This window comes from Siccibacter colletis (genome assembly GCF_025914095.1).
Lineage (GTDB): Bacteria > Pseudomonadota > Gammaproteobacteria > Enterobacterales > Enterobacteriaceae > Siccibacter > Siccibacter colletis.
In genome coordinates this window covers 3,662,236-3,892,921 of the sequence record NZ_CP074352.1, presented here as the reverse complement: position 1 = coordinate 3,892,921, position 230,686 = coordinate 3,662,236, and the positions used below count along the sequence as shown (strand labels likewise).

The 230,686-nt window shown below is 56.7% G+C and carries 195 protein-coding genes, 7 tRNA genes, 6 rRNA genes and 3 riboswitches (1 of these 211 cut by a window edge); of the genes, 121 read left to right on the top strand and 87 right to left on the bottom strand.

Going from position 1 to position 230,686, the window contains the following annotated elements:
• The 9 genes from KFZ77_RS18585 to gmk form a co-directional block, all read right to left on the bottom strand.
• On the bottom strand, nt 1-800 hold the 5' portion of the coding sequence (locus tag KFZ77_RS18585) for a fimbrial protein (RefSeq protein ID WP_264385024.1). It extends 187 nt beyond the left edge of the window; 800 of the gene's 987 nt are visible here — the first part of the coding sequence; the start codon lies at nt 798-800; its stop codon lies beyond the left edge, outside the window.
• 2 nt (nt 801-802) lie between these two features.
• Complete coding sequence (locus KFZ77_RS18580; RefSeq protein ID WP_031523224.1) at nt 803-3,262, bottom strand: fimbria/pilus outer membrane usher protein; 2,460 nt, start codon at nt 3,260-3,262, stop codon at nt 803-805.
• Between the two features lie 13 nt (nt 3,263-3,275).
• A complete protein-coding gene (locus KFZ77_RS18575; protein WP_031523226.1) occupies nt 3,276-3,983 on the bottom strand; it encodes a fimbrial biogenesis chaperone in 708 nt (235 codons plus the stop codon).
• Between the two features lie 98 nt (nt 3,984-4,081).
• A complete protein-coding gene (locus tag KFZ77_RS18570; protein WP_031523228.1) occupies nt 4,082-4,618 on the bottom strand; it encodes a fimbrial protein in 537 nt (178 codons plus the stop codon).
• Between the two features lie 470 nt (nt 4,619-5,088).
• Nucleotides 5,089-7,170: an ATP-dependent DNA helicase RecG gene (recG, locus tag KFZ77_RS18565; protein WP_031523232.1), complete on the bottom strand. Its 2,082-nt coding sequence runs from the start codon at nt 7,168-7,170 to the stop codon at nt 5,089-5,091.
• Nucleotides 7,171-7,173: 3 nt separating this feature from the next.
• Nucleotides 7,174-7,863 (bottom strand): tRNA (guanosine(18)-2'-O)-methyltransferase TrmH, encoded by a 690-nt coding sequence (trmH, locus tag KFZ77_RS18560; protein WP_264385023.1) that lies wholly within the window; start codon nt 7,861-7,863, stop codon nt 7,174-7,176.
• A 4-nt stretch (nt 7,864-7,867) separates the two neighbouring features.
• The gene (gene spoT, locus KFZ77_RS18555) at nt 7,868-9,991 is read right to left on the bottom strand and encodes a bifunctional GTP diphosphokinase/guanosine-3',5'-bis pyrophosphate 3'-pyrophosphohydrolase (RefSeq protein ID WP_031523236.1); all 2,124 of its coding nucleotides are present in this window, start codon (nt 9,989-9,991) and stop codon (nt 7,868-7,870) included.
• Between the two features lie 17 nt (nt 9,992-10,008).
• On the bottom strand, nt 10,009-10,284 hold the full coding sequence (gene rpoZ / locus KFZ77_RS18550; RefSeq protein ID WP_031523238.1) for a DNA-directed RNA polymerase subunit omega: 276 nt from the start codon (nt 10,282-10,284) through the stop codon (nt 10,009-10,011).
• Nucleotides 10,285-10,338: 54 nt separating this feature from the next.
• On the bottom strand, nt 10,339-10,962 hold the full coding sequence (gene gmk, locus KFZ77_RS18545; protein WP_031523240.1) for a guanylate kinase: 624 nt from the start codon (nt 10,960-10,962) through the stop codon (nt 10,339-10,341).
• A 331-nt stretch (nt 10,963-11,293) separates the two neighbouring features.
• On the opposite strand from gmk, the gene ligB reads away from it, so the two are divergent.
• A complete protein-coding gene (gene ligB / locus KFZ77_RS18540) occupies nt 11,294-12,985 on the top strand; it encodes an NAD-dependent DNA ligase LigB (RefSeq protein ID WP_264385022.1) in 1,692 nt (563 codons plus the stop codon).
• Here the strand turns inward: ligB and KFZ77_RS18535 are convergent.
• Together KFZ77_RS18535 and KFZ77_RS18530 are read right to left on the bottom strand one after the other, a co-directional pair.
• Nucleotides 12,979-13,596, bottom strand: a complete 618-nt coding sequence (locus tag KFZ77_RS18535) for a trimeric intracellular cation channel family protein (RefSeq protein WP_264385021.1) — start codon at nt 13,594-13,596, stop codon at nt 12,979-12,981. The two genes, ligB and KFZ77_RS18535, sit on opposite strands and share 7 nt — an antisense overlap.
• 257 nt (nt 13,597-13,853) lie before the next feature.
• A complete protein-coding gene (locus tag KFZ77_RS18530; protein ID WP_264385020.1) occupies nt 13,854-14,717 on the bottom strand; it encodes a YicC/YloC family endoribonuclease in 864 nt (287 codons plus the stop codon).
• A gap of 125 nt (nt 14,718-14,842) precedes the next feature.
• On the opposite strand from KFZ77_RS18530, the gene rph reads away from it, so the two are divergent.
• On the top strand, nt 14,843-15,559 hold the full coding sequence (gene rph, locus KFZ77_RS18525; RefSeq protein ID WP_031523247.1) for a ribonuclease PH: 717 nt from the start codon (nt 14,843-14,845) through the stop codon (nt 15,557-15,559).
• 59 nt (nt 15,560-15,618) lie between these two features.
• Nucleotides 15,619-16,260, top strand: a complete 642-nt coding sequence (pyrE, locus tag KFZ77_RS18520) for an orotate phosphoribosyltransferase (protein WP_264385019.1) — start codon at nt 15,619-15,621, stop codon at nt 16,258-16,260.
• Between the two features lie 34 nt (nt 16,261-16,294).
• Here the strand turns inward: pyrE and KFZ77_RS18515 are convergent, their stop codons facing one another.
• The 4 genes from KFZ77_RS18515 to coaBC form a co-directional block, all read right to left on the bottom strand.
• A complete protein-coding gene (locus KFZ77_RS18515; RefSeq protein WP_264385018.1) occupies nt 16,295-17,311 on the bottom strand; it encodes an SMP-30/gluconolactonase/LRE family protein in 1,017 nt (338 codons plus the stop codon).
• 181 nt (nt 17,312-17,492) lie between these two features.
• Nucleotides 17,493-18,089, bottom strand: a complete 597-nt coding sequence (gene slmA, locus KFZ77_RS18510) for a nucleoid occlusion factor SlmA (RefSeq protein ID WP_264385017.1) — start codon at nt 18,087-18,089, stop codon at nt 17,493-17,495.
• Between the two features lie 118 nt (nt 18,090-18,207).
• Nucleotides 18,208-18,666: a dUTP diphosphatase gene (gene dut / locus KFZ77_RS18505; protein WP_031523255.1), complete on the bottom strand. Its 459-nt coding sequence runs from the start codon at nt 18,664-18,666 to the stop codon at nt 18,208-18,210.
• Nucleotides 18,644-19,855, bottom strand: coding sequence for a bifunctional phosphopantothenoylcysteine decarboxylase/phosphopantothenate--cysteine ligase CoaBC (coaBC, locus tag KFZ77_RS18500; RefSeq protein WP_264386216.1), 1,212 nt, complete (start codon nt 19,853-19,855; stop codon nt 18,644-18,646). Before coaBC ends, dut begins: the two co-directional genes overlap by 23 nt.
• A 172-nt stretch (nt 19,856-20,027) precedes the next feature.
• On the opposite strand from coaBC, the gene radC reads away from it, so the two are divergent.
• The 4 genes from radC to mutM all read left to right on the top strand — a co-directional run bounded on the left by radC (nt 20,028) and on the right by mutM (nt 22,248).
• Nucleotides 20,028-20,702, top strand: coding sequence for a RadC family protein (radC, locus tag KFZ77_RS18495; RefSeq protein WP_264385016.1), 675 nt, complete (start codon nt 20,028-20,030; stop codon nt 20,700-20,702).
• A 218-nt stretch (nt 20,703-20,920) separates the two neighbouring features.
• A complete protein-coding gene (rpmB, locus tag KFZ77_RS18490; protein WP_031523259.1) occupies nt 20,921-21,157 on the top strand; it encodes a 50S ribosomal protein L28 in 237 nt (78 codons plus the stop codon).
• 11 nt (nt 21,158-21,168) lie between these two features.
• A complete protein-coding gene (rpmG, locus tag KFZ77_RS18485) occupies nt 21,169-21,336 on the top strand; it encodes a 50S ribosomal protein L33 (protein ID WP_001051798.1) in 168 nt (55 codons plus the stop codon).
• Between the two features lie 102 nt (nt 21,337-21,438).
• Complete coding sequence (mutM, locus tag KFZ77_RS18480; RefSeq protein WP_031523261.1) at nt 21,439-22,248, top strand: bifunctional DNA-formamidopyrimidine glycosylase/DNA-(apurinic or apyrimidinic site) lyase; 810 nt, start codon at nt 21,439-21,441, stop codon at nt 22,246-22,248.
• Here mutM and coaD read toward each other — a convergent pair whose 3' ends face one another.
• Nucleotides 22,249-22,728: a pantetheine-phosphate adenylyltransferase gene (coaD, locus tag KFZ77_RS18475; RefSeq protein ID WP_264385015.1), complete on the bottom strand. Its 480-nt coding sequence runs from the start codon at nt 22,726-22,728 to the stop codon at nt 22,249-22,251.
• A gap of 8 nt (nt 22,729-22,736) precedes the next feature.
• Complete coding sequence (gene waaA / locus KFZ77_RS18470; RefSeq protein WP_031523265.1) at nt 22,737-24,020, bottom strand: lipid IV(A) 3-deoxy-D-manno-octulosonic acid transferase; 1,284 nt, start codon at nt 24,018-24,020, stop codon at nt 22,737-22,739.
• 390 nt (nt 24,021-24,410) lie between these two features.
• Here waaA and rfaQ point away from each other — a divergent pair, with 390 nt between their 5' ends.
• Genes rfaQ through waaZ form a run of 7 tightly spaced genes read left to right on the top strand, consistent with a single transcriptional unit; the run spans nt 24,411 to nt 31,066 of the window.
• Nucleotides 24,411-25,487 (top strand): lipopolysaccharide core heptosyltransferase RfaQ, encoded by a 1,077-nt coding sequence (gene rfaQ / locus KFZ77_RS18465; RefSeq protein WP_264385014.1) that lies wholly within the window; start codon nt 24,411-24,413, stop codon nt 25,485-25,487.
• Nucleotides 25,484-26,602: a glycosyltransferase family 4 protein gene (locus KFZ77_RS18460; protein ID WP_264385013.1), complete on the top strand. Its 1,119-nt coding sequence runs from the start codon at nt 25,484-25,486 to the stop codon at nt 26,600-26,602. The genes rfaQ and KFZ77_RS18460 overlap by 4 nt, the downstream gene beginning before the upstream one ends.
• The gene (gene rfaP / locus KFZ77_RS18455; RefSeq protein WP_264385012.1) at nt 26,595-27,392 is read left to right on the top strand and encodes a lipopolysaccharide core heptose(I) kinase RfaP; all 798 of its coding nucleotides are present in this window, start codon (nt 26,595-26,597) and stop codon (nt 27,390-27,392) included. The genes KFZ77_RS18460 and rfaP overlap by 8 nt, the downstream gene beginning before the upstream one ends.
• A gap of 14 nt (nt 27,393-27,406) precedes the next feature.
• The gene (gene waaB / locus KFZ77_RS18450) at nt 27,407-28,498 is read left to right on the top strand and encodes a lipopolysaccharide 1,6-galactosyltransferase (RefSeq protein WP_264385011.1); all 1,092 of its coding nucleotides are present in this window, start codon (nt 27,407-27,409) and stop codon (nt 28,496-28,498) included.
• Complete coding sequence (gene waaO / locus KFZ77_RS18445; protein WP_264385010.1) at nt 28,495-29,508, top strand: lipopolysaccharide 3-alpha-galactosyltransferase; 1,014 nt, start codon at nt 28,495-28,497, stop codon at nt 29,506-29,508. Before waaB ends, waaO begins: the two co-directional genes overlap by 4 nt.
• A gap of 28 nt (nt 29,509-29,536) precedes the next feature.
• Nucleotides 29,537-30,241, top strand: coding sequence for a lipopolysaccharide core heptose(II) kinase RfaY (gene rfaY / locus KFZ77_RS18440; protein WP_264385009.1), 705 nt, complete (start codon nt 29,537-29,539; stop codon nt 30,239-30,241).
• A gap of 24 nt (nt 30,242-30,265) precedes the next feature.
• Complete coding sequence (waaZ, locus tag KFZ77_RS18435; RefSeq protein WP_264385008.1) at nt 30,266-31,066, top strand: 3-deoxy-D-manno-oct-2-ulosonate III transferase WaaZ; 801 nt, start codon at nt 30,266-30,268, stop codon at nt 31,064-31,066.
• A 37-nt stretch (nt 31,067-31,103) separates the two neighbouring features.
• On the opposite strand, the gene rfaL is transcribed toward waaZ, so the two are convergent.
• Genes rfaL through rfaD form a run of 4 tightly spaced genes read right to left on the bottom strand, consistent with a single transcriptional unit; the run spans nt 31,104 to nt 35,311 of the window.
• Nucleotides 31,104-32,324, bottom strand: a complete 1,221-nt coding sequence (gene rfaL, locus KFZ77_RS18430; RefSeq protein ID WP_264385007.1) for an O-antigen ligase RfaL — start codon at nt 32,322-32,324, stop codon at nt 31,104-31,106.
• Nucleotides 32,325-32,350: 26 nt separating this feature from the next.
• On the bottom strand, nt 32,351-33,319 hold the full coding sequence (gene rfaC, locus KFZ77_RS18425) for a lipopolysaccharide heptosyltransferase RfaC (protein WP_264385006.1): 969 nt from the start codon (nt 33,317-33,319) through the stop codon (nt 32,351-32,353).
• Between the two features lie 3 nt (nt 33,320-33,322).
• The gene (rfaF, locus tag KFZ77_RS18420; RefSeq protein WP_264385005.1) at nt 33,323-34,369 is read right to left on the bottom strand and encodes an ADP-heptose--LPS heptosyltransferase RfaF; all 1,047 of its coding nucleotides are present in this window, start codon (nt 34,367-34,369) and stop codon (nt 33,323-33,325) included.
• Nucleotides 34,370-34,378: 9 nt separating this feature from the next.
• Nucleotides 34,379-35,311 carry an ADP-glyceromanno-heptose 6-epimerase gene (rfaD, locus tag KFZ77_RS18415; RefSeq protein WP_031523284.1) on the bottom strand — a complete coding sequence of 311 codons (933 nt, stop codon included), beginning with the start codon at nt 35,309-35,311 and terminating at the stop codon, nt 34,379-34,381.
• A 218-nt stretch (nt 35,312-35,529) separates the two neighbouring features.
• On the opposite strand from rfaD, the gene kbl reads away from it, so the two are divergent.
• The 3 genes from kbl (at nt 35,530) to KFZ77_RS18400 (ending at nt 39,208) form a co-directional block, all read left to right on the top strand.
• Nucleotides 35,530-36,726 (top strand): glycine C-acetyltransferase, encoded by a 1,197-nt coding sequence (gene kbl, locus KFZ77_RS18410; RefSeq protein WP_264385004.1) that lies wholly within the window; start codon nt 35,530-35,532, stop codon nt 36,724-36,726.
• 9 nt (nt 36,727-36,735) lie between these two features.
• Nucleotides 36,736-37,761: an L-threonine 3-dehydrogenase gene (gene tdh / locus KFZ77_RS18405; RefSeq protein WP_031523287.1), complete on the top strand. Its 1,026-nt coding sequence runs from the start codon at nt 36,736-36,738 to the stop codon at nt 37,759-37,761.
• 415 nt (nt 37,762-38,176) lie between these two features.
• The gene (locus tag KFZ77_RS18400) at nt 38,177-39,208 is read left to right on the top strand and encodes a glycosyltransferase (protein ID WP_264385003.1); all 1,032 of its coding nucleotides are present in this window, start codon (nt 38,177-38,179) and stop codon (nt 39,206-39,208) included.
• A gap of 43 nt (nt 39,209-39,251) precedes the next feature.
• On the opposite strand, the gene KFZ77_RS18395 is transcribed toward KFZ77_RS18400, so the two are convergent.
• From KFZ77_RS18395 to gpmM, 3 genes are read right to left on the bottom strand one after another with little or no spacing between them, the layout of a single operon-like run.
• Entirely contained in the window at nt 39,252-40,196 is a 945-nt protein-coding gene (locus KFZ77_RS18395; protein WP_264385002.1) for a divergent polysaccharide deacetylase family protein, read from the bottom strand.
• A gap of 3 nt (nt 40,197-40,199) precedes the next feature.
• Entirely contained in the window at nt 40,200-41,459 is a 1,260-nt protein-coding gene (gene envC, locus KFZ77_RS18390) for a murein hydrolase activator EnvC (protein WP_236633876.1), read from the bottom strand.
• 32 nt (nt 41,460-41,491) lie between these two features.
• Nucleotides 41,492-43,039, bottom strand: a complete 1,548-nt coding sequence (gene gpmM, locus KFZ77_RS18385; RefSeq protein WP_264385001.1) for a 2,3-bisphosphoglycerate-independent phosphoglycerate mutase — start codon at nt 43,037-43,039, stop codon at nt 41,492-41,494.
• 243 nt (nt 43,040-43,282) lie between these two features.
• On the opposite strand from gpmM, the gene KFZ77_RS18380 reads away from it, so the two are divergent.
• The 5 genes from KFZ77_RS18380 to cysE all read left to right on the top strand — a co-directional run bounded on the left by KFZ77_RS18380 (nt 43,283) and on the right by cysE (nt 46,462).
• The gene (locus KFZ77_RS18380; protein WP_264385000.1) at nt 43,283-43,714 is read left to right on the top strand and encodes a rhodanese-like domain-containing protein; all 432 of its coding nucleotides are present in this window, start codon (nt 43,283-43,285) and stop codon (nt 43,712-43,714) included.
• Nucleotides 43,715-43,735: 21 nt separating this feature from the next.
• Nucleotides 43,736-43,987, top strand: a complete 252-nt coding sequence (gene grxC, locus KFZ77_RS18375; RefSeq protein ID WP_031523298.1) for a glutaredoxin 3 — start codon at nt 43,736-43,738, stop codon at nt 43,985-43,987.
• A gap of 46 nt (nt 43,988-44,033) precedes the next feature.
• Nucleotides 44,034-44,501 (top strand): protein-export chaperone SecB, encoded by a 468-nt coding sequence (gene secB, locus KFZ77_RS18370; RefSeq protein WP_264384999.1) that lies wholly within the window; start codon nt 44,034-44,036, stop codon nt 44,499-44,501.
• Entirely contained in the window at nt 44,501-45,520 is a 1,020-nt protein-coding gene (gene gpsA / locus KFZ77_RS18365; protein WP_264384998.1) for an NAD(P)H-dependent glycerol-3-phosphate dehydrogenase, read from the top strand. The genes secB and gpsA overlap by 1 nt, the downstream gene beginning before the upstream one ends.
• A gap of 120 nt (nt 45,521-45,640) precedes the next feature.
• Entirely contained in the window at nt 45,641-46,462 is an 822-nt protein-coding gene (gene cysE, locus KFZ77_RS18360; protein ID WP_031523304.1) for a serine O-acetyltransferase, read from the top strand.
• A gap of 38 nt (nt 46,463-46,500) precedes the next feature.
• On the opposite strand, the gene trmL is transcribed toward cysE, so the two are convergent.
• From trmL to cpxR, 3 genes are all read right to left on the bottom strand, one after another.
• Nucleotides 46,501-46,980 (bottom strand): tRNA (uridine(34)/cytosine(34)/5-carboxymethylaminomethyluridine(34)-2'-O)-methyltransferase TrmL, encoded by a 480-nt coding sequence (trmL, locus tag KFZ77_RS18355; RefSeq protein WP_031523306.1) that lies wholly within the window; start codon nt 46,978-46,980, stop codon nt 46,501-46,503.
• A gap of 88 nt (nt 46,981-47,068) precedes the next feature.
• A complete protein-coding gene (cpxA, locus tag KFZ77_RS18350) occupies nt 47,069-48,442 on the bottom strand; it encodes an envelope stress sensor histidine kinase CpxA (RefSeq protein WP_264384997.1) in 1,374 nt (457 codons plus the stop codon).
• A complete protein-coding gene (gene cpxR, locus KFZ77_RS18345) occupies nt 48,439-49,137 on the bottom strand; it encodes an envelope stress response regulator transcription factor CpxR (protein WP_264384996.1) in 699 nt (232 codons plus the stop codon). The genes cpxA and cpxR overlap by 4 nt, the downstream gene beginning before the upstream one ends.
• A 147-nt stretch (nt 49,138-49,284) precedes the next feature.
• Between cpxR and cpxP the strand changes: the two genes are divergently transcribed.
• The 7 genes from cpxP to KFZ77_RS18310 all read left to right on the top strand — a co-directional run bounded on the left by cpxP (nt 49,285) and on the right by KFZ77_RS18310 (nt 56,408).
• Nucleotides 49,285-49,785: a cell-envelope stress modulator CpxP gene (cpxP, locus tag KFZ77_RS18340; RefSeq protein WP_264384995.1), complete on the top strand. Its 501-nt coding sequence runs from the start codon at nt 49,285-49,287 to the stop codon at nt 49,783-49,785.
• A gap of 522 nt (nt 49,786-50,307) precedes the next feature.
• Nucleotides 50,308-50,655, top strand: a complete 348-nt coding sequence (locus KFZ77_RS18335) for a DUF805 domain-containing protein (protein ID WP_031523314.1) — start codon at nt 50,308-50,310, stop codon at nt 50,653-50,655.
• Between the two features lie 206 nt (nt 50,656-50,861).
• Complete coding sequence (gene fieF / locus KFZ77_RS18330) at nt 50,862-51,764, top strand: CDF family cation-efflux transporter FieF (protein WP_264384994.1); 903 nt, start codon at nt 50,862-50,864, stop codon at nt 51,762-51,764.
• 189 nt (nt 51,765-51,953) lie between these two features.
• On the top strand, nt 51,954-52,916 hold the full coding sequence (pfkA, locus tag KFZ77_RS18325) for a 6-phosphofructokinase (RefSeq protein ID WP_031523318.1): 963 nt from the start codon (nt 51,954-51,956) through the stop codon (nt 52,914-52,916).
• Nucleotides 52,917-53,064: 148 nt separating this feature from the next.
• Nucleotides 53,065-54,054 carry a sulfate ABC transporter substrate-binding protein gene (locus KFZ77_RS18320; RefSeq protein ID WP_264384993.1) on the top strand — a complete coding sequence of 330 codons (990 nt, stop codon included), beginning with the start codon at nt 53,065-53,067 and terminating at the stop codon, nt 54,052-54,054.
• 223 nt (nt 54,055-54,277) lie between these two features.
• Nucleotides 54,278-55,045, top strand: coding sequence for a CDP-diacylglycerol diphosphatase (locus KFZ77_RS18315; protein ID WP_264384992.1), 768 nt, complete (start codon nt 54,278-54,280; stop codon nt 55,043-55,045).
• 58 nt (nt 55,046-55,103) lie between these two features.
• Nucleotides 55,104-56,408 (top strand): SLC13 family permease, encoded by a 1,305-nt coding sequence (locus KFZ77_RS18310; RefSeq protein ID WP_264384991.1) that lies wholly within the window; start codon nt 55,104-55,106, stop codon nt 56,406-56,408.
• A 73-nt stretch (nt 56,409-56,481) separates the two neighbouring features.
• Here KFZ77_RS18310 and tpiA read toward each other — a convergent pair whose 3' ends face one another.
• Both tpiA and KFZ77_RS18300 read right to left on the bottom strand, forming a co-directional pair.
• Complete coding sequence (gene tpiA / locus KFZ77_RS18305; RefSeq protein WP_264384990.1) at nt 56,482-57,249, bottom strand: triose-phosphate isomerase; 768 nt, start codon at nt 57,247-57,249, stop codon at nt 56,482-56,484.
• Between the two features lie 107 nt (nt 57,250-57,356).
• A complete protein-coding gene (locus tag KFZ77_RS18300; protein WP_031523328.1) occupies nt 57,357-57,956 on the bottom strand; it encodes a DUF1454 family protein in 600 nt (199 codons plus the stop codon).
• Nucleotides 57,957-58,070: 114 nt separating this feature from the next.
• Between KFZ77_RS18300 and KFZ77_RS18295 the strand changes: the two genes are divergently transcribed.
• Entirely contained in the window at nt 58,071-58,490 is a 420-nt protein-coding gene (locus KFZ77_RS18295) for a DUF805 domain-containing protein (RefSeq protein WP_031523330.1), read from the top strand.
• 1 nt (nt 58,491) lies between these two features.
• Here the strand turns inward: KFZ77_RS18295 and fpr are convergent, their stop codons facing one another.
• The 4 genes from fpr to KFZ77_RS18275 all read right to left on the bottom strand — a co-directional run bounded on the left by fpr (nt 58,492) and on the right by KFZ77_RS18275 (nt 62,877).
• Nucleotides 58,492-59,238 (bottom strand): ferredoxin--NADP(+) reductase, encoded by a 747-nt coding sequence (fpr, locus tag KFZ77_RS18290; protein WP_031523331.1) that lies wholly within the window; start codon nt 59,236-59,238, stop codon nt 58,492-58,494.
• Nucleotides 59,239-59,331: 93 nt separating this feature from the next.
• Nucleotides 59,332-60,342 carry a class II fructose-bisphosphatase gene (gene glpX, locus KFZ77_RS18285; RefSeq protein WP_031523332.1) on the bottom strand — a complete coding sequence of 337 codons (1,011 nt, stop codon included), beginning with the start codon at nt 60,340-60,342 and terminating at the stop codon, nt 59,332-59,334.
• Nucleotides 60,343-60,498: 156 nt separating this feature from the next.
• A complete protein-coding gene (gene glpK, locus KFZ77_RS18280) occupies nt 60,499-62,013 on the bottom strand; it encodes a glycerol kinase GlpK (protein WP_031523333.1) in 1,515 nt (504 codons plus the stop codon).
• Between the two features lie 21 nt (nt 62,014-62,034).
• On the bottom strand, nt 62,035-62,877 hold the full coding sequence (locus KFZ77_RS18275; protein ID WP_031523334.1) for an MIP/aquaporin family protein: 843 nt from the start codon (nt 62,875-62,877) through the stop codon (nt 62,035-62,037).
• Nucleotides 62,878-63,301: 424 nt separating this feature from the next.
• On the opposite strand from KFZ77_RS18275, the gene zapB reads away from it, so the two are divergent.
• Nucleotides 63,302-63,541, top strand: a complete 240-nt coding sequence (gene zapB, locus KFZ77_RS18270) for a septal ring assembly protein ZapB (RefSeq protein WP_031523336.1) — start codon at nt 63,302-63,304, stop codon at nt 63,539-63,541.
• A gap of 312 nt (nt 63,542-63,853) precedes the next feature.
• On the opposite strand, the gene rraA is transcribed toward zapB, so the two are convergent.
• The 7 genes from rraA to priA all read right to left on the bottom strand — a co-directional run bounded on the left by rraA (nt 63,854) and on the right by priA (nt 71,913).
• Nucleotides 63,854-64,339 (bottom strand): ribonuclease E activity regulator RraA, encoded by a 486-nt coding sequence (gene rraA / locus KFZ77_RS18265; protein WP_031523338.1) that lies wholly within the window; start codon nt 64,337-64,339, stop codon nt 63,854-63,856.
• Nucleotides 64,340-64,431: 92 nt separating this feature from the next.
• Nucleotides 64,432-65,361, bottom strand: a complete 930-nt coding sequence (gene menA, locus KFZ77_RS18260; RefSeq protein WP_264384989.1) for a 1,4-dihydroxy-2-naphthoate polyprenyltransferase — start codon at nt 65,359-65,361, stop codon at nt 64,432-64,434.
• An 84-nt stretch (nt 65,362-65,445) separates the two neighbouring features.
• The gene (gene hslU / locus KFZ77_RS18255; protein WP_031523342.1) at nt 65,446-66,777 is read right to left on the bottom strand and encodes an HslU--HslV peptidase ATPase subunit; all 1,332 of its coding nucleotides are present in this window, start codon (nt 66,775-66,777) and stop codon (nt 65,446-65,448) included.
• A 9-nt stretch (nt 66,778-66,786) separates the two neighbouring features.
• On the bottom strand, nt 66,787-67,317 hold the full coding sequence (gene hslV / locus KFZ77_RS18250) for an ATP-dependent protease subunit HslV (protein ID WP_031523344.1): 531 nt from the start codon (nt 67,315-67,317) through the stop codon (nt 66,787-66,789).
• Nucleotides 67,318-67,447: 130 nt separating this feature from the next.
• Nucleotides 67,448-68,449: a cell division protein FtsN gene (ftsN, locus tag KFZ77_RS18245; RefSeq protein ID WP_072002035.1), complete on the bottom strand. Its 1,002-nt coding sequence runs from the start codon at nt 68,447-68,449 to the stop codon at nt 67,448-67,450.
• A gap of 86 nt (nt 68,450-68,535) precedes the next feature.
• Complete coding sequence (cytR, locus tag KFZ77_RS18240; protein ID WP_031523348.1) at nt 68,536-69,570, bottom strand: DNA-binding transcriptional regulator CytR; 1,035 nt, start codon at nt 69,568-69,570, stop codon at nt 68,536-68,538.
• Nucleotides 69,571-69,717: 147 nt separating this feature from the next.
• Entirely contained in the window at nt 69,718-71,913 is a 2,196-nt protein-coding gene (priA, locus tag KFZ77_RS18235; protein WP_264384988.1) for a primosomal protein N', read from the bottom strand.
• 209 nt (nt 71,914-72,122) lie between these two features.
• On the opposite strand from priA, the gene rpmE reads away from it, so the two are divergent.
• Entirely contained in the window at nt 72,123-72,335 is a 213-nt protein-coding gene (rpmE, locus tag KFZ77_RS18230; RefSeq protein WP_264384987.1) for a 50S ribosomal protein L31, read from the top strand.
• A 111-nt stretch (nt 72,336-72,446) separates the two neighbouring features.
• On the opposite strand, the gene metJ is transcribed toward rpmE, so the two are convergent.
• On the bottom strand, nt 72,447-72,764 hold the full coding sequence (metJ, locus tag KFZ77_RS18225; protein ID WP_031523354.1) for a met regulon transcriptional regulator MetJ: 318 nt from the start codon (nt 72,762-72,764) through the stop codon (nt 72,447-72,449).
• Nucleotides 72,765-73,042: 278 nt separating this feature from the next.
• Here metJ and metB point away from each other — a divergent pair, with 278 nt between their 5' ends.
• From metB to metF, 3 genes are all read left to right on the top strand, one after another.
• Nucleotides 73,043-74,203: a cystathionine gamma-synthase gene (metB, locus tag KFZ77_RS18220; protein ID WP_264384986.1), complete on the top strand. Its 1,161-nt coding sequence runs from the start codon at nt 73,043-73,045 to the stop codon at nt 74,201-74,203.
• Nucleotides 74,204-74,205: 2 nt separating this feature from the next.
• Nucleotides 74,206-76,638, top strand: a complete 2,433-nt coding sequence (locus tag KFZ77_RS18215; protein ID WP_031523357.1) for a bifunctional aspartate kinase/homoserine dehydrogenase II — start codon at nt 74,206-74,208, stop codon at nt 76,636-76,638.
• A gap of 221 nt (nt 76,639-76,859) precedes the next feature.
• Nucleotides 76,860-77,756 (top strand): methylenetetrahydrofolate reductase, encoded by an 897-nt coding sequence (gene metF / locus KFZ77_RS18210; RefSeq protein ID WP_031523358.1) that lies wholly within the window; start codon nt 76,860-76,862, stop codon nt 77,754-77,756.
• A 46-nt stretch (nt 77,757-77,802) separates the two neighbouring features.
• Here the strand turns inward: metF and KFZ77_RS18205 are convergent, their stop codons facing one another.
• The 3 genes from KFZ77_RS18205 to argE form a co-directional block, all read right to left on the bottom strand.
• Nucleotides 77,803-79,533: a phosphoethanolamine transferase CptA gene (locus tag KFZ77_RS18205; protein ID WP_264384985.1), complete on the bottom strand. Its 1,731-nt coding sequence runs from the start codon at nt 79,531-79,533 to the stop codon at nt 77,803-77,805.
• A gap of 230 nt (nt 79,534-79,763) precedes the next feature.
• Complete coding sequence (gene ppc, locus KFZ77_RS18200; RefSeq protein ID WP_264384984.1) at nt 79,764-82,415, bottom strand: phosphoenolpyruvate carboxylase; 2,652 nt, start codon at nt 82,413-82,415, stop codon at nt 79,764-79,766.
• Nucleotides 82,416-82,794: 379 nt separating this feature from the next.
• Nucleotides 82,795-83,946, bottom strand: coding sequence for an acetylornithine deacetylase (argE, locus tag KFZ77_RS18195; protein WP_031523363.1), 1,152 nt, complete (start codon nt 83,944-83,946; stop codon nt 82,795-82,797).
• A 179-nt stretch (nt 83,947-84,125) separates the two neighbouring features.
• Between argE and argC the strand changes: the two genes are divergently transcribed.
• The 5 genes from argC (at nt 84,126) to oxyR (ending at nt 89,846) form a co-directional block, all read left to right on the top strand.
• Nucleotides 84,126-85,127, top strand: coding sequence for an N-acetyl-gamma-glutamyl-phosphate reductase (argC, locus tag KFZ77_RS18190; protein ID WP_264384983.1), 1,002 nt, complete (start codon nt 84,126-84,128; stop codon nt 85,125-85,127).
• A 12-nt stretch (nt 85,128-85,139) separates the two neighbouring features.
• A complete protein-coding gene (gene argB, locus KFZ77_RS18185; RefSeq protein WP_152548399.1) occupies nt 85,140-85,916 on the top strand; it encodes an acetylglutamate kinase in 777 nt (258 codons plus the stop codon).
• Nucleotides 85,917-85,942: 26 nt separating this feature from the next.
• Entirely contained in the window at nt 85,943-87,160 is a 1,218-nt protein-coding gene (locus KFZ77_RS18180; RefSeq protein ID WP_264384982.1) for an argininosuccinate synthase, read from the top strand.
• Nucleotides 87,161-87,288: 128 nt separating this feature from the next.
• On the top strand, nt 87,289-88,662 hold the full coding sequence (argH, locus tag KFZ77_RS18175; RefSeq protein WP_264384981.1) for an argininosuccinate lyase: 1,374 nt from the start codon (nt 87,289-87,291) through the stop codon (nt 88,660-88,662).
• A 266-nt stretch (nt 88,663-88,928) separates the two neighbouring features.
• A complete protein-coding gene (gene oxyR / locus KFZ77_RS18170; protein WP_031523372.1) occupies nt 88,929-89,846 on the top strand; it encodes a DNA-binding transcriptional regulator OxyR in 918 nt (305 codons plus the stop codon).
• Here oxyR and sthA read toward each other — a convergent pair.
• Nucleotides 89,829-91,229, bottom strand: coding sequence for a Si-specific NAD(P)(+) transhydrogenase (gene sthA / locus KFZ77_RS18165; RefSeq protein WP_031523374.1), 1,401 nt, complete (start codon nt 91,227-91,229; stop codon nt 89,829-89,831). The two genes, oxyR and sthA, sit on opposite strands and share 18 nt — an antisense overlap.
• 252 nt (nt 91,230-91,481) lie before the next feature.
• Between sthA and fabR the strand changes: the two genes are divergently transcribed.
• Nucleotides 91,482-92,120, top strand: a complete 639-nt coding sequence (gene fabR / locus KFZ77_RS18160) for an HTH-type transcriptional repressor FabR (protein ID WP_264384980.1) — start codon at nt 91,482-91,484, stop codon at nt 92,118-92,120.
• 10 nt (nt 92,121-92,130) lie between these two features.
• Nucleotides 92,131-92,490: a YijD family membrane protein gene (locus tag KFZ77_RS18155; protein WP_264384979.1), complete on the top strand. Its 360-nt coding sequence runs from the start codon at nt 92,131-92,133 to the stop codon at nt 92,488-92,490.
• A gap of 35 nt (nt 92,491-92,525) precedes the next feature.
• Here the strand turns inward: KFZ77_RS18155 and trmA are convergent, their stop codons facing one another.
• On the bottom strand, nt 92,526-93,626 hold the full coding sequence (gene trmA, locus KFZ77_RS18150; RefSeq protein ID WP_264384978.1) for a tRNA (uridine(54)-C5)-methyltransferase TrmA: 1,101 nt from the start codon (nt 93,624-93,626) through the stop codon (nt 92,526-92,528).
• A gap of 119 nt (nt 93,627-93,745) precedes the next feature.
• Nucleotides 93,746-93,932: riboswitch (cobalamin riboswitch) on the top strand.
• A 68-nt stretch (nt 93,933-94,000) separates the two neighbouring features.
• Between trmA and btuB the strand changes: the two genes are divergently transcribed.
• The 9 genes from btuB (at nt 94,001) to birA (ending at nt 104,359) form a co-directional block, all read left to right on the top strand.
• The gene (gene btuB, locus KFZ77_RS18145) at nt 94,001-95,860 is read left to right on the top strand and encodes a TonB-dependent vitamin B12 receptor BtuB (protein ID WP_264386215.1); all 1,860 of its coding nucleotides are present in this window, start codon (nt 94,001-94,003) and stop codon (nt 95,858-95,860) included.
• Complete coding sequence (gene murI / locus KFZ77_RS18140) at nt 95,805-96,656, top strand: glutamate racemase (RefSeq protein ID WP_264384977.1); 852 nt, start codon at nt 95,805-95,807, stop codon at nt 96,654-96,656. Before btuB ends, murI begins: the two co-directional genes overlap by 56 nt.
• 357 nt (nt 96,657-97,013) lie before the next feature.
• A 16S ribosomal RNA gene (locus KFZ77_RS18135) occupies nt 97,014-98,555 on the top strand.
• Nucleotides 98,556-98,625: 70 nt separating this feature from the next.
• Nucleotides 98,626-98,702: transfer RNA gene (locus tag KFZ77_RS18130), tRNA-Ile, on the top strand.
• A gap of 108 nt (nt 98,703-98,810) precedes the next feature.
• Nucleotides 98,811-98,886, top strand: a tRNA-Ala gene (locus KFZ77_RS18125).
• 206 nt (nt 98,887-99,092) lie between these two features.
• Nucleotides 99,093-101,998, top strand: a 23S ribosomal RNA gene (locus KFZ77_RS18120).
• A gap of 96 nt (nt 101,999-102,094) precedes the next feature.
• A 5S ribosomal RNA gene (rrf, locus tag KFZ77_RS18115) occupies nt 102,095-102,210 on the top strand.
• The 16S, 23S and 5S rRNA genes sit together here with 2 tRNA genes alongside, the layout of an rRNA operon.
• A 164-nt stretch (nt 102,211-102,374) precedes the next feature.
• Complete coding sequence (gene murB / locus KFZ77_RS18110; RefSeq protein WP_264384976.1) at nt 102,375-103,403, top strand: UDP-N-acetylmuramate dehydrogenase; 1,029 nt, start codon at nt 102,375-102,377, stop codon at nt 103,401-103,403.
• On the top strand, nt 103,400-104,359 hold the full coding sequence (gene birA / locus KFZ77_RS18105; RefSeq protein WP_031524646.1) for a bifunctional biotin--[acetyl-CoA-carboxylase] ligase/biotin operon repressor BirA: 960 nt from the start codon (nt 103,400-103,402) through the stop codon (nt 104,357-104,359). The genes murB and birA overlap by 4 nt, the downstream gene beginning before the upstream one ends.
• A gap of 30 nt (nt 104,360-104,389) precedes the next feature.
• On the opposite strand, the gene coaA is transcribed toward birA, so the two are convergent.
• The gene (gene coaA, locus KFZ77_RS18100) at nt 104,390-105,340 is read right to left on the bottom strand and encodes a type I pantothenate kinase (RefSeq protein ID WP_264384975.1); all 951 of its coding nucleotides are present in this window, start codon (nt 105,338-105,340) and stop codon (nt 104,390-104,392) included.
• Nucleotides 105,341-105,774: 434 nt separating this feature from the next.
• Here coaA and KFZ77_RS18095 point away from each other — a divergent pair.
• The 14 genes from KFZ77_RS18095 (at nt 105,775) to KFZ77_RS18030 (ending at nt 121,021) form a co-directional block, all read left to right on the top strand.
• Nucleotides 105,775-105,850: transfer RNA gene (locus KFZ77_RS18095), tRNA-Thr, on the top strand.
• Nucleotides 105,851-105,859: 9 nt separating this feature from the next.
• A tRNA-Tyr gene (locus KFZ77_RS18090) sits at nt 105,860-105,944 on the top strand.
• A gap of 119 nt (nt 105,945-106,063) precedes the next feature.
• Nucleotides 106,064-106,138: transfer RNA gene (locus KFZ77_RS18085), tRNA-Gly, on the top strand.
• Between the two features lie 6 nt (nt 106,139-106,144).
• A tRNA-Thr gene (locus KFZ77_RS18080) sits at nt 106,145-106,220 on the top strand.
• Nucleotides 106,221-106,331: 111 nt separating this feature from the next.
• Nucleotides 106,332-107,516: an elongation factor Tu gene (gene tuf / locus KFZ77_RS18075; RefSeq protein WP_264384974.1), complete on the top strand. Its 1,185-nt coding sequence runs from the start codon at nt 106,332-106,334 to the stop codon at nt 107,514-107,516.
• Nucleotides 107,517-107,735: 219 nt separating this feature from the next.
• Nucleotides 107,736-108,119, top strand: coding sequence for a preprotein translocase subunit SecE (gene secE, locus KFZ77_RS18070; RefSeq protein ID WP_031522770.1), 384 nt, complete (start codon nt 107,736-107,738; stop codon nt 108,117-108,119).
• Nucleotide 108,120: 1 nt separating this feature from the next.
• The gene (gene nusG, locus KFZ77_RS18065) at nt 108,121-108,666 is read left to right on the top strand and encodes a transcription termination/antitermination protein NusG (protein ID WP_007665882.1); all 546 of its coding nucleotides are present in this window, start codon (nt 108,121-108,123) and stop codon (nt 108,664-108,666) included.
• 154 nt (nt 108,667-108,820) lie between these two features.
• Nucleotides 108,821-109,249: a 50S ribosomal protein L11 gene (gene rplK / locus KFZ77_RS18060; RefSeq protein ID WP_031522773.1), complete on the top strand. Its 429-nt coding sequence runs from the start codon at nt 108,821-108,823 to the stop codon at nt 109,247-109,249.
• A gap of 3 nt (nt 109,250-109,252) precedes the next feature.
• Nucleotides 109,253-109,957, top strand: coding sequence for a 50S ribosomal protein L1 (gene rplA / locus KFZ77_RS18055; RefSeq protein ID WP_031522775.1), 705 nt, complete (start codon nt 109,253-109,255; stop codon nt 109,955-109,957).
• A gap of 274 nt (nt 109,958-110,231) precedes the next feature.
• Entirely contained in the window at nt 110,232-110,729 is a 498-nt protein-coding gene (rplJ, locus tag KFZ77_RS18050; protein ID WP_004109731.1) for a 50S ribosomal protein L10, read from the top strand.
• 66 nt (nt 110,730-110,795) lie between these two features.
• Nucleotides 110,796-111,164, top strand: coding sequence for a 50S ribosomal protein L7/L12 (gene rplL, locus KFZ77_RS18045; RefSeq protein ID WP_007727297.1), 369 nt, complete (start codon nt 110,796-110,798; stop codon nt 111,162-111,164).
• Nucleotides 111,165-111,483: 319 nt separating this feature from the next.
• Nucleotides 111,484-115,512, top strand: a complete 4,029-nt coding sequence (rpoB, locus tag KFZ77_RS18040; RefSeq protein ID WP_031522779.1) for a DNA-directed RNA polymerase subunit beta — start codon at nt 111,484-111,486, stop codon at nt 115,510-115,512.
• A gap of 76 nt (nt 115,513-115,588) precedes the next feature.
• The gene (rpoC, locus tag KFZ77_RS18035) at nt 115,589-119,812 is read left to right on the top strand and encodes a DNA-directed RNA polymerase subunit beta' (protein ID WP_031522780.1); all 4,224 of its coding nucleotides are present in this window, start codon (nt 115,589-115,591) and stop codon (nt 119,810-119,812) included.
• A 144-nt stretch (nt 119,813-119,956) separates the two neighbouring features.
• Nucleotides 119,957-121,021, top strand: a complete 1,065-nt coding sequence (locus KFZ77_RS18030) for an alpha/beta hydrolase family protein (RefSeq protein ID WP_031522781.1) — start codon at nt 119,957-119,959, stop codon at nt 121,019-121,021.
• Here KFZ77_RS18030 and KFZ77_RS18025 read toward each other — a convergent pair.
• From KFZ77_RS18025 to KFZ77_RS17980, 11 genes are all read right to left on the bottom strand, one after another.
• On the bottom strand, nt 120,909-121,646 hold the full coding sequence (locus tag KFZ77_RS18025; RefSeq protein ID WP_319640960.1) for a helix-turn-helix domain-containing protein: 738 nt from the start codon (nt 121,644-121,646) through the stop codon (nt 120,909-120,911). The genes KFZ77_RS18030 and KFZ77_RS18025 overlap by 113 nt on opposite strands.
• A gap of 99 nt (nt 121,647-121,745) precedes the next feature.
• A complete protein-coding gene (locus KFZ77_RS19735; RefSeq protein ID WP_319640959.1) occupies nt 121,746-121,982 on the bottom strand; it encodes a hypothetical protein in 237 nt (78 codons plus the stop codon).
• 159 nt (nt 121,983-122,141) lie between these two features.
• Nucleotides 122,142-122,459 carry a PTS lactose/cellobiose transporter subunit IIA gene (locus KFZ77_RS18020; RefSeq protein ID WP_031522784.1) on the bottom strand — a complete coding sequence of 106 codons (318 nt, stop codon included), beginning with the start codon at nt 122,457-122,459 and terminating at the stop codon, nt 122,142-122,144.
• A gap of 3 nt (nt 122,460-122,462) precedes the next feature.
• Nucleotides 122,463-122,768, bottom strand: a complete 306-nt coding sequence (locus tag KFZ77_RS18015) for a PTS sugar transporter subunit IIB (protein ID WP_031522786.1) — start codon at nt 122,766-122,768, stop codon at nt 122,463-122,465.
• Between the two features lie 353 nt (nt 122,769-123,121).
• Nucleotides 123,122-124,255 carry a 2-iminoacetate synthase ThiH gene (gene thiH, locus KFZ77_RS18010; RefSeq protein WP_031522788.1) on the bottom strand — a complete coding sequence of 378 codons (1,134 nt, stop codon included), beginning with the start codon at nt 124,253-124,255 and terminating at the stop codon, nt 123,122-123,124.
• A complete protein-coding gene (thiG, locus tag KFZ77_RS18005) occupies nt 124,252-125,022 on the bottom strand; it encodes a thiazole synthase (RefSeq protein WP_031522789.1) in 771 nt (256 codons plus the stop codon). Before thiG ends, thiH begins: the two co-directional genes overlap by 4 nt.
• A 1-nt stretch (nt 125,023) precedes the next feature.
• Nucleotides 125,024-125,224, bottom strand: a complete 201-nt coding sequence (gene thiS, locus KFZ77_RS18000; RefSeq protein WP_031522791.1) for a sulfur carrier protein ThiS — start codon at nt 125,222-125,224, stop codon at nt 125,024-125,026.
• A complete protein-coding gene (locus KFZ77_RS17995) occupies nt 125,208-125,966 on the bottom strand; it encodes a HesA/MoeB/ThiF family protein (protein WP_264384973.1) in 759 nt (252 codons plus the stop codon). Before KFZ77_RS17995 ends, thiS begins: the two co-directional genes overlap by 17 nt.
• Nucleotides 125,959-126,594, bottom strand: a complete 636-nt coding sequence (thiE, locus tag KFZ77_RS17990) for a thiamine phosphate synthase (RefSeq protein ID WP_031522795.1) — start codon at nt 126,592-126,594, stop codon at nt 125,959-125,961. Before thiE ends, KFZ77_RS17995 begins: the two co-directional genes overlap by 8 nt.
• Complete coding sequence (thiC, locus tag KFZ77_RS17985) at nt 126,594-128,492, bottom strand: phosphomethylpyrimidine synthase ThiC (RefSeq protein WP_264384972.1); 1,899 nt, start codon at nt 128,490-128,492, stop codon at nt 126,594-126,596. Before thiC ends, thiE begins: the two co-directional genes overlap by 1 nt.
• 87 nt (nt 128,493-128,579) lie before the next feature.
• Nucleotides 128,580-128,689: riboswitch (TPP riboswitch) on the bottom strand.
• A gap of 92 nt (nt 128,690-128,781) precedes the next feature.
• Nucleotides 128,782-129,285 (bottom strand): Rsd/AlgQ family anti-sigma factor, encoded by a 504-nt coding sequence (locus KFZ77_RS17980; RefSeq protein ID WP_031522799.1) that lies wholly within the window; start codon nt 129,283-129,285, stop codon nt 128,782-128,784.
• A gap of 99 nt (nt 129,286-129,384) precedes the next feature.
• Between KFZ77_RS17980 and nudC the strand changes: the two genes are divergently transcribed.
• From nudC to KFZ77_RS17950, 6 genes are all read left to right on the top strand, one after another.
• Nucleotides 129,385-130,158 (top strand): NAD(+) diphosphatase, encoded by a 774-nt coding sequence (nudC, locus tag KFZ77_RS17975; protein WP_264384971.1) that lies wholly within the window; start codon nt 129,385-129,387, stop codon nt 130,156-130,158.
• A 40-nt stretch (nt 130,159-130,198) separates the two neighbouring features.
• A complete protein-coding gene (hemE, locus tag KFZ77_RS17970; RefSeq protein WP_264384970.1) occupies nt 130,199-131,263 on the top strand; it encodes a uroporphyrinogen decarboxylase in 1,065 nt (354 codons plus the stop codon).
• Between the two features lie 9 nt (nt 131,264-131,272).
• Nucleotides 131,273-131,944, top strand: a complete 672-nt coding sequence (gene nfi / locus KFZ77_RS17965) for a deoxyribonuclease V (RefSeq protein WP_031522802.1) — start codon at nt 131,273-131,275, stop codon at nt 131,942-131,944.
• 43 nt (nt 131,945-131,987) lie between these two features.
• Nucleotides 131,988-132,578, top strand: coding sequence for a YjaG family protein (locus KFZ77_RS17960; RefSeq protein ID WP_031522803.1), 591 nt, complete (start codon nt 131,988-131,990; stop codon nt 132,576-132,578).
• Nucleotides 132,579-132,764: 186 nt separating this feature from the next.
• Nucleotides 132,765-133,037: a nucleoid-associated protein HU-alpha gene (gene hupA / locus KFZ77_RS17955; protein ID WP_002884342.1), complete on the top strand. Its 273-nt coding sequence runs from the start codon at nt 132,765-132,767 to the stop codon at nt 133,035-133,037.
• Nucleotides 133,038-133,049: 12 nt separating this feature from the next.
• The gene (locus KFZ77_RS17950) at nt 133,050-133,745 is read left to right on the top strand and encodes a DUF1481 domain-containing protein (RefSeq protein ID WP_264386214.1); all 696 of its coding nucleotides are present in this window, start codon (nt 133,050-133,052) and stop codon (nt 133,743-133,745) included.
• A 42-nt stretch (nt 133,746-133,787) separates the two neighbouring features.
• Here the strand turns inward: KFZ77_RS17950 and purD are convergent, their stop codons facing one another.
• Nucleotides 133,788-135,080 carry a phosphoribosylamine--glycine ligase gene (gene purD, locus KFZ77_RS17945; RefSeq protein ID WP_031522813.1) on the bottom strand — a complete coding sequence of 431 codons (1,293 nt, stop codon included), beginning with the start codon at nt 135,078-135,080 and terminating at the stop codon, nt 133,788-133,790.
• Between the two features lie 15 nt (nt 135,081-135,095).
• Nucleotides 135,096-136,685, bottom strand: coding sequence for a bifunctional phosphoribosylaminoimidazolecarboxamide formyltransferase/IMP cyclohydrolase (purH, locus tag KFZ77_RS17940; protein WP_264384969.1), 1,590 nt, complete (start codon nt 136,683-136,685; stop codon nt 135,096-135,098).
• 677 nt (nt 136,686-137,362) lie between these two features.
• Between purH and KFZ77_RS17935 the strand changes: the two genes are divergently transcribed.
• The 8 genes from KFZ77_RS17935 to aceK all read left to right on the top strand — a co-directional run bounded on the left by KFZ77_RS17935 (nt 137,363) and on the right by aceK (nt 149,029).
• A 16S ribosomal RNA gene (locus tag KFZ77_RS17935) occupies nt 137,363-138,904 on the top strand.
• 87 nt (nt 138,905-138,991) lie between these two features.
• Nucleotides 138,992-139,066: transfer RNA gene (locus KFZ77_RS17930), tRNA-Glu, on the top strand.
• A 219-nt stretch (nt 139,067-139,285) separates the two neighbouring features.
• Nucleotides 139,286-142,191, top strand: a 23S ribosomal RNA gene (locus KFZ77_RS17925).
• 95 nt (nt 142,192-142,286) lie between these two features.
• A 5S ribosomal RNA gene (gene rrf / locus KFZ77_RS17920) occupies nt 142,287-142,402 on the top strand.
• Nucleotides 142,403-143,008: 606 nt separating this feature from the next.
• On the top strand, nt 143,009-143,938 hold the full coding sequence (gene metA / locus KFZ77_RS17915; protein WP_264384968.1) for a homoserine O-acetyltransferase MetA: 930 nt from the start codon (nt 143,009-143,011) through the stop codon (nt 143,936-143,938).
• A 243-nt stretch (nt 143,939-144,181) separates the two neighbouring features.
• Nucleotides 144,182-145,780, top strand: a complete 1,599-nt coding sequence (aceB, locus tag KFZ77_RS17910; protein ID WP_264384967.1) for a malate synthase A — start codon at nt 144,182-144,184, stop codon at nt 145,778-145,780.
• A gap of 110 nt (nt 145,781-145,890) precedes the next feature.
• Complete coding sequence (gene aceA / locus KFZ77_RS17905; protein ID WP_264384966.1) at nt 145,891-147,198, top strand: isocitrate lyase; 1,308 nt, start codon at nt 145,891-145,893, stop codon at nt 147,196-147,198.
• Nucleotides 147,199-147,286: 88 nt separating this feature from the next.
• Nucleotides 147,287-149,029 (top strand): bifunctional isocitrate dehydrogenase kinase/phosphatase, encoded by a 1,743-nt coding sequence (gene aceK, locus KFZ77_RS17900; protein ID WP_264384965.1) that lies wholly within the window; start codon nt 147,287-147,289, stop codon nt 149,027-149,029.
• Between the two features lie 2 nt (nt 149,030-149,031).
• Here the strand turns inward: aceK and KFZ77_RS17895 are convergent, their stop codons facing one another.
• Genes KFZ77_RS17895 through iclR form a run of 4 tightly spaced genes read right to left on the bottom strand, consistent with a single transcriptional unit; the run spans nt 149,032 to nt 152,172 of the window.
• Nucleotides 149,032-149,964, bottom strand: coding sequence for a phosphatidate cytidylyltransferase (locus tag KFZ77_RS17895; RefSeq protein WP_031521334.1), 933 nt, complete (start codon nt 149,962-149,964; stop codon nt 149,032-149,034).
• A complete protein-coding gene (locus tag KFZ77_RS17890; protein WP_264384964.1) occupies nt 149,957-150,619 on the bottom strand; it encodes a lysophospholipid acyltransferase family protein in 663 nt (220 codons plus the stop codon). Before KFZ77_RS17890 ends, KFZ77_RS17895 begins: the two co-directional genes overlap by 8 nt.
• Entirely contained in the window at nt 150,616-151,278 is a 663-nt protein-coding gene (locus tag KFZ77_RS17885; RefSeq protein WP_264384963.1) for a CDP-alcohol phosphatidyltransferase family protein, read from the bottom strand. The genes KFZ77_RS17890 and KFZ77_RS17885 overlap by 4 nt, the downstream gene beginning before the upstream one ends.
• A 57-nt stretch (nt 151,279-151,335) precedes the next feature.
• Nucleotides 151,336-152,172, bottom strand: coding sequence for a glyoxylate bypass operon transcriptional repressor IclR (gene iclR, locus KFZ77_RS17880; RefSeq protein WP_264384962.1), 837 nt, complete (start codon nt 152,170-152,172; stop codon nt 151,336-151,338).
• 191 nt (nt 152,173-152,363) lie between these two features.
• Here iclR and metH point away from each other — a divergent pair, with 191 nt between their 5' ends.
• Entirely contained in the window at nt 152,364-156,047 is a 3,684-nt protein-coding gene (gene metH, locus KFZ77_RS17875; protein WP_264384961.1) for a methionine synthase, read from the top strand.
• Nucleotides 156,048-156,339: 292 nt separating this feature from the next.
• Nucleotides 156,340-157,971, top strand: a complete 1,632-nt coding sequence (locus KFZ77_RS17870) for a Na/Pi cotransporter family protein (protein WP_264384960.1) — start codon at nt 156,340-156,342, stop codon at nt 157,969-157,971.
• Nucleotides 157,972-158,000: 29 nt separating this feature from the next.
• On the opposite strand, the gene KFZ77_RS17865 is transcribed toward KFZ77_RS17870, so the two are convergent.
• Nucleotides 158,001-158,309, bottom strand: a complete 309-nt coding sequence (locus tag KFZ77_RS17865; protein WP_264384959.1) for a type II toxin-antitoxin system YafQ family toxin — start codon at nt 158,307-158,309, stop codon at nt 158,001-158,003.
• The gene (locus tag KFZ77_RS17860) at nt 158,287-158,565 is read right to left on the bottom strand and encodes a type II toxin-antitoxin system RelB/DinJ family antitoxin (RefSeq protein WP_031521346.1); all 279 of its coding nucleotides are present in this window, start codon (nt 158,563-158,565) and stop codon (nt 158,287-158,289) included. Before KFZ77_RS17860 ends, KFZ77_RS17865 begins: the two co-directional genes overlap by 23 nt.
• Before the next feature lie 145 nt (nt 158,566-158,710).
• Here KFZ77_RS17860 and rluF point away from each other — a divergent pair, with 145 nt between their 5' ends.
• Nucleotides 158,711-159,592, top strand: coding sequence for a 23S rRNA pseudouridine(2604) synthase RluF (rluF, locus tag KFZ77_RS17855; RefSeq protein ID WP_031521348.1), 882 nt, complete (start codon nt 158,711-158,713; stop codon nt 159,590-159,592).
• 1 nt (nt 159,593) lies between these two features.
• Here rluF and KFZ77_RS17850 read toward each other — a convergent pair whose 3' ends face one another.
• The 3 genes from KFZ77_RS17850 to rtcR form a co-directional block, all read right to left on the bottom strand.
• Nucleotides 159,594-159,866: a DUF3811 domain-containing protein gene (locus KFZ77_RS17850; RefSeq protein WP_031521350.1), complete on the bottom strand. Its 273-nt coding sequence runs from the start codon at nt 159,864-159,866 to the stop codon at nt 159,594-159,596.
• A gap of 114 nt (nt 159,867-159,980) precedes the next feature.
• On the bottom strand, nt 159,981-160,922 hold the full coding sequence (gene panS, locus KFZ77_RS17845) for a ketopantoate/pantoate/pantothenate transporter PanS (protein ID WP_264384958.1): 942 nt from the start codon (nt 160,920-160,922) through the stop codon (nt 159,981-159,983).
• A gap of 150 nt (nt 160,923-161,072) precedes the next feature.
• Nucleotides 161,073-162,680, bottom strand: a complete 1,608-nt coding sequence (gene rtcR, locus KFZ77_RS17840; protein WP_264384957.1) for an RNA repair transcriptional activator RtcR — start codon at nt 162,678-162,680, stop codon at nt 161,073-161,075.
• A 474-nt stretch (nt 162,681-163,154) separates the two neighbouring features.
• On the opposite strand from rtcR, the gene KFZ77_RS17835 reads away from it, so the two are divergent.
• The 3 genes from KFZ77_RS17835 to KFZ77_RS17825 are packed head-to-tail and all read left to right on the top strand — an operon-like array spanning nt 163,155 to nt 166,306.
• Entirely contained in the window at nt 163,155-164,300 is a 1,146-nt protein-coding gene (locus tag KFZ77_RS17835; protein ID WP_264384956.1) for a slipin family protein, read from the top strand.
• Nucleotides 164,290-165,516 (top strand): RtcB family protein, encoded by a 1,227-nt coding sequence (locus tag KFZ77_RS17830; RefSeq protein WP_264384955.1) that lies wholly within the window; start codon nt 164,290-164,292, stop codon nt 165,514-165,516. The genes KFZ77_RS17835 and KFZ77_RS17830 overlap by 11 nt, the downstream gene beginning before the upstream one ends.
• Nucleotides 165,517-165,520: 4 nt before the next feature.
• Entirely contained in the window at nt 165,521-166,306 is a 786-nt protein-coding gene (locus tag KFZ77_RS17825) for a nucleotidyltransferase domain-containing protein (RefSeq protein WP_264384954.1), read from the top strand.
• Between the two features lie 21 nt (nt 166,307-166,327).
• Here KFZ77_RS17825 and lysC read toward each other — a convergent pair whose 3' ends face one another.
• Nucleotides 166,328-167,680 (bottom strand): lysine-sensitive aspartokinase 3, encoded by a 1,353-nt coding sequence (lysC, locus tag KFZ77_RS17820; RefSeq protein ID WP_264384953.1) that lies wholly within the window; start codon nt 167,678-167,680, stop codon nt 166,328-166,330.
• 109 nt (nt 167,681-167,789) lie between these two features.
• Nucleotides 167,790-167,983: riboswitch (Lysine riboswitch) on the bottom strand.
• 268 nt (nt 167,984-168,251) lie between these two features.
• On the opposite strand from lysC, the gene pgi reads away from it, so the two are divergent.
• The 6 genes from pgi to psiE all read left to right on the top strand — a co-directional run bounded on the left by pgi (nt 168,252) and on the right by psiE (nt 174,685).
• Nucleotides 168,252-169,901 (top strand): glucose-6-phosphate isomerase, encoded by a 1,650-nt coding sequence (pgi, locus tag KFZ77_RS17815; protein ID WP_031521362.1) that lies wholly within the window; start codon nt 168,252-168,254, stop codon nt 169,899-169,901.
• A 369-nt stretch (nt 169,902-170,270) separates the two neighbouring features.
• Nucleotides 170,271-170,519: an exopolysaccharide production protein YjbE gene (yjbE, locus tag KFZ77_RS17810; protein ID WP_072001997.1), complete on the top strand. Its 249-nt coding sequence runs from the start codon at nt 170,271-170,273 to the stop codon at nt 170,517-170,519.
• 60 nt (nt 170,520-170,579) lie between these two features.
• Nucleotides 170,580-171,218 (top strand): YjbF family lipoprotein, encoded by a 639-nt coding sequence (locus tag KFZ77_RS17805; RefSeq protein WP_264384952.1) that lies wholly within the window; start codon nt 170,580-170,582, stop codon nt 171,216-171,218.
• Nucleotides 171,215-171,952 carry a capsule biosynthesis GfcC family protein gene (locus tag KFZ77_RS17800; protein ID WP_264384951.1) on the top strand — a complete coding sequence of 246 codons (738 nt, stop codon included), beginning with the start codon at nt 171,215-171,217 and terminating at the stop codon, nt 171,950-171,952. The genes KFZ77_RS17805 and KFZ77_RS17800 overlap by 4 nt, the downstream gene beginning before the upstream one ends.
• Complete coding sequence (locus KFZ77_RS17795; protein WP_264384950.1) at nt 171,952-174,048, top strand: YjbH domain-containing protein; 2,097 nt, start codon at nt 171,952-171,954, stop codon at nt 174,046-174,048. Before KFZ77_RS17800 ends, KFZ77_RS17795 begins: the two co-directional genes overlap by 1 nt.
• 223 nt (nt 174,049-174,271) lie before the next feature.
• The gene (gene psiE, locus KFZ77_RS17790; RefSeq protein WP_031521369.1) at nt 174,272-174,685 is read left to right on the top strand and encodes a phosphate-starvation-inducible protein PsiE; all 414 of its coding nucleotides are present in this window, start codon (nt 174,272-174,274) and stop codon (nt 174,683-174,685) included.
• Nucleotides 174,686-174,766: 81 nt separating this feature from the next.
• Here the strand turns inward: psiE and malG are convergent, their stop codons facing one another.
• From malG to malE, 3 genes are all read right to left on the bottom strand, one after another.
• A complete protein-coding gene (malG, locus tag KFZ77_RS17785) occupies nt 174,767-175,657 on the bottom strand; it encodes a maltose ABC transporter permease MalG (protein ID WP_031521371.1) in 891 nt (296 codons plus the stop codon).
• Nucleotides 175,658-175,668: 11 nt separating this feature from the next.
• Entirely contained in the window at nt 175,669-177,213 is a 1,545-nt protein-coding gene (gene malF / locus KFZ77_RS17780) for a maltose ABC transporter permease MalF (protein WP_264384949.1), read from the bottom strand.
• A gap of 114 nt (nt 177,214-177,327) precedes the next feature.
• Nucleotides 177,328-178,518: a maltose/maltodextrin ABC transporter substrate-binding protein MalE gene (gene malE / locus KFZ77_RS17775; RefSeq protein ID WP_264384948.1), complete on the bottom strand. Its 1,191-nt coding sequence runs from the start codon at nt 178,516-178,518 to the stop codon at nt 177,328-177,330.
• A gap of 366 nt (nt 178,519-178,884) precedes the next feature.
• Between malE and malK the strand changes: the two genes are divergently transcribed.
• The 5 genes from malK (at nt 178,885) to ubiA (ending at nt 183,985) form a co-directional block, all read left to right on the top strand.
• On the top strand, nt 178,885-179,994 hold the full coding sequence (gene malK, locus KFZ77_RS17770; protein ID WP_264384947.1) for a maltose/maltodextrin ABC transporter ATP-binding protein MalK: 1,110 nt from the start codon (nt 178,885-178,887) through the stop codon (nt 179,992-179,994).
• A 44-nt stretch (nt 179,995-180,038) separates the two neighbouring features.
• Complete coding sequence (locus KFZ77_RS17765; RefSeq protein WP_031521378.1) at nt 180,039-181,355, top strand: maltoporin; 1,317 nt, start codon at nt 180,039-180,041, stop codon at nt 181,353-181,355.
• A gap of 123 nt (nt 181,356-181,478) precedes the next feature.
• The gene (gene malM, locus KFZ77_RS17760; RefSeq protein ID WP_264384946.1) at nt 181,479-182,450 is read left to right on the top strand and encodes a maltose operon protein MalM; all 972 of its coding nucleotides are present in this window, start codon (nt 181,479-181,481) and stop codon (nt 182,448-182,450) included.
• Between the two features lie 153 nt (nt 182,451-182,603).
• Nucleotides 182,604-183,113: a chorismate lyase gene (ubiC, locus tag KFZ77_RS17755; protein WP_264384945.1), complete on the top strand. Its 510-nt coding sequence runs from the start codon at nt 182,604-182,606 to the stop codon at nt 183,111-183,113.
• Nucleotides 183,113-183,985, top strand: a complete 873-nt coding sequence (gene ubiA / locus KFZ77_RS17750) for a 4-hydroxybenzoate octaprenyltransferase (protein WP_031521383.1) — start codon at nt 183,113-183,115, stop codon at nt 183,983-183,985. Before ubiC ends, ubiA begins: the two co-directional genes overlap by 1 nt.
• A gap of 483 nt (nt 183,986-184,468) precedes the next feature.
• Here the strand turns inward: ubiA and plsB are convergent, their stop codons facing one another.
• Nucleotides 184,469-186,892, bottom strand: a complete 2,424-nt coding sequence (gene plsB / locus KFZ77_RS17745; protein ID WP_264384944.1) for a glycerol-3-phosphate 1-O-acyltransferase PlsB — start codon at nt 186,890-186,892, stop codon at nt 184,469-184,471.
• A 130-nt stretch (nt 186,893-187,022) separates the two neighbouring features.
• Between plsB and KFZ77_RS17740 the strand changes: the two genes are divergently transcribed.
• From KFZ77_RS17740 to KFZ77_RS17725, 4 genes are all read left to right on the top strand, one after another.
• Entirely contained in the window at nt 187,023-187,391 is a 369-nt protein-coding gene (locus KFZ77_RS17740; protein WP_031521386.1) for a diacylglycerol kinase, read from the top strand.
• 109 nt (nt 187,392-187,500) lie between these two features.
• Nucleotides 187,501-188,109 carry a transcriptional repressor LexA gene (lexA, locus tag KFZ77_RS17735; RefSeq protein WP_031521388.1) on the top strand — a complete coding sequence of 203 codons (609 nt, stop codon included), beginning with the start codon at nt 187,501-187,503 and terminating at the stop codon, nt 188,107-188,109.
• 80 nt (nt 188,110-188,189) lie between these two features.
• Nucleotides 188,190-189,509 carry an MATE family efflux transporter DinF gene (gene dinF / locus KFZ77_RS17730; RefSeq protein WP_264384943.1) on the top strand — a complete coding sequence of 440 codons (1,320 nt, stop codon included), beginning with the start codon at nt 188,190-188,192 and terminating at the stop codon, nt 189,507-189,509.
• A 229-nt stretch (nt 189,510-189,738) separates the two neighbouring features.
• Entirely contained in the window at nt 189,739-189,948 is a 210-nt protein-coding gene (locus tag KFZ77_RS17725) for a CsbD family protein (RefSeq protein ID WP_031521392.1), read from the top strand.
• A gap of 76 nt (nt 189,949-190,024) precedes the next feature.
• On the opposite strand, the gene zur is transcribed toward KFZ77_RS17725, so the two are convergent.
• Nucleotides 190,025-190,540: a zinc uptake transcriptional repressor Zur gene (zur, locus tag KFZ77_RS17720; RefSeq protein WP_031521394.1), complete on the bottom strand. Its 516-nt coding sequence runs from the start codon at nt 190,538-190,540 to the stop codon at nt 190,025-190,027.
• 103 nt (nt 190,541-190,643) lie between these two features.
• On the opposite strand from zur, the gene KFZ77_RS17715 reads away from it, so the two are divergent.
• The 4 genes from KFZ77_RS17715 (at nt 190,644) to pspG (ending at nt 194,031) form a co-directional block, all read left to right on the top strand.
• Nucleotides 190,644-191,132 carry a cupin domain-containing protein gene (locus KFZ77_RS17715; protein ID WP_264384942.1) on the top strand — a complete coding sequence of 163 codons (489 nt, stop codon included), beginning with the start codon at nt 190,644-190,646 and terminating at the stop codon, nt 191,130-191,132.
• A gap of 161 nt (nt 191,133-191,293) precedes the next feature.
• Nucleotides 191,294-192,571, top strand: coding sequence for a conjugal transfer protein TraF (locus KFZ77_RS17710; protein ID WP_031521397.1), 1,278 nt, complete (start codon nt 191,294-191,296; stop codon nt 192,569-192,571).
• A gap of 88 nt (nt 192,572-192,659) precedes the next feature.
• A complete protein-coding gene (gene dusA / locus KFZ77_RS17705; protein ID WP_264384941.1) occupies nt 192,660-193,658 on the top strand; it encodes a tRNA dihydrouridine(20/20a) synthase DusA in 999 nt (332 codons plus the stop codon).
• 130 nt (nt 193,659-193,788) lie between these two features.
• Entirely contained in the window at nt 193,789-194,031 is a 243-nt protein-coding gene (pspG, locus tag KFZ77_RS17700) for an envelope stress response protein PspG (protein ID WP_264384940.1), read from the top strand.
• A gap of 175 nt (nt 194,032-194,206) precedes the next feature.
• Here the strand turns inward: pspG and KFZ77_RS17695 are convergent, their stop codons facing one another.
• Nucleotides 194,207-195,190, bottom strand: coding sequence for a quinone oxidoreductase (locus KFZ77_RS17695; RefSeq protein WP_264384939.1), 984 nt, complete (start codon nt 195,188-195,190; stop codon nt 194,207-194,209).
• A 139-nt stretch (nt 195,191-195,329) separates the two neighbouring features.
• Between KFZ77_RS17695 and dnaB the strand changes: the two genes are divergently transcribed.
• The 5 genes from dnaB (at nt 195,330) to KFZ77_RS17670 (ending at nt 200,254) form a co-directional block, all read left to right on the top strand.
• The gene (gene dnaB / locus KFZ77_RS17690) at nt 195,330-196,736 is read left to right on the top strand and encodes a replicative DNA helicase (RefSeq protein WP_031521403.1); all 1,407 of its coding nucleotides are present in this window, start codon (nt 195,330-195,332) and stop codon (nt 196,734-196,736) included.
• 170 nt (nt 196,737-196,906) lie between these two features.
• A complete protein-coding gene (gene alr, locus KFZ77_RS17685) occupies nt 196,907-197,986 on the top strand; it encodes an alanine racemase (RefSeq protein ID WP_264384938.1) in 1,080 nt (359 codons plus the stop codon).
• A 147-nt stretch (nt 197,987-198,133) separates the two neighbouring features.
• Entirely contained in the window at nt 198,134-199,327 is a 1,194-nt protein-coding gene (tyrB, locus tag KFZ77_RS17680) for an aromatic amino acid transaminase (RefSeq protein WP_264384937.1), read from the top strand.
• 154 nt (nt 199,328-199,481) lie between these two features.
• The gene (locus KFZ77_RS17675) at nt 199,482-199,904 is read left to right on the top strand and encodes a secondary thiamine-phosphate synthase enzyme YjbQ (RefSeq protein WP_264384936.1); all 423 of its coding nucleotides are present in this window, start codon (nt 199,482-199,484) and stop codon (nt 199,902-199,904) included.
• Entirely contained in the window at nt 199,901-200,254 is a 354-nt protein-coding gene (locus KFZ77_RS17670; protein WP_031521409.1) for an MmcQ/YjbR family DNA-binding protein, read from the top strand. The genes KFZ77_RS17675 and KFZ77_RS17670 overlap by 4 nt, the downstream gene beginning before the upstream one ends.
• Before the next feature lie 27 nt (nt 200,255-200,281).
• Here the strand turns inward: KFZ77_RS17670 and uvrA are convergent, their stop codons facing one another.
• Nucleotides 200,282-203,110: an excinuclease ABC subunit UvrA gene (uvrA, locus tag KFZ77_RS17665; RefSeq protein ID WP_264384935.1), complete on the bottom strand. Its 2,829-nt coding sequence runs from the start codon at nt 203,108-203,110 to the stop codon at nt 200,282-200,284.
• A 310-nt stretch (nt 203,111-203,420) separates the two neighbouring features.
• Between uvrA and ssb1 the strand changes: the two genes are divergently transcribed.
• A complete protein-coding gene (ssb1, locus tag KFZ77_RS17660) occupies nt 203,421-203,963 on the top strand; it encodes a single-stranded DNA-binding protein SSB1 (RefSeq protein ID WP_031521413.1) in 543 nt (180 codons plus the stop codon).
• Between the two features lie 103 nt (nt 203,964-204,066).
• Here ssb1 and KFZ77_RS17655 read toward each other — a convergent pair whose 3' ends face one another.
• Nucleotides 204,067-204,342 (bottom strand): YjcB family protein, encoded by a 276-nt coding sequence (locus tag KFZ77_RS17655; protein WP_264384934.1) that lies wholly within the window; start codon nt 204,340-204,342, stop codon nt 204,067-204,069.
• A 478-nt stretch (nt 204,343-204,820) separates the two neighbouring features.
• On the opposite strand from KFZ77_RS17655, the gene KFZ77_RS17650 reads away from it, so the two are divergent.
• A complete protein-coding gene (locus KFZ77_RS17650; protein WP_264384933.1) occupies nt 204,821-206,410 on the top strand; it encodes an EAL domain-containing protein in 1,590 nt (529 codons plus the stop codon).
• A gap of 8 nt (nt 206,411-206,418) precedes the next feature.
• Here KFZ77_RS17650 and soxS read toward each other — a convergent pair whose 3' ends face one another.
• Nucleotides 206,419-206,742 carry a superoxide response transcriptional regulator SoxS gene (gene soxS, locus KFZ77_RS17645; protein WP_031521418.1) on the bottom strand — a complete coding sequence of 108 codons (324 nt, stop codon included), beginning with the start codon at nt 206,740-206,742 and terminating at the stop codon, nt 206,419-206,421.
• A gap of 84 nt (nt 206,743-206,826) precedes the next feature.
• Here soxS and soxR point away from each other — a divergent pair, with 84 nt between their 5' ends.
• The 4 genes from soxR to KFZ77_RS17625 all read left to right on the top strand — a co-directional run bounded on the left by soxR (nt 206,827) and on the right by KFZ77_RS17625 (nt 211,525).
• On the top strand, nt 206,827-207,282 hold the full coding sequence (soxR, locus tag KFZ77_RS17640) for a redox-sensitive transcriptional activator SoxR (RefSeq protein WP_031521419.1): 456 nt from the start codon (nt 206,827-206,829) through the stop codon (nt 207,280-207,282).
• Between the two features lie 103 nt (nt 207,283-207,385).
• Nucleotides 207,386-208,054, top strand: coding sequence for a glutathione S-transferase family protein (locus KFZ77_RS17635; protein ID WP_031521421.1), 669 nt, complete (start codon nt 207,386-207,388; stop codon nt 208,052-208,054).
• A 331-nt stretch (nt 208,055-208,385) separates the two neighbouring features.
• On the top strand, nt 208,386-209,735 hold the full coding sequence (gene ghxP, locus KFZ77_RS17630) for a guanine/hypoxanthine transporter GhxP (RefSeq protein WP_031521423.1): 1,350 nt from the start codon (nt 208,386-208,388) through the stop codon (nt 209,733-209,735).
• 143 nt (nt 209,736-209,878) lie between these two features.
• Entirely contained in the window at nt 209,879-211,525 is a 1,647-nt protein-coding gene (locus KFZ77_RS17625) for a Na+/H+ antiporter (RefSeq protein WP_031521424.1), read from the top strand.
• A 22-nt stretch (nt 211,526-211,547) separates the two neighbouring features.
• On the opposite strand, the gene KFZ77_RS17620 is transcribed toward KFZ77_RS17625, so the two are convergent.
• Nucleotides 211,548-212,441: a LysR substrate-binding domain-containing protein gene (locus KFZ77_RS17620; RefSeq protein ID WP_264384932.1), complete on the bottom strand. Its 894-nt coding sequence runs from the start codon at nt 212,439-212,441 to the stop codon at nt 211,548-211,550.
• A 387-nt stretch (nt 212,442-212,828) separates the two neighbouring features.
• On the opposite strand from KFZ77_RS17620, the gene KFZ77_RS17615 reads away from it, so the two are divergent.
• Genes KFZ77_RS17615 through KFZ77_RS17605 form a run of 3 tightly spaced genes read left to right on the top strand, consistent with a single transcriptional unit; the run spans nt 212,829 to nt 216,553 of the window.
• Complete coding sequence (locus tag KFZ77_RS17615; protein WP_264384931.1) at nt 212,829-213,971, top strand: polysaccharide export protein; 1,143 nt, start codon at nt 212,829-212,831, stop codon at nt 213,969-213,971.
• Nucleotides 213,971-214,408 carry an arsenate reductase/protein-tyrosine-phosphatase family protein gene (locus KFZ77_RS17610; RefSeq protein ID WP_031521429.1) on the top strand — a complete coding sequence of 146 codons (438 nt, stop codon included), beginning with the start codon at nt 213,971-213,973 and terminating at the stop codon, nt 214,406-214,408. Before KFZ77_RS17615 ends, KFZ77_RS17610 begins: the two co-directional genes overlap by 1 nt.
• Before the next feature lie 18 nt (nt 214,409-214,426).
• A complete protein-coding gene (locus KFZ77_RS17605) occupies nt 214,427-216,553 on the top strand; it encodes a polysaccharide biosynthesis tyrosine autokinase (protein ID WP_264384930.1) in 2,127 nt (708 codons plus the stop codon).
• Nucleotides 216,554-216,586: 33 nt separating this feature from the next.
• Here the strand turns inward: KFZ77_RS17605 and actP are convergent, their stop codons facing one another.
• The 3 genes from actP to acs form a co-directional block, all read right to left on the bottom strand.
• Nucleotides 216,587-218,236: a cation/acetate symporter ActP gene (gene actP, locus KFZ77_RS17600; protein ID WP_031521433.1), complete on the bottom strand. Its 1,650-nt coding sequence runs from the start codon at nt 218,234-218,236 to the stop codon at nt 216,587-216,589.
• A complete protein-coding gene (locus KFZ77_RS17595; protein WP_264384929.1) occupies nt 218,233-218,544 on the bottom strand; it encodes a DUF485 domain-containing protein in 312 nt (103 codons plus the stop codon). Before KFZ77_RS17595 ends, actP begins: the two co-directional genes overlap by 4 nt.
• 103 nt (nt 218,545-218,647) lie before the next feature.
• Nucleotides 218,648-220,606 carry an acetate--CoA ligase gene (gene acs, locus KFZ77_RS17590; protein ID WP_264384928.1) on the bottom strand — a complete coding sequence of 653 codons (1,959 nt, stop codon included), beginning with the start codon at nt 220,604-220,606 and terminating at the stop codon, nt 218,648-218,650.
• A 428-nt stretch (nt 220,607-221,034) separates the two neighbouring features.
• Between acs and gltP the strand changes: the two genes are divergently transcribed.
• Complete coding sequence (gene gltP, locus KFZ77_RS17585) at nt 221,035-222,348, top strand: glutamate/aspartate:proton symporter GltP (protein ID WP_031521438.1); 1,314 nt, start codon at nt 221,035-221,037, stop codon at nt 222,346-222,348.
• Nucleotides 222,349-222,406: 58 nt separating this feature from the next.
• Here gltP and phnO read toward each other — a convergent pair whose 3' ends face one another.
• The 3 genes from phnO to KFZ77_RS17570 all read right to left on the bottom strand — a co-directional run bounded on the left by phnO (nt 222,407) and on the right by KFZ77_RS17570 (nt 225,413).
• Nucleotides 222,407-222,847 (bottom strand): aminoalkylphosphonate N-acetyltransferase, encoded by a 441-nt coding sequence (phnO, locus tag KFZ77_RS17580; protein ID WP_264384927.1) that lies wholly within the window; start codon nt 222,845-222,847, stop codon nt 222,407-222,409.
• Between the two features lie 107 nt (nt 222,848-222,954).
• Nucleotides 222,955-224,499: a methyl-accepting chemotaxis protein gene (locus KFZ77_RS17575; protein WP_264384926.1), complete on the bottom strand. Its 1,545-nt coding sequence runs from the start codon at nt 224,497-224,499 to the stop codon at nt 222,955-222,957.
• A 578-nt stretch (nt 224,500-225,077) separates the two neighbouring features.
• Nucleotides 225,078-225,413, bottom strand: coding sequence for a zinc ribbon domain-containing protein YjdM (locus tag KFZ77_RS17570; protein WP_031521442.1), 336 nt, complete (start codon nt 225,411-225,413; stop codon nt 225,078-225,080).
• A 575-nt stretch (nt 225,414-225,988) separates the two neighbouring features.
• Here KFZ77_RS17570 and crfC point away from each other — a divergent pair.
• Both crfC and KFZ77_RS17560 read left to right on the top strand, forming a co-directional pair.
• On the top strand, nt 225,989-228,340 hold the full coding sequence (crfC, locus tag KFZ77_RS17565) for a clamp-binding protein CrfC (protein ID WP_264384925.1): 2,352 nt from the start codon (nt 225,989-225,991) through the stop codon (nt 228,338-228,340).
• Nucleotides 228,337-229,194: a YjcZ-like family protein gene (locus KFZ77_RS17560; RefSeq protein ID WP_264384924.1), complete on the top strand. Its 858-nt coding sequence runs from the start codon at nt 228,337-228,339 to the stop codon at nt 229,192-229,194. Before crfC ends, KFZ77_RS17560 begins: the two co-directional genes overlap by 4 nt.
• A 69-nt stretch (nt 229,195-229,263) precedes the next feature.
• Here KFZ77_RS17560 and kdgT read toward each other — a convergent pair whose 3' ends face one another.
• Entirely contained in the window at nt 229,264-230,265 is a 1,002-nt protein-coding gene (gene kdgT / locus KFZ77_RS17555) for a 2-keto-3-deoxygluconate transporter (RefSeq protein ID WP_031521447.1), read from the bottom strand.
• Between the last annotated feature and the right edge of the window lie 421 nt (nt 230,266-230,686).

The following is a 230,686-nucleotide window of genomic DNA, read 5'->3' as shown; positions in this document are numbered from 1 at the left end:
CCCGCCGGATCTTCCGGTGATACGTTTTTAAATATTGAAGGCGATTGTGAATCATTTAATCCTTCAATACTAAGGCTGGCTTTATTCGTATTCAGACAAAGCAGATTTACACCCACCGGATAAAGTTTTTTAGATGTATTGCTCGCCAACGCCGCAGCATCAATGGGCGGCAGAGTAATCTGTGGATTCGGCACCAGAATCGTACAGTGAGCTTTGGCAGCCAGTACCGTTAACGCCAGACTAACCACCAGCGAATTATCATTAAGCGACAGCAGCGACGGCAGCCGTAAATTCAACATACCGCTCTCAAGCGCTCCCGTTTTCACCATCTCCAGCCGCAGCCGGATATCATCCGTCGTGAGCGCGGCCCGAGTGAGATCCACAACCGGGGCGATGAACGGCATAACCCACTCTTTGCGCGGCCAACCCGCTTTTTCATAAATAATGGTCACGCGCAGCCCTAAACCCGGTAACGACGTGGCAAAAGTATTGAACCCGCTTTGCCTGGCCGTGATGCGCCCCTTGAGGTTTTTTCTGAGCTGTTCAACGCAGGCGTCGGTAATATCACGATGCGTTCCTGTCAACTGCGCCAGAGACGCCTCTTTTTTATACAGTACACTGCCAACCGGGGCGGAAATCGCATTCGATGGCATCTGGACGGTTAAGGGCACCGTCAGGTTAAGCGGCTCCCTATGCGGCGACGGCAAACACGCTGCCGCCGTCGCGGTCGCAAACGCTCCCTGCGTCACAATGAGAAACAGCGCAATTTTTGTCAGATAAACGATACGTTGTTTGCTCATGGTTAGTGGCACTCTACGTTGATTAATTTAATCGATATTTTGTCGTTTTCTGTCGCGTTTACGCTGAACGGCGCGGAGCACTGATCGGTATCGCCCCAGTCAAATTTCACCGTTCCGGTTTCTGGTGCGGCGTTGATATATACCTGACCGTTATCCCCCACGTAATAAATAGCATCCTCACCTTCAATGCGCGCCCGGGCACCAAACGGCAACAGGACGCCGTTGTGCTTCGCAGTAATGACCACCTTACGGCCGATAATAGGTTTAAATTCGGCCAGCACGATCGCATCTTTTGTCGGTACAACCTGCACCGATGTGCTTTTGAAATCGAACGTTTTGTTGGCGCGGGTATCTACATTTAGCGTATTGCGGTGGTAAGCATGTAGATCCGTGGCAAGCGCATACCCGCGCGCATCAGTGATCACGTTCTGTCCGCCGTCCAGTGGAACATGCGCTGCGCCGGGCATAGAGACCAGTGCCATGCTGCTGCTGGAGTAACGCCCGGCGGTTATACCGTGGCGGTGTACGAGTAATCCACCCGACGCGTTCCAGGAGACATACTGATTCTGATCGGCGTTATAGGTCAGGTTCAGATCGCCATACGTGCCCTGATAATCGACGCCCAGCGAACCGCTCCTGGTCTCGCCCTGCTCCGGATCCGAGGCGTAGGAAACCTGGCTATTCCAGCTCAGATCCTGCCGGTCGCCAAACTTGCCCGTCACGCCAACCTGATTCGACAGATCGCCCTTCAGGCTGGAGGTCGCGGTATAGTTCACCATTGGTTGCGCGGTTGGCAGAAGGTCGTTAAACGGAATCGAAAGCGTCATCGCCAACTGTTTATCCCACTCCGCATCGCCCTGATTACGCGCCATGCTGTAGGAGAGCGAAAAGCTCATGGTGCTGAATGATCCATTCCATCCCAGCTGCCACGTGCGCGAGATCGTATTGTCGACATTCTCAGTACGGCTCAGCGTTGCGTAGAAACTGTGTTCATCTGTCAACGTCTGGTTAACCGTCAGACTATATTCGCGACGTTTGCGTGAATCATCGAACAGGTGTTCCGCATCTGCCCAGTCGCTGAATGACAGGTATTCATGCAGATAATAGCGACTATCCAGCTGAATCTGCGTGTCGCTTTCCGGAATACTGTTGCGATACGTCAGACGCGCCATTTCCCCGGTATACTCTGGCGAGTTGTTACGACGGCTGCGGCTGCGTGTCATATCAAAGGCGATACCGCCCAGACGATGAAAATCAATGCCGAGTCCGAGACTAAGCGCCTTGTACTGCTGATGGTACTGGCTTCCGCCGTACAGCGTGGTATTAAGCGGCAACCCCCGTGATAGCGTGGCCTGAATAAGCTGCGGCCTGCGTTCAATGGCGTTAGCGCTTGAGAGATAGCGTCCTACCGTCAGGTTGTACTTTATTTGTCCGGTACGCAGCAGCTGCGGTACGCTGGCATAAGCCACGGTACTGCGCGACTCTGAGCCATCCGCTTCAGTTACAATTACGTCCAGCTTTCCACCATTCGACACGGACGACAGATCGCGAATAACAAACGGGCCCGGCGGCACAGACGTCTGGTAAATCGTATTGCCGTTCTCTTTGATCGTAACCCGCGCGCTGCTTTTAGCGATGCCACGAATAATCGGGGCAAAGCCGGTGAGCTGATCCGGTATCATATCGTCGTCTGATGTTAACTGCGCGCCACGCACCATCAGGCCATCAAAAATATCCCCCGGTGTACTGGCATCGCCCAGAGTGAATTCGCCTTTCAGAGAATGCACGGCGGTTTCGACATAGTTAGTCAGACTCTTAAAACCGTCTTCCTGACTCAGGGTAGCGTTATTGCGGTAGCGCCAGCGCCCAATATTAATGCCGTTGGTCAGGTTGGCGAAAACGGAATCCGAACTGCCTTCACTGCGCGTAATGTTTTGCTGGCCGGAGAGCTGGTACATACTCATTAACGCAGGAATGCCCTCATCCCACTCCTCTTCTGGAATGCCTGTGATGGTTTCATCCCGCAGAATGGTCTGTGGAATGGCGATATCCAGCGTCAGCTTAGAGAAATCAAAATTCGCCTTGATCCCCGGGACTTGCTCTTCAATAGGAAAGCAGGTGTTTTTGAGTTCATTATCTTCCGCTTTTGAGTCAACCCTGGTCATATCCACGCCCAGTTTTTCATAGGCTTTAAAAGAGAGGCAGGCAACCAGCTGCTTCTCTTTATTCGCTTCAAACCGAACGTTACTAAACATAACTGGCTTCTCGTTAACGTTGATATGTACCCGGTAGGTGCCCGGTGGTTGATATCCCTGGCTCAGCAGACTGGTATCAGCGATCGCTGCATTACCGTCCACCGCCTGCAATAATCCGGGATCGAAATATTCTCCGGCCAGCACAGCGCGGGAAAATATTACCGATGCCACAAATGAAGCGAGCCACTTAATCCTTGTGCCGCGCATAACGCCCTGTTAATCAATCAAGACGTTGTGAAATAGTTTTGGACGTAACACCAAAATCATTAATCGCCTCCCACTCAACCGTGGAGCCGTTCGCCGGCGCGTGTTTGAGGTGATAAGACTTATTCCCAAACGCGGGAATGACGGTATTGTTGTCTACCACGGAAACGGGCACCGCCTCCTTATCAATGTCGATTTTGCTCAGTACCAGATTAAACGGTGAATTATTATTGACCGTTACCGTGCTGCCGGAGTGGGTCCACTTCAGGTTTTTCACCGCTTCACCCGGATCGCCTTTCAGGCCAGATGGACGGAAGAAAAATTTGATGCGGTTGTTGATAGCCAGCACCATGCGGTTTTCAATTTTGGACTCTTCATCATTCAGACCGGGTACGCCTTTCACATCCAACCAGAACAGGCTTTCGCGATCGGTCGGCAGGCCCTGTCCCATATAAACGATGCGAATGACATTATCGCTTTTAGGCGAAAGGCGGAATAATGGTGGCGTGACGACAAATGGTAATGATTTTTTTACCGTACTATCACCAGCATCAAGCCAGGACTGAATAAGATACGCGCGATCTTCATTACTGTGTATCGTAACGGAGGCATCGCCATCTTTTTCATTATAAATAAGGCGGTCAGCATTTAATGTTAACGCCGCCTGAGACATTCCTGACCAGAAAGTCGAAGCAAGCAGAGTCGTCAGGAGTAATTTTTTCATTTTTAAATCCACAAAATCATAAAGAAAAGCCTGCAAACTAAAAATTATTTATATCTATAATTAATAAATTCACAGGCGTAAGTAACGATTAAGGCTGTTTATATTTTATCAAGTTGTATTGTTAATGTAGTTTGCACTAAACCTGGCATCGGCGTTTTATTGTTAACTTTGACCATGCCGACATGAATGGCGTAATCGTCTGTCAAAGTTCGTCGCTGGCTGACATTAGGGGTAATGGCTTCACCACCAAAATCATAAAGCGCAATACCGACGCCTTGCGCTGCTGCGCTGCCCGTTTGCGTATTAGCAAAAACATTCCGATCGCTGTCATCAGCAGTGCCTAAAAAGCTGAGCGCCATGCCATCTGATGAGCAAGTTTCACGGTTGATCATTACGCGTACGCTATCCAGCGCCTTCGCATTATCAGACGACATTGTCTGTGCAGGCAATGCTGCTATATCTTTTTGTGCAAGCTTCAGAAATGAATTGCTCAATGCAATAGTGCATACTTCATTACTATTCTCGACCTTACCACTAATTGATAAGATTGCTGGAACATCATCCGTTGCCTGGCTTAAGCTGCTGGCTATCAATAAAAAGCAGGGTACAAAAACGGAAGCGACCTTTCTTTTCATCTAACGTCTCCTTTCTTTTTCATAATCATCCGCTCCGCATCTGGAGCCGATGGGCATCCTTTAATCACTTCAATAAATGTAAATCTAAGTCGTATTTTATTTGTCAGGCTGCAAAGGAGGTTTCGCTAAATTAATATCGGTGAAGTATTGTGGATCGAATAACTCTTTTTTTGATTAATTGTGCGGTGGGGAAATGATATTATTTTTTAAATAATTATTTATTATGAGTTGAGTCTGTTATATACGTTTACCAGATAATATTAATTAAACATTTATCGGTTATTTATATATTATAAAAAATAAAGGGGCAAGGTTTAGTGTCTTTAAATAAATTCCTGGATGTTTCTGGGTCGCTGATTGCATTTTGTCATGTCGGTCATTAAGATCTTACGTAATAAGGTTTTACGCATACAGGGCTGGTTATTTTTTAGATTATATAAGGAGGATGTGTGGATAAACGGAAGCGCGAATCAGGCGTTTGAATATTTTTCCGTTTCCGGCATCCAGCGCTCTACCAGCGCCGCCGCCTGCTCGGGATAACGTTCATGAATATGACGAGCGATACGCTGTACCTCAGGAATTAATGCCTGGTCACGCAGCAGATCGGCGACTTTGAATTCGGCGTTACCGGTTTGACGAGTGCCGAGCAGCTCGCCGGGCCCGCGGATCTCCAGATCCTTCTGGGCGATAACGAATCCGTCGTTACTGTCGCGCAAAACCTGCAGACGCATCTGGGCAGTTTTTGACAGCGGCGCTTTATAGAGCAGCACACAGTGGGACGCCACCGCGCCGCGGCCAACGCGCCCCCGTAACTGATGGAGCTGTGCCAGCCCCAGGCGCTCCGGGTTTTCGATGATCATCAGACTGGCGTTAGGTACGTCTACACCCACTTCAATCACCGTGGTGGCGATAAGCAGGTGAATCTCGCCCTGCTTAAATGCCTGCATCACCGCCTGTTTCTCCGTGGGTTTCATCCGGCCATGCACCAGCCCGACATTCAGCTGTGGCAGGGCGGTTTTCAGCTCTTCCCAGGTTGCTTCGGCGGCCTGCGCCTCTAACAGTTCGGATTCTTCAATCAGCGTGCAGACCCAGTACGCCTGACGTCCCTCTTCGCTGCAGGCGTGGCGCACGCGCTCGATGATGTCGCTGCGACGGGTATCGGGAATGGCAACGGTGGTCACCGGGGTACGGCCCGGGGGCAGTTCGTCGATCACGGAGGTATCAAGATCGGCGTAGGCCGTCATCGCCAGGGTGCGCGGAATGGGCGTCGCAGTCATGATCAGCTGGTGAGGATGGAATCCCTGCTGCTGACCCTTTTCGCGCAGCGCCAGGCGCTGATGCACGCCAAAGCGGTGCTGCTCATCAATAATCACCAGCGCCAGGCCATTAAACTGCACCTGCTCCTGGAAAATCGCGTGGGTGCCGACCACCATCTGCACCTGGCCGCTGGCAATCGCTTCCTGCTGAGCAATACGCGCTTTTCCTTTCTGCTTACCGGCCAGCCAGCCGACTTCCACGCCCAGCGGGGCAAACCAGCTGCGGAAGTTACTGGCGTGTTGCTCCGCCAGCAGTTCAGTCGGAGCCATCAGCGCCACCTGCTTGCCGTGGGCGATAGCACGCAGCGCGGCCAGCGCCGCCACCAGGGTTTTACCTGAGCCGACATCGCCCTGTACCAGACGCATCATCGGAATGTCGCGCGCCATATCCTGTTCAACTTCTGCCACCACGCGCTGTTGCGCCCCGGTGGGCCTGAACGGCAGGGAAGCCAGCAGCTGATTTTTCAGGTCGTCATGAAGGCCAAGCGGCAGCGCGTGGAACCGTTGCGCGCCGGCGCGCAGCGCCAGCATGCTCAGGTTGTGTGCCAGCAGTTCTTCGAGAATCAGGCGATGCTGAGCCGGATGTTTTCCGGTTTCCAGTTCCGTCAGCGTCAGGGTCGGCGGCGGGCGGTGCAGGGTACGCAGCGCCTCCGGCAGGCTCATCATGCCCTGTGCCAGCTCCGGCGGTAGCAGTTCGGTGATAGCGCAGGTATCCAGCAGATCCAGCGCCTGGTCAGTCAGCTTGCGTAACGTAGCCTGCCGCACGCCTTCTGTGGTCGGGTAAACCGGTGTCAGCGTCTCCTGCATCTCCGGCGTTGAGCTGTCGCCCTGAATGCGGTACTCGGGGTGGATCATCTCTGCGCCATACTTCCCGCGCCGGGCTTCGCCATAGGCCAGTACGCGACGACCCGTGGCGAGGCCATTTTTCATTGCGGCGTTGAAGTTGAAGAAGCGCATGGTCAGGATGCCGCTGCCGTCGCTGATCTGGCAGGTCATCATGCGGCGTCCGGCAAAGGTGACGCTGCTGTTCAGCACTTCACCCTCGACCGTGGCGTAAATACCCGGCAGCAGATCGCCAATCGCATAGAGCTGAGTGCGATCTTCATAGCGCAACGGGAGATGAAGCAGAAGATCCTGCACGGTATGCAGGCCGATTTTCGCCAGCTTGCTGCTCTGACTGGCACCAACGCCGGTCAGCGAGCTTAGCGGGACGGCATCCAGCAGGCGGCCACGCATGGCTTAACCCGCAGACTGCATCGTTGCCCACCACGCGGCATCGGCGACGATGTCGCCGTTATCATTCACGTGAGGGTAGGGTAGACCTTTGCGCTTTGCCACGCGGGCCAGCACCGGATAACCGCCTTCAAACAGCAGACGCTGCTGCTCAGCGACGGGAAGGGTACTGTTTTCACGCTGGTACATACCGGCGTTCTGACGCTGGCGCTGCGCTTCATAGAGGATAAGCGCCGAGGCCACCGAAACATTGAGCGACTGCACCATGCCGGTCATTGGGATGATGATATCCCGATCCGCCAGATCCAGCGCTTCGCGTGTGATCCCGGTTTTCTCCTGCCCCATCAAAATGCAGGTGGGGCGGGTGTAATCGATATCGCGGAAATCTACGGCGCGGTCAGAAAGGTGTGTGGCGAGGATCTGCATGCCGCGACCCTTAAGATGAGTAACCGCATCCGCAATAGTTCGGTGGGTTTTCACCTCCACCCAGCTGTTACTGCCGGCGGCGGAAGAGGCCATGGTCCGCATCCGATGTCCCGGCCAGACGGCATGCACTTCGTGCACGCCGACGGCATCGGCGGTACGAACAATCGCGGAGACGTTATGAGGCTTATGAACCTGCTCCATGCAGACGGTCAGGTCGGGTTGCCGCCTGGCGAGCATCTCGCGGATCCGTGCGTAACGCTGAGCATTCATGCCGTCAGTTTCGGTTTCGGGTGACTTTAATGACATCCGGCATTACGCGGATTTTGCGCATAATGTTTGCCAGATGAACGCGCTCGCGCGCCGAGAGACGGATGAAGGCGCTGTATACGCGGCCATCTTTCTCTTCGGTATTGAGGCTGTGGATATTAGAACCTGCAGTGTTAATTGCCGCCGTCAGGTTCGCCAGCGCACCCTGGTGGTTGAACATATCCACCTTGATCTCGGTGATGAACTCCTGCTCGGTCTCTTTATCCCACTCTACCGCCATGAATTTCTCAGGTTCTTTCTGGTAGCCGCGAATGTTGCGGCACGATTCATGGTGGATAACCAGCCCTTTGCCTGGGCTGACGTGAGCGACAATCGGGTCGCCGGGGATAGGACGGCAGCACTTGGCAAACGTAATCAGCACGCCATCCGCGCCTTTGATTGGCAGATGGTTGGTGCCTGATGTGGTCGCAGGGATTTGCTGGCCGGTAACGCTGGCATCGCCCTGCGTCAGGTTTTTCGCCACCACCACGCTCATTGCGTTACCCAGGCCAATTTCCGCCAGCAGATCGTCAAGCGTCGCCAGCTTCATACGGTCCAGCTCACGCTGCACGTGCTCTGGAGGGATCTCAGCCAGTTTACGGCTGCCGCCCAGAGCATGGTTGAGCAGACGCCGCCCAAGGCTGACGGAGTCATCACGCTTAAGGTTTTTCAGCATCTGTCGAATTTTGGCGCGCGCTTTGGAGCTGACGACAAAGTTCAGCCATGCGGCGTTTGGACGCGCACCCGGCGCGGTGATGATCTCCACCGTCTGGCCGCTGGTGAGCGACTGCGACAGAGGATAGGGCTGACGATCGACGCGCGCGCCGACGCAGGCGTGCCCGATATCGGTATGCACCGCGTAAGCGAAGTCGACCGGCGTCGCGCCCGCAGGAAGTTCGACAATACGACCTTCCGGGGTGAAAACATAAATCTCATCCGGGAAGAGATCAGATTTAACGCTCTCTATAAATTCAAACGAGCTGCCCGCGCTTTGCTGCAGTTCAAGCAGGCTTTGCATCCAGCGCTGCGCGCGGATTTGCGCCGTAGTGCTGCTCTCGCCGTGCTCTTTGTAAGCCCAGTGTGCTGCCACACCCATTTCAGCCATCTGGTCCATATCTTCAGTGCGGATCTGCACCTCAACCGGCACGCCATGCGGGCCAATCATGGAAGTATGAAGCGACTGATAGCCGTTCGCCTTCGGGATGGCGATGTAATCTTTCATCCGGCCCGGACGTGGCTTGTAGAGGCTGTGCATCTGGCCAAGTACGCGATAGCAGGTATCCACATCCTTCACGATCACGCGGAAGGCGTAGATATCCATGATCGAGTGAAAACGCTGCTCTTTAAGCACCATTTTACAGTAGATGGAGTAGAGATGTTTTTCACGACCGCTGACGCGGCAGGGAATTCCCGCTTCCTGAAGACGCCCTTCGATTTCTGAAAGGATCTTCTGAATCATCTCTTTACGGTTGCCGCGCGCCGCTTTTACCACTTCTTTAATGACGCGGTAACGGTTAGGGTGCAGCGCCTCAAAGCCTAACTCTTCGAGTTCGGTTTTCAGGTGATGGATACCCAGGCGGTGAGCGAGCGGGCTGTAAATTTCCAGGGTTTCGCGTGCAATACGACGACGTTTATCCGGACGTAACGCGCCCAGCGTGCGCATATTGTGAGTACGGTCGGCGAGCTTGATCAGAATGACGCGGATGTCCTGCACCATCGCCATGATCATCTTGCGAAAGTTTTCGGCCTGCGCCTCTTTCTTATCCTGGAATTTAAGCTTGTCGAGCTTGGACACCCCTTCTACCAGTTCGGCAACGCTTTTACCGAACAGTTGCTCCATATCCTGATATGTCGCCGGGGTGTCTTCAATCACGTCATGCAGTAGCGCGGCCATCAGCGTTTCGTAGTCGAGTTTCATCTCGGCCAGAATGCAGGCCACCGCTACCGGGTGCGTGATATAAGGTTCGCCACTTGAACGTGTCTGGCCCTCGTGAGCGTCACGTGCAACGAGATACGCTTGCTGGAGACGCTTAATCTGGTCTTCCGGCAAGTATTGTTGAATCAGCTGATTCAGGCTTTCAAACAGATACAAGGGCTACCCGCTGGTTATTAACGACGGCCTTCAGCAATCGCGGTGACAGCCTGCAGTTCTGCGGCTTCCTGCTCCTGCTGTTCCTGGCGCTCACGCACGTCAAGGATCTGGTTGTTGATCAGACCTTCTTCGATTTCACGCAGCGCGATCACCGTAGTTTTATCGTTTTCTTCCGCTACCAGCGGATCTTTACCGCCAACCTGCATCTGACGAGCGCGACGCGCGGCGACCAGCACCAGGTCAAAACGGTTACCAATTTTCTCAACAGCGTCCTGAACAGTTACGCGTGCCATAATTAAAATGCTCCACAGGTGAAGAAATGACTGGGCATGATACTGAAACTGGGTTCAGTCTGCCAATAGTTTGGTGATTAAAGCGTCATGGCGTTGCTTCTGACGACCCATGCGCAGGCGCTCAGCGCGAAGGATGATCTTCAGATCGGCCAGCGCCGTATCAAAGTCATCATTCACGATAAGGTAATCGTACTCGGCGTAATGGCTCATCTCCGCTACCGCCTGCGCCATACGTTTTGCAATAACCTCTTCGCTGTCCTGGCCACGACCACGCAGGCGGCGATCCAGTTCCTCTTTCGATGGCGGCAGGATAAAGATGCTCCGTGCCTGAGGCATTTTCTGACGAATTTGCTTCGCGCCCTGCCAGTCGATATCCAGGAAGACATCCACCCCGGTTGCCAGCACGGTTTCGATGGTTTGACGCGAGGTTCCGTAATAGTTACCGAACACCTCGGCGTGCTCCAGAAACGCGTCTTCCGCGATCATAGTGCGGAATTCATCATGGTTTACAAAGAAGTAGTGCTCGCCATGATTTTCACCGGGACGCGGACCGCGCGTGGTATGAGACACCGAAACCTGTGAGTCATACAGCGGTTGCGTCTTCAAAAACGCCTGAATAAGGCTGGACTTACCCGCTCCGCTGGGCGCGGAAATAATATAAAGCGTACCTTGAGCCATCTGTGTTTTACGTCAGTTGAAATGCCGAAAAGAGATGCGCGTATCTGTTGCGGTTATCTAAATGACGCTCAACGCGCAATCATTTATGGATAAAACCGTTCTACCCGCACTGCAAAGTATGGTGGAGATCACGACTTATTATACACACCGCCGCTTCGTGACGTAGCTTTTGTCATGACTTTTAACGCAATTGCGAAGCGCCTTCCCGCTGCGGGATAGCGTTGCAGCAAATTAAACAATCCTCTTGAAAGCGCCTCGCAGTTCACGCTTTTCTCAATCGATCCTGAATAAACAACGCGTTATATCTGTGCGCATTAACAGGGAGGCTCGAATGATAAGGACTGTTATTGCATTAATACTCATGCTGTTAACTGCAGGGACTAGCGCTACTTGTCCGGTCTGGCAAAGTTCGCAGGCCAGACAAGAGATAAATCGCCTCTCAGCGCAGCTTAAAAAATGGGATGAAGCCTACTGGCTGCGCGGGCAAAGCCTGGTAAGCGATGCCGTGTATGACGACATGCGCGCACGATTACGTCAGTGGTCTGGGTGCTTTTCATCGCAGCGGGCAAACTTGCAGCCGGAAATACCTTCGCAGGGTAAGACTGCGCATCCAGTTTTTCATACTGGCGTTAAAAAACTGGAGAATAAAGAGGCGCTGACAAGATGGATGCATACGCATCGCGATCTTTGGGTCCAGCCTAAAGTAGATGGTGTTGCAGTAACGCTGGTGTACCGGCACGGGAAACTGAGCCAGGCCATTAGCCGCGGCAACGGGCGAAGCGGTGAGGACTGGACTGAACGAGTGCGCGCTATTTCTGCTATCCCGCAGCACGTAAGCGGTGCGCTGGCTAACAGCGTATTGCAGGGAGAAATTTTCTGGCATCGCCATCAGCATGTGCAAAAACGGGACGGCGGCGCAGGCGCGCGGGCAAAAGTCGCGGGGGCGCTGATGCGTAAAGCTAATACCGCATTGCTTCGAGAGTTTAACGTCTTCATCTGGGCATGGCCGGGTGGACCTGTCGATATGCAGGCTCGTCTCGAAGCGCTGGATAAAAATGGATTCTCGCTTACGCGACAGTGGACGACCGCGGTTCAACACGCCGATGAAGTCGCGATTCTGCGCGATCGCTGGCTGGCCGAGCCGTTGCCTTTCGTCACCGATGGCGTGATCGTACGCAGCGGGCGTGAACCCCCTCCAGCCAGCTGGGTTCCTGGCGAAGGCAACTGGGTCGTCGCGTGGAAGTATCCGCCAGCCGAGCATATTACCGGCGTGAAGCAGATCCATTTTACCGTGGGGCGGACCGGGAAAATTGCCGCCGTTGCGGAGCTGGAGCCTGTAAAAATCGATGACAAGAACGTGTCTCGTGTGAGTATCGGGTCGCTAGATCGCTGGCGCAGACTGGATCTGTTAGCGGGAGACAGAGTGGTGATACGCATGGCCGGTTTGGGTATTCCCCATATAGAGCGGGTCGTCTGGCGTATGGCGCAGCGCAACAGACCTGTGCTACCCGCAGCGGATCAGTTTCATCCATTGAGCTGCTTTTTTGTAATAAGCACATGTCGCGAACAGTTCCTTGCACGTTTGCGCTGGCTTAGTCACGGAACGGTACTGGATATTCATGGTGTGAGCGAAGCGACCTGGCTGCAATTACATCAGGCCCATCGATTTGAACACCTGTTTTCCTGGATGGCACTGACGCCAGAAATGCTTGCTACTACCCCAGGATTTTCTGAAACCCGCGCCCGTATGGTTTGGCATCGTTTTTCTCTGACGCGACGCAAGCCCTTCCGGCAATGGCTAAAAGCGATGAGCTTTCCTTTACCTGATATGACTCTTGAAGCAATGCCAGATCAACACTGGTGGCATGTCCGCAATCGTAATGAGCTGAGCTGGCAACGTTTGCCGGGTGTGGGCAAAGCGCGGGCTAAAAAGCTGGTAGCTTTTGCCCGTCACCCGGATATTACGCAGCTTACAGACTGGCTGGCCGCGCAGGGTATCGATGGTTTCGCTGAACCTCAGTGAGTGCTGTGACGATAGTGGAAAACAGGGAGTCCGAGGCGAAAGCGTAGCGCCAGCAGTCGGGCGGTGAAACCGAAGAGCAGCGTGGCGATAACCACAACATTATGGCTGGAGACATAATACTGGAGGGCGACATAGAGAACCGCAGAAGCAAAGGCGATACCGGCGTACAGCTCTTTCTGGAATACCAGCGGGATGCGCTTACAGAACATGTCGCGCAGTACGCCACCGAAGACGCCGGTGATCACCGCTGCGATAACCGCAATTACCGGGCCTTCACCCATATCAAGGGCAACCTGTGCGCCAATGATGGAAAACACGACCAGGCCGAGGGCATCTAATATTAAAAAGAAGCGGCGCAGGTGGGGCATCACCGGCGCAAAAATGGTGGTTAGTACCGCAGCGGTAGCCACGATGATAACGTACTCAGGATGCGCTACCCAGCCGAGCGGATAGTGGCCGAGCAAAATATCCCTTACCGAGCCGCCGCCAAGCGCCGTTGCTGTGGCAATGATAATAACGCCGAAGGTATCCATCCTGCGGCGACCGGCAGCCAGCGCGCCCGTCATTGCCTCGGCGGTGATGCCAATCAGATAAAGAATATGTAGCAGCATGGATCCCCCTAAAAAAGGGAGCAGGGTAACGATTCACAGTGGTTATCACGACTGAGTTTTTCTAAATCGCAAAAATTTGGATTAGTTTTACTTATGGGTGAACAATGTATTAACCTGATTATTAAGTAACAAAGTGAAAGTGGTTAGATAAAAAGAATAAATTTTATAAGGGCTAAAAAGAGAGGATTAGCGTCTCTGAGGCACCAGATAAGTAAAGCCCGCCGGGAGGCGGGCTTGAAACTAATATCTGACGGGATTTACTCGATATTCTGAATCTGCTCGCGCATCTGCTCAATAAGCACTTTTAGCTCGATAGCAGAATTGGTGACGTCGGCATTGATGGACTTAGAGGCCAGCGTGTTCGACTCACGATTGAATTCCTGCATCATGAAGTCGAGACGGCGGCCAACGGCTTCTTTCTTCTTCAGGATGTTATAGGTTTCTTTAACGTGCGCTTCCAGGCGATCCAGCTCTTCGGCTACGTCAATACGCTGTGCCATCAGCACAAGCTCTTGCTCAAGACGGTTATTTTCAAGCTGGACCTGCGCATCATCAAGCTTGCTGACGAGACGCTCGCGCTGCCACTGCATAATTTCCGGCATCCAGGCGCGCACTTTGGTGACTTCAGTGCTGACGCCTTCCAGGCGTTGCTCAATCAGGGACTTCAGAGCCTGACCTTCGGTTTCACGGGCGATAATGAAATCATCCATCGCACCATCGAATGCAGTGAGAATGTCTGCGGCAATCGCGTCCAGATCCTGCTCCTGAGCAGCCATTACGCCTGGCCAGCGCAGAATATCGACCGGGTTAATTTCACCTTCATCGCTCTGCATTTTTACCCAGTTAGCGGCGCCTACCAGCTGCTTTGCCAGTTTTTCATTAAGGATAAGCTCACCCTTTGCGCTGGCGTCCGGTTCAAAACGCAGGCTGCACTCCACTTTACCGCGCGTCAGACGAGTACGAATACGTTCGCGCACCACCGGTTCAAGGCTACGGAACTGTTCCGGCAGACGGAAATAGGTTTCCAGATAGCGTTGGTTTACGGAGCGCAACTCCCAGGCGGCGCTGCCCCACTCACCTTTGATTTCCCGGCGTGCATAGGCGGTCATACTGCGGATCATAGTCATACCCGTTGTGTAGATGAATTTGCGTGGATTATAGCCCCCGTGGCCTCACCATGATAGGAATAAGCTCGCGAAGCCCGTATAATGCGCAGCCACATTTGCCACAAGCCGGAGAATAACTCATGCGTCCATCAGGCCGTAGCGCTAATCAGGTGCGCCCCGTCACCCTGACCCGTCATTACACAAAACACGCTGAAGGTTCCGTGCTTGTTGAATTTGGTGAAACTAAAGTGCTGTGCACCGCTACCGTAGAAGAGAGCGTACCGCGCTTTCTTAAAGGGCAGGGCCAGGGCTGGATCACCGCAGAATACGGCATGCTGCCGCGTTCTACCCACACCCGTAACGCGCGTGAAGCGGCCAAAGGTAAACAGGGCGGCCGTACCCTGGAAATCCAGCGCCTTATTGCCCGTTCACTGCGCGCAGCCGTCGATCTGAAAGCGCTGGGTGAGTTCACTATTACGCTCGATTGCGATGTCTTACAGGCTGACGGCGGTACTCGCACTGCCTCTATCACCGGTGCCTGCGTGGCGCTGGCTGATGCGTTGAATGGTCTGGTTGCGGCCGGCAAGCTGAAAGCGAACCCGATGAAAGGCATGGTTGCTGCAGTTTCCGTCGGTATCGTTAAGGGCGAAGCCGTTTGCGATCTGGAGTATGTCGAAGATTCCGCAGCAGAAACCGACATGAACGTGGTGATGACCGAAGATGGTCGCATGATCGAGGTGCAGGGCACCGCCGAAGGCGAGCCCTTCAGTCACGAAGAGTTGCTTTCCCTGCTGGCGCTGGCGCGAGAGGGAATTGATTCCATTGTCGCGTCGCAGAAAGCGGCGTTAGAAAATTGATTTAAAGGCGACCGTAATGGTCGCTTTTTTTTGCTTAAAAAAAGATGAGGAGCGAAGCCATGAAACCGTATCAGCGCCAGTTTATTGAATTTGCACTGAATAAGCAGGTGCTTAAGTTTGGCGAATTCACGCTGAAATCCGGGCGCAAGAGTCCGTACTTTTTTAATGCCGGGCTGTTCAACACCGGACGGGATCTGGCGCTGTTAGGCCGGTTTTATGCGGAAGCGCTGGTGGACTCCGGGATCGACTTCGACCTGCTGTTTGGCCCGGCTTATAAAGGCATCCCTATCGCGACCACGACGGCGGTAGCGCTGGCCGAACATCATGAGCGCGATGTGCCGTACTGCTTCAACCGCAAGGAAGCGAAAGATCACGGCGAAGGCGGCAGTCTGGTGGGGAGTCCGTTACAGGGGCGTATTATGCTGGTGGATGATGTGATCACTGCTGGCACCGCAATTCGTGAATCTATGGAGATTATTCAGGCCAATGGTGCAACGCTTGCCGGGGTATTGATCTCCCTTGACCGCCAGGAGCGCGGTCGGGCAGATATCTCTGCCATTCAGGAAGTGGAGCGTGATTATGGCTGTCAGGTTATTTCCATTATCACGTTGAAGGATCTGATCGCTTACCTCGAAGAGAAGCCAGAAATGGCCGACAGCCTGGCAGCGGTGCGTGACTATCGCGAGCAGTTTGGCGTGTAGATGCTGGCCCGGCAGTCTCGCTGCCGGGTAATCTTTACAGCAACGCAGCACCCTGCGTGTTTACATACAGTGAATATATAGATGTGCTGGACGCCATAAACAGGCGGTTGCGAGATGCCCCACCGAAACACAGATTAGAGCAGCGCTCGGGCAGATGAATCATTCCCATGGCTTTGCCCTGAGTCGTAAAGACGCGCACGCCATCCAGCTCTTCGCTACCCATTCCCCATCCGCACCATAAGTTACCGTCAACATCGCAGGCAATACCGTCGGCAGTGCCGTTTCCGCAGTCGATGTGCACGCGTTTATTCTTCAGCGTGTTGCCCTCTACGTCCCAGGCGAGAATTAAGCGGTTCGGCGTCGCCCGGCTTTCAACGACATAAAGCGTCTTTTCGTCAGGTGAAAAACAGATGCCGTTAGGCCCTCTGACATCACCCGATACTACGCTCAGCTCGCGGCTTTCAGGATCAAGGCGATAGACGTTTTGCGGCAGCTCCGGAGCTGCTTTATGCCCTTCATAAAAACCAGCAATGCCAAAAGGCGGATCGGTAAACCAGATAGAGCCGTCAGATTTCACCGCAATATCGTTCGGCGAGTTGAAGGGTTTTCCATCGAATTTATCAGCCAGGATGGTGATGCTACCGTCATACTCCGTGCGGGTAATACGGCGGGTATCATGCTCGCAGCTAATCAGTCGGCCCTGACGATCGCGAGCGTGCCCGTTGGCAAAGCTGGATGGCTGGCGAAACACCCGGGTTTCGCCGGTAATTTCATCCCAGCGCATGATGGCGTTATTGGGGATATCGCTCCACAGCAACATTCGGCTATCGCCAAACCATACCGGGCCTTCTGCCCAACGAAAACCGGTGGCAATCTGTTCGACTTTCGCGCTGGAGAGAATATAGCCGCGGAAGCTGTCATCCAGCGCAACGATGCGCGGATCGGGATAACGGGGAGACGGCGTCCAGGCCGCATAACTTCTGGTACTGACCAACAGTGAAGCGGCGGCAATACCGCTCAGCTTTAATAGTTCTCGACGTGATGTTGCCATCAGGTCTCTCCTTATTGTGTAGGGTATTCGGCAAATTATTTTTTTAGTAAAACGAGCGTGCCTGAAGGAGAGTAGGAAATGTACCGGGCAGGAACATCTGGCAACTCAACGAATTCCGTTGGGCTTTTTCACAAATTGAAGATAAGAGAAGTGAGCAGCCGGTCTGGCTGCCTCAGAAGAATTACTGCAGCTGGGCGGCGAGCAGCGGCCAGCGCGTATCAAACTCATCGGTCGGGCTGTAGCGGAATTCACTGCGCACAAAACGCGACAGCATACCTTCGCAATAGGCCATCAGCTGGCTGGCCAGCAGCGTTTCGTCGCTGGTATAGCCTTCGCCTTCACGCATTTTGCGTTCGCGCAGCACCTGACGCAGCTGCACTTCGATGCGCTCGAAAAGCTGGTTGATACGGCCCTGCAGTCTGTCCTGTTCGAACATCAGAGCATGACCGGTAAGAATGCGTGTCAGGCCCGGGTTGCGTTCACCAAAACCGAGGATCAGCTGCACAATCAGGCGCACGCGCGCGGTCGTATCTTTTTCATCTTTCAGGATCAGGTTGATACGTGTAATGAGGCTGTCTTCGATAAATTCGATAAGGCTATCGAACATCCTGGTTTTGCTGGGAAAATGACGGTACAGCGCCGCCTCAGAAACGCCAACGGATGCCGCCAGCTTTGCGGTGGTAATGCGCTGGCTGCCATCACTGGATTCAAGCATCTGTGCCAGAGACTGAAGTATTTCCTCGCGACGATTCCGTTTCGCGGTTTGTTTTTCTGCCATGTTGTAAAATACCCCTGAAAATAAATACCTGTCAGGCTCGCACCACGTCACGGCCGCAAACCTAAGTTTGCGGCTATGTTATCGCGTAAATTATTCAGGTGATGCGATAAAAAAGGCGTTATTTACGCCCGGAATGCCCAAATCCGCCTTCGCCGCGATCGGTGGCGTCGAAGTCTTCTACCAGATTAAACTCAGCCTGCACGACCGGAACAAACACCATCTGTGCGATGCGCTCGCCCGGCTCAATCGTGAAGCTTTCCTGCCCGCGGTTCCAGACAGAGACCATCAGTTGCCCCTGATAGTCAGAGTCGATCAGGCCCACCAGGTTACCCAGTACGATGCCGTGCTTATGACCCAGGCCAGAGCGCGGCAGAATAACCGCCGCCAGTGAAGGATCGGCGATGTGGATTGCCAGACCCGTCGGCAGCAGGGTGGTTGCGCCCGGCGCGAGCTCCACTGCCGCATCAAGGCAGGCACGCAGGTCAAGACCAGCAGAACCAGAGGTGGCGTAGGTCGGCAACGGGAATTGCTGGCCTACGCGCGGGTCCAGAATCTTAACGTCGATTTTTTTCATCATAACGGGTAACGATCTCATCCAGTAATAAATGGCCAAGGAGTGCTTTCTGCTCGCGCGGTAAGACTTTATCTCCATCCTGCCAGAAAAGGTGCAACGCATTGCTGTCGCTGTTAAAACCCAACCCTGCCTGCGAGACATCGTTCGCGCAGATCAGATCGAGGTTTTTACGCACGCGTTTTTGCCGGGCGTATTCTTCCACATTATTTGTTTCGGCGGCAAACCCCACGACATAAGGGCGGTGCTCAGTAAGCGAGCCAACACCGGCGACGATATCGGGATTTTTGACCATCGTCAGGGTGATCTCATCGCCCTGCTTTTTAATTTTTTCGTTAGCGACAGTCGCGGCGCGGTAATCGGCCACAGCCGCACAGCCGATAAAAATATGCTGCTGCGCTACGCGAGCCTGTACCGCGGCTTCCATCTCCAGGGCTGTGGTCACATCCACGCGCTGAACCCCGGCGGGCGTTGCCAGGCTCACCGGCCCGGATACCAGCGTCACCGTCGCGCCGCGCGCTGCAGCTGCGGCTGCGATAGCGAAGCCCATCTTGCCGGAACTGTCATTGGTGATATAGCGCACCGGGTCAAGTCGTTCGCGGGTCGGGCCGGCGGTAATCATGATGTTCAGATGTTGCAGATCGTTTACAGCGGCAAAGTGCTTCGCGGCCAGATCAACGATGGCCAGAGGATCCAGCATGCGGCCAGGGCCGACATCCCCGCAGGCCTGGCTACCGCTGTCTGGCCCCCAAAGCAGCACGCCGCGAGATGCCAGCACCTCAAGGTTGTGTTGTGTCGCCGCAGCGCGATACATCTGCTGATTCATCGCCGGGGCTACGGCAATAGGCGCGGGTGTCGCCAGGCAGATCGTGGTGACAAGATCGTTTGCCATACCGGCCGCAACCCGGGCTATCAGGTCAGCCGTGGCGGGAGCGAGGATCACCAGGTCAGCCCATTTTCCGAGTTCGATATGCCCCATTGCCGCTTCCGCCGCAGGGTCGAGCAGGCTGTCTGAAACCGGGTAACCCGAGACGGCCTGAAGGCTCAGCGGCGTAATGAAGGCTTTGGCTGCATCGGTCATCGCAACGCGCACCTCTGCGCCCCGCTCGCGCAGGCGGCGCACCAGCTCCGGCGCTTTATACGCTGCAATACCGCCGCTGACACCGAGAACGATTTTTTTACCCATTAACCCCATCATGATTGCTTCCCGTTGGATTTACCGCAGGGGGAACTTTACCACATTCAGGAGAAGGCGCGACGTGGCGGGCGTAACCACTTTGCGAGGCGCTACGCAGGAACCGCATGTCATTAGCGTGGTTCGTCAGCGGGTATGGCATTATCGCATCGGGTCAGTCCAGGGAGGCAAAATGAACAGAAAAACATTTCCGAGAGGCGGGCCGCGAGAGAAGTTACTGAAGCATGGCGTAAGCGAATTAACCGATGAAGAACTTCTGGCGCTTTTTCTCCGTATCGGCAGGCCAGGCATTCCGGTAATGCGGCTGGCATGCGATTTACTTAACCATTTTGGCTCGCTTTACTGGTTGCTGTCGGCGGATTACCGGCAGTTTGCGTCTGTCAGCGGTATTGGCGTCGCGACATATGCCCAGTTCAAAGCGATTGCCGAGCTGGCCCGCCGCTACAGCCACGCCGGCATGGCGCTTGAGGATGCGTCGCTGCTCGATACCAGTGCCACAAAAGCATTTCTACAAAGCCAGCTGGGTTGCGAGGAAAGGGAGGTATTTATGGTCATTTTTCTCGATAATCAGAACCATATGATTAAGGCGCAAAGAATGTTTTCCGGCACGCTACGCCATGTGGAAGTGCATCCACGCGAGATCGTCCGTGAGGCGATTAAAATAAACGCAGCGGCAGTTATCCTTTCTCATAACCATCCTTCAGGGCGGGCTGAACCGAGCGCTGCAGACAAAATGATTACCGAGCGCGTAGTAAAAACGTGTAATATCATGGACATTCGCGTGCATGACCATATAGTTATTGGCCGCGGCGAATGCGTTTCGTTTGCCGAGCGTGGGTGGATTTAGCACAGAACACGCGATCCTGTGGGATCTTTATCTGTTCGGGACTTGAGCGTCAGGCCCCGGCAGCGTATACTACGCCACCTTTGAGAATCTCGGGTTTGGCATTTGGGCCTGGCAAAGCGGATTCACATTGAGAACCCGCCAGGGACCAGGCTTGTAGCCTGACGAGGCGCCAATACCCTATACGAAGCTCGAGCTAATTTGATTTTTGGAGAATAGACATGTCCCGAGTCTGCCAAGTTACTGGCAAGCGTCCGGTGACCGGTAATAACCGTTCCCACGCACTGAACGCGACTAAACGCCGTTTCCTGCCGAACCTGCACTCTCACCGTTTCTGGGTTGAGAGCGAAAAGCGTTTTGTTACTCTTCGTGTATCTGCTAAAGGTATGCGTATTATTGATAAAAAAGGCATTGATGTTGTTCTTTCTGAACTGCGTGCCCGTGGCGAGAAGTACTAAGGAGCTAAATCATGGCTAAAGGTATTCGCGAGAAAATCAAGCTGGTTTCTTCTGCTGGTACTGGTCACTTCTATACCACTACGAAGAACAAACGTACTAAGCCGGAAAAACTGGAACTGAAAAAGTTCGATCCAGTTGTTCGTCAGCACGTTATTTACAAAGAAGCTAAAATTAAATAATTTTAGATTCCTTGTACAAAAACCCCGCACTCGCGGGGTTTTTTGTTTTCTGCCAGCCCCCATATCATTCTCAGTCTGAAATAGTCCAACGCGAGAACATCTATGCCTGAATTACCTGAGGTGGAGACCAGTCGTCGCGGTATTGAGCCGCACCTGGTTGGCGAAACCATTCTTCACGCTGTGGTACGCAACGGCCGCCTGCGCTGGCCGGTATCTGATGAAATTCATGCCCTGAGTGATAAGCCGGTACTCAGCGTGCAACGGCGCGCCAAATATCTTCTGCTGGAGCTGCCGGACGGCTGGATTATTATCCACCTTGGCATGTCGGGCAGCCTGCGCGTGCTGCCGGAAGAGATGCCGGCGCAGAAGCACGACCATGTGGATTTGGTGATGAGTAACGGCAAAGTGCTGCGCTATACCGATCCACGCCGCTTTGGCGCCTGGCTCTGGACCCGTGAGCTGGAAGGTCATAATGTCCTGGCGCACCTGGGGCCGGAGCCGCTGAGCGAAGCGTTTACCGGCGACTACCTGCACCAGAAAAATGCGAAAAAGAAAACGGCGATTAAACCCTGGCTGATGGATAACAAGCTGGTGGTTGGGGTGGGGAATATCTATGCCAGCGAATCGCTGTTTGCGGCCGGTATCCATCCTGACCGGCTGGCCTCATCGCTGTCTGCGGCGGAGTGTGAACTGCTGGTACAGGCGATCAAAGCGGTACTGATCCGCTCCATCGAGCAGGGCGGCACTACGCTGCGCGATTTTCTCCAGAGCGATGGGAAGCCGGGTTATTTCGCCCAGCAGCTGCAGGTGTATGGACGGGAAGGGGAGCCGTGCCGGGTGTGTGCGACGCCGGTAGTGGCAAGTAAACACGGGCAGCGCAGCACCTACTATTGCCGCCGCTGCCAGCGCTGATTACTGGAGCTTTTCCAGCAGCGCCCGGTGAACCTGTGCCGGAAGAAAATGCGCGACATCGCCCTGATGACGCGCGACTTCTTTTACCAGGCTCGATGAAATAAACGACCACTCTTTCGACGGCATCAGGAATACGCTTTCCAGCTCCGGCATTAAATGGCGGTTCATGTGCGCGAGCTGCATTTCATATTCGAAATCCGCTACCGCCCGCAGACCGCGGATAAGAATGCTGGCGTTTTGAGTACGGGCAAAGTTTGCCATCAGATCGCTGAAGCCGACCACCTCGACCTGAGGCAGATGCGCAGTGGCGGCCTGCGACAGCGCAACGCGTTCTTCCAGGCTGAACATCGGCTTTTTACTCGGGCTGGCGGCAATCGCCATGATCACCGTATCAAACATTTCCGCTGCGCGGGTGATGATATCCAGATGTCCGTTGGTGATGGGATCAAAGGTTCCCGGGTAGATGGCGCGTCTGTGCATGGCGTACCTCAGTGCGTCTTCGGTGGAAGATAAGGCTCAAGCAACTGGAGCAGACGCTGCAGCGCGCCCTGATTCTGATATAGCACCTCGACGGCGTGGCGACCATGATAGTTGCGATAATCTTCGTCGTTGAGCAGCGATGCCACCGCTTTCACCAGCGAGGCTTCGTCCGTTACCGTAATCAGCCCGTTAGCTTCATCGAGGCGCGCACAAATATCTTTGAAGTTAAACGTGTGCGGACCCATCAGCACGGGAATAGCGTGTGCAGCCGGTTCAAGCGGATTATGACCGCCGCGTTCGACCAGCGAGCCGCCGACAAACGCCAGATCGGCAATGCCGTACAGCAGCATCAGTTCGCCCATCGTATCGCCAACCACCACCTGCGTACTGCCAGACGGCACTTCACCGGATGAGCGGGTGGTATAGCTGAGCCCGGCATCGCGCACCAGATTAATGGCATCCGGGAAACGTTCCGGATGACGCGGCACCAGAATCAGCAGCAGTTCAGGAAATTCTTTCAGCAGCGCCTGATGCGCAGCCACCACAATACTCTCTTCACCTTCGTGGGTGCTGGTTGCAATCCACACCGGGCGGTGCGGTGCCCACTGGCGACGCAGCGTTAACGCTTTGGATGCCAGCTGCGGCGTCACGGAAATATCAAACTTCAGACTGCCGGTGACCGTAAGCTGTGCGCGTTGTGCGCCGAGAACGATGAAACGCTCCCCGTCCTCTTCATTCTGCGCGGCAATCAGCGTGATACGGCGCAGCAGCGTACGCACAAATTTGCCTAATTTGGCGTAACCTGCGGCGGAACGCGCGGAAAGACGTGCATTGGCAATAACCAGGGGGATACGACGCTGATGCAGGGCGGCAACAAGGTTGGGCCACAGCTCGGTTTCCATAATCAACACCAGTTTCGGATCGATTTTATCGAGGAAACGAGCCAGCGCATCGGGCAGATCGTAGGGCAGATAAACGTGCTGAACATCGCTGCCGAAAGCTGACATCACGCGCTCTGACCCGGTTGGCGTCATGGTGGTCACGGTAATCGGCAATGAAGGGTAGCGATGACGCAGGGCGCGTACCAGCGGGATGGCAGCGAGCGTCTCGCCCACCGACACAGAGTGCAGCATTATCCCGCCCGCTTTAAGTTTCAGCGATGCCGGATAGTATCCGTAACGTTCGCCCCAGCGTTTGCGGTATGCCGGTGCTTTACGACCACGCACCCAGAGCCGTATCCAGATAACAGGCTGAATGAGATAGAGCAGTGCGGTGTAAAGCGATTGCAGCATGGGCATAGGGACTGGTTATGAATGTGAAAGGATTCTATGTATTTAGCAGGGGCTTTACCATTACTTTTACCTGACTTGAAGGGCGTAGGGTCAGGTATATGATGTAACCTGTTGTATTTAAACGTTATCTATTGATTTTTATGGGTAATTTTTAGAAATTCAACTCACAGTAGATTTCGTCTGCAGATAGAGCTTAAGAACAGTAAAAATAAACCGTAGCTAAACACATGATAGATCGGAAGTTTTGCATAAGCGCCGAAAAGCATTCAATTCGGATTGTCGGGCAACTGATGGTACAATCGTAGACAATATTTATTAAGGTGCCAGCGCGCCTGCTGCCACCGCCACGCCTGTTTCCGTGCACCGGATATGAACAACCAAGAGCTGATTGTGAATAAGCAATTTAAACGAATTCTCGTCATCAAAATGCGCTTTCATGGGGATATGTTGCTGACCACGCCGGTGATCAGCACGCTTAAACAGCGCTACCCCGATGCGAAAGTAGATGTGTTGTTGTATCAGGATACGATGCCCATTCTTTCTGAAAACCCGGAGATCAATGCGCTCCACGGGATCAAGAATCGCGGCACCGGAACGCGGGCGAAAATCGCCAATTTTGTGCATCTGCTGAAGACGTTACGGGCCAGCCATTACGATCTGGTCGTTAACCTGACTGACCAGTGGATTGTCGCGCTGCTGGTGCGAGGCCTGCAGGCTGAAACTAAAATCACGCAGGATTTTGCCCAACGTCAGTCGCGCTTCTGGAAAAACAGCTTCACCCATCTGGCACCCTATACGGGCGATCATGTGGTCGAGCGTAACCTGTCAGTGCTGCGTCCGCTGGGCATCAACGACTTTTACACTGACACCACCATGAGCTATCGCCCCGAGCATTGGGAAACCATGCGTGCCCGGCTGGATGCGCTAGAGGTGGGTGAACACTACGTAGTGATCCAGCCGACGGCTCGCCAGCTGTTTAAGTGCTGGGACGATGACAAATTTGCTCAGGTGATCGATGCTCTGCACGCGCGGGGTTATGAAGTGGTGCTGACTTCCGGTCCTGGCGCAGACGACTTAGCCTGCGTGAATAACATTGCTCGTCAGTGTCAGACCGCGCCCGTGACGGAACTTGCAGGCAAAACCAGCTTCCCGCAGCTCGCTGCGCTTATCGATCGTGCCGCGCTGTTTATCGGTGTCGATTCAGCGCCAATGCACATTGCCGCCGCGGTGAAAACGCCGATTATTTGTCTGTTCGGCGCCACTGACCATGTGTTCTGGCGGCCCTGGAGCGATAATGCCATCCAGTTCTGGGCCGGGAATTATCAGGCGATGCCGAAACGCGCTGAGCTCGACCGTAATAAAAAGTATCTGTCCGTCATTCCGGCAGCCGACGTGATCCAGGCAACCGAAACGCTGTTACCCGATACGTTTGCGCCGATCGGTTCTGCACAGGGCAACGCATCATGATTATTGCCTTTTGCCTGTTTAAATACTTCCCCTTCGGCGGCTTGCAGCGCGACTTTATGCGCGTGGCGCGCACCATCGCGGCACGCGGGCACCAGGTGCGGGTCTATGCCCAGTCCTGGGAGGGCGAATGCCCGGCCGAGTTTGAGCTGATCCTGCTGCCGGTGAAGTCCCGCACCAATCACGGACGCAACGCCGAGTATTACGCACAGGTGCAGGCGCACATGAAATCGCATCCGGTCGCGCGCGTAGTGGGCTTCAACAAAATGCCCGGCCTCGACGTCTACTATGCTGCCGACGTCTGCTATGCCGAAAAAGTGGCGAAAGAGAAGGGCTTCTTTTATCGCCTGACATCACGCTACAAACATTTTGCTGCCTTTGAGCGCGCCACCTTCGAGAAAGGGGCAAAAACACAACTTCTGATGCTGACCGACCGGCAGATTGCTGATTTCCAGAAGCATTATCATACCGAGCCGGAGCGCTTTCATATTTTGCCGCCGGGCATTTACCCGGACCGCAAATACGATCAGCAGATCCCCGACAGCCGCCGCATCTATCGCGAGAAAAATGGCATTTCCCAGGACGCCTTTTTTATACTGCAGGTCGGCTCGGACTTCAGCCGTAAAGGCGTTGACCGCACGATTGAAGCGATGGCAGCGCTGCCGGTTGAGCAGCGGAACCGTAGCGTGCTGCTGGTCGTTGGGCAGGACAAACCGGGCCGCTTCGCCGCGCTGGCGGAAAAGCGCGGCATCGGTAAACAGGTGCAGTTTTTTAAAGGTCGCAACGACGTCGCCGAGTTAATGGCTGCGGCAGACGTGCTGATGCATCCGGCATATCAGGAAGCCGCCGGCATTGTGCTGCTGGAGGCATTAACCGCTGGTTTGCCGGTGATTACCACGGACGTCTGCGGTTACGCGCCGCACATTGCCCGGTCAGGCGCAGGCGTGGTCATCCCTGAACCGTACAATCAGCAGACGCTCAACGCGACGCTGGCTGGCTGCCACTCAGCGCAGCTCAAGGAATGGGGAACGCTGGCACGTCACTATGCTGACCGCGAAGATCTCTACAGCCTGCCGGAAAAGGCAGCCGATATTATTTTAGGTGGCACCCATGGTTGAACTGAAAGAGCCACTCGCCACGCGCTGGCGTGGAAAAGACGCGTTTGCGGAAGTGGAAAAACTGCACGGCGACGTATTTCGCGCGCTGGAGACCCGCCGCACGCTGCGTTTTGAAGTGGATGGCAAAGGCTATTTCCTGAAACTGCACTACGGCACCACGCTGAAAGAAGTGGTGAAAAACCTGCTGTCGCTGCGTATGCCGGTGCTGGGTGCCGATCGCGAGTGGAATGCCATTCACCGACTGAAAGCGCTGGGCGTGGATACCATGACCGGTATCGGCTTCGGTGAGAAAGGCTGGAACCCGATTCGCCGTACGTCATTTATCATCACCGAAGATTTGGCGCCGACCATCAGCCTGGAAGATTACTGCGCCGACTGGGCAATAACGCCTCCGGAACCGGCGCTTAAACGCATGATCATTCGCCGCGTGGCGACCATGGTGCGTGAGATGCACCGCGGCGGCGTAAACCATCGCGACTGCTACCTCTGCCATTTCCTGCTGCACCTGCCGTTCGAGGGTGACGAGTCGATGCTGAAAATTTCTGTGATTGACCTGCACCGTGCACAGATCCGTCAGCATGTACCGCAGCGCTGGCGCGATAAAGACTTGATTGGGCTGTACTTCTCCTCACTGAATATCGGCCTGACGCAGCGCGATATCTACCGCTTCCTGCGGATCTATTTCCAGCAGCCGCTGCGCACCATTCTGGCGCAGGAAGGGACGTTCTTTGCTAAAGCGGAAGCCAAAGCGGAACGTATTCGCGAGCGCACCGTGCGTCGTAAGTTGTGAAGCGAGAGTCGAGGATGAAGAAAATAGCGTTTGTCGGCGAGGCGGTGTCTGGTTTTGGCGGCATGGAGACGGTAATCGGAAACGTCATTCAGGCGTTTCGGGCAGATACGCCGTCGGTAATGAGCAAGATGTTCTTTTTCTGCCGCAAAGACCAGATGGATAAAGGCTGGCTGAACGGCATCGATGCGGCCTACTCTTTTTCCAGTAATAAGCTCGGCTTTTTGCGTCGGGCTAAACATATCCGTGCTTTCGCTCGCTGGCTGCAGCATGAACAGCCGGATGTGGTTATCTGTATTGATGTCATCTCTTGCCTGCTGGCGAACCGCGCGCGCATTAAAAGCGGGCTGACGTTCCCCATTTTTGCCTGGCCGCACTTCTCGCTTGATCATAAGAAGCATGCTGAATATGTCACCTGGGCCGATTATCACCTGGCGATCAGCAGCGGCATCAAGCAGCAGATGATGGCCCGCGGCGTACCGGAATCCCGTATCAACGTCATTTTTAATCCGGTCGCCCCCAAAGACACCATCATCCCAATGCCGGCCCCGGGTGACGTGCCGACGTTCCTGTATGTGGGGCGCATGAAGTTTGAAGGGCAGAAGCGGATTAAAGATCTGCTTGATGGTATGGCCGTGCTGGAAGGGCCGTGGAAATTACACGTCATTGGTGACGGCTCCGATTTTGCACAGTGCCAGCGCTACGGCCGCGAGAAAGGAATCGATGAGCGCATAACCTGGCATGGCTGGCAGGCAGATCCGTGGGCACTGGTGCGCAATGAGATCAAAACGGTATCGGCGCTGCTGCTAACGTCATCATTCGAAGGGTTTCCAATGACGCTGCTGGAGGCGATGTCCTGGGGCATTTACTGTATCAGCTCGGATTGTATGTCTGGCCCGGCAGATATGATTAGTGACAGCCAAAACGGCCGTCTCTATCCGCCAGGCGATGTCTCGGCGTTGACCGCTGTGCTGCAGCAGTTTATTAGCGCCCCGCCTGAGGTGGATCCGGTCGCTATCCAGCAATCCATTCATCGCTTTTATACTGACGTCTACTTTGAAAAGATAAAAGCTATCCTGCATCACGCCACCGAGAAGAGTGTTCAATGAGCCAGCAATATTTCAATGACAGCAATGTGATTAAGTCGGTAATGGATTTTAACTATACCGGCGATTGCACGGCTGAACCTTTTATCATTGCTTACGGCATCGATAAAAACTTTCTCTATGGTTGCGGGATATCCATTGCCTCTATCCTGCTGACAAACCCCGGCGTGCCGCTTGAGTTTCACGTTTTCACTGATTTTTTCAGCGATGAAGATCGCAGCCGCTTCGAGGCGTTAGCAAAACAGTACGGCACGCGCATTGTGGTCAGCATGATTGACTGCGAGAAGCTTAAATCGCTGCCAAGCACCCGAAACTGGACCTACGCGACCTATTTCCGTTTCATTATTGCTGACCACTTTGCGGGTAAAACCGAAAAAGTGCTTTATCTTGACGCGGACATTGCCTGCCAGGGCAGCATTCAGGAGCTGGTTGATCTGCGTTTTACCGACGAGGAAATTGCCGCGGTGGTCGTAGAAGGGAATACCAACTGGTGGCAAAAACGCGCCGTCAGCCTTGATACGCCTGGACTGAAAAACGGCTATTTCAATGCCGGTTTTTTGCTGATGAATATCGAGAAATGGGCCGAAGAAGGTATTTCCACTAAGGCTATCAACATGTTACGTGACCCGGCCGTGGTGAGTAAAATTACCCACCTCGATCAGGACGTGCTGAATATGCTACTGGTAGGGAAAGCCCGCTACGTAGATAAAAAATTCAATACGCAGTTCAGCATCAACTATGAACTGAAAGAGCAGGTGGTTAATCCGGTTGATGATTCCACGGTATTTATTCATTACATCGGGCCAACTAAACCCTGGCACGTCTGGGCAACTTATCCGGTTTCCCACGCGTTTTTAAACGCGAAGCAGCACTCGCCGTGGCAGCGCGATGCACTGCTCAGCCCGGCAAATGCTAATCAGTGGCGCTATGCTGCTAAACATTACTTTAAACAGAAAAAATATCTCGCTGGTGTGTCCGGCTATCTCAACTATTTCATGCATAAAGTGAAATAGGTCGGGGGCATCAGCCGCAGGGCAATTCATGATTTATAAAACTAAAACCAAAGATTTTGTCGTCTACGTCAAAGATAACGATGCCTTTTTCAAAGGCATCTTTAATGACTTTTTGCAGTATCGCCTCAATATCCTCAAGGTGTTCAGAAGCATCGAAGACACTAAAGTCGTGCTGATAGATACCCCACGCGGTAAGTACGTTCTGAAGGTATTCGCGCCAAAAGATAAAAAATTTGAGCGCGTGGCCAAGTCGTTCGTTAAGGGTGATTACTACTACACGCTGTTAAAACAAACCGACCGCGTGATTAGTGAAGGGCTGCGTTTCCCGAACGATTTCTATCTACTGGCCGAGCGTAAAATTTTTAACTATGCCAGTTTGTTCGTGATGATTATCGAGTACGTCGAAGGGGTTGAGTTAGGCGATCTGGATGAGCTTAATGACGACGTGCGTGCTGAAATTGCGGATAAAATGCAGCAGTTGCATCAGCATAATATGATTTCCGGCGACCCCCACAAGGGCAATTTTATTCTGTCGGCCGACGGGATCCGCATTATCGATCTTTCCGGTAAAACCCCGAACGCCAATCGTAAGGCAAAAGACCGCATCGATATGGAGCGTCACCTGGGCATTGAGAATGAACTCAAAGACCTCGGTTACTATTCCGTGGTGTATAAAAAGCGCATGCGCCTGAAGATCAAGCGCATCAAGCAGCGCCTGAAGCTCAGCAAATAATCGTAACCAGGGTAATGAATAAGTATGGCAGAGAACACTATTTACATTACTGAGGCGGAGATCGGGACGCTCATCGGGCAAAAAACGTCCCCCGATGCCATCATTTTTCTTTCCGGACCAACATCATTAAAAACGCCGCTGTCGGTGCTCAAAGCGAATGATGTCATCACTGTAAATGGCTCTGCCCGCTACTTGCTGGATAACGGGGTTGCCCCCTTTATTTACGTGCTTACCGACTCACGCTTCCTGATCCAGCGTCGCGATGACTTTTACGAATTTTCAAAAAGCAGTCGCTTTACTATCGTCAACCGCGATGTCTACGAAGATGCTTCTGAAGAAGATAAACGCTATCTGGAGCAGCACTGCTTTATTATTCGACCGTTATACAAACGTGAAAAGGGCGGCGTATTTAAAAAGCTGAGTCTGCACTGGCAGGCGTCACGCAATCCGCATATTCATGTACGCGTACCGCTTTCTAAACGCAAGCGGCTGGTGGGCTTTAGTACTCGTATTAGCGATGGGTACTGCTCCTGCCATACTATTGCCTTTACCGCGCTGCAAATTGCCTATTCACTGCATTATGAGCGTATTGTTTTCTCCGGGCTCGATCTTACCGGGGCCTGCACACGCTTTTATGATGAAAGTAATAACCCGATGCCTTCGGAGCTGAGTAAAGATTTAGGGAAGATTCTGCCGTTTTTCGCGTTTGCGCAGGAAGTGGTTGGAGATTTGAACGTATATAACTTGTCGGAAGATACGGCAGTGGATTACCGCATCATTCCGCATATAACCCCGGATGTGTTATCAGGTTATATTCCTGCCTGAAGAAAGCTGCGGTTGCGTTAATGCAACCGCACGCTTATCAGACCTGTTTTTGCTTTGCTCGCAGCGCCAGCGCAATACCCAGTAATACACCAAGGTTGGATATATTTACTGTTTCAAAAGCGCCGCGCACAATAAGATTCCCTAACAGGATCAGCCCAAGCGTTAGCCAGGCATTGCGTATAACCTCATCTGAGCGCTTATAACCGCGAACGGCTTCACGGCCCAGTGAAATTAACAGATACCATAGAGCAACCAGCCCAAATATACCGGCGGCGTACCACGTAGCTAGCGTCAGGTTATGCGGCCCAATAGCTTTCTTAAATATCCACTGTGGGTAATCTTTGATGCGCTCATTGTAAACGCGGTAGAAGATGTCATCCCCAAATCCGTAACCCTTCACCGGATTCTCCATGATCAAATCAACCGCAGAGCCCTGAGTACCATTTCCATAGCGGCCACTGCTGGAGGTTTGCTGCATTTTATTGAAAAGCTTTGCAAAATGACCCGGATCGTAATGGTGGGAGGCTGTAAAAAAGAGAGCCACGGCCGCAAGCGCCAGTGCTGGCAGCTTCCATTCACGTTTAACGGCTGCCCAAACTACTGACATGACGAGGATCGCCAGCCAGGTGCCACGTTGCATAGTGCCGATAATCATCAACGCAGTGATTATACCCAGCGCGAAAAATATTACTTTGTTACGGTATCCCTTCAGCGTCCAGAGATAAAGCAGAGCAGGGGACATAAAAATCAGCGCATCCGATTTATATTTATGCTCGAACTGGGTAAAAGGCATAATGCCGCGATGATATTCGTCGACATACTGAAAAAGATCAGCGATAGCCAGAGGGATTATTGCAATAATGAGCGCATAGATAAAGGTTCTGGCTACATCGTCTTTAGATTCATTGAATAGCACAATCGGGATGATGAGCGCGATAACTACCAGTTTTTCAAAAACTGAATTTGCTGCTTTATCAATACTATAGCTGGGATCAATAGAAATAATAATGGAATAAATTATCGCTGCCAGAAAGATTAACAGTGCTGTGGTAAGGTTATTTTTGAACAGATTTATAATGGCGCCGCGATGCTTCACGATATAGGTGATTGCTGTAATATAAAGCAATGCCGATACAATATGCTTATAACGCGTCACGCCGTCTAAAAAATATAAAATAATATAAAGGCTAACTAATCCCCGGTTCCACAATGACTGCCAGTTCTGCTCCCGCTGCTGGCTCAATTGATCTAAAACCATTCTTTCTCCAAACGACTTCAAGTGCATCATCTTAATGTATTGCTATTCAGAGCTTCTAAAACAGTACTGGCGTGAAGATCTGCCAGTTGTTTTGACGGTGAACAACACGCAACCTGGTTCTTCCCGTAACCGCCAATCAAACCCGGATCCGTCGGGCCATAGAGCGTGATATTCGGACGATCCAGGGCAGCCGTCAGATGGCTTAAGCCGGTATCAACCGAGACCACGAATTTTGCGCCTGCCAGCACGCGGGCTACCTGTTCAAGGCTCATGCGCGGCAGGACATCCACATATTCAAACCCTTCAGCCAGCCGCCGGGCGCGCGCTTCTTCATGAGGTGCGCCCCAGGGCAACTTGATGCGCAAACCGCTGTCAGCGAGCAGCGCGATAAGCTCACGCCAGTGCGCTTCCGGCCAGTGCTTGTCATCCCGTGTGGTGGCATGCAGGAATACGGCATAGGGCACGCCGTTATCATCGGCAGCGTTCAGGAAATGCTGAGCGATAGCGTAATCTCCCTGCGCGTCAGGACGAGCATAGCCGAGGCTTCTGGCAAACAGCTCACGGGTGCGTTCCACGGCGTGCTGCGCTTTGGGAATGGCGTGGCGGCGATTATAAAACAGGCTGGCCAGCGGCTCGCGCGCGCTGTGCCAGTCCATACCATGCTTTACGCCCTCTGCCAGTCGCGTTACCAGCGCAGCGCTTTTCACCAGCCCCTGGGCATCAATCACCGCATCATACTTCACCGTGCGCAACGCGGCGCGAAACGCCTGACGCTCTGCCTTTACCGGCGCGGAGAACCACGCTTTACGCCAGCGGCGTATCGCCACTGGCAGCACGCGTTCGACCGCCGGATGCCATGATGGGATCTGCGCAAACCCCTCTTCAACCACCCAGTCAAAACGAATCCCCGGGATCGCCTGCATGGCATCGGTGAGCGCGGGCAGCGTATGGAGTACATCGCCCATCGACGACGTTTTAACAATCAATACCCGCATCGTTTACGCTTCCTGCTCAAGCAGCAACGGATGCAGTTCTTCCAGAACGCGCTGCGGAGTAATGTCGATAAGACTCTGGTGATAGCCTTCGGCGGCATCGCCTTTACGCACCTTGTGATAGCCGGTAATCAGGCGGATGACGCGCGCTTTATGCGACAGCGGCGGCGTAAAGTCCGGGCTGCTTGGCCCGTAAAGGGCGACCAGCGGGCGCTCCAGCGCAGCGGCAACGTGCATCAGGCCGGAATCGTTGGTGACCATTGCGTCGCAGGCGGCGATCAGCACGACAGCCTGCTCCAGCGCGGTTTCCCCTGCCAGATTGCGGCACCACGCCTGCTGCTCTGTGGTCAGCGCGGCGAGGATTTCGTTGCCGGCATCGTGATCTTTCGCCGAGCCGAACAGCACAACCTGATAGCCTTCATCAATAAGTTCAGCGGCCAGGGCGGCGTAATGATAGTGTGGCCAGCGTTTTGCCGGACCGAACTCTGCGCCAGGGCAGAAGCCGATCAGGCGGCGTTCGTCGGAAAGCCCAAAGGTTTTACGCATCTGGACGCACTCATCCGCGCTGACCTGCAGTTTCGGCCACAGCAGCGGCTGCGGCAGATCTTTCGCGCTCTGCATTACCCCTTTGTCATACGCCAGCGCCACATAGCGCTCAACCATCAGCGGCCAGGCCTGTTTATCCAGCGTTCGCGCATCGTTGAGCAGGCCATAACGCATCTCGCCGCGCCAGCCGGTGCGCACCGGGATCCCGGCGAAGAAGGGAATTAACGCAGATTTGAACGAGCCGGGTAGCACATACGCGCGGTCATAGTGACGATCGCGCAGGCTGCGGCCGAGACGGCGACGCTCGCCGAGCGCCAGCGCTCCGTGGCCCAGCGGCATTGGGATCGCCTCGTTCACTTCCGGCATACGCGCCAGCAGCGGACGGCACCACGCGGGTGCCATTACGTCAATCACGGCCTGAGGAAAGCGCGCCCGGAGCGTGCGATAGAGACTTTGCGACATCATCATGTCGCCCACCCATGACGGGCCAATCACCAGAATCTTCATGCGCTGTGCTTACGCGTCACGGTTCAGCCAGGCCATGTACTCCGCCACGCCTTCGGCGACGGTTTTAAACGGCTTATCGTAACCCGCCGCGCGCAGTTTCGTGGTATCTGCCTGGGTGAACGCCTGATAGCGGCCTTTCAGTTTTTCCGGGAACGGAATGTATTCGAGGGTGCCTTTCTGGTGGAAGGCCAGCGCGGCGTCTGCGACCGCCTGGAAGGACTCGGCGCGACCGGTACCGCAGTTGAAGATGCCGGATACGCCGTTCTGCCAGAACCACAGGTTTACCGCCGCCACATCGCCGACATAGATGAAGTCGCGCTTAAAGCCGTCGCTGCCTTCAAACAGTTTCGGGCTTTCGCCATTATTCAGCTGGGTGTTGAGGTGGAACGCGACGCTCGCCATGCTGCCTTTGTGGCCTTCGCGCGGCCCGTAGACGTTAAAGTAGCGGAAGCCGACGATCTGGGAATTGGCTTCCGGCAGGATCTGGCGCACGTACTCGTCAAACAGGAACTTGGAGTAGCCGTAAACATTGAGCGGCTGCTCATATTCGCGGGATTCGATAAAGTCGCTGGTGCGGCCGCCGTAGGTTGCCGCTGAAGAAGCGTAAAGGAACGGAATTTCACGCTCCAGACAGTAGTGCAGCACCTCTTTGGAGTACTGATAGTTGTTATCCATCATGTACTTGCCGTCCCACTCGGTGGTGGACGAGCAGGCACCTTCATGGAAGATCGCTTCGATGTCGCCAAACTCTTCACCCGCCATTACCTGAATTAAGAAATCTTCTTTATCCATGTAATCAGCAATATTTAAATCCACCAGGTTGACGAATTTGGTGCCGTCTTTGAGGTTGTCTACCACCAGAATGTCGGTGATACCCATATCATTCAGAGACTTAACAATGTTGCTGCCGATGAAGCCGGCACCGCCGGTAACAATGATCATAAGCGTAACCTTCAATACATGACGACCTGAGACGATCTCAGGCACTACTGTTTCTTATCATACCATTTCCCTGTTTTATTGACCCTCACAATGTCAGGCAGGTTCCTTTGCCTCGTGATTTATGCTGCAAAAACGAGAATCTGTGAATCGTCATCTCGTATCAGGTTCTACCTTCAGGTAATAATACGTGCCGAAATTTGCCAGTCTGGAGAATCGCAATGCGAGGGGATTTTTACCAACAGTTGTCTGCCGACCTTGATACTGCAAGGGCGGAAGGGTTGTTTAAAGAAGAGCGCATTATCACATCGGCGCAGCAGGCCGACATCACGGTGGCGGATGGCAGCCACGTTATCAATTTCTGCGCCAATAACTATCTCGGTCTGGCGAACCATCCGGAGCTGATCGCCGCGGCGAAAGCAGGGATGGACAGCCACGGTTTTGGCATGGCCTCCGTGCGCTTTATCTGCGGCACCCAGGACAGCCACAAGCAGCTGGAACAGAAGCTGGCTGAGTTTCTCGGCATGGAAGACGCAATTCTCTACTCCTCGTGCTTCGATGCAAATGGCGGGCTGTTTGAGACTCTGCTCGGCCCGGAAGATGCCATTATCTCCGATGCCCTGAACCATGCCTCGATCATTGACGGCGTGCGCCTGTGTAAGGCGAAGCGTTATCGCTATGCCAACAACGATATGCAGGAGCTGGAAGCGCGTCTGAAAGAAGCTCGTGAAGCCGGTGCGCGTCACGTGATGATCGCTACCGACGGCGTGTTCTCGATGGATGGCGTGATCGCCAACCTGAAAGGCGTCTGCGATCTGGCGGACCAGTACGATGCGCTGGTGATGGTCGATGACTCACACGCCGTGGGCTTCGTGGGTGAAAACGGTCGCGGCACCCATGAATACTGCGAGGTGATGGGCCGGGTCGATATTATCACCGGTACGCTCGGTAAAGCGCTGGGCGGGGCGTCTGGCGGCTACACCGCCGGGCGTAAAGAGGTGGTGGAGTGGCTGCGTCAGCGCTCGCGTCCGTATCTCTTCTCTAACTCGCTGGCACCGGCCATCGTCGCCGCGTCTATCAAGGTGCTGGAGATGCTGGCGTCCGGCGCGGAACTGCGCACCCGCCTGTGGGATAACGCGCGCCTGTTCCGTGAAAAAATGTCAGCCGCAGGTTTTACGCTCGCCGGTGCCGATCACGCCATTATTCCGGTGATGCTGGGGGATGCCGCCGTCGCGCAGCAGTTTGCGCGCGAGTTGCAGAAAGAGGGAATTTACGTTACCGGGTTCTTCTACCCGGTGGTGCCGAAAGGCCAGGCGCGTATTCGCACCCAGATGTCGGCAGCGCATACGCCTGAACAGATTGAACGTGCAGTCGATGCGTTTATCCGCATCGGTAAACAGTTAAATGTGATTGCCTGAGGGCGTGGAATGAAAGCATTAGCGAAACTGAAAGCGGAAGAAGGCATCTGGATGACCGATGCGCCGAAACCGGAAGTCGGGCATAACGATCTGCTGATTAAAATCCGCAAGTCCGCCATCTGCGGCACGGATGTGCATATCTATAACTGGGATGAATGGTCTCAGAAAACCATTCCGGTGCCGATGGTGGTCGGACACGAATACGTGGGCGAAGTGGTCGGCATTGGTCAGGAAGTGAAAGGCTTTGCCATTGGCGATCGCGTTTCCGGTGAAGGCCATATCACCTGCGGCCACTGTCGCAACTGCCGCGGCGGACGTACTCACCTGTGCCGCAACACCGTGGGCGTGGGTGTTAACCGTCCGGGCAGCTTTGCCGAATATCTGGTGATCCCGGCGTTCAACGCCTTCAAAATTCCTGACAATATTTCCGACGATCTGGCTGCGATTTTTGACCCGTTCGGCAATGCGGTACATACCGCGCTCTCCTTCGACCTGGTCGGGGAAGACGTGCTGGTGGCGGGTGCAGGCCCAATTGGCATTATGGCGGCGGCGGTGGCAAAACACGTCGGCGCGCGTAATGTGGTGATCACTGACGTCAACGAATACCGCCTTGAACTGGCGCGTAAAATGGGCGTCACCCGTGCGGTTAACGTGGCGCATGAAAATCTGCATGATGTGATGAACGAGCTGGGCATGACCGAAGGCTTTGACGTTGGGCTGGAGATGTCCGGCGCGCCGCCGGCGTTCCGCACCATGCTGGATACCATGAACCACGGCGGGCGTATCGCGCTGCTGGGTATTCCGCCGTCGGATATGGCCATTGACTGGAATAAAGTCATCTTCAAGGGGCTGTTTATCAAAGGGATTTATGGCCGCGAGATGTTTGAAACCTGGTACAAAATGGCTGCGCTTATTCAGTCCGGGTTGGATCTGACGCCGCTAATCACGCACCACTTCCCGATTGATGACTTCCAGAAGGGGTTCGATGCCATGCGCTCGGGCCAGTCTGGGAAAGTTATTCTTAACTGGAATTAACAAAAAGGGCCGGCTTTCGGCCCTTTTGCTGTTTGTATTAACGAGTTAGCACAGCATTTTATCTCGAATTTATCTCGAATAGTTTATGCAATTATTCCAGGGCTTTTCTGATAATTAAATAAAAAAGAGTAATCTTAATTTCGAGGAGTAATTCGTAAATTATTGTCAATGTCATAAATACTACTTAATTGCGCTTTACTCTGATGGAGAGGCCTTCCGGCAGGCTTTATGATGAGTCATAACGCGTGATGTCATCAGCAGGTTTTAATTATTAGTGGGCGTTATTTAATTAATGCGGAGCCTTGCGTGAGAAATAAATCCTCAGACGACAAAACTTTCTCACTTAATAATTCTCTAAGGTTAAGCAGATAAAACATAACGTCATCAAACTGGTAAAACCGGATAATAAATATTTATGAATGATAGCCCGAAACTCAGTGTCATTATTCCACTGTACAACGCTGCGGAACACTTCCCGGCCTGCATGGATTCTTTGCTTGCGCAAACCTGGACGGCGCTTGAAATCATCATCGTAAACGACGGATCGACCGATAATTCAGCCGAAATAGCGCAGGCTTACGCCGACGCTCATCCGAATATCCGCGTGCTCCACCAGGCGAATGCCGGTGCATCGGTCGCCCGCAACCGTGGGCTGGACGTAGCGACCGGAGAATACGTGGCCTTTGTCGACGCCGACGATCTGCTCTATCCGCGCATGTATGAAACTCTGATGGGCATGGCGCTGCAAGACGATCTCGATGTAGCGCAGTGCAATGCCGACTGGAGCGATCGCACTTCCGGTCATACCTGGCTCTCAATCCCTACAGACCGTCTTACGTCCACTGGCGTACTGACCGGGCCGGAGTGGCTGCGTAAAGCGCTGGCGACGCGCCGCTGGACGCATGTGGTATGGATGGGGGTTTATCGCCTGAGCCTTATTCGTGAGCTGAATCTGAAATTCGTTCCCGGCCTGCACCATCAGGATATTGTCTGGACGACAGAATTTATGTTTAACGCCCGTCGCGCGCGTTATACCCAGGAGGCGTATTATAAATATTTCCTCCATAATCAGTCCGTTAGTCGTTTAAAGCGTCAGGGCGCGAAGAACGCACATTATCAGCGTCACTATATTAAAATCACCCGCCTGTTAGATAAGCTGAATAATGATTTCGCCGCTAATATCCCCATTTATCCAGAGTTCCGCGAGCAGGTTACTCGCGAGGCACTGCGCGTTTGCCACGCGGTGCGCAAAGAAAAGGATCCAGACATCAAACAGGTTATTATTGCCGATATTTTCTCGTCGGGAATGTATAAGCGCATGATGAAAAACGTACGCAGCCTGAAACTGGGTTATCAGGCCGTACTCTGGTCATATCGTCTCAATAGCTGGCGCGATAAGCGTATCGCTGCCCGGCGCACCGCGCGACGCCCGATCCGCGTACGCTAAAACGACAAACGGCCCCGCAGGGCCGTTTTTTTTGCTACGTGCATTAGCTCTGTTTGTTACCCCAGCCTTTCCACTGGTGCTCCAGGTATTTCACCAGCGCACTCTGTCCAATGCTTTCACTTAACACCGCAAAGAAACGTCCGGCATAGACCGGCTCCAGCGGCTGCTTCGGCTTGCAAAGCTGTACCCCTTTGAACGGATTGCGCGGTGTGGGCTGCGGCGTCTGCGCCGGCGGTTGCTGGTTTGGCGTGGAGGTATCGACCTGCGGCTCGTTCAGCAGACTGCTCGGCGCGACCAGCGTGATATCAGCCGGCAGGTTATAAATCATCTGCTGCAACACGCGCACCGTGGAAGGGTGAGGGTGGCCGATCGCAATGGCCGAACCGTTACGCCGCGCCAGGGCGACAGCACGATTGAACTGCGCGCGAATATCCGCCTCGTTCTGGGTATCGTCGAGGAACACTTTGCGCTTGATGACCTTTACGCCGGTGCCTGCCGCCGCACGCATCGACTGGCTGTTGCCGATGGTCATGCTGTCGAGAAAGTAGAGGTTATAGCGGCTCAGACCCTGCATCACCTTCTGCATCCCAAACAGGCTGGACGTCATGGCGCTGCCCATATGGTTGTTCAACCCCACGGCATGCGGCACTTTCGCCACCGCGTCGCTGATGATGCGATCGATTTCGTTGCTGCTCATGTCCGGGCGCAGGGTATCTTTTTCCAGCGGCTGCTTACTGAGCGGTGCCATTGGCAAATGAATGAGTACTTCATGTCCGCCCTGGTGTGCTTTGGTCGCCATTTCATGGGCGTGGGGCGCATTGGGAAGCACGGCAACGGAAACGGCGGCGGGAAGGGCGAGAATATGATTTTCGTTCTGCGGGCGATAGCCGAAATCATCGATAACGATAGCGAGCTTGCCTGCAAAAACCGGAGGGATCAGCAGCACTGAACTGACGACGGCGACAAAAAGGTGACGAAAATGAGGCAAAACTTATCTTCCCAGCCATGGTTGCGGATTAACTGCCTGTCCCTGACGACGGATTTCGAAATAGAGTGATGGTCTACCCTGTCCACCGCTGCTACCGACAAGCGCGATTGGCTGGCCTGCGCGAACCTGAGTTCCAACGTTGACCAGCGCACTCTGGTTGTAACCGTAGAGGCTCATATCGCCTTTACCGTGTTCCACGACCACTACCAGCCCATACCCCTGCAGCCAGTCGGCGAGGATCACGCGTCCGTCAGCAATGGCTTTCACTTCCGTGCCCTCTGACGCACCGATCACAATCCCTTTCCAACGTAGCTCACCCTGGAGCTGTTCGCCATAGCGATGCAGCAATGACCCCCGGACGGGCCAGTACGCCTGACCGCGCGGCGATCCGAGACCGCCGGTGCGCGACATAAGTGAGCGCTCGCTTTCAGTTGGCTTATAGGTAGTGCCTTTACGCGTCGCCTCTTTCTGACGATTACGTACTTTCTCCGCTTCCTGCGCTTCGCGTTGCGCCCGGGCTTTTGCCGCGGCTTCGGCGCGGGCAATACGATCCCGCAGACGCGATTCGTTGGCGCGCAGCTCACTCAGCTGTTGCTGGCCCTGCTGAATAGAGGATTCAAGGCTGGAAAGGGTTTTTCTGCGCTCGGCCCGCGCCTGCTCAAGCTTTGCCTGCTGCGCTTTTTGTTCGTAAAGCAGCGTTTGCTGTTGGGTTTGCTTCCCCTCCAGCTCGCGCTTTTGCGCGTCCACTTCTTCACGCGTCTGCTTCAGTTGGGCGATGGTTTCCTGGCGCGCTTCGTTGAGGTAACCGAAATAGGCCTGTAACCGTTGGCCGCGCTGGCTCTCTTCACCGCTGAGGATGAGCTGCAGGCCGGTGTGCTGGCCCTGACGAAACGCGGCATCAAGTTGGGCGGCGAGATTACTCTCCTGCACGGCTTTTTGCTTCTCAAGCTTCGCGACCGAGGCATTCAGCTCTGCCACCTGGGCATTAAGCTGTTTCAACGTTGCTTCGGTTTCCCGCAGCTGACGGCTGGCCGCTGCGATAGCCTGGTCCTGGGATTTGAGCTGTTCCTGTAGCTTTCCGCGCTGCTGCTGCTGCTGGCGGACGGCACGCTCTTTTTCCGCGATGTCCTGCTGAATAGATTTGAGCTGATCGCGATCGTCAGCGTGGGCGGGAATGGCGCACAGCAATACGCCAGCGCTGAGTGCGCTGGCGTAGATCAGAGGCCTGACGGAAAACCGGTTCGCTTTCGTGGCCCATGTTATTGATAAAATCGCCTTTCCCCTCATACGAGGGATTATTCCACGATGAACAGCGCCTTACCAGTCATCTCTTGCGGGATTTCCTCACCCATCAGGGCCAGCATGGTGGGTGCGATATCGGACAGCTTGCCGCCTTCCACCGCCCGAACGCCTTTCTTGCCAACATAGATCAGCGGAACCGGCAGGTTGGTGTGCGCGGTATGCGCCTGGCCGGTAGCCGGATCGCGCATCTGCTCGGCGTTGCCATGATCGGCGGTAATGAGTAACTGCCCACCAACCGACTGGACAGCATCAACCACCTGCGCGATGCAGGCATCCAGCGCCTCTACTGCTTTTACCGCTGCCTCCAGCACGCCGGTGTGACCCACCATATCGCCATTCGGATAGTTACAGATGATGGCGTCGTAGCTCCCACCCTTGATAGCGGCAACCAGTTTTTCCGTCAGTTCGGCCGAACTCATTTCCGGCTGCAGGTCGTAGGTCGCAACGTCAGGAGACTGGATCAGGATACGGTCTTCCCCCGGGAACGAGGCTTCAACGCCGCCGTTAAAGAAGAAGGTGACGTGAGCATATTTCTCGGTTTCGGAAATACGCAGCTGGGTTTTGTTACGTTTCGCCATCCACTCGCCAAAGGTATTGACCAGCGCGGTGGGCGGATAGGCGCAGGAAGCGTTGATGTCTGCGGCGTATTCAGAAAGCATCACGAAGTCCGCCAGCTTCACTACTTTTTTACGCGCAAAGCCATCGAAGTCAGCGTTCACAAACGCGCGGGTAATTTGGCGTGCGCGGTCGGCGCGGAAGTTCATGAAAATCAGCACGTCGCCATCCTGCATGGCAGCGTCGGATTCGCCTGCAGCGCGCAGCACCGTCGGTTTGACGAACTCATCGTTTTCATCGCGCGCGTAGGCAGCATTCAGCGCCTCGATCGCGCTATCTGCGGTGAATGCGCCTTTCGCCTGGGTCAGCAGATCGTAAGCCAGCTCAACGCGATCCCAGCGGTTATCGCGGTCCATGGCGTAGTAGCGACCGATCAGGGAAGCGATACGCCCTTTACCGAGCTGTGCGAATTTATCCGTAAAGCGCTGAAGCGACGATGCGGCGCTGCGCGGCGGCGTATCACGCCCGTCGAGGAACGCGTGCAGATAGATTTTCTCCGCGCCGCGCTCCGCAGCCAGTTCAACCATCGCCATGATGTGGTCTTCGTGGCTGTGAACGCCTCCAGCAGAGAGCAGGCCCATGATGTGAACGGCTTTACCCGTCGCCACGGCGCTATCTACCGCGCCCGTCAGCGCCGGATTACGGAAGAAAGTACCCTCTTTGATTTCAACATCGAGGCGGGTTAAATCCTGATACACGATGCGGCCTGCGCCGAGGTTAACGTGGCCGACCTCGGAGTTGCCCATCTGACGGTCCGGCAGACCGACTTCCAGCCCGGAGGCATCAATCAGCGTATGCGGACGCGCGGCCCACAGCTGGTGCATTACCGGCGTTTTCGCCTGGGAAATTGCGTTATCCTGCTGCTCTTCCCGATAGCCGTAGCCATCGAGGATCACCAGCACCATAGGTTTTTTAGAAGCCGACATTGCACTACCTCTGCGCTCAAAAGGGAAAAAATTGGCGTAACTTTACTACAGCACTTTTTGGCGCATAGCCGCAGGAGATCAAAGAAACGCGCCGCAGGGCAAGGTGCCCGACAAAGGACAGCGTATTTTTTCGTAACGCGCCGCAGAAAATGCATATCCTGTCGCTCTTTGGCTGTAATTAACACAACGCGCAGGTATACTCCTCACCTGGTTTTTTCACTTAGTCGGGAGTCATTACCCCCCATGCAAGAAATTATGCAATTCGTTGGCCGTCATCCCATACTTAGTATCGCGTGGATTGCGTTACTGGCGGCGGTGATTTACACCACATTCAAAGGCCTCACCTCTAAGGTGAAGACCATCACCCGTGGTGAAGCAACGCACCTGATCAACAAAGAAGACGCCGTTGTGGTTGATATTCGCCAGCGTGACGACTTCCGCAAGGGCCATATCGCCAGCGCCATCAACCTGCTGCCGAACGATATTAAAAACGGTAGCCTGGGCGAGCTTGAGAAGCACAAAGCCAACCCCATTATTGTTGTTGATGCCAGCGGTATGTCCGCGAACGACGCGGCAACGGCGCTGCATAAAGCCGGTTTCGAGCGCGTATCCGTGCTGAAAGAAGGCGTTGCCGGCTGGAGTGGTGAAAACCTGCCGCTGGTTCGCGGCAAGTAATAAAACAACAGAGGTACAGTCATGGCCAATATTGAAATCTATACCAAAGTCACCTGCCCTTACTGCCACCGTGCGAAAGCGCTGCTGGACAGCAAAGGCGTGACGTACGAAGAGTTCCGCATTGACGGTGACGCTTCAAAACGGGAAGAGATGATTAAACGTAGTGGCCGTACGACGGTGCCGCAGATTTTCATTGATGCGCAGCACATTGGCGGTTGCGATGACTTACATGCGCTGGATGCGCGTGGCGGGCTCGATCCACTGCTGCGATAAAACCGGCCGTCAGGCACTTTTAAGGATATAAATAAAGGGTTTACCTATGTCAGAACAAAACAGCACAGAGATGGCGTTCCAGATTCAGCGTGTCTATACCAAGGATATCTCTTTTGAAGCACCGAACGCTCCGCAGGTGTTCCAGAAGGACTGGCAGCCGGAAGTGAAACTGGACCTGGATACCGCGTCCAACCAGCTGGGAGAAGACGTTTACGAAGTTATGCTGCGCGTGACCGTGACGGCGACCGTTGAAGGTGATACCGCATTCCTGTGCGAAGTGCAGCAGGCTGGCATCTTTACCGTTGGCGGTATCGAAGGTACCCAGCTGGCGCACTGCCTGGGTGCGTACTGCCCGAACATTCTGTTCCCGTATGCCCGTGAATGCATCACTAACCTGGTATCACGCGGCACCTTCCCGCAGCTGAACCTTGCGCCGGTTAACTTTGATGCGCTGTTCATGAACTATCTGCAACAGCAATCAGGCGAAGGTGCGCAAGAACATCAGGATGCCTGATGAACGCCATTAACGCTTCAATGACAGTCATCGGTGCCGGCTCGTACGGCACCGCTCTTGCCATTACGCTGGCAAGAAATGGTCACCAGGTCGTACTCTGGGGCCACTCTCCTGAACATATCGCTACGCTGCAGGCCGATCGCTGCAACGCCGCGTTTCTCCCTGACGTTCCGTTCCCTGACTCTCTCCATCTGGAAAGCTCGCTTGCCGCCGCGCTGGCTGCCAGCCGCGATATTCTGGTGGTGGTGCCGAGCCATGTGTTCGGTAAGGTGCTGCAGCAGATTAAACCACTGATGCGCCCCGATGCCCGCATCGTCTGGGCGACCAAAGGGCTTGAGGCTGAGACCGGCCGTCTGCTGCAGGACGTCGCGCGTGAAGTTCTGGGCGACGCTATTCCGCTGGCGGTCATTTCCGGACCGACGTTTGCTAAAGAGCTGGCCGCCGGGCTGCCGACCGCCATTGCACTGGCCGCGACCGACAACACCTTTGCCGAGGATCTGCAGCAGCTGCTGCACTGCGGTAAAAGCTTCCGCGTGTACAGCAACCCCGATTTTATCGGCGTTCAGCTGGGCGGCGCGGTGAAAAACGTTATCGCTATCGGTGCCGGCATGTCTGATGGCATCGGTTTTGGCGCGAACGCGCGTACCGCGTTGATTACCCGCGGTCTTGCCGAGATGTCGCGTCTGGGCAGCGCTCTGGGTGCCGATCCCACTACCTTCATGGGGATGGCGGGTCTTGGCGATCTGGTACTTACCTGTACCGACAACCAGTCCCGCAACCGCCGCTTTGGCATGAAGCTGGGGCAGGGGATGGACGTGGACACCGCCCAGCAGGAAATCGGCCAGGTGGTTGAAGGCTATCGCAATACCAAAGAAGTTCGGGAGCTGGCGGCGCGTTACGGCGTTGAAATGCCAATAACCGAGGAAATTTATCAGGTATTGTATTGCGGAAAAAACGCGCGCGAGGCAGCATTAACGCTGTTTGGCCGAACACGTAAGGATGAGCGCAGCGCACAGTAACGCGCGCTTCTGCCTGTCGCCGCGCTAAACCAGGCGGCGCACGTCGTCGTCATAACCCGTAGTGCTCGCGTACCGGTAACCTGAGATTACCGGGCGCTCTGATTTTTTCTGGAGAAAGCAATGCCGTGTGAAGAACTGGATCTGGTCTGGAACAATATCAAAGCCGAAGCGCGTGCGCTGGCGGATTGTGAGCCCATGCTGGCCAGTTTTTACCATGCGACGTTGCTCAAACATGAAAACCTCGGCAGTGCACTGAGCTACATGCTGGCAAATAAACTCGCCTCACCCATCATGCCAGCCATCGCTATTCGCGAAGTAGTTGAAGAAGCCTATGCTGCCGATCCGGAGATGATTGCCTCGGCGGCCTGCGATATTCAGGCGGTGCGCACCCGCGACCCGGCGGTGGATAAATACTCTACGCCGTTGCTTTATCTGAAAGGGTTCCACGCGTTGCAGGCGCATCGCATTGGCCACTGGCTGTGGGCAGAAGGGCGTCAGGCGCTGGCAATTTTCCTGCAAAACCAGGTGTCGGTGTCGTTCCAGGTCGATATTCATCCGGCGGCGACTATTGGCCGTGGGATCCTGCTCGATCATGCTACCGGCATTGTGATCGGCGAAACGGCGGTGGTGGAAGACGATGTCTCTATTCTGCAGTCGGTAACCCTGGGCGGAACCGGTAAAACCAGCGGCGATCGCCATCCTAAAATTCGCGAAGGGGTGTTGATTGGTGCCGGTGCGAAAATTCTCGGCAACATCGAAGTTGGGCGCGGGGCGAAGATTGGCGCGGGTTCCGTGGTGCTGCAACCGGTACCGCCGCATACCACGGCAGCTGGCGTTCCGGCGCGCATCGTTGGTAAGCCGGAAAGCGATAAACCGTCGATGGATATGGATCAGCACTTCAACGGTATCAACCACGGCTTCGAGTACGGCGACGGGATTTAAGCTTTTCCGCGCAGCGTGTTGCTTATCGCTGCGCTGGCCTACAGGCTGTCTCTCAACACCGCGCCGGCATATCCGAGCTGGCGCCACGCCTCATATACCACCACCGATACCGCATTTGACAGGTTCATGCTGCGGCTGTCCGGCATCATCGGAATACGGATCTTCTGTTGCGCGGGCAGCACATCCAGAATCGATGCGGGCAGTCCACGCGTCTCCGGGCCAAACAGTAAATAATCACCTGCCTGATACGACACCGCGCTGTGCGCCGGCGTGCCTTTGGTTGTCAGGGCAAAGAGGCGCTGCGGATCTTCTGCCTCAAGAAACGCCTGATAGTTTTTATGGCGGGTCACGGCGGTAAATTCATGATAATCCAGCCCGGCGCGGCGCAGACGCTTATCGTCCCAGGTAAATCCCAGCGGCTCAATCAGGTGCAGGCGAAACCCGGTATTGGCGCACAGGCGGATGATGTTGCCGGTATTAGGCGGGATTTCAGGTTCAAACAAGACGATATTCAGCATACGACCCCCATTTCGAGGGGCGCAGAATAGCAGAATTAGCGAGCAGGACAAACCAGACGCAGCGCCTCTGTAACAGAGGCGCTGCGGGTCAGGAGCGGCGGTAGAGCGGTAGCCAGATGGTCAGACGCAGGCCGCCGAGCGGGCTGTCATCTGCTTTTACCCAGCCCCGATGTTGCTGAACAGCGGTTTCGACAATCGCCAGGCCAAGCCCCGTACCACCTGACTCCCGATCGCGCGCTTCGTCGGTGCGGTAGAACGGACGGAAGATCTGTTCGCGATCGGTCTGGCTGACGCCTGGGCCGTCGTCATCAACGTTGATGGTGACGCCATCTTTATCCACCGAGAAGCTCACCGAGATTTTGGTGTGCGAGTAGCGCAGAGCGTTACGTACGATGTTTTCCAGCGCGCTTTCCAGCGCATTCGGGTTGCCGTACAGCAGCCAGGGTCCGGGCGGATAGGCGACTTCAAACGATTTGCCCACCTGCTCGGCTTCGAAGGCGGCGTTATCCAGCACCTCGCTCCAGAGCTGATTCGCTTTCATCGTTTCGCTCACCAGCGCGTTTTTTTGCTGGTTGCGCGACATCACCAGCAGATCGTTGATCATGCTGTCGAGACGCTGCGCTTCAGTTTCGATACGCTCCAGCTCTTTGCTCTCACCGCTGCGGCGGCGCAGCAGCGCGGTTCCCAGTTGCAGGCGGGTGAGCGGCGTACGCAGCTCATGCGAGATGTCAGACAGCAGCCGCTGTTGAGTGGTCATCATGCGTTCCAGGGCAGTCACCATCTGGTTAAAGCTCGCGCCGGCAGCCTTAAATTCCTGCGCGCCAGATTCCAGCTCCGGATGCTGGCGCAGGTTACCCTGGGCCACTTCATCCGCCGCATTTTTTAGCTTGCGCGCCGGGCGTGCGAGGCTCCATGCCAGCCACAGCAGCAGCGGTGAACTGACCAGCATAGTGACGATCAGCAGCAGCAGCGGGCGGTCAAACAGCAGGTTGATGAAATCAGACTGGGAACTGCTGGCAGGGCGAATCAGGTAAAGCTGATAGTAATCTTCCCCGTCGCGCACGGTGAACGGGCCGACCAGCTCAACGCGGCCATACTTTTTCTTCTGGGGATGATCGGAGTTGTCAGACTGGCCGATAAAGTTGCGGATGATCTGCATCTCGTTGCGTTCGGCACCAATCACGCGGCCTTCGCTGGTGACCAGCAGCAGACGCTGGCCCGGCGGCGCCCACTTGTCAATGGCGCGGAACAGCCTGCGCCACCACATCAAATCATTCGGCGGATCGCTTGCCAGCTCCGCCTGAACGTGTTGCTCAATCATAATGCCCTGACGCTGCTCGCTTTCGAGCAGCTCAGTCATCTGGCGGGAGTCGAGCTTGGGTAACATCAGAACCAGCATCAACACCAGCGCCAGCGTCAGCCAGAAGATCGCAAATATTCGTGCGGTCAGGCTGCCTGTCATGAAGCGGAGACCATCAGATAGCCACGGCCACGCAGGGTTTTAAACCACGGGTGCCCATCTTTACGCTCCGGCAGTTTGCGGCGCAGATTGGAGATATGCATGTCGATAGCGCGATCGAACGGCGTCAGGCGTTTGCCCAGCACTTCCTGGCTCAGATGTTCACGCGATACCACCTGGCCGAGATGCTGCGCCAGCAGATACAGCAGGGTGAACTCAGTGCCGGTCAGTTCAAGGGTTTTGCCTTCAAAACTGGCCTCCTGACGGCCCGGATTGAGGCTTAACGCGTCAACTTCGAGCGTCGGTGAGCCGCTGTCGCTGTTCTGCTGCTGCTCACTCCAGTTGGAGCGGCGCAGAATCGCGCGGATACGCGCTACCAGCTCGCGATCGTTAAAGGGTTTAGGCAGATAGTCATCCGCGCCGAGTTCGAGGCCCAGCACGCGATCCAGCTCGCTTCCGCGGGCAGTTAGCATGATGACGGGGGTCTGGTGTGTCTGGCGAAGCTCTTTAAGGGTATCAATGCCGTTTTTCTTCGGCATCATCACGTCGAGCAAAAGCAGGTCGATGCTGTCATCCAGGAGGCCGAGCGCCTGCTCGCCATCATGGGCAACCAGGACGTTAAAACCTTCCATGTCGAGCAGTTCCTTTAACAGGGAAGTCAGCTCTCGGTCATCATCAACTAACAGGATTTTATTCATTGTTAATACCTCCGAGGCAGAAATTACGTCATCAAGGCTCGCTAATCCATGACTTTACGTTGTTTTACACCCCCTGACGCATGTTTGCAGCCTGAATCGTAGACTGTCTCTCGTTGATTCGCAGCACAGATGATTTGGGAGCAAGTGATGCGCAAAGTTACCGCTGCCGTCATGGCTTCAACGCTGGCACTGAGTACGCTTAGCCACGCAGCTGATGCCCTTCTCGGCGATAACTGGCACCCGGTAGACGGGGCGGCGCCGCGCAACAGCATCCAGAGCCATATGTTCGACGGCATTCAGTTAACCGAGCAGCAGCGCCAACAGCTGCGCGATCTGATGCAGCAGGCCCGGCACGAAAGCCCGCCTGTTAATGTTAGCGAAATGGAGACAATGCATCGCCTTGTCACCGCAGAAAATTTTGATGAACACGCTGTGCGTGCTCAGGCCGAAAAAATGGCTCAGGAACAGGTTACTCGCCAGGTTGAGATGGCGAAGGTCCGTAACCAGATGTTCCGCCTGTTAACGCCCGAGCAGCAGGCCGTGTTGAATGATAAACATGACCAGCGCATGAAAGAGCTTCGCGAGATATCGCAAATGCAGCGCTCGTCATCAATGCAGATTTACAGCAGTAACCAGCGTTCCCAGTAACAACCCTGTTTTCCTTGCCATAGACACCATCCCTGTCTTCCCCCTCATGATGAGGGGGCTTTTTTTTGCCTGAATATTTCTGCTTGCCAGAATAACGTTGCATGCCCCAGCTCATAACCCCGAAGCCATTAATCAAACGCGGCGAATAACGCTCGCTATTCCGCTGTGCTTGCCTGTTCAAAAAAGCGGCCACGGCGTGACGGGAAAAAATAAGCCGTATCGGGCGCGACGTATCTTCTTTCTTAATGGAAATTTCAGCATCGGGACGGCGTGCCAGTGAGAAAATTAATATAAAGCGCTCATTTATCCTTTATGAATGGCAGCGGAACGGCGTCAACTACCATATATGTCTAATTGAAACAGCAAGATATCGCTGTACCCTGCAACGGCCTGGCTACCGCGTCTCACATCTTCAACGTTGATCTGTTATCACGTTTAGTACAGGCATCGACAAATTTATACACACGCTTATTGTGATTTTTCGTCACGTTGTCTGGCTTTTGCACAAGGAAGGTTATTTCCATGAATTGGTATCTCGACGTCTTAAAAAAATACGCCACGTTCAGCGGCCGCGCACGTCGTAAAGAGTACTGGATGTTTACTCTGATCTCTTTCATCGTCTCCATCGCGCTGAGCATCATTGGCGCTATGCTTAATTTCCCGGCGATCGGCTACATTTACTCGCTGGCGGTGTTGCTGCCTTGCCTGGGTGTGATGGCGCGCCGTCTGCATGATACCGGTCGCTCTGGCTGGTGGATCCTGCTGATGTTTATCCCGATTATCGGTGCCATCGCGCTGCTGATCTTTTTCTGCCAGGACAGCGAAAAACAGACCAACGCTTTTGGCCCGAATCCAAAAGCCTTTGCGTAATGGCATAGCGCTGTAAAACCAGTAAAGGGGGCATGCTGTCCCCTTTAATTTTCCTTCTGATTTACTCCCCACCCTGTTTCGATTAATCCTCCTCGTTTCTTATTCACGCCTGAATCGTCGGTAATTGCCCGCAGAAGCGGCTGTATTTCCTGCAATTGTCGGGGCGCAATCCGTTATAATCTGGTTATGCCTTTGCAGGAGCCTTTATGAATCAGAACTATGGGCGACTGGTCACGCGCGCGGCTATAGCGGCCACGGCAATGGCCACGATGCTGCTGATCGTTAAAATCTTTGCCTGGTGGTATACCGGGTCCGTCAGCATACTGGCGGCGCTGGTGGATTCCCTGGTAGACATCGCCGCATCGCTGACCAACCTGCTGGTGGTCCGCTACTCGCTGCAGCCCGCCGATGACGAGCACACTTTCGGGCACGGCAAAGCGGAATCCCTGGCTGCGCTGGCGCAGAGCATGTTTATTTCCGGATCGGCGCTGTTCCTGTTTCTCACCAGCATTCAGCATATTGTCCGCCCGTCGCCGATGAACGAGCCGGGCATCGGCATGGTGGTAACGCTGATTGCGCTGGTCTGTACATTGGCGTTAGTGGCGTTCCAGCGCTGGGTGGTGCGGCGGACGCAAAGCCAGGCGGTAAGGGCGGATATGCTTCATTATCAGTCTGATGTTATGATGAACGGCGCGATTCTGATCGCGCTGGCGCTATCGTGGTATGGATGGCACCGGGCGGATGCACTGTTTGCATTCGGCATCGGCATTTATATTCTCTTCAGCGCGCTTCGTATGGGGTACGAGGCCGTGCAGTCGCTGCTGGACAGGGCATTACCGGATGCCGAGCGGCAGGCGATTGTCGATATTGTTACCTCATGGCCGGGTGTCAGAGGGGCACATGATTTCCGTACTCGCCAGTCAGGGCCGACACGCTTTATTCAACTCCATCTGGAAATGGACGATACGTTACCGCTGGTTCAGGCGCATCTGGTGGCTGAACAGGTGGAGCAGGCGATCCTGCGGCGTTTTCCAGGATCGGACGTCATCATTCATCAGGACCCCTGTTCGGTGGTTCCGTATGAAAAAGCAGCGCAAATTGAGCTTTAGTCAGGCACGGTAAACAGTGAGGCAGGCAACATTTTATTGCATAATTTACCCAATATTCGCCTGACCTGAATCAATTCAGCTGAAAACGGTTGATATACTATTTGCAGCAATTGTTCAGACCGCCCGGCACAAGGATGAGCGCTCCCGTGACAGAATTTATTTTTGCATTCCTACGTTCAGAGGTAGTCCATGATTAAGAAAATCGGTGTGTTGACAAGTGGCGGTGATGCGCCTGGCATGAATGCCGCGATTCGCGGTGTGGTGCGTGCTGCGTTAACCGAAGGCCTTGAAGTTTTTGGTATCTATGATGGCTATCTCGGTCTGTATGAAGATCGCATGATCCAGCTCGACCGCTACAGCGTGTCTGACATGATTAACCGCGGCGGCACCTTCCTCGGCTCTGCGCGCTTCCCGGAATTCCGCGAAGACCGCGTGCGTGCGGTCGCCATCGAGAATATGAAGAAGCGTGGAATTGATGCATTGGTCGTCATCGGCGGCGACGGCTCCTACATGGGGGCAAAGCGTCTGACCGAGATGGGCTTCCCGTGCATCGGTCTGCCGGGCACCATCGATAACGACGTAGCGGGTACCGACTACACCATTGGTTACTTCACCGCGCTGCACACCGTGGTAGAAGCGATTGACCGCCTGCGCGACACTTCGTCATCACACCAGCGTATCTCTATCGTTGAAGTGATGGGCCGTTACTGCGGCGATCTGACCCTGGCGGCGGCGATTGCCGGTGGCTGTGAGTTCATCGTGCTGCCGGAAGTGGAGTTTAACCGCGAAGATCTGGTTGCCGAGATCAAAGCGGGTATCGCGAAAGGTAAGAAGCATGCCATCGTCGCCATCACCGAGCACATCTGTGACATCGACGAGCTGGCGAAGTACATCGAAGACGAAACCAAACGCGAAACCCGCGCCACGGTGCTGGGCCACATCCAGCGCGGCGGCTCACCGGTGCCGTACGACCGTATCCTCGCGTCCCGCATGGGCGCCTACTCCATCGAGCTGCTGCTGCAGGGCTACGGCGGACGCTGCGTCGGTATCCAGAATGAAAAAATGGTGCATCACGACATCATCGACGCTATCGAAAACATGAAGCGTCCGTTCAAAGGTGACTGGCTCGATTGCGCTAAAAAACTTTACTAAGTCAGTCAATTACCAGCCGGGGAAACCCGGCTTTTTTACGTCCGTTATATTCTCTAAAGTTATAGCCAATCTTTTTTTATTCTTTAATCATCATCACGCTTTCTGGCAGGCTGCTCGCATTACAACACAACATTAAGAGAGCATGCGGATGAACAAACTGGGAGTGGGCTTAACGTTACTGTTGGCATCGACAAGCGTGCTGGCAAAAGATATTCAGCTGTTGAACGTGTCATACGATCCAACGCGCGAACTGTACGACCAGTACAACAAGGCGTTTAGCGCCCACTGGAAAAAAGAGACCGGGGATAACGTGGTGATCCGCCAGTCGCATGGCGGCTCCGGCAAGCAGGCGACGTCGGTTATCAATGGGATTGAAGCCGATGTGGTGACGCTGGCGCTGGCCTATGACGTTGACGCGATTGCCGAACGTGGCCGCATCGATAAAAACTGGATCAAACGCCTGCCGGATAACTCCGCGCCATACACCTCCACCATCGTATTCCTGGTGCGCAAAGGCAACCCGAAACAGATCCACGACTGGAACGATCTGGTAAAACCTGGCGTGTCGGTGATTACGCCGAACCCGAAAAGCTCCGGCGGTGCGCGCTGGAACTACCTGGCTGCGTGGGGTTATGCCCTGCACCAGAACAACGGCGATCAGGCGAAAGCGCAGGATTTCGTGAAGGCGCTGTATAAGAACGTGGAAGTGCTGGATTCTGGCGCGCGTGGCTCTACCAACACCTTCGTTGAGCGCGGGATCGGCGACGTGCTGATCGCCTGGGAAAACGAAGCGCTACTGGCGGCCAACGAGCTGGGTAAGGACAAGTTTGAAATCGTCACCCCGAGCGAGTCGATCCTCGCCGAGCCGACCGTCTCGGTAGTGGATAAGGTTGCAGAGAAGAAGGGCACGCAGCAGGTTGCGGAGGCCTACCTGAAGTATCTCTACACGCCTGAAGGCCAGGAGATCGCCGCGAAGAATTTCTACCGTCCGCGCGATGCACAGGTCGCAGCGAAGTATGAAAAGACCTTCCCGCAACTGAAGCTGTTCACCATTGATGACGTCTTCGGCGGCTGGACCAAAGCCCAGAAAGAGCACTTCTCCAGCGGCGGTACCTTCGACCAGATCAGCAAGCGCTAAGCGTAAGCAGCCCTGTTGGTTGATACTTGTCAGCATGTAGTGGGAAGTTGTAGGGCGGGTAAGCCTGTGCACCCGCCGCTGCTACGCATCCAAAGGTGGGTGCGCTACGCTTACCCACCCTACGTGCTGAGCGTGCGTGGTGAAGCGGCCCTGCGGGGCCGTTTTTTATTTGTGTCGTAAAATACGTTACGCTTGCGGTTCGGTTTGTTTCAGGGAATGGATGATGAAACGTGTTCTTTATACAGTAGTGGGGTTGTTGTTGGTCGTGGTTGCCGCAGTGGCGGGCTGGCTGTGGCATGTCGCCAGCAATTCGGATGCGCTGCGTCAGATTACGCTGGAGCAGTGCGTGCCAGGGCAGCGCGATCGCCAACAGCCCGCGCCCTGCGCGGAGGTGAACCTGCACGGCGGCTATGTGGTATTTAAAGATCGCAACGGCCCGCTGCAGTATCTGTTAATGCCGTCCTGGAAAATCAACGGCATCGAAAGCCCGGACGTGCTCAGCCCCCACACCGCCAATTTCTTCTGGCAGGCCTGGCAGGCGCGACGCTACCTGAGCGAGAAAAACGGTGCGCCACTGCCGGAGAGCGCGATTTCACTGACCATTAACTCCCGTCTCGGACGTAGCCAGAACCACCTGCATATCCATATCTCCTGCCTGCGCCCGGACGTGCGCGAGCAGCTCGACAACAGCGCTGGCACCATCAGCACCCAGTGGTTACCCCTGCCGGGCGGCATTAACGGGCATGAATATCTGGCGCGGCGCGTGACCGAAAGCGAGCTGGCCCAGCGTAGCCCGTTTATCATGCTGGCAGAAGAAGTTGAAAATGCGCGCGAGCATATGGGGCGTTATGGCCTCGCGGTAGTGCGTCAGAATGACGGCAGCTTTGTGCTGCTGGCAACCGAGCGTAGCCTCGTGTCGTTTAACCTCGCGTCGGCGGAAGAGATTCAGGATCACGACTGCGCCATTCTGCAACATCCCCACCAACCGTAACGTTTACAGATAACAGGGCGCGCCGTAGACTCGATGAAATTTTCTACAGGAGACAGGTATGTCGCTCTGGTTATCTCACCCGCTATGGCTGCCAGGCCTGATCGTTCTTATCACCATCGTTCTCTGGGCTACGTCATTACTGCCTGAGTTTGTCACCGCGCTGCTGTTTTTCACCGTGGCGATGATGGCGAAAATCGCTCCGCCGGAAATCATCTTCGGTGGTTTTGCCTCCTCGGCGTTCTGGCTGGTGTTCAGCGGCTTCGTGCTGGGCGTCGCGATCCGTAAGGCCGGATTAGCCGATCGCGCGGCACGGGCGATGTCAGCCCGTCTTACGGATTCCTGGCTGCTGATGGTGGCAAGCGTGGTGCTGCTGAGCTATGCCCTGGCGTTTGTCATGCCTTCCAATATGGGGCGTATCGCCTTACTGATGCCGGTGGTAGCCGCGATGGCGCATCGCGCCGGCATCGCAGAGGGTACACGCGCGTGGTTCGGCCTGGCACTGGCAGTGGGGTTCGGCACGTTCCAGCTGTCGGCAACAATTCTGCCCGCCAACGTCCCGAATCTGGTGATGAGCGGCGCGGCGGAAGGGTCGTTTGGCATTCACCTCAACTATCTGCCCTATCTGCTGCTGCACACCCCGGTGCTGGGGCTGCTTAAGGGCGCGATCCTGATTGGCCTGATCTGCTGGTTGTTCCCCGGTAAGCCGACGCCGCCGCGCGAGCTGCCGGTCGCAGAGCCGATGAGCGGAGCCGAGCTGCGCCTCAGCGCGATGCTGGTGGTGGTGCTGGGTCTGTGGGTGACCGAGAGCCTGCACGGCATCGGCCCGGCGTGGGTCGGGCTGGCGGCCGCGGTAGTAACGCTCCTGCCACGGGTCGGGTTTATTACCGGCGACGAGTTCGCCACCGGCGTTAATATCCGCACCTGCATCTACGTCGCCGGTATTCTTGGCCTGGCGACCACGGTGACCCATACCGGCATTGGTCGGGCGGTGGGTGAAGCGCTGCTGGCGGTAATGCCGCTGGATGCAGAAAAGCCCTTCACTAGCTTCGTGGCCCTGACCGGCATCACGTCGGCGCTGAATTTCATCATGACCGCCAACGGCGTGCCAGCGCTCTATACCACGCTGGCGGAGAGCTTCTCGCAGGCGACCGGCTTCCCGCTGCTGTCGACCATCATGATTCAGGTGCTGGGGTACTCCACGCCGCTGCTGCCGTACCAGGCGTCGCCGATTGTGGTGGCAATGGCACTGGGCGGCGTACCGGCCAGAGCGGGGATGAAGCTGTGTCTGGCGTTAGCGCTGGTGACCTTTGTCGTGTTGCTGCCGCTGGATTACGGCTGGTTCAGGCTGCTGGGACGACTATAAAAAAAGCCCGGTCGCGCAAAGGCGTACCGGGCCTGATACAGGGCAGCGATGCGCTGCCCTCTGCAACATACGATTAGGCGTTTTTCGCTTCGGCTGCCGCTTTAACGATTACCGCGAAGGCGTCGGCCTTCAGGGAGGCGCCGCCAACCAGCGCGCCGTCGATGTCCGGCTGGGTGAACAGCTCAGCGGCGTTTGCCGCGTTTACGGAGCCGCCGTACTGAATGATGACCTGTTCAGCGATGTTCGCATCGGCTTTAGCGATGTGATCGCGAATGAATTTGTGTACCGCCTGCGCCTGCGCCGGGGTAGCAGATTTGCCGGTACCGATGGCCCATACTGGCTCGTAGGCGATAACCGCGCCTTCGAACGCTGCTGCGCCCTGCGTTTTCAGCACGGCATCAATCTGACGCGCGCACACTTCTTCGGTTTTACCCGCTTCGTTTTCTGCTTCGGTTTCACCGATGCACAGAACCGGGATCAGACCCTGCTCTTTCAGCACGGCAAATTTCTTCGCGATGAACTCATCGGATTCCGCGTGGTAAGTACGACGCTCTGAGTGACCGATAATGATGTATTTAGCACCGATATCTTTCAGCATCTCAGCAGAGGTTTCGCCGGTAAACGCACCGGACAGGTTTACGTCAACGTTCTGCGCGCCCAGCACGATGTGGCTGCCTGCAACGGCGTGTTTCGCCTGATCCAGGTACAGCGCCGGCGGTGCAATAGAGACGCCGCAGCCCGTCACGCCAGACAGCTCGTTACGCAGGCCAGCGATCAGTTCGTTGACCATGTGGCGGCTGCCGTTGAGTTTCCAGTTACCCATCACAAGAGGATGTCGCATTTTAATTCTCCACGCGGTGAAGCGGATTAAGGAATATCGCTGCCTGTCTGGCAGCATGGACTGTCATTCAGTATAGAGATTTGCGCCGTCGAAGGCTTTGCTTTTTGTCATTTATTGTTAGCGTCGCTCGCGTCAGATAACGCCAGCTTAATCGGTTCAACGGCGAGAGTTAGCCCCTTTTCGCCGTTATCTGCCACCACATAGCGGATCGCGCCTTCTGACTTCTGGTAATAGCGCTTCGACTTGCTTTCACTGAGCAGGGTAGTAAGGCGTTCCATGCTCTGTTTTTCCGTAATGCCGGGCGTGAATGCCCTCAGCAATGCTGCCATCCACGCCATCGCTTTGGCTTTCGCCGCTTTCTGCTCCGGCCCCTGAATCGGCAGCCAGGTGATCTGCATACTTTTGATTTTCAGCGTGCCGCGCTCCAGCGCCGTGGAGGCGTAGAGATTTTCATTAATCTTGGTCGCCGCCCGGGTGAGGGTAATTTTGTCGCGGCTGGAGACAATGGCGCGAAACTCGTTCAGCGTCATGCCGGGGTTATCGGCATTAAACTTCTCGCGAAACTGGGTGATAGTCAGATCGAAGGTGGGTGAACCGGGCAGCAGGTAGGGCGCCGTGGGCGCTACCACCGGCTCCTCCGCCAGGGCCGTCTGACACAGCGTAACAGGTAGTAAAAACAGCAATAGCGTGAGTAATACGTGGTTCATTAACAGCCGCTCCCGGTAACTCAGGGTATCGATTAAAACGGTATCAGGCTGGCTTGTCAAAACCTGGCGTTCACGGTGTACACTACGCGGCATCGTGGTAATCAGGGTGGACACATGACTCTCCAGCAGTGGTTATTTTCAATAAAAGGGCGTATCGGACGCCGTGATTTCTGGATCTGGATGGCGCTGTGGGTGGTAGCGATGCTGCTGCTGTTCGTGCTGGCGGACCGGGAATGGGTCACCAGCCAGAGCGCGGCATTTATGCTGGTGTGCCTGCTGTGGCCCACCGCGGCGGTGGTGGTGAAGCGGCTGCACGATCGCGGGCGCTCAGGGCTCTGGGCGCTGCTGATGATCCTCGCCTGGATGCTGTTCGCCGGCAACTGGGTAATGCTGGAAGGCCTCTGGCGCTGGGGCGTCGGGACGCTGGTGCCGACCATCATCATGGTGCTGATTATTCTCGACCTGGGCGCGTTTCCCGGCACCCCAGGTGAGAACAAGTACGGCAACGCGACCCTTGAGGTGAAATACCGCTGAGTTACCAGTAGTGCTCCGCCGTCATATGGCCCGGACGGCGGCGCAGGTGCTTTGTCATCTGACGATTCTCTTTCAGCAGCTGCTGGGTGTCGCGCACCATCTGCGGATTGCCACACAGCATGACGTGGCTGTTCTCTGTAGTCATCGTCAGGCCCACCGCCTGTTCCAGCTCGCCGCTGTCAATCAGCGCCGGCACGCGCCCGGTCAGCGAACCTGACACCGTTTCGCGGCTCACCACGGTCTGGATGCGCAGTTTCCCGGCATAACGCTCCTGGAGCTCCAGCATTAACGGCAGATAGCTCAGATCTGCCGCATAGCGCACCGCGTGCACCAGCACCAGATGGTTGAAACGCTCCAGGCCAACGCCCTCTTGTAAAATCGACAGGTAAGGCCCGATAGCGGTGCCGGTAGCCAGCATCCACAGGGTATCGCAGTCCGGCACTTCATCCAGCACGAAGAACCCGGCCGCGTCGCTGACCACCATCAACTCGTCGCCCGGCTGCATGGCATGCAGACGTGGACTCAGCTTGCCCTCCGGGACGTTCACCAGGTAGAACTCCAGGTTTTCATTACCAGGCGCGTTCACATAAGAGTAAGCACGCTGCACGCGCTCCCCGTCGATCTCAAGGCCCAGCTTGGTAAACTGCCCGGCGGTGAAGGGTTTGATCGGGGCGTGAACCGTGAGGCTGAAAAGCGAATCGGTCCAGTGCTGAATCTGTGTGACTTTACCTGTTACCCAGTCTGCCATGTTCCACTCCTGTCTTTGCTTTGCATTATCTTCGCCAGGTCGGTACGGCATTTCCAGCCCGGGCGGGCCGGAAAGCTCAATCAGACAAATTTTTCAGAGGATGTGAGCCTGCACGTTGACGTCTTTGCGGTCGAGATAGTGAATCGACTGGATGCGGCGAATGGTGCGTGATTTACCGCGAATCAGCAGCGTCTCGGTGGTGGCGATGTTGCCTTTGCGCGTGATGCCGTCCAGCAGATCGCCTTTGGTGATCCCGGTGGCGGAGAAGATCACGTTATCGTTACGCGCCATCTCTTCGAGGCGCAGCACCTTATCGGCTTCGATACCCATCGCTTTGCAGCGTTCCAGCTCGGTTTCACCGATACGACGGTTCTCCTCGCTGTCGCCCTTCACCTGATGACGCGCCAGCAGTCGGCCCTGCATATCGCCATCCAGCGCACGGATCACCGCGGCCGACACCACGCCTTCCGGCGCGCCGCCGATGCCGTAGAGCACGTCCACTTCGCTGTCCGGCATGCAGGTGAGGATGGAAGCCGCCACATCGCCATCGGGGATAGCAAACACGCGCACCCCGAGCTGCTGCATCTCGCTGATCACCGCATCGTGACGCGGTTTTGCGAGAATGGTCACCGTCAGCTCGCTCAGCGACTTATCGAGCGCACGGGCAATGTTACGCAGGTTATCGGCGAGCGGCAGACTGAGGTCGATGACGCCTTTCGCGCCCGGTCCGACAATCAGCTTTTCCATGTACATGTCCGGCGCGTTGAGGAAGGTGCCTTTATCGCCCACCGCCAGCACCGCCAGCGCGTTCGCCTGGCCCATTGCCGTCATGCGCGTGCCTTCGATCGGATCAACGGCGATATCCACCGCATCACCTTTCCCGGTACCGACCTGCTCGCCGATATAGAGCATCGGCGCTTCATCGATCTCGCCTTCACCAATGACGATACGTCCGTCGATATCGATCTGATTCAGCACGATACGCATGGCGTGTACCGCTGCGCCGTCGGCGGTGTTTTTATCACCGCGGCCCAGCCATTTGTAGCCGGCAAGGGCAGCGGCTTCGGTTACCCGGGAAAATTCGATGGCAAGTTCTCGTTTCATAACAGGCTCGTACAGTCAAAAGGAGTTGTGCGAAGTTTACCACAGAGTGGCGGAGGCAGTTTGCTGCGGCCCAGGCGGGGATACGAAGGAAAAACGGAAGGAGGCGGGAAAGGGAAAAATCCCCTCTCCCGAGGGGAGAGGGGCAGGGTGAGGGAATCAGCTCTCGTCGTGCTCTTCCCACGCCATGGCGCGTTTCACCGCTTTCTTCCAGCCTTCGTAACGGAAGTTACGTTCGGTGGTTTCAATGCCCGGACGGAATTCGCGTTCGATAACCGCTTTTTCGCTCAGCTCATCCAGGTTCTGCCAGTAGCCAACCGCCAGACCGGCGAGATAGGCCGCGCCGAGGGCGGTCACTTCGCGCACTTCCGGACGCTCCACGCGGGTGCCCAGAATGTCGGACTGGAACTGCATCAGGAAGTTGTTGGCAACCGCGCCGCCGTCCACGCGCAGGGCGTGCAGACGAATGCCGGAGTCCGCCTGCATCGCTTCCAGCACATCACGGGTCTGGAAGGCAATGGATTCCAGCGTGGCGCGAATGATGTGGTTAGAGTTCACACCGCGCGTCAGGCCGAAAATCGCACCGCGGGCATACGGGTCCCAGTAAGGCGCGCCGAGACCGGTAAAGGCCGGCACCACGTATACGCCGTTGGTGTCTTTCACCTTAGTTGCGAAGTATTCAGAGTCGAACGAGTCGCTGATGAGCTTCATTTCGTCGCGCAGCCACTGAATCGACGCCCCTGCCATGAACACCGCGCCTTCCAGCGCATAGTTCACTTCCCCGCGCGGGCCGCAGCCGATGGTGGTCAGCAGGCCGTGCGTTGACGCGACCGCTTTCTCACCGGTGTTCATCAGCATAAAGCAGCCGGTGCCGTAGGTGTTTTTCGCCATCCCTTCTTTCACGCACAACTGGCCGAACAGCGCCGCCTGCTGGTCACCGGCGATGCCGGCAATCGGAATACGCGTGCCGCCCTTACCGCCGATGTTGGTCTGGCCATACACTTCGGATGATTTACGTACCTGCGGCAGCATGGCGCGCGGGATGTCCAGCGCGTCGAGCATTTTGTCATCCCAGTCCAGCTCGTGGATGTTAAACAGCATGGTACGCGAGGCGTTGGTGTAATCGGTGACGTGTACGCGTCCCTGGGTCATTTTCCAGATGAGCCAGGTATCGATGGTGCCGAACAGCAGCTCGCCACGCTTCGCACGCTCGCGCGAGCCTTCCACATGGTCGAGGATCCACTTCACTTTCGTGCCGGAGAAATAGGGGTCGATAACCAGACCGGTGGTCTTGCGCACGTAATCTTCCATGCCTTCGCGCTTCAGCTTCTCGCAGATCTCTGAAGTACGGCGGCACTGCCAGACGATGGCGTTGTGGATCGGTTTACCGGTCTCACGCTCCCATACCACCGCGGTTTCGCGTTGGTTGGTGATGCCAATCGCGGCAATCTGATCGGAGCTGATGTCGGCTTTCGCCAGCACTTCTACCAGCGTGGAGCTCTGCGATGCCCAGATCTCCATCGGGTCGTGCTCAACCCAGCCCGCTTTCGGGTAAATCTGCGTGAATTCGCGTTGTGAAACACTGACGATGTTGGCGTCATGATCCAGGACGACGGCTCGGGAGCTGGTGGTGCCCTGATCAAGGGCGACGATGTATTTCTTCTCAGTAGTCATGGTTATGTCCTGTCAGTTTCATTACAGCGAAGCATTGCGATGTTCAGCGCGGGCCGCTTTTTTCTCAACGACCTGCTCGGCAGACGGCAAGTGACGCCCAATCAGCTTACGATAGCCGAACGCACCGAGCGCTGCACCCACCACCGGGCCAAACAGCGGCACCAGGAAGTAAGGGATATCGCGCCCACCGGTAAAGGCAACGTTGCCCCAGCCTGCCAGCCAGGCGAAGGTTTTCGGGCCGAGATCGCGCGCCGGGTTCATGGCGAAGCCGGTCAGCGGACCCATCGCGCCACCGATAATGGCAATCAACAGTCCCACCAGCAGCGGAGCCATCGGGCCACGCGGCAGACCGTTACCGTTATCGTTCAGCGCCAGAATCACGCCCATCAGCACAGCGGTGATCACCATTTCAACGGCGAACGCCTGGCCAAAGTTGAGCAGCGGATTCGGGTAGGTGGAGAAAATACCTGCCAGTTCGAGACTCTCTACGCTGCCGCGCACCATCTGGTGAGTCAGTTCGTAGTCGTAAAAAAGATTGTAATAAAGCCCGTAAACTAACGCCGCTGCGCAAAAGGCGCCGGCAAATTGTGCAATGATAAAAGGAACAACTTTGCGTTTGTCGAAGCCGACAAACAGCCATAAGGCGATAGTGACCGCCGGGTTAAGATGCGCACCAGACACACCCGCAGTCAGGTAAATGGCCATCGCCACCCCTAATCCCCAGATGATACTGATTTCCCACTGACCGAAAGCAGCACCGGCGACTTTCAATGCAGCGACACATCCCACGCCGAAGAAAATCAACAACCCGGTACCGAGAAATTCGGCGATGCACTGACCTTTTAAGGTTGGAGTTTGACTCATATTCGGGTCCTGAAGGCAAAATGAAGGATTATTGTTAGCAAGGCGTCAACGACGCTCATGATGTCGTGTAGACATCGTGTTAATTTATCGTTAACGAACAAAAACGAGAAATATCGAACGTTAAATGTGTGTGTTGCGTCAAGAAAATGAGCGTTTTCGCGCTGCCGGGCTGGACAAATGCGCAACGAAACGGATCGAAAGCGCGCAAAATGTTAACGAAAACAATAACAATCTAACGGGAAATCGGCGCGGCGCATTCAGCATTGACTGAAAAATGTTGCAAACCGCTAACAGCGCGGCTTGCCGCTGGACAGTGACAGCTGCGCTCCCTACAATCGGGACTATTGCGCAGAGCATCCATTCATTAAGGCGTTGCCGGGCATTCAGGACGTGTGGCGCTTTGCAATTCAGGAGAGGTACGACGATGTCATTTGAAGTGTTTGAGAAACTGGAAGCGAAAGTACAGCAGGCGGTCGATACCATCACGCTGCTGCAGATGGAAATTGAAGAGCTGAAAGAGAAAAACAACAGCCTGGCGCAGGATGTCCAGAACGCGCAAGGCAGCCGCGAAGCGCTGGAGCAGGAAAACCACCAGCTGCGCGAACAGCAGCACGTGTGGCAGGAGCGCCTGCAGGCACTGCTGGGCAGAATGGAAGAGGTTTAATTTCCCGTCATCTTTCGCGCCGTAGCGGCGTTGGCTGCGCGCATTCACCCCAGTCACATAGTTGTCTATGTTCCTGGGGATTCATTCGCTTGCCGCCTTGCTACAACACGAAAGCTTTAGGGAAACAGAGCCAGATTCCCGTCATCTTTCGCGCCGTAGCGGCGTTGGCTGCGCGCATTCACCCCAGTCACATAGTCGTCTGTGTTTCTGGGGATTCATTCGCTTGCCGCCTTGCTACAACACGAAAGCTTCAGGGAAACAGAGCCAGAACGATCGGGCCGGGTAAGGCAGCGTCGCCACCCGGCTTTTTTATTACTCGATATCCAGCGGATCTTCGGAAAGGATGATGCCGGTGTTGTCGGCATAGAGGTGGTCACCAGAGAAGAAGGTGACGCCGCCGAAGTTAACGCGCACGTCGCTTTCGCCGATACCTTCACCCGCCGCGCCTGCCGGAATGGCGGCAATGGCCTGAATACCCAGGTCCAGGTCTTCGAGGTCGTCCACCTGACGCACCGCGCCGTAAACCACCAGACCTTCCCATTCGTTTTGTACCGCCAGACGGGCCAGGTCAGCGTCAATCAGCGCGCGTCGCACCGAGCCGCCGCCGTCCACGAGCAGAACGCGCCCGCGGCCATTCTCTTCGAGGAGTTCGTACAGCAACCCGTTATCCTCAAAACATTTCACCGTGGTGATTTGTCCGCCAAACGACGACCGTCCGCCAAAGTTGGAGAACAGGGGTTCCACGACGTTAACATCTTCATGGTAGATGTCACAGAGCTCGGAAGTATCGTATTTCATAGGCTTAAGGTTCAGTTGCTGCATGGACTGTCAGTATATCGCCTAATCCGGACTGTTGGCAAAATCATCAATTGTTAATTGATATGAATCAGCTAAAAACGCAGCTGGCTGAGCACAATCCCAAAAGAAAACAGCAGATTAGCCAGCAGTGCCGCTTTTACCGTGCGCTCCAGCATAGGGCGCATCGCCAGCGGCGTGGTTTCGCGCAGCACATACCGGGCCTGACGCAGCAGCATCGGGGCACTCAGCAGGAACAGCCATCCCCACGGGCTTTGCAGCCAGAATAGGGTAAACAGGGCGAAACAGATCAGCGTGCCAGCCAGCAGCCCGGCGTGATAGCGCCGTGCCGCCGTCGGACCGAGGCGCACGGCCAGGGTGTTTTTCCCGTTGGTGCGATCGCTTTCGATATCGCGCAGGTTATTGATATTCAGTACCGCCGCAGCGAGCAGCCCGCATCCGGTCGCAGGCAGAAATACTGCGGCAATCAGCGTATGCGCCTGCAGATACCAGGTTCCCGCCACGCTTAGCCAGCCGAAGAAAACCAGCACGGAAATGTCGCCCAGTCCCATGTAACCGTAAGGGCGCGTGCCCACGGTATAGGTAATGGCCGCAACGATCGCCAGTACGCCCAGCAGCAGAAAGCCTGCAACGTCTGCCAGCGTGCGGCAGGCAACCGCCACCAGCGCCAGCCCGAATGCGCAGGTGAGGACGATAGTCGCCACCAGGGCACGTTTCATCTGGGTCTGGCTGATAACGCCTTTCTGCATACCGCGCAGCGGGCCGATGCGATCGGGTTTATCGCTGCCCTTCACGGCATCGCCATAGTCATTGGCAAGGTTAGAGAGAATTTGCAGCAGACCGGCGGTCAGCAGGGCCAGCAGCGCAATGAGCGGATCGAACACACCCTGCCAGAAGGCCAGTGCGGAACCCACCACGACGGAGGCGAAGGCAAGGGGTAAAGTACGGGGGCGCAGGCTTTCCAGCCAGGCCTGACGACGACTTACAGCATGTGTATCTGTCATAAAGTTGCAAAATAAAATGGGGGCCGACGCTGCTGGCAGTGTCGAAAGCCCCCATCAAAAGTGATGAAAATGCTCAGGCCGCGATTATAGGATAAAACGGCTCAGATCTTCATCTGCAACAAGCGCATCGAGATGCTTGCTGACGTAGTCTGCGTCAATGATCACAGTGGTGCCATTGAGATCGCTGGCGTCATAGGAGATCTCTTCCATCAGACGCTCCAGCACGGTATGCAGACGGCGCGCACCGATGTTTTCGGTGGTTTCGTTTACCTGCCATGCCGCCTGCGCGATACGCTTGATGCCATCTTCGGTGAACTCAATGTTCACGCCTTCGGTCGCCATCAGCGCTTTGTACTGCACGGTCACCGAAGCGTTCGGCTCGGTCAGGATGCGCTCGAAGTCGTCGGTAGTCAGCGCCTGCAGCTCAACGCGGATCGGCAGACGCCCCTGGAGTTCCGGGATCAGATCAGACGGCTTCGCGACCTGGAACGCGCCGGAGGCGATAAACAGAATGTGGTCGGTTTTCACCATCCCGTGCTTGGTAGAGACGGTGCAACCTTCCACCAGCGGCAGCAGATCGCGCTGCACGCCTTCACGAGACACGTCCGGGCCCGAAGATTCGCCGCGCTTACAGATTTTGTCGATCTCATCGATAAACACGATGCCGTGCTGTTCAACCGCTTCGACAGCCTGCTCTTTCAGCTCTTCCGGATTAACCAGCTTTGCGGCTTCTTCTTCGATCAGCAGCTTCATGGCTTCTTTGATCTTCATCTTGCGCGCTTTCTGCTTCTGCCCGCCGAGATTCTGGAACATCGACTGCAGCTGGCTGGTCATCTCTTCCATACCCGGCGGTGCCATGATTTCAACGCCCATCGGCGCAGCGGCGACGTTGATCTCAATCTCTTTATCGTCCAGCTCGCCTTCACGCAGTTTTTTGCGGAACGACTGGCGCGCGGCGGACGGCTCCTGCGGCTGTTCGGACTGGCCCCAGTTGTTTTTCGCCGGCGGGATCAGCACGTCGAGAATACGCTCTTCCGCCATCTCTTCGGCGCGGTAGCGGTTTTTCTCAATTGACTGCATGCGCACCATTTTGATGGCGGAGTCGGTCAGGTCGCGGATGATGGAATCCACTTCTTTACCGACGTAGCCCACTTCGGTGAACTTGGTCGCTTCAACTTTGATAAACGGCGCGTTAGCCAGCTTCGCCAGACGACGGGCGATTTCAGTTTTACCGACGCCGGTCGGGCCGATCATCAGGATGTTTTTCGGCGTGACTTCGTGACGCAGCTCTTCGTTAAGCTGCATACGGCGCCAGCGGTTACGCAGCGCAATGGCGACAGAACGCTTCGCCGCATCCTGACCGATAATGTGTTTGTCGAGTTCGCTGACAATTTCGCGTGGAGTCATTTCAGACATGGGGATTCCTTACGCCTTAGACGGTAATTCTTCGATGGTCAGGAAGTTGTTGGTATAGATGCAGATATCGCCTGCAATCCCCAACGCCTTCTCGGCAATTTCACGGGCGCTCAGCTCGGTGTTTTCCAGCAGCGCGCGGGCGGCAGCCTGTGCGTAAGGGCCACCAGAGCCAATCGCAATCAGGTCATTTTCCGGCTGCACCACGTCACCGTTACCGGTGATGATGAGCGAGGCATTTTCGTCGGCCACGGCCAGCAGCGCTTCAAGACGGCGCAGCATGCGGTCGGTACGCCAGTCTTTCGCCAGCTCAACGGCGGCTTTCACCAGGTGACCCTGATGCATTTCAAGTTTGCGTTCAAAGAGTTCGAACAGGGTGAAGGCATCGGCAGTACCGCCGGCGAATCCGGCGATCACTTTGTCGTTGTAGAGACGGCGAACTTTTTTCACGTTGCCTTTCATGACGGTGTTGCCCAGCGTGGCCTGACCATCGCCACCGATTACTACCTGGCCGTTGCGGCGTACACTTACTATCGTTGTCACTGACAGACCCCTTTGTTAACTGAACAGATGCTCCCGGCACCGGGTTATGGGTCGTTCGTCAGCAGACGTAACGACCGGATGCGCGTTCAGGAGCAGAATTCAATTATAAATGGGGGAGGATTTGGGGGTTTCAACCCCCGGAGGCGAGACGAATGCAGTTGCCGTGACCGGCAATCTTGAGGCGGCTGATGGCGTCGTCGGCGTTCTCTTTACCTTTAACCGGGCCGATCACTACGCGATTCCAGCCGTTATTGCTGGTGACGCGGGAGTCAAAACCTTCAAACGCCAGCTGGGCGCGCACGCTTTCCGCCTGATCCACACCCTTGAACGAGCCGCACTGGATCATCCAGCGACGGGTATCTTTCTTCTCCTCGGTACGCTTCGCCGTTTCTTTCTCTGGCGTGACGGTTGAGGTAGGTGCCGGCGCGGGCTTCTGCTGCGCGGTGTTGTTGTGCGGCGGAGTTTTCAGCAGGTCGTCATACGGCTGCTGGGTCTGCGCGGCTTTCGGCTGCTGCACGGTGCGCGGCTGTTCAACCGGCTGCGGGCGCGAGGTCTGCGGCGCGCTCACCGGGCGCGTCTGCTGCTGTTGCTGGTAAGGCTGCACGGTACGCGGCTGCGTGGTCACCGTCTGAGGCTGGCGCTGCTGCTGGATCTGGCGTTGTTGCTCCTGACGCTGCAGCGTTTGCTGGCGCTGCGCCGGGGTCTGTTCATTCCACGGCACTTCGGTCAGCTGCGTCGGCTGCTGACGCATATCAGCCTGCATCTGTTCCAGCAGCTGGCGCTGCTCAGCCGTCAGCTGATCCTGATTCTTGATTTCGCCGCCGGCAGTCGGCTCGGTGGGCTGGCGCACGCCCGGCTGACGATCTTCCAGCTCTTTGATATAGCGCCAGCGCTCTTCCGGTTTCGGCGGCAGGCCGTTGCCCGTCACCTTATTCGGCAGCGTCTGAGATTCTTCTTTTTTATGATGGGTAATGAACCAGAGGCCGCCAATAAAGGCCACCAGCACAGCTGCCGCGATGGCGACCATAGTCGGATTAACAGAAGACGTATTTCGTTGCTTCTTACGGGGCGTGCTCTTTTTGCGCCGCGCTGGAGTCGACTGCCCGCGGCGTACATAATCTCGTTGTGCCACTATCGTTTCGCTGTATTTTTCATTTATAAGCCCGCCATGTTACTTAAGCGACGGGGCTTTGACTATATCGGGCCGCGTAAAGAGGACTAATCCTTAGCGGAAATGGCTGCGGTGGAGCCGCGCACGATCAATTCACAATCCAGCAGCCGCGAACCGCTGTTCACCGTGTGGCCCTGAAGCTGGTCAAGCAGTAACAGCATCGCTTCCCGGCCAATGTCGAAGCGCGGCTGAGCCACGGTAGTCAGCGGCGGGTCGCAGAATTCGGAGAGTGAAATATTATCGAACCCCATTATCGACAGATCGCGCGGAACCTGTAGCCCCATACGTTTCGCCTGCGAGAGCGCGCCGAGCGCCATCACGTCGCTGTGGCAGAAAACCGCGGTTGGCGGCACCGGCAACGAGAGCAACTGCTCCAGCGCGTTCGCTCCGGCTTCATAGGTGAAATCGCCGCGCGCGATGTAATGCGGGTCAACGATAATCCCGCTGCGGCGCAGTGCCTGCACGTAACCCTGCAGCCGGTAGTGGCACAGCGGCATCTCTTCCGGCCCGGCGATGCAGGCAATGTGGCGATGCCCCAGCTCATGCAGATGATGAACCGCATTGAAGGCGGCGGTGAGGTTATCGATATGCACCGTCGGCAGCTCCAGCTCGGGCGCAAACTCGTTAGCCATCACCATCGGCGGCAGGTTGCGCTGCTCCTCTTTGCTGGCATCAAACGGCAGGCGCGAGCCAAGCAGCAGCATGCCGTCAATCTGCTTGGTAATGATGAGGTCGATAAAGGTTTTTTCCTGCTGATTCTGGTGTGCGCAGTCGCCGATCAGCACCAGATACCCCTGCGCGGCAGCGATGACTTCAATACCGCGAATGATTTCGCTGAAGAAGGGGTCGCAGATATCCGGCACAATCACCAGAATCGTACGCGACTCGTTACGCTTTACGCTACGCCCCAGCGCATGTGGCAGATAGCCCACGTCAATGGCGGCCTGCTCAACGCGGTTGCGCGTGGCCTGAGAAACTTTCTCCGGGTTCATCAGCGCCCGTGATACGGTGGCGGTAGATACGTTGGCTTTAACCGCCACGTCTTTCATGGTTGCAGACGCAACCTGCTTCTTAGGCTTCAACTTACTCTCCTCGCACGCGTCTCGCCGGCGCAGACCCATCCCAATGTCTGATATCGCTCACATTTTTAGCAGATTTCGTATTAGCCTGTTACAGAATTTTCACTAAAAGTGTGATGGGTATTAGATATTTCGATCCCGCTTCCGGAATCAGCCTTCAATTGGATCGACATCCAGCACCCATTTCACCTTACGGGCTTCCGGCAACGTGTTGATTAACGCCAGCGTGGAACTGATGAGATGCTGCAGGCGCGGACGCGAGGTGTGTTGCAGCAGAAGCTGCCAGCGATAGCGGCCCCCGCGCTTCGGTTGCAGGGCGGGAACCGGCCCCACAATCCACAGCTGGTTATCCGCCAGCGGACTGGCCTGCAGCAGGTTACGTAGCTGCTGTAAAAACAGCGGTGCCTGCTGGTTGTTGTGGTCCTCAGCGCGGATCAGTACGTGGCTGCTCCAGGGCGGCAGCAGAACGCTGCTGCGCTCCAGCAGGGCACGATCGGCGAAGGCGTCGTAGCCCTCAGTCAGCAGCGTTTGCAGCAGCGGATGCTCAGGATGGTGCGTCTGCAGGATCACTTCCCCCTGCTTGCCCGCACGTCCGGCGCGGCCCGCCACCTGGGTATAAAGCTGGGCGAAACGTTCAGCGGCGCGGAAATCTGCCGAGAACAGTGCGCCATCCACATCGAGCAGCGATACCAGGGTGACGTCCGGGAAATGGTGCCCTTTCGCCAGCATCTGGGTACCGATCAGAATGCGCGCGCCGCCGCGATGCACCTCGGCAAGATGCTGCTCCAGCGCCCCTTTACGGCTGGTGGTATCGCGGTCGATACGTGAAATCGGTACGCCGGGGAACAGCGGGGCGAGGCTGTGCTCCAGCTGTTCGGTCCCGAGGCCAACCGGCACCATGTGCGTGGAGCCGCACGACGGACACTGACGCGGCACCGCACGCTGGCTGTCGCAGTGGTGACAGCGCAGATGATGCTGCGCCTGATGCAGCGTGTAGTAGTGATCGCAGCGCGCGCACTCGGCAATCCAGCCGCAGTCGTGACACAGCAGCGCGGGCGCATAGCCGCGGCGGTTAAGGAACAGGATCACCTGGTTATCCGCCTGCAGGTGCTGGCGCATACGGTTGATCAGCGCCGGAGACAGGCCCGCCTGTAGCTGCTGGCCTTTGAGATCCAGTACGTGCTGCATGGCGGGACGCGCATTCCCGGCGCGGCGGGTGAGCTTCAGCAGGTTATATTTGCGCTGCCGCACGTTGTGCAGCGTTTCCAGCGCCGGGGTCGCGGAGCCGAGGATAATTGGAATGCGGTCAGCGTGAGCGCGCCATACTGCCAGATCGCGCGCGTGATAGCGCCAGCCCTCCTGCTGTTTGTAGGAGCTGTCGTGCTCTTCATCTATTACGATCACCCCGAGATCTTTAAACGGGGTAAACAGCGACGAGCGAGTGCCGATGACGATCGCCGCCTCGCCGCTTTTGGCTTTCAGCCAGGCGCTCAGGCGTTCGCTGTCATTCAGACCCGAATGCATAACCTCTACCGGTGCCTGAAAACGTTCGCGGAAGCGGGCGATGGTTTGCGGCGTCAGCCCAATTTCCGGCACCAGCACCAGCGCCTGACGACCCTGCGCCAGCACGTTTTCCAGGACGCTCAGATAGACCTCGGTCTTGCCGGAGCCGGTGACACCGGCCAGCAGCCATGCGGAAAAGCTGTCTGCTGCGCTGTGCAGTGCGCCCACCGCGGTGGCCTGTTCGGTATTCAGCCGTAGCCTGTCGCCCGCCACGCTAAAATGTTGCCGCCAGTCAGCGACGGCAGGGGCTTCGCTGTTGAGGTCGCACAGGCCTTTGCTGCGCAGCGCCTGCAGCGCGGCATCGTTAAACGCCATCTCTGCCACCTGGTGACGCCAGATGCGCCCCTGGCGCAGTGCCCCCAGTGCCTGCTGCTGCTTCGGGGAGCGTTTCAGGCTGTTGATATCCACGCTCTGCCCCTGCTCGGTAGCGAACCAGTACCACAGCGGTGCAGCGCTGGCGGGTTTCCCCTGGCGCAGCAGCACCGGCAGGGCGTGAAACAGCACGTCGCCAATAGGGTGGTGATAATAGTCCGCTGCCCAGATAAGCATGCGCCATACCGACGGGCTGAACAGCGATTCGCTATCCAGCACCTCGGAAACCTGCTTCAGCTCCTCGCGCGGCAGCTCGCTGGTTTCGCTTACCGACACCACCACGCCCACGCGCTGCTGCTTACCGAACGGCACCTGCACCCGGCAGCCAGCCACCGCCCGCATCTCATCAGGAAGCAGGTAGTCGAAAGTGCGGGCCAGCGGAACGGGCAGAGCAACGTGGGCTACGGGCATGAAGTCATCCAGGCTGATAAAAGTGGCGGGATAGTATACACTCTGACGCGGGCTGATTGCGGATCAGTTTGCATCCGGTGGCTATTTTCTGTATGATTCGCCGCCTTTGATGCGATTTATTCGCGTTGAAGCTCACCAAAATACATTAACATCGCGTGGTGTCTGGCGTCAGGGCTGGAAGAGCGACGCGGCCTTAACAGAGGTTTCCCATGAAAAAAGGTATTCACCCGAATTACGTAGAAATTACTGCAAACTGCTCTTGCGGTAATGTTATCAAAACTCGCTCTACTGCGGGTCACGATCTGAACCTGGACGTATGTGGCCAGTGCCACCCGTTCTACACTGGTAAGCAGCGTGACGTTGCTACCGGTGGCCGTGTTGACCGCTTCAACAAGCGCTTCAGCATCCCGGGCACGAAATAAGCCTGGAAAAAAGGCGCCGCAAGGCGCCTTTTTCACATCTGTACTCCGCTCCCGGAGACAGAAACCGGGCGACAGACTACTGCCCGCCGCCGCGTTCTCACTTCCCGCTTCTTAGTATTCCCACGTGTCCGGGTCGATACCCAGCTCACGCATGATCACTTTTGCCTCTTCCGGAATTTCATCGCTGCGCTCTTTACGCAGGTCAGCATCGTTCGGTAACGGTTGGCCGGTAAACGCATGCAGAAATGCTTCGCACAGCAGTTCGCTGTTGGTCGCATGACGCAGGTTATTCACCTGACGACGCGTACGTTCATCGGTGAGGATCTTTAACACCTTCAGAGGAATGGAAACCGTAATTTTCTTTACTTGTTCACTCTTCTTGCCGTGCTCAGCGTACGGGCTGATATATTCGCCGCTCCATTCAGCCATGAGATACCTTTAATCCTCTAGTCATTAGGGTAGGGCTGAAACCGGACAATCTTCACGGTCTTAGCCATCAATTCGCGTTGTGTACAGCGTAGAATACACCGCGATGGCGGCGCTCTGGCTGTTTCACTGCTCTAAAACGCATAATTTTAACGGGAATTGTGCTTTTGCTCAATCTATACGCAAAGACATTTAGATGTCCAGATGTATTGACGTCTATTATTCCAGTGTTTACTCTGTGACCCTCTTTCATCCGGAATTTTGCCAGGAAGCCCTTCACCATGACGCGTAAACAGGCCACCATCGCAGTGCGTAGCGGATTGAATGACGACGAGCAGTATGGCTGTGTTGTCCCGCCCATCCATCTTTCCAGCACCTACAACTTCACCGGCTTCAATGAACCGCGCGAGCACGATTACTCGCGCCGGGGCAATCCGACCCGTGATGTGGTGCAGCGTGCGCTGGCGGAGCTGGAAGGCGGAGCCGGCGCGGTGCTGACCAATACCGGCATGTCGGCCATTCACCTGGTGACCACCGTTTACCTGCGCCCCGGCGATCTGCTGGTGGCTCCGCACGACTGCTACGGCGGCAGCTATCGCCTGTTCGACAGCCTGGCAAAGCGCGGCTGCTATCGCGTGCTGTTCGTCGATCAAAATGACGAGACGGCGTTAGCGCAGGCGCTGGCAGAAAAACCGAAGCTGGTACTGGTGGAAAGTCCGAGCAACCCATTGTTGCGCGTGGTGGATATTGCGAAAATCTGCCGTCTGGCGCGGGAAGCGGGCGCGGTCAGCGTGGTGGACAACACCTTCCTGAGTCCGGCGCTGCAAAATCCGCTGGCGCTGGGCGCGGATCTGGTGTTGCACTCCTGCACCAAGTATCTGAATGGCCACTCTGATGTGGTGGCCGGGGTGGTGATCGCGAAAGAGGCGGAAACGGTCACTCATCTGGCATGGTGGGCGAATAATATAGGCGTTACCGGTAGCGCGTTTGACAGTTACCTGCTGCTGCGCGGGCTGCGCACGCTGGGGCCGCGCATGGACGTTGCCCAGCGTAACGCCCAGGCGATTGTGGATTTCCTGAAAACCCAGCCGCTGGTGAAGAAACTTTATCACCCGTCGCTGCCGGAAAATCAGGGGCACGACATTGCCGCACGCCAGCAGAAAGGTTTCGGGGCCATGCTCAGTTTCGAACTGGATGGCGACGAGCAAACGCTGCGCCGCTTCCTCAGCGGGTTGTCACTGTTTACACTGGCGGAATCGTTAGGCGGGGTCGAAAGTTTGATCTCCCACGCCGCCACCATGACACACGCGGGTATGGCACCAGAAGCACGCGCGGCAGCAGGCATTTCCGAGACGCTGCTGCGTATCTCGACCGGTATTGAAGACAGTGAAGATTTAATCGCTGACCTGGAAAATGGCTTCCGGGTCGCATCCGAGGGGTAAAAATGAGTGTGACAGCGCAGGCAGGGGCGAAGGGTCGTCAACTGCATAAATTTGGTGGTAGCAGTCTTGCCGATGTGAAATGTTACCTGCGCGTAGCGGGCATCATGACTGAATATTCCCTGCCGGGGGATATGATGGTGGTCTCGGCCGCCGGCAGCACCACCAACCAGTTGATCAGCTGGCTCAAACTCAGCCAGAGCGATCGCCTCTCTGCGCATCAGGTGCAGCAGGCGCTGCGCCGCTATCAGAGTGAATTAATCTGCGGCCTGTTACCTCCCGACATTTCTGACGGTCTGGTCAGCGAATTTATCCGCGATCTCGAACGCCTCGCGGGCCTGCTGGATGGCGCGGTAACCGATGCTGTGTATGCCGAAGTGGTCGGGCACGGTGAGATCTGGTCAGCGCGCCTGATGGCCGCCGTGCTTAACCACCAGGGCATTGAAGCCGCCTGGCTCGACGCCCGCGAGTTTCTGCGCGCCGAGCGCGCCGCCCAGCCCCAGGTAAATGAAGGCCTCTCCTGGCCGCTGCTCCAGCAGCTGCTGGTACAGCACCCCGATAAACGTATCGTGGTAACCGGCTTTATCAGCCGCAACGACGCCGGCGAAACCGTGCTGCTGGGCCGTAACGGTTCAGACTACTCGGCAACCCAGATCGGGGCGCTGGCCGGTGTGTCGCGCGTTACCATCTGGAGCGACGTGGCCGGGGTTTACAGCGCCGACCCGCGCAAAGTGAAAGATGCCTGCCTGCTGCCGCTGCTGCGCCTGGATGAAGCCAGCGAGCTGGCGCGCCTGGCTGCCCCGGTGCTGCACGCCCGCACCCTGCAGCCGGTTTCCGGCAGCGATATCGATCTCCAGCTGCGCTGCAGCTATACCCCCGAGCAGGGTTCCACCCGCATCGAGCGCGTGCTCGCCTCCGGCACCGGCGCGCGTATCGTTACCAGCCATGACGATGTCTGCCTGATTGAATTCCAGGTCTCTGCGCAGCAGGATTTCCAACTGGCGCGAAAAGAGCTGAGCCTGGTGCTGCAGCGCGCCCAGGTGCGTCCGTTGTCGGTCGGCGTGCATCCTGACCGCAACCTGCTTCAGCTCTGCTACACCTCTGAAGTGGTGGGCAGCGCGCTGGCTATTCTGCAGGCGGCAAACCTGCCGGGTGAGCTGCGGCTGCGCGAAGGGCTGGCACTGGTGGCGCTGGTGGGGGCGGGCGTGTGCCGCAATCCGCTGCACAGCCACCGCTTCTGGCAGCAGCTTAAAGATCAGCCGGTGGAGTACATCTGGCAGTCGGAGGAGGGCATCAGTCTGGTGGCCGTCCTGCGTGCCGGGCCGACAGAGAGCCTGATTCAGGGGCTGCACCAGTCGCTGTTCCGCGCCGAAAAGCGCATCGGCCTGGTGCTGTTCGGCAAAGGCAATATCGGTTCACGCTGGCTGGAGCTGTTTGCCCGCGAGCGCGATACTCTGTCTGCACGTACCGGCTTTGAGTTTGTGCTCGCCGGCGTGGTGGACAGCCGCCGCAGCCTGCTCAACTACGAGGGGCTGGATGCCAGCCGGGCGCTGGCCTTCTTTAATGATGAAGCGGTGGAACAGGATGAAGAGTCGCTGTTCCTGTGGATGCGTGCGCACCCTTACGACGACTTAGTGGTGCTGGACGTCACCGCCAGCGAACAGCTGGCCGATCAGTATCTTGATTTCGCCAGCCACGGCTTCCATGTTATCAGCGCCAATAAGCTGGCCGGGGCGAGCAACAGCAACAAGTATCGCCAGATCCGCGACGCGTTTGCCAAAACCGGTCGCCACTGGCTGTATAACGCCACCGTTGGCGCGGGCCTGCCGGTGAACCACACGGTGCGCGATCTGCGCGACAGCGGGGATGCCATCCTTGCCATCAGCGGTATTTTCTCCGGTACGCTCTCATGGCTGTTTCTGCAGTTCGACGGCTCGGTACCGTTCACTGAGCTGGTGGATCAGGCGTGGCAGCAGGGGCTGACCGAACCGGACCCGCGCGTTGATCTGTCCGGAAAAGACGTGATGCGCAAGCTGGTGATCCTGGCGCGTGAAGCGGGCTACGATATCGAGCCGGATCAGGTGCGCGTTGAGTCACTGGTGCCGGTCGGGTGCGAAGAGGGATCGGTGGATCATTTCTTTGAAAATGGCGATGAGCTGAATGCTCAGATGGTGCAGCGTCTGGAAGCGGCTCGCGAGCTGGGGCTGGTGCTGCGCTACGTGGCACGCTTTGACGCCAACGGTAAGGCGCGCGTCGGCGTCGAGGCGGTGCGTCCTGAACATCCGCTGGCAGCGCTGCTGCCGTGCGACAACGTGTTCGCCATTGAGAGCCGCTGGTACCGCGACAATCCGCTGGTGATCCGCGGGCCGGGTGCGGGCCGCGACGTTACCGCCGGTGCCATCCAGTCAGACATCAACCGTCTGGCGCAGCTGCTGTAGGGCATCGCACATGACGGGCGGGTAATCGAGCTTACCCGCCCGCTTTTTTATCCTGCCACCCCCATCCTGAACCTTTTTCACCATCGCTGAAAATTACTCACGTCACGGAATAATTTACCGGTTGACGCGGCATCCCTTTTCCGTCATTTTTACATCTGGACGTCTAAACGTATAGAAGTTCGAAGCACACCACGATTACGCAGCGATTGATGAGGTAAGGTATGAGCTTTTTTCACGCCAACCAGCGGGAAGCCCTGAATCAGAGCCTGGCAGAAGTGCAGGGCCAGATTAACGTTTCATTCGAATTTTTCCCGCCGCGCACCAGTGAAATGGAGCAGACCCTGTGGAACTCCATCGATCGCTTAAGCAGCCTGAAGCCGAAGTTTGTCTCCGTGACCTACGGGGCTAACTCCGGCGAGCGCGACCGTACCCACAGCATCATCAAAGGCATTAAGGATCGCACCGGGCTTGAAGCCGCGCCGCACCTGACCTGCGTTGATGCCTCGCCGGATGAGCTGCGCAGCATCGCGCGCGACTACTGGAATAACGGCATTCGCCACATCGTTGCCCTGCGCGGCGACCTGCCGCCGGGCAGCGGTAAGCCGGAGCTGTACGCCACCGATCTGGTCGCGCTGCTGAAAGAGGTCGCAGATTTTGATATCTCCGTCGCTGCCTACCCGGAAGTGCACCCGGAAGCGAAAAGTGCCCAGGCTGACCTGCTTAACCTGAAGCGTAAAATCGACGCCGGTGCCAACCGCGCCATTACCCAGTTCTTCTTTGACGTCGAGAGCTACCTGCGTTTTCGCGACCGCTGCGCCGCCACCGGCATCGACGTGGAGATCATCCCTGGCATCCTCCCGGTTTCCAACTTCAAGCAGGCGAAGAAGTTTGCTGACATGACCAACGTGCGCATTCCGTCCTGGATGTCGCAGATGTATGTCGGGCTGGACGACGATCCGGAAACCCGCAAGCTGGTAGGTGCCAACATCGCCATGGACATGGTGAAGATTTTAAGCCGCGAAGGGGTGAAGGATTTTCACTTCTATACCCTGAACCGCGCCGAGATGAGCTACGCCATCTGTCACACCCTCGGCGTGCGCCCGGTGCTGGCCGCGTAGCCAGCCAGCACACAAAAAGGCCACCCGTTGCGGTGGCCTTTTTTTACTACTGATTTCCTGGCTGCTCGCCGTGCGGCAGCGCGTCGTAATCATGCAGCGCGTTCTTCTTGTACGGATTCCCAATCCAGCGCGTGGTTTCCTTAAACGCCGGGTTGACGAGGGATCGCGTCGGATCAAAATCGTCGTAGCGCAGCCCGGCCAGATCCGACCAGGTGTGGATCAGCTCAGCGCTGCTGTACTTCCGATCCACATCAGGGCGTAAATCGCGGGGATGGGCTGCCTGCCAGGCCGGCGATGTCCAGACGATAAACGGAATGGTGTACATATGGCGCGTCGGCTGGGCCTCGTTACGCCCCTGAATGTTATGCGGCGGCGTGTCATACACCTCTTCGCCATGATCCGAGAAATAGAGCATAAACCCGTTGGGGTCGGTGGCTTTGAAGTCCCTGAACAGCGTCGCTACCACATGGTCGTTAAACAGGTTGGCGTTGTCGTAGTCGTTATACGCCTCCCGCTGTTCCTCGCTCAGGCCCGGCGGCACGCCGTCTTTCTGGCCGTCAAACTTGCCCCAGTTCTCCGGGTAGCGGAACTTATACTTCAGATGCGTTCCCAGCAGATGCACGATGATAAATTTCTTCGGCGCCGGATCGGCGAGCACCGCCTTAAACGGTGCCAGCACGTTGGTATCGTATTCACGTGCGCTCTGGGTGCGCTGCTGGTTCATATAGTGCTGAACATCTGTCTGCTTCGAGAACACCGTCAGCATGGTATTACGCCCGGTCATGGTCTGCTGATTGGTGATCCAGAAGGTTTTGTATCCCGCCTGTTTCATCATGTTCATCAGCGACGGCTTCGTCAGGTAGAGGTCCGGGTGCTGCTCGTTGGCGAAGGTCAGTGCCTGCTGGAGGATCTCAATGGTGTACGGACGTGATGTCACCACGTTGTTGAACACCGTCAGGTTTGGATCGCTGTCGCGCAGCGCTTTCAGTTCCGGGGTGGTATCGCGTGAATAGCCATAGAGACTCATGCGCCCGCGCTGGGTCGATTCGCCAATCACCAGCACCAGCGTGCGTGGTGCATCGCCGCTGCTGTCTTTCAGGTTCGCCAGCGGCGGCAGTTCGCGGTTTTTGTCGAGAATGCCCTGCAGGCTGTTCAGCTGGGTGCGGTACTGGGTATAGCCGATGATCATCTGCCAGGGAGCCGCCGGCTCCATGCGCGATGTCAGGCTGCTCACCGCCTTCGCGGGGGTACGGTGTTTAATCAGCAGGTCGCAGGCGAGGGGATAAACGATCAAACCCACCAGCACCAGCGCAGAAATGCCGTAGCGCCACGGCGCTGAGAGCGTTACCGGGCGCAGGCGCGTCCACAGCAATATCGCGCCAGCGGTATAGGCCAGCAGGATTAACAGCAGCTTCATGCTGAAGTACTGGCTGAAATACTCTCCCGCCTCACCGGCGTTGGATTCAAACATCACGAACAGCACGCTCTGCGAGAACTCCTGCCCGTAAATGACGTAGTAGGCGAGAGCGCAGATCGAGACTGCCCACAGCACCACCCCGATGATGCCCGCGATCAACCGGGTTTTACCGGGGAACAGCAGCACCGGGATCAGCCATAGCGAGCTGTAGAGCAGCGAATCGCGCAGGCCGTTGGTGCCGCTGTAGCCGGACGCCAGAATGATGATTTGTAAAACGCTTGAGAAATACCAGAAATAGATCAGAACCCATGCAAGGGCAGGCCAGCTAAACGGGGGTTTAGCCTGTGCGGTGGTGGTCATTCGTTATATCGCCTGTCAAAAACGTGTGCCGCTACGATTGCAGCAAAACCTTAACCACGCCTTAAGCGGCGGAGTTCAGGTAAGGATTATTGTTGTATGGCCCGCAGGACGCGGAACATTCCATGCATCAAAGCGAGCGGAATATATGCAATGTGACGGAAAAATGACAGGAAAATTTAGCGCGGGATTAACCCGGCGCAGGGCCGGGTTAACGCATAGATAACTTACGGTTAGCCGGTGTTACGCATCCCCGCCGCGACGCCAGCAATGGTCACCATCAGCGCCTGCTCAACGCGGGCATCTGGTTCCTCACCGGCTTCTTCGGCCTGACGCGAACGGTGCAGCAATTCGGCCTGCAATACGTTCAGCGGATCGGTATAGATATTACGCAGCATGATGGATTCAGCGATCCACGGCAGGTCCGCCATCAGGTGGGAATCGTTGGCGATATCCAGTACCACGCTGATGTCGGCTTCCAGCTGCGCGCGCAGCTCCTGGCCGAGTGACCAGAGCTCCGGTTTTACCAGGCGCTGATCGTAGTACTCCGCCAGCCACAGGTCGGCTTTGGCGAACACCATCTCCAGCATGCCGAGACGCGTCGAGAAGAACGGCCAGTCGCTGCACATGGTTTCCAGCTCGCCCAGCTTGCCGTCGTCCACCACTTTTTGCAGCGCCGCACCGGCACCGAGCCAGGCAGGCAGCATCAGGCGGTTCTGGGTCCAGGCGAAAATCCACGGGATGGCGCGCAGAGACTCGACGCCGCCGTTTGGACGGCGCTTGGCCGGACGCGAACCGAGCGGCAGTTTGCCCAACTCCAGTTCCGGCGTGGCGGAACGGAAATAGGGCACGAATTTGTCATTCTCACGCACGTAGCCACGATACATCTCGCAGGAGATGGTGGAGAGCTCATCCATAATTTGACGCCAGCTCGCTTTCGGCTCCGGCGGCGGCAACAGGTTGGCTTCCAGAATCGCGCTGGTGTAGAGCGACAGGCTGCTGATGGTCACTTCCGGCAGGCCGTATTTGAAACGGATCATCTCGCCCTGCTCGGTCACGCGCAGACCGCCTTTCAGGCTGCCCGGCGGCTGAGAGAGCAGTGCCGCATGCGCCGGAGCGCCGCCACGGCCAATGGAGCCGCCGCGACCGTGGAACAGGGTCAGAGCGATGCCCGCTTTCTCACAGGTTTTGATCAGGGCGTCCTGCGCCTGATATTGCGCCCAGGAGGCGGCCATTACGCCCGCATCTTTCGCGGAGTCGGAGTAGCCAATCATCACCATCTGTTTGCCCTGAATAAAGCCGCGATACCAGTCGATGTTCAGCAGCTGGGTCATGACATCGTTGGCGTTGTTCAGGTCGTCGAGGGTTTCAAACAGCGGCGCGACCGGCAGCGCGAAACCGATCCCTGCCTCTTTCAGCAGCAGGTGCACGGCCAGCACGTCGGACGGGGTTTTCGCCATAGAAATCACGTACGCCGCGATAGATCCCTGTGGCGCTTCGGCGATCACCTTGCAGGTGTCGAGCACTTCGCGCGTCTCTTCGCCTGGCTCCCAGTTACGCGGCAGCAGCGGGCGCTTGGAGTTCAGTTCACGGATCAGGAACGCCTGTTTGTCGGCTTCAGACCAGTTTTCGTAATCGCCGATGCCGAGATAGCGGGTCAGCTCGCCCAGCGCCTGGGTATGACGGGTGCTCTCCTGACGGATATCAATGCGCACCAGCGGCACGCCAAAGGCTTTCACGCGGCGCAGGGTATCAAGCAGCTCGCCGTTGGCGATAATGCTCATGCCGCAGGCCAGCAGCGACTGGTAGCAGGCGTAAAGCGGTTCCCACAGCTGTTCGTTCTGGGTCAGCAGGCCTTTTGGTTTCGGCAGCTTCTGGCCTTTCAGACGCGCTTCCAGCCAGGCCTGGGTTTCCAGCAACTGGCCGCGCAGCCCTTTAAGCAGATAGCGGTACGGCTCCTGCGCCCCTTCGGCGCCCACGTATTCACGCAGGCCGTCGGAGCACTCCACCATCGACAGCTCGGAGATCAGCACCTGAATATCTTTCAGGAACAGGTCGGTGGCTTTCCAGCGGCTGAGCAGCAGAGCATGACGGGTAATGTCGGCGGTAACGTTCGGGTTGCCGTCGCGGTCGCCGCCCATCCAGGAGGTGAAACGCACCGGCACAAAATCCACCGGCAGCCGGTAATCCAGATGCTCGGTCAGCTGGTCGTTCAGCTCGCGCAGGTAGTTGGGAATACCTTCCCACAGGCTGTTTTCCACCACCGCAAAGCCCCACTTGGCCTCATCGATAGGGCTGGGACGATATTTGCGGATTTCATCGGTATGCCATGACTGAGCCAGCAGCTGACGCAGGCGGCGCATGATCTGGTTGCGGTCGTAATCCGACAGATCTTTATGGTCGAGCTGCTTTAAGCAGTTATTCACTTCCACCATTTTATGGATCAGGGTACGACGGGTAATTTCGGTGGGGTGCGCGGTCAGCACCAGCTCCAGCGACAGCGACTCGACGGCGGCCTTGATGGCGGCATCGTTAAGCTCCGGCTGGTCTTTCAGCTTGCGCAGGGTGCGGGCGATGATTTCCGGGTTACTCGCGCCTTCGCCTTTCGACGAAATGCTATGGAACTGCTCGGCGGTATTAGCGAGATTAAGAAACTGGCTGAAAGCGCGGGCGACCGGCAGCAGCTCATCGTTAGACAGGTTTTGCAGTGTTGTCAGCAACGCCTGACGGTCTGCGTCGTTGCCAGCGCGGGAAGACTTGGACAACTTACGAATGGTCTCAACGCGGTCAAGAATGTGTTCTCCCAGCGCATCCTTGATAGTATCCCCGAGTAGTTTTCCGAGCATACTGACATTACTTCGCAAAGCCGAATATTGTTCGTTCATATGACCCCAGACACCCCGTTACATTTTATTTTGTTATATCCGCCGCGTTCCGGTTGCCAGCAACGCGCTGCGCAAAAAACGGCGAATATCAGACACCGTCTTTTATAAAGCCACGTAAAAACCCCCTCGTCAATTGCTGCGAAAACGGTTCAGCAGCTGAATAAAGTGCGTCAATTTATGAAAGTTAATTCATCTGGTTGCAGATAAGTAACGCTTATGAAAATTGTGTAAAAGCCCGCGTGCGGATGTGTAGTGGCAGCGTCTGCGAGCGGCGTGACAGGCAGTGAATCGGCCTGGGTTTTGGCGTACGAGCAGGGGTTCATGCGATAACGCGGGGACGGCAGAGCGTGGCGGGTGCACCAGGCACCCGCTGTTATCACTAATGCCAGCAGAAGTGATGCACTACCTGACCAATCAGCTCGCGCGTCGGCTTGATGAAGCGCGTTTCGATGTACTCATCCGGCTGGTGGGCCTGGTTGATTGAGCCCGGGCCGAGCACCAGCGTCGGGCACAGCGTCTGAATAAAGGGTGCTTCGGTACAGTAGTTCACCACGTCCGTCTGGGCGCCGAGCAGCTTTTCCACTACCTGCACCAGCTGGTGATCCGGCGGACACTCATAGCCCGGAATGGGCGGGTGCAGTTCGGCGAGATTAATACGCCCCGGCCAGCGGCTGCTTACCGGCTCCAGCGCTTCACTCAGCAGGCCGTTAAGATCGTTGAGCGTCATACCCGGCAGCGGACGGATATCCATGTGCAGCTCGCAGCAGGCGCAGATGCGGTTCGCTGCGTCGCCGCCGTGAATGTGACCGAGGTTCAGCGTCGGATACGGCACGGTGAACGCATCATAGTGATAGCGCTCTTTCAGGCTGTCGCGCAGCGCCATGATGTGGGTGATGGCCTCGTGCATCAGCTCAATGGCATTCACGCCGCGCGCCGGATCGCTGGAGTGGCCCGACTGGCCCAGCACGCGAATGGCGTTGGAGATATGCCCCTTGTGCGCCCGCACCGGCTGAAGGGACGTCGGCTCGCCGATAATCGCGCAGTCCGGACGCAGCGCCGTGGTTTCGGCAAAGTAGCGCGCCCCCGCCATGGTGGTCTCTTCATCCGCAGTTGCCAGAATGTAGAGCGGCTTTTTCAGCTGCGTCACATCCACGTCACGCAGCGCATCAAGAATAAAGGCGAAAAAGCCCTTCATGTCGGCGGTGCCCAGCCCGTAGAGCTTGTTGTCGTGCTCGGTCAGGGTGAACGGATCCCGGGTCCAGCGCCCATCATCAAAGGGTACGGTATCGGTATGCCCTGCCAGCAGCAGGCCGCCCGCGCCCTGGCCAGTACTCGCCAGCATATTGAATTTATTGCGCGTACCCGGCACCGGCTGCACTTCAACGTTGAATCCCAGCTCTTTGAACCACCCGGCCAGCAGATTGATTAAAGACGCATTACTCTGATCGAGAGACTCCTCGGTTGCGCTGATGGATGGTGTGGCGATCAACGCACGGTAAATCTCGATAAATGGTGGTAATTTCATTTTCACTGTTGACATACCTCAGGTCGGATAGTATCAATATTCATGCAGAATTTATGAATAAAAATACAATAACGTTGAGCGTAAAGGAATTCGTTTCGCTTCGGTGATTCAAACCTCGCTCACTGACGTGGCCTGGGCCCGCCAGCCAGCGCCTGAAGCAAATGACGTAAGAAGGTTTAGCCCCGATGTTGAAAACCCTGATTGTTGGTGCCAGTGGGTATGCTGGCGCAGAGCTTGTGGCTTATGTGAATCGCCATCCACATATGACCATAACCGCTTTGACGGTCTCAGCGCAAAGCAATGATGCGGGAAAGTTAATCTCCGATCTGCATCCGCAGCTGAAGGGGATTGTCGATCTCCCGCTGCAGCCGATGGACGACATCAGCGAATTCAGCCAGGCCGATGTGGTGTTTCTCGCCACCGCTCATGAAGTGAGTCACGACCTCGCTCCGCAGTTCCTCAAGGCAGGCTGTGTGGTGTTCGATCTCTCCGGCGCGTTCCGCGTCAACGATCCGGCGTTCTATGACACCTATTACGGTTTCACCCATCAGCATCCCGACCTGCTGGCGCAGGCGGTGTACGGGCTGGCGGAGTGGAATCATGACCAGATTAAAGAAGCGACGCTGGTGGCGGTGCCGGGCTGTTACCCGACCGCAGCGCAGCTGTCGATCAAGCCGCTGATCGACGCGGATTTACTGGATCTTAACCAGTGGCCGGTGATCAACGCCACCAGCGGCGTCAGCGGTGCCGGGCGTAAAGCGGCGCTCTCCAACAGCTTCTGTGAAGTGAGCCTGCAACCCTACGGCGTGTTTCACCATCGCCATCACCCGGAGATCGCGGTGCACCTCGGCGCATCGGTGATCTTCACGCCGCACCTTGGCAACTTCCCGCGCGGGATCCTCGAAACCATCACCTGCCGTCTGAAGCCGGGCGTGACTCATGCGCAGGTCGCGGCGGTGTTCCAGGATGCCTACGGCGATAAACCGCTGGTGCGTCTCTATGACAAAGGCGTACCGGCACTGAAAAACGTAGTCGGCCTGCCGTTCTGCGACATCGGCTTTGCGGTAAAAGATGAGCACATCATCGTGGTGGCGGCGGAAGACAACCTGTTGAAAGGTGCGGCGGCCCAGGCGATGCAGTGCGCGAATATCCGTTTTGGCTTTGCCGAAACGCAGTCACTTATTTAACAGTCAGGTGAGATGATGAACCCGTTAATTATCAAGTTAGGCGGCGTATTACTGGACAGCGAAGAGGCGCTGGAGCGCCTGTTTACCGCGCTGGTCAACTATCGTCAGGCGCATCAGCGCCCGCTGGTTATCGTGCACGGCGGCGGCTGCGTGGTGGACGATCTGATGAAGCAGCTTAACCTGCCGGTTACCAAGAAAAACGGTTTGCGCGTCACGCCTGCGGACCAGATTGACATCATCACCGGCGCGCTGGCCGGGTCCGCCAACAAAACCCTGCTGGCCTGGGCGAAGAAGCATGACATCGCCTCAGTCGGCCTGTTTCTGGGCGACGGCGACAGCGTGAAGGTAACCCAGCTTGACGAAAGCCTCGGCCACGTTGGCCAGGCGGAGCCGGGTTCGCCAAAACTTATCAACACGCTGCTTGAGGCGGGTTACCTGCCGGTGATCAGCTCTATTGGCGTCACCGCAGACGGTGAGCTGATGAACGTCAACGCCGACCAGGCTGCTACCGCACTGGCCGCCACCTTGGGTGCAGATCTGATCCTGCTCTCCGACGTCAGCGGCATTCTGGACGGCAAAGGCCAGCGCATCGCGGAAGTGACCACCGCCAAAGCGCAGCAGCTTATCGAGCAGGGCATTATCACCGACGGCATGATTGTCAAAGTGAACGCGGCGCTGGACGCCGCCCGTACTCTGGGCCGCCCGGTGGATATCGCCTCATGGCGTCACGCCGAACAGCTGCCCTCTTTATTTAATGGGGTGTCGATTGGCACCCGCATTTTAGCGTGATGACAGATTTTTTAAGGAAACAAACAATGCAAAACCACGGCATTAAAAAAGTTGTACTGGCATACTCCGGCGGCCTCGACACCTCGGCCATCATTCCCTGGCTGCAGGAAAACTATGCAGGTTGTGAAGTGGTGGCCTGCGTGGTGGATATCGGCCAGGATCGTGACGACCTGAAAGGCGTTGAGCAGAAAGCGCTGCGCTCAGGTGCGACCGAATGCTACGTGGTAGATGCCCGCGAAGAGTTCATCAAGGATTACGTCTACCCGGTGCTGCAGACCGGTGCGCTGTATGAAGGCAGCTATCTGCTGGGTACCTCAATGGCACGTCCCCTGATCGCCAAAGCGCTGGTGGATGTGGCAACCAAAGTGGGTGCCGACGCGCTGTGCCACGGCGCAACCGGGAAAGGTAACGACCAGGTGCGTTTTGAATCCGCCTGGGCGGCGCTGGCACCTCATCTGAAAGTGATCGCCCCGTGGCGTGAGTGGAACCTGCGTTCCCGTGAAGCGCTGCTCGACTACCTGAAAGAGCGTGACATCCCGACCACCGCGTCGCTGGAAAAAATCTACAGCCGCGATGAGAACGCCTGGCACATCTCGACCGAAGGCGGCGTACTGGAAAGTCCGTGGAATGCCCCGAACAAAGACTGCTGGGTATGGACCGTCGATCCGCTGGAAGCCCCGGATCAGCCGGAGCAGGTCACCGTTACCGTTGAGAAAGGCAACGTGGTTGCCGTTAACGGCGAACGCCACAGCCCGTTCCAGTGTCTTGAAGTGCTGAACAAAATCGGTGCGAAGCACGGCGTAGGCCGTATAGATATCGTGGAAAACCGTCTGGTGGGTATCAAGTCCCGCGGCTGCTATGAAACCCCGGGCGGCACCATCATGATGGCAGCCCTGCGCGGCGTGGAGCAGCTGGTGCTGGATCGCGACAGCTTCAAATGGCGCGAGCAGGTTGGCCTTGAGATGTCCTACGTCGTGTATGACGGACGCTGGTTCGCGCCGCTGCGTCAGTCCCTGCAGGCGGCGGCAGAATCCCTGGCAGAGCAGGTGAACGGCGAAGTGGTGCTGCAGCTCTATAAAGGCCAGGTGACCGCGATTCAGAAGAAATCGCCGAACAGCCTGTATAGCGAAGAGTTCGCGACCTTCGGGGAAGATGAGGTTTACGATCACAGCCACGCGGGCGGCTTTATCCGTCTGTTCTCGCTCTCTTCCCGCATCCGTGCGCTGAACGAGCAGAAGAGGTAATCAGGCATTAGCCGCAATGGCGGGTAGCGCTGCGCTAACCCGCCGGATAAAAGCAGGCATCCTTGTAGGGCGGGGAAGCATGAGCGCACCCGCCGTTTATGTCAGGATAAAAAGTTACGGAGCAGGTTATGGCACTTTGGGGTGGACGTTTTACACAGGCAGCGGATCAGCGGTTCAAACAGTTCAACGACTCGTTGCGCTTTGATTACCGCCTGGCAGAGCAGGATATCGTTGGCTCTGTCGCCTGGTCCAAAGCGCTGGTGACCGTTGGCGTACTCACTGCCGCCGAGCAGGCGCAGCTGGAAGAGGCGCTGCGCGTGCTGCTTGAAGAAGTTCAGGCGGATCCGGTCCAGATCCTGCAAAGCGATGCAGAAGATATTCACAGCTGGGTGGAAGGCAAGCTTATCGACAAAGTCGGCCCGCTCGGTAAAAAGCTGCACACCGGCCGCAGCCGTAACGACCAGGTGGCAACCGATCTGAAGCTGTGGTGCAAGATGCAGGTCAGCGAACTGCTGGCGGCGAGCCGTCAGTTACAAAGCGCGCTGGTGGAGACCGCAGCGAATAATCAGGACGCGGTGATGCCGGGTTACACCCATCTTCAGCGTGCGCAGCCGGTGACCTTTGCGCACTGGTGCCTGGCTTACGTGGAAATGCTGGCGCGCGATGAGAGCCGTCTGCAGGATACGCTCAAACGTCTGGATGTCAGCCCTCTGGGGAGTGGTGCGCTGGCAGGCACGGCGTATGAGATCGATCGTGAACAGCTCGCCGGCTGGCTCGGGTTTGCCTCGGCAACCCGCAACAGCCTCGACAGCGTTTCCGATCGTGACCACGTACTGGAGCTGTTGTCCGATGCCTCCATCGGCATGGTTCACCTGTCGCGCTTCGCTGAAGACCTGATTTTCTTCAACTCCGGCGAGGCCGGGTTCGTTGAGTTGTCCGACCGCGTAACCTCTGGCTCGTCCCTGATGCCGCAGAAGAAAAACCCGGATGCGCTGGAGCTTATCCGCGGTAAATGCGGACGGGTGCAGGGCGCTCTGACCGGCATGATGATGACCCTGAAAGGTCTGCCGCTGGCCTATAACAAGGACATGCAGGAAGACAAAGAGGGGCTGTTCGATGCGCTCGACACCTGGCTGGACTGTCTGCATATGGCAACGCTGGTACTGGACGGTATTCAGGTGAAGCGCCCGCGCTGCCAGGACGCCGCGCAGCAGGGCTATGCGAACGCCACGGAACTGGCGGATTATCTGGTCGCCAAAGGCGTACCGTTCCGCGAAGCACACCATATTGTGGGTGAAGCGGTGGTTGAAGCCATCGCCCAGGGTAAACCGCTGGAAGGGCTGGCGCTGGCGGATCTGCAGAAATTCAGCAGCACTATCGGGGAGGATGTCTATCCCATCCTGTCGCTGCAATCCTGTCTCGATAAGCGCGCCGCGAAAGGCGGCGTGTCTCCGACGCAGGTTGCGCTGGCAATTGCCGAGGCGAAAGCGCGACTGGTGTAAGATGTGTTGAGGGTAGTAATGAAGAGCCTGGCCCTGCGCCGGGCTTTTTTTTGCAAAAAAAAAGCGGACATACTGTCCGCTAAAACGTTCACGTTGGCTTTAGTTATTCAGGTCAGAGAGAACTCTGTCACAGGAGAACAGCATGAGGGATGGTGCTGCCCGCCTCGTTGTGTAGACGCATTATTAGCCATAACGCTTGATAGGGATAATCGTTGATTGCTATGATATCTATCGCCATGAACTATCGTGGCGGCGGAGGATAAGTAATGAATATTCGTGATCTTGAATACCTGGTGGCGCTTGCTGAGCATCGTCATTTTCGTCGTGCAGCCGATGCCTGCCACGTCAGCCAGCCTACCTTAAGTGGTCAAATTCGTAAGCTTGAAGATGAGCTGGGCGTGATGCTGCTTGAGCGCACCAGCCGCAAAGTGCTGTTTACCCAGGCCGGGCTGCTGCTGGTGGACCAGGCGCGGACCGTGCTGCGCGAAGTGAAAGTGCTGAAAGAGATGGCGAGCCAGCAGGGCGAGGCGATGTCCGGCCCGCTGCATATCGGCCTGATCCCGACCATCAGCCCCTATCTGTTGCCGCTGGTGATCCCGATGCTACATCAGACCTTCCCGAAGCTGGAAATGTATCTGCACGAAGCGCAGACCCATCAGCTGCTGGCGCAGCTCGACAGCGGCAAGCTCGACTGTGCGATTCTGGCGCTGGTGAAAGAGAGCGAAGCCTTTATCGAAGTGCCGCTGTTTGATGAGCCGATGATGCTGGCGGTGTATGAGGATCATCCGTGGGCCAACCGCGACCGCGTGCCGATGTCAGATCTTGCCGGTGAAAAGCTGCTGATGCTGGAAGACGGGCACTGCCTGCGCGATCAGGCGATGGGCTTCTGTTTTGAAGCGGGAGCCGATGAGGACACCCACTTCCGCGCCACCAGCCTGGAGACGCTGCGTAACATGGTGGCCGCCGGTAGCGGCATCACGCTGTTACCGTCGCTGGCCGTGCCGCAGGAGCGCCGCCGTGATGGCGTGGTGTATCTGCCGTGCTATAAGCCGGAGCCGCGTCGTACTATCGGGCTGGTCTATCGTCCGGGGTCGCCGCTGCGCAGCCGCTATGAGCAGCTGGCAGAGGCCATCCGTAAATCAATGGATGGCCATTTCGACAGCGGATTAAAACAGGCGGTTTAAGCCGTTCAGCGCCGCTACCCGATAGGCTTCCGCCATCGTCGGGTAGTTGAAGGTGGTGTTAACGAAGTACTCAATCGTGTTACCGCCACCTTTCTGCTCCATAATCGCCTGGCCGATATGAATAATCTCGGCCGCGCGCTCGCCAAAGCAGTGGATCCCCAGAATCTCTTTCGTTTCGCGATGGAACAGGATCTTCAGCGTTCCGACGTTCATGCCGACAATCTGCGCCCGCGCCAGGTGCTTAAACTGGGCGCGACCCACTTCATAAGGCACTTTCATCGACGTCAGCTGCTGCTCGGTTTTGCCCACCGAACTGATCTCCGGAATGGTATAGATACCGGTCGGAATATCTTCCACCAGGTGCGCCGTCGCTTCGCCTTTGATCATGGCGTGCGCCGCGATACGACCCTGGTCGTAGGCCGCAGACGCCAGGCTCGGATAGCCAATGACGTCGCCCACCGCGTAAACATGCGGCAGCGCGGTCTGGTACATGCTGTTCACTTTCAGCAACCCGCGCCCGTCGGCCTCCAGGCCAATATTCTCCAGCGACAGCGAGTCGACGTTACCGGTACGGCCGTTGGCATAGAGCAGGCAGTCGGCTTTCACCTTTTTGCCCGATTTCAGGTGCACGATGACGCCGTCATCCACCCCTTCAATCTTCTCGTACTCTTCGTTGTGGCGGATCACCACGCCGCTGTTCCAGAAGTGATAAGAGAGCGAGTCGGACATCTCCTGATCGAGGAACGCCAGCAGACGGTCGCGGGTGTTAATCAGATCCACTTTCACGTTCATACCGCGGAAGATAGACGCGTACTCGCAGCCAATCACCCCTGCGCCATAGATAATGACGTGTTTCGGTTCGTGATGAAGGCTGAGAATTGAGTCGCTGTCGTAGATGCGCGGATGGTGAAAATCGACGTCGGCAGGGTGGTAAGGCCGTGAGCCGCAGGCGATAACGAACTTCTCTGCTGTCAGGGTCTCCACCGAGCCGTCCGGGCACTCCAGCGCCAGCGTATGCTCATCAACAAAATGGGCGCTGCCCTGCAGAATTTCGCAGTAGTTACGCTCATAGAACCCTTGTCGCATGCGGGTTTGCTGATTAATAACGTTGTCGGCGTGGTTGAGAATGTCGGCGAAAGAGGAGCGGAGAAGGTGGGCGTGTTCACTGTACAGCGGGTTTTGTTTGAATTCGATAATACGGCTGACAGCGTGCCGGAGCGCTTTTGACGGGATGGTGCCCCAGTGGGTACATCCGCCGCCGACGCTCTGGTAGCGTTCAATCACGGCGACCCTGGCTCCCTGCTTAACCAGCCCCATAGCAGCGCCTTCGCCGCCGGGGCCGGAACCAATTACTATTGCATCATAATCGTAGGTGTGTGGCATGGTAAGGCGTACCTGTTCTTATACATAAAAGCAACAAGATTGTAACACCTCTCCGGGGATAACCCAATGAATACCCTTCATTAAGGATGGGCATAAGGTAAATATACCGAAACGGCAGGCTTTTGCGTCAGGCGTGACGGGCCTTGCGTGCGCTGCGTGCGCTGGCATAAATCTTCCATTCACAATCCGCCCCAAACCCGGTAATTTGAACCGCTCAAGAGTACCGGCAGTACAAATAAGGATGCAGGCAACGTGATGGGTGTAAGAGCGCAACAAAAGGAACGGACCCGGCGTACGCTAGTCGATGCCGCGTTCAGTCAGCTTAGTGCGGAGCGGAGTTTCGCCAGCCTTAGCCTGCGTGAAGTAGCAAGGGAGGCGGGGATCGCGCCGACGTCGTTTTATCGTCACTTCCGTGATGTGGATGAGCTTGGGCTGACGATGGTTGATGAGAGCGGCCTCATGCTGCGCCAGCTGATGCGTCAGGCGCGTCAGCGCATCGCCAAGGGCGGCAGCGTGATTCGCACCTCGGTGTCGACCTTTATGGAATTTATCGGCAACAACCCGAACGCCTTCCGCCTGCTGCTGCGCGAACGTTCCGGCACCTCAGCGGCGTTTCGTGCTGCGGTAGCCCGGGAAATCCAGCACTTCATTGCGGAACTCGCCGACTATCTGGAACTCGAAAATCACATGCCGCGCGCCTTTACTGAAGCGCAGGCGGAAGCCATGGTCACCATCGTGTTTAGCGCAGGTGCGGAGGCGCTGGACGTCAGCATCGAACAGCGTCGCCAGCTGGAAGAGCGGCTGGTGCTGCAGCTGCGTATGATCGCGAAAGGGGCGTACTACTGGTACCGTCGAGAGCAAGAGAAAATTGCCCAACACGTTGAAAATTAAAGGATGAACGATGAGAAATTCTGTTCAGGAAAAAGGCACGCTGCTGCTGGCGCTGGTGGCGGGCCTCTCCATTAACGGTATGTTTACGGCGCTGTTCAGCTCCATCGTACCTTTCTCTATCTTCCCGATTATCTCGCTGGTGCTCTCGGTCTGGTGCCTGCATCAGCGTTACCAGAACCGCACTATGCCGCCGGGGCTACCGGGCATCGCCGCCGCCTGCTTCCTGCTGGGCGTGCTGCTTTACAGCACCGTGGTACGCGCCGAATATCCGGCCATCGGCTCCAACTTCCTGCCGTCGATTCTGACGGTGATCCTGCTGTTCTGGATTATTTTCCGGCTGCGTAATCGCCGGAACAGCCTGTCAGAATAAAAAAACGGCCCTCGCGTTGCCGCAGGGCCGTACTCTTATTTGCGGGTCAGCAGCACGCCGCATTCCATATGATGGGTATACGGGAACTGGTCAAACAGCGCCAGGCGCGACACGTTGTGCGTCTGGCTCAGCGTTTCCAGATTGCGGCACAGCGTTTCAGGGTTGCAGGAGATATAAAGGATGGACGGATAGGCCTGCACCATTTTCACCGTCTCATCATCCAGCCCGCTGCGCGGCGGATCGACAAAGATCGTCTCGCACTGGTAGCTTTTCAGATCGATCCCCTGCAGGCGGTTGAATTCCCGCTCGCCGTTCATCGCCTGGGTAAACTCTTCCGCCGCCATGCGGATAATCTGCACGTTGTCGATCTGGTTGGCGGCGATGTTGTACTGCGCGGAGGCCACCGACGGTTTGGCGATTTCCGTTGCCAGCACGCGGTCGAAGTTGCGTGCCAGCGCCAGCGAGAAGTTGCCGTTGCCGCAATACAGCTCCAGCAGGTCGCCGCGTGAACCGGTGGTCGCGTCCAGCGCCCACTCCAGCATCTGAATATTCATCGCCGCGTTAGGCTGGGTAAAGCTGTTTTCCACCTGGCGATAAATCATCTCTTTACCGGCTACCGGCAGACGCTCGTCGATGTAATCCCGATCCAGCTCGATTTTGGTTTTGGTGGCGCGGCCAATCAGCTGCACGTCGAAACCGCGTGCGCGCAGGCTGTCGCGCAGCGCTGCGGCCTGTTCGCGCCACTCGTCATCCAGCTTTTTATGGTAGAGCAGCGAGATCACCGCCTGATTGCTCATGGAAGTGAGGTAGTCGATCTGGAACAGCTTGTGGCGCAGGATGCGGTTGTCGCGCACGCTCTCAATCATGGCCGGCATCAGCTGGTTGATCAGCTCACTGGCGGCCGGGAAACGCTCCACGCGGATGCGCTGGCGCGTCTGGCTGTCGAAGATGATGTGGTAAAGATCGTCCCCGTCGTGCCAGATACGGAACTCAGCACGCATCCGGTAGTGGCTCACCGGCGAACGGAACACCTCCGGCGCAGGTGCCGCGAAGGGCGCCATCATACTTTCCAGACGGCGGACTTTCTCATCGAGCTGCGCATCGTATTGGTCAATCGGGAGGTGTTCAGGGGTCATCATGGCATCCTGGTGATAAAAAATTACGCGGGCGATTGTAGGGAATGCAGGCCTGATGTCCAGCTTTGTTCGATTTTTCATCTCCGCCAATAGCAGTCTGGACATCTATATGCCGCTACGGGTAGCATGCTCGCTCCGGTCTCCTGAGAGTGAAAAGGGAATCCAGTGTAAATCTGGAGCTGACGCGCAGCGGTAAGGAGCGGCGGGATGAATGCCTGGTGCAGACACTGCTTACTAATGAAGTGGGAAGTCTTCATCCGAACAACGCCACCAAGTCCGAAGACCTGCCGGAATACGTCGCAATAGGCTCGATTATCGCGTGCTATCGATCGCGCCTGCGGCATCCATAATAATAAGCGGATGCTTAGTTAATGATGATCAAAAAACTTTCGCTGTGGTCGGCACTGTCCGTCACGGCATTTTCTGGCTGGGCGCAGGACAGCAGCCCGGATACCCTGGTTGTTACCGCCAACCGTTTTCAGCAGCCGGTGAATACGGTGCTGGCTCCGACTGACGTTGTGACACGCGAGCAGATTGATAAATGGCAGGCTAAAACGGTACTGGACGTTATGCGTCGCCTTCCCGGCGTAGATGTCGCTCAGAGTGGGGGAATGGGGCAGCTGGCCTCAGTATTCGTACGTGGTACCGAGTCGCGGCATGTGCTGGTTTTAGTTGATGGTGTGCCCGTCGCTCGTCCGGGTATTTCTAACGACTCCGATCTCTATCAAATTCCGGTTTCGCTGGTGCAGCGCGTTGAATATATTCGCGGGCCACGTTCCGCCGTGTACGGTTCAGGTGCGATTGGCGGCGTAGTCAATATTATTACGCAAAGCGACGAGGATCGTTCTCAGGTTGGCGCGGGCGTCGGCTCGAAAGGCTATCAGGAGTACAATGGTACGCTACGTCAGCGCTTCGGCGATACCATCGTGACCGCTGCGGGAGCGTATCAAACCACTAATGGTTTTAACGTGCAGCCCGATTCGACCTATGCGGGGGATCGGGATCGCGACGGTTATCGGAGTAAACTGTTCTGGGGTGGCGTAGAGCATACGTTCAACGATAACTTCAATGGTTTCTTCCGCGGCTACGGTTATAAGAATAATGCTGATTACGATCAGGGCGGCTGGGGTTATGACGGCGGCGGGGATGAAAACCAGCACTATTCACAATCATGGGATACGGGATTACGTTTCCACTCCGGCCTTTACTCTTCACAACTTCTTGCCAGCTACCAGCGTATCAAAGATTACAACTACAGCAGTTACGCCGGGCGATATAACACCGGCACGACGCTGGATGATATGGAACAGCGTTATATCCAGTGGGGTAATAATGTCGTCATCGGCCAGGGTTCTGTAAGCGCCGGCGCCGACTGGAAGCAGGAGCGCCTGACATCTTATGGTGCCGACTTCACCGGTGCGCCCGCGAAAGACAGCTATAAAAGAGATAACACCGGCCTGTACCTTACCGGCCAGCAGCAGATTGACCGCGTGACGCTGGAAGCGTCCGGGCGTGAAGATCATGATGATGAATTCGGCTGGCACGGCACCTGGCAGACCGCTGCGGGTTGGGAGTTTGTTGACGATTATCGCGTAACGCTCTCATACGGTACTGGTTTCGTCGCCCCTTCACTGGGTCAGCAGTATGGCGCTGAGCGTTTTGGCATAGCTGCTAATCCAGACCTGCAACCTGAGGAGTCGAAGCAGTGGGAGGCCGGAATCGAAGGCCTCACCGGCCCTCTGGACTGGCGCTTGTCCGCTTACCGATACAAAATTCAGAACCTTATCTCTTACGATAATGACGCTTACTACAACGTCAAATCGGCCACAATCAAAGGCCTTGAGTGGACGGGCAACATCTCAACCGGGCCAGTAGCGCATAGCCTGACGCTTCAGTATATCGATCCGCGCGATGACGAAACGGACCAGGTGCTTAATCGTCGGGCTAAGCAACAAGTCAAATATAACCTCAGCGGTAATGTCTACGACCTCGGGTGGGATGTAACGTATCAGTACATCGGTAAACGTTACGATGTTGATACCACTGCGTCACCTTATCGCACCGTAGAGATGGGCGGCGTCAGCCTCTGGGATCTCGCCGTGTCATATCCAGTCACCTCTGCTCTGACAGTTCGTGGTAAAATCGCCAACCTGTTCGATAAAGAGTACGAGACGGTATATGGCTACGCTACTGCAGGACGAGAATACACTTTGTCTGGCAGCTACACCTTCTGAGGCACGTCCAACCGTACTGGTGTTTGACTCCGGTGTGGGTGGGCTCTCTGTCTATGATGAGATCCGGCAGCTCTTGCCGGATCTGCACTATATCTACGCGTTCGATAACGTTGCCTTTCCCTATGGTGAGAAGAGTGAAGCGTTTATCGTTGAACGCGTTGTCGAGATCGTGACGGCTGTTCAGGCGCGTTACCCGCTGGCGCTGGCGGTCATCGCCTGCAACACGGCAAGTACCGTGTCGCTGCCGGCCCTGCGCGACAAATTCCCCTTCCCTGTGGTAGGCGTAGTGCCCGCTATCAAACCTGCGGCGCGTCTTACTGCGAATGGCGTTGTCGGTCTGCTGGCAACCCGCGCCACGGTACGTCGTCCTTATACGCATGAACTTATCGCCCGTTTTGCAACCGAATGCCATATTGAAATGCTGGGGTCGGCTGAGCTGGTGGAAATGGCGGAAGCGAAGCTGCATGGCGAGCCGGTGTCGCTGGAGGAGCTGCGTCGTATCCTGCGCCCGTGGCTGCGGATGCCAGAGCCGCCGGATACCGTGGTATTAGGTTGCACGCACTTCCCTCTGTTACAGGAAGAACTCCTGGCAGTCCTGCCGGAAGGAACGCGTCTGATTGACTCCGGGGCGGCTATCGCGCGTCGCACCGCCTGGCTGCTGGAACATGAAGCGCCGAAAGCGGAATCGGCAGACAGCAACATTGCGTACTGCATGGCGTTTACCCCGGAAACTGCGCAATTAATGCCCGTTCTGGAGCGCTACGGCTTTAAAAAGCTCGAAAAACTGCCAGTTTGACGCGGTTTTGTGTAAAAAAAAGACGGTTGAAAACTTTTTTCAAATTAGGGGTTGTCAGGGGAAAAGAACTCCCTATAATGCGCCTCCACTGACACGGAACAACGGCGAACAAGCCGGCCTGTCAGGTGAAGGCGAGCGAAATAAATGCTTGACTCCACAGCGGGATAGCGTAGTATACGCAGCCCGCGCCGCTGAGAAATAAGCGAAGCGGCACTGCTCTTTAACAATTTATCAGACAATCTGTGTGGGCACTCGGGGCACTGATATCTTTCACGTCGCAAGACGAAAAAGCATTATCAAGTCTCAAGAGTGAACACGTAATTCATTACGAAGTTTAATTCTTTGAGCATCAAACTTAAATTGAAGAGTTTGATCATGGCTCAGATTGAACGCTGGCGGCAGGCCTAACACATGCAAGTCGAACGGTAACAGGAAGCAGCTTGCTGCTTCGCTGACGAGTGGCGGACGGGTGAGTAATGTCTGGGGATCTGCCTGATGGAGGGGGATAACTACTGGAAACGGTAGCTAATACCGCATAACGTCGCAAGACCAAAGAGGGGGACCTTCGGGCCTCTTGCCATCAGATGAACCCAGATGGGATTAGCTAGTAGGTGGGGTAACGGCTCACCTAGGCGACGATCCCTAGCTGGTCTGAGAGGATGACCAGCCACACTGGAACTGAGACACGGTCCAGACTCCTACGGGAGGCAGCAGTGGGGAATATTGCACAATGGGCGCAAGCCTGATGCAGCCATGCCGCGTGTATGAAGAAGGCCTTCGGGTTGTAAAGTACTTTCAGCGAGGAGGAAGGTGGTGAGTTTAATACGCTCATCAATTGACGTTACTCGCAGAAGAAGCACCGGCTAACTCCGTGCCAGCAGCCGCGGTAATACGGAGGGTGCAAGCGTTAATCGGAATTACTGGGCGTAAAGCGCACGCAGGCGGTCTGTCAAGTCGGATGTGAAATCCCCGGGCTCAACCTGGGAACTGCATCCGAAACTGGCAGGCTTGAGTCTCGTAGAGGGGGGTAGAATTCCAGGTGTAGCGGTGAAATGCGTAGAGATCTGGAGGAATACCGGTGGCGAAGGCGGCCCCCTGGACGAAGACTGACGCTCAGGTGCGAAAGCGTGGGGAGCAAACAGGATTAGATACCCTGGTAGTCCACGCCGTAAACGATGTCGACTTGGAGGTTGTGCCCTTGAGGCGTGGCTTCCGGAGCTAACGCGTTAAGTCGACCGCCTGGGGAGTACGGCCGCAAGGTTAAAACTCAAATGAATTGACGGGGGCCCGCACAAGCGGTGGAGCATGTGGTTTAATTCGATGCAACGCGAAGAACCTTACCTGGCCTTGACATCCAGAGAACTTAGCAGAGATGCTTTGGTGCCTTCGGGAACTCTGAGACAGGTGCTGCATGGCTGTCGTCAGCTCGTGTTGTGAAATGTTGGGTTAAGTCCCGCAACGAGCGCAACCCTTATCCTTTGTTGCCAGCGATTCGGTCGGGAACTCAAAGGAGACTGCCGGTGATAAACCGGAGGAAGGTGGGGATGACGTCAAGTCATCATGGCCCTTACGGCCAGGGCTACACACGTGCTACAATGGCGTATACAAAGAGAAGCGACCTCGCGAGAGCAAGCGGACCTCATAAAGTACGTCGTAGTCCGGATTGGAGTCTGCAACTCGACTCCATGAAGTCGGAATCGCTAGTAATCGTGGATCAGAATGCCACGGTGAATACGTTCCCGGGCCTTGTACACACCGCCCGTCACACCATGGGAGTGGGTTGCAAAAGAAGTAGGTAGCTTAACCTTCGGGAGGGCGCTTACCACTTTGTGATTCATGACTGGGGTGAAGTCGTAACAAGGTAACCGTAGGGGAACCTGCGGTTGGATCACCTCCTTACCTTAAAAGATACAACTCCGCAGTGCTCACACAGATTGTCTGATAGAAAACGAGCAGTAAAAACCTCTCCAGGCTTGTAGCTCAGGTGGTTAGAGCGCACCCCTGATAAGGGTGAGGTCGGTGGTTCAAGTCCACTCAGGCCTACCAGATTCCTTCTGAATACTGCGTTGCGAAATAACTCGCATACTGATGTATGCGTCGTCATTCCGCGCCTTGTCTCAGAAGAAATCCCGGTAAGAGGTTAATCACTACGATGGGGCTATAGCTCAGCTGGGAGAGCGCCTGCTTTGCACGCAGGAGGTCTGCGGTTCGATCCCGCATAGCTCCACCATCAACTCAGGTTGATACCCTACTTCAGAGTGTACTGGGAACAGTATGCTGCGAAGTATTATGCTCTTTAACAATCCGGAACAAGCTGAAAATTGAAACGACACACTGTTTCTGTTCTCCGTAAACAAGAACAGAAAAAGGTGTGTTCGAGTCTCTCAAATGCTTACAGCACGACGATGAATCTCAGGAAACATCTTCGGGTTGTGAGGTTAAGCGACTAAGCGTACACGGTGGATGCCCTGGCAGTCAGAGGCGATGAAGGACGTGCTAATCTGCGAAAAGCGTCGGTAAGGTGATATGAACCGTTATAACCGACGATGTCCGAATGGGGAAACCCAGTGCAATTCGTTGCACTATCATGTCATGAATACATAGTGGCATGAGGCGAACCGGGGGAACTGAAACATCTAAGTACCCCGAGGAAAAGAAATCAACCGAGATTCCCCCAGTAGCGGCGAGCGAACGGGGAGCAGCCCAGAGCCTGAATCAGTTTGTGTGTTAGTGGAAGCGTCTGGAAAGTCGCAGGGTACAGGGTGATACTCCCGTACACAAAAACACACTTGCTGTGAGCTCGATGAGTAGGGCGGGACACGTGGTATCCTGTCTGAATATGGGGGGACCATCCTCCAAGGCTAAATACTCCTGACTGACCGATAGTGAACCAGTACCGTGAGGGAAAGGCGAAAAGAACCCCGGCGAGGGGAGTGAAACAGAACCTGAAACCGTGTACGTACAAGCAGTGGGAGCACCTTCGTGGTGTGACTGCGTACCTTTTGTATAATGGGTCAGCGACTTATATTCTGTAGCAAGGTTAACCGTATAGGGGAGCCGAAGGGAAACCGAGTCTTAATTGGGCGTTAAGTTGCAGGGTATAGACCCGAAACCCGGTGATCTAGCCATGGGCAGGTTGAAGGTTGGGTAACACTAACTGGAGGACCGAACCGACTAATGTTGAAAAATTAGCGGATGACTTGTGGCTGGGGGTGAAAGGCCAATCAAACCGGGAGATAGCTGGTTCTCCCCGAAAGCTATTTAGGTAGCGCCTCGTGAACTCATCTCCGGGGGTAGAGCACTGTTTCGGCTAGGGGGCCATCCCGGCTTACCAACCCGATGCAAACTACGAATACCGGAGAATGTTATCACGGGAGACACACGGCGGGTGCTAACGTCCGTCGTGAAGAGGGAAACAACCCAGACCGCCAGCTAAGGTCCCAAAGTCATGGTTAAGTGGGAAACGATGTGGGAAGGCACAGACAGCCAGGATGTTGGCTTAGAAGCAGCCATCATTTAAAGAAAGCGTAATAGCTCACTGGTCGAGTCGGCCTGCGCGGAAGATGTAACGGGGCTAAACCATGCACCGAAGCTGCGGCAGCGACACTATGTGTTGTTGGGTAGGGGAGCGTTCTGTAAGCCGTTGAAGGTGGACTGTGAGGTCTGCTGGAGGTATCAGAAGTGCGAATGCTGACATAAGTAACGATAAAGCGGGTGAAAAGCCCGCTCGCCGGAAGACCAAGGGTTCCTGTCCAACGTTAATCGGGGCAGGGTGAGTCGACCCCTAAGGCGAGGCCGAAAGGCGTAGTCGATGGGAAACAGGTTAATATTCCTGTACTCGGTGTTACTGCGAAGGGGGGACGGAGAAGGCTATGTTGGCCGGGCGACGGTTGTCCCGGTTTAAGCGTGTAGGTGTGTGCTCCAGGCAAATCCGGTGCACTTTAACACTGAGGCGTGATGACGAGGCACTACGGTGCTGAAGCAACAAATGCCCTGCTTCCAGGAAAAGCCTCTAAGCATCAGGTAACATCAAATCGTACCCCAAACCGACACAGGTGGTCAGGTAGAGAATACCAAGGCGCTTGAGAGAACTCGGGTGAAGGAACTAGGCAAAATGGTGCCGTAACTTCGGGAGAAGGCACGCTGGTGTGTAGGTGAAGCGACTTGCTCGCGGAGCTGAAACCAGTCGAAGATACCAGCTGGCTGCAACTGTTTATTAAAAACACAGCACTGTGCAAACACGAAAGTGGACGTATACGGTGTGACGCCTGCCCGGTGCCGGAAGGTTAATTGATGGGGTTATCCGTAAGGAGAAGCTCTTGATCGAAGCCCCGGTAAACGGCGGCCGTAACTATAACGGTCCTAAGGTAGCGAAATTCCTTGTCGGGTAAGTTCCGACCTGCACGAATGGCGTAATGATGGCCAGGCTGTCTCCACCCGAGACTCAGTGAAATTGAAATCGCTGTGAAGATGCAGTGTACCCGCGGCAAGACGGAAAGACCCCGTGAACCTTTACTATAGCTTGACACTGAACATTGAGCCTTGATGTGTAGGATAGGTGGGAGGCTTTGAAGCGTGGACGCCAGTCTGCGTGGAGCCAACCTTGAAATACCACCCTTTAATGTTTGATGTTCTAACCTGGCGCCATAATCTGGCGTGGGGACAGTGTCTGGTGGGTAGTTTGACTGGGGCGGTCTCCTCCTAAAGCGTAACGGAGGAGCACGAAGGTTAGCTAATCCTGGTCGGACATCAGGAGGTTAGTGCAAAGGCATAAGCTAGCTTGACTGCGAGAGTGACGGCTCGAGCAGGTGCGAAAGCAGGTCTTAGTGATCCGGTGGTTCTGAATGGAAGGGCCATCGCTCAACGGATAAAAGGTACTCCGGGGATAACAGGCTGATACCGCCCAAGAGTTCATATCGACGGCGGTGTTTGGCACCTCGATGTCGGCTCATCACATCCTGGGGCTGAAGTAGGTCCCAAGGGTATGGCTGTTCGCCATTTAAAGTGGTACGCGAGCTGGGTTTAGAACGTCGTGAGACAGTTCGGTCCCTATCTGCCGTGGGCGCTGGAGAATTGAGGGGGGTTGCTCCTAGTACGAGAGGACCGGAGTGAACGCATCACTGGTGTTCGGGTTGTCATGCCAATGGCACTGCCCGGTAGCTAAATGCGGAAGAGATAAGTGCTGAAAGCATCTAAGCACGAAACTTGCCCCGAGATGAGTTCTCCCTGACCCTTTAAGGGTCCTGAAGGAACGTTGAAGACGACGACGTTGATAGGCCGGGTGTGTAAGCGCAGCGATGCGTTGAGCTAACCGGTACTAATGAACCGTGAGGCTTAACCTTACAACGCCGAAGATGTTTTGGTGTTGGATTTGAGAGATTTTCAGCTTGAGACGGATTAAAGCTTATGGCCGCGAGGCGGTAAGCGAACAGAATTTGCCTGGCGGCTGTAGCGCGGTGGTCCCACCTGACCCCATGCCGAACTCAGAAGTGAAACGCCGTAGCGCCGATGGTAGTGTGGGGTCTCCCCATGCGAGAGTAGGGAACTGCCAGGCATCAAATTAAAGAACCCTCAGCGAAAGCTGAGGGTTTTTTGCTTTCTGCTTTCATACAAGATCCCTGAAAATCTACCCGCCTTTCCATTCCCGTCCAACCCGCAGCGCAAGCCTTCGTAAAGCGGATAAGGTAAACTAGCTGAAGTTTGGATCAGGATACCTTTATGAGCATTTCACTTAAGCCATTTAACACGTTTGGTGTGCCATCCAGCGCCAGAAACGTTATTCCCGTGAACTCTCCAGAACAGCTCCTCGAAGCATGGCAGCAAGCGTTGCGTGGTGATACGCCTGTTCTTATCCTGGGTGAAGGCAGTAATGTTCTGTTCACTGAGGATTACGATGGTATTGTCATCCTCAACCGCATCATGGGCATAACATGTAGCGAAAGTGACGATGCATGGCATCTTCATGTTGGTGCAGGGGAAAACTGGCACGGTCTGGTTGAATACTCATTGAAACAGGGGATGCATGGCCTTGAGAATCTGGCATTGATCCCGGGTTGCGTAGGCTCCTCCCCTATTCAGAATATCGGCGCTTACGGTGTAGAGCTGAAACAGGTTTGTGAATATGTCGATTGCATTGAGCTTGAAACCGGAAAGATCACGCGCTTAGATGCTCAGCAGTGCCGCTTTGGTTATCGGGATAGCATTTTTAAGCATGAGTATCAGGATCGCTATGCCATTACTGCTGTTGGCCTGCGTCTGGCAAAAGTCTGGCAGCCCGTGTTGACGTATGGCGATTTGGTTCGACTCAATTCTGGTGACGTTACTCCACAAGCCGTGTTTGACGCGGTATGTCACATGCGTACCAGCAAACTGCCCGATCCTAAGGTTTACGGTAATGCTGGCAGCTTCTTCAAAAATCCGGTCATTGATGCACAATGTGCCGCTGAACTGCTGAAAGCATATCCTGAAGCACCGCATTACCCTCAAACAGATGGCATGATAAAACTGGCCGCGGGTTGGCTAATCGATCAATGCGAGCTTAAAGGTTATCGCTGCGGTGGTGCTGCCGTACATCGTAATCAGGCGCTGGTTCTGGTGAATGAAGATAATGCGGTCAGTGAGGATGTGGTAGATCTGGCGCGTCATGTTCGTCAGTGCGTGGGACAAAAATTTAATGTGTGGCTGGAGCCGGAGGTACGTTTTATTGGTCGCACCGGCGAAATCAACGCCGTGGAGAAAATTTCATGAAAGACAACACTGTCCCGCTTACTTTGATCGCGATTCTTGCTGATGGAGAGTTCCATTCCGGTGAGCAGTTGGGTGAATCGCTGGGCATGAGCCGTGCAGCGATCAATAAGCATATCCAGACGCTGCGCGACTGGGGGGTTGATGTCTTTACTGTTCCCGGTAAAGGATACAGCTTGCCCGAGCCGGTTCAGTTACTTGATGAGCATTTTATTCAGTCGCAGATAACAGATGGTTCCGTAACTGTGCTGCCGGTAATTGATTCTACTAATCAATATCTGATGGACCGACTTAATACCCTCGAGTCCGGGGATGCCTGTATTGCCGAATATCAGCAGGCCGGACGCGGACGCCGTGGGCGTAAGTGGTTTTCCCCATTCGGAGCGAATCTCTACCTCTCCATGTATTGGCGTCTGGAACAGGGGCCAGCTGCCGCGATCGGTCTGAGCCTGGTTATCGGTATCATCATGGCCGAGGTATTACAGGATTTGGGCGCCAGAGACGTGCGGGTTAAATGGCCTAACGATCTCTACCTCAACGATCGTAAGCTGGCAGGAATTCTCGTGGAATTAACGGGTAAAACGGGCGATGCTGCGCAAATTGTTATTGGCGCAGGCATCAATCTTGCAATGCGTCAGGTTGAGGCGGATATCGTCAATCAGGGTTGGATAAATTTGCAGGAAGCTGGAATTATTATCGATCGTAACCAGCTGGCGGTACGCTTAATCAAAGAGTTACGCAGCGCCCTTATTTGCTTTGAGCACGAAGGGTTGTCACCATTTTTATCCCGTTGGGAAAAGCTGGATAATTTCATTCATCGTCAGGTAAAACTCATTATTGGCGAGCGTGAGATTTATGGTATTTCTCGCGGTATCGATGAGCAGGGCGCATTATTACTTGAGCAAGATGGGGCAGTTAAGCCCTGGATGGGTGGCGAAATCTCTTTGCGCGGTGCGTAATTGAAGGTGGGGGATAGTATCCCCCATCGTTTATTTACGCAGGCGTACCGACTCAACAGCATGATTTGCGCTTTTCGTCATGATCAGACTTGCGCGCTCACGGGTTGGCAAGATATTTTCTTTTAGATTCAGCCCATTAATTTCTTTCCACAATGAAGTGGCGATGTTTATTGCTTCTTCCTCAGATAGCTTTGCGTAATTATGGAAATACGAATCCGGATCGGTAAAAGCACCTTCCCGAAATTTCAGGAATCGATTGATATACCAGCTCTGTAATAAGTCTTCCGGGGCATCCACATATATCGAAAAATCAACGAAGTCTGAAACAAATACATGATGTGGATCGTGGGGATAATCCATGCCACTTTGTAAAACGTTCAGACCTTCCAGAATCAAAATATCAGGGTGGGCAACAGTCTTATCGCCGTCCGGGATCACATCATAGATCAAGTGCGAATAGACGGGTGCAGTGACATCAGGAACACCTGATTTCAAATCCGATACGAATTTTACCAGGCGATGCATATCATAGGACTGAGGAAATCCTTTCTTCTTCATCAAGTCGCGCTCTTTAAGCACCTTATTAGGATGAAGGAAGCCATCAGTAGTGATCAGCTCGACGCGCCGGTGTTCAGGCCAGCGGCTCAGTAGCGCCTGTAACACGCGTGCGGTCGTGCTTTTACCAACGGCGACGCTGCCAGCAATACTGATGATATAAGGAATACGTTGCCCGTCAGTGCCGAGGAACTGCTCCAGCACGGCCTGGCGACGTAAATTAGAACTGATGTAAAAATTCAGCAGACGCGAGAGGGGGAGATAAATCTCCGCAACCTCTTCCAGAGAGAGATCCTCATTAATACCTTTTAGCCGGGCAATCTCACCTTCGGTAAGCGTCATCGGGACTGAATCACGAAGCGCAGCCCACTGGCTCCGGTTAAATTGTAGATACGGCGTCATTAACGTTTGCTCTCTGTTACCCATAAGCATGACCTGCCAGCTGTTGCAGACGAGAGGGGAAGCGACACTTCATATGCCGCGCGCTATCGCACATCGCGCAACTAATCCAAATTTTGACAATGGGCAGGAGGGTAACACCAGATGGCGGGTAATAATAAGAAAAAATCCAAACGCGTAGCCCTGCTATGACATAAGTGGAAAGCGCCACGCAGAAAATGAGCATTTGGGCGTTGCTAAGCCATAAGTGTTTTCATAAGAGGTTTGCTGAAGCAGCAAATGTCATCCATCAAACGAGACAGTACTTAATAGCCCGTCTCTACTGCCGAATATTTATGCTCTGATGGTTGAAATTGCGTCATTTTTACGTGCTAATGCACAAAATGTGAGCGATAGAGCTTTTTAAGCAATTTTTTTGTTGCATGCAGGCGCAGCTGTTCCTAGAATGCGCGCTACTTGATGCCGGCTTAGCTCAGTAGGTAGAGCAACTGACTTGTAATCAGTAGGTCACCAGTTCGATTCCGGTAGCCGGCACCATCAAGTCCGGGTGGGGTTCCCGAGCGGCCAAAGGGAGCAGACTGTAAATCTGCCGTCATCGACTTCGAAGGTTCGAATCCTTCCCCCACCACCAATTTCGGCTTTGTTAAAACGAAGCCTGAGGCGTTAAGCTCCCAGCCGAGCGCCTCGAATAATGAGAGGTTACCTCTCGCTATTCACAACAGAAAGATTCAGGTAGCCGAGTTCCAGGATGCGGGCATCGTATAATGGCTATTACCTCAGCCTTCCAAGCTGATGATGCGGGTTCGATTCCCGCTGCCCGCTCCAAGATGTGCTGATATAGCTCAGTTGGTAGAGCGCACCCTTGGTAAGGGTGAGGTCGGCAGTTCGAATCTGCCTATCAGCACCACTTCTCTTATCCATCCTGTATATCTTCTGTTAATGAATTCAACAACGTCAGGCTTATGCCTGGTTGATGTGGTGATATCACCGATTTATCCGTGTCTTAGAGGGACAATCGATGTCTAAAGAAAAGTTTGAACGTACAAAACCGCACGTTAACGTCGGTACTATCGGCCACGTTGACCATGGTAAAACAACGCTGACCGCTGCAATCACTACCGTACTGGCTAAAACCTACGGCGGTGCTGCCCGCGCATTCGACCAGATCGATAACGCGCCGGAAGAAAAAGCTCGTGGTATCACCATCAACACTTCTCACGTTGAATATGACACCCCGACTCGCCACTACGCACACGTAGACTGCCCGGGCCACGCCGACTATGTTAAAAACATGATCACCGGTGCTGCGCAGATGGACGGCGCGATCCTGGTTGTTGCTGCGACTGACGGCCCGATGCCGCAGACCCGCGAGCACATCCTGCTGGGTCGTCAGGTAGGCGTTCCGTTCATCATCGTGTTCCTGAACAAATGCGACATGGTTGATGACGAAGAGCTGCTGGAACTGGTTGAGATGGAAGTGCGCGAGCTGCTGTCTCAGTACGACTTCCCGGGCGACGACACTCCGATCGTTCGTGGTTCTGCTCTGAAAGCGCTGGAAGGCGAAGCTGAGTGGGAAGAGAAAATCATCGAACTGGCTGGCTACCTGGATTCCTACATCCCGGAACCAGAGCGTGCGATTGACAAGCCGTTCCTGCTGCCGATCGAAGACGTATTCTCCATCTCCGGCCGTGGTACTGTAGTTACCGGTCGTGTAGAGCGCGGCATCATCAAGGTTGGTGAAGAAGTAGAAATCGTTGGTATCAAAGATACTGCGAAATCCACCTGTACCGGCGTTGAAATGTTCCGCAAACTGCTGGACGAAGGTCGTGCGGGCGAGAACTGCGGCGTTCTGCTGCGTGGTATCAAGCGTGAAGAGATCCAGCGTGGCCAGGTACTGGCTAAGCCGGGCACCATCAAGCCGCACACCAAGTTCGAATCCGAAGTGTACATCCTGTCCAAAGATGAAGGCGGCCGTCACACTCCGTTCTTCAAAGGCTACCGTCCGCAGTTCTACTTCCGTACTACTGACGTGACTGGCACCATCGAACTGCCGGAAGGCGTTGAGATGGTAATGCCGGGCGACAACATCAAAATGGTTGTTACCCTGATCCACCCGATCGCGATGGACGACGGTCTGCGTTTCGCAATCCGTGAAGGCGGCCGTACCGTTGGCGCGGGCGTTGTTGCTAAAGTTCTTGGCTAATCGCTGATAACATTTGACGCAATGCGCAATAAAAGGGCATCATTTGATGCCCTTTTTGCACGCTATCCAACCAGAACCTGGCTCATCAGTGATTTTTTTCTCATAATCATTGCTGAGACAGGCTCTGTAGACGGCGTGAGTGCCGGAGCAATTCGGTTTGGTTTGCCTCGCTTACGCGGGGCAAAAATGTTTGTCTGATTTATTGTGACAGGTTGGTTTATGAGTGCGAATACCGAAGCTCAAGGGAGCGGGCGCGGCCTGGAAGCGGTGAAGTGGTTAGCTGTCATTGCGCTATTAGCCATAGCGATTGTCGGTAACTTCGTTTATCGCGATGTGACTCTGCCTCTGCGTGCCCTTGCAGTGGTGATTTTAATTGCTGCAGCGGGTGGTGTCGCGCTGTTGACGACGAAAGGTAAAGCGACCGTCGCTTTTGCCCGCGAAGCGAGAACCGAAGTCCGTAAGGTGGTTTGGCCTACTCGCCAGGAAACATTGCACACCACATTAATTGTGGCAGCGGTTACTGCTGTAATGTCACTTATCCTGTGGGGACTGGATGGTATTCTGGTCCGCCTGGTATCCTTTATCACTGGCCTGAGGTTCTGAGATGTCTGAAGCTCCTAAAAAGCGCTGGTACGTCGTTCAGGCGTTTTCCGGTTTTGAAGGCCGCGTAGCCACGTCGCTGCGCGAGCATATCAAATTACACAACATGGAAGAGCTGTTTGGTGAAGTCATGGTCCCGACTGAAGAAGTCGTTGAGATCCGTGGCGGCCAGCGTCGCAAAAGCGAGCGCAAGTTCTTCCCTGGCTATGTGCTGGTTCAGATGGTAATGAACGATGCCAGCTGGCACCTGGTGCGTAGCGTACCGCGCGTGATGGGGTTCATTGGTGGTACCTCCGATCGACCTGCTCCGATCAGCGATAAAGAAGTCGATGCGATCATGAACCGCCTGCAGCAGGTTGGTGATAAGCCGCGTCCGAAAACGCTGTTCGAGCCGGGTGAAATGGTTCGTGTTAACGATGGTCCGTTTGCTGACTTTAACGGCGTTGTGGAAGAAGTGGATTACGAAAAATCTCGTCTTAAAGTATCGGTTTCTATCTTTGGTCGTGCGACCCCGGTAGAGCTGGACTTCGGGCAGGTTGAGAAGGCGTAATCTGCCGATCAAAAAAGCAGCGACGTTAACGTTGCACAAGGCGCGAGATTGGACTACAATTTCGCGCCTTTTGTTTTTATGGGCGCTGCGTCCGTAAAACGTATTTATCACGGGGAGCCTCTTCGAGGCGTTATACCCAAACGAGGAAATTGCAATGGCTAAGAAAGTACAAGCCTACGTCAAGCTGCAGGTTGCAGCTGGTATGGCGAACCCGAGCCCACCGGTTGGTCCGGCACTGGGTCAGCAGGGTGTTAACATCATGGAATTCTGTAAAGCGTTCAACGCGAAAACTGATTCCATGGAGAAAGGTCTGCCGATCCCGGTTGTTATTACCGTTTACGCTGACCGTTCTTTCACCTTCGTTACCAAAACTCCGCCGGCAGCAGTTCTGCTGAAAAAAGCGGCTGGTATCAAGTCTGGTTCCGGTAAGCCGAACAAAGACAAAGTTGGTAAAATTTCCCGCGCTCAGCTGCAGGAAATCGCGCAGACCAAAGCTGCCGACATGACTGGTGCCGATGTTGAAGCGATGACTCGCTCCATCGAAGGTACTGCACGTTCCATGGGCCTGGTAGTGGAGGACTAAGAAATGGCTAAACTGACCAAGCGCATGCGTGTGATCCGTGACAAAGTTGATTCGACCAAACAGTACGACATCAACGAAGCTATCTCTCTGCTGAAAGAGCTGGCCACCGCTAAATTTGTAGAAAGCGTAGACGTTGCCGTTAACCTCGGCATCGACGCGCGTAAATCTGACCAGAACGTACGTGGTGCAACTGTACTGCCGCACGGTACTGGCCGTTCTGTTCGCGTTGCCGTATTTGCTCAGGGCCCGAACGCCGAAGCAGCTAAAGCTGCTGGCGCCGAGCTGGTAGGTATGGAAGATCTGGCTGACCAGATCAAGAAAGGCGAAATGAACTTCGACGTTGTTATTGCTTCCCCGGATGCAATGCGCGTTGTTGGCCAGCTGGGCCAGGTACTGGGTCCGCGCGGCCTGATGCCGAACCCGAAAGTGGGTACCGTTACTCCGAACGTTGCTGAAGCGGTTAAAAACGCTAAAGCAGGTCAGGTTCGTTATCGTAACGACAAAAACGGCATCATCCACACCACCATCGGTAAAGTGGATTTTGACGCTGACAAACTGAAAGAAAACCTGGAATCCCTGCTGGTTGCGCTGAAAAAAGCGAAACCGACTCAGGCGAAAGGCGTGTACATCAAGAAAGTTAGCATCTCCACCACCATGGGTGCTGGTGTTGCCGTTGATCAGGCTGGTCTGAACGCGTCTGCGAACTAAGATTAGTCTTTACGTGGGCGGACGTTTTGTCTACAATCTTCGCCCACGAAAAGTTTTATCCGGTTGGAGCCTGGCCTTATCCAGGCCTCCGTCCAAGACCGCAGGTGTTTCGTAAGAGACTTAATTCCCTGCGTAGACGGTGACAGAACCTGAAGAATATTTTTAAGTACTCTTTGGCTTGTTTCTGCTCACCGTATTCAGACGCTCAATCGTTGTATTGAGTGAAGTGAGTTCCGGGGCATTTTGTCCCGGCAAACATCCAGGAGCAAAGCTAATGGCTTTAAATCTTCAAGACAAACAAGCGATTGTTGCTGAAGTCAGCGAAGTAGCCAAAGGCGCGCTGTCTGCGGTTGTTGCGGATTCCCGTGGCGTTACCGTAGATAAAATGACTGAACTGCGTAAAGCAGGTCGTGAAGCTGGCGTTTACATGCGTGTTGTTCGTAACACCCTGCTGCGCCGCGTCGTTGAAGGTACTCCTTTCGAGTGCCTGAAAGACACGTTTGTTGGTCCGACCCTGATTGCATACTCTATGGAACACCCGGGCGCTGCTGCTCGTCTGTTCAAAGATTTCGCGAAAGCGAATGCAAAATTTGAGGTCAAAGCCGCTGCCTTTGAAGGTGAGTTAATCCCGGCATCCCAGATCGATCGCCTGGCAACTCTGCCGACCTACGAAGAAGCAATTGCACGCCTGATGGCGACCATGAAAGAAGCCTCTGCAGGCAAACTGGTCCGTACTCTGGCTGCTGTACGCGATGCGAAAGAAGCTGCTTAATCGCAGTTTTCTTTATAAAGCATTCGCTTACGTATAAACTTATTCTGATATTCAGGAACAATTTAAATGTCTATCACTAAAGATCAAATCATTGAAGCAGTATCCGCTATGTCCGTAATGGACGTTGTTGAGCTGATCTCTGCAATGGAAGAAAAATTCGGTGTTTCTGCTGCTGCTGCTGTAGCTGTTGCTGCTGGCCCGGCTGCTGAAGCTGCTGAAGAGAAAACTGAGTTCGACGTTATTCTGAAAGCTGCTGGCGCTAACAAAGTTGCAGTTATCAAAGCTGTACGTGGCGCGACTGGCCTGGGTCTGAAAGAAGCTAAAGACCTGGTAGAGTCTGCTCCGGCTGCTCTGAAAGAAGGCGTGAGCAAAGACGACGCTGAAGCTCTGAAAAAATCTCTGGAAGAAGCTGGCGCTGAAGTTGAAGTTAAATAAGCCAACCCTTCCGGTTGCAGCTTGAGTAATCAGGCTGATGGCTGGTGACTTTTTAGTCACCAGCCTTTTTGCGCTGTAGGGTACCAGTAGCGTTTCACACTGTTTGACTGCTGGTTTCCTTTCAATGCTTGTTTCTATCGACGACTTAATATATTGCGACAGGGCGCCCGTTCTGTGTAAATCGCAACGAAATGGTTTAAGCGTGATAGCAACAGGTATTGCGGAAAGAGTTCAACTTTCCGGTCAACAAAATGGTGTTGCATAAACTGTCCCCCCGATGGGCAGAGTGGGTCGACTTGTCAGCGAGCTGAGGAACCCTATGGTTTACTCCTATACCGAGAAAAAACGTATTCGTAAGGATTTTGGTAAACGTCCCCAGGTTCTGGACATTCCATATCTCCTTTCTATCCAGCTTGACTCGTTTCAGAAATTTATCGAGCAAGATCCCGAAGGGCAGTACGGCCTGGAAGCAGCATTCCGTTCCGTATTCCCGATTCAGAGCTATAGCGGCAATTCGGAACTGCAGTACGTCAGCTACCGTCTTGGCGAGCCAGTCTTTGATGTAACTGAGTGCCAGATTCGCGGCGTGACCTATTCGGCACCGCTGCGCGTAAAACTGCGCCTGGTGATCTACGAGCGCGAAGCGCCGGAAGGCACCGTTAAAGACATCAAAGAACAAGAAGTTTACATGGGCGAAATTCCGCTCATGACGGATAACGGTACTTTCGTTATCAACGGTACTGAGCGCGTTATTGTTTCTCAGCTGCACCGTAGCCCGGGCGTCTTCTTCGACAGCGATAAGGGTAAAACTCACTCTTCAGGGAAAGTGCTCTATAACGCACGCATCATCCCTTACCGTGGTTCCTGGCTGGATTTCGAGTTTGACCCGAAAGACAACCTGTTCGTGCGTATTGACCGTCGCCGCAAACTGCCTGCGACCATCATTCTGCGCGCGCTGAGCTACACCACTGAGCAGATCCTCGATCTGTTCTTCGAAAAAGTTAATTTCGAAATCCGCGACAACAAGCTGCAGATGGAACTGGTGCCGGAACGCCTGCGTGGCGAAACCGCATCCTTTGACATCGAAGCTGACGGTAAAGTGTATGTTGAGAAAGGCCGCCGTATTACTGCGCGCCACATTCGTCAGCTCGAAAAAGACGAAATCAAACATATCGAAGTGCCGGTTGAATACATCGCTGGCAAAGTCGCGGCTAAAGATTACGTCGATACCTCGACTGGCGAGCTGATTTGCCCGGCCAACATGGAGCTGTCTCTCGATCTGCTGGCGAAGCTGAGCCAGTCTGGTCACAAGCGTATCGAAACGCTGTTCACCAACGATCTGGACCACGGTCCGTACATTTCTGAGACTGTACGCGTCGACCCAACCAACGATCGTCTGAGCGCGCTGGTAGAAATCTACCGCATGATGCGCCCGGGTGAACCGCCGACGCGTGAAGCGGCTGAGACCCTGTTCGAGAACCTGTTCTTCTCCGAAGACCGCTACGATCTCTCTGCGGTTGGTCGTATGAAGTTCAACCGTTCTCTGCTGCGCGACGAGATCGAAGGTTCCGGTATCCTGAGCAAAGACGACATCATTCAGGTGATGAAGAAGCTCATCGATATCCGTAACGGTAAAGGCGAAGTGGATGATATCGACCACCTCGGCAACCGTCGTATCCGTTCCGTGGGCGAGATGGCGGAAAACCAGTTCCGCGTTGGTCTGGTACGTGTAGAGCGTGCGGTGAAAGAGCGTCTGTCTCTGGGCGACCTCGATACCCTGATGCCTCAGGATATGATCAACGCCAAGCCGATTTCCGCGGCGGTGAAAGAGTTCTTCGGCTCCAGCCAGCTGTCTCAGTTTATGGACCAGAACAACCCGCTGTCTGAGATCACGCACAAGCGTCGTATCTCTGCACTCGGCCCGGGCGGTCTGACCCGTGAGCGTGCCGGCTTCGAAGTACGAGACGTACACCCGACTCACTACGGTCGCGTATGTCCAATCGAAACGCCTGAAGGTCCGAACATCGGTCTGATCAACTCCCTGTCTGTTTATGCACAGACCAACGAATACGGCTTCCTCGAAACCCCGTATCGTTTAGTGCGTGACGGCGTGGTGACTGACGAAATTCATTACCTTTCCGCAATCGAGGAAGGTAACTACGTTATCGCTCAGGCGAACACCAACCTGACGGAAGAAGGTCGCTTTGTAGATGATCTGGTAACCTGCCGCAGCAAAGGCGAATCCAGCCTTTTCAGCTCAGACCAGGTTGACTACATGGACGTTTCCACCCAGCAGGTGGTTTCCGTTGGTGCGTCCCTGATTCCGTTCCTGGAACACGATGACGCCAACCGTGCATTGATGGGTGCGAACATGCAACGTCAGGCGGTTCCGACTCTGCGCGCTGACAAGCCGCTGGTTGGTACCGGTATGGAACGTGCTGTTGCCGTTGACTCCGGTGTAACCGCCGTTGCCAAACGTGGCGGTACCGTTCAGTACGTGGATGCTTCCCGTATCGTTATCAAAGTTAACGAAGACGAGATGTACCCGGGCGAAGCAGGTATCGACATCTATAACCTGACTAAATACACCCGTTCTAACCAGAACACCTGCATCAACCAGATGCCGTGTGTGTCTCTGAATGAGCCGGTTGAGCGCGGCGACGTGCTGGCAGACGGTCCGTCCACCGACCTCGGTGAACTGGCACTCGGTCAGAACATGCGCGTAGCGTTCATGCCGTGGAATGGTTACAACTTCGAAGACTCCATCCTCGTATCCGAGCGTGTTGTTCAGGAAGACCGTTTCACCACTATCCACATTCAGGAACTGGCGTGCGTGTCTCGTGACACCAAGCTTGGGCCGGAAGAGATCACCGCTGACATCCCGAACGTGGGTGAAGCTGCGCTCTCCAAGCTGGATGAATCAGGTATCGTTTACATCGGTGCGGAAGTGACCGGCGGCGACATTCTGGTTGGTAAGGTAACGCCGAAAGGTGAAACCCAGCTGACGCCAGAAGAGAAACTGCTGCGTGCGATCTTTGGTGAGAAAGCGTCTGACGTTAAAGACTCTTCTCTGCGCGTACCGAACGGCGTATCCGGTACTGTTATCGACGTTCAGGTCTTTACTCGCGATGGCGTAGAAAAAGACAAACGTGCGCTGGAAATCGAAGAGATGCAGCTGAAGCAGGCGAAGAAAGACCTGTCTGAAGAACTGCAGATCCTCGAAGCTGGTCTGTTTAGCCGTATCCACGCAGTGCTGGTTTCCGGTGGCGTTGAAGCTGAGAAGCTCGACAAACTGCCGCGCGACCGCTGGCTGGAACTCGGTCTGAACGACGAAGACAAACAGAATCAGCTGGAACAGCTGGCTGAGCAGTACGACGAACTGAAACACGAGTTCGAGAAAAAACTCGAAGCGAAACGTCGCAAAATCACTCAGGGCGATGATCTGGCACCGGGCGTGCTGAAAATCGTAAAAGTGTATCTGGCCGTTAAACGTCAGATTCAGCCTGGTGACAAGATGGCGGGTCGTCACGGTAACAAGGGTGTTATCTCTAAGATCAACCCGATCGAAGACATGCCTTACGATGAAAACGGCACGCCGGTAGACATCGTACTGAACCCGCTGGGCGTACCGTCTCGTATGAACATCGGTCAGATTCTGGAAACCCACCTGGGTATGGCTGCGAAAGGTATCGGCGACAAGATTAACGCCATGCTGAAGCGTCAGGAAGAAGTCGCGAAACTGCGTGAATTCATCCAGAAAGCGTATGACCTCGGTGCCGATGTGCGTCAGAAAGTTGACCTGAACACCTTCAGCGACGATGAAGTGCTGCGTCTGGCTGAAAACCTGAAAAAAGGTATGCCGATCGCCACGCCGGTGTTCGACGGTGCGAAAGAGTCTGAAATCAAAGAGCTGTTGCAGTTGGGCGACCTGCCGACTTCCGGTCAGATCACCCTGTTCGACGGCCGCACCGGTGAGCAGTTCGAGCGTTCAGTAACCGTAGGTTACATGTACATGCTCAAACTGAACCACCTGGTTGATGACAAGATGCACGCGCGTTCTACCGGTTCTTACAGCCTCGTTACTCAGCAGCCGCTGGGTGGTAAGGCGCAGTTCGGTGGTCAGCGCTTCGGTGAGATGGAAGTGTGGGCGCTTGAAGCATACGGCGCAGCATACACCCTTCAGGAAATGCTTACCGTTAAGTCTGATGACGTTAACGGTCGTACCAAGATGTATAAAAACATCGTGGACGGCAACCATCAGATGGAACCAGGCATGCCAGAGTCCTTCAACGTACTGTTGAAAGAGATTCGTTCGCTGGGTATCAACATCGAGCTGGAAGACGAGTAACTCTCGCTCAAACAGGTCACTGGTGCCGGGGTAATATCCGGCACCAGATTGTGCTAACTCCGACGGGAGCAAATCCGTGAAAGACTTATTAAAGTTTCTGAAAGCGCAAACTAAAACCGAAGAGTTTGATGCGATCAAAATTGCTCTGGCCTCGCCAGACATGATCCGTTCATGGTCTTTTGGTGAAGTTAAGAAGCCGGAAACCATTAACTACCGTACGTTCAAACCTGAGCGTGACGGTCTGTTCTGCGCCCGTATCTTTGGGCCAGTAAAAGACTATGAGTGCCTGTGCGGTAAGTACAAGCGCCTGAAACACCGTGGTGTGATCTGTGAGAAGTGCGGCGTAGAAGTGACCCAGACCAAAGTGCGTCGTGAGCGCATGGGCCACATCGAGCTGGCGTCTCCGACTGCCCATATCTGGTTCCTGAAATCACTGCCGTCCCGTATCGGCCTGCTGCTGGATATGCCGCTGCGCGATATCGAACGCGTACTGTACTTCGAATCCTATGTGGTTATCGAAGGTGGCATGACCAACCTCGAGCGTAGCCAGATCCTGACCGAAGAGCAGTACCTCGATGCGCTGGAAGAGTTCGGTGACGAATTCGACGCGAAGATGGGTGCGGAAGCTATTCAGGCACTGCTGAAGAGCATGGACCTGGAGCAGGAGTGCGAGCAGCTGCGTGAAGAGCTGAACGAAACCAACTCCGAAACCAAGCGTAAGAAGCTGACCAAGCGTATCAAGCTGCTGGAAGCGTTCGTGCAGTCTGGCAACAAGCCGGAGTGGATGATCCTGACCGTTCTGCCGGTTCTGCCGCCAGATCTTCGTCCGCTGGTTCCGCTGGATGGCGGTCGTTTCGCAACGTCGGATCTGAACGATCTGTATCGTCGCGTGATCAACCGTAACAACCGTCTGAAACGCCTGCTGGATCTCGCTGCGCCGGACATCATCGTACGCAACGAAAAACGTATGCTGCAGGAAGCGGTAGATGCGCTGCTGGATAACGGCCGTCGCGGTCGTGCGATCACCGGTTCCAACAAGCGTCCGCTGAAATCCCTTGCCGACATGATCAAAGGTAAGCAGGGTCGTTTCCGTCAGAACCTGCTCGGTAAGCGTGTTGACTACTCCGGTCGTTCTGTAATCACCGTAGGTCCATACCTGCGTCTGCATCAGTGCGGTCTGCCGAAGAAAATGGCGCTGGAGCTGTTCAAACCGTTCATCTACGGCAAGCTGGAACTGCGTGGCCTCGCGACCACCATCAAAGCCGCCAAGAAAATGGTTGAGCGTGAAGAAGCTGTCGTTTGGGATATCCTGGACGAAGTTATCCGCGAACATCCGGTACTGCTGAACCGTGCACCAACACTGCACCGTCTGGGTATCCAGGCATTTGAGCCGGTACTGATCGAAGGTAAAGCTATCCAGCTGCACCCGCTGGTTTGTGCGGCATACAACGCCGACTTCGATGGTGACCAGATGGCAGTTCACGTACCGCTGACGCTGGAAGCCCAGCTGGAAGCGCGTGCGCTGATGATGTCTACCAACAACATCCTGTCCCCGGCGAACGGCGAACCAATCATCGTTCCGTCTCAGGACGTTGTACTGGGTCTGTACTACATGACCCGTGACTGTGTTAACGCCAAAGGCGAAGGCATGGTGCTGACTGGCCCGAAAGAAGCTGAGCGTATTTACCGCGCTGGCCTGGCCTCTCTGCATGCGCGCGTTAAAGTGCGTATCACTGAATACGAAAAAGATGCAAACGGCGAATTCGTTGCGAAAACCAGCCTGATCGACACCACCGTAGGTCGTGCGATTCTGTGGATGATCGTACCGAAAGGTCTGCCTTTCTCCATCGTCAACCAGGCGCTGGGCAAGAAAGCCATCTCCAAAATGCTGAACACCTGTTACCGCATTCTGGGCCTGAAGCCGACCGTTATCTTTGCTGACCAGACCATGTACACCGGTTTTGCCTATGCAGCGCGCTCTGGTGCGTCTGTTGGTATCGACGACATGGTTATTCCGGAGAAGAAGCACGAAATCATCTCCGAAGCGGAAGCCGAAGTTGCTGAGATCCAGGAGCAGTTCCAGTCTGGTCTGGTAACCGCGGGCGAACGCTACAACAAAGTTATCGATATCTGGGCCGCCGCGAACGATCGCGTATCTAAAGCGATGATGGACAACCTGCAGACTGAAACGGTTATCAACCGTGAAGGTAAAGAAGAGCAGCAGGTTTCCTTCAACAGCATTTACATGATGGCCGACTCCGGTGCGCGTGGTTCTGCTGCACAGATTCGTCAGCTGGCAGGTATGCGTGGTCTGATGGCGAAGCCGGATGGCTCCATCATCGAAACGCCGATCACCGCGAACTTCCGCGAAGGTCTGAACGTACTCCAGTACTTCATCTCCACGCACGGTGCGCGTAAAGGTCTGGCGGATACCGCACTGAAAACGGCGAACTCCGGTTACCTGACCCGTCGTCTGGTAGACGTGGCACAGGATCTGGTTGTCACTGAAGACGATTGCGGCACGCTGGAAGGTATCACCATGACCCCGGTTATCGAGGGTGGTGATGTTAAAGAGCCGCTGCGCGATCGCGTTCTGGGCCGTGTAACTGCTGAAGACGTACTGAAGCCTGGTACCGCAGACATTCTGGTTCCGCGTAACACCCTGCTCCATGAGCACTGGTGTGACCTGCTGGAAGAGAACTCTGTTGACTCAGTGAAAGTGCGCTCCGTCGTATCCTGTGACACCGACTTCGGTGTATGTGCGCACTGCTACGGTCGTGACCTGGCGCGTGGCCACATCATCAACAAAGGTGAAGCAATCGGCGTTATCGCAGCACAGTCCATCGGTGAGCCGGGTACCCAGCTGACGATGCGTACGTTCCACATCGGTGGTGCGGCATCTCGTGCGGCTGCTGAATCCAGCATTCAGGTGAAAAACAAAGGTAGCATCCGTCTGAGCAACGCGAAGTCGGTTGTTAACTCCAGCGGCAAGCTGGTGGTGACGTCACGTAACACCGAGCTGAAGCTGATCGACGAATTCGGTCGTACTAAAGAAAGCTATAAAGTGCCTTACGGTGCGGTAATGGCGAAGGGTGATGGTGAGCAGGTTGCCGGCGGTGAAACCGTTGCAAACTGGGATCCGCACACCATGCCGGTAATCACCGAAGTGAACGGTTACATCCGCTTCACCGACATGATCGACGGCCAGACCATTACCCGTCAGACCGACGAACTGACCGGTCTGTCTTCCCTGGTGGTTCTGGACTCTGCAGAACGTACTACCGGTGGTAAAGACCTGCGTCCGGCACTGAAAATCGTTGATGCCAACGGCGACGACGTTCTGATCCCGGGCACCGACATGCCGGCTCAGTACTTCCTGCCGGGTAAAGCGATTGTACAGCTGGAAGATGGCGTACAGATCGGTGCGGGTGATGCTCTGGCGCGTATTCCACAGGAATCCAGCGGTACCAAGGACATCACCGGTGGTCTGCCACGCGTTGCCGACCTGTTCGAAGCACGTCGTCCGAAAGAGCCGGCAATCCTGGCGGAAATCAGCGGTATCATTTCCTTCGGTAAAGAAACCAAAGGTAAACGCCGTCTGGTTATCACCCCGGTTGATGGCAGCGATCCGTACGAAGAGATGATTCCGAAATGGCGTCAGCTCAACGTGTTCGAAGGTGAGCGCGTAGAACGTGGTGACGTGGTTTCCGACGGTCCGGAAGCACCGCACGACATTCTGCGTCTGCGTGGTGTTCACGCGGTAACTCGTTACATCACCAACGAAGTGCAGGACGTTTACCGTCTGCAGGGCGTTAAGATTAACGATAAGCACATCGAAGTTATCGTGCGTCAGATGCTGCGTAAAGCAACCATCATGAACGCCGGCAGCTCCGAGTTCCTCGAAGGTGAGCAGGCTGAATACTCTCGCATCAAGATCGCTAACCGCGAACTGGAAGCGAACGGCAAGATTGGCGTTACCTATGCGCGCGATCTGCTGGGTATCACCAAAGCCTCTCTGGCAACCGAGTCCTTCATCTCCGCGGCATCGTTCCAGGAGACCACTCGTGTGCTTACCGAAGCAGCCGTTGCGGGCAAACGCGACGAACTGCGCGGCCTGAAAGAGAACGTTATCGTGGGTCGTCTGATCCCGGCTGGTACCGGTTATGCGTACCATCAGGATCGTATGCGTCGCCGTGCTGCGGGTGAACTCCCGGCTGCACCGCAGGTGAGCGCGGAAGAAGCTTCCGCAAGCCTGGCAGAACTGCTGAACGCAGGTCTGGGCGGCAACGACAACGAGTAATCGTGCTGCACCCTGATAAAAACCCGCTTCGGCGGGTTTTTTTTCGCCTGTAATTTTTCAAAAACGTCCTCGATCGCGTTTCAGGACGCCGCTGGTTCAGGCCTGCTGATAAAAGAAACCCATCTTTCATCAGAGGACATCACCATGTTTCGTATCGCCATTCTTATTCTCAGCGCAGCACTCGCTAGCGCCGCCGCCACGGCCGATACCGGCTTTCATCCGTTAACCCTCAGCGAACCGCCGACGCGTCCGCTGGAGGTGGTCGTCTGGTATCCCACAGAACAAACGGGCCCGTCGGAAGAGGTCGGCGGCAACATCGCTTTTGTCGGAACCCCGGTGCATCGCGATGCTGTACCGGCTTCGGGTCGCCATCCGGTGCTGCTGCTGTCGCACGGTTACGGCGGTAACTGGCGCAACCTTAACTGGCTGGCGCAGGCGATGGTCGGGCAGGGCTATATCGTGGCGGCGGTCGATCATCCCGGAACGACAACGCGCAACAAACAGCCCGTGCAGGCCCAGGCCTTATGGTCGCGCCCGCAGGACATGGTGCGGATGCTCGACGCGCTTATTGCTTCGCCGTTACTGGCAGACAGGATTGATGAAACCCGTATTGCGGCGGCGGGGCACTCGTTGGGGGGCTGGACGGTGATGAGTCTGGCGGGAGGGCAGTTTTCCACGGCGCGTTTTATCACGGATTGCAGACAGCACCCGGCCCTGGGCGGATGCAAACTTACTCACACGCTGGGTATCGATCGTCCGGAGGCGGCAGAGAGGCTCGCAGCAAGCCAGCATGACGCGCGTATCAAGGCGGTAATATCGCTGGATGTCGGACTGGCGCGTGGCTTCACCCCTCAGAGCCTGGCGGGTATTAACGTCCCGGTATTGATCATGAGCGCAGAGGCAGACAGTGACGATGTGCCCGCCGCGCTGGAGTCCGGCTATCTGACAGAGAACCTTCCCGCCGGGTTAACGCGAGCCGTCAGCGTAACCGGAGCCACGCACTTCAGCTTTATGCAGTTGTGCAAACCTGGCGCAGCAACATTAATAGAAGCCGAAGCGCCGGGTGAAGGCGTGGTATGCCGCGACGGAGGAGATATCAGTCGGGCAACGGTCCATCAGCGGCTGGTGGCGGAGACTGGCGCATTTCTGAATCAGGCGCTTCATTATCAGGCGCCGCGCGACGATACTCCCCTGGGCTCATCCCGGTAATGCGCATAAATTCGCGGTTGAAATTAGATTTGGTGTTAAATCCGGAATCGAGCATCACCGCCGTGACAGGAGAGGATGTCTGACGCAGTAACCGCTGCGCGTGTGCAATGCGAAAGCCGTTGATCCACTGGGAGACATTACAACCGCGGGTAGCGTTGACCGCCCGGGAGATATGGCGCGCGGGCGTAGCGGTTTTACGTGCCAGCGCATTCAGGGTGAGATCCGGATTCAGATAAAGTGCCTGGTCGGTAATCAGCGCTTCCAGTTGCGTGCAGCGCTGCGCTTCTTCAGGGGCAATCGCAGGCATCGTCGCCGTAGCCGGGGCTTCAGGCATAGCCTGTGGTGCGGCGTTTCGCGGCGGGAGTAAAATTCCGAGGCAAAGAAACGGCAACAACATACCCTGGGATATCACCACCAGCAACGCAGCATGCTCGCCGCGATACAGGCTGAAATCAACGGCGATAGCCATGTCCGTCAGCCCGGAGAAGCACAGGAAACCGCCCGCGATAAACGCCAGTCTGAATGTAGTCGGCACGTCGCTGAGGCGGCTTAAGACAAAGCGATCCTCACCGCGTTGGGCGGTACGCAGCAGGGCACCGCCGTAACCGATATAGAGCAGTATCAATACCGTGTCGGTAACAGCAGGTAAAAAAAGGTGAAGGATCAGGGCTGCCGCCGGCGGTGCCAGGGTGATGATGTGTCGCCAGCGAAGCGGGGTGTCGGTCTAACTGGCGAAGCAGCGCCAGGTGAGCGGCGGCAGACCAATAGCTGCCAGGGTTTGCATCTGCCGTAGCAGCGGAAGGTCGAAGGACCAGCGCAGCGCCGACATCAGGACCACCACTGCGCAACCGGCGAGAAACCAGAGCGCACCGGGATGACGACTGACGTGTGAAAGGTACACTTTCGCCAGCAGTAACAGCAAAATGGCGAGCGTGACAACCGGAACGGGAACAGAGGGCATGGATGACCTGCTTGATGGAGGACGCTACGGCGTAATGATGCAGTTGTGCCATAAAACGCGGTGAAAAACACCTCCCGGATCGGTGGGTTGCAAATACCGTAGAATGCGAGATAAAAAAATGCCCGGTGTTACCGGGCATTCCTGGCACCGCAGCGGGCGCTATTTCACCAGCGGCAGACGACGATAGAGTTCAATCATGTCGCCCGCGAGATCCTGAATCACCATCGCGTTCATCAGGTGATCCTGGGAGTGAACGGTAATCAGGTTCACCGGCAGTTTGCCGCTGCCTTCATCAAGGCCGATGAGCTGGGTCTGGATTTTATGGGCATGCTTCACATACTCATGCGACTCTTCCATCGCTTTTTCCGCGCCGTCGAAGTCGCCTTTGCGGGCAAGCTGTAACGCGGTGAGTGCCTGGCTGCGTGCGGACCCGGCGTTAACCAGCAGCTCCATAATGATCGATTCTAAATCTTCCATCTGTTACTCCATTAATTTCAGGGCTTTATCCAGCACCACATCGCCTTTCATCATGCCGTAATCCATCATGTCGATAACGGCCACGGTTTTACCCAGCGGATCGGCAATTGCCTGGAACTTCTGCTGTTCATATTTAACCTGCGGGCCGAGCAGCACGATATCCGCCGTATCGATAATGTCCTTAAACTCAGCAACCGGTACGGCTTTGATTGAGACCTCAACACCGCGCTTCTGCGCTGCGTCTTTCATGCGTTGTACCAGCATGCTGGTGGACATACCTGCAGCGCAGCATAAAACGATATTCTTCATAATCTGCTCTCTGATTCCGGGGGATAGCGGAAATATTTATCCCCGCTGGCAGGCAGCAACAACCGCTTTCGCCTGATTGTGTGTCTGCCATCACAAAAGAAACCGGCGCAGACGGAAACCGGTTACCTTTTTTGTGAAATGGTCTACTCAAGCCGCGTTTGCATCTGAATAAACAGGAATTTCAGGTGTCAGCACGGTGAAGGCGGGGCGGCAATTGGCAGGGAAAATACCGCCCCGGTCAGCACCGTAACGCTGACAACAGGGAGGTTAACGAAGGTTGCGCCGCATGCCGAGCGTCCGTTTCGCCGTTTGCGGCGCGCTATCCGTGATTTCTTCCGGTTTGCAGCATGGCATCAGGAAAGTTGCGAACCTCTTCCCAGAAAGTGGTCCCAGTCTTTCCACACCGGCTGTAATCCGGCCTCTACCAGCGCAGCGGCCACCTCTTCCGGACGGCGGCTGTCGTGGGTAGCGAACTGTTCCAGCTCCGGGTTGCCATCGGCATAGCCGCCGGGCTGGGTACGCGAAAAAGCGCTGACGGTATTAATCGCCAGCGGAATAACGCGATCGCGGAACCACGGCGATTCCCGGGTGGAGAGCGACAGCTCCACTTCCGGCATCAACAGCCTGAAGGCGCAGATGGTCTGCACCAGCTCGCGCTCATTCATCAGCGATGCCGGTTCCACGCCGCCCGCACAGGGACGCAGGCGCGGGAACGAGACCGAATAACGGCTCTGCCAGTAGTGCTGCTGCAGCCAGAGCAGGTGTTCGGCCAGCAGATAGCAGTCCACGCGCCAGCTGTCCGACAGGCCGATCAATGCCCCCAGTCCGATCTTATCGATCCCGGCCCGACCCAGACGATCCGGGGTTTCCAGCCGCCAGAAAAAGTCCTGCTTGTTGCCGCGCAGGTGGTGCCGGGCGTAGCAGCCTTCATTGTAGGTTTCCTGATAAACCAGCACGCCATCCAGCCCGAGGGTTTTCAGCTCGGCGTACTCCGCCTGCGCCAGCGGTTGCACTTCCATCTGCAGCGAAGAAAAACGGCTGCGGATGGCAGGCAGATGCTGGCGAAAGTAGTCCATGCCCACTTTGCTCTGATGCTCGCCGGTCACCAGCAGGATATGGTCGAACCCCAACGCCTGCAGGGCATCACACTCCCGGACAATCTCCGCCTCGTCCAGCGTCTTGCGGCGCAGGCGGTTGCTCATAGAAAAGCCACAGTAGGTGCAGTCGTTGGCGCACAGGTTGGAGAGATAAAGCGGGACGTAAAAGCTGACTGTATTGCCGAAGCGCTGGCGGGTAAGGCGCTGGGCCTGCTGAGCCAGTGCTTCGAGGTACGGCTGTGCGGCCGGTGAGAGCAGCGCCATCATATCGTCCCGACTACGCTTTGAGGCATTCAGCGCGCGCTCAACGTCAGCCCCGGTTTTGCTGTTGATGCGCAGCCGGATATCGTCCCAGTCGAACTGCTGCCAGTGCGAGGTAAACGTCTTCATCCGGCGGCCCCCAGAAAGTCGGTGAGCGGGCTGGAGGCGCTGGCTACCTGCTGTTGCGCGCCCGGCCCGGCCTGATGTGCCAGCGCGCCGGCTTCAACGGCAAGGCGGAACGCCTGCGCCATGCGTACCGGGTCGCTGGCAACGGCTATCGCCGTGTTTACCAGTACCGCGGCGGCCCCCATCTCCAGCGCCTCGGTGGCGTGGCTCGGCACACCGATACCGGCATCGACCACCACCGGCACCGTGGCCTGTTCAATAATGATCTCCAGCAGTGCGCGGGTCTGTAGCCCTTTATTGGAGCCAATCGGCGCACCGAGCGGCATCACCGCCGCGCAGCCGGCTTCCTCCAGCCGCTTGCACAGTACCGGGTCGGCACCGCAGTAGGGCAGCACCACGAACCCCTGCGCGACCAGCTTCTCTGCGGCACGCAGCGTTTCAATCGGGTCGGGCAGCAGGTAGCGGGCATCCGGGTGAATTTCGAGTTTGACCCAGTGCGTACCCAGCGCCTCGCGGGCCAGCTGCGCGGCGAACACCGCTTCCTCGGCGGTTTTCGCGCCGGAGGTATTCGGCAGCAGCGTGACGCCCGCCTCCAGCAGCGGGGCGAGAATCGCATCCCGGCGATCCCGCAGATCGACGCGCTTCATTGCCAGCGTCACCAGTTCGCTACCGGAGGCGCGGATCGCGTCCACCATCAATGAGGACGAAGCGAATTTACCGGTGCCGGTAAAGAGTCGCGAGGTAAAGGTTTTATCAGCAATGCGCAGCATGTCAGCCTCCGGCGATGACCTGAAAAAGCAGGAGGTGATCGCCCTCCTCAAGATGGTGTTCCTCCCAGCGCGAGCGCGGGAGGATCTGATGGTTCAGCGCCAGCGCCACGCCGGGCGTCAGCAGCTGCCGTTGCGAAAGAAACGCCGCGACGGTGAGCGGCATGTCGCACTCCTGTCGCTCGTCGTTAAGCAGAACGTGCATACGCGCCTCCACCACATACCGGGCAGCCCGGCGCGCGCGTCAGACTCAGTGTGCGCCACTGTCCACTGCGTCCATCAAACAGACGCAGCGTACTGGCATCGGTTGGCATACCGCTCAGCAGCTTCAGACCTTCCAGCGCCTGCAGTGTTCCCATCATGCCCACGACCGGGCCGGGCACACCGGCGGTGCGGCAGTTGCGCTCCGGCTCGGCGTCGTCAGGCCACAGGCAGCGGTAGCAGCCGTGCTGCCAGGGCGGCGTCAGGGTCATTATCTGGCCGCCGAAGCCGACGGCGCTGGCGCTAATCAGCGGCCTGTTCTGCGCCACGCAGGCGGCATTGATGGCCTGGCGCGACGCCATGTTATCGGTACAGTCCAGCACCACATCCGCCTGCGCTACCGCCTGTAGCAGAGCATCGCCCTGTAAACGCTGCGACAGAAGGCGCAGCGTGACGTGCGGGTTGATTGCGCTCAGCCGCCGTCCAGCTGCTTCGGCTTTCGGCTGGCCAACATCCGCACTGGCATAGAGCGTCTGCCGGTGCAGATTGCTGATGTGCACCTGGTCATCATCCACCAGCGTCAGGGTGCCAACGCCTGCGCCCGCAAGGTAGTGCGCGGCCGGCGAGCCAAGTCCGCCCAGCCCGATAATCAGCGCCCGGCCTCGCTGTAAGCGGCTCTGTCCTTCAACGGCAATGTCCTCCAGCAGGATCTGGCGGCTGTAGCGCATGAAATCGGCATCATTCATCGCCCACCCCCGCCAGTGCCAGCAGCGCCCGGGTCGCTGCCTGCCAGTCTGCGGCCTGCGTAATGGCGCTGACCACGGCAATGCTGCCCACGCCGGTCTCCAGCACCGCCGCGGCGCGTTCGAGGCTGATACCGCCGATGGCGACGGTGGGGTAATTGCCTACTCTTTTTACGTGCGCCGCCAGCTGGCTCAGCCCCTGCGGCGCAGAGGGCATCTGTTTGGTTTGGGTTGGAAACACGTGACCAAGAGCGATATAGGAGGGGCGTACCGCCAGCGCGACGTCAATCTCCATATCGTCATGGGTGGAAACGCCCAGCCGCAGTCCGGCAGCACGGATTGCGTCCAGATCGGCGCTGGCAAGATCCTCCTGACCGAGATGCACGCCGTAGGCTTGGTGCTTGATCGCCAGCCGCCAGTAATCGTTGATAAACAGCCGGGCGTGATAGCCTTTACCCAGCGCGATGGCCGCCTGCACATCGGCCTCAACCTCATGGTCCTGTTTGTCTTTGATGCGCAGCTGTAACGTGCGCACGCCCGCCGCCAGCAGGCGTTCAACCCAGAGCAGGCTGTCCACCACCGGGTAGAGACCGAGACGTTGCGGCACTACAGGGAACAGGGGGGTCAGCATCATGCTTCCTCCTGGCGCAGATAGATGTCGCCGCCTTTGGCGCGGAAGGTGTTCGCCATGTCGTTCAGGCCCGCTTCACGCTCCTGCTGCGCCGCATAGTCGCGGACTTCCTGAGTGATTTTCATCGAGCAGAATTTCGGGCCACACATGGAGCAGAAGTGCGCCACTTTGCCTGACTCCTGCGGCAGCGTTTCGTCGTGATAGGCCCGGGCGGTAAACGGGTCGAGCGCAAGGTTAAACTGATCCTCCCAGCGGAACTCGAAGCGCGCCTTCGACATGGCGTTATCGCGGATCTGCGCGCCCGGATGGCCCTTCGCCAGGTCAGCGGCGTGCGCGGCGATTTTGTAAGTAATCAGCCCCTGCTTCACGTCCTCTTTGTTCGGCAGGCCGAGGTGCTCTTTAGGTGTCACGTAGCAGAGCATCGCGCAGCCAAACCAGCCGATCATCGCGGCGCCGATGCCCGAGGTAAAGTGATCGTAGCCCGGTGCAATGTCGGTGGTCAGCGGGCCGAGGGTATAGAACGGGGCTTCATGGCAGTGCTCCAGCTCCTCGGTCATATTGCGGCGGATCATCTGCATCGGCACGTGCCCTGGGCCTTCAATCATCACCTGAACGTCATACTCCCAGGCGATTTTCGTCAGCTCGCCCAGCGTGTGCAGCTCGGCGAACTGCGCCTCGTCGTTGGCATCCTGAATTGAACCCGGACGCAGCCCGTCGCCGAGCGACAGCGACACGTCGTAGGCAGCGCAAATTTCGCAGATCTCGCGGAAGTGGGTGTAGAGGAAGTTCTCCTGATGGTGCGACAGGCACCATTTCGCCATGATAGACCCACCGCGCGAGACAATCCCGGTGAGGCGTTTCGCGGTCATTGGCACATAGCGCAGCAGCACCCCGGCATGGATGGTGAAGTAGTCCACACCCTGTTCCGCCTGCTCCAGCAGGGTATCGCGGAACGACTCCCAGCTCAGGTTTTCCGCAATGCCGTTGACCTTCTCCAGCGCCTGATAGATCGGCACAGTGCCAATCGGCACCGGGCTGTTGCGCAGGATCCACTCCCGCGTCTCGTGGATGTAGCGCCCGGTAGAGAGATCCATCACCGTATCCGCGCCCCAGCGCGTGGACCACACCAGTTTCTCCACCTCTTCTTCAATAGAGGAGGTCACCGCGGAATTACCGATGTTGGCATTCACTTTCACCAGGAAGTTGCGGCCAATGATCATCGGTTCCGATTCAGGGTGATTAATATTGGCGGGAATGATGGCGCGGCCGGCGGCAACTTCAGCGCGCACAAACTCGGGGGTGATGTTTTCCGGCAACTGGGCGCCAAAGGCTTCTCCCGGATGCTGGTGGCGCAGCACTTCGCTGCGGATGCGCTCCCGGCCCATATTCTCGCGGATTGCGATGAACTCCATCTCCGGCGTGATGATGCCCTGGCGTGCGTAGTGCAGCTGGGTGACGCATTTGCCTGGACGGGCGCGGCGCGGCGTCAGCAGGCCGCTAAAACGTAGTTCATCCAGCCCGTCATCGGCGAGTCGCTCCCGTGTCCAGGCGGAGCTGCGGCTGGACAGCGCCTCGGTATCCTGACGCGCTTCAATCCACGGGGCGCGCACTTTCTCCAGCCCGCGGTGCACATCGATAGCGACTGCCGGGTCGCCGTAGGGGCCGGAGGTGTCGTACACCGGCACCGGCTCGTTGGCTTCATACTGCGGGTTGCTTTCACTGCCGCCGGTAAGGGTCGGGCTGAGCTGGATCTCGCGCATCGGCACGCGAATATCGGGCCGGGAGCCGGTGAGGTAGATACGGTGCGAATTGGGAAACGCGGTTCCCTCAAGGGTGCTGATAAAACGTTGGGCCTGCGCGCGGGTTTCGCGGCGGTTGGGTTTGACGGTCACAGACATAGCGCATTCCAGTAAATAATCGGGAAGTGGCTTGTCAGAACGACGGATGAAGCAAGAGGGAGACGCCGCGCAGAGGTGCGACGCCACAGCAGATTGACTCTTGTTCCCTTCGCAGGTATTAGCCTGATCAGGTTCCGCGGATCCCGAATTAACGGTCTCAGCCCGTGCATACACACTGGGCACTCCGACAAGATGGCCCTTCAGCGATGCTGCCACAGGGCAGAATGCTTCAGGGAAAACCCCGCACGACGGCGGGGCTAAAATAAATTACGCGTTAACTGCCCGAAACTCAAGCCGGGCGCGCGAAGCTGGTTTCGTCGTTGGCGCTGTCGCGCAGGTCGTTATCAAATGCCAGCACGATCAGTTTATCTTCCAGCGCGAAGCGGGCAGCCAGCGCTTCGCCGATACCGGACAGCGCTTCCTGGAACTCCAGGCAGTTGTCGTGATCGATAGCATTTTCCAGATGGGTATCGTAATACGCCATGATTTCCTGCGTATTCGCTTCGAGTAAGGGGTAGAGTTGCGTGGCGGCAACCAGCGGGCTGGACCCTTCCATTTCGCTGATAAGGCGCTCGTAAATATTAAAGTGACCGGCTGACAGGTAATCAACCAGGTTGTGACAAAAATCATCCAGCGCCTGTTCGTCCAGCGCGATGTGCGTTTCCTTGCCAGGTTTAATGCCAACCACTTTGTAATAGTTTACCAGCAGGTGTTTGCGCACGTTGAGCCAGCGGTCGACGAGTTCGTTACTGCCTCCAACGCGTTCTGTCAGACTTTCCAGCTGATTTAGCATGATCGACTCCATGAGTTATAAGATTAAAAGCAGTACACCCAAAATATGTAAAAATAATGTGAACAACATGCCAGTGAAGCTAAGGTAGTGCAACAGGTTATGGAACATACAATAGACAAACACGATCACGGCTGGTGGATCATCAGCCATGAACAAAAATTATGGCTGCCGAATGGCGATTTGCCCAATGGATACGCGGAAAAATTTTCGCTGACCGGTAAAAGCGCGATCAAAATCGGCGAATGGGAAAATGAGCCGGTGTGGCTGGTGCGTGAGGCCCGGCGGCAGGACATGGCGTCTGTGCGCCAGGTCATCGATAAGGATGTCGGTCTGTTCCAGCTTGCTGGCCGCGGCGTACAGCTCGCCGAATTCTATCGTTCACACAAGTACTGCGGCTACTGCGGCCACGAAATGCATCCCGGAAAAAGCGAGTGGGCGATGCTATGTGGGCACTGCCACGAGCGCTACTATCCGCAAATTGCCCCGTGCATCATTGTTGCCATCCGCCACGAGGATAAGATCCTGCTGGCTCAGCACAACCGCCACCGCAACGGCATCTATACCGTGCTGGCCGGCTTTGTCGAAGTGGGCGAGACGCTGGAGCAGGCGGTCGCGCGTGAAGTGATGGAAGAGAGCAATATCCGGGTGAAGAACCTGCGTTACGTCACTTCCCAGCCGTGGCCGTTCCCGCAGTCGTTAATGACGGCTTACATGGCGGAATACGACAGCGGCGAGCTGAAAATCGACCCCAAAGAGCTGTCAGATGCCGGCTGGTATCGGTATGACCAGCTGCCGCTGCTGCCCCCGCCGGGCACCGTGGCGCGCCGCTTGATCGAAGATACTGTCGCTTTGTGCCGGGCTGAGTACGAATGACGTGGTAAACTGACGGCCACGCTTTTTAAGGAATGCTGAAATGACCGAACTGAAGAACGATCGTTACCTGCGCGCCCTGCTGCGCCAGCCGGTAGATGTCACGCCCGTATGGATGATGCGCCAGGCGGGCCGCTATCTGCCGGAATATAAGGCGACCCGCGCGCAGGCGGGCGATTTTATGTCGCTGTGCAAAAACGCCGAGCTGGCGTGCGAAGTGACGCTCCAGCCACTGCGCCGTTACCCGCTCGATGCGGCGATCCTCTTCTCGGACATTCTCACCGTGCCGGACGCGATGGGCCTCGGCCTGTACTTTGAAACCGGCGAAGGCCCGCGCTTCACCTCGCCCATCAAGAACAAAGCCGACGTCGACAGGCTGCCCATTCCTGACCCGGAGCAGGAACTGGGCTACGTGATGAACGCGGTGCGTACCATTCGCCGCGAACTTAAAGGCGAGGTGCCGCTGATTGGCTTCACCGGCAGCCCGTGGACGCTGGCCACTTACATGGTGGAAGGCGGCAGCAGCAAAGCCTTTACCCTGATCAAAAAGATGATGTACGCCGAGCCGCAGACGCTGCACGCGCTGCTCGACAAGCTGGCGAAGAGCGTCACGCTGTACCTGAATGCCCAGATCCGCGCCGGCGCGCAGTCGGTAATGATCTTCGATACCTGGGGCGGCGTGCTCACCGGGCGCGACTATCAGCAGTTCTCGCTCTACTACATGCATAAAATCATCGACGGTCTGCTGCGTGAAAACGACGGCAAACGCGTGCCGGTGACGCTGTTCACCAAAGGCGGCGGACAGTGGCTGGAAGCGATGGCTGACACCGGCTGTGACGCGCTGGGCCTCGACTGGACCACCGATATCGCCGATGCGCGTCGTCGCGTGGGGCACAAGGTTGCGCTGCAGGGAAATATGGACCCATCAATGCTTTACGCGCAGCCGGCCCGTATAGAAGAAGAGGTAGCGACTATACTGGAAGGTTTCGGACAGGGTGAAGGCCACGTCTTCAATCTGGGGCACGGCATTCACCAGGATGTGCCGCCTGAACACGCAGGCGCGTTTGTGGAGGCGGTACACCGGCTGTCCGTACCGTATCACAACTAAGGAGCACGTATGGATCTCGCGGCACTTCGCACACAGCAACTCGAACTGGCTTCCCGCATTGTCCGGGAAGATGACCTGATTACCACCACGCCGTCGATTATCGCGGGTGCGGACGTCGGGTTTGAGCAGGGTGGAGAAGTGACGCGGGCAGCCATTGTGCTGCTGAGCTACCCTTCGCTTGAGCTTATCGAGTATCAGGTGGCGCGCATTGCCACCACTATGCCGTACATCCCCGGTTTTCTGTCGTTTCGTGAATATCCTGCGCTGCTCGCGGCGTGGGATATGCTGTCGCAGAAGCCAGAGCTGCTGTTCGTTGATGGCCACGGGATCTCCCATCCGCGCCGCCTCGGCGTTGCCAGCCACTTCGGTATGCTGGTGGATGTCCCGACCATTGGGGTGGCGAAAAAGCGCCTGTGCGGTAAGTTTGAACCGCTCTCTGATGAACCGGGTGCGGTGGCGCCGCTGATGGATAAAGGCGAGCAGCTGGCCTGGGTCTGGCGCAGCAAGCAGCGTTGTAATCCGCTGTTCGTCTCGACCGGGCATCGGGTCAGCATTGATACCGCGCTGGCGTGGGTGCAGCGCTGCACCAAAGGCTATCGGCTGCCTGAGCCGACCCGCTGGGCAGATGCCGTCGCCTCGGGGCGTCCGGCGTTTCGACGTTGGCAGGAAATCCCCCGATAGTTGCGGTACACTGCCGCACATTACCGGTTCATGAGACGCCACTATGCTACAAAATCCCATTCATCTGCGCCTTGCGAAGCTTGAAGCCTGGCAGCACACCACCTTTATGGCTTCGCTGTGCGAGCGGATGTATCCCAACTACGCGATGTTCTGCCAGCAGACGGGCTTCGGCGATGCTGCGCTGTACCGCCGCGTGCTCGATCTGATCTGGGAAACGCTGACGGTGAAAGACGCGAAAATCAACTTCGACAGCCAGCTTGAGAAGCTCGAAGAAGCGATCCCGTCCGCTGACGACTACGACATTTACGGCGTCTATCCGGCCATCGACGCCTGCGTGGCGCTCAGCGAGCTGGTGCATTCACGCTTAAGCGGCGAGACGCTGGAGCATGCGATAGAGGTCAGCAAAACTTCGATCACCACCGTGGCGATGCTCGAAATGACTCAAGCCGGACGGGAAATGACCGATGATGAACTGAAGCTTAACCCTGCGGTTGAGCAGGAATGGGACATTCAGTGGGAAATTCACCGTCTGCTGGCGGATTGCGAAGAACGCGATATTGAGCTGATAAAAGGCCTGCGCGCAGACCTGCGTGAGGCGGGCGAGAGTAATATCGGTATAAATTTGCAGCAATGAGTCAATAAAACGTGACTTACCACCTGTTTTGTCACACTCGAAGGCTTCCATTGTGACCCCCGTCTGGTCTACATTTGTGGGGCGAATAAAAGTGGCTATCGGTGCGTGTATGCAGGAGAGTGCTAATCAGGCATTTCCGTCGCACTCGATGCTTAGCAAGCGATAAACACATTGTAAGGATAACTTATGAACAAGACTCAACTGATTGATGTAATTGCGGACAAGGCTGACCTGTCTAAAGCGCAAGCGAAAGCTGCTCTGGAATCCACTCTGGCTGCAATTACTGAGTCTCTGAAAGAAGGCGATGCTGTACAACTGGTTGGTTTCGGTACCTTCAAAGTGAACCACCGCGCTGAGCGTACTGGCCGCAACCCGCAGACCGGTAAAGAAATCAAAATCGCCGCAGCTAACGTGCCGGCATTTGTTTCTGGTAAAGCACTGAAAGACGCTGTTAAGTAAGACACCGTGGCAGTGAAAAGTTTTAACGAAGGGGCGATAGCGCCCCTTTTGTTTGCCTGTCGTTCAGGGCTGGTGCTGGCAGCGTCTGTCCTGCTGGCGGCCTGTAGCCACGACAACACGCCGCCGCCGTTCACCGCCAGCGGCTATGTGGCCGATGACGGCGCGGTGCGGCTGTGGCGTAAAGATGCCGGCGACGGCGCGATTCGCCTGCTTTCAGTATTCAGCCCGTGGCGCAGCGGCGCTACCGTGACCCGCGAGTATCGCTGGCAGGGCGACAACCTCAGCCTGATTGAACTCAACACCTACAGCACCCCGCCGGAACATGTCCGCATTCGTTTTGACGATCGCGGCGCGCTGAGCTTCATGCAGCGCGAACGCGACGGGCAAAAGCAGCAGCTGTCCAACGATGAGATTGCGCTTTACCGCTATCACGCCGATCGCATCCGGGCGACCAGCGATGCGCTGCGTACCGGCCGCGTCGTGCTACGCCAGGGGCGCTGGAACGCGGATCGCACCATCACCACCTGTGAAGGCAAAACCGAAACCCCGGAGCTGGACGAGCTGGCGCTGCGGCGCATCAATGACAGGCAGCAGCATTCGTCGCTGGCGGTGAGCGTGGCATGGCTGGAGGCACCGGAAGGGGCGCAGCTGTTGCTGGTTGCCAACAGCGACTTCTGTCACTGGCAGCCAAAAGCGGAAGCGTTCTGAAGGTGAAAAACGCCCCCTTCGGATGAAGAGGGCGGTAAGCGATTACTTCTGCTGTTCGCGGGCGATGGCGCGGTAGCCGATATCACGGCGGCAGAAGCTGCCGTCCCAGTGGATATCCGTCATCAGCGCATAGGCGCGCTGCTGCGCTTCGGCCACGGTGTCGCCCAGCGCGGTGACGCACAGCACGCGTCCGCCGCTGGTCAGCACGCGGTCGTCTGCAGAAAGCGTCGTCCCGGCGTGGAACACTTTGCCATGTTCAACGGCTTCCAGCGGCAGACCGTGGATCTGATCCCCGGTGCGGTAATCTGCCGGATAACCGCCCGCAGCCAGTACCACGCCCAGCGAAGCGCGCGCATCCCACTCTGAAGTTTTCTCATTCAGCTTGCCTTCGCAGGCAGCCAGACAAAGATCCACCAGATCCGACTTCATGCGCAGCATGATCGGCTGGGTTTCCGGATCCCCGAAGCGGCAGTTGAATTCGATCACTTTCGGGTTGCCCTGCTTGTCGATCATCAGGCCCGCATACAGGAAGCCGGTATAGGTGTTGCCTTCCTGCGCCATGCCGCGCACGGTCGGCCCGATGATACGCTCCATGGTGCGCTGGTGGACTACATCGGTAACCACCGGGGCGGGGGAGTATGCCCCCATGCCGCCGGTGTTCGGGCCGGTATCGCCGTCGCCGACGCGCTTGTGATCCTGGCTGGTGGCCATCGGCAGGATATGCTCGCCATCCACCATGACGATAAAGCTCGCCTCTTCGCCGTCGAGGAACTCTTCCACTACGATACGATGGCCCGCATCGCCAAAGGCGTTACCGGCCAGCATGTCATTGATAGCAGCCTCTGCCTCTTCCAGCGTCATCGCGACAATCACGCCTTTGCCTGCGGCCAGCCCGTCGGCTTTGATGACGATCGGCGCGCCTTTCTCACGTACATAGCTGAGCGCCGGTTCTACCTCAGTAAAGTTCTGGTATTCCGCCGTCGGGATGTTGTGACGCGCCAGGAAATCTTTGGTAAAGGCTTTAGAACCTTCCAGCTGGGCGGCACCCTGAGTTGGGCCGAAGATGGTCAGACCCGCTTCACGGAAGGCATCCACCACGCCAATCACCAGCGGGGCTTCCGGGCCAACGATCGTCAGGCCGATGTTTTCAGTTTGCGCGAAGTGCAGCAGCGCCGGAATGTCGGTGGCGCTGATGGCGACGTTCTGCAGGGTCGGCTCCAGCGCTGTGCCCGCATTGCCCGGTGCCACGAAGACGGTTTCAACATCCGGGGACTGGGCTGCTTTCCACGCCAGGGCGTGCTCGCGCCCGCCATTACCAATCACTAATACTTTCATTGTCTGCTCCGGGAATTAATGGCGGAAGTGGCGCATGTCGGTGAAGATCATCGCGATGCCGTGTTCATCGGCGGCAGCAATCACTTCATCATCGCGAATCGAACCGCCCGGCTGGATCACGCAGGTGATACCTACCGCCGCAGCGGCGTCGATGCCATCGCGGAACGGGAAGAAGGCGTCAGAGGCCATTGCAGAGCCTTTCACTTCCAGGCCTTCATCACCTGCTTTAATACCCGCAATTTTCGCAGAGTAAACGCGGCTCATCTGGCCTGCGCCGATACCGATGGTCATATTGCCTTTGGCATAGACGATAGCGTTGGATTTCACGAACTTCGCCACTTTCCAGCAGAACAGCGCATCGCGCAGCTCCTGCTCGCTCGGCTGACGGCGGGTGACGACGCGCAGATCGGCTTCGCTCACCATACCCAGATCGCGATCCTGAACCAGCAGGCCGCCGTTGACGCGTTTGAAGTCCAGGCCCGGCACGCGTTCTGCCCACTGACCGCAAACCAGCACGCGCACGTTCTGTTTCGCTGCGGTGATTTTCAGCGCTTCTTCTGATGCGGACGGCGCGATAATTACTTCCACGAACTGGCGAGAGATGATCGCCTGCGCGGTCTCAGCATCCAGCTCGCGGTTAAAGGCGATGATGCCACCGAACGCCGAGGTTGGGTCGGTTTTGTAAGCGCGGTCATACGCGTCGAGAACAGAGGTGCTGACAGCCACGCCGCACGGGTTGGCGTGCTTGACGATAACGCAGGCCGGCTCGCTGAACTCTTTCACGCACTCAAGCGCCGCGTCGGTATCGGCGATGTTGTTATAGGACAGCGCCTTACCCTGAACCTGCTGTGCAGTCGCAACGGACGCTTCGCGGATCTCTTCTTCTATATAGAAAGCGGCGTGCTGGTGGCTGTTCTCACCGTAGCGCATATCCTGCTTCTTGATGAAGTTCAGGTTGAGCGTACGCGGGAAGCGGCCGGAAGGCTGGGCGGTGTCGCCGTGATAGGCCGGCACCAGGCTGCCGAAGTAGTTAGCAATCATGCTGTCGTAGGCGGCAGTGTGTTCAAACGCTTTAATGGCGAGATCGAAACGGGTATCGAGCGTCAGGGAGCCGCTGTTGGCGTCCAGCTCATTGATGATGGCGCTGTAGTCACTGCTCTTGACTACGATGGCCACGTCTTTGTGGTTCTTCGCCGCGGAGCGCACCATGGTTGGGCCGCCGATATCGATATTCTCTACCGCGTCTTCCAGTGAGCAACCATCGCGGGCTACGGTCTGCGCGAACGGATACAGGTTCACAACCACCATGTCGATAGGGGAGATGGCGTGCTGCGCCATAATCTCATCATCCTGCCCGCGACGACCAAGAATGCCGCCGTGCACTTTTGGATGCAGGGTTTTCACGCGTCCATCCATCATTTCCGGGAAGCCGGTGTAGTCAGAGACTTCGGTGACCGGCAGGCCAGCGTCAGCCAGCAGGCGCGCAGTACCGCCGGTAGAGAGCAGTTCCACGCCGCGCTGGGAAAGCGCCTGAGCGAATTCGACGATACCGGCTTTGTCAGACACGCTGAGCAGCGCGCGGCGTACAGGACGAGGTTGTTGCATAGTAAAAATCCCCTGGATTGGATCGATCGCCCTCATTATTCACACCGACTCGCCGGTTAACGCGTTATCGCTTCTTATATAGAGCATAAGTCGGAATAAACGGCGTAACTCGCCTGCCAGCATGAATGATTCGGGTTTCGTAGAGCGTTAGCTGAATGCGAAAGTAATAATTTCACCTCAGAACTCAGCTAACACCCCAGTCGGGGCATCCGTTTCATGGCGCAGCATTGTAACGAAAACGTTTGCGCAACGCTCGCGAATTTTTGAGCTTTGACAGGATTGTGGATAAGTCTGTGCGTAAAAGGGTATAAGGCGGGGTTTTGCTGGGGAATGCAGCAGTCAGTCATTTTTATGTCATTTTCCTGTTGCGGCGTTAAGAGAACTCCCTATAATGCGCCTCCATCGACACGGCGCTAACGAATCACTTCGCAGCGTCGGGTCTGAAGAGAAAAGCTCAAATAGAGCTTGACTCTGAAAGAGGAAAGCGTAATATACGCCACCTCGCGACAGCAGGCTGTAAGCCGCGTCGCAACTGCTCTTTAACAATTTATCAGACAATCTGTGTGGGCACTCGGGGCACTGATATCTTTCACGTCGCAAGACGAAAAAGCATTATCAAGTCTCAAGAGTGAACACGTAATTCATTACGAAGTTTAATTCTTTGAGCATCAAACTTTAAATTGAAGAGTTTGATCATGGCTCAGATTGAACGCTGGCGGCAGGCCTAACACATGCAAGTCGAACGGTAACAGGAAGCAGCTTGCTGCTTTGCTGACGAGTGGCGGACGGGTGAGTAATGTCTGGGGATCTGCCTGATGGAGGGGGATAACTACTGGAAACGGTAGCTAATACCGCATAACGTCGCAAGACCAAAGAGGGGGACCTTCGGGCCTCTTGCCATCAGATGAACCCAGATGGGATTAGCTAGTAGGTGGGGTAACGGCTCACCTAGGCGACGATCCCTAGCTGGTCTGAGAGGATGACCAGCCACACTGGAACTGAGACACGGTCCAGACTCCTACGGGAGGCAGCAGTGGGGAATATTGCACAATGGGCGCAAGCCTGATGCAGCCATGCCGCGTGTATGAAGAAGGCCTTCGGGTTGTAAAGTACTTTCAGCGAGGAGGAAGGTGGTGAGCTTAATACGCTCATCAATTGACGTTACTCGCAGAAGAAGCACCGGCTAACTCCGTGCCAGCAGCCGCGGTAATACGGAGGGTGCAAGCGTTAATCGGAATTACTGGGCGTAAAGCGCACGCAGGCGGTCTGTCAAGTCGGATGTGAAATCCCCGGGCTCAACCTGGGAACTGCATCCGAAACTGGCAGGCTTGAGTCTCGTAGAGGGGGGTAGAATTCCAGGTGTAGCGGTGAAATGCGTAGAGATCTGGAGGAATACCGGTGGCGAAGGCGGCCCCCTGGACGAAGACTGACGCTCAGGTGCGAAAGCGTGGGGAGCAAACAGGATTAGATACCCTGGTAGTCCACGCCGTAAACGATGTCGACTTGGAGGTTGTGCCCTTGAGGCGTGGCTTCCGGAGCTAACGCGTTAAGTCGACCGCCTGGGGAGTACGGCCGCAAGGTTAAAACTCAAATGAATTGACGGGGGCCCGCACAAGCGGTGGAGCATGTGGTTTAATTCGATGCAACGCGAAGAACCTTACCTGGCCTTGACATCCAGAGAACTTAGCAGAGATGCTTTGGTGCCTTCGGGAACTCTGAGACAGGTGCTGCATGGCTGTCGTCAGCTCGTGTTGTGAAATGTTGGGTTAAGTCCCGCAACGAGCGCAACCCTTATCCTTTGTTGCCAGCGATTCGGTCGGGAACTCAAAGGAGACTGCCGGTGATAAACCGGAGGAAGGTGGGGATGACGTCAAGTCATCATGGCCCTTACGGCCAGGGCTACACACGTGCTACAATGGCGTATACAAAGAGAAGCGACCTCGCGAGAGCAAGCGGACCTCATAAAGTACGTCGTAGTCCGGATTGGAGTCTGCAACTCGACTCCATGAAGTCGGAATCGCTAGTAATCGTGGATCAGAATGCCACGGTGAATACGTTCCCGGGCCTTGTACACACCGCCCGTCACACCATGGGAGTGGGTTGCAAAAGAAGTAGGTAGCTTAACCTTCGGGAGGGCGCTTACCACTTTGTGATTCATGACTGGGGTGAAGTCGTAACAAGGTAACCGTAGGGGAACCTGCGGTTGGATCACCTCCTTACCTTAAAAGATACAACTCCGCAGTGCTCACACAGATTGTCTGATGAAAAGTAACGAGCAAGACGGCTACGAAGTCGTGACACTCCGTGTCCCCTTCGTCTAGCGGTTAGGACTCCGCCCTTTCACGGCGGCAACAGGGGTTCGAATCCCCTAGGGGACGCCACTTGCTGGCTGTGGGTGAAAGACACAACCAACCGATATCTCAAAACTGACTTTCAAGTCACGTTTGAGATATTTGCTCTTTAACAATCCGGAACAAGCTGAAAATTGAAACGACACACTGTTTCTGTTCTCCGTAAACAAGAACAGAAAAAGGTGTGTTCGAGTCTCTCAAATGCTTACAGCACGACGATGAATCGAAAGAAACATCTTCGGGTTGTGAGGTTAAGCGACTAAGCGTACACGGTGGATGCCCTGGCAGTCAGAGGCGATGAAGGACGTGCTAATCTGCGAAAAGCGTCGGTAAGGTGATATGAACCGTTATAACCGACGATGTCCGAATGGGGAAACCCAGTGCAATTCGTTGCACTATCATGTCATGAATACATAGTGACATGAGGCGAACCGGGGGAACTGAAACATCTAAGTACCCCGAGGAAAAGAAATCAACCGAGATTCCCCCAGTAGCGGCGAGCGAACGGGGAGCAGCCCAGAGCCTGAATCAGTTTGTGTGTTAGTGGAAGCGTCTGGAAAGTCGCAGGGTACAGGGTGATACTCCCGTACACAAAAACACACTTGCTGTGAGCTCGATGAGTAGGGCGGGACACGTGGTATCCTGTCTGAATATGGGGGGACCATCCTCCAAGGCTAAATACTCCTGACTGACCGATAGTGAACCAGTACCGTGAGGGAAAGGCGAAAAGAACCCCGGCGAGGGGAGTGAAACAGAACCTGAAACCGTGTACGTACAAGCAGTGGGAGCACCTTTGTGGTGTGACTGCGTACCTTTTGTATAATGGGTCAGCGACTTATATTCTGTAGCAAGGTTAACCGTATAGGGGAGCCGAAGGGAAACCGAGTCTTAATTGGGCGTTAAGTTGCAGGGTATAGACCCGAAACCCGGTGATCTAGCCATGGGCAGGTTGAAGGTTGGGTAACACTAACTGGAGGACCGAACCGACTAATGTTGAAAAATTAGCGGATGACTTGTGGCTGGGGGTGAAAGGCCAATCAAACCGGGAGATAGCTGGTTCTCCCCGAAAGCTATTTAGGTAGCGCCTCGTGAACTCATCTCCGGGGGTAGAGCACTGTTTCGGCTAGGGGGCCATCCCGGCTTACCAACCCGATGCAAACTACGAATACCGGAGAATGTTATCACGGGAGACACACGGCGGGTGCTAACGTCCGTCGTGAAGAGGGAAACAACCCAGACCGCCAGCTAAGGTCCCAAAGTCATGGTTAAGTGGGAAACGATGTGGGAAGGCACAGACAGCCAGGATGTTGGCTTAGAAGCAGCCATCATTTAAAGAAAGCGTAATAGCTCACTGGTCGAGTCGGCCTGCGCGGAAGATGTAACGGGGCTAAACCATGCACCGAAGCTGCGGCAGCGACACTATGTGTTGTTGGGTAGGGGAGCGTTCTGTAAGCCGTTGAAGGTGGACTGTGAGGTCTGCTGGAGGTATCAGAAGTGCGAATGCTGACATAAGTAACGATAAAGCGGGTGAAAAGCCCGCTCGCCGGAAGACCAAGGGTTCCTGTCCAACGTTAATCGGGGCAGGGTGAGTCGACCCCTAAGGCGAGGCCGAAAGGCGTAGTCGATGGGAAACAGGTTAATATTCCTGTACTCGGTGTTACTGCGAAGGGGGGACGGAGAAGGCTATGTTGGCCGGGCGACGGTTGTCCCGGTTTAAGCGTGTAGGTGTGTGCTCCAGGCAAATCCGGTGCACTTTAACACTGAGGCGTGATGACGAGGCACTACGGTGCTGAAGCAACAAATGCCCTGCTTCCAGGAAAAGCCTCTAAGCATCAGGTAACATCAAATCGTACCCCAAACCGACACAGGTGGTCAGGTAGAGAATACCAAGGCGCTTGAGAGAACTCGGGTGAAGGAACTAGGCAAAATGGTGCCGTAACTTCGGGAGAAGGCACGCTGGTGCGTAGGTGAAGCGACTTGCTCGCGGAGCTGAAACCAGTCGAAGATACCAGCTGGCTGCAACTGTTTATTAAAAACACAGCACTGTGCAAACACGAAAGTGGACGTATACGGTGTGACGCCTGCCCGGTGCCGGAAGGTTAATTGATGGGGTTATCCGTAAGGAGAAGCTCTTGATCGAAGCCCCGGTAAACGGCGGCCGTAACTATAACGGTCCTAAGGTAGCGAAATTCCTTGTCGGGTAAGTTCCGACCTGCACGAATGGCGTAATGATGGCCAGGCTGTCTCCACCCGAGACTCAGTGAAATTGAAATCGCTGTGAAGATGCAGTGTACCCGCGGCAAGACGGAAAGACCCCGTGAACCTTTACTATAGCTTGACACTGAACATTGAGCCTTGATGTGTAGGATAGGTGGGAGGCTTTGAAGCGTGGACGCCAGTCTGCGTGGAGCCAACCTTGAAATACCACCCTTTAATGTTTGATGTTCTAACCTGGCGCCGTGATCCGGCGTGGGGACAGTGTCTGGTGGGTAGTTTGACTGGGGCGGTCTCCTCCTAAAGCGTAACGGAGGAGCACGAAGGTTAGCTAATCCTGGTCGGACATCAGGAGGTTAGTGCAAAGGCATAAGCTAGCTTGACTGCGAGAGTGACGGCTCGAGCAGGTGCGAAAGCAGGTCTTAGTGATCCGGTGGTTCTGAATGGAAGGGCCATCGCTCAACGGATAAAAGGTACTCCGGGGATAACAGGCTGATACCGCCCAAGAGTTCATATCGACGGCGGTGTTTGGCACCTCGATGTCGGCTCATCACATCCTGGGGCTGAAGTAGGTCCCAAGGGTATGGCTGTTCGCCATTTAAAGTGGTACGCGAGCTGGGTTTAGAACGTCGTGAGACAGTTCGGTCCCTATCTGCCGTGGGCGCTGGAGAATTGAGGGGGGTTGCTCCTAGTACGAGAGGACCGGAGTGAACGCATCACTGGTGTTCGGGTTGTCATGCCAATGGCACTGCCCGGTAGCTAAATGCGGAAGAGATAAGTGCTGAAAGCATCTAAGCACGAAACTTGCCCCGAGATGAGTTCTCCCTGACCCTTTAAGGGTCCTGAAGGAACGTTGAAGACGACGACGTTGATAGGCCGGGTGTGTAAGCGCAGCGATGCGTTGAGCTAACCGGTACTAATGAACCGTGAGGCTTAACCTTACAACGCCGAAGCTGTTTTGGTGTTGTGTTTGAGAGATTTTCAGCTTGAGACGGATTACGCTTATGGCCGCGAGGCGGTAAGCGAACAGAATTTGCCTGGCGGCTGTAGCGCGGTGGTCCCACCTGACCCCATGCCGAACTCAGAAGTGAAACGCCGTAGCGCCGATGGTAGTGTGGGGTCTCCCCATGCGAGAGTAGGGAACTGCCAGGCATCAAATTAACATACCTGACCAGAACTTCAGGGCAGTTCACTACTCGACAGAGAGTAGGACAAAAGCGAAGCTTTTGAACGTTGCGCAGCAACGGCCCGAAGGGTGAATCGCACAGCGATTCATAAACTGCCAGGTATCAAATTAAAGCACCCTCAGCGAAAGCTGAGGGTTTTTTGCTTTTGTATTCCTGAGAACGTCCCGGCAGGTCGTCTGCCCGTACCATCCCTGATTGTCATCCAGGCTTCTGCCACCGCCGGCAGCTGCAGGATCAACCCTGTTGCATATCAGTCCATACCATCACAACACCGGCTGCCACCACATCCCTGCGCAGGGCCGCGCCGCCGGGCGCGGATGTGAGCGTTGCACCACTCCGCAGGGAAGCGGGTGCACTACCCGTAAACGACCCGGTGGCAGACTGAAAATCCTCCAGCACACGTTAAACGGTTAAAAGGCTTTACACCTCCCTGAAGCCTGCCGCCTTCAGCACCCTGTACCTTGAAACTTTCTCACCTTCCGCTTGCAGACTCGACATTCAGGCCGTTTCTGGTTAATGTTGGGCATCTGGATGTCTAAACGTTTAAACGTATGATTTGAGGAAAAAGGTTATGCCAATAAGGGTGCCTGATGAGTTACCTGCCGTAAATTTCCTGCGTGAGGAAAATGTCTTTGTTATGACGCATTCCCGCGCCAGTAATCAGGAGATCCGACCGCTTAAGGTGCTCATCCTCAATCTGATGCCAAAGAAAATCGAGACGGAAAATCAGTTCCTGCGCCTGCTGTCGAACTCCGCTCTGCAGCTCGATATTCAGCTGCTGCGTATCGATAGCCGTGAATCACGTAATACGCCGGCGGAACATCTCAATAACTTCTACTGTAATTTTGAAGATATTCAGAATGACAATTTCGATGGGCTGATCGTTACCGGTGCGCCGCTTGGTCTGGTTGAATTTAATGACGTTGCTTACTGGCCGCAGATCAAACAGGTGCTGGAATGGGCAAAAGATCACGTTACCTCCACGCTATTCGTCTGCTGGGCCGTACAGGCCGCGTTAAATATCCTCTACGGTATCCCCAAGCAGACCCGCAGCGAGAAGCTTTCCGGTGTCTATGAGCATTTCATCACCCATCCACACGCGCTGCTGACCCGTGGTTTTGATGATTCCTTCCTGGCTCCGCATTCGCGCTATGCTGATTTCCCGGCGGCGCTGATCCGCGATTACACCGATCTTGAGATTCTGGCTGAATCACAGGATGGCGACGCCTACCTGTTTGCCAGCAAAGATAAACGTATCGCCTTTGTCACCGGGCATCCGGAATATGATGCCAATACCCTCGCTGGAGAGTATTTCCGCGACGTAGAAGCCGGCATCAATCCCTCTGTGCCGTACAACTACTTCCCGGGCGACGATCCACAGCAGAAGCCGCGCGCAACGTGGCGCAGCCACGGTAACCTGTTGTTTACTAACTGGCTAAATTACTACGTTTACCAGATCACGCCGTTCGATCTGCGCCACATGAATCCCACGCTGGATTGATCCTCTCCTTACGAATCAGGCACCTTCGGGTGCCTTTTTTGTTTTCAAAATCTCCTCTCAATGTTGTCACAACTTTAATCGCTTATTAAATAAAGACTTAAAGCGATTCAATCAATAAAATGGAAATTGTTTTTGATTTTGCAAATGGATTAAGTAGATTTAATGGTGCTGAACGAATATTGCGCAAAGGATCGTGCCCACGATTAGCCGCGTAAAACAGGATCAATCAGGAGGAGAAGCATTATGTCGCAACAGGCTACAACCACTGAGTTAAGTTTTATCCAGCGCTTTGGCGCGCAGGAGCAGCAGATCCTGACGCCAGACGCCATCGCGTTTCTCACTGAACTGGTGTCGCGCTTTACGCCGCAGCGCAATATGCTTCTGGCTGCGCGCGTACACCAGCAGGCACAGATTGATGCCGGCACGCTGCCTGATTTTATTTCGGAAACCGCTTCCATAAGAGAAAGCGACTGGAAAATTCGGGGCATACCGGACGACCTGCTCGATCGCCGCGTTGAGATCACCGGTCCGGTGGAGCGCAAGATGGTGATCAATGCGCTGAACGCGAACGTGAAAGTATTTATGGCCGACTTCGAAGACTCGCTGTCGCCGGCGTGGAGCAAACTGATCGAGGGCCAGATCAACCTGCGCGATGCCGTGAATGGCACCATCACCTGGACCAATGAAGCCGGTAAAATCTATCAGCTCAAACCCAACCCTGCGGTGCTGGTATGCCGCGTGCGCGGTCTGCATCTGCCGGAAAAGCACGTCACCTGGCGTGAGGAACCAATCCCGGGCAGCCTGTTCGATTTTGCACTCTACTTTTTCCACAACCATCAGCAGCTACTCGCCAAAGGCAGCGGCCCCTATTTTTATCTGCCGAAAACCCAGTCCTGGCAGGAGGCCGCCTGGTGGAGCGAAGTATTCAGCTTTACCGAAGATCGCTTTGGCCTGGCGCGCGGCACAATTAAAGCCACGCTGTTGATTGAAACCCTGCCAGCGGTGTTCCAGATGGACGAGATCCTGCATGCGCTGCGCGACCACATCGTCGGCCTCAATTGCGGGCGCTGGGATTACATCTTCAGCTATATCAAGACGCTGAAAAATCACGGCGATCGGGTTTTACCAGACCGTCAGGTCGTTACCATGGATAAACCTTTCCTGAGCGCCTATTCCCGGCTGCTCATCAAAACCTGTCACCGCCGTGGGGCGTTTGCGATGGGCGGCATGGCGGCATTTATCCCCAGCAAAGACGCGGAGCGTAACAGCTGGGTGCTGAACAAGGTAAAAGCGGATAAATCGCTGGAAGCGCAGAACGGCCACGACGGTACCTGGATTGCGCATCCGGGGCTCGCCGACACCGCGATGGCGATATTCGACCAGGCGCTGGGCGAACATAAAAATCAGCTGCACGTCACCCGTGAAGAAGATGCCCCGATTACCGCAGCCGAATTGCTGGCACCGTGCGACGGCGAGCGCAGCGAAGAGGGAATGCGCGCCAATATCCGCGTCGCGGTGCAGTACATCGAAGCCTGGATCTCGGGCAACGGCTGCGTACCTATCTATGGCCTGATGGAGGACGCCGCCACGGCGGAAATTTCGCGCACCTCGATCTGGCAGTGGATCCATCACCACAAAACCCTGAACGACGGCACGCCGGTCACCAACGCGCTGTTCCGCCAGTGGCTGGATGAAGAGATGATGGTGATCCGCGAAGAGCTGGGCGAGCACCGTTTCAGCAACGGTCGCTTCAATGAAGCGGCCAGGCTGATGGAGCAGATCACCACCTCCGATACGCTGATCGACTTCCTCACCCTGCCGGGCTACCGCTGGCTGGCCTGAATTACCCGGTAAAGACGCCCGCGGTCAGAGTGAAAACTGATGTCGTCTGCGGTCTGACGGTTTGCATCCTTAACGCCTGACACAGGCACGATAAGAACGGAGCATCTGCCATGACACTTTCACGTACCCAACAAATCGAACAGCTGGAACAGGAATGGAAGCAGGCGCGCTGGCAGGGGATTGTTCGTCCCTACAGCGCAGAAGAGGTGATAAAGCTGCGCGGCTCGGTCAATCCGGCCTGCACTCTGGCCCAGCGTGGCGCGGAGAAACTCTGGCGCTTGCTGAACGGCGAGTCGAAGAAGGGCTATATCAATAGCCTGGGCGCGCTCACCGGCGGGCAGGCGCTGCAGCAGGCGAAGGCGGGGATTGAAGCCATCTATCTCTCCGGCTGGCAGGTGGCCGCAGACGCTAACCTCGCCGCCAGCATGTATCCGGATCAGTCGCTCTATCCGGCGAACTCAGTGCCTGCGGTGGTCGATCGGATCAACAACACTTTCCGACGGGCGGATCAGATCCAGTGGGCGTCCGGGATCGAGCCGGGCGATCGGGGCTATACCGATTATTTTCTGCCGATCGTCGCCGATGCCGAAGCCGGATTCGGCGGTGTGCTTAACGCGTTCGAGCTGATGAAATCGATGATCGAAGCCGGGGCGGCGGGGGTCCACTTTGAGGATCAACTGGCCTCGGTGAAAAAGTGCGGCCATATGGGCGGCAAAGTGCTGGTGCCTACCCAGGAAGCGATCCAGAAGCTGGTCGCCGCCCGGCTGGCAGCCGACGTGATGGGCGTACCGACGCTGCTGATTGCCCGCACCGACGCCGATGCTGCGGATCTCATTACTTCCGATTGCGACGACTACGACCGCGAATTTATTGTCGGCGAGCGCACCTCTGAAGGTTTCTATCGTACTCATGCTGGCATTGAGCAGGCCATCAGCCGCGGACTGGCTTACGCCCCCTATGCCGACCTGGTGTGGTGCGAAACTTCCACCCCGGACCTCGACCAGGCGCGCCGTTTTGCCGAGGCTATTCATGCCCGCTTCCCCGGCAAACTGCTGGCCTACAACTGCTCGCCGTCGTTCAACTGGAAGAAAAAGCTCGACGACGACACCATCGCGCGTTTCCAGGATGCGCTGTCGGCGATGGGTTACAAGTACCAGTTCATTACCCTCGCCGGTATTCACAGCATGTGGTTCAACATGTTCGACCTGGCGCACGCTTACGCGCAGGGCGAGGGCATGAAGCACTATGTGGAGAAAGTGCAGCAGCCTGAATTTGCTGCCGGAAAGGATGGCTACACCTTCGTGTCGCACCAGCAGGAGGTGGGGACGGGCTACTTTGACCATGTCACCACCATTATCCAGGGCGGCGCGTCGTCGGTGACTGCGCTCACCGGTTCGACCGAAGAGCAGCAGTTCTAGCGGCGCGCACGGCGGGCAAGCGTCAGCGTTACCCGCCGTGTTTTCGGTTATCTCTCGGTTGCATCACCTTTCCCTCAGGAGCCTGCCTGTGACACGCGGACTGGAACTGTTGATTGCGCAGACCATACTGCAGGGCTTCGACGCCCAGTATGGCCGTTTTCTCGAAGTGACTGCCGGAGCGCAGCAGCGCTTCGAACAGGCGGACTGGCACGCCGTGCAGCAGGCGATGAAAAGCCGCATCCATCTCTACGATCACCACGTTGGTCTGGTGGTGGAGCAGGTCAGGTGCATCATGGCAGGCAAACGCACCGACGCCACTTTTTTACTGCGGGTAAAAGCGCAGTACACCGATCTGCTGCCGGGCTATCCGCGTTTTGAAATTGCCGAAAGCTTTTTTAACTCCGTCTACTGTCGGCTGTTCGACCACCGCGCGCTCTCCCCCGAGCGCCTGTTTATTTTCAGCTCGCAGTCCCCGCAGCGCTTTCGCAATCCGCCGCGTCCGTTGAGCAAAACCTTTCAACCGGACCGGGGTTGGGAGAAGGTGCTTACTACCTTACTGCGGGATCTGCCGCTGCGCCTGCCGTGGCAGGATCTGGCGCGCGACGTGAGCTATATTACCGCGCACCTGGCGGAGAGCCTCGGTCAGGAGATGATGAGTAAGGCCTCGCTGGAGATGGTAAACGAGCTGTTCTGGCGCAACAAAGCCGCCTGGCTGGTGGCGAAGCTGATCCTGCCGGGCGGAACGCTACCGTTTCTGCTGCCGATCCACCGAAGCGATGACGGCACGCTGTTTATCGATACCTGCCTCACGCGCCATGCCGAAGCGAGCATCGTTTTTGGCTTCGCGCGCAGCTATTTCATGGTGTACGCCCCGCTGCCGGGCGCGCTGGTGGAGTGGCTGCGGGAGATCCTGCCGGGGAAAACCACGGCGGAACTCTATATGGCAATTGGCTGCCAGAAACACGGCAAAACCGAAAGCTATCGCGAATATCTGCACTACATCACCGCCACCGATGAGCAGTTTGTCGAAGCGCCCGGCATTCGCGGCATGGTGATGCTGGTGTTCACGCTGCCCGGCTTTGACCGGGTATTTAAGGTGATCAAAGACCGCTTCGCACCGCAAAAAGAGATGAGCGCGGCCCACGTCCGGGCCTGCTATCAGCTGGTAAAGGAGCACGACCGCGTTGGCCGTATGGCGGACACCCAGGAGTTTGAAAATTTCGTGCTGGAGAAGCGGCACATCAGCCCGTCGCTGATGGCGTTGTTGCAGGCTGAAGTGGCGGAGAAGATCACCGATCTGGGAGATCGCATCAGCCTCAGCCATCTCTATATTGAACGCCGCATGGTGCCGTTGAATATCTGGTTTGAACAGGTCAGCGGCGCTCAGCTACGCAACGCGGTGGAGGAGTACGGAAATGCCATCCGTCAGCTGGCGGCGGCCAATATCTTTCCCGGCGATATGCTGTTTAAAAACTTCGGCGTCACGCGCCACGGCCGGGTGGTGTTCTACGACTACGATGAGATCTGCTACATGACGGAAGTGAACTTCCGCGATATTCCGCCCGCGCGCTACCCGGAAGACGAACTGAGCGCCGAGCCCTGGTACAGCGTGGCGCCCGGCGATGTGTTTCCTGAGGAGTTCCGCCACTGGCTGTGTGCCGATCCACGTATCGGGCCGCTGTTTGAAGAGATGCACGCCGACCTGTTCCGCGCCGCCTGGTGGCGCGAGCTGCAGGCGCGCATTCGCAGCGGCCACGTGGAGGACGTCTATGCGTACCGTAGACGCCAGCGGTTCAGCGTGCGCTACGGTCAGCGCCGGCAGGCGGGGTAGCCTCAGGTAAAGTAGTAGCGAACGACGTGGAAAAAGACCGGCGCGGCAAAGCACAGGGAATCAATACGATCCATCATGCCGCCGTGGCCTTCCAGCATCGCGCCAAAATCTTTTACGCCGCGATCGCGTTTGATGGCAGACATGCACAGCCCGCCGGCAAAGCCCAGCAGCGTAATCAGCAGCGAGATAAAGAACGCCTGGAGCGGGTTAAAGGGCGTGATCCACCACAGCCCGGCGCCTACCAGGCTGGCAGTGAAAATGCCGCCGATGAACCCCTCTACCGTCTTGTTCGGGCTGAGCTTTGGCACGATGGCGCGCTTACCCCACAGCTTGCCGAACACATACTGCAGCACGTCGGAGATCTGCACCACAATCATCATGAACAGAATAAGTTTGATGTTCTGGCCTGCGTAACCGGGGATGTCGAGCATCAACAGGGCGGGCGCATGACTGACGCAGTAGATCGCCATCATCAGGCTCCACTGGATTTTGGCGCTGCGCTCCAGGAAATGCTGTGTATCGCCCGCCAGCGCGACGCGTACCGGGATAAACAGGAACGCGTACACCGGAATGAAGATCACGAATACCCCGTACCAGTCGAAACCAACAAGGAAATACTGCACCGGCAGAATGGCGAAGAAGCACCAGAACAGCGCCTCGTGGTCCCCGCGCCGGGTCGGCATCAGGGTTATGCACTCCCGCAGCGCGAAAAACGACATCAGGGCGAACAGCACCACGGAACCTATAGGGCCGATCAGCATGGCGATGACCGACACGGTACACATCAGCCACCAGGCGCGGATGCGGGCGTTGAGGTTGGCGATAGTGGCGTTCTTGTAGCGGCGCGACAGGGCGAAACCAATGATGCTCGCCACGGCTAACACGCCAAACAGGCCCATCAGCAGCAGACTGAGAGCAGGATCCATATTAATCATTCGCAAGCGCCTCCAGCGCTGTTTTTGCCCGTGCTAAAAAGTCCTGTTTCGATTCATCCCCGTCCGGGGTGTCTATCGGCGCGCCAAAGGTGGCGGTACAGATAATCGGCACCACCAGACGCGAGCCTTTCGGCAGTACCCGGTTCATATTTTCCAGCCATACCGGCACCAGCTGCGCCTCCGGCATACGGCGTGCCAGGTGGTACAGCCCGCTTTTGAACGTAGCTACCCCATCCCCGTCACCCCGGGTACCTTCCGGGAAGATGATCAGCGACTCGCCTTTCTCCAGCGCGTCTGCCAGCGCGGCCAGCGGATCGCGCGGCGCGGCAGACTCGCTCGCGTCCGGCGCGTCAGCGGCCTGGCGACGGCGTTCGACCAGCACGGCATTAAACACCCGCGAGGCAAGGTAGCGGCGCAGCGGCGTTTTTTGCCAGTAGTCCGCTGCCGCCACCGGATGAACCTGGTTACGCAGCGCGCGCGGCAGGCTGGCCCAGATCACCAGCCCGTCCAGATGGCTGCTGTGATTGGCGTAGTAGATAGTGGGGCGGTCTTTTTGCGGCACCTGATGCCAGAACGACTTTACGCCAGTCAACAGGCGGCACAGGGTGACCAGAAAGGATTGCACAAGGGTTTTATCCAGCGAGAAACGGCTCATCCGGCTTCTCCCTGACGCAAGCGGGCTAACACATCCCGGGTGCGGAGCAGCGCGGTCAGCGCAGAGCCTGCGGCAATAATGGCGAGCGTTGCCAGCAGGATCGGCTCGCCCCACTGCGGCACAACGGCAGCGAGTACCGCGGCCCCGGTCAACAGCGCCATACGGTGCTGCTTCGCCATCGGGCCGGTGAAACGCTGCGCCAGTCCGCAGGTGCCGCCCAGCAGGCGAACATAGGCGGTAAAGATGGCAAAGAAAGCGGCGGCCCAGGCCAGCTCCACGCCATACGCCACCTGCGTCAGGCCATAGCCCGCGCCGAGAAACAGCAGCGTATCGGAGAGGCGGTCGGGCAGCTCGTTAAATACGGCACCCGCCGGGCTGCGCATGCCGCCTTCCACGGCGACCATGCCGTCGAGCAGATTGCAGATCAGGCGGCCCTGAATGCCCACCGCCGCGACCAGCAGCGCGCCGCGTTGCAGCAGGCTGTTGTCGAGATGCCAGGCGCAGAGAAAACAGAGTGCAGAAATTGCAGCGCAGACGATGCTGAAGAGAGAGATGCCGTTCGGCGTGCATCCCTTATGCCGTAAAAACGCAGCGGCAGACACCGCCCACTGCGCATCGCGCGTCTTTACCGGACGGCGATCGTGAATATCCTTTTCCATTTAAGTCATTAACCAGGTTGGTAAAATTTGGGCACCCAGTATAAAACCAATCAGGAATTAACGCACTCCACCATATTTTAGTGTGACCTCTTTTGCCGCTTTGATTACCAGCGCCCCCAGCTCGGTCACGCGATCGTCGGTAATGCGTGAAATCGGGCCGGAGATGGAGATGGCGGCAAACGGCTCGTGATGTTCGTCGTAGATGCAGGCCGCCACGCAGCGCAGGCCGAGAGCATGCTCCTCGTCATCAAATGAATAGCCGCGTTTGCGGGTCTGGGCGAGATCGTCTTTCAGGTGCAGCGGGGAAACCAGCGTCGCCGGGGTATAGGCGTGCAGCCCTTTACGGTGCAGCAGCCCGGTGACCTGCTCCTCGCTGAGCTGCGACAGAAAGGCTTTTCCCGCCCCGGAGGCATGCATGGGCAGCTTGCCGCCGATTGGCGCGGACATGCGCATCAGCTGGGTGCACTGCACCTGGTCGATGATAATCGCCTGATGATCGCTCTGGTCGAGCACCGCCAGGTTTACCGTCTCCCCTGACTCTTCCATCAGCTTACGCAGCACCGGGTGGACAATCGCCAGCAGATTACGGCTCTGCAGGAAGCTGCTGCCAATGATGAACGCGTGCGCGCCGATGGACCAGTGGCCCAGATCGCCGATCTGATGCACAAAGCCGAGCTGTTGCATGGTGGTGAGCAGGCGGTGCGTGGTGGAGTTCGGCAGGCCAGCCTGCTGCGCCAGCTCGGTCAGGGCGACGCTGCCCTGGGATTCCGCGATCCACTCCAGCAGCTTCAGGCCACGGGTCAGGGACTGCACCTGCCCGGTAGCGGGCGCTGGCGCGGCGGCGACGGCAGTGCGGGGCTTTTTACCGCGCTTAGCGGGAACGGGCGCAACCATGACGGACTCCTTTTCTGTATCGTGGAAATCATTTTCGTTTCATCTGGCGATAATGCAACCGGCGTCTGACTGATCGGATGAGTCAATTATGAACATGTCTCATGTTACCGCAGTGTGACTTTTCCGCCCTGGTGCTTTATGCCAGTATGGTTCGCTGGCCTGTTGGCCTGACTATAACGCCGGGAGTGAATGTGAGTAGCACTGTTGAACAACTGCACGCGCAGCTAGCCAGACGAATTCTGGTGCTGGATGGCGGCATGGGGACCATGATCCAGAGCTATCGCCTGGAGGAAGCGGATTTTCGCGGCGCACGTTTCGCCGACTGGCCCTGCGACCTGAAAGGCAATAACGATCTGCTGGTGCTCAGCAAACCGGAGATTATTGCCGCAATCCACTACGCCTACTTCGAAGCGGGCGCCGACATTGTGGAAACCAACACCTTCAACTCCACCACTATCGCCATGGCCGACTACCAGATGGAAGCGCTGTCGGCGGAAATCAATTTTGAGGCCGCGAAGCTGGCCCGCGCCTGTGCGGACGAGTGGACGGCGCGCACGCCGGATAAACCGCGCTATGTCGCGGGCGTACTTGGCCCGACGAACCGCACGGCCTCCATTTCGCCCGACGTGAATGACCCGGCCTACCGTAACGTCACCTTTGATGAGCTGGTGGTGGCCTACCGGGAATCAACCCGCGCGCTGGTGGAAGGCGGGTCGGATCTGATCCTGATCGAGACCGTGTTCGACACCCTGAATGCGAAAGCCGCGATCTACGCGGTGAAAGCGGAGTTTGAGGCGCTGGGCGTTGACCTGCCGATCATGATTTCCGGCACCATTACCGATGCGTCCGGACGCACGCTCTCCGGCCAGACCACCGAGGCGTTTTACAACTCCCTGCGCCATGCCGATGCGCTCTCCTTCGGCCTGAACTGCGCACTGGGGCCGGACGAACTGCGCCAGTACGTGCAGGAGCTGTCGCGCATCGCCGAATGCTACGTCACCGCCCACCCGAACGCAGGCCTGCCGAACGCCTTCGGGGAATATGACCTCGACCCGGCACCAATGGCGGCGCAAATCGGCGAATGGGCGCAGGCCGGTTTCCTGAACATCGTCGGCGGCTGCTGCGGCACAACGCCGGAACATATCGCGGCCATGAGCCGCGCGGTAGAAGGCGTTGCCCCGCGCCCGCTGCCGGAAATCCCGGTCGCCTGTCGTCTGGCAGGGCTGGAGCCGCTCACGATTGGCGACGATTCGCTGTTCGTGAACGTCGGCGAGCGCACCAACGTCACCGGCTCGGCAAAATTCAAACGCCTGATTAAAGAAGAGAAGTACAGCGAAGCGCTGGACGTGGCGCGTCAGCAGGTAGAGAGCGGTGCGCAGATTATCGATATCAATATGGACGAAGGAATGCTCGACGCCGAAGCGGCGATGGTGCGTTTCCTCAACCTGATTGCTGGCGAACCTGACATCGCCCGCGTGCCGATCATGATCGACTCCTCAAAGTGGGAGGTGATTGAAAAAGGACTGAAGTGCATTCAGGGCAAAGGCATCGTTAACTCCATCTCGATGAAAGAGGGCGTCGACACCTTTATTCATCACGCGAAGCTGGTGCGCCGCTACGGTGCCGCAGTGGTGGTGATGGCCTTCGATGAAGTGGGCCAGGCCGATACCCGCGCGCGCAAAATCGAGATCTGCCGCCGGGCCTATAAAATTCTCACCGAAGAGGTGGGCTTCCCGCCGGAAGATATCATCTTCGACCCTAACATCTTTGCCGTGGCGACCGGCATCGAAGAGCATAACAACTATGCCCAGGACTTCATCGGCGCTTGCGAAGACATCAAGCGTGAGTTGCCGCATGCGCTGATCTCCGGTGGCGTGTCCAACGTCTCTTTCTCGTTCCGCGGTAATGACCCGGTGCGCGAAGCCATCCACGCGGTGTTCCTCTACTACGCGATCCGCAACGGCATGGACATGGGGATCGTGAACGCCGGTCAGCTGGCAATCTACGACGATCTGCCGGCAGAGCTGCGTGATGCGGTCGAGGATGTGATCCTCAATCGCCGGGACGACAGCACCGAGCGGATGCTCGATCTGGCTGAAAAGTATCGCGGCAGCAAAAGCGACGAGGCCGCCAATGCCCAGCAGGCGGAGTGGCGCAGCTGGGAGGTGAAAAAACGTCTTGAGTACTCGCTGGTGAAGGGCATTACCGAGTTTATCGAGCAGGATACCGAAGAGGCACGCCAGCAGGCGGAGCGCCCGATTCAGGTGATTGAAGGGCCGCTGATGGACGGCATGAACGTGGTCGGCGACCTGTTCGGCGAAGGCAAAATGTTCCTGCCGCAGGTAGTGAAATCCGCCCGCGTGATGAAACAGGCGGTGGCGTACCTGGAGCCCTTTATCGAAGCCAGCAAAGAGAAGGGCAAAACGAACGGCAAGATGGTGATCGCCACCGTGAAGGGTGACGTGCATGACATCGGCAAAAACATCGTCGGCGTGGTGCTCCAGTGCAATAACTATGAAATTGTCGACCTTGGCGTGATGGTGCCGACGGAGAAAATCCTCAAAACCGCGCGCGAGGTGAATGCGGACCTGATTGGCCTCTCGGGGCTGATCACCCCGTCGCTGGATGAGATGGTGAACGTGGCGAAAGAGATGGAGCGCCAGGGCTTTACCATTCCGCTGCTGATTGGCGGGGCGACCACGTCGAAAGCGCATACCGCGGTGAAGATTGAGCAAAACTACAGCGGCCCGACGGTCTACGTGCAAAACGCCTCGCGCACCGTGGGCGTGGTGTCGTCGCTGCTCTCCGATACCCTGCGCGATGAGTTCGTGGCGCGTACCCGTAAAGAGTACGAGACTGTGCGTATTCAGCACGCGCGTAAGAAACCCCGTACCCCGCCGGTCACGCTGCACGCGGCGCGGGAAAACGATCTGGCCTTCGACTGGGAGAGTTACACTCCGCCCGCTGCGCACCGCCTCGGTGTTGAAGAAGTGACTGCCAGCATCGACACGCTGCGCAACTACATCGACTGGACGCCGTTCTTTATGACCTGGTCGCTGGCCGGGAAATACCCGCGCATTCTTGAAGATGACGTCGTGGGCGAGGAGGCGCAGCGCCTGTTTAAGGATGCCAACGAGATGCTTGACCAGCTCGCGGCGGAAAAATCACTCACGCCGCGCGGCGTAGTGGGGATCTTCCCGGCGAACCGGGTGGGCGACGACGTGGAAGTCTACCGCGACGAGACGCGCACCCACGTGCTGGCGGTCAGCCGCCATCTGCGCCAGCAAACCGAGAAGGTCGGCTTCGCCAACTACTGCCTGGCAGACTTCGTGGCACCGAAACTGAGCGGTAAAGCGGATTATCTTGGCGCGTTTGCCGTCACCGGCGGACTGGAGGAGGACGCGCTGGCCGACGCCTTCGACGCGCAGCACGACGACTACAACAAGATCATGATTAAAGCGGTGGCCGACCGCCTGGCGGAAGCCTTTGCCGAGTATCTGCACGAACGGGTGCGCAAAGTGATCTGGGGCTACGCCCCGAACGAGAACCTCAGTAATGAGGAGCTGATCCGCGAAAACTATCAGGGCATCCGCCCGGCACCAGGCTACCCCGCCTGCCCGGAGCACACCGAGAAGGCCACCATCTGGCAATTGCTGGATGTAGAAACCCGCATCGGGATGAAGCTCACCGAGTCTTACGCCATGTGGCCGGGCGCGTCGGTGTCCGGCTGGTATTTCAGCCATCCCGACAGCAAGTACTTCGCCGTGGCGCAAATCCAGCGCGATCAGGTGGAGGATTACGCCCAGCGTAAAGGCATGAGCGTCAGCGAGGTGGAGCGGTGGCTGGCCCCGAATCTGGGGTACGACGCGGACTGATCTGATCCTACGCGCATAAAAGGCCTTAACGTCATGGCGGTGGATAATTACGTCTCCCCGCCATGATTATCGACTCATTGCCGTGTAGGGCGGGTAAGCCTGCGCACCCGCCATAACAAGCGGTACGGTGCGGATCTACTCACCCGTCAGTAACAGCCTTCGTCCACACAACGCATAACCGCCCCCGTCTGGCATTAACCCTTTATACTCATCTTATCGCGCCTTACTGGCTCAACGCTTTTGAGCGAAGTAAGGACATACTAACTTTAACCATCATTACAGAGGAGAAACCGTGTTAACTCTGCTGCACCTGCTTTCTGCGGTAGCGCTCCTGGTCTGGGGCACCCACATTGTACGCACCGGCGTGATGCGCGTGTACGGTGCGCGGCTGCGCACGGTGCTGAGCCGCAGCGTAGAGAAGAAACCCTTCGCGTTTTGTTCCGGGATTGGCGTCACGGCGCTGGTGCAGAGCAGTAACGCCACGACTATGCTGGTCACCTCATTTGTCGCCCAGGACCTGGTGGCGCTCGCACCGGCGTTGGTGATTGTGCTCGGGGCCGACGTCGGCACGGCGCTGATGGCCCGGGTGCTGACCTTCGATCTCTCCTGGCTTTCGCCGCTGCTGATTTTTATCGGCGTCATTTTCTTCCTCAGCAAAAAACAGAGCCGTGCCGGACAGCTCGGGCGCGTCAGCATCGGGCTGGGCCTCATTCTGCTGGCGCTGGAGCTGATTGTGCAGGCGGTAACGCCTATCACCCAGGCCTCCGGCGTACAGGTGATCTTTGCTTCCCTCACCGGGGATATGCTGCTGGATGCGCTGATTGGCGCCGTGTTTGCCGTAATCACTTATTCCAGCCTCGCTGCGGTGCTGCTCACCGCGACGCTCAACGCCACCGGGGTCATCTCCTTTGATGTGGCGCTCTGCCTGGTCATTGGTGCCAACCTCGGCTCAGGCCTGCTGGCGATGCTGAACAACAGCGCCGCGACCCCCGCCGCACGCCGCGTGGCGCTCGGCAGCCTGCTGTTTAAGCTGGTGGGAAGCCTGCTGGTACTGCCGTTCGTGCACCTGCTGGCCGACGCGATGCGTCAGATTTCCCTGCCCGAGTCCGAACTGGTGATCTATTTCCACGTCTTCTATAACCTCATTCGCTGCCTGGTGATGGTGCCTTTTGTCGAACCGATGGCGCGTTTCTGCCAGCGGGTCATTGCCGATGCGCCGGAAGCCGATACGCGCCTGAAGCCAAAGCATCTTGATAACACCGCGCTCGACACACCGGCGCTGGGGCTGGCAAACGCGGCGCGGGAAACCCTGCGCATGGGTGAGGCGCTGGAGCAGATGCTGACGCTATGGGGTAATGTGATCCGCGGCGAACCGCGTCAGGAGCGCGAGCTACGCAAGCTGGCCGACGATGTGGACGTGCTCTACACCGCCATCAAGCTCTATCTGGCGCAGATGCCAAAAGAGGATTTAACCGGAGACGAATCGCGCCGCTGGGCGGAGATTATTGAGATGTCGCTCAACCTCGAGCAGGCCGCGGACATCATCGAACGCATGGCCAGCGACGTGGCGCGTAAATCCTTCGCCGCGCGGCGCGCTTTTTCCGCCGAAGGGCTTCAGGAGCTGGACGCATTGCTGGAACAGCTCTCCGACAACCTCAAGCTGGCGCTGACGGTCTTTTTCTCCGGCGACGTTGCGGGTGCACGGCGTCTGCGCCGCAACAAGCATCGCCTGCGCATTCTCAGCCGCCGTTACTCCCACGCTCACGTTAACCGTCTGCACCAGCAAAACGTGCAGAGCATCGAAACCAGCTCGCTGCATCTGGGATTACTGAGCGATATGAAGCGCCTGAACTCGTTGTTCTGTGCCGTGGCGTACAGCGTGCTGGAGCAGCCGGATGAGGATGATGCGCGGGAAGAGAAGTAAAGCGGCAAGCGCCTCTGCGGAGGCGTTTTTTATCCAAAAAGCTCGCTGTGAGTACCAATATCGATAAAGGTCAGCAGGTTTTGCGCCGGACTGAAGCGGTAAACCAGCAGGAAATCCCCGCCGATATGCAGCTCTCTTGCGCCTTCCCACTGTTCGCCCTTCAGTTGATGATCGCAGTAGCTGGCTGGCAAAACACTGCCGTGGAAAAGGCGCGTCATTACATCGACCAGTGCAGGCATGTCATGACGCCCCGCTTTGTTATAACGCTCCCAGGATTTTGCAAAGATACGCGTGTAGTCCACGCGTCGAGGCAAGCTACTTTTCTTGTTTCTCATCATGGCTCAGTTCCTTGAGCATGTCGTCTGACGACGTGAAGCGGTGGCTGGCATGTGCTTCAATGTCGCGTGCTTCCTGCAGAGCGGCTTGCATTTTGATCGAGGGGCGTTTGACTTCGAACGGTATGCCCTGATGGCTCACGACCTGTTCCAGAAACAGGCGTATTGCGCTACTGACGGTGAGGCCACAGTCGCGCAGGATATGCGTAGCTTCGTTTTTCAGCTCTTCGGAAATACGCATTTTGATGCTGGATTGCATAACATCACCTCGCTTTTTTTGTGGGTACATTGTGCTCACGATGTGGTTATTTTTCAAGCGGTGATTTCTCGGGTCGATAAACTTACGCGTGCACGGTTTTTATCGTCCCGCAGGCAGGTTATATTTCGCCTTTACAGGAGAAACTATGCTGCCAACTCACTCTACCCGATTAAATAAATACATTAGCGAGAGCGGGATTTGCTCACGCCGCGATGCCGATCGTTATATCGAGCAAGGGAATGTGTTCATCAACGGCAAGCGTGCCGGCATTGGCGATCAGGTGGTTGCTGGCGATGTGGTGAAGGTCAATGGCCAGCTGATTGAGCCGCGCGATGAAGAAGATCTGGTGCTGATTGCGCTCAACAAGCCGGTCGGCATCGTGAGCACTACCGAAGAGGGCGAGCGGGATAACATCGTTGATTACGTGAATCACAGCAAGCGCATCTTCCCGATTGGTCGCCTGGATAAAGATTCTCAGGGGCTGATTTTCCTGACCAATCACGGCGATCTGGTGAATAAGATCCTGCGCGCCGGCAACGACCACGAAAAAGAGTATGTGGTAACGGTGAACAAGCCCGTCACCGACGACTTTATTCGCGGCATGGGCGCGGGCGTACCGATCCTCGGCACCGTGACCAAAAAGTGTAAGGTCAAAAAAGAAGGGCCGTTCTCATTCCGTATCGTGCTGGTGCAGGGGCTGAACCGTCAGATTCGCCGCATGTGCGAGCACTTCGGGTTTGAAGTGACGAAGCTTGAACGCACCCGCATCATGAACGTCAGCCTGACCGGGCTGCCGCCGGGCGAGTGGCGCGATTTAACCGACGATGAGCTGATCGACCTGTTTAAGCTGATTGAAAACTCGTCCTCGGAAGCCAAACCGGCAAAAGCGGTGAAAAAAGCGAAACCCAAAGCCGCCGTGGCGAAAACCCCGGCTGCCAGCGGGTCGAAAAGCATGGCGAAAACCCCGGCCGAGCTGGCATCACGCAAGCGTTTCAACCAGCCAGGACGGAAGAAGAAAGGGCGTTAAGCTAACGCTTACCGCGGGTATGGTTGCTGGCTGACCACGAGAACGTCGCTTCCGTGTCAGGTTTGAACGCCTGCTTTTTTTTCTGCGCACGGGCCTGCTTTGCAGCAGTAGCGCGCTCGGCCATCAGCTTATCGATGTACTCTTTCTTGACGTGATTGGTTTCGGAATTGGTAAGAGGGCGGCCATGCGAGATACGGGCTTTATCGAGCAGCGTTTTCAGTTCGCGCTGTTCGCTCTCCGTCATCTCCTTTTGCGTCAGTCGGGATGTGGACATTGTTGCGACCTCGGAAGGAAAGAGTCTGCAGTGTAAAGCAAAGCGGTGCGCGCCTCAGTAAAATCTGCACCATAACCTGCGAAAAAAAGCCCGCGTCTGCGGGCTTTATTGTTTTCAGGCGCGGCGCTTTTTAAGCGCGCGGTTATCGTTAATCGGTTTTCCGGACCAGTAGCCCGCCAGCAGCGAACCTGAGAGGTTATGCCAGACCGAGAACAGCGCGCCGGGCAGGGCGGCGAGCGGGGAGAAGTAGATTTTCCCGAGCGCCGCTGCGAGGCCGGAGTTCTGCATTCCCACTTCGATAGCCAGCGTGCGGCAGGTGGATTCGTCGAAACCAAACAGGCGTCCGCCCCAGTATCCGGCCAGCAGGCCGATGGTGTTGTGCAGGATCACCGCCACAATCACCACCAGGCCTACAGAGGCGATATGCGCTGCCGAGCCGGCCACGACCGCACTGATGATGGCGAGGATACAGACCATCGAAAACGCGGGTAGGTACGGCTCCACGGCTCTCACCACGCGCGGGAACAGGTGATGGATCACCAGCCCCAGTGCAATCGGGATCACCACAATCTGCAAAATGCTGAGCAGCATCCCCATCACGTCCACCTGGATATGCGCATCCACATACAGACGGGTCAGCAGCGGCGTGGCGATGACGCCCACCAGGGTGGAGACCGACGAGATGGTGACCGAGAGCGCAACGTCGCCTTTCGCCAGGTAAATCATAACGTTTGACGCGGTGCCGCTGGCGACGCTCCCCACCAGCACCATGCCAGCGGAGAGGTCCGGCGGCATGTCAAACAGCATCGCCAGCAGCCATGCGGCGAGCGGCATCACCAGATAGTGTAAAAACGTGCCGGCCGCTACCGGGGCCGGACGCGAGAGCACGCGCTTAAAGTCGTCGAGCTTCAGATGCACGCCCATGCCGAACATAATCAGCATCAGCAGCGTAGTGACCCAGGGGCCAACGGGCGTAAAGGTAGCGGGCGTGTAATACGCAATTACCGAGAGCAGCAGCGCCCAGAGCGGGAACAGCCGCGTGAGAGTGGCAAGCATGATGTTTTCCTTGCGGTCGGAAGGGTGTCGTTGTGTTTTCCCGTGCCGCTGTTGCCGCGGCGTGCGTTTACGCTCCGGGAATGAAAAAGGCCGGGTGAACGCCCGGCCAGAGGTATTGTTTATCGTGCTAAGGATTTTTATTCAAATAAATTATGATGAAATGCCTTCATCGTCGGCGTGGATCTGCTCCCAGCTGAGATCGAAGCGGGCAAGGTATTTCCGCAGCCGATCGGCATCGTTAGGGTTCTGCTTCTTCTGACGCGATACCGCAAACAGGGAGCGACCCGCTTCCGACAGCGAGGCGCTGCGGCGACACACCTCAATCACCGTTTCCAGCTGGCGCTGGTCAAAAAGATCGATCTCTTCCTTCACCGGCAGCGACGCCGGAACGGGATTGCTGCTGCGCCAGTTCTGCCGCAGGCGTGCCGTCTCCTCCTCCACCAGACCCAGCGTAATGCGCCCCTGCTCGGCAAGCGTTGCCATACGCGCGACCGAGGCGCTCAGCTCGCGAAAGTTGCCGCGCCAGGCTGCCTGAGGCGAGCAGGCGAAGGTCAGATACGCTGCCTTCGCCTCTTTATCGAAGCGTACCTGCGTCTGCTGCTGCCCGGCAAAGCGCTGCAGCTCATATTCCACGTTGGGCGCAATGTCCTCCCGGCGCTGCGCGAGGCCTGGCAGGGCAAAGGTCCACATGTTGATGCGGGCATAGAGATCTTCACGAAAACGCCCTTCCGCTACCCACTGCGGCATATCCCGGTGGGTGCCGGCGATCAGCTGGAAGTCGCTGCACACCTCGTTATCCGCGCCGAACGGCAGGAAGGTTTTCTCCTCAATAGCCTTGAGCAGCATCGCCTGTTCGTCGAGGCCCAGCTCTGCAATCTCATCAAGAAATAACACGCCGCCGTCCGCTTCCCGCAGCAGACCCGCCCGCGCCTGCAACGCGCCGGTAAACGCACCTTTGACATGGCCGAACAGGGTCGACATGGCGTTATCTCCACGCAGCGTCGCACAGTTCACTGCCACCAGCCGGCCCTGTACCTGATGGCGCGACTGTCGCAGCTGGAAGATGCGCTGCGCCAGGAACGATTTCCCGGCCCCGGTCGGCCCGGTGAGCAGGATCGGGGCGGTTGAACGCAGGGCCACGCGTTCGATCTGGTCAATCAGACGGTTAAAGGTGGCATTGCGGGTGTCGATGCCGGCCTTGAGGAAAGAGACCGACTGCTGCTGTTCGCGCTGGAAGCGGCTGGTGAGCGTGGTGTAGCGGCTCAGATCGAGATCGATAACCGAGTAGGTTCCGGCAGCGGTCAAGGCGGCATCGGTGACATCACGATGCGCCGGGCTGGTCTGCACCAGGCCCGCGGGCAGGTAGCGGGCTTCGGTCAGCAGGAACCAGCAGATCTGCACGACGTGAGTACCGGTAGTGATGTGGACCAGATACTCCTCGCGTTCGGTATCGAACGGGTAGCGGGTGGCAAAGTCGAGCAGCGCGGCGTACACCTCTTCGAAATCCCAGGGATCGTTGAGCGTCACGGTATGCGGGCGAACCTCGGTATGCGGCGAGGCGAGGGCGATATCTTCCACCACCCGCTGCGCCAGCACGGCGTCACGCGGCTGGCACAGCAGCTCAAACCGATCCACAGGCAGATCGGGATGCAGGCACAGCCCGACCGTCGGTCGCCACTTGTTCCAGCGGTTGGCGCGTTTTCCGCGCTTGTCCAGCACGGTACCCAGCATGCCAATCACCACCCGACGCTTTTTCATTGATTATCCTTAAAGATAAAAACCGATACCAAAAGATAAATAGTAGCGCTTTCCTGCCCGGGCGTCCTGAAAAGACAGGAAAATAAAATTTATAAATTTCATATGGTTATAAATTTATTTTTCCCTTAAATGAAACTGGCATGCTTCTGGCAAAGATAACCTCATCAGCACGCTGGAATCGCAGGGAATCATCATCCCGCCGGCGCACCGGGAACGGTAACACGTTATCCACGGGGCGTTCCGCCAGCAGCGAGACACCGGCAAAACATCGGTTTATCAGGTTCGAATCCTGAATTTGCGTTCTCCTCCAGAGAACTTAAACAGCAGTACCCGGCGGTTGGGTTGGTAACGACCGCCCAGAGCTGACGCCGGTAACGGCGCCGGGCGGCAGGCAGAAAAGACCAGAGCAGCGGTCGCTTCCCCCTCCCGCTTCGCGCCTGCATTCGCGTCAGCCACAACATTAAGGAAAGCAAAATGAATAACACATTGACGATTCGTAAAGGCCAGCTGGGTTTACTGGCGAAACAGGGCGACTTTTATCAGATTCTGGAAGCGGGCGAACATCGCCTGCCGTGGTTTAACAAACCGGACGTGGTGGTGATCGACGTGAACAGCGGCGACGTAGCCCCCGAACTGGCTGACTACCTGCGCCGGTTTCAGCCTGCATGGGTAGAGAAATACTGCCTGGTGGTCGATACCACCGATAACGAAACGGCGGCGATCTGGCGCGACAACGTGCTGGTGGAGATCGTCCCGCCTGGCGCACGGCGTCTGTTCTGGCGCGACGGCGACAGCCTGCGGGCCGTGCATCTGGATACCCGTGAGGTGCAGGTGCCGGCAGAGATCGTGACTGCCGTTCTGCAACCGCGTGGCCGCGATGCGGCGGTGAAGGGACGCGAGGCGATCCTCATTGTTAACGTACCGGCCTGGCATGTTGGGGTGCTGAAAATTGATGGCGTCACGCAGCCGCTATTGTCGCCGGGGTTGAGCGCGTACTGGAAAATCAACCATCTGGTGGAGGCGGAAGCGGTGGATACCCGCCTGCAGGCGCTGGAGGTTTCCGGTCAGGAGATCCTGACAAAAGATAAAGTGAATCTGCGCATTAACCTCGGTGCCAACTGGCGCTACGGCGACGTGTTGCAGGCATACGGCCAGCTGGCTAAGCCGCTTGAGCACCTCTATCGCGAGCTGCAGTTTGCCCTGCGTGAAGCGGTGGGTACCCGCACGCTGGATGAGCTGCTGGAAAATAAGCAGGTTATCGACGAGGTGGTGAGCGCCCAGGTGGTAACACGCATGGCACCGTTTGGCATTGAGATTGCCTCCACCGGGGTGAAGGACATTATGCTGCCGGGCGATATGAAAACTATTCTCTCGCGGCTGGTTGAGGCGGAAAAACTGGCCCAGGCTAACGTTATTCGCCGACGTGAAGAAACCGCTGCGACCCGCTCGCTGTTGAACACGGCAAAAGTGATGGAGAACAACCCGGTAGCGTTGCGTCTTAAGGAGATGGAAACCCTGGAGCGCGTTGCGGAGCGCATCGATAAAATTTCGGTCTACGGCGGCCTGGACCAGGTTCTGCACGGCCTCGTGAACATTAAAGGAAACACTCATGCAGCATAACGACTATCAGTTGATGGCGCGGGAGAACACCGCGCCGGTAAAAATGTGGACGCACGGCGTGCCGGTGGAGCCTGAAGCGCGCGAGCAGCTGCTGAAAACCGCACAGATGCCGTTTATTTTCAGACACCTGGCCGTGATGCCGGATGTGCATCTGGGCAAAGGCTCCACCATTGGCAGCGTGATCCCGACCAAAGGGGCGATTATCCCGGCGGCAGTGGGCGTGGATATCGGCTGCGGGATGATCGCGGTGCGCACCTCGCTGACGGCAGGGGATCTGCCGGATAACCTGAGCGGGCTGCGCAGCGCCATTGAGCAGGCCGTGCCGCACGGGCGCACCGGCTCCCGCACCCAACGCGATAAAGGCGCATGGGCGCGTCCGCCGCAGGAGGTGGATAGCCACTGGGCGCAGCTGGCTCCGCGCTTTAAGCGCCTGACGGATAAATACCCGCAGCTGCTGAAAACCAACAACTATCAGCATCTGGGTACGCTGGGGACCGGGAATCACTTCATCGAGATCTGTCTCGACGAACAGCAGCGGGTATGGGTGATGCTGCACAGCGGCTCGCGCGGCGTGGGCAATGCCATCGGCACGCTGTTCATCAGCCTCGCGCAGAAGGACATGCAACGCCATATCGCAACGCTGCCCGACCGCGACCTCGCTTATTTTGCAGAGGGCAGCAAACACTATGCGGATTACATCGAGGCGGTGGAGTGGGCGCAGGATTTTGCCCGCCATAACCGGGAAGTGATGATGTCGCGCGTGCTGTCGGCGCTCTCCTCGGCCATCGCGAAGCCGTTTATGACTCAGCAGGAAGCGGTTAACTGCCATCACAACTATGTGCAGAAAGAGCAGCACTTTGGTGAAGAGGTGCTGGTGACGCGTAAAGGCGCGGTGTCGGCGCAGAAAGGGCAGATGGGCATCATCCCCGGTTCGATGGGGGCGAAAAGTTTCATCGTGCGCGGGCTGGGCAATGAAGAGAGCTTCTGCTCCTGTAGCCACGGTGCCGGGCGCGCCATGAGCCGAACCGCTGCGAAAAAACGCTATACCGTTGAGGATCAGATCCGCGCCACCGCGCACGTCGAGTGCCGTAAGGACAGCGAAGTGATCGACGAGATCCCGATGGCGTATAAAGATATCGATGCGGTGATGACCGCTCAGGCTTCGCTGGTGGAAGTGGTGCATACGCTGCGCCAGGTAGTCTGCGTAAAAGGATAAGACAATGAACAACAACGGAGTGAGTACTGCCATGCGCGAGCGCGTGCGGCAGGAGCTGAAAGAAGTGGAGCAACGCTATAACGTGCGCGTGCTGTATGCCTGCGAGTCGGGCAGTCGGGGCTGGGGGTTTGCTTCCCCGGACAGCGATTATGATGTGCGTTTCCTCTACGTCCATCCCCCGGAATGGTATCTGCGCGTCGATCCGCCGCGGGATGTGATCGAGCTTCCCATTGATGAGGTGCTGGACGTGTCGGGCTGGGAGTGGCGCAAAGCGCTGGGCCTGCTCAAGCGCGCTAACCCGACGCTCATCGAGTGGCTGGATTCGCCGGTGGTCTATCAGCAGGATGACCACGCGCTGGCTGCACTACGGGCGCAGGTGCCGGCGTGGTTCTCCGCCGAGCGGGCGCGCTGGCACTACTATTCAATGGCGCGCAAAAACTTTCACGGCTATTTGCAGGGCGACACGGTGCGGCTAAAAAAGTATTTCTACGTGCTGCGTCCGTTGCTGGCGGTGCGCTGGATCGAAGCCGGGAAGGGAATGCCGCCGATGCGCTTTGCGCAGCTGCTGGAGGGGACGGTGGAGGATGCGCTGCTGCGCCGGGAAATCGACGACCTGCTCGCCATCAAACAGCGGGCCGGTGAAGCGGAATATGGGGCAATGCGCCCGCACATCCACGCGTTTATCCTGCAGGAGCTGGCGCGAGGGGAAACGCCGCCCGAGCTGCCCGGCAGCGATAACGCCGACCCGGCGCTGCTCGACGACTTACTGTTCCGCACGGTAATGGCCTGACGTTGTCAGGCCATTTTTTTATCACTCGAACAGGTTGTGATGCAGCTTCTGCACCACCTGCTCGGCGTCATTGCCCGGCACCAGGAAGCAGAGGTTGTAGCTGGAAGCGCCGTAGCAAATCATGCGAATGTTGAACGGCTCCAGCACGCCAAACACCTCTTTGCCGACGCCGCAGGCTTTGGAAAGGTTGTTACCGATCAGCGCCACCAGCGCCAGATTCTCTTCCACCTCAACGCGGCACAGGGAAGAAAGCTCAGTCAGTAAGCCCTGGGTCAGCAACGTATCGCCGGTGGAGGTAGAGCCGGTGGTGTCGAGGGTCAGGGCCACGCTCACTTCCGACGTGGTAATCAGATCCACCGAGATATTGTGGCGCGCCAGGATGCTGAACACTTCAGCGAGGAAACCGCGCGAGTGCAGCATGTTGAGACTGTGCAGGGTCAGCAGCGTCTGCTTGCGGCGCATCGCCAGCGCGCGGAACAGCGGCGGATTGGTGGTTTTGTTACACACCAGCGTGCCGCCCGCCGCCGGATCTTTGCTGGAACCGACGAAGACCGGAATATCACTGCGCACCGCAGGCAACAGCGTCGCCGGATGCAGGACTTTCGCGCCAAAGGTCGCCATTTCGGCCGCTTCTTCAAAGGCGATCTCATCGATGCGCTTCGCTGCCGGCACTACGCGCGGGTCGGTGGTGTAGATGCCTGGTACGTCGGTCCAGATATCCACGCGCGCGGCCTTCAACGCTTCACCGAGCAGCGCTGCGGTGTAATCGCTGCCGCCACGGCCCAGCGTGGTGGTGCGGCCTTTACCTTCACTGCCGATAAAACCCTGGGTGATCACCAGGCCTTCGCGAATGCGCGGCTGCAGCTGCTGAACGCAGAGCTCGGCCAGGGCGGTGACGTCCGGCTCGGCGCGGCCAAAGCGGTCGCTGGTGCGCATCACCTTGCGTACGTCAAACCACTGCGCCTCCACCGCGCGTTCGCGCAGCACTTCGACAAACAGCAGGGTGGACATCAGTTCGCCGTGGCTTACCAGCTCGTCAGTGAGGGCAGTGGAGGTCGCGAGCGACGCCGCTTCGGACAGGGTGGCGATGTTCTCCAGCAGACGATCGATTTCGTCGCGGATAACGGTCGGGTTTTGCAGGCGTTCGAGGATGTCATACTGGATTTTGCGGATCGCATCGAGCTTGACGAAACGCTCGGTCGCTTCCGGGCCTTCTGCCAGCGCCACCAGCAAATTAGTGATGCCCGCCGAGGCGGAAAGCACCACCAGCCGCACGGCATCATCGGAAAGGACCACGTCGGCGCTGCGGTTCATCGCGTCGAAATCGGCCACACTGGTGCCGCCAAATTTGGCGACAACGAAAGCATTTGTCATAACAACCTCGTGTCAGGGAGCCATCCGGGATGGCACAACGTTATTCAGCCATGGCACAAGGAGAGAGCGGTAAGGGGGCGGACGCAGACGGGAAAAACCACAACCACATTCACCCAGAAGCGCTCCACCTTGCGAAGCGTCCGACTGCGGGCTCTTCGGGTGACAACCCAGGGGATTCAGCCCCTGCGGTCGATAGCACGCGTTGCCAGACGCTGCGCTACCTCGGCGTTGCTCCCCCTCTCGTGCGGTCTGCGGACTGGCTCCTCACACACGATACCTGGGCAACGCGCCTCTTCTGGCCATACCCCTTGCCTGAAAGGCCGGGTATGTCGACTCGCATAACGAGTTCTTATTCATAAATAAAGGGTTGGCGGGGTTATTGTCAACGCCGGGGTTATGTGGATTTTTCATGTTATGCCGGGTGCCAGGAAAATATCTTATAACGGCTATACTTTGGGCTTTGAACGACCGTGCGATCTCCGCGGGGCAGCATGATAAAAATCATCGCACTTCCAGTGACAGGCGCTACAATCGACCGCAGTCACAGTTCTCAAATCACAAGAGTATTGCTATGAAAAACATCAACCCGAAGCAGACTTCAGCCTGGCAGGCATTAGAGAAACATTACGCTGACATGGAAACGGTGAGTATTGCGGATCTGTTCGCCAAAGAGAGCGACCGGTTCAGCAAATTCTCCGCTACCTTCGACGACCTGATGCTGGTGGATTACTCCAAAAACCGCATTACCGACGAAACCCTGAGCAAGCTGCTGGATCTGGCGAAAGAGACCGATCTGGCAGGCGCTATCAAATCCATGTTCTCCGGTGAAAAAATTAACCGCACCGAAGACCGCGCTGTACTGCACGTCGCGCTGCGCAACCGCAGCAATACGCCGATTCTGGTTGATGGCAAAGATGTGATGCCGGAAGTAAATGCGGTACTGGAGAAGATGAAAGCCTTCTCTGAATCCATTATCTCCGGTAGCTGGAAAGGCTACACCGGTAAGCCGATTACCGACGTGGTGAACATCGGCATTGGCGGCTCCGACCTCGGCCCGTTCATGGTGACCGAAGCGCTGCGCCCGTACAAAAACCACCTCAATATGCACTTCGTGTCTAACGTCGATGGCACCCACATCGCCGAAGTGCTGAAAAAAGTGAATCCGGAAAGCACCCTGTTCCTGGTGGCGTCCAAAACCTTCACCACCCAGGAAACCATGACCAACGCCCACAGCGCGCGCGACTGGTTCCTGAAAGCGGCGGGCGATCAGCAGCACGTAGCGAAACACTTTGCGGCGCTCTCCACCAACGCTAAAGCGGTCGGCGAGTTTGGCATCGATACCGCCAACATGTTCGAATTCTGGGACTGGGTTGGCGGCCGCTACTCACTGTGGTCAGCGATTGGTCTGTCGATCATTCTTTCCGTGGGCTACGACAACTTCGTCGAACTGCTGTCCGGCGCGCACGCGATGGACCAGCACTTCTCCAGCACCCCGTTTGAGAAAAACCTGCCGGTGCTGCTGGCGCTGATCGGTATCTGGTACAACAACTTCTTTGGCGCGGAAACCGAAGCCATTCTGCCTTACGACCAGTACATGCATCGCTTTGCGGCCTACTTCCAGCAGGGCAACATGGAGTCCAACGGCAAGTTCGTTGACCGTAACGGCAATCCGGTGGATTACCAGACCGGGCCAATCATCTGGGGTGAGCCGGGTACTAACGGTCAGCACGCGTTCTACCAGCTGATCCACCAGGGCACCAAAATGGTACCGTGCGACTTTATCGCTCCGGCGAAAACCCATAACCCGCTTTCGGATCACCACGCCAAGCTGCTGTCTAACTTCTTTGCTCAGACCGAAGCGCTGGCGTTTGGTAAATCTCGCGATGTGGTGGAGAAAGAGTTCGCCGATCAGGGCAAAGACCCGAAAACCCTGGATCACGTGGTGCCGTTTAAGGTGTTCGAAGGCAACCGTCCGACCAACTCCATCCTGCTGCGTGAAATTACCCCGTTCAGCCTGGGCGCGCTGATTGCGCTGTATGAGCACAAGATCTTCACCCAGGGCGCTATCCTGAATATCTTCACCTTCGACCAGTGGGGCGTAGAGCTGGGTAAACAGCTGGCGAACCGTATCCTGCCGGAGCTGGGCGATGAGCAGGCAATCAACAGCCATGACAGCTCCACCAACGGGCTGATCAACCGCTATAAAGCGTGGCGCGCTTAAGTAATAGTTTCTTCTTATAAAGCGCCAGCGTAATGCTGGCGCTTATTCTCAGACTAATCTTCTTGTCGCTTATTTCCCCGCCTTCACACCGATCAGGTTAATCTGAAAGTCGCTATAGCTGTGCAGATGGCATGCCATCCTTTTCAGAAAACCCCGACGTTCATGCTCTGATGGTTATATTTTAACTAATTGTAATGTAACGTTTTTATATTAAATTATATTGCCATTGTGATATATATTATCTGCTAGTCCTAAAACGCTTCCGCTATTTCCCCGGCACGTAAACGTGAAGGGGTTGTTGTGTATACTCGAATGCGCCTGAAAAGCTTTTCGGGCACCTCTCCATTCATTAAATGAAGGGAAATAGTTATGAAGAAAATTATTTATGGCATTCTTGCCATATCCTCGCTGGCGGCTTCGTCTGCCTGGGCGGATCCGGTTGCGGTCGGTGAAGCAGCAGGTAGCGCGGCAACGTCTGTGTCTGCAGGAAGTTCTACTGCGACCAGCGCCAGTACTGTAGGGTCGGTAGTCGGTGTGGCACTTGCTGCTACCGGTGGTGGCGATGGTTCTAACACCGGGACCACCACAACTACCACAACCAGTACCGCCACCCAGTAATCAGGGTGTTTTAACCATAACCACACTTCGGTGTGGTTATTTTGACCTCGGGGAAATATCGTGCAGCGAGTTGCGATAATTTTAGTGTGCCTGCTTCTACAAGCGTGCTCATCCACCACTAAAGGGTTGGGCACAACCCTCTGGAATAGCGTGCTTGGCGAAGATGGCGTACAGCTCACGGATGACGACATCCAGAACATGCCTTATGCCAGCCAGTATGTCCGGCTGAACAACGGACCACAGCTGTTTGTCGTGCTGGCGTTTGCCGAAAACGGCCAGCAAAAATGGGTAACGCAGGACCAGGCGACGCTGGTGACGCAAAAAGGGCGACTGGTAAAAACCCTGCTTGGCGGCGACAACCTGATTGACGTCTCTAACCTTTCCGCTGACCCGCTGGCAACGCCGAATCAAATCATTGATGGCACCGGCTGGACGCGCACCATCGGCTGGACCGAACACAAGCGCGTGCGCTATGCCACGGCCCGCTCAACCTTTAGCTGGGATGGCAATGACACCCTGACCGTGGGCAGCAGCGTGACGCCGGTGCGCGTGCTCGTTGAAGAGGTCGAAACCGATCATAAAAGCTGGCGCAATCGCTACTGGATAGATAGCGAGGGCATTATCCGCCAGTCGCAACAGTACCTTGGTGCAGACTATTTTCCTGTCACCATGACATTGATTAAGGCAGCGAAAGAATGAAACACACAGCACTCGCTTCGCTCATTTTCTGCCTCTCTTCCACCGCGGTTCTCGCCGATGCCACGGTCACTGTGATGCAGGGACCGGGCGTCGCGCCGCTGACCATTAGCGGTGCCAAAAGGCTGGCGGATGTGGTTTCCCAGCCGGCGCTGGCGCGCACCTGGTGGCCGGGAGCGGTAATTAGCGAACGCCAGGCGACGGCCGTGGCAGAGCAGCAGCACAAGCAGCTATTGAATACGCTGCGCCAGGTGGCCGCCGAAGAGGGTGGGGATGACGGTGCGGCAATCAACAGCCTGCGCGCCCAGCTTGAGGCGATCAAGGTGACCGGGCGGCAGATTGTCAATCTCGACCCCGATCGGGTACGCGTGCGCCAGCAGGATAACGTACCGGTAGAGGGGCAATATCAGCTGTGGGCCGGGGCGCAGCCCTCCACGGTAACGCTGTTTGGCCTGATCAATAAGCCTGGCCGCGTCACCTTCTCCGCGGGCCGCTCGGTGGTGGACTATCTGGATGATGTCAGCCTGTTGAGCGGCGCAGAGCGTAGTTATGCCTGGATTATTTATCCGGATGGACGGACGGAGAAAACGCCGATGGCGTACTGGAACCGACGTCATGTCGAGCCGATGCCCGGCAGCATCATTTTTGTCGGCTTCGCGGATTCCCTGTTTAGCTCCACCTGGGAAGACCTCAATGCGCAAATCCTTCGCTCTCTGACCCATCGGATACCGGATTGATGAAAAAGACCTGTCTCTACAGCGTGCTGGCGCTCGCCGTTTCGGCAGCCTGCCACGCTGAAACCTTGCCGCCGCCGGTTGGCCCGTCGCAGTCTGACTTCGGCGGCGTTGGCCTGATGCAGACGCCCACCGCGCGTATGGCGCGCGAGGGTGAAATCAGCCTTAACTACCGCGATAACGATCAGTACCGCTACTACTCCGCTTCGGTGCAGCTGTTCCCGTGGCTGGAAACCACGCTGCGCTACACCGATGTGCGTACCCGTGATTACAGTAACGTTGACTCCTTCTCCGGCGACCAGACCTATAAAGATAAAGCCTTCGATCTCAAACTGCGCCTGTGGGAAGAGGGTTACTGGCTGCCGCAGGTGGCGGTGGGCGCACGCGATATCGGCGGTACCGGCCTGTTTGATGCCGAATACCTCGTTGCCAGTAAGGCCTGGGGGCCATTCGACTTCACGCTGGGCATGGGCTGGGGCTACCTCGGCACCAATGCCAACGTCCGTAACCCGTTCTGCTCCTACAGCGATAAGTTCTGCTATCGCGACGGCAGCTACCAGCGCGCCGGTTCCGTAGACAGCAGCGACATGTTCCACGGCCCGGCGGCGCTGTTCGGCGGGATTGAATACCAGACGCCGTGGCAGCCGCTGCGCCTGAAGGTCGAGTACGAAGGTAACAACTACAGCGAAGAGTTCGCTGGCAAGATTGAGCAGAAGCGCAAGTTCAACGTCGGGGCCATCTATCGCGTCACCGACTGGGCCGACGTTAACGTCAGCTACGAGCGCGGAAACACCGTGATGTTCGGGGTGACGCTGCGCAATAACTTCAATGACCTGCGTCCGTCGTACAACGACAACGCGCGTCCGGCATATCGTCCGCAGCCGCAGGATGCGATCCTCCAGCACTCGGTAGTCGCCAACCAGCTTACCCAGCTGAAATACAATGCCGGGCTGACCAATCCGCAGATCCAGGTGAAAGGCGACACGCTGTATGTCACCGGCGAACAGGTGAAATACCGTGATTCGCGCGAAGGCATCGAACGTGCCAACCGCATCGTGATGAACGATCTGCCGGACGGGGTGCGCACTATCCGCATCACGGAAAACCGTCTCAATATGCCGCAGGTGACGACCGAGACCGATGTCGCCAGCCTGAAGCGTCATCTGGAAGGTGAGCCGCTGGGTCACGAAACTGAACTGGTGCAGCATCGCACCACGCCGATCGTGCCGGATCAGACCGATCAGGGCTGGTACATTGAGAAGAAGGACTTTGATATTCACTTTGACCCGGTGCTGAACCAGTCCTTCGGCGGCCCGGAAAGCTTCTACATGTACCAGGTTGGCCTGATGGGCACCGCTGACTGGTGGCTGACCGACCACCTGCTGACCACCGGTAGCCTGTTTGGCAATATCGCCAACAACTACGACAAGTTCAGCTACAGCGACTCGCCGGGCGACTCCTCGCTGCCGCGCGTGCGTACTATGGTGCGTGAGTACGTGAAGAACAACGTTTACGTCAACAACCTTCAGGCCAACTACTTCCAGTATCTGGGAAATGATTTCTACGGCCAGGTGTACGGCGGTTACCTGGAAACCATGTACGGCGGTGCCGGTGCCGAAGTGCTGTGGCGTCCGGTGGACAGCAACTGGGCGCTGGGCGTCAACGCCAACTACGTGAAGCAGCGTGACTGGCGTAGCGCGCAGGACATGATGAAATTCACCGACTACAGCGTGAAAACCGGTCACCTGACCGCCTACTGGACGCCGCCGTTTGCGCAGGACGTGCTGATCAAGGCCAGCGTCGGCCAGTATCTGGCAGGCGATAAGGGCAGCACGCTGGAAGTGGCGAAGCATTACGACAGCGGCGTGGTCGTGGGGGCGTATGCCACTATCACCAACGTGTCGGCGGAAGCCTACGGCGAAGGGGAGTTCACCAAAGGGGTGTACGTCTCTGTGCCGCTGGATCTGTTCACCGCCGGGCCAACCCGTAGCCGCGCGGCTATTGGCTGGACGCCGCTGACGCGTGACGGTGGTCAGATGCTGGGTCGTAAGTTCGATCTCTACAGCATGACCAGCGACAAGAGCATTAACTTCCGTTAATCAGTGAACAGCCCTCTCTCCGGAGAGGGCTGTTCATGTCTTACTTTGTCAGCCATCTCAATAACTTCACCTGCTTTCATCTCTTTTCGAATAACCGCGTTTGTCCCTCCACGCTCCTGCGGTAAACGCACACTAAAGATAAGCAAATAATGTGGATCTGGATCACACTTTTACCGTATAACGGATTTCCCGATTCGGTTAATAAAGGTGCGCTATGTCCTCAATGCTCCCGTCTTCACGCCCGCGCGTTGAGTGGGTCTCTTCCATCCTGCAAACGGTGCTTAACCTGGCGCTGTTATGCCTCGGGATCATCCTGATTATCTTTCTGGGTAAAGAGACGCTGCACCTCGCTGACGTGCTGTTCAGCGACGGGGAAAAAATCACCAAGTATGAGCTGGTGGAAGGGCTGGTGGTCTATTTCCTCTATTTCGAATTTATCGCGCTGATCGTGAAGTACTTCCAGTCCGGGTTCCACTTTCCGCTGCGCTATTTCATCTATATCGGCATCACGGCCATTATCCGGCTGATCATCATCGACCATAAATCGCCGATGGATGTGCTGATCTATTCCGGGGCCATCCTGCTGATGGTGATCACGCTCTGGCTGTGTAACTCTAAGCGCCTGAAGCGGGAATAAAAAAAGCGGCCCGCAGGCCGCAACAAACATCATAGTAAGGGATAACAGAACGCGCAGTGGCACAGCTTAACGATAACAAGGTCAACCTTTAACGCCGCCCGCCGTCAGCCCGCTGACCAGCCAGCGCTGGGCCAGCAGGAACACCACGGTAATCGGGATGGCAGAGAGTACCGCCGCTGCTGCGAAGTCGCCCCACAGGTAGTTTTGCGGATTGAGATACTGCTGCATCCCCACCGCCAGCGTGTAGCTATTCACGTCACGCAGCAGCAGCGAAGCAACCGGCACTTCGGTAATCGCGGCAATAAATGACAGAATAAACACCACGGCCAGAATCGGCACCGACAGCGGCAGTAGCACCAGACGGAACGCCTGCCACGGCGTCGCACCATCGAGCGCAGCAGCCTCTTCCAGCGACCCGTCAATGGTTTCGAAATAGCCCTTAATCGTCCAGACATGCAGCGCGATGCCGCCCAGATAGGCGAAGATCACGCCGCCGTGGGTGTTTAATCCGATAAACGGAATGTACTGGCCGAGACGGTCAAACAGCGCGTAGAGCGCCACCAGCGACAGCACCGCGGGGAACATCTGGAAAATCAGCATTCCTTTCAGCAGCGTCGCCTTACCGGGGAAGCGCATACGGGCGAATGCATAGGCGCAGGTGGTAGAGAGCGCGACAATGCCAATGGCGGTGATCGCCGCGACCTTAATCGAGTTCCACAGCCACAGCAGCACCGGGAACGGCGGCGGGGTGACCCGGCCGTCGGCGTGCTCAACGCTGAATCCCAGCGCCAGCCGCCAGTGCTCCCAGGAGATCTGCTCCGGGATCAGGCTCCCGGTGGCGAAGTTGCCCGCGCGCAGCGAGATGGCAATGACCATCAGCAGCGGAAACATAATGGCCGCGATAAACAGCAGGAGCCCGGCATGCGTTATCAGCAGGCGCAGCTTTTGAGATTTGGGTTGAACCATAGCCATCGTTTTTCTCCTCAATCAAACTTCATGCGTGTGGCTTTGAGATTCACAATCGCCAGCGCACCCACCAGCAGGAAAATCAGCGTGGCGATCGCGGCCGCCAGCCCGAAGTCCTGCCCGCCGCCGCCCTCAAAGGCGATACGGTAGGTGTAGCTCACCAGAAGATCGGTATAGCCCGCCGGCGTGGTGGTGCCGAGGCGATCCGGCCCGCCGTTGGTCAGCAGCTGGATCAGCACGAAGTTATTAAAGTTGAAGGCAAAGCTGGCGATCATCAGCGGCGTCAGCGGCTTGATCAGCAGCGGTAGCGTAATTTTGAAGAAATTCTGGAACGGACCCGCGCCGTCCATCGCCGAGGCTTCATAGAGATCGTCCGGAATCGCTTTCAGCAGCCCCATGCAGAGGATCATCATGTACGGATAGCCAAGCCAGGTGTTAACGATCACCACCATCGCGCGGGCGGTGTTCGGGTCGCTGAACCAGGCGGGTTTGATGCCGAACAGGCTGCTCAGCATCATGTTGATCTCACCGAAGCTCTGGTTGAACAACCCTTTGAAAATCAGGATCGAGATAAACGACGGCACCGCGTAGGGCAGGATCAGCAGTACGCGGTAAATGGCTTTGCCCTTCAGGGATTCCCACTGCACCAGACACGCCAGCACCATCCCCACCGCCACGGTCAGCACCACCGTTAACAGCGAAAACACCACGGTCCAGACGAAGATCGCCATAAACGGTTTCTGGATGCCTTCGTCAACGAAGACGCGCATGAAGTTATACCAGCCGATAGTCACGGTATAACCCGGACTAAGCTTGTCGCCCGCCCAGCCGCCGTCGGCATTCACCGACTCGTAGAAGCCAATGTCATTATTGGGCTGATACTTCACGCCGCTCTGGTTGTTGGTCAGCGTGCCGTCACCGGCCAGGGTATAGAGCGGGCGTGTACCGGAGAACTGACGCAGAGAGCTCATCACCAGTTCGCTCTCGTCCGGAAGCCGGGCGGTGATCTGGCTCAGCGCCTGGCGGTTCTGGGTGATCGCGCGCAGCGTAGCGCGTTCGCCGGCGGGCAGGGCGTCGGCCTCGTTCAGGGTTAACGTCTGCTCGCCGCCAAATGTAAAGGCGTCGGAAAGATAGTATTTGCCGCTGTCGCCATCGGTCAGCGCCAGCTGCCAGGCATCGCCCGACGGATAGAGGCCAAAGCTGTAGCTTTTCCCGGCCTGATACTGACGATCCAGCAGCACCTGTTGCGCGCGCTCCTGGGTGAGCTGGTTGGTGCTGCTGTAGTTGGTGAAGGCAATGGCAATGGTGCAGACCAGCGGGAACAGAACGAACAGCCCCATGCCGGCAAGGCCCGGATAGACATAGCGCCAGGCGTAGGTTTTACGTCTGGCGAAAATATAGAGCCCCGTGGCGCTGAGCAGCAGCGTCATGATGGCAAACAGGTACTCCCCCTGGGCGTACATCAGAACGACAAGATATCCCACCAGCAGGCCGAGCAGCGCGATAACCGACCATTTGAGCGTATCGCTTTGCCACCAGTGGGTCTTTCTTACAACATCCATGGGGTTCTTCCTCTACAACTGTGAATACTGACGTCAGGCGCGCTGCGCTTACCTGACCTACGGACCACGCCGCAGGACCAGGGCGGGTGAGCGGAACGCCACCCGCCGTGTTGCTTACTTCGTTACGCGTCCCTGGGCGTCTTTCAGCGCTTCATCTACAGACTGGCGACCGCTTACGGCGTTGATCACCGCGGTGCGAACCGCATACCAGAAGGCAGACATTTGCGGCACGTTCGGCATGATTTCGCCTTTCTGTGCGTTATCCATAGTGGCGGCAATGCGCGGATCTTTCGCCAGCGTCTCCTGGAAGGACTTCAGCGCGACTGCACCCAGCGGTTTGTCTTTGTTCACCATGTCGAGGCCGTCATCGGTCAGCAGGTAATTTTCGAGGAACTCCTTCGCCAGCTCTTTGTTCGGGCTGGCGGCGTTGATCCCGGCGCTCAGTACCCCAACGAACGGTTTCGACGGCTTGCCTTTGAAGCTCGGCAGCAGCGCAACGCCGTAGTTAACCTTGCTCTTATCAATGTTGCTCCACGCCCACGGCCCGTTGATGGTCATTGCGGTTTCGCCCTTGTTAAAGGCGGCTTCAGCGATGGAGTAGTCGGTGTCGGCGTTGATGTGTTTGTTTTTCACCAGCTCAACCAGGAAGCCAAGACCCGCTTTCGCGCCAGCGCTGTCCACGCCCATGTCTTTCACATCGTATTTGCCGTTCTCAAACTTGTAGGCGTAGCCACCGTCTGCGGCAATCAGCGGCCAGGTGAAGTACGGTTCCTGCAGGTTGAACATCAGCGCGCTCTTACCTTTCGCCTTCAGCTCTTTATCCAGCGCCGGGATCTCTTCCCAGGTTTTCGGCGGGTTGGCGACCAGATCTTTGTTATAGATGAGCGACAGCGCTTCGACGGAGATCGGGTAGGCGATCAGCTTGCCGTTATAGCGCACGGCGTCCCAGGTGAACGGGTAGAGCTTGTCCTGGAACGCTTTATCCGGGGAGATTTCTGCCAGCAGGCCAGACTGTGCGTAGCCGCCGAAACGGTCATGCGCCCAGAAGATAATGTCCGGACCGTCGCCGGTCGCGGCCACCTGCGGGTACTTCTCTTCCAGTTTGTCCGGATGCTCGACGCTGACCTTGATACCGGTGTCTTTCTCGAATTTCTTACCAACCTCGGCCAGGCCGTTATAGCCTTTATCGCCGTTAATCCAGATAACCAGTTTCCCTTCTTCAATTTTGGCAAGGGCAGAGGCCGGGAACATCATCGTTGTCAGAACGGACAAGGCGAGGATGCGCACGCCGGTTTTCATTTTCATAGATCCCATCCTTTTTGCTGAGTGCACATGGATATACAGGTGGTGGCTTTTACAGGGCACAGTCTGCGTATCTGGCAAGCGCTTCTCATCCTCCTGTGGCCTACGCCCCACCGTCTGGTTGTGTGATCCCGGCAACATAAAATGGAGTTATGTGTCCAGGCGCACACAAAAAGGCGCGGAAAATTAAAACCTTCGTCACGAAAATCGCTGTCGCCGCGCCTGGCCGGTGGCAGACGTCCGGCCCTCATCCTCCCGCCTCCTCCCCCATAAAAAAGCATGGGGGTGGAGGATTACCTGAACCGGGTCAGCTCGCATAGTCACGGCATTGTTGTTTTTGGCTGACCGTTGTAACGAAGGGAGAAAGGCATGGCGAGCGTGCAGTTGCGGAATGTAACGAAGTCCTGGGGTGACGTGGTGGTATCGAAAGATATCAATCTCGACATTCAGGAAGGGGAGTTCGTGGTATTTGTCGGGCCATCTGGCTGCGGCAAATCAACGCTGCTGCGCATGATCGCCGGGCTGGAAACCATCACCAGCGGCGATTTGCACATTGGTGATACGCGCATGAACGATGTCCCGCCCGCCGAGCGCGGCGTCGGCATGGTGTTCCAGTCCTATGCGCTCTATCCCCATCTCTCCGTCGCGGAGAACATGTCTTTCGGCCTGAAGCTGGCCGGTGCCAAAAAAGATTTGATTAATCAGCAGGTCACCCAGGTCGCTGATGTGCTGCAGCTCGGACACCTGCTGGATCGCCGTCCGAAAGCGCTTTCCGGCGGGCAGCGCCAGCGCGTCGCCATTGGCCGTACTCTGGTGGCGCAGCCGCGGGTGTTCCTGCTGGATGAACCGCTGTCGAACCTGGATGCAGCGCTGCGCGTACAGATGCGCATAGAGATTTCCCGTCTCCATAAGCGACTCGGGCGCACCATGATTTACGTCACTCACGATCAGGTCGAAGCGATGACGCTGGCCGACAAAATCGTGGTGCTGGATGCCGGGCGCGTGGCGCAGGTCGGCAAACCGCTGGAGCTGTACCACTATCCGGCAGATCGCTTTGTCGCGGGCTTTATCGGCTCGCCGAAGATGAACTTCCTGCCGGTGAAAGTGACAGCCACCGCTATCGATCAGGTGCAGGTTGAGTTACCGAACCGTCAGCAGGTCTGGCTGCCGGTTGACAGTGAAAACGTGCAGGTGGGTGCCAACATGTCGCTGGGCATTCGTCCTGAACATCTGCTGCCCAGCGATATCGCTGACGTCACGCTGGAAGGCGTGGTGCAGGTTGTCGAACAGCTCGGCCACGAAACGCAGATTCATATCCAAATTCCGGCCATTCGTCAGAACCTGGTCTACCGCCAGAATGACGTGGTGCTGGTAGAAGAGGGTGCCACATTCGCCATCGGTTTGCCGCCAGAGCGTTGCCATCTGTTCCGTGAAGATGGAACCGCGTGCCGTCGGCTGCATAAAGAGCCAGGCGTTTAAGCATTCCATAACAAAAGAAAAGCAAGGTCTCAGGAGACAGAACGATGATTACTCTGCGCAAACTCCCTCTGGCAGTGGCTGTAATGGCCGGCATTTTCGCCGCCCAGGCATCCGCTGTTGATTTCAAAGGCTACGCCCGTTCCGGTATTGGCTGGACTGGCGGCGGCGGTACGCAACAATGTTTCCAGGCAACCGGTGCCGATGCCAAGTATCGTCTTGGTAATGAGTGCGAAACCTACGCTGAAATTAAGCTGGGCCAGGAAGTGTGGAAAGAGGGCGATAAGAGCTTCTACTTCGACTCGAACATTGCCTATAAATCCGATCAGATCAACGACTGGGAAGACAGCAATACCCCAGCCATTCGCGAATTTAACGTCGTCGGTAAGGACCTGATCGATGCGCTGCCGGGTGCCAATATCTGGGCCGGTAAGCGTTTCTATCAGCGTCATGACGTGCACATGATCGACTTCTACTACTGGGATATTTCCGGCCCGGGTGCGGGTCTGGAAAACATCGACGTTGGTATCGGTAAGCTCTCCTTCGCGGCAACCCGTTCATCTGAGCAGGGTGGATCTTCCGCATTCGGCGATGTTGATCCAGAAACCGGTATCAGAACCTATAACAACGAAGTGCCGAACGATGTCTTTGACGTGCGTTTAGCTGGTATCGAAACTAACCCGAACGGCGCATTAGAGCTGGGCGTGGACTACGGTCACACTAACATTCCTGACGACTACTACCTTGAGCCGGGCGCGACCAAAGATGGCTGGATGTTCACCGCTGAACATACACAGACTATCGGCACTGGCTTCAACAAGTTCGTGGTGCAGTACGCTACCGACTCTATGATTTCTCAGGGTAAAGGCCAGGCGCGCGGTGGTTCTGTCGATAACGACGGCAGCATGATTCGCTTCCTCGACCACGGTTCAATCAGCCTGGGCGATGACTGGGACATGATGTACGTCGGTATGTATCAGGACACCGACCGTGACAACAATCGCGGCAACACCTGGTGGACCGTCGGCGTGCGTCCAATGTACAAGTGGACGCCGATTATGAGCACCCTGATGGAAGTGGGCTACGACAACGTGAAATCCCAGGAAGTGGGCGAGCGTAACAGCCAGTACAAAATCACCCTTGCGCAGCAGTGGCAGGCAGGCAACAGCATCTGGTCTCGTCCGGCTATCCGTGTATTTGCGACCTATGCCAAGTGGGATGAGAAGTGGGGCTACGTGAAAGCTGACAACGACAGCGCAACCTCCTTCGCGGCCACCAACGGCACCTTTACGCCGTTTGGCACCACCAGCCGTGGCGACAGCGATGAAGTCACCTTCGGCGCCCAGATGGAAATCTGGTGGTAATTCTGTGTCATGACCACATGAGGGGCGCTGCCCCTCATTCGTTAACCCTCAATTAAGTAAGAGCCTTAGTGAAGCGCGCTATTGCCTGGCTACCGCTTCACTTCATCATCTGAGGTCATCACAATGAAAATGAAAAAAAGCGTCATTGCACTCTGCCTGAGCGCAAGCCTGTTGGCCGTGCTGCCCGTAACCGGCTTCGCGGAAGTGAACATCGTGCCGCAGAATACCGCCGCCGCACCGGCCATCCCGGCCTCGGCGCTGCAACAGATTGTCTGGACCCCGGTTGCGCCGTCGCAAACCCAGACCGCCGTGCTTGCCAGCGCGGGTCAGTCGCTCAACGCACCTGGTATCAGCGGGAAAGTTGCCGCCTGGAGCGTCCCGGCTAATGTCGGCGAGCTCACCATCACCCTGACCAGCGTGGCCGATAAGCAGCGCAGCGTGTTCGCACCGAACGTGCTGGTGCTCGATCAGAATCTCTCTCCGGCGGCCTATTTCCCGTCGAGCTACTTCGAATACAAAGAGCCGGGCGTGGTGTCTGAAGACCGCCTGGAAGGCACCATCAAGCTGACCCCGGCATTAGGGCAGCAGAAGATCTATGTGCTGGCCTTTACCACACCGCAGGATCTCCAGCAGACCACCACCATGACCAACCCTGCGAAAGCCTATGCGAAGGGCGTAGGGAATGCGGTGCCTGACATTGCTGACCCGGTGGCGCGTCATACCGCTGACGGCACGCTGAGATTGAAAGTAAGTACTAACTCAGCTTCCAGTATTCTGGTTGGCCCGCTGTTTGGCTCCTCCGGCCAGGCATCGGTGACCGTGGGCAATACCGCTGCGCCCGCGCAGGCTTACAGCGCCCCGGCACCGGCCCAGGCTTATGCCGCACCCGCCCCGGCCAGCGTGCCAGCCCAGGCGCCAGCGCCGAAAGCGGCTCCGGTACTGAACGATACGGAAGCCTACTTCAATCAGGCCATCAAGCAGGCCGTTGCCAGTGGGGATGTCGATAAAGCCCTGAAACTGCTGAATGAAGCCGAGCGTCTGGGTTCCACCTCCGCCCGTTCTGTTTTTATCAGCAGTGTAAAAGGCAAGGGGTGATCGTTTCCCCACATTGCTGATGCTTGCAATACCTGGTGCGCTTCGGCGCACCCTTTTTCCTGTGGCGAACGCTTGCGTTATCCCTCACCTTTCCCCATCCTGTTCCGGTTCTGCGTTACAATGCTTGTTATGACGACTTCCGGAGTGAAACGCATGTCCCACCCTGCGCTGGCGGAGCTTCGCGCACTGTCCTTTTTTGATGAGATCCCCTCCCTGAGCGGCGAACTGCTCGACTGGCTGTTGCTGGAAGATTCCATGACCAAACGCTTCGAACAGCACTGCGAAAAGGTGAGCGTAATTGTCGTTAACGAAGGTTTTGTCGGCCCGGACATGGCGCGCGATGCCCTTGAGCTGCTGCCCGCAGAACCGCATTACTGGCTGCGGGAGATCCTGCTGTGCGGTGATGGCGAACCCTGGCTTGCCGGGCGCACGCTGGTCCCCGAGTCCACCCTGAGTGGCCCGGAACTGGCGCTGCAGCAGCTTGGTACCACGCCGCTCGGGCGCTACCTTTTTACCGCATCCACCCTGACACGCGATTTTATTCAGGTAGGCCAGCGTGATGCGCTCTGGGGGCGACGTTCGCGCCTGCGCCTGTCAGGCAAGCCGCTGCTGCTGACCGAGCTGTTTTTGACAGCATCACCACTATATGAAGGGGAAAACTAATGGAGTGGAGTCTGACGCAAAGCAAGCTGCTGGCTTACCATCGGCTGATGCGTACTGACAAACCTATCGGCGCGCTGCTGCTGCTGTGGCCGACGCTGTGGGCGCTGTGGGTCGCTGCACCCGGCGTTCCGCCGCTGTGGATCCTGGCGGTGTTTGTCACCGGCGTCTGGCTGATGCGCGCCGCGGGCTGCGTGGTTAACGACTACGCCGATCGTAAAATCGACGGGCACGTTAAGCGAACCGCGCATCGTCCGCTACCGAGCGGGGCGGTGACGGAAAAAGAGGCGCGCAACCTGTTCATTATTCTGGTGCTGCTCGCCTTTGCGCTGGTGTTGACGCTGAACCTGATGACCATCCTGCTGTCGGTGGCTGCGTTGGGGCTGGCATGGATGTATCCATTCATGAAACGCTACACCCATCTGCCGCAGGTGGTGCTGGGCGCTGCGTTTGGCTGGTCGATCCCGATGGCGTTTTCCGCCGTCAGCGAAACGCTGCCGCTGAGCTGCTGGCTGATGTTCTTCGCCAACATCTGCTGGACCGTAGCCTATGACACCCAGTATGCGATGGTCGATCGTGACGACGACCTGAAAATCGGCGTGAAATCCACGGCAATCCTGTTTGGACGTTTCGACAATATGATTATCGGCATCCTGCAAATTATGGTACTGGCGCTGATGGCGACGGTAGGCTGGCTGAACGGGCTGGGCTGGGTGTTCTACGCTTCGCTGGCAGTGGCGGGCGCGCTGTTTATCTATCAGCAGCGTATCACCGCCGGACGCGAGCGCGAGGCCTGTTTCCGCGCGTTTCTGAACAATAATTACGCAGGGATGGCGCTGTTTATTGGTATTGCGGTCAGCTACCTGACGCGTTAAGCCCACCCTGTGTGGGCTACGGAAACGAAAAAGGCGGGAGAACCCCGCCTTTTTTATTGGCTTAGTGAATGCTTTGTAGGGCGGGTAAGCCTGCGCACCCGCCACGACGCTTCCCGAAGGTGGGTGCGCTGCGCTTACCCACCCTACGTGGGTTACGGAGACGAAAAAGGCGGGAAAACCCCGCCTTTTTTATTGGCTAAGTGAATGCTTTGTAGGGCGGGTAAGCCTGCGCACCCGTCACAACGCTTCCCGAAGGTAGGTGCGCTGCGCTTACCTACCTTACGTGGGCTACGGAGACAAAAAAGGGGGGAGAAATCCGCCTTTTTTGTTGGCTTAGTGAATGCTTTGTAGGGCGGGTAAGCCTGCGCACCCGCCACGACGCTTCCCGAAGGTGGGTGCGCTGCTCTTACCCACCCTACGTGGGTTACGGAGGCGAAAAAGGCGGGAAAACCCCGCCTTTTTTATTGGCTCAGTGAATGGCTATCAGCTGGTCTGCGCCGAGGCGCTTTCAATAGTCAGACGCACGTCAGAGGTCACCAGCTCGCCCAGCAGCTGGTAAATCGCCATGGTGCGGGTCGGATCGGCATCTCCGGTATCGCTGATGTAACCTTCGTCGCGCAGCGTCAGCACCAGCGTGCTGAAGACCGCTTTGTCGAAGAACTCCGGCGCGTTGATGCCGTGCAGCACCGACAGGCGCTGAGCCACGGTACGGCTCTCTTTTTCCAGCGTACCGCGGTTGATCGCCGGGTTAGCGCTCAGCAGCCAGAAGGTAATGGCGTAGCGCTGAAGCGTTTCCCGCACCCCGGCAGCCAGCAGCTGCAGCGTGCGTGAGCGTGCCGGATTAAGCTGAAGCTGCTCGCCGTTGGCGACGATTAACCCCTGCTGCAGCATCTCTTCCAGCAGGGCATCAATGACGCCACCCAGCTCTGATTTATCCCAGCGCAGGAACAGCTCGGTTTTCAGCATCGGATAGATAACTTCAATCTGGCTCAGCAGCGTTTCACGGCTGATGTTGCGGTGCTGGGTAACAATCGCGGCAATCAGCGATGGCAGCACCAGCATGTGCAGAATGTTGTTACGGTAGTACGTCATCAGCACTGCCTGCTCGCGCGGCAGGATGATGATGTCGCCGATGGTATCTTTCTCAACTTCGAACTTGTTCATCTGCAGCGCGTGATCGATAAGCTCATCGGCGGTGGCAGCAGGCACGGTCGCGTCCGCGGCATACGGCACGTTACGCAGCAGGCTGAGATAGCAGTTCAGCTGCTCGGTAAGCTGTTCGCGGGTCAGCGAACGCTGGCGTGACGCAAGCAGGGCTGTGCAGCAGAGGTTCATGGCGTTAGCCGCACCGGCGTTGTTGATGCGCACCATCAGTTCACTGGCAATGCCGTTGACGGTTGGCGTCAGCCACGCCGGACGTATCGCTTCGATCGGGTCAACCGATTCGCGCCACTCCGGCACGTTATCATTCAGCCATGAGGTCAGCGACATCGGCTCGCCGAAGTTGACATAGCCCTGGCCGAGATTGCGCAGCTTGCTCAGCCCGCGCACCATCTGCAGCAGGCTCTCTTTCTCTTTCGTAGCGCCGCGCAGCTCTTTGGCATAGGTGCCCACTTCCATGACGTGCTCGTAGCCGATGTAAATCGGCACCAGCGTAATCGGACGCGTGCCGCCGCGCAGCATCGCCTGAATGGTCATCGAAAGCGTGCCGGTTTTCGGATCCAGTAGGCGACCGGTACGGGAGCGTCCGCCTTCCACGAAATACTCAACCGAGTAGCCGCGGCTGAACAGTTCGCCGAGGTACTCACGGAACACCGTGGAATAGAGCTTGTTGCCTTTAAAAGTACGACGGATAAAGAACGCGCCCAGACGGCGGAAAATCGGGCCAGCGGGCCAGAAATTCAGGTTGATGCCCGCAGCAATGTGTGGCGGTACCAGCCCCTGGTGATAGAGCACGTAAGAGAGCAGCAGATAGTCCATATGGCTGCGGTGGCAGGGCACATAGACGATCTCGTGACCGTCGTGGGCCAGCTGACGTACGCGCTCAGCGTTATGAACGTTGATGCCCTGATAGAGACGGTTCCAGGTAAAGCCCAGCACGCGATCGCTCACGCGAATAGCTTCATAGGAGAAGTCAGCCGCGATCTCTTCCATCAGCGCGACGGCATTCTGCTGCGCCTTTTCATGGGAGATCTTTTTGGTACGCGCTTCGTCCTCTACCGCACGGGCAATCGCTTTTGACGCCAGCAGCTTATTGAACAGATCCTGACGCACCGGCAGGCGGGGGCCAACGGTGGCCAGACGCTGGCGGGCAAAGTGCATACGCGCCACGCGCGCCAGCTTTTGCGCGATAATTTTATCGGTGCCGTGCTCGGTGGCCATGCGGCGCAGCGAAACCGGCGGCGAGAAGCGCACAAAGCTGTCGCGCCCCAGCCAGGAGATAGCGACGAACTTCTGAATGCCGTTCAGCATGCGCAGCGGCGGGTTAACCTCACCCTTTTCGCGGCCCGGAGAGCGGCCAAACATCACCGAAACCGGCACCATCTGCACATCGAGATTCGGGTTGCTGCGGTGTAAATCCAGATAGTCGTGGAAGAGCTTAATAGACTCTTCTTTCGGCGTGTAATAGGTGAACACGCGCGGCCCGCTGTGAATGAACACGTAGCGCGGCAGAATAGCGCCGTCGATTTCCAGCGGTTCAAGCGGGTCGGGTAAATCATGCGCCAGGCATTGTTCGCGCAGCGCCAGCAAATCTGCCTTAGAGTTATAGGGCAGCACATACATAATAGGGCGAGAGGTATCCAGCCCTAATTCGGCGCAGGGGTCTGCCGGAATAGACTTGGTCTTTACCAGGACACTTAATGGTAAATTCAGTAATTTGTAGTAAATTCGTGGCCAACCGGACATAAACGATGTAAAGCCTCTGGTTAATAATGCAATCGCGCCGCAAGAATATCAGAATCCGTTGGGAATTTCTGTGCTGCGCTGAAGGCGACGTAAAAGCATTGACGCTCAGAATTCAAAAAGGTTTCTTTTCATGGCGAATAACACCACCGGGTTAACCCGTATTATCAAAGCTGCAGGCTACTCCTGGAAAGGGTATCGCGCAGCCTGGAAAAATGAAGCCGCCTTCCGCCAGGAGGCCGTCGCGGCAGTTGTGGCAATTGCGATTGCATGCTGGCTGGATGTTGATGCCATCACGCGCGTTCTGCTGATCGGTTCCGTTTTGCTGGTCATGATTGTCGAAATCCTTAATAGCGCCATTGAGGCGGTAGTGGACCGAATCGGGCCGGAATTCCACGAGCTTTCCGGGCGTGCCAAAGATATGGGGTCCGGTGCGGTACTGCTGTCTATCATCACCGCTCTTATCACCTGGGGCACGCTACTTTGGCAGCATTTGCGATAACCTTTCCAGAACGGGCCGTGTGTCTGGTTTTTTGCGCATTTTGTGGTTCCAAAGTCGCCTTTGACTGTATATACTCACAGCATAACTGTATATACACCCAGGGGGCGGAATGAAAGCGTTAACGACCAGGCAGCAAGAGGTGTTCGATCTCATTCGGGATCATATCGGCCAGACCGGCATGCCGCCTACTCGTGCGGAAATTGCAGCGCGTTTGGGGTTCCGTTCCCCGAACGCGGCGGAAGAGCACCTGAAAGCGCTGGCGCGTAAAGGCGTCATTGAGATCGTTTCAGGCGCATCGCGCGGCATTCGTCTGCTCATTGAAGAAGCTGAAGGGCTGCCGCTGATTGGTCGCGTTGCGGCGGGTGAACCGCTGCTGGCCTCCCAGCATATCGAAGGTCACTATCAGGTTGACCCGTCCCTGTTCAAGCCGAGCGCAGACTTTCTGCTGCGTGTCAGCGGGATGTCGATGAAAGACATCGGCATTATGGATGGCGATCTGCTGGCGGTGCATAAAACCGAAGAAGCGCGTAACGGCCAGGTTGTGGTGGCGCGTATCGAAGATGAAGTGACCGTAAAACGTCTCAAAAAACAGGGCAACATCGTTCAGCTGTTGCCTGAAAACAGCGACTTCGATCCTATCGTGGTTGACCTGCGCGAACAGAGCTTCACTATCGAAGGCCTGGCAGTGGGTGTGATCCGCAACGGCGAGTGGCTGTAATCTCCCTCTGATTTTAACCTCATGGTGCCGCGTGTTGCCGTGAGGTTAGCCTTCTGACCTCATTACCAGTTCGGGGCAGCATGTCGTTCTTCTCCTCCACTGATAAAGCGTTGTGGCGTCTTGCGCTGCCAATGATCTTCTCGAATATCACCGTGCCGCTGCTTGGCCTGGTGGATACGGCGGTGATTGGTCATCTCGACAGCGCAGCCTATCTTGGCGGCGTGGCGGTAGGGTCAATGGCAACCAGCTTCCTGTTTATGCTGCTGCTGTTCCTGCGTATGAGCACCACCGGGCTGACGGCCCAGGCGTTCGGTGCGAAAGACCCCGCCGGGCTGGCGCGGGCGCTGGTACAGCCCCTGATGCTGGCGCTTATTGCCGGCTTCGCTATTTTTCTTCTGCGTACCCCGCTTATCAATCTTGCGCTGCACATCACCGGTGGTAGCGACGACGTGCTGCTTCAGGCGCGCCGCTTTCTTGAGATCCGCTGGCTGAGCGCGCCCGCCTCGCTGGCAAATCTGGTGCTGCTCGGGTGGTTGCTGGGCGTGCAGTATGCCCGTGCACCGGTGATCCTGCTGGTAGTGGGTAACCTGCTCAACATCGTGCTCGACCTGTGGCTGGTGATGGGGATGCAGATGAACGTGCAGGGCGCGGCGCTCTCAACGGTTATCGCCGAATATGTCACCTTCCTTATCGGCCTGCTGATGGCGTGGAAAGTCCTGCGGTTGCGGGGTGTCAGCGTAACCATGTTGAAAGCGGCATGGCGCGGGAATATGCGTAAGCTGCTGGCGCTTAACCGCGACATTATGCTGCGGTCGCTGCTGCTTCAGCTCTGCTTCGGTTCCATTACCGTTCTTGGGGCGCGGCTGGGCGGCGAGGTGGTGGCGGTGAATGCTGTGCTGATGACGCTCCTCACTTTTACGGCCTATGCGCTCGACGGTTTTGCCTATGCGGTGGAAGCGCATTCCGGGCACGCATTTGGCGCGCGCGATCGCTCCTCGCTGCTTGATGTCTGGCGCGCCGCCTGCCGGCAGGCAGGGATTGTCGCGCTGGCATTTGCCCTGGTCTATGCCTGTTTCGGTTCCACCATTGTCGCCATGCTGACCTCCATCGACAGCCTGCGGCAGCTTGCCGGGCACTATCTGCCGTGGCAAATCCTGCTGCCGCTGGTGGGTGTCTGGTGTTATTTGCTGGACGGTATGTTCATTGGCGCCACCCGTGGCCGTGAGATGCGTAACAGCATGGCGCTGGCCGCTCTGGGGTTTGCCCTGACGCTGCTGTCACTTCCGCTGCTGGGTAATCATGGTTTGTGGCTGGCGCTGTGCGTCTTCCTGGCGCTGCGAGGGGTGACGCTGGGCTGGATGTGGCGGCGTTTCTGGCAACAAGACCGCTGGTTTACATAGTCAGTTACATCCCTTTACCGGGCTTTAAGCAGCCTCCAGCTTCCTGATTTTGCAGCCCTTTCATGGTCATTTTTCATGCGCCCGGGAGTGAAAATGGTTAAATATTCCGAATCACCGCCCCGTTCCCGCAGGCTCGTCTACAATTATTATCACGTCCAGCAGGAAATGAGATGAATGTCAGGACGGTTCATAAACGCAATCTCATAAACCGAACGATGAGGACATTATCATGAATAAAGACGAAGTCGGCGGTAACTGGAAACAGTTCAAAGGTAAAGCGAAAGAACAATGGGGTAAATTGACCGACGATGACATGACTGTCATTGAAGGTAAGCGCGATCAGCTGGTTGGTAAGATCCAGGAGCGCTACGGCAACAGCAAAGACGAGGCTGACAAGCAGGTTACTGACTGGGAAACCCGTCATAACTATCGCTGGTAAAGCACGCTAACTCAATTGTGCTGACCCTCGGGGCCTACCCAGCCCAGGTACAAGGATGTACCACTTAACGCCTTCACTACTTCCCGCGCTTTTTTCCCTGCACTGAATGGTCATGGTCGCATGCACCAGGATGGCGGCAGGCTTCCACTTCAACACAGCCAGAACACAACCCGTGTGCTTCAATCACATTGTGCCGTAAGGCAAAGCCCATCCGCGCCGCGACGGCCTGGAGAATATCTTCTACCCCATCTGCGCTCTGCTCTTTGACCTGCCCACAGCGATCGCATATGTACATTGCTGAAGTATGGGTCGGCTGATCGATCAGATGACACAGTACATAGCTGTTGGTGGACTCCACCTTATGCACAAACCCCTGCTCAAGCAGAAAATCCAGCGCACGATAAACGGTGGGCGGCTTAGCCTGCGGTTCGCTCTCGCGCAGCAAATCCAGCAGATCGTAAGCGCTGATCGCCCCTTTTTGCAGCGTCATCAGACGCAACACTTCAAGGCGCTGTGGCGTCAGGCGCACATTACGCTGCAGACAGAGCTTTTCGGCCTGCGTTAACACGTTTTGAGATGTGGTCATATCCATCAGCAACCTCCGGGAAAAGTAGGGTGTTACTTTATCACAAAGCTGATAAAACTCCGAGACAGCACTTCTGCTCGGTGCCGCTCAACCATTCGCGAGGTTAATGATGAAACGTCCTGAATTTATCCGCCACTGGCGCGAACTCGAAGGGGAAGACGATTCAGCCTATCCGGACAGCCCGGAGCGGTTTTCCATCGGCGCACCGCTGGCGCGAAGCCTTGGTCTCTCCCGGCTCGGGATCCATCACGAGCGCCTGCCACCGGGCCGCCGTACTTCTTATCCTCATGCCGAAAGCGCTGAAGAGGAGTTCGTGTTTGTGCTGGAAGGGTTTCCTGAAGCATGGATCAACGGCGAGCTCTGGCCGCTTGAGCCGGGCGACAGCATCGCTTTTCCTGCCGGAACAGGGATTTGCCATACCTTTATCAATAATACCGACAGCGAGGTTCGCCTGTTAGTCATTGGCGAAGCCAATAAATCCAGCAACCGTGTTTATTATCCGTTAAACCCCGACTATGCCGCCACGCGCCCGGATCGCTGGATTGACCCTCCCCACCAGATTTTTACATCTCATAACGGCAAACCTTCACGAAAATGAAACCCTCGTCTATATACATTGAGTAACATAAAAAAAGTACAGGGAAGTCGGGAACTTTTTGGGTCATACCCGTTTTGATTCGGTAACACAGCAATCACCAGCCTCTGGCCGCTTGAAAAGGCGGGGGTATAAGTCTTCATCTGATAATAAGACGGTACACTGTGAAAAAAATAATCAAACCTTCGGTGATATCTATCGCACTTTCATTGGTACTTGCGCACCAGGCAAATGCAGCAAATAACTGGGCGGAAGCACGTAACGATGCGATGGGTGGAACGGGCGTTGCGTCAGCCCGCTATGGCAGTGGTGTGTTAATCAACCCGGCGTTACTGGCGAAAGCCAACCCCGAGGATGACATTACGGTGATCTTGCCTTCGGTTCAGGCGCAAATTACCGACCCGGATAATTTGCGTGATGAAATCGATGAGATTAACGATCGTATTGATTACTACGACGATATCGTTGACAGCCTGGGGCCAGAGGATCTGCTGAATATCGGCACCCGTTTCCGCCAGTTCCAGGGCGCAGCGGGCGAGCTGGCAGACAAGCTTGAATATCTTGATGGTAAATCGGCTCGCGCCAGCGCTGCGGCAGGCGTGGCGGTGAGCATTCCGAACGATGTCTTGTCAGTGGCATTTGTTACCAAAGCTTATGCCCACGCGCGCATCAGCTCGGACGTCGATCCGAACGACATCACCTATCTGCGTAATATCCAGAATAACGATCTATTCGCCGGGGGCGAGATCCTCGACGCGGTGATTAACGGCGGAGATGCCATCACCGACAACCTGCGCTCGTCGGCATTTGGTCGTGCAGCTATCGTCACCGATTACGGCGTGGCGGTGGCGAAAAAGTTTGATATCGGCGGTGTGCCGGTCTCCCTGGGCGTGACGCCGAAACTGCAGCAAACCTGGCTGTATAACTATTCCGCGTCCATCTACAACTACGACAGCAGCGATCTGCGTAACAGCCGCTATCGTAAGGATGACACCGGATTCAACGTTGACGCTGGTATCGCGGCCGATCTCAGTGAGAACTGGAGCGTCGGGTTAAGTGGGCAAAACCTGATGTCGCGCGACCTCGACACTAAAGAGGTTAACGGCTTCAAGGATACCTATCAGATCCGTCCGCTGGTGACCGCCGGCGTTTCCTGGCAAAACGATCTGGTTACGCTCAGCGCCGATGGCGATCTGACGCCAACCAAACACTTCAAGAGTGAAGATGACTCACAGTATGTTGGCGTCGGTGGCGAAATTCGTCCGCTGAGCTGGCTGGCGCTGCGTGCCGGTTACCGGGCGGACGTCAAAGATAATGATGCCGACGTCGTCACCGCCGGTGTGGGCTTTGCACCATTCGAAAAAGTACGTGTCGATCTCGCCGGGATGGTGGGTGAAGACGAAACCTGGGGGGCCGGGGCACAGCTGAGCCTCACCTTCTGATGCGATGCCGGAGGCTCACGCCTCCGGTTCTTTTTTATGCTATAGTGCTGCCCCTGTTTTTGACCGGTAAACCGAACCTGTAGCCACTATGTTGCCTGAAAACCCCGTTTCGACTTTTCCCGCACACCGCTTTTCCATCGCGCCGATGCTCGACTGGACCGATCGCCACTGCCGCTATTTCCTGCGTCTGCTGACGCAGCATACGCTGCTGTACACCGAAATGGTCACCACCGGGGCCATCATTCACGGCAAAGGGGATTACCTGGCGTACAGCGAAGAGGAGCACCCGGTCGCACTGCAGCTTGGCGGCAGCGATCCGGCGCAGCTGGCGCACTGCGCAAAGCTGGCCGAAGCGCGTGGCTATGATGAGATCAACCTTAACGTCGGATGCCCTTCTGACCGTGTGCAGAATGGTCGTTTCGGTGCCTGCCTGATGGGCGATGCCCAGCTGGTGGCCGACTGCGTAAAAGCGATGCGTGATGTGGTGTCGATTCCGGTTACCGTTAAAACCCGTATCGGCATTGATGAGCAGGACAGCTACGAATTTCTCTGTGACTTTATCGACACCGTCTCCGGGCGCGGCGAGTGTGAGATGTTTATCATCCACGCCCGCAAGGCCTGGCTCTCCGGCTTAAGCCCGAAAGAGAACCGCGAGATCCCGCCGCTGGACTACCCACGCGTCTGGCAGCTCAAGCGCGACTTCCCGCATCTGACGATGGCGATTAACGGCGGTATTAAAACCCTGGCCGATGCGAAATCGCACCTTGAGCATCTCGATGGCGTGATGGTCGGGCGTGAGGCCTATCAGAACCCCGGTATTCTGGCGACGGTTGACCGTGAGATCTTCGGCGTGGCAGGCAGCGACCGCGACCCGTTCGACGTTGTACGCGCCATGTATCCCTATATCGAGCGTGAATTAAGCCAGGGAACTTACCTCGGGCACGTCACCCGCCATATGCTTGGCCTGTTCCAGGGCATTCCCGGTGCGCGTCAGTGGCGTCGTTATCTCAGCGAGAACGCCCATAAGCCAGGGGCTGATATTCAGGTGCTGGAGAACGCGCTGCAGCAGGTTGCAGGTCGGCGTTAATCACGCTAAAAGATAGTGAATTTGACCACGCCCTGTGCTTTTGCACGGGGCGTTTTGTTTGTTAATCAACACGTTATTTCTGGCACGAATCTTGTAATAACCCGGTATCATTTTCAGGAGGACAAGAACCATGTTGGAGCTACTGTTTGTGGTGGCGTTTTTTCTGGTGCTGCTGGGTACCGGCGTTTCGCTGTTCGGTATTCTGGCGGCGTTGATTCTGGCAAGCGTGGTGATGATGCTGGGCGGGCTGTTCGCGCTGTTTATTCAGATGCTGCCGTGGCTGCTGCTGGCGGTGGTCGTGGTGTGGATCGTGCGGGCGATAAAAAGACCCGATTCAACGCGTTATTACAAAAAGCGTCGCTGGCGTTACTGATTCCTGAGCGCTTGATCACATCTTTGTAACCTGGTGTGCAGTTTGGCGGGTGCAGAATAGGATTTACGGCGGCGATCTGTCACTATGCACCGGCTGTAACGCAAATTCATCGTTCTGTACCCTACATACAGACGAACAAAAAGAAAAAGGGCTTCCTTCGGGAAGCCCTGATTATTTATGGGATCAGCAGGCTCGATCCCTGAGTGGCACGACTCTCCAGCGTTTCGTGCGCGCGCTGCGCATCCGCGAGCGCAAAGCGCTGACTCTCCGGCACCTCAACCTTGATAACCCCACTGGCAATCAGCGAAAACAGTTCGGCGCTGGCTTCGTCCAGCTCCTCGCGGTTGGTAATGTAGCCCTGAAGCGAAGGGCGGGTGACGTAGAGCGAGCCTTTCTGATTGAGAATGCCGAGATTCACGCCGGTGACCGCGCCGGAAGAGTTGCCGAAGCTCACCATCAGCCCGCGGCGCTGCAGGCAGTCCAGGGACGACTCCCAGGTATCTTTCCCTACCGAGTCATACACCACGCGCAGCTTTTTACCGCCGGTCAGCTCGCGTACCCGTTCACCGACGTTCTCTTCCCGATAGTTGATGATCTCCCAGGCACCGGCCTGCTTCGCCCGCTGCGCCTTCTCGGCAGAGCCGACGGTGCCAATAAGCTTCGCGCCCAGCGCTTTTGCCCACTGGCAGGCGATAAGTCCCACGCCCCCGGCGGCGGCATGGAACAGAAACGGCTCGTCCGGCTGGATCTCGTAGGTTTTACGCAGCAGATAAAACACCGTCAGCCCTTTCAGGAACGAGGCCGCCGCCTGTTCGAAGGAGATCGCGTCCGGCAGCAGCGCGGCTTTGTCAGCCGGCACGTTATGCACCGAACTGTACGCGCCCAGCGCGGACTGCGCGTACACCACGCGGTCGCCCGCTTTAAGGTGCTTTACGTCGCGACCGACCTTGCTGACAACACCAGCGGCTTCTGTGCCAAGACCCGCCGGCAGGGCCGGAGGAGGATAAAGCCCGCTGCGGATATAGGTATCGATATAGTTAATACCGATCGCTTTATTCTCTACCTGAATCTCATGGGCAGCGGGGTCGGCTGGGGTAAACTCCACGGCGTTAAGTACCTCAGGCCCACCATGCTTGTGAAATTCGATACGTGTTGCCATGTCTCCTCCGGTGTCATATCGTTGTGCGGCGGCGATACCCGTCACCCGGTCGCATCACGGCCAATGCCGCATGTAACCTGATTCAACAAGGGTATATAATGCCCCGTCTCCCTAATCTAACTCGGTAACTCCATTCACTATGGCAGGAAATAAACCCTTCAACAAACCTTCTGAAACGCGCGATCCACAGGTCGCCGGGCTGAAAGTGCCGCCACACTCCATCGAGGCGGAGCAGTCGGTGTTGGGTGGGTTGATGCTGGACAACGAGCGCTGGGACGACGTTGCTGAGCGCGTAGTACCCAACGATTTTTATACCCGTCCCCATCGTCATATTTTTACCGAAATGCAGCGCCTGCAGGAGATGGGTAAACCCATCGACCTGATTACGCTTTCGGAATCGCTGGAGCAGCAGGGCCAGCTTGAGGGCGTGGGCGGCTTTGCCTATCTGGCCGACCTGTCGCGCAACACGCCCAGTGCAGCGAACATCAGCGCCTATGCCGACATCGTGCGCGAACGTGCGGTGGTGCGCGATATGATCAGCGTCGCCAACGAAATTGCCGATGCCGGGTTTGACCCGCAGGGGCGTAACAGCGATGAGCTGCTCGACCTGGCGGAATCGCGCGTATTCCAGATTGCGGAAAACCGCGCCAATAAAGACGAAGGCCCGAAAAGCGTCGATCAGATTCTGGAAGCCACGGTTGCGCGTATCGAGACCCTGTTCCAGCAGCCCCATGACGGCGTGACCGGCGTGGATACCGGCTATCAGGATCTCAACAAAAAGACCGCCGGCCTGCAGCGCTCGGATCTGATTATCGTGGCGGCGCGTCCGTCGATGGGTAAAACCACCTTCGCCATGAACCTGTGCGAAAACGCGGCGATGTTGCAGGACAAACCGGTGCTGATTTTCAGTCTGGAGATGCCCGCAGAGCAGATCATGATGCGTATGCTCGCCTCGCTTTCCCGCGTCGACCAGACCCGCATCCGTACCGGCCAGCTTGACGATGAGGACTGGGCGCGTATCTCCGGCACCATGGGTATTCTGCTGGAGAAGCGCAATATGTACATTGACGACTCCTCCGGCCTGACCCCAACCGAAGTTCGCTCCCGCGCGCGCCGCATCTTCCGCGAGCACGGCGGCCTGAGCCTGATCATGGTCGACTACCTGCAGCTGATGCGCGTGCCGTCGCTTTCCGATAACCGTACGCTGGAGATCGCTGAGATCTCGCGCTCGCTTAAAGCGCTGGCGAAAGAGCTGCAGGTGCCGGTGGTGGCGCTCTCGCAGCTTAACCGCTCACTGGAGCAGCGCGCCGACAAACGCCCGGTGAACTCGGACCTGCGTGAATCCGGCTCCATCGAGCAGGATGCCGACCTGATCATGTTTATCTACCGTGATGAGGTGTACCACGAGAACAGCGACATGAAAGGCATTGCTGAGATCATCCTCGGCAAGCAGCGTAACGGTCCAATCGGTACGGTGCGCCTGACGTTTAACGGGCAGTGGTCGCGGTTTGATAACTATGCTGGCCCGCAGTACGACGACGAATAATTAATTTGGCTATTTTACTTGCGATTTTGGGCTTGGGCAGTGCTCGCCATCCTCACGTACTTCAGTACGCTCCGGTGGCTGTGCGCTGGCCGCACCCAAACTCGCTGCGCCAATAACGCCAAATTACCGACCAAAGAAAACCAGAGACTCAACAACAGCAAGGAAAGACAATGCAAGCGGCAACCGTAGTCGTAAATCGCCGCGCTCTGCGACACAACCTGCAACGCCTGCGCGAACTGGCACCTGCCAGTCGGCTGGTGGCGGTGGTGAAAGCAAACGCCTATGGGCACGGTCTGCTGGAGACCGCCCGTTCACTTCCCGATGCCGATGCGTTCGGCGTGGCCCGTCTTGAAGAGGCGCTGCGCCTGCGCGAAGGCGGTATCACACAACCCATTCTGCTGCTGGAAGGCTTCTTTAACGCCGACGATCTGCCGATGATTTCCGCGCTGGGGCTGCACACGGCGGTGCACAGCGATGAGCAGCTGGTCGCGCTGGAACAGGCGAACCTTGATAAGCCGGTCACGGTGTGGATGAAGCTGGATACCGGGATGCATCGCCTGGGCGTGCAGCCGGAAGAAGCAGAGGCGTTTTATCAGCGTCTGGTCCGCTGCCCGAACGTATGCCAGCCGGTAAACGTTGTCAGCCACTTCGCCCGCGCCGATGAACCAGCGTGCGGCGCTACCGAGCGCCAGCTGGATATCTTTGCCACCTTTAGCGAAGGGAAGCCGGGGCTGCGCTCGATAGCGGCGTCTGCCGGCATTCTGCTGTGGCCGCAGTCGCATTTTGACTGGGTACGTCCGGGGATCATCCTCTATGGCGTCTCGCCGCTGGAAGGCGGGGCGCGCGCCGCCGATGCCGGGTTTATGCCGGCGATGTCGCTCACCTCCAGCCTGATTGCCGTGCGCTCCCATAAAGCGGGCGAGCCGGTAGGCTATGGCGGAACCTGGGTCAGCGCCCGCGATACCCGGCTCGGCGTGGTGGCAATGGGGTACGGCGACGGTTATCCGCGCTGTGCGCCCTCGGGCACGCCGGTCATCGTTAACGGTCGGGAAGTGCCGATTGTGGGACGCGTGGCGATGGACATGATTTGTGTCGATCTTGGCCCTGAGGCGCAGGAGCGTGCCGGGGATGAGGTGCTGCTCTGGGGCGACGCGCTGCCGGTTGAGCGCATCGCGGAAATAACAAAAGTGAGCGCTTACGAACTTATTACGCGTCTGACCTCGCGGGTGGCGATGAAGTACGTGGAGTAATCCTGCTGCGCCTGGCGGGTCTCGCCCTGAGGCCCGCTGCAAACGCCGGTTCCGGCTATACGCATAACGCCTCAGTAACCTCTCGATCTCATCCTCTTTCCGGTTTATTGTGTCCGCTTACCCCACCGTAAAGCAGGAGAACCACGCGTGTTCCAGAATGTTGACGCCTACGCCGGCGACCCGATTCTTTCCCTGATGGAGCGTTTCAAAGAAGACCCCAGCCCGGACAAAGTCAACCTCAGCATCGGCCTCTACTACAACGAAGCGGGCATCATTCCGCAGCTGGATGCCGTAGCGCAGGCCGAAGCGCGTCTCAACGCTCAGCCGCACGGTGCGTCGCTCTATCTGCCGATGGAAGGCCTGATCTCCTACCGTAATGCCATCGCGCCGCTGTTGTTCGGCGACGATCACCCGGCGCTGCGCGACGGACGTATCGCCACTATTCAGACGCTCGGCGGCTCTGGCGCGCTGAAGGTGGGTGCCGATTTCCTGAAACGCTACTTCCCCGGTTCGCAGGTCTGGGTCAGCGATCCGACGTGGGAAAACCATGTTGCTATCTTTGCTGGCGCGGGCTTTGAAGTACACACCTACCCGTGGTTCGACGATGCCACCGGCGGCGTGCGCGTTGACGCGCTGCTGGAAACGCTGAATACCCTGCCGGCGCAGAGCATCGTGCTGCTGCATCCGTGCTGCCATAACCCGACCGGTGCCGATCTGACCAATGATGAGTGGGACCGCGTCACTGAAGTGCTGAAAGCCCGCGAGCTGATCCCGTTCCTTGATATCGCCTACCAGGGCTTTGGCGCAGGCATGGAAGAGGACGCTTACGCTATTCGCGCCATCGCCCGCGCCGGATTGCCTGCGCTGGTCAGCAACTCGTTCTCAAAAATCTTCTCGCTCTACGGTGAGCGCGTCGGCGGTCTGTCCGTGGTGTGCGATGATGCGGATGCCGCCAGCCGCGTGCTGGGCCAGCTGAAAGCGACGGTGCGCCGCATCTACTCCAGCCCGCCGAACTTTGGTGCGCAGGTGGTGGCTACCGTGCTGAACGATGCCACGCTGAAAGCCAGCTGGCTGGCGGAAGTGGAGGTCATGCGCCTGCGTATCCTGGCGATGCGTGAAGAGCTGGTTGAGGTGCTGGAAACCGCCATGCCGGGCCGCGATTTTGGCTATCTGCTGCGCCAGCGCGGCATGTTCAGCTACACCGGCCTGAGTGCTGCTCAGGTCGAGCGGCTGCGCGAGGAGTTTGGGGTTTACCTGATCGCCAGCGGACGCATGTGCGTCGCCGGCCTCAACAGTCACAATGTGCATCGCGTCGCGCAGGCCTTTGCTGCGGTGATGTAAGTACTTGCTTACTTTTGACAGCAGAAGCGAGGCGGGAAACCGGCCTCGCTTTTTTATTGCTGTTGCCGCTATTTACATTAAATTACCGCGAAGATTTTGCCTTTTGGCGCGCAGCTTACACACTTAACGGGACATTCTTTCACAGGAGCGAATTATGTGGGTTCAACAGACCATGACGCTGAAAGCCAGGTCACGCGGTTTTCATCTGATCACCGATGAGATCCTCGGCCAGCTACCGGAGCTTTCACGCGTTAAAACGGGCCTGCTTCACCTGCTGCTCCAGCATACTTCCGCTTCCCTTACGCTCAATGAAAACTGCGACCCGACGGTACGCCAGGATATGGAACGCCATTTCCTGAAAGCGGTGCCGGAGGATGCCCCGTACGAGCACGATTATGAAGGCCCGGACGATATGCCCGCGCACATCAAATCGTCGTTGCTGGGGGTATCGCTGATGCTGCCGGTGAGTCACGGGCGGCTGCAGCTCGGCACCTGGCAGGGCATCTGGCTGGGGGAACACCGTATTCACGGCGGTGCGCGAAAAATTATCGCCACGCTACAAGGAGATGAAAAATGACCCATTCGGAGATCCTGCAATACTGCATGAATAAAGCGGGCGCCAGCCAGGATATACATAGCGGCCTTGATGCGACGCAGATAAAAGTGGCGGATGTGCTGTTCGCGATGGTGCACGAGGCGGATGGTCGCCCGGTGGTATCGCTGAAAACCAGCCCGGCGCTGGCGGAACTGCTGCGCGACGAGCATGAGGATGTTTTCCCCAGCGCGCAGCTGAATAAAGCGCACTGGAGCACGGTGCATCTGGACGGCGAGCTGCCGGATTCCCAGATTTATTTCCTGGTGGATGCCTCGTACCAGCAGGTGATCGATACGCTACCGGACAGCGCCCGCCAGCAGTTAGGCAGTTAAAAAAAACGCCCCGACCGGGGCGTTTTATCAGGCTTTCAGCAGCGGTTTCAGGAAGCGCGCCGTGTGCGACGCTTCGCATTCTGCCACGGTTTCTGGCGTGCCGGAAACGAGGATCTCCCCGCCGCCGCTCCCGCCTTCCGGGCCGAGATCGACAATCCAGTCCGCGGTTTTAATCACGTCCAGATTGTGTTCAATCACCACGATGGTGTTGCCCTGATCGCGCAGCTGGTGCAGCACTTCCAGCAGCTGCTGGATATCCGCGAAGTGCAGACCGGTGGTCGGCTCATCGAGAATATAGAGCGTCTGCCCGGTGCCGCGCTTCGACAGCTCGCGCGCCAGCTTCACGCGCTGGGCTTCACCGCCGGAAAGCGTGGTGGCCGACTGACCGAGACGAATATAGGTCAGGCCCACATCCATCAGCGTTTGCAGCTTACGCGCCAGCGCCGGTACGGCATCAAAGAACTCGCGTGCTTCTTCAATGGTCATATCCAGCACTTCGTGGATGGTCTTGCCCTTATATTTGATCTCCAGGGTTTCGCGGTTGTAGCGCTTGCCCTTGCACTGGTCGCACGGCACGTAGATGTCCGGCAGGAAGTGCATCTCAACCTTGATCACCCCGTCGCCCTGACAGGCTTCGCAGCGCCCGCCGCGCACGTTAAAGCTGAAGCGGCCCGGCGTATAGCCGCGTGAACGCGCTTCCGGCACCCCGGCAAACAGCTCGCGCACCGGCGTAAACACGCCAGTATAGGTCGCCGGGTTAGAGCGCGGCGTGCGGCCGATCGGACTCTGGTCGATGTCGATAACCTTATCGAAATGCTCCAGCCCCTGAATCTCGCGATAGGGTGCCGGCTCGGCCAGCGTGCCGCCGTTGAGCTGGCGCTGGGCCAGCGGGAACAGCGTATCGTTAATCAGCGTCGATTTACCCGAGCCGGAGACACCGGTCACGCAGGTAAACAGGCCAACCGGCAGCGTCAGGGTGACGTCTTTCAGGTTGTTACCGCGCGCACCGCTGAGCTTGAGCACCTTCTCCGGATCGGCCGGGACGCGGTTTTTCGGCACCGTAATCTGGCGCTTGCCGCTCATAAACTGCCCGGTCAGGGATTCCGGCACCGCCATAATGTCTTTCAGCGTGCCTTCCGCGACCACCTGGCCGCCGTGCACCCCAGCGCCTGGCCCGATATCAATCACGTGATCCGCTGTGCGAATCGCGTCTTCGTCATGCTCCACCACGATCACGGTGTTGCCGAGGTTGCGCAGATGGATAAGCGTGCCGAGCAGGCGTTCGTTGTCGCGCTGGTGCAGACCGATAGACGGCTCATCCAGCACGTACATCACACCCACGAGACCGGCACCGATCTGGCTGGCCAGACGAATACGCTGCGCCTCGCCGCCGGAAAGGGTTTCTGCCGAGCGGGAGAGCGTCAGGTAGTTCAGGCCGACGTTCACCAGGAACTTCAGGCGATCGCCAATCTCTTTCAGCACTTTCTCAGCGATTTTCGCGCGCTGGCCGGAGAGCTTCATGTTGTTGAAAAACTCCATCGCGTGACCGATGCTCATATCAGAGATGGTCGGCAACGCGGTGTTTTCAACAAACACGTGGCGCGCTTCGCGGTTCAGACGCGTGCCCTCGCAGGTTGCGCACGGGCGGTTGCTGATAAATTTCGCCAGGTCTTCACGCACCGCAGAGGATTCGGTCTCTTTGTAGCGGCGCTCCATATTGTGCAGCACGCCTTCGAACGGATGGCGGCGTACGGACGTGTCGCCGCGATCGTTGATGTACTTGAATTCAATCGTCTCTTTGCCGGAGCCAAACAGCACCACCTTCTGCACACTGACGCTCAGGCTGTCCCACGGGGCATCGACATCAAACTTATAGTGCTCCGCCATCGAGCGCAGCATCTGGAAATAGTAGAAGTTACGGCGATCCCAGCCGCGGATCGCACCGCCGGCCAGCGACAGCTCACCGTTCTGGATCACGCGGTCCGGGTCGAAATACTGCTGCACGCCCAGGCCGTCACAGGTCGGGCAGGCACCGGCCGGGTTGTTGAACGAGAACAGACGCGGTTCCAGCTCGCGCATGCTGTAGCCGCAGATCGGGCAGGCGAAGTTCGCTGAGAACAGCAGTTCAGGCACGCTGGTGTCGTCCATGTCGGCAACTATCGCGGTGCCGCCGGAGAGATCCAGCGCGGTTTCAAACGACTCGGCCAGGCGCTGGGTCAGATCTTCACGTACCTTAAAACGATCGATGACCACTTCAATGGTGTGTTTCTTCTGCAGCTCAAGCTTCGGCGGATCGGAGAGATCGCACACTTCACCGTCGATACGCGCGCGGATATAACCCTGGCTTGCGAGGTTCTCCAGCGTTTTGGTGTGCTCACCTTTGCGCTCTTTGATGATGGGCGCCAGCAGCATCAGGCGTTTACCTTCCGGCTGCGCCAGCACGTTATCGACCATCTGGCTGACGGTCTGCGCCGCCAGCGGCACGTCATGATCCGGACAGCGCGGCTCGCCGACGCGGGCATAAAGCAGACGCAGATAGTCGTGAATTTCGGTGATGGTCCCCACGGTCGAGCGCGGGTTGTGCGAGGTGGATTTCTGCTCGATAGAGATCGCGGGCGACAGCCCTTCGATATGATCGACATCCGGCTTTTCCATCAGGGACAGGAACTGACGCGCATAGGCCGAGAGCGACTCGACGTAGCGACGCTGCCCTTCCGCATAAAGGGTGTCAAAAGCCAGAGAGGATTTGCCTGAACCCGAAAGCCCGGTAACGACAATCAGTTTGTCGCGAGGGATAACGAGATTGATGTTTTTGAGATTATGGGTGCGGGCGCCCCGAACTTCGATCTTATCCATTCACCTTTCCCGGAATAAACGCGTAAGCCTGGTATTTTCTCCACCTTGAGTGACATAACAGCGACATAGCGACGGTCATGTCATCGCGGCCGGAGACAGAAGGACAACCGGCGATCTGAAACGGCTAATTATGACACAAATTAACCTGAATGGATATACAGTATTGGGAGGCGCTTTCCGGATGAGGCTGCAAAAATGTTTATCGGGAAAGACATTGTGGAATGAGCCTCCCAGCGATTACACTGCGCGGTTTCAATGGTAGACTTCACGGTTTACACTCTTAAAGAATCGTTTTTCAGGAGACATGAACATGGCCAGCAGAGGCGTAAACAAGGTGATTCTCGTCGGGAATCTGGGTCAGGACCCGGAAGTGCGCTATATGCCGAATGGTGGCGCAGTTGCCAACATTACCCTGGCCACGTCAGAGTCATGGCGCGACAAACAAACCGGCGAAACCAAAGAGAAAACTGAATGGCACCGCGTTGTGCTGTTCGGCAAGCTGGCTGAAGTGGCCGGTGAATACCTGCGCAAAGGTTCTCAGGTTTATATCGAAGGTTCCCTGCAGACCCGCAAATGGACCGACCAGGCCGGTGTTGAGAAGTACACCACGGAAGTCGTGGTTAACGTTGGCGGCACCATGCAGATGCTGGGTGGCCGTCAGGGCGGCGGTGCACCGGCTGGCGGCGGCATGGGCGGCGGTCAGCAGCAGCAGGGCGGTTGGGGTCAGCCTCAGCAGCCGCAGGGCGGCAACCAGTTCAGCGGCGGCGCGCAGTCTCGCCCGCAGCAGCAGAACAATGCCCCAGCGCAGTCTAACGAACCGCCGATGGATTTCGATGACGACATCCCGTTCTGATTTGCAGCACTGTTTGCATTCGGAAACAAAAAAGCCTCTGTTTACAGAGGCTTTTTTTATGTCATTTCATTTCCGCTACGCTGAAACGCAGGCAAACCGGAGGTTACATCACCGGAAACTGCGGCGGTGCCTGATACGCCATATCCACCATAATGGTCTTAATATTGGCCCAGACGCGGGCGATATCGAGCAGGGTGATGCCCAGCAGACCCGTGGCGAACCAGCAGGCAGCCGCGATACCGAGGCCGGTGCAGACGATTGCAAGACCGCGATAGTCAGTCTTACGCAGCTGAATATGCAGCGTGCTGGCCATAAACATCAGCAGCGCACTCAGTAACGGCCAGCGCATCAGTAATACGCCGGTAGTGATGGTAGCCATCAAAACATCCTCAACAGAAAACCACCTCCGCCAGCACATCAGGCAGATGTACGCCGCGGAGAAAATATCATAAACAGGAAATTGCACTCTGTTACAAGAGTTGTGTGAACTATATCACGTTTGGTTATTAATTCGCCAGATGCCGCGCCGCTTTACGCCCCGGTTTTACAAATCTCACGTTGGCCCGCACCTGGCGGCTGACCCCAGATGCACTTTTAACAGCAGCGTCTGGTTTTTTCGTGTTTAACGTTGAGAATAAAAAAAGCACAACCCGCAGAAAATAAAAAACGTCACCCCGTAATGGCAGCATCTGAATTTAGCTTTAGGCAATTTGCTTATATTATCAGCAGCCCTCAGCAGGCCGCCTGAAATACAAAAGTCAGTTGCTAAAATGCCGCTCTTCATGCACCGTAATGCGATTTTGTGAATGTCTCAACGCGGTCAAAAGTGACACGTTTTGCAGGGATATCAAACCATCATGCATCACAGGGCAGGGCGTAACGCGTTGCGTATTACCGGTATTATCATGGTGGTGTTATTGCCTGTGATTTTTGCCGTCTGGTTTGCCCAGCTGCGTGCGGTCAGCGATACCCGGGATCACCTGCGCTCCTTCGCACACTTAATACTCAACCGCACCAGTATTGTCGTGGATGATGCGATGCGCGCTCGCGCGATGGCAGAGTCATTCCGCGGGGCATCATGCAGTGACGATCATCGAAAATTTATGCTCGATATTGTGCGCGGGCATTTATTTGTTGAAGATCTTGTTTATGCCCGCGGAAATAATTTCCTGTGTTCGACTCAATTAACGCTTTCAACGCCCTTAACCCTGCGACGGGCAAATTTCAACGATACGTCTGACACGGCTATTTATTATTATCGTGATACCCCGTTTTATGCCGGCTATAAAATGTTATATATGCAGCGCGGGAATTATGCTGTGGTGATTAATCCGCGCGCGTTTGGCGATGTGATGTCTGACGATACCTCGCTGGTATATGGCACCTATGACACGGTTAACGACGAATTCTTTTCCCTGAGTGCGCACGCCGATATGCAGACGTTAAGTCCGCTGATTCAGCGTAACCAGCAGACGTTCCAGCTCGACGGGCGCTTTTATACTATTGCCCGCTCCGCGACGCGTCCGGTTGCCATTATTGTCTCCACGACCATGACGCGGTTTCATGAACAGTTCTGGCATCAGTTAACCCTGACGCTACCGCTGGGGCTGATTTGTAGTCTTATTGTCTCGCTGGTATGGTCGCGCACTCGTCAGCAGCTAAAGTCCCCGCGCCGCCGCCTGCAGCGTGCGCTGCGCCGTCAACAGCTGCGTCTTTATTATCAGCCGATTATTGATATTCGACAGGGGCGCTGTGTCGGGGCGGAAGCACTACTTCGCTGGCCGGGTTTTAACGGCACGGTAATGAGCCCGGCGGAATTTATTCCGCTGGCGGAAAGTGAAGGCATGATTGCCCAGGTCACCGACTACGTTGTCGATCAGCTGTTCATCGATCTGGGTGATTATCTGGCCCGTCACCCTGATATTTATATTTCGCTCAACCTGTCGGCATCGGATTTTCATTCGCCGCGGCTTATTGCAATGATCGCTGAAAAAGCGAAACAGCATCAGGTGCGCCCGCAGCAGATTAAAATTGAAGTTACCGAGCGGGGCTTTATTGATGTCCCTAAAACCACGCCGGTTATTCAGGCGTTTCGTCAGGCCGGGTATGAAATTGCGATTGACGATTTCGGCACCGGCTATTCCAACCTGCACAACCTCTATTCGCTCAACGTCGATATTCTGAAGATCGATAAATCCTTTATCGACACGCTCGCCACCAACAGTACCAGCCACCTTGTCGCTGAACATATTATTGATATGGCCCACAGCCTGCGCCTGAAGATTATTGCCGAAGGGGTGGAAACCGCCGAGCAGGTGAGCTGGCTGCTGAAACGTGGCGTCCAGTATTGCCAGGGCTGGTATTTTGCGAAGGCGCTGCCGCCTCAGGGATTTATCGCCTGGATGGATAAACCTGAGGCGGCGGAGCCTGCCCGGCAAGGCGCGTAACCTGTCACTTACGCACTCTGGCGATAGTCGGTCGGCGTGCGGTCAAACTCGCGGCGAAAAACGCGCGAAAAAGTCTGCTGCGACACATAACCGTAATCCATCGCAATATCGAAAATGGGCCGTTCTGTGGTGCGCAGCGCTTCCGCCGCCATCAGCAGACGGCGCTGACGAATGTATTCCCCCAGCGTCTGGCGCTTCACGGTACGGAACATCCGCTGCAGATACCATTTTGAATAGCCTGACTTCTTTGCCACCACGTCGATATTCATGGGTTGATCGATGTGTTCATCGATCCACGCCGTCAGGGTGTTGATGATCTCCTGATGTGACATAGCTCTTCCTCGTGCTGAGTTATCGATTAGCCGTTCAGTGTGGCCAGGAGTATAATTCCTCAAGTTAACTTGAGGTAAAGCCCCATGGAAAAGAAAACTCAACGGGTAAAAACGCTGCTCACACCGGGTGAAGTGGCAAAGCGCAGCGGCGTGGCGGTTTCGGCGCTGCATTTCTATGAGAGCAAAGGCTTAATTCAGAGTACGCGCAACGGCGGAAATCAGCGGCGTTACCGGCGTGATGTGCTGCGTTATGTCGCGATTATCAAAATAGCGCAGCGCATTGGCATTCCGCTCGGCACCATTAAGGATGCGCTCGGCGTGCTGCCTGAAGGACAGAGCATCAACGCCAAAGCCTGGAAGCAGCTCTCCTCCCAGTGGCGCGAGGAACTGGATCGCCGCATTCACACCCTGACAGCGCTGCGTGACGATCTTGATGGCTGCATTGGCTGCGGTTGCCTGTCGCATCGCGACTGCCCGCTGCGTAACCCGGAGGATCGCCTGGGCAGCCAGGGTACCGGAGCGCGTCTTCTTGAGGAGTGATTTTTCCTGCCCGGCGGTTGCCGGGATTGCTGAACGATAATTTTCCGCCGTCTGGCCGGACCCTTTCCTATAGTTAATTAATTGAATATCCAGGAGGTTCGCCATGCTGATCGTTCACCACCTTAATAATTCCCGCTCGCAGCGTGTGATTTGGGCGCTGGAGGAGCTGAACCTGCCGTACCAGATTGTGCGCTATCAGCGTGAGCCGACGATGATGGCCCCGCCCGCGCTGAAGAAAGTGCACCCGCTGGGCAAATCACCGGTGGTGGAGGATAACGGCCTGATCCTCGCGGAATCAGGGGCCATTCTGGAGTATCTGCAGGAAACCTACGACCCGGCAAGCCTGCTGCGTCCGGAATCGCCGGGTGAGAAGCTGGCGTGCCGCTTCTGGCTGCACTATGCCGAAGGCTCGCTGATGCCGCTGCTGATGATGAAACTGGTGTTCAGTAGCCTTGGTAAAAAGCCGGTGCCCTGGGTGCTGCGTCCGGTGGGAAAGGCGCTGGGGCAGGGCGTGCAGAAAGCCTGGCTCAATAAGCAGCTGGTGACCCACGCGGACTACATTGAAAACCACCTGGCGCAGTCGGCGTGGTTTGCCGGCGACACCTTCAGTATCGCCGATATCCAGATGAGCTTCCCGGTCATGGCGCTGCTGGCGCGCGGCGGGATGCGCGATCTGGAACACACCCAGGCCTGGTATCAACGTATCCAGGGCCGTCCGGCGTTTCAGCGCGCCATTGAGCAGGGCGGCCCATTCGAGATCCCCGGCGCGTAAGAAAAGTGTTAACAGGTTGCGCAGCAACGATAACGTTTGCGCACACGCTGGCGAGGGATTCGCCATCCGGACGTTATTTTGGCGAAACGTCGCAAATTATGTTTGAAAAGCGCAGTAAGAACACTGGATAATCGTTTGCTTCAGTCAGCGCCCGCCGTTTATCCGCGGGCGCTGTCGATTTTTAGCCGTCTTCTGTATGCGGAGTTAAACGTTTGCTTTTTTGCGATCCCCCTTTGGTCGCAACGCAGCGCAGGACTGAAACGTTTGATAAGCAGCGGGTTGTCCACCGCATACCGGAGCGAACGATAATAATTTCAGGGGATGTTTCACTATGTCTACGCCTTCTGCGCGTACCGGCGGTTCACTCGACGCCTGGTTCAAAATTTCTGCCCGCGGCAGCACCGTGCGCCAGGAAATCGTTGCCGGTCTGACGACCTTCCTCGCGATGGTTTACTCGGTGATCGTGGTACCGGGCATGCTGGGTAAAGCCGGTTTCCCACCTGCGGCGGTGTTCGTCGCCACCTGCCTCGTGGCGGGCGTAGGGTCAATTCTGATGGGGCTGTGGGCGAACCTGCCGCTGGCCATCGGTTGCGCGATCTCCCTGACGGCATTCACCGCCTTCAGCCTGGTACTGGGTCAACAAATCAGCGTTCCGGTGGCGCTCGGTGCGGTATTCCTGATGGGCGTGCTGTTCACCATCATCTCCGCAACCGGCATCCGTAGCTGGATTTTGCGTAATCTCCCCCAGGGCGTTGCGCACGGTACCGGCATCGGCATCGGCCTGTTCCTGCTGCTGATCGCGGCTAACGGCGTCGGCCTGGTCGTGAAAAACCCGCTCGACGGTCTGCCGGTGGCGCTCGGCCACTTCGCCAGCTTCCCGGTGATCATGTCGCTGATTGGTCTCGCGGTGATTATCGGTCTGGAAAAACTTAAGGTGCCGGGCGGCATTCTGTTGACCATTATCGGGATTTCCGTGGTCGGCCTGATTTTCGACCCTAACGTACACTTCTCCGGTCTGTTCGCCATGCCGTCCCTGAGCGATGAAAACGGCAATTCGCTGATCGGCAGCCTCGACATCATGGGCGCGCTCGACCCGATCGTGATCCCAAGCGTGCTGGCGCTGGTAATGACGGCAGTGTTTGATGCCACCGGCACCATCCGCGCCGTGGCGGGACAGGCTAACCTGCTGGACAAAGACGGACAGATCATCGACGGCGGCAAAGCCCTGACCACCGACTCCCTGAGCAGCGTATTTTCAGGCCTGGTCGGTGCTGCACCGGCGGCGGTGTATATCGAATCCGCCGCGGGTACCGCTGCGGGCGGCAAAACCGGCCTCACGGCGCTCACCGTCGGCGTGCTGTTCCTGTTGATCCTGTTCCTGTCGCCGCTCTCTTACCTGGTGCCGGCGTATGCCACCGCGCCAGCGCTGATGTACGTTGGCCTGCTGATGCTGAGCAACGTGGCGAAAATCGACTTTGCTGACTTCGTTGATGCGATGGCCGGGCTTATCACCGCCGTGTTTATCGTGCTGACCTGCAACATCGTCACCGGCATCATGATCGGCTTCGCGTCGCTGGTGATTGGCCGCGTGTTCAGTGGCGAATGGCGTCGTCTGAATATCGGCACCGTGCTGATCGCGGTCGCACTGGTGGCGTTCTACGCTGGCGGCTGGGCGATCTGAACCCATTGATTTTCCTGAGGTGCGGGCTACGGCCCGCATTTTTGTTTTTAAGGCACATCCTGTTTCCTTTATGTTCACCCTGATGTCTTATCATTATGTGTGACAGGTTAAGTGTTTTAAGAAAACAGACATTCAGGGAACGCATGGAAATCTTCTTTACTATTTTGATCATGACCCTCGTGGTCTCTCTCTCCGGGGTCGCAACGCGTATGCTGCCCTTCCAGATCCCACTGCCGCTGATGCAAATCGGTATCGGTGCCATTCTCGCCTGGCCCACCTTCGGGCTGCACGTGGACTTCAATCCTGAGCTGTTTCTGGTGCTGTTTATTCCGCCACTGCTGTTCGCTGACGGCTGGAAGACGCCGACGCGTGAGTTTCTCGACCACGGGCGGGAGATTATTGGCCTTGCGCTGGCGCTGGTGCTGGTTACCGTCGTCGGGATTGGCTTCCTGATTTACTGGCTGGTGCCGGGCATTCCGCTGATCCCCGCGTTTGCGCTGGCCGCCGTGCTGTCACCGACCGATGCCGTGGCGCTGTCCGGCATTGTTGGCGAAGGGCGCATTCCGAAGAAAATCATGGGCATTTTGCAGGGCGAGGCGCTGATGAACGACGCCTCTGGCCTGGTGGCGCTTAAGTTTGCCGTGGCCGTGGCGATGGGCACTATGGTGTTTACCGTTGGCGGCGCGACGCTGGAGTTTGCCAAAGTCGCCATCGGCGGTCTGCTGGCCGGTATCGCCGTCAGCTGGCTGTACGGACGTTCGCTGCGTCTGCTGAGCCGCTGGGGCGGCGACGAGCCCGCAACCCAGATCGTGCTGCTGTTCCTGCTGCCGTTCGCCTCCTACCTGATTGCGGAACACATTGGCGTGTCCGGCATTCTGGCGGCGGTTGCCGCCGGGATGACTATCACCCGTTCCGGGGTGATGCGCAGCGCGCCGCTGGCGATGCGCCTGCGTGCCAACAGCGTCTGGGCGATGCTGGAGTTCGTGTTTAACGGCATGGTGTTCCTGATGCTGGGGCTGCAGCTGCCGGGCATTATGGAAACGTCGCTGAGCGCCGCTGAAGCCGATCCGAACGTGGAAATGTGGATGCTGTTCACCGACGTGCTGCTGATCTACGGCGCGCTGATCGGCGTGCGTTTCCTGTGGCTGTGGGTGATGAAGCGCTTTAGCGTGCGCTTCCTGAAAAAGAAACCGATGGAGTTTGGCGCATGGACCACGCGCGAGCTGCTGATCTCCTCCTTCGCCGGGGTGCGCGGGGCGATTACCCTCGCGGGTGTGCTCTCCATTCCGCTGCTGCTGCCATCCGGCGAGCCGTTCCCGGCGCGCTATGAGCTGGTGTTCCTCGCCGCGGGCGTCATCCTGTTGTCGCTGTTTGTTGGCGTGATCATGCTGCCGTTCCTGCTGAAGGACGTCGAGGTCACTGACCACGGCAAGGCGCGTAAAGAGGAGCGGATGGCAAAATCCGTGACCGCCGACGTGGCGATTGTCGCTATCGAAAAAATGGAGCAGCGGCTGGCCGCAGACGTGAATGAGAATATCGATAATCAGCTGCTCAAAGAGGTGAGCTCGCGGGTCATCGGTAATCTGCGTCGCCGCGCTGACGGGCGCAACGATGTGGAAAACTCAGAGCTGGAAGAGAGCCTGGAGCGCCGCTTCCGCCTGACGGCGCTGCGTTCCGAGCGTGCCGAGCTGTATCATCTGCGTGCGACCCAGCAAATCAGCAACGAGACGCTGCAAAAAATGCTGCACGATCTCGACCTGCTGGAAGCGCTGCTGATCGAGCACAAGTAACGCGACGGGGCGGGGTGATGCGTCACTCCGCCTCTGCCGCAGGCCAGAATTCGCGGCAGCAGGCAATCCATGCCCGCGTGCTGTTCGACAGCCATACCCCGTCGCGCCAGAACAGCGACAGCCGCCAGCGTAGCGGGCTGTCCAGCGGCAGCCAGAGTAGCGTTGAGGCATCCAGCTTCTGACATACCGGCTCCGGCATCACCGCTATTCCCATCCCCGCCTGCACCATCTGCGCCAGAAACTCCCACTGACTGCTGCGTACCGCCACCGTCGGTGTCAGCCCCAGACGGGTAAACGCCGTCAGCAGCTGCTGGCTGGGAGCAAACGTATCGCTGCTGAGCAGCAGCGGGTAACGGGAGAGGGTATGCAGATCAACTGAATGCACGGAAGGCCAGGGGCCGGAGCGTGGCACTACCGCGCACAGCGGGTAGCTGAACAGCGGCAGACTGGCAAAGCCGTGCTGCTCGTCCACCGGCTGAAACGTGAGGGCGGCATCCAGAGTGCCGTTCAGCACCGCCTGCTGCGCCGCGGCATCGTCATATTCGATAATGTTAACCCTGATGCCAGGATAACGCTGGCGGTAGAGACTGACCGGCCCGGAAATCTGCACGCCCGGCAGGCTGGAAACCCCGAGCTGCAGGGTTCCGGCATTCATCTGATTAATATCTTCCAGGGCGGTTTCCAGCTCGCGCAGCTCCGCTAAAATGGTTTCCGCGTGGTCGTACAGCACCTGTCCGGTATGGGTGAGCAGCAGCTTGCGCCCCTCGCGAATAAGCAGCGTCGAGCCAACTTCCTCTTCCAGGTTACGTAGCATTTTACTGATGGTCGGCTGCGTCACATAAAGCGCATTAGCCGCCTGGGTATAGCTCTGGCGACGGACGACCTCAACGAAATAACGCAGCGTTTTGATATCCATATGCCCGACCCGGCTGGTGAGAAACTATTATTTTAATTCATAACTGCTTTGGATGACTTTGCGCTCGCTATCAATTTTTATGAATAGTTGAGTTCATTCTTAAAAATTCATCAGAGTTAAGAATAATAATCTGTAGTTACCGGGTAATAGCCGTGTTGTATAGCGCCTTACAGAATAACTGGCTGATAACATTGTTAATAATGAAAAAGGATGATTTTGCGAATTTTCGCAGGATATTACGGCGATGAATTAGATTGTTTTTGTCGATTCTTAATTTATTGCTGTTCGCGTTTTATACATTGCTTTCCTGTGGCGAATTAATTAATTTCACCGCCTTTGTTTCTGGCATCTACCTCTACCGCGCCTGGCGCGAGACATTTAAATATCATGGCAATGAATTCCAAACATTATCTGGCGATAATGCTTTCTGCGTTCCTTCTTCAGGGCTGCACCCTGATACCGGGCAGCGATATTTCTCTGCATAATAAAAATAGCGAAGCGCAGAAAAATAAGGCGGGCAGCGATATCAGTAGCGCCGTCACGCTGGCACCCATTACCCCGCAGCTGATTTCGACGCTGGCAGTCGCATTACCCATTGCGCGTCAGAATACGGCGCTCAATGAACAGGTTTCTCATTACGAATACCAGATCGGCTCGGGTGACGTACTGATGGTCACCGTCTGGGATCACCCGGAACTGACCACGCCGGCGGGGCAGTACCGCAGCGCGAGCGACACCGGCAACTGGGTGCAGCCGGACGGTGCCATTTTTTATCCCTACGCCGGAAAAGTGCAGGTTGCGGGCAAAACCATTGCGCAGGTGCGCGAAGCCTTAACCCAGCGGCTGGCACCGTGGATTGAAGAACCGCAGGTGGACGTCAGCGTTGCTGCGTTTCGCTCGAAAAAAGCCTACGTGACCGGGGAAGTGAAAAACTCCGGCCCACAGCCGGTTACCAACGTACCGCTGACTATCATTGACGCCATCAATCAGGCCGGTGGTCTGCTGGAGAACGCCGACTGGCGCCACGCGGTCTATACCCACGACGGTAAAAAGGAAGTGATATCGCTGCAGGCGTTGCTGAAAGCCGGCGACCTGACCCAGAACCGCCTGATGGAAGATGGCGACATTCTCTATGTGCCGCGCAACGACGATCAGAAAGTGTTTGTTATGGGCGAGGTGAATAAGCAAACCACGCTGAAAATGGACAGCAGCGGCATGACGCTCACCGAGGCGCTGACCCAGGCCGAAGGCATCAACCAGAATGCCGCCGACGCCACCGGGGTCTTCGTGATCCGCAGCACCGCGGGCAGTACCCCTCCTGGGGACAAGCTCGCCACGCTCTATCAGCTTGATGTGTCTGATGCCAGTGCGCTGGTGCTGGGTACCGCCTTTCAGCTTCAGCCCTACGACATCGTTTATGTGACCACCGCACCGGTCTCGCGCTGGAACCGCGTCATCAGCCAGCTCATTCCAACCATCAGCGGCATACACGACATGACCGAAACTACGCGTTATATCAGGCAATGGTGATGATTCGTTCCGTTCAGGTTATCTGCATCGGCAACCTGTGCCGCTCGCCCGTGGCGGCGCTGCTGCTGAAGCAGGCTGTGCCGGCGCTGAACGTCTCCTCCGCCGGGCTGGAAGCCGTCACCGGTGCGCCAGCGGATGACGTTATGCAGTCTCTTGCCGCGGAACAGGGGCTGGACCTCAGCGGCCACCGGGCCACGCTGTTCTCTCTGGCGCAGGCCGCACACTACGATTTACTGCTGGTGATGGAGAGCAGCATGCGCCAGCGCCTTCTGCGAGCCGATCCCACGCTGTGCGGAAAAATTAAGCTCTTTGGCCAATGGCTGGCGGGAGATCGCGAGATCGCCGATCCCTACAAAAAAAGCCGGGAATTCAATATCACCATTTTTCAGCGCATTGAGGACGCCGCCTTCACATGGAAAGAGATTTTTTGCCCCTGACGGGGAGTGAGACCCACTATGCAATCTGATAACCGCACCGATAAACCCGATATCGATCTGCTTGAGCTTATCGCTGAACTGCTGCGCCACAAAATACAGATCGCCGCGATCACCCTGACGAGCATTCTGCTGTTTACGCTGTATGCATTCTGCGCCTCGCCGGTGTACCGGGCGAATATGCTGATTCAGGTGGATGAAACCTCAAGCCAGAATCTGCTGGACCGTATCACCGACAACATGGTGGGCGACAGCCAGCACTCGGCAACCGAGATCGGCCTGCTGCAGTCGCGTATGGTGCTCGGAAAAGTGAGTGAGTCGCTGGGCATGCTGACAGACGTCAAACCCAGCGGTTTTCTGGCGCGGCTGTTTTCAGGCCGCGACGGCGCACGCTCCGCGCTAACGGTGGGGGCGCTTGCGGTGCCGACGGAGTATATCAACGTGCCATTGACGCTGCAGGTGATCGGGCCGGAGCGCTATCAGCTGACGCTGCCAGAGGGCGAAACCCTGACCGGGCGGGTCAACCAGCCGCTGCGTAAAGGAGAGTTAAGTCTGCTGGTAACGCATATCAATGCCGAGCCAGACAGCGAATACACCATCACTCACCTCTACGAGCTGGATGTGGTAGAGAGCCTGCTGAAGCAGCTCAAAATCAGCGACGTCGGTAAAGAGAGCGGCCTGCTGTCGGTGCAGCTGACCGGCAAAGATAAAGTGCAGATCGCGCGCACGCTCAATGCAATCGGGCGCTATTACCTGGAGCAGGGGCTGGCGCGCAAGGCGGAAGAGACGACCAAACGGCTACAATTTGTTGACGATCTGCTGCCGGATATCGAAAAACGCCTGAACGACGCGATTGCCAGCCTGCGTGATTTTCAACAGAGCAATAAATCGGTGGATATGTCGCTGGAGGCGAAAACGGCGCTGGATACCACCTCTGCGCTGCAGACCCAGCTCAACGAGGTGATGTTCAGACGCGCAGAGATGTCCAAGCTCTACACGCCCGGCCACCCGATGTCGCGGTCGCTGGCGGAAAAAGAGGCGGTGCTGAAGAAGCAGCTCTCGCAGCTCAACCGCAACATCTCCACCATGCCGCGCAAGCAGCAGGAGATCCTGAAGCTGACCCGCGACGTGCAGACCAACCAGGAGATCTACACCCAGATGCTGACCCGGCGTCAGGAGCTGCAGATCATGAAGGCCAGCACGGTAAATAATGCGCGCATCGTTGACCCGGCGGTGGCGGAAACGCGTCCTGTGGCACCGAAGAAATCGCTGCTGTGCATCATGGGCATGCTGCTCGGGCTGATGGCATCCTGCGGCTGGGTGCTGTTTAAAAAGGCGATGCGCAACGGGTTACGCTCTGCTGCCGATATCGAAGAGAGCGGTGTAGAGGTGCTGGCGATGGTGCCGGTGAGCAAATGGCTGAAACAGCAAAATCAAAAAATCTCCCGGAAGTTACAGGTGCGTTCGCGCACGCTGCTGGCGAAAGAGAATTCAACCGATGTTTCCGTCGAAGCCATCCGTAATTTACGCACCAGCATTACCCTTGGCCTGGCGCGAAAAACGGACGCGATTATTGCGGTATCCAGCGCCACCACAGGCGTGGGTAAATCCTTTGTCGCCAGCAATCTGGCCGTTGTACTTGCTCAGGCGAACAAGCGCGTGTTGCTGATCGACGCCGACCTGCGCTGTGGCACCCAGCATCATCTGCTGTCCTGCCCGCAAAAACCGGGGCTGTCTGAGGTGTTGAATGGCCGCGCATCGTTTCAGGATGTGCTGCGCGACGGGCCGGAGCAAGGCATGAAGGTGCTGCCGTGCGGGCAGTACGTGAATCGCTCCTCTGAGCTATTGATGCACAGCGCGCTGGCTGACGGTCTGCGCTGGGCCAGTAGCCAGTTTGACTACGTGATTATCGATACGCCGCCGGTGCTGCCGATTACCGATGCGGTGATCCTCGGCAAACAGGCCGGACGCGTTCTTCTGGTGGCGGGTTACAACAAGGAGTCGCAGCAGGAGTTTGCGCTGGCGGTGAAGCGGTTTGAAGGTAATGGCGTACCGCTGTTTGGTGCGGTGCTGAACGGTATCGAGCCGGATACGCACTACGGCTACCGTTACGAAACCTTCCAGTACGGTAGCACGCAGGCGGAGTAAAAATTCCCGGCCGGGGAAGGCCGGGAGTGTCACTTAGTGGGCGCGGCCCTGCTCAATGCCGATCCCGGTCTGGGAACGAATAAACTGCGCACGGAACTGCTCGCGCTCGCGCAGGCCTTCCGCGCTGTTATCGGTAATGGAGAACACCCAGATGCCGATAAACGCCACCGCAATCGAGAACAGCGCCGGGTACTCATACGGGAACACCGGTGCGGCATGGCCGAGGATCTGCACCCAGATTGTCGGGCCGAGCACCATCAGGATCACCGCCGTCAGCAGCCCCAGCCAGCCGCCAATCATTGCGCCGCGCGTGGTCAGCTTCGACCAGTACATGGAGAGCAGAATGATCGGGAAGTTGCAGCTCGCCGCAATCGAGAAGGCCAGCCCCACCATAAAGGCGATGTTCTGATTCTCGAACAGAATGCCCAGCAGAATAGCAATCACGCCCAGCACCAGTACGGTTATCTTCGACACCCGTAGCTCGTCGCGCTCGCTGGCGCCGCGGCGGAACACGTTGGCATAGAGATCGTGCGATACCGCCGATGCGCCCGCCAGCGTCAGACCCGCCACCACCGCCAGAATCGTCGCGAACGCCACGGCAGAAATGAAGCCGAGGAACAGGTTGCCGCCTACGGCATTCGCCAGATGGACCGCCGCCATGTTGTTGCCGCCGATAAGCGCGCCCGCCGCATCTTTAAACGCCGGGTTCGCGCCGACCAGCATGATGGCGCCAAAGCCGATAATAAAGGTCAGGATGTAGAAGTAGCCCATAAAGCCGGTCGCATAGAACACGCTTTTGCGCGCTTCACGCGCATCGGACACGGTAAAGAAGCGCATCAGAATATGCGGCAGCCCGGCGGTACCGAACATCAGGCCGAGCCCCAGCGACAGGGCCGAAATCGGGTCCTTCACCAGCCCGCCCGGACTCATGATCGCTGCGCCTTTCGGGTGCACCGCCATCGCCTCGCTGAACAGGTTGCTGAAGCTGAAGCCGACGTGCTTCATGACCATAAACGCCATGAAGCTGGCCCCAAACAGCAGCAGCACCGCTTTGATGATCTGCACCCAGGTGGTCGCCAGCATGCCGCCGAACAGGACGTACATCACCATCAGCACCCCGACCAGCACCACCGCGATATGGTAGTTGAGGCCGAACAGCAGCTCGATAAGCTTCCCGGCACCCACCATCTGGGCGATGAGATAGAGCGCCACCACCACCAGCGAGCCACAGGCCGACAGCATACGGATCGGTTTCTGCTTCAGGCGGTACGACGCCACGTCGGCGAAGGTGTAGCGCCCGAGATTACGCAGGCGTTCCGCAATCAGGAACAGAATAATTGGCCAGCCTACCAGGAAGCCGAGGGAGTAGATCAGCCCGTCGTAGCCGGAGGTGAATACCAACGCTGAGATGCCGAGGAAAGACGCGGCGGACATGTAATCCCCGGCGATTGCCAGGCCGTTCTGGAAACCGGTGATGTTGCCCCCGGCGGTGTAATAATCGCTGCGGGTGCGGGTCCGTTTCGACGCCCAGTACGTGATACCCAGCGTGAAGGCCACGAACACCACAAACATGCCAATCGCCTGCCAGTTCGTGGGCTGGCGCTCCACCACGCCGGTCAGGGCATCGGCGGCGTGCGAGGCGAAAGGCAGCATGGCGGCAAGCGCCGTCAGAAGTCGTTTCATGATTTCACCTCGCGGATCACCGCGTTATTCAGCCGATCGAACTCACCGTTGGCGCGCCAGACATAGACGCCGGTAAGTAAGAATGAAATCAGGATCACGCCGACGCCGATGGGTATGCCGCGCGTAACGCTGGTGCCGGCATGCAGCGGCGTGCCGAGCCAGCCCGGCGCGAAGGCGATGAGCATAATGAAGCAGATATAGATAACCAGCACGATCAGCGACAGGATGGTCGCGAAGCGCTGCCGCTTATGCACTAACTCCTTAAAATGCGCACTTTGTTCTATCCGCTGATAAATGGGGTCATTCATCACAGCATCTCCAGAGGTGAGACAGGTTTTTATTATTCCCTCTCCGGCTGGGAGAGGGTTAGGGTGAGGATACGCTCCCCCGAAGTGGGGGAGGAAAACGGTGTTACGACGGCATGGCGATGCTCTGTTTCTCCTCAAGCAGTTTCTCTACCACGCCAGGATCGGCCAGCGTCGAGGTATCACCAAAGTTACTGGTATCCCCGGCGGCGATTTTGCGCAGGATGCGGCGCATGATCTTCCCGGAGCGGGTTTTCGGCAGGGAGTCGGTCCAGTGCAGCACGTCCGGCGTCGCCAGCGGGCCAATCTCTTTACGTACCCAGTTACGCACTTCGGCATACAGCTCCGGTGTCGGCTCCTCGCCGTGATTGAGCGTCACGTAGGCGTAGATCGCCTGGCCTTTGATGTTATGTGGAATACCCACCACCGCCGCTTCGGCAATTTTCGGATGCGATACCAGGGCCGATTCAATCTCGGCGGTGCCGAGACGGTGACCTGAGACGTTCAGCACGTCATCCACGCGCCCGGTGATCCAGTAGTAGCCATCTTCATCGCGGCGCGCGCCGTCGCCGCTGAAGTACATGTTTTTAAAGGTGGAGAAGTAGGTCTGCTCGAAGCGCTCGTGATCGCCAAACAGGGTGCGCGCCTGGCCCGGCCAGGAGTCGGTGATCACCAGATTGCCCTCGGTGGCCCCTTCCTGCGGATGACCTTCGTTATCCACCAGCGCCGGCTGCACACCAAAGAACGGACGCGTCGCCGAGCCGGCTTTCAGCTCGGTAGCACCCGGCATCGGGGTGATCATGAAGCCGCCGGTTTCGGTCTGCCACCAGGTATCCATCACCGGGCAGCTCTCGTTCCCGATTTTCTTCCAGTACCACTCCCAGGCTTCCGGGTTAATCGGTTCGCCCACGGACCCAAGAATGCGCAGCGACGTGCGGTCGGTGCCTTCGATAGCCTTATCGCCTTCCGCCATCAGGGCGCGAATTGCTGTCGGGGCGGTATAGAGAATGTTGACCTTATGCTTGTCCACCACCTGAGCCATACGCGCCGGGGTTGGCCAGTTCGGTACGCCCTCGAACATCAGGGTGGTGGCCCCGCAGGCCAGCGGGCCGTACAGCAGATAGCTGTGGCCGGTGACCCAGCCCACATCGGCGGTACACCAGTAGATGTCGCCCGGATGGTAGTCGAAGACGTATTTGAAGGTGGTAGCGGCATACACCAGATAACCGCCGGTGGTATGCAGCACCCCTTTCGGTTTACCGGTGGAGCCAGAGGTATAGAGGATGAACAGCGGATCTTCGGCATTTACCTCAACCGGCTGGTGGTGGCTGTTGGCTTTCTCATTAAGCTCATGCCACCACAGATCGCGTCCTTCCTGCCAGGCGATATCGCCCCCGGTGCGTCTGAACACCACCACGTGTTCCACGGTGGTGACGTTCGGGTTTTTCAGCGCATCGTCCACGTTCTTTTTCAGCGGGATGCTGCGTCCGGCGCGCACGCCTTCATCGGCGGTGATCACCAGGCGCGAGCTGGAGTCGATGATGCGCCCGGCGACGGCTTCCGGCGAAAAGCCGCCGAAAATCACCGAGTGCACCGCGCCAATGCGGGCGCAGGCCAGCATCGCCACGGCGGCTTCCGGCACCATCGGCATATAGATGGCGACCACATCGCCCTTTTTGATGCCAAGGTCGGTCAGGGTGTTGGCGAAGCGGCAGACGTCCCGGTGCAGTTCACGGTAGGTGATGTTTTTGCTCTGGCTGGCGTCGTCGCCCTCCCAGATGATGGCAACGCGATCGCCGTGGTCATGCAGATGGCGATCGAGGCAGTTCGCCGCCAGATTCAGCGTGCCGTCTTCATACCATTTAATCGAGACGTTACCGGGGGCGAAGGAGGTGTTTTTCACCTGACTGTAGGGCTTAATCCAGTCGAGGATCTTTCCCTCTTCCCCCCAGAATGCGTCAGGATCGTCGATTGAATGCTGGTATTTCGCCGCGTATTGCTCCGGAGAGATCAGGCAGTGTTCCGCAATATTTGCGGGAATAGGGTGTTTGCGGATTTGGCTCATGGCTATTTTTCTCCTTGTAAGATGTTAATGATATGTCACGTAAACGTTAATTGCGGAAGGTGCCACGAGCTTTGTTTACTATTTGCGCGACAGATCACGCTATGTCTGAATCGTATGAAAATTCAGCAACTGAATCTTTGAAGAGAAATAGTTATCAGCAGGAATTATTGAGGGAAACGCAAAATAAACACAAATCATAACAATTAGTTATGGCACGACATGGATATAAACTCGCGTTTTAAAATAAAAAATCAGTGAAATGCCCTGTTCTTAAAGGGTTGCGCAGCATGCCGTGCAAATGGTACTGATTACGCGCATCAAAAATCCCACATAACATAGCCTGGTTACTCCCCCATTCAGAAAGTGTCGTTCCTCTGCGGACACGCAGGGCACGGGGGCGTGACGATTTGATTCAGGAAATTGCGTTTATGAAGAATATGAAAGTCAGCCTGGCCTGGCAGATTTTGCTGGCCCTGGTGCTGGGTATCCTCCTGGGGAGCTTTCTGCATTACCAGACCGACAGCCGCGAATGGCTGGTAACAAATCTGCTGTCGCCTGCCGGCGATATTTTTATTCACCTGATCAAAATGATCGTGGTGCCAATTGTTATTTCTACCCTGGTGGTGGGCATTGCCGGCGTTGGTGACGCTAAGCAGCTCGGGCGTATCGGCGCAAAAACCATTATCTATTTCGAAGTGATCACGACGGTTGCCATTGTGCTGGGCATTACGCTGGCGAATGTGTTTCAGCCAGGCAGCGGGATTGATATGTCCCAGCTGGCGAGCGTGGATATTTCGAAATACCAGCACACCACGGAAGAAGTGCAGAGCCACGCCCACGGTTTGATGGGAACCATTCTCTCGCTGGTGCCGACCAACATTTTCGCCTCGATGGCGAAGGGCGACATGCTGCCGATTATCTTCTTCTCGGTGCTGTTCGGTCTCGGACTGTCGTCGCTGCCGTCCGCCCAGCGTGAACCGCTGGTCACGGTGTTCCGCTCCGTGTCCGAAACCATGTTCAAAGTGACCCACATGATCATGCGCTATGCGCCGGTCGGGGTGTTTGCGCTGATTTCCGTGACCGTGGCTAACTTCGGTTTCGCCTCGCTGTGGCCGCTCGCCAAGCTGGTGATTCTGGTGTACGTGGCGATCCTGTTCTTTGCGCTGGTGGTGCTGGGTGCCGTGGCTCGCATGTGCAAACTGCGCGTGATGACGCTGATCCGCATCCTGAAAGACGAGCTGATCCTGGCCTACTCCACCGCCAGCTCCGAGAGCGTGCTGCCGCGTATTATTCAGAAGATGGAAGCCTACGGTGCGCCACCGGCCATCACCAGCTTCGTGGTGCCGACCGGCTACTCGTTTAACCTCGACGGCTCCACGCTCTACCAGAGCATCGCGGCGATCTTCATCGCCCAGCTCTACGGCATTGAACTGTCGCTGAGCCAGGAGATCATTCTGGTGCTGACGCTGATGGTCACCTCAAAGGGCATCGCTGGCGTGCCGGGCGTCTCCTTCGTGGTGCTGCTGGCGACGCTGGGCAGCGTCGGTATTCCGCTGGAAGGTCTGGCGTTTATCGCCGGTGTCGACCGCATCCTTGATATGGCACGTACCGCTCTGAACGTGGTAGGTAACGCGCTGGCGGTACTGGTGATCGCCAAGTGGGAGAACAAGTTCGACGCGGAAAAAGCCCAGGCTTACGAACGCGAGCTGTTCGGCAAGTTTGATAAAACCGCCGGAAACTAACCCGCCTTACGCACCGCCAGCCATTGCGCAGGCGGTGCGCCTTTTCAGACGCCTTCCTTTATAGCTGTAGCGGCCGGGTAAAACGGAAATGGGTCTGCTGATAGCCTTCACGTTCATAAAAACGGTGCGCCTCTTTACGCGCCACACCGGTAGACAACTCCGTCAGCTCAGCACCCGCTTCGCGCGCCTGCTCCTGCGCCCATGCCAGCAGCTGTTTACCTACGCCCTGCCCGCGGGCTGATGGCGTAACCACCAGCTCCTGAATCTCGCCGATCCAGTTCACGTGGTGCAGGTGAAACTGCATGTGCAGCCCAAGCAGCCCCACCGGATGGTCATTCAGAAACGCCAGCAGATAGCGACGATTGTGATCCTGAAGATTGGCGGCATAGCCGATATTGAACGCCTGGCGATCGAGCTCCTGCTCTTTGAGGTCGCAGATCAGGGCGTAAACCGTATCGGCATCGTCGAGAGTGGCGAGGCGTAAATCACAGTCGGGCATGGTTCCTCCTTCGTCAAATAGTCGTAGCCTTACGCTAAACCTGATTTCTGACTGTAGCAGAGCGGGGGAGGATGCGGATTGCCTGCTGTCCGAATCTCCCCTAATCTCTAGCGGAACACGGCCACCGCATCCACCAGACGCGTAGCCTGCTGCTTCACCGTGGCGGACGTTTTCGTTCCGGCAAGCACCAGCTCCGCATTCTGCTGGGTGATGTCGTCCAGTTCGTCTACCGCGCGGGTCAGCTCGCTCAGCCCCTGGGCCTGGTGTACCGTAGCGGCGCTGATCTGGCCGATCAGCTGGGTGACGTTTTTCACCTGCTGCACGATATCGCCCATGGTACGGCCGGCTTCCTGGACGTGCACTGCGCCGGACTCCACTTTGCCTTCGCTGGCCTCAATCAGACGGCGAATATCGCTGGCGGCGGTGGCGCTGCGGCTGGCGAGGCTGCGTACTTCCCCGGCCACCACGGCGAAACCTTTACCCTGTTCCCCGGCGCGCGCCGCTTCCACCGCCGCATTGAGCGCCAGGATATTGGTCTGGAAGGCGATGCTGTCGATGAGTGAGGTAATGCTGCCGATCTCCCGCGTGCTGCTGGCAATCTGCGTCATCGTCGCGATCACCGTTTCCATCGCCGCGCCACCGTTGATGGCCGCCGAGCTGGCCGCTTTGGACAGCTTATCCGCTTCGCTGGCGGTGTTGGTGTTGTCCTGCACGCTGCCTGCGAGATGGGTCATGGTTTCCAGCGTCTGCTGTACGTTGGCCGCGGTCTGGCGGGTACGCTCGTTAAGATCGTCATTCCCCTGCGCCAGCGCCTCGCTGCCGTTGCGCACGTTCACCACCTGACTGCTGACATCGTTTACCAGCCAGCGGAACATCAGCCCGGACTGACTGATGGCGCGCAGCGTAATACCAATCTCATCAGCTCGCTGGAGATGCTCCACGCTGTGGCTGGCGCCGGTGGCTACGTTCAGCGCCTGTTTGCACAGGCGTTCCACCGGGCGGGAGACCTGCCACTCCAGCCACAGGTCGGCCAGCAGGCTCAGCAGGGCGGTAACGCCGAATAATGTCGCGGCCTGGGCCAGCGGCAGCGCCATCCACCACAACAGCAGCGCCATCAGCGGCTGGATCAGCAGCAGCGGCGTGCGCACCCGCCAGCGTAGCGGCATGGTTTTCAGCAGGCTGAAGACGCGCCCGAACCCCTTGCGCACCAGCAGGCCACGGTGAAAGACGTACCCCTTCAGGGTGTTGTTGTTCATGGCGTCGTAGAGGCGCTGAGCCTCGGCGGTTTCCCGGGCGCTGGCTTTAGTGCGAATCGACATGTAACCGATGGTCTGGTTATTGCGCACAATAGGCACGGCATTGGCGCGAACCCAGTAATAGTCGCCGTTTTTGCGTCGGTTCTTTACCAGGCCGGTCCAGGGTTCACCCTGTTTCAAAGTGGCCCACATATCGGCAAACACCTGACGCGGCATATCCGGGTGGCGCACCAGATTGTGCGGATGGTTGATGAGTTCATCACTGGTAAAACCGCTCGCGGCAATGAAGCTGTCATTGGTGTAGGTAATATAACTTTGGGTATCCGTGGTGGACATCAATGTCGCATTATCTTCAAGAATATATTCTGTATCGGTTACATAAGAAGCGCTGCGCATTTTTTACCTGCCTGAAAAATAGGAATTGCCGAAGAAGGCCCGATATAAGTTTCGGCTGAAAGTAAATTTGCTTTAACGCTAAATAGTGATGCCGATCGTTTTTTTGAAAGATGAGCGAGATATGCGCAATAAATTGGCAGTGGCTAATTTAAGTAGTGCTTAATATGAGTTTAGGTGTGCTTTATATCGTTGATTTTAAAGATGATTTGCTGAAGGGCGTTGCGAGGCTAATAGTTAACCACAGATAAAATAAAAAACCCAGCCTTTTCATTTAATAATTTAACACTCTATATTCGAAATTAAATCTGCGCACGCCTTCTGTTAATTCACAGTTTATTTATCGCCAGTGAGAAATATAAATATAAGCTCACTGCGCTGACGTCACGTTTGCCCGGCCCGCAGGCGGAAAGGGCGCAGGATGAAGCGCACCGCAGCAGCCAATGGAATGCGCAGCGTGAACGCCAGGCAACACGCCGCAGGCGCAGGCGTAAATAATGCGGCATGCGCTGAACGGTAAAATAAAAAATGCCCCCTGCGCAGTACGCAGTGGGGCACGGATACAAGGGTGCTGGCCTGACTCAGTTCTTTTTCACGAACTCGGATTTGAGTTTCATCGGGCCAAAACCATCAATTTTGCAGTCAATGTTATGATCGCCCTCTACAAGGCGGATATTCTTCACTTTTGTGCCGATTTTCAGCATGGAAGAGCTACCTTTGACTTTTAAATCTTTTACTACGGTAACGCTGTCGCCATCGGCCAGCAGATTACCGTTTGCATCCCTGACGACAAGCGCATCGCTGCCGGTTTCTGCCGGTGCATCCTGCCATTCGTGGGCGCACTCAGGGCAGATATACATGCCGTTATCCTCGTAGGTGTACTCACCGTTACAGTTCGGGCAGTGGGGCAGTTCCATGTTAAAAACCTCGCTAAATGAATACGCTGCGCAAAACAGTCATCTCACCCGTTGAAATGCACATGCGCCGCAAAAGAACGCTATTGTACAGCAAATCCATGCAAAAAAAGGGACTATTTTGCCCTGCACTTGTTAGTGCGGGGGCGATTCTGAGACGATTATGATGCCTGAGATTAAATGCAGGAGTGCGAGGCATATATCGGCTTTTATTCCGGATAAATGCTACTGTTAACCTTATTACCCTTTAATGACTCTTTTTTCTTTTCTTCTGCCAGGCGCTCATGTAATTTGCCTGCGGATAAATGCTTAACGATCTCCGGCGCAATTTAGTATAATTGCGTGCGTTTTTCTTTTTCCTGAATCATGACAATGATGAGGCCTTGCGTATCAGGGATTATTTCCCCTGATAATTCTGTGCCACACTTCTGCTCCGACACGTTATGCGCAATAACACGCAAGCGGGCAGTTATCAGTTATATGTTTTCCTCACGTAATTATAAAAGCTGTTATCTCATTATTAAAACTATAAGACTCTAATAAAAGCTAGATAATTTGTGTTAAGGAAAGATTTTTTCATGCACACACAGACAGTTTTTGAACTTAATCAGGAGGCCGAGCGTCTCCTGCAGCTGGCATTACAACATCTTCAGGCGCTGCAAAACGTGCCGTTCGCCGCTCTGCATCAGGACTCCTCCGGGGCTTCCGTGCTGCCGCTGCATTTCAGTCAGCAAGGCATAGAGGATCAGCAGGAGACGCTGCAAAACGAGCTGCGAAAAATTACCCGTCAGGAGATGGTGCTGGCTATCGTCGGCACCATGAAAGCCGGGAAATCAACCACGATCAATGCCATTGTTGGTAAAGAGGTGCTGCCCAATCGCAACCGGCCGATGACCGCGCTGCCGACGTTGATCCGCCACACACCCGGCCAGAAACAGCCGGTGCTGCATTTTCCCCACGTCGCGCCTATCGAAGCGCTGATGGGTGAACTGCAGCAGCAGCTGCAACACTTTTCCCGCGATCTGCTGGCCCAGCACGTCGAGCTCGATCGGGATATGGCCGCGCTGCTTGAGCGCATTGAGCAGGGCACCCATTTCGAAAAACACTATCTCGGCTCGCAGCCGATCTTTCACTGTCTGAAAAGCCTTAATGACCTGGTGCGGCTGTCGAAAGTGCTCGGCGTGGCGTTCCCCTTCAGCGCTTACGCTGCCATTGATCATGTTCCTTTTATCGAAGTGGAATTTATTCATCTGGCCGGGCTGGCACAAGGGCACGGGCAGCTGACGCTGCTGGATACGCCGGGGCCGAACGAGGCGGGGCAGCCGCATCTGCAGCAGATGCTGAGCGAGCAGCTGGCGCGGGCCTCGGCGGTGCTGGCGGTGATGGATTACACCCAGCTCAAGTCGGTCTCGGATGAAGAGGTGCGTCGCGCTATTTCCGCCGTTGGCAATGGGGTGCCGCTGTATGCGCTGGTGAATAAGTTCGATCAAAAGGATCGCAACAGCGATGATGAAGATCAGGTCCGGGCGCTGATCTCCGGCACCCTGATGAAAGGCGATATCCAGCCGGAGCACATTTTCCCGGTCTCCTCGATGTGGGGTTATCTGGCGAACCGGGCGCGGGACGAATTAGCGCAGCGCGGCCGCTTGCCAGATCCCGCCGAGCAGCGCTGGGTACAGGATTTTGCCGAGGCGGCGCTGGGACGACGCTGGCGTAATGCGGATCTGGCCGACAGCGCTGCGCTGCGTCAGGCCGCCGATCTGCTGTGGGAGGATTCGCTGTTCGAGCAGCCCGTAACGACCATTCTGCATGCCGCTCACGCCAGCGCCTCGCTTTACGCGCTGCGCTCTGCTTCCCATAAGCTGCTGAACTATGCGCAGCGCACCCGCGACTATCTGGCGTTTCGCTGCCAGGGGCTGAACGTGGCCAGCGAGGCGCTGGCGCACAATATCGCCGGGCTGGAGCACGATCGTCAGATGCTGGCTCACAGCCAGCAAGGCATCGAAGAGGCCGTTCAGCAGGAGGTGGTACGCACTCTGGAAACCGTAGCCGCCTGCGTCAATAATCAGCAGCTGCACCTGAGTCGCGACGTGGAGTTTTACTTCAGCGAAGGCATGCTGCCGCAGACCGGGCGGCCCGACCCGCTGGAGATGCCGCAGGCCCGGCGTCGGGATTTTATCCCCTATAGCAGCCGCCTGACGATGGAGAATGAGGATGATGCCCGCCTGATGATGCAGGCCATCCGTTCTGCCTGCGAACTCATTCTGCACCGCGGTCAGGAGCGCCTGAGCCGTGAACTGGCAGGATTGCTGCCAGCGCTGGAAGGCAACCTGTCGCGCATTCTGCACGACGCGCTGGCACCGGTTCAGCAGCGGGTCTCCGACGGGTTACAGGATGCCGGTTTTCGTACGCGTATCGTGCTGCCGGCGTTTCAGGCGGCGGCGTTGCATCTGGACGTGCAGCAGCTGTTTCACAATGCCGTGGCCCCGCAGGATATCCCCGTTGCCACACCGCGCCGGGCGGGCGGAATGCGCGGCACCATGGCGCGCTGGCTTAACAGCAGCGACTGGGGCTGGGAGGATGCGGTTGCCACACGCACCCACTACTTTATCGATCTCGATAACCTCAAGCAGAGCCTGCTGGCGCATATCAATCAGTTTGGCGACCGCCTCAACTATGCCGTCACCACGCAAATCAACGGTTCGGTTGGCGCTGGCCTGACGACCTTTTTCGCGGATTTTACCCGCGTGCTGGGCGATATCGACGCCACGCTGCGCCAGAGTCTCGCGGCGCGGCAGCAGAGCGAAGCACAGCTTCAGACGCTTGAGCGCCAGCTTCAGCGCTGCACGGCATCCATTGCCTGGCTGCAGGAGGATGCGCGGCTGTTGCGCGACGATATTCAGACGCTGTTTGCGGAGCCGCTGCCATGAGCCGCCCGTTACTTGAGGGGCCTGGCCGGGTGCTGACGTGCCTGCCCGCCCGGTTTATGACCGATCTGGCCGACAGCCTGGATACCACCCGGCACGCCTGTCCGCTCCTGGACCCGTTTCGCGAGCGGTTACAGCAGGAGATGATTGCCCGCAGCCAGCAACCGCCCTGGGCGCTGCCGGACATGCTGGCTACGCGCGCCGATCTGCGGCTGGCGTGGCTGGAGCAGCTGATGCACCTCTGGTCCCCCGGACAGCTGGCGCTGCTGCATATGAGTACCCGACTGGCGGTGGTGTGCGGCAATCAGACCGGCAATATACAGCTGGCAATGGGCAACGTGCTGCGCCAGTGTCGCGAGCGGCTGGCGCGGCGTGAGGCTTTTCTGCGCCAGCGCGACATGGTGCAGGAGGCCTGGACTCATGCCGAAAAGACGCTGTATCGCTGGCGCAGCGGAGAGTTCGCGGCCTGGTCTCCGGCAGGACGCTGCTATATTGCGCTGGAAGAGCTGCGCTGGGGACCGTTTGGCGATGCGATGCGGCTGAGTGCTCCGCATGAGCGCGTGCGCCTCAAAGAGATGCTGCGGGAGCGGGCGACGGGCCTGCTGGCGACCAGCGTGGACGCCGCCCCTCGCACCCGCCACTTCTATTCCCGGTGGCTGTCGACACCGTCTTCGGCAGGACTGATGGATTATAAAGATACCCTGAGCTGGCTCGGCGCGTGGAGCGACGGGGAGCACCACCCGGTGAGCCGCTCGGTCACGCAAACCTGGCAGAGCGTGGCGCTGGGTATGCCGAGGCTCTGTTCCGCCGCCCGGTTAGTGGATGCCTTGGTGGAGGAGCTGTTCAGCGAAGGCTGACGCGAAAAGCAGAACGCCCCCGCACCGGATGAGCGGGGCGGGGGCGTGACTGGATTTCCTGCCGGGATGTTACGGCTGCGTTGAGCGCTCCGGCTCTACAACCTGCTCTTTGTGGTAGACCTCAGGTTTACCAATGTATTTGGCATACAGCGCGGTGATGATTGGCACCAGAATCGCGGTGACGATCACGCTGGCGGCGACAAGCGCGGTAGCGGAAGCGGCAACCGGTTCAAACGCCGGGTTAATCTGAGCGATGATTACCGGGTTAGCAACCGCCGCGCCGGCGGCAGAAGAGGCCGCAACACCCGCCGTACCGTTACCGCCGCCGATGAATTTGTCGGCCAGAATCAGCGGGATACCGGTGATAACGATGACCGCCAGACCCAGGACGATACCCAGCAGGCCGGTGTCCAGAATCACGTTCAGGTTGATGGTGTTACCCAGCGCAAAACCGAAGAACGGGATCAGGGTTGGCGTGGCTTTGCTGAAGAACGCGCGCAGATCGTGGTCGAGGTTACCGAGTGTGAAGCCGATCAGGAACGGCAGGACAGCCCCGATAAAGTGATGCGGTTCGAAGGACGCGAGGCCGGCAGAACCCAGGATCACCATGGTCATCAGCGGGCCGGATTCCAGCGACATCAGAACGAACGCCCCGGACTCTTCTTTCGTGCCGTACTGGTTCATCAGGCTGGCGTACAGACCGCCGTTGGTCATGTCCATCGCGGAAACGATCGCCAGCACTGAGAGTCCTGCGAAGAAGCCGGTCTGAATGCCGGTGTCCGGAATAAAGGAGGCGGCAATCATCGCCACCAGCCAGGCTACGGCGATTTTGGTCAGCACCAGGGTGCCGGATTTACGCAGTACTGTACCGGTGGCGCGCAGGTCAATCGACGCCCCGATACAGAAGAACCACACGGCAAGGATTGGTACCGTACCGGTAATCATTCCTTTAGTGAATGAGCCGAAATAATTTCCGGTTTCCGGGGCAAAGGTATTGAGCATTGCGCCGAGTAACAGAGGAATAAGCATCATCCCGCCAGGGATACGCTCCATAGTCGCTTTGATTTTCATACACGAACCTCACTTTCTGCCTGGCATTGCGGCAAGTAAAAGACAAAAGAATCCTGCAATGAAAAATTGATATTTTTCAAAGTGTTATTTGTATGTGTCGCTGAGGGCGTTGCGGTAGGCCTGCAGCGTGCATCTGGCGTTCAGTTAACAGGATGTGAGAAAGGTTTCCGCTCCTGAATGCTGTTTGATGGGAATATCATGAAGTCTTTGGAATATTGATTCAATGATAATGAAACGCTGTTTTAGTTATCTTGATCACATAATTGAGATGAATAATCTCGGGGTGCTTTAAGAGGAAAAAGTATTGTAAAAGGCTTGTAATTAACTGTGAGGAAAATCGCTTTGCAGGTGAATAATGACGTCGCTAATAATGTGGAAAACGTCTCGTAAGACGATAAGAACTTTCTACCAGACGAGGCGT

Coding starts and splice junctions, on each gene's coding strand:
- malK (WP_264384947.1), top strand. CDS start 178,885: ATGGCGAGCGTGCAGTTGCGGAATGTAACGAAGTCCTGGGGTGACGTG.
- purD (WP_031522813.1), bottom strand. CDS start 135,080: ATGAAAGTATTAGTGATTGGTAATGGCGGGCGCGAGCACGCCCTGGCG.
- grxC (WP_031523298.1), top strand. CDS start 43,736: ATGGCCAATATTGAAATCTATACCAAAGTCACCTGCCCTTACTGCCAC.
- KFZ77_RS19735 (WP_319640959.1), bottom strand. CDS start 121,982: ATGCCCTCTGTTCCCGTTCCGGTTGTCACGCTCGCCATTTTGCTGTTA.
- fieF (WP_264384994.1), top strand. CDS start 50,862: ATGAATCAGAACTATGGGCGACTGGTCACGCGCGCGGCTATAGCGGCC.
- pgi (WP_031521362.1), top strand. CDS start 168,252: ATGAAAAACATCAACCCGAAGCAGACTTCAGCCTGGCAGGCATTAGAG.
- KFZ77_RS18155 (WP_264384979.1), top strand. CDS start 92,131: ATGAGAAATTCTGTTCAGGAAAAAGGCACGCTGCTGCTGGCGCTGGTG.
- tpiA (WP_264384990.1), bottom strand. CDS start 57,249: ATGCGACATCCTCTTGTGATGGGTAACTGGAAACTCAACGGCAGCCGC.
- pyrE (WP_264385019.1), top strand. CDS start 15,619: ATGAAACCGTATCAGCGCCAGTTTATTGAATTTGCACTGAATAAGCAG.
- psiE (WP_031521369.1), top strand. CDS start 174,272: ATGCTCCCGTCTTCACGCCCGCGCGTTGAGTGGGTCTCTTCCATCCTG.
- KFZ77_RS18015 (WP_031522786.1), bottom strand. CDS start 122,768: ATGAAGAATATCGTTTTATGCTGCGCTGCAGGTATGTCCACCAGCATG.
- yjbE (WP_072001997.1), top strand. CDS start 170,271: ATGAAGAAAATTATTTATGGCATTCTTGCCATATCCTCGCTGGCGGCT.
- waaO (WP_264385010.1), top strand. CDS start 28,495: ATGAGCCAGCAATATTTCAATGACAGCAATGTGATTAAGTCGGTAATG.
- thiG (WP_031522789.1), bottom strand. CDS start 125,022: ATGCTGCGCATTGCTGATAAAACCTTTACCTCGCGACTCTTTACCGGC.
- rfaP (WP_264385012.1), top strand. CDS start 26,595: ATGGTTGAACTGAAAGAGCCACTCGCCACGCGCTGGCGTGGAAAAGAC.
- priA (WP_264384988.1), bottom strand. CDS start 71,913: ATGCCCGTAGCCCACGTTGCTCTGCCCGTTCCGCTGGCCCGCACTTTC.
- rfaC (WP_264385006.1), bottom strand. CDS start 33,319: ATGCGGGTATTGATTGTTAAAACGTCGTCGATGGGCGATGTACTCCAT.
- malM (WP_264384946.1), top strand. CDS start 181,479: ATGAAAATGAAAAAAAGCGTCATTGCACTCTGCCTGAGCGCAAGCCTG.
- KFZ77_RS17620 (WP_264384932.1), bottom strand. CDS start 212,441: ATGGATATCAAAACGCTGCGTTATTTCGTTGAGGTCGTCCGTCGCCAG.
- kbl (WP_264385004.1), top strand. CDS start 35,530: ATGCGAGGGGATTTTTACCAACAGTTGTCTGCCGACCTTGATACTGCA.
- argB (WP_152548399.1), top strand. CDS start 85,140: ATGATGAACCCGTTAATTATCAAGTTAGGCGGCGTATTACTGGACAGC.
- KFZ77_RS17980 (WP_031522799.1), bottom strand. CDS start 129,285: ATGCTAAATCAGCTGGAAAGTCTGACAGAACGCGTTGGAGGCAGTAAC.
- actP (WP_031521433.1), bottom strand. CDS start 218,236: ATGAAACGACTTCTGACGGCGCTTGCCGCCATGCTGCCTTTCGCCTCG.
- purH (WP_264384969.1), bottom strand. CDS start 136,685: ATGCAACAACCTCGTCCTGTACGCCGCGCGCTGCTCAGCGTGTCTGAC.
- KFZ77_RS17670 (WP_031521409.1), top strand. CDS start 199,901: ATGACCCATTCGGAGATCCTGCAATACTGCATGAATAAAGCGGGCGCC.
- malG (WP_031521371.1), bottom strand. CDS start 175,657: ATGGCTATGGTTCAACCCAAATCTCAAAAGCTGCGCCTGCTGATAACG.
- rtcR (WP_264384957.1), bottom strand. CDS start 162,680: ATGAAAAAGCGTCGGGTGGTGATTGGCATGCTGGGTACCGTGCTGGAC.
- KFZ77_RS17635 (WP_031521421.1), top strand. CDS start 207,386: ATGCTGATCGTTCACCACCTTAATAATTCCCGCTCGCAGCGTGTGATT.
- gpsA (WP_264384998.1), top strand. CDS start 44,501: ATGAACGCCATTAACGCTTCAATGACAGTCATCGGTGCCGGCTCGTAC.
- birA (WP_031524646.1), top strand. CDS start 103,400: ATGAAAGACAACACTGTCCCGCTTACTTTGATCGCGATTCTTGCTGAT.
- hemE (WP_264384970.1), top strand. CDS start 130,199: ATGACCGAACTGAAGAACGATCGTTACCTGCGCGCCCTGCTGCGCCAG.
- recG (WP_031523232.1), bottom strand. CDS start 7,170: ATGCGTGGCCGCCTGCTGGATGCCGTCCCGCTAAGCTCGCTGACCGGC.
- KFZ77_RS17795 (WP_264384950.1), top strand. CDS start 171,952: ATGAAAAAGACCTGTCTCTACAGCGTGCTGGCGCTCGCCGTTTCGGCA.
- coaD (WP_264385015.1), bottom strand. CDS start 22,728: ATGCACAGACGCGCCATCTACCCGGGAACCTTTGATCCCATCACCAAC.
- secB (WP_264384999.1), top strand. CDS start 44,034: ATGTCAGAACAAAACAGCACAGAGATGGCGTTCCAGATTCAGCGTGTC.
- KFZ77_RS18460 (WP_264385013.1), top strand. CDS start 25,484: ATGATTATTGCCTTTTGCCTGTTTAAATACTTCCCCTTCGGCGGCTTG.
- KFZ77_RS17675 (WP_264384936.1), top strand. CDS start 199,482: ATGTGGGTTCAACAGACCATGACGCTGAAAGCCAGGTCACGCGGTTTT.
- rfaL (WP_264385007.1), bottom strand. CDS start 32,324: ATGGTTTTAGATCAATTGAGCCAGCAGCGGGAGCAGAACTGGCAGTCA.
- nudC (WP_264384971.1), top strand. CDS start 129,385: ATGGAACATACAATAGACAAACACGATCACGGCTGGTGGATCATCAGC.
- cpxR (WP_264384996.1), bottom strand. CDS start 49,137: ATGAATAAAATCCTGTTAGTTGATGATGACCGAGAGCTGACTTCCCTG.
- KFZ77_RS17695 (WP_264384939.1), bottom strand. CDS start 195,190: ATGGCAACACGTATCGAATTTCACAAGCATGGTGGGCCTGAGGTACTT.
- thiS (WP_031522791.1), bottom strand. CDS start 125,224: ATGCACGTTCTGCTTAACGACGAGCGACAGGAGTGCGACATGCCGCTC.
- dusA (WP_264384941.1), top strand. CDS start 192,660: ATGTTGCCTGAAAACCCCGTTTCGACTTTTCCCGCACACCGCTTTTCC.
- KFZ77_RS17715 (WP_264384942.1), top strand. CDS start 190,644: ATGAAACGTCCTGAATTTATCCGCCACTGGCGCGAACTCGAAGGGGAA.
- dinF (WP_264384943.1), top strand. CDS start 188,190: ATGTCGTTCTTCTCCTCCACTGATAAAGCGTTGTGGCGTCTTGCGCTG.
- metA (WP_264384968.1), top strand. CDS start 143,009: ATGCCAATAAGGGTGCCTGATGAGTTACCTGCCGTAAATTTCCTGCGT.
- thiC (WP_264384972.1), bottom strand. CDS start 128,492: ATGTCTGTGACCGTCAAACCCAACCGCCGCGAAACCCGCGCGCAGGCC.
- argH (WP_264384981.1), top strand. CDS start 87,289: ATGGCACTTTGGGGTGGACGTTTTACACAGGCAGCGGATCAGCGGTTC.
- gpmM (WP_264385001.1), bottom strand. CDS start 43,039: ATGTCGGCTTCTAAAAAACCTATGGTGCTGGTGATCCTCGATGGCTAC.
- btuB (WP_264386215.1), top strand. CDS start 94,001: ATGATCAAAAAACTTTCGCTGTGGTCGGCACTGTCCGTCACGGCATTT.
- KFZ77_RS17595 (WP_264384929.1), bottom strand. CDS start 218,544: ATGAATGACCCCATTTATCAGCGGATAGAACAAAGTGCGCATTTTAAG.
- glpK (WP_031523333.1), bottom strand. CDS start 62,013: ATGACTACTGAGAAGAAATACATCGTCGCCCTTGATCAGGGCACCACC.
- rplJ (WP_004109731.1), top strand. CDS start 110,232: ATGGCTTTAAATCTTCAAGACAAACAAGCGATTGTTGCTGAAGTCAGC.
- KFZ77_RS18530 (WP_264385020.1), bottom strand. CDS start 14,717: ATGATCCGCAGTATGACCGCCTATGCACGCCGGGAAATCAAAGGTGAG.
- tuf (WP_264384974.1), top strand. CDS start 106,332: ATGTCTAAAGAAAAGTTTGAACGTACAAAACCGCACGTTAACGTCGGT.
- rplK (WP_031522773.1), top strand. CDS start 108,821: ATGGCTAAGAAAGTACAAGCCTACGTCAAGCTGCAGGTTGCAGCTGGT.
- ubiC (WP_264384945.1), top strand. CDS start 182,604: ATGTCCCACCCTGCGCTGGCGGAGCTTCGCGCACTGTCCTTTTTTGAT.
- KFZ77_RS17570 (WP_031521442.1), bottom strand. CDS start 225,413: ATGGAACTGCCCCACTGCCCGAACTGTAACGGTGAGTACACCTACGAG.
- thiE (WP_031522795.1), bottom strand. CDS start 126,594: ATGCTGACCCCCCTGTTCCCTGTAGTGCCGCAACGTCTCGGTCTCTAC.
- KFZ77_RS17890 (WP_264384964.1), bottom strand. CDS start 150,619: ATGAGCCGTTTCTCGCTGGATAAAACCCTTGTGCAATCCTTTCTGGTC.
- coaBC (WP_264386216.1), bottom strand. CDS start 19,855: ATGGGGTTAATGGGTAAAAAAATCGTTCTCGGTGTCAGCGGCGGTATT.
- cysE (WP_031523304.1), top strand. CDS start 45,641: ATGCCGTGTGAAGAACTGGATCTGGTCTGGAACAATATCAAAGCCGAA.
- KFZ77_RS18295 (WP_031523330.1), top strand. CDS start 58,071: ATGACTCTCCAGCAGTGGTTATTTTCAATAAAAGGGCGTATCGGACGC.
- KFZ77_RS17995 (WP_264384973.1), bottom strand. CDS start 125,966: ATGAATGATGCCGATTTCATGCGCTACAGCCGCCAGATCCTGCTGGAG.
- KFZ77_RS18580 (WP_031523224.1), bottom strand. CDS start 3,262: ATGCGCGGCACAAGGATTAAGTGGCTCGCTTCATTTGTGGCATCGGTA.
- KFZ77_RS17560 (WP_264384924.1), top strand. CDS start 228,337: ATGAGCCGCCCGTTACTTGAGGGGCCTGGCCGGGTGCTGACGTGCCTG.
- KFZ77_RS18320 (WP_264384993.1), top strand. CDS start 53,065: ATGAACAAACTGGGAGTGGGCTTAACGTTACTGTTGGCATCGACAAGC.
- KFZ77_RS18575 (WP_031523226.1), bottom strand. CDS start 3,983: ATGAAAAAATTACTCCTGACGACTCTGCTTGCTTCGACTTTCTGGTCA.
- KFZ77_RS17610 (WP_031521429.1), top strand. CDS start 213,971: ATGATTCGTTCCGTTCAGGTTATCTGCATCGGCAACCTGTGCCGCTCG.
- pfkA (WP_031523318.1), top strand. CDS start 51,954: ATGATTAAGAAAATCGGTGTGTTGACAAGTGGCGGTGATGCGCCTGGC.
- alr (WP_264384938.1), top strand. CDS start 196,907: ATGCAAGCGGCAACCGTAGTCGTAAATCGCCGCGCTCTGCGACACAAC.
- panS (WP_264384958.1), bottom strand. CDS start 160,922: ATGCTTGCCACTCTCACGCGGCTGTTCCCGCTCTGGGCGCTGCTGCTC.
- nfi (WP_031522802.1), top strand. CDS start 131,273: ATGGATCTCGCGGCACTTCGCACACAGCAACTCGAACTGGCTTCCCGC.
- malF (WP_264384949.1), bottom strand. CDS start 177,213: ATGGATGTTGTAAGAAAGACCCACTGGTGGCAAAGCGATACGCTCAAA.
- KFZ77_RS18310 (WP_264384991.1), top strand. CDS start 55,104: ATGTCGCTCTGGTTATCTCACCCGCTATGGCTGCCAGGCCTGATCGTT.
- KFZ77_RS17725 (WP_031521392.1), top strand. CDS start 189,739: ATGAATAAAGACGAAGTCGGCGGTAACTGGAAACAGTTCAAAGGTAAA.
- waaA (WP_031523265.1), bottom strand. CDS start 24,020: ATGCTGCAATCGCTTTACACCGCACTGCTCTATCTCATTCAGCCTGTT.
- KFZ77_RS17740 (WP_031521386.1), top strand. CDS start 187,023: ATGGCGAATAACACCACCGGGTTAACCCGTATTATCAAAGCTGCAGGC.
- KFZ77_RS18570 (WP_031523228.1), bottom strand. CDS start 4,618: ATGAAAAGAAAGGTCGCTTCCGTTTTTGTACCCTGCTTTTTATTGATA.
- aceB (WP_264384967.1), top strand. CDS start 144,182: ATGTCGCAACAGGCTACAACCACTGAGTTAAGTTTTATCCAGCGCTTT.
- ligB (WP_264385022.1), top strand. CDS start 11,294: ATGATAAGGACTGTTATTGCATTAATACTCATGCTGTTAACTGCAGGG.
- mutM (WP_031523261.1), top strand. CDS start 21,439: ATGCCTGAATTACCTGAGGTGGAGACCAGTCGTCGCGGTATTGAGCCG.
- ubiA (WP_031521383.1), top strand. CDS start 183,113: ATGGAGTGGAGTCTGACGCAAAGCAAGCTGCTGGCTTACCATCGGCTG.
- soxS (WP_031521418.1), bottom strand. CDS start 206,742: ATGTCACATCAGGAGATCATCAACACCCTGACGGCGTGGATCGATGAA.
- glpX (WP_031523332.1), bottom strand. CDS start 60,342: ATGAAACGAGAACTTGCCATCGAATTTTCCCGGGTAACCGAAGCCGCT.
- KFZ77_RS17885 (WP_264384963.1), bottom strand. CDS start 151,278: ATGGAAAAGGATATTCACGATCGCCGTCCGGTAAAGACGCGCGATGCG.
- KFZ77_RS17850 (WP_031521350.1), bottom strand. CDS start 159,866: ATGTCCACATCCCGACTGACGCAAAAGGAGATGACGGAGAGCGAACAG.
- waaZ (WP_264385008.1), top strand. CDS start 30,266: ATGGCAGAGAACACTATTTACATTACTGAGGCGGAGATCGGGACGCTC.
- KFZ77_RS18020 (WP_031522784.1), bottom strand. CDS start 122,459: ATGGAAGATTTAGAATCGATCATTATGGAGCTGCTGGTTAACGCCGGG.
- KFZ77_RS17655 (WP_264384934.1), bottom strand. CDS start 204,342: ATGGCTACCATCACTACCGGCGTATTACTGATGCGCTGGCCGTTACTG.
- cpxA (WP_264384997.1), bottom strand. CDS start 48,442: ATGACAGGCAGCCTGACCGCACGAATATTTGCGATCTTCTGGCTGACG.
- rpoZ (WP_031523238.1), bottom strand. CDS start 10,284: ATGGCACGCGTAACTGTTCAGGACGCTGTTGAGAAAATTGGTAACCGT.
- nusG (WP_007665882.1), top strand. CDS start 108,121: ATGTCTGAAGCTCCTAAAAAGCGCTGGTACGTCGTTCAGGCGTTTTCC.
- KFZ77_RS17960 (WP_031522803.1), top strand. CDS start 131,988: ATGCTACAAAATCCCATTCATCTGCGCCTTGCGAAGCTTGAAGCCTGG.
- sthA (WP_031523374.1), bottom strand. CDS start 91,229: ATGCCACACACCTACGATTATGATGCAATAGTAATTGGTTCCGGCCCC.
- argC (WP_264384983.1), top strand. CDS start 84,126: ATGTTGAAAACCCTGATTGTTGGTGCCAGTGGGTATGCTGGCGCAGAG.
- crfC (WP_264384925.1), top strand. CDS start 225,989: ATGCACACACAGACAGTTTTTGAACTTAATCAGGAGGCCGAGCGTCTC.
- thiH (WP_031522788.1), bottom strand. CDS start 124,255: ATGAAGACGTTTACCTCGCACTGGCAGCAGTTCGACTGGGACGATATC.
- ssb1 (WP_031521413.1), top strand. CDS start 203,421: ATGGCCAGCAGAGGCGTAAACAAGGTGATTCTCGTCGGGAATCTGGGT.
- radC (WP_264385016.1), top strand. CDS start 20,028: ATGAACAGAAAAACATTTCCGAGAGGCGGGCCGCGAGAGAAGTTACTG.
- secE (WP_031522770.1), top strand. CDS start 107,736: ATGAGTGCGAATACCGAAGCTCAAGGGAGCGGGCGCGGCCTGGAAGCG.
- waaB (WP_264385011.1), top strand. CDS start 27,407: ATGAAGAAAATAGCGTTTGTCGGCGAGGCGGTGTCTGGTTTTGGCGGC.
- kdgT (WP_031521447.1), bottom strand. CDS start 230,265: ATGAAAATCAAAGCGACTATGGAGCGTATCCCTGGCGGGATGATGCTT.
- rpmE (WP_264384987.1), top strand. CDS start 72,123: ATGAAAAAAGGTATTCACCCGAATTACGTAGAAATTACTGCAAACTGC.
- rluF (WP_031521348.1), top strand. CDS start 158,711: ATGCTGCCAACTCACTCTACCCGATTAAATAAATACATTAGCGAGAGC.
- slmA (WP_264385017.1), bottom strand. CDS start 18,089: ATGGCAGAAAAACAAACCGCGAAACGGAATCGTCGCGAGGAAATACTT.
- lexA (WP_031521388.1), top strand. CDS start 187,501: ATGAAAGCGTTAACGACCAGGCAGCAAGAGGTGTTCGATCTCATTCGG.
- acs (WP_264384928.1), bottom strand. CDS start 220,606: ATGAGCCAAATCCGCAAACACCCTATTCCCGCAAATATTGCGGAACAC.
- dut (WP_031523255.1), bottom strand. CDS start 18,666: ATGATGAAAAAAATCGACGTTAAGATTCTGGACCCGCGCGTAGGCCAG.
- KFZ77_RS18315 (WP_264384992.1), top strand. CDS start 54,278: ATGAAACGTGTTCTTTATACAGTAGTGGGGTTGTTGTTGGTCGTGGTT.
- ppc (WP_264384984.1), bottom strand. CDS start 82,415: ATGAACGAACAATATTCGGCTTTGCGAAGTAATGTCAGTATGCTCGGA.
- KFZ77_RS17575 (WP_264384926.1), bottom strand. CDS start 224,499: ATGCGCAGCGCTTCTTATGTAACCGATACAGAATATATTCTTGAAGAT.
- KFZ77_RS18180 (WP_264384982.1), top strand. CDS start 85,943: ATGCAAAACCACGGCATTAAAAAAGTTGTACTGGCATACTCCGGCGGC.
- rph (WP_031523247.1), top strand. CDS start 14,843: ATGCGTCCATCAGGCCGTAGCGCTAATCAGGTGCGCCCCGTCACCCTG.
- gmk (WP_031523240.1), bottom strand. CDS start 10,962: ATGGCTCAAGGTACGCTTTATATTATTTCCGCGCCCAGCGGAGCGGGT.
- hslU (WP_031523342.1), bottom strand. CDS start 66,777: ATGTCTGAAATGACTCCACGCGAAATTGTCAGCGAACTCGACAAACAC.
- KFZ77_RS18215 (WP_031523357.1), top strand. CDS start 74,206: ATGAGTGTGACAGCGCAGGCAGGGGCGAAGGGTCGTCAACTGCATAAA.
- metJ (WP_031523354.1), bottom strand. CDS start 72,764: ATGGCTGAATGGAGCGGCGAATATATCAGCCCGTACGCTGAGCACGGC.
- KFZ77_RS17895 (WP_031521334.1), bottom strand. CDS start 149,964: ATGATTAATATGGATCCTGCTCTCAGTCTGCTGCTGATGGGCCTGTTT.
- KFZ77_RS18205 (WP_264384985.1), bottom strand. CDS start 79,533: ATGACCACCACCGCACAGGCTAAACCCCCGTTTAGCTGGCCTGCCCTT.
- fpr (WP_031523331.1), bottom strand. CDS start 59,238: ATGGCAGACTGGGTAACAGGTAAAGTCACACAGATTCAGCACTGGACC.
- plsB (WP_264384944.1), bottom strand. CDS start 186,892: ATGTCCGGTTGGCCACGAATTTACTACAAATTACTGAATTTACCATTA.
- hupA (WP_002884342.1), top strand. CDS start 132,765: ATGAACAAGACTCAACTGATTGATGTAATTGCGGACAAGGCTGACCTG.
- dnaB (WP_031521403.1), top strand. CDS start 195,330: ATGGCAGGAAATAAACCCTTCAACAAACCTTCTGAAACGCGCGATCCA.
- coaA (WP_264384975.1), bottom strand. CDS start 105,340: ATGGGTAACAGAGAGCAAACGTTAATGACGCCGTATCTACAATTTAAC.
- rfaY (WP_264385009.1), top strand. CDS start 29,537: ATGATTTATAAAACTAAAACCAAAGATTTTGTCGTCTACGTCAAAGAT.
- murB (WP_264384976.1), top strand. CDS start 102,375: ATGAGCATTTCACTTAAGCCATTTAACACGTTTGGTGTGCCATCCAGC.
- aceA (WP_264384966.1), top strand. CDS start 145,891: ATGACACTTTCACGTACCCAACAAATCGAACAGCTGGAACAGGAATGG.
- rpoB (WP_031522779.1), top strand. CDS start 111,484: ATGGTTTACTCCTATACCGAGAAAAAACGTATTCGTAAGGATTTTGGT.
- KFZ77_RS17615 (WP_264384931.1), top strand. CDS start 212,829: ATGGCAATGAATTCCAAACATTATCTGGCGATAATGCTTTCTGCGTTC.
- malE (WP_264384948.1), bottom strand. CDS start 178,518: ATGAAAATGAAAACCGGCGTGCGCATCCTCGCCTTGTCCGTTCTGACA.
- iclR (WP_264384962.1), bottom strand. CDS start 152,172: ATGGTTGCGCCCGTTCCCGCTAAGCGCGGTAAAAAGCCCCGCACTGCC.
- gltP (WP_031521438.1), top strand. CDS start 221,035: ATGAAGAATATGAAAGTCAGCCTGGCCTGGCAGATTTTGCTGGCCCTG.
- soxR (WP_031521419.1), top strand. CDS start 206,827: ATGGAAAAGAAAACTCAACGGGTAAAAACGCTGCTCACACCGGGTGAA.
- KFZ77_RS18030 (WP_031522781.1), top strand. CDS start 119,957: ATGTTTCGTATCGCCATTCTTATTCTCAGCGCAGCACTCGCTAGCGCC.
- KFZ77_RS18335 (WP_031523314.1), top strand. CDS start 50,308: ATGAATTGGTATCTCGACGTCTTAAAAAAATACGCCACGTTCAGCGGC.
- trmL (WP_031523306.1), bottom strand. CDS start 46,980: ATGCTGAATATCGTCTTGTTTGAACCTGAAATCCCGCCTAATACCGGC.
- lysC (WP_264384953.1), bottom strand. CDS start 167,680: ATGACAAATGCTTTCGTTGTCGCCAAATTTGGCGGCACCAGTGTGGCC.
- cpxP (WP_264384995.1), top strand. CDS start 49,285: ATGCGCAAAGTTACCGCTGCCGTCATGGCTTCAACGCTGGCACTGAGT.
- KFZ77_RS17865 (WP_264384959.1), bottom strand. CDS start 158,309: ATGATGAGAAACAAGAAAAGTAGCTTGCCTCGACGCGTGGACTACACG.
- KFZ77_RS17765 (WP_031521378.1), top strand. CDS start 180,039: ATGATTACTCTGCGCAAACTCCCTCTGGCAGTGGCTGTAATGGCCGGC.
- oxyR (WP_031523372.1), top strand. CDS start 88,929: ATGAATATTCGTGATCTTGAATACCTGGTGGCGCTTGCTGAGCATCGT.
- KFZ77_RS17605 (WP_264384930.1), top strand. CDS start 214,427: ATGCAATCTGATAACCGCACCGATAAACCCGATATCGATCTGCTTGAG.
- metF (WP_031523358.1), top strand. CDS start 76,860: ATGAGCTTTTTTCACGCCAACCAGCGGGAAGCCCTGAATCAGAGCCTG.
- zapB (WP_031523336.1), top strand. CDS start 63,302: ATGTCATTTGAAGTGTTTGAGAAACTGGAAGCGAAAGTACAGCAGGCG.
- menA (WP_264384989.1), bottom strand. CDS start 65,361: ATGACAGATACACATGCTGTAAGTCGTCGTCAGGCCTGGCTGGAAAGC.
- KFZ77_RS18515 (WP_264385018.1), bottom strand. CDS start 17,311: ATGGCAACATCACGTCGAGAACTATTAAAGCTGAGCGGTATTGCCGCC.
- pspG (WP_264384940.1), top strand. CDS start 193,789: ATGTTGGAGCTACTGTTTGTGGTGGCGTTTTTTCTGGTGCTGCTGGGT.
- rplA (WP_031522775.1), top strand. CDS start 109,253: ATGGCTAAACTGACCAAGCGCATGCGTGTGATCCGTGACAAAGTTGAT.
- rplL (WP_007727297.1), top strand. CDS start 110,796: ATGTCTATCACTAAAGATCAAATCATTGAAGCAGTATCCGCTATGTCC.
- ghxP (WP_031521423.1), top strand. CDS start 208,386: ATGTCTACGCCTTCTGCGCGTACCGGCGGTTCACTCGACGCCTGGTTC.
- rraA (WP_031523338.1), bottom strand. CDS start 64,339: ATGAAATACGATACTTCCGAGCTCTGTGACATCTACCATGAAGATGTT.
- KFZ77_RS17825 (WP_264384954.1), top strand. CDS start 165,521: ATGAACAACAACGGAGTGAGTACTGCCATGCGCGAGCGCGTGCGGCAG.
- rfaF (WP_264385005.1), bottom strand. CDS start 34,369: ATGAAGATTCTGGTGATTGGCCCGTCATGGGTGGGCGACATGATGATG.
- KFZ77_RS18380 (WP_264385000.1), top strand. CDS start 43,283: ATGCAAGAAATTATGCAATTCGTTGGCCGTCATCCCATACTTAGTATC.
- KFZ77_RS17835 (WP_264384956.1), top strand. CDS start 163,155: ATGAATAACACATTGACGATTCGTAAAGGCCAGCTGGGTTTACTGGCG.
- murI (WP_264384977.1), top strand. CDS start 95,805: ATGGCTACGCTACTGCAGGACGAGAATACACTTTGTCTGGCAGCTACA.
- trmA (WP_264384978.1), bottom strand. CDS start 93,626: ATGACCCCTGAACACCTCCCGATTGACCAATACGATGCGCAGCTCGAT.
- KFZ77_RS17830 (WP_264384955.1), top strand. CDS start 164,290: ATGCAGCATAACGACTATCAGTTGATGGCGCGGGAGAACACCGCGCCG.
- metB (WP_264384986.1), top strand. CDS start 73,043: ATGACGCGTAAACAGGCCACCATCGCAGTGCGTAGCGGATTGAATGAC.
- KFZ77_RS18275 (WP_031523334.1), bottom strand. CDS start 62,877: ATGAGTCAAACTCCAACCTTAAAAGGTCAGTGCATCGCCGAATTTCTC.
- tdh (WP_031523287.1), top strand. CDS start 36,736: ATGAAAGCATTAGCGAAACTGAAAGCGGAAGAAGGCATCTGGATGACC.
- phnO (WP_264384927.1), bottom strand. CDS start 222,847: ATGCCCGACTGTGATTTACGCCTCGCCACTCTCGACGATGCCGATACG.
- uvrA (WP_264384935.1), bottom strand. CDS start 203,110: ATGGATAAGATCGAAGTTCGGGGCGCCCGCACCCATAATCTCAAAAAC.
- rfaD (WP_031523284.1), bottom strand. CDS start 35,311: ATGATCATTGTTACCGGCGGTGCCGGCTTCATCGGCAGCAACATTGTT.
- KFZ77_RS17800 (WP_264384951.1), top strand. CDS start 171,215: ATGAAACACACAGCACTCGCTTCGCTCATTTTCTGCCTCTCTTCCACC.
- KFZ77_RS18300 (WP_031523328.1), bottom strand. CDS start 57,956: ATGAACCACGTATTACTCACGCTATTGCTGTTTTTACTACCTGTTACG.
- KFZ77_RS18535 (WP_264385021.1), bottom strand. CDS start 13,596: ATGCTGCTACATATTCTTTATCTGATTGGCATCACCGCCGAGGCAATG.
- trmH (WP_264385023.1), bottom strand. CDS start 7,863: ATGAATGCTCAGCGTTACGCACGGATCCGCGAGATGCTCGCCAGGCGG.
- KFZ77_RS17860 (WP_031521346.1), bottom strand. CDS start 158,565: ATGCAATCCAGCATCAAAATGCGTATTTCCGAAGAGCTGAAAAACGAA.
- rpmB (WP_031523259.1), top strand. CDS start 20,921: ATGTCCCGAGTCTGCCAAGTTACTGGCAAGCGTCCGGTGACCGGTAAT.
- KFZ77_RS18400 (WP_264385003.1), top strand. CDS start 38,177: ATGAATGATAGCCCGAAACTCAGTGTCATTATTCCACTGTACAACGCT.
- zur (WP_031521394.1), bottom strand. CDS start 190,540: ATGGATATGACCACATCTCAAAACGTGTTAACGCAGGCCGAAAAGCTC.
- KFZ77_RS17625 (WP_031521424.1), top strand. CDS start 209,879: ATGGAAATCTTCTTTACTATTTTGATCATGACCCTCGTGGTCTCTCTC.
- rpmG (WP_001051798.1), top strand. CDS start 21,169: ATGGCTAAAGGTATTCGCGAGAAAATCAAGCTGGTTTCTTCTGCTGGT.
- KFZ77_RS17650 (WP_264384933.1), top strand. CDS start 204,821: ATGCATCACAGGGCAGGGCGTAACGCGTTGCGTATTACCGGTATTATC.